The 230,686-nt window shown below is 42.2% G+C and carries 200 protein-coding genes, 2 tRNA genes, 4 pseudogenes and 1 riboswitch (1 of these 207 only partly in view); of the genes and pseudogenes, 96 read left to right on the top strand and 110 right to left on the bottom strand.

The window, feature by feature from the left end; translation table 11 throughout:
• Positions 1 to 342: 342 nt before the first annotated feature.
• Together CLV57_RS13155 and folB are read right to left on the bottom strand one after the other, a co-directional pair.
• The gene (locus tag CLV57_RS13155; RefSeq protein ID WP_100341854.1) at positions 343 to 1,740 is read right to left on the bottom strand and encodes an FAD-binding oxidoreductase; all 1,398 of its coding nucleotides are present in this window, start codon (positions 1,738 to 1,740) and stop codon (positions 343 to 345) included.
• Between the two features lie 5 nt (positions 1,741 to 1,745).
• The gene (folB, locus tag CLV57_RS13150; protein WP_100341853.1) at positions 1,746 to 2,105 is read right to left on the bottom strand and encodes a dihydroneopterin aldolase; all 360 of its coding nucleotides are present in this window, start codon (positions 2,103 to 2,105) and stop codon (positions 1,746 to 1,748) included.
• Between the two features lie 83 nt (positions 2,106 to 2,188).
• Between folB and CLV57_RS13145 the strand changes: the two genes are divergently transcribed.
• Positions 2,189 to 3,370 carry an acyl-CoA dehydrogenase family protein gene (locus CLV57_RS13145; RefSeq protein ID WP_100341852.1) on the top strand — a complete coding sequence of 394 codons (1,182 nt, stop codon included), beginning with the start codon at positions 2,189 to 2,191 and terminating at the stop codon, positions 3,368 to 3,370.
• A gap of 118 nt (positions 3,371 to 3,488) precedes the next feature.
• On the opposite strand, the gene CLV57_RS13140 is transcribed toward CLV57_RS13145, so the two are convergent.
• Positions 3,489 to 4,412, bottom strand: coding sequence for a hypothetical protein (locus CLV57_RS13140; protein WP_100341851.1), 924 nt, complete (start codon positions 4,410 to 4,412; stop codon positions 3,489 to 3,491).
• A 213-nt stretch (positions 4,413 to 4,625) separates the two neighbouring features.
• Complete coding sequence (locus CLV57_RS13135) at positions 4,626 to 5,063, bottom strand: Hsp20/alpha crystallin family protein (RefSeq protein ID WP_100341850.1); 438 nt, start codon at positions 5,061 to 5,063, stop codon at positions 4,626 to 4,628.
• A gap of 136 nt (positions 5,064 to 5,199) precedes the next feature.
• On the opposite strand from CLV57_RS13135, the gene CLV57_RS13130 reads away from it, so the two are divergent.
• The gene (locus CLV57_RS13130; RefSeq protein ID WP_100341849.1) at positions 5,200 to 5,646 is read left to right on the top strand and encodes an acyl-CoA thioesterase; all 447 of its coding nucleotides are present in this window, start codon (positions 5,200 to 5,202) and stop codon (positions 5,644 to 5,646) included.
• Positions 5,647 to 5,780: 134 nt separating this feature from the next.
• Here CLV57_RS13130 and CLV57_RS13125 read toward each other — a convergent pair whose 3' ends face one another.
• A complete protein-coding gene (locus CLV57_RS13125; protein ID WP_100341848.1) occupies positions 5,781 to 6,662 on the bottom strand; it encodes a bifunctional 5,10-methylenetetrahydrofolate dehydrogenase/5,10-methenyltetrahydrofolate cyclohydrolase in 882 nt (293 codons plus the stop codon).
• A gap of 88 nt (positions 6,663 to 6,750) precedes the next feature.
• The gene (gene lepA, locus CLV57_RS13120) at positions 6,751 to 8,538 is read right to left on the bottom strand and encodes a translation elongation factor 4 (protein WP_100341847.1); all 1,788 of its coding nucleotides are present in this window, start codon (positions 8,536 to 8,538) and stop codon (positions 6,751 to 6,753) included.
• Positions 8,539 to 8,605: 67 nt separating this feature from the next.
• On the opposite strand from lepA, the gene CLV57_RS13115 reads away from it, so the two are divergent.
• A complete protein-coding gene (locus CLV57_RS13115) occupies positions 8,606 to 9,472 on the top strand; it encodes a fructosamine kinase family protein (protein WP_100341846.1) in 867 nt (288 codons plus the stop codon).
• 150 nt (positions 9,473 to 9,622) lie between these two features.
• Here CLV57_RS13115 and CLV57_RS13110 read toward each other — a convergent pair whose 3' ends face one another.
• The 3 genes from CLV57_RS13110 to CLV57_RS13100 form a co-directional block, all read right to left on the bottom strand.
• Complete coding sequence (locus tag CLV57_RS13110) at positions 9,623 to 9,988, bottom strand: DUF1304 domain-containing protein (RefSeq protein WP_100341845.1); 366 nt, start codon at positions 9,986 to 9,988, stop codon at positions 9,623 to 9,625.
• 83 nt (positions 9,989 to 10,071) lie between these two features.
• Positions 10,072 to 10,257: a hypothetical protein gene (locus tag CLV57_RS13105; protein WP_100341844.1), complete on the bottom strand. Its 186-nt coding sequence runs from the start codon at positions 10,255 to 10,257 to the stop codon at positions 10,072 to 10,074.
• Positions 10,258 to 10,309: 52 nt separating this feature from the next.
• Positions 10,310 to 12,163, bottom strand: a complete 1,854-nt coding sequence (locus tag CLV57_RS13100; protein ID WP_100341843.1) for a fibronectin type III domain-containing protein — start codon at positions 12,161 to 12,163, stop codon at positions 10,310 to 10,312.
• Between the two features lie 175 nt (positions 12,164 to 12,338).
• Between CLV57_RS13100 and CLV57_RS13095 the strand changes: the two genes are divergently transcribed.
• Positions 12,339 to 12,893, top strand: a complete 555-nt coding sequence (locus CLV57_RS13095; protein ID WP_100341842.1) for a hypothetical protein — start codon at positions 12,339 to 12,341, stop codon at positions 12,891 to 12,893.
• A 51-nt stretch (positions 12,894 to 12,944) separates the two neighbouring features.
• On the opposite strand, the gene CLV57_RS13090 is transcribed toward CLV57_RS13095, so the two are convergent.
• Together CLV57_RS13090 and CLV57_RS13085 are read right to left on the bottom strand one after the other, a co-directional pair.
• Positions 12,945 to 13,466 (bottom strand): DinB family protein, encoded by a 522-nt coding sequence (locus tag CLV57_RS13090; protein WP_100341841.1) that lies wholly within the window; start codon positions 13,464 to 13,466, stop codon positions 12,945 to 12,947.
• Between the two features lie 57 nt (positions 13,467 to 13,523).
• Positions 13,524 to 14,084, bottom strand: a complete 561-nt coding sequence (locus tag CLV57_RS13085) for a 2'-5' RNA ligase family protein (protein ID WP_100341840.1) — start codon at positions 14,082 to 14,084, stop codon at positions 13,524 to 13,526.
• 74 nt (positions 14,085 to 14,158) lie between these two features.
• On the opposite strand from CLV57_RS13085, the gene dinB reads away from it, so the two are divergent.
• From dinB to eutC, 4 genes are all read left to right on the top strand, one after another.
• A complete protein-coding gene (gene dinB, locus CLV57_RS13080; RefSeq protein WP_100341839.1) occupies positions 14,159 to 15,343 on the top strand; it encodes a DNA polymerase IV in 1,185 nt (394 codons plus the stop codon).
• Between the two features lie 130 nt (positions 15,344 to 15,473).
• A complete protein-coding gene (eat, locus tag CLV57_RS13075; protein ID WP_100341838.1) occupies positions 15,474 to 16,790 on the top strand; it encodes an ethanolamine permease in 1,317 nt (438 codons plus the stop codon).
• A 46-nt stretch (positions 16,791 to 16,836) separates the two neighbouring features.
• The gene (locus tag CLV57_RS13070; RefSeq protein WP_100341837.1) at positions 16,837 to 18,213 is read left to right on the top strand and encodes an ethanolamine ammonia-lyase subunit EutB; all 1,377 of its coding nucleotides are present in this window, start codon (positions 16,837 to 16,839) and stop codon (positions 18,211 to 18,213) included.
• Positions 18,210 to 18,962 (top strand): ethanolamine ammonia-lyase subunit EutC, encoded by a 753-nt coding sequence (gene eutC, locus CLV57_RS13065; RefSeq protein WP_100341836.1) that lies wholly within the window; start codon positions 18,210 to 18,212, stop codon positions 18,960 to 18,962. The genes CLV57_RS13070 and eutC overlap by 4 nt, the downstream gene beginning before the upstream one ends.
• Here eutC and CLV57_RS13060 read toward each other — a convergent pair.
• Both CLV57_RS13060 and htpG read right to left on the bottom strand, forming a co-directional pair.
• Positions 18,959 to 19,555: a DUF4251 domain-containing protein gene (locus CLV57_RS13060; RefSeq protein WP_100341835.1), complete on the bottom strand. Its 597-nt coding sequence runs from the start codon at positions 19,553 to 19,555 to the stop codon at positions 18,959 to 18,961. The two genes, eutC and CLV57_RS13060, sit on opposite strands and share 4 nt — an antisense overlap.
• 122 nt (positions 19,556 to 19,677) lie before the next feature.
• Complete coding sequence (gene htpG, locus CLV57_RS13055) at positions 19,678 to 21,561, bottom strand: molecular chaperone HtpG (RefSeq protein ID WP_100341834.1); 1,884 nt, start codon at positions 21,559 to 21,561, stop codon at positions 19,678 to 19,680.
• Between the two features lie 367 nt (positions 21,562 to 21,928).
• On the opposite strand from htpG, the gene CLV57_RS13050 reads away from it, so the two are divergent.
• Positions 21,929 to 23,557 carry an ArnT family glycosyltransferase gene (locus CLV57_RS13050; RefSeq protein WP_157799155.1) on the top strand — a complete coding sequence of 543 codons (1,629 nt, stop codon included), beginning with the start codon at positions 21,929 to 21,931 and terminating at the stop codon, positions 23,555 to 23,557.
• 126 nt (positions 23,558 to 23,683) lie between these two features.
• On the opposite strand, the gene CLV57_RS13045 is transcribed toward CLV57_RS13050, so the two are convergent.
• From CLV57_RS13045 to CLV57_RS13030, 4 genes are all read right to left on the bottom strand, one after another.
• Entirely contained in the window at positions 23,684 to 24,211 is a 528-nt protein-coding gene (locus CLV57_RS13045; protein WP_100341832.1) for a hypothetical protein, read from the bottom strand.
• Positions 24,212 to 24,278: 67 nt separating this feature from the next.
• Positions 24,279 to 24,854, bottom strand: a complete 576-nt coding sequence (locus tag CLV57_RS13040; protein ID WP_100341831.1) for a DUF1543 domain-containing protein — start codon at positions 24,852 to 24,854, stop codon at positions 24,279 to 24,281.
• 9 nt (positions 24,855 to 24,863) lie between these two features.
• On the bottom strand, positions 24,864 to 26,597 hold the full coding sequence (locus CLV57_RS13035; RefSeq protein ID WP_245857055.1) for an FAD/NAD(P)-binding protein: 1,734 nt from the start codon (positions 26,595 to 26,597) through the stop codon (positions 24,864 to 24,866).
• An 84-nt stretch (positions 26,598 to 26,681) separates the two neighbouring features.
• Entirely contained in the window at positions 26,682 to 27,044 is a 363-nt protein-coding gene (locus CLV57_RS13030) for a hypothetical protein (RefSeq protein WP_100341830.1), read from the bottom strand.
• Positions 27,045 to 27,138: 94 nt separating this feature from the next.
• On the opposite strand from CLV57_RS13030, the gene CLV57_RS13025 reads away from it, so the two are divergent.
• The gene (locus CLV57_RS13025; RefSeq protein WP_100341829.1) at positions 27,139 to 27,630 is read left to right on the top strand and encodes a hypothetical protein; all 492 of its coding nucleotides are present in this window, start codon (positions 27,139 to 27,141) and stop codon (positions 27,628 to 27,630) included.
• Positions 27,631 to 27,669: 39 nt separating this feature from the next.
• Here CLV57_RS13025 and CLV57_RS13020 read toward each other — a convergent pair whose 3' ends face one another.
• The 5 genes from CLV57_RS13020 to CLV57_RS13000 all read right to left on the bottom strand — a co-directional run bounded on the left by CLV57_RS13020 (position 27,670) and on the right by CLV57_RS13000 (position 34,394).
• Positions 27,670 to 28,110 (bottom strand): SRPBCC family protein, encoded by a 441-nt coding sequence (locus CLV57_RS13020; RefSeq protein WP_100341828.1) that lies wholly within the window; start codon positions 28,108 to 28,110, stop codon positions 27,670 to 27,672.
• A 96-nt stretch (positions 28,111 to 28,206) separates the two neighbouring features.
• Positions 28,207 to 31,437 (bottom strand): error-prone DNA polymerase, encoded by a 3,231-nt coding sequence (locus tag CLV57_RS13015; RefSeq protein ID WP_100341827.1) that lies wholly within the window; start codon positions 31,435 to 31,437, stop codon positions 28,207 to 28,209.
• 6 nt (positions 31,438 to 31,443) lie between these two features.
• Positions 31,444 to 32,943, bottom strand: coding sequence for a Y-family DNA polymerase (locus tag CLV57_RS13010; RefSeq protein ID WP_100341826.1), 1,500 nt, complete (start codon positions 32,941 to 32,943; stop codon positions 31,444 to 31,446).
• A gap of 6 nt (positions 32,944 to 32,949) precedes the next feature.
• Positions 32,950 to 33,690, bottom strand: a complete 741-nt coding sequence (locus CLV57_RS13005) for an ImuA family protein (RefSeq protein ID WP_100341825.1) — start codon at positions 33,688 to 33,690, stop codon at positions 32,950 to 32,952.
• A gap of 95 nt (positions 33,691 to 33,785) precedes the next feature.
• Positions 33,786 to 34,394, bottom strand: a complete 609-nt coding sequence (locus CLV57_RS13000) for a hypothetical protein (RefSeq protein WP_100341824.1) — start codon at positions 34,392 to 34,394, stop codon at positions 33,786 to 33,788.
• 126 nt (positions 34,395 to 34,520) lie between these two features.
• Here CLV57_RS13000 and CLV57_RS12995 point away from each other — a divergent pair, with 126 nt between their 5' ends.
• The 6 genes from CLV57_RS12995 to CLV57_RS12970 all read left to right on the top strand — a co-directional run bounded on the left by CLV57_RS12995 (position 34,521) and on the right by CLV57_RS12970 (position 37,952).
• A complete protein-coding gene (locus CLV57_RS12995) occupies positions 34,521 to 35,279 on the top strand; it encodes an MBL fold metallo-hydrolase (protein WP_100341823.1) in 759 nt (252 codons plus the stop codon).
• Positions 35,279 to 36,061, top strand: coding sequence for a Rossmann-like and DUF2520 domain-containing protein (locus tag CLV57_RS12990; protein WP_100341822.1), 783 nt, complete (start codon positions 35,279 to 35,281; stop codon positions 36,059 to 36,061). The genes CLV57_RS12995 and CLV57_RS12990 overlap by 1 nt, the downstream gene beginning before the upstream one ends.
• A gap of 19 nt (positions 36,062 to 36,080) precedes the next feature.
• On the top strand, positions 36,081 to 36,413 hold the full coding sequence (locus CLV57_RS12985) for a 2Fe-2S iron-sulfur cluster-binding protein (RefSeq protein WP_100341821.1): 333 nt from the start codon (positions 36,081 to 36,083) through the stop codon (positions 36,411 to 36,413).
• 22 nt (positions 36,414 to 36,435) lie between these two features.
• Positions 36,436 to 36,678 (top strand): Fe-S cluster assembly protein IscX, encoded by a 243-nt coding sequence (gene iscX / locus CLV57_RS12980; protein ID WP_100341820.1) that lies wholly within the window; start codon positions 36,436 to 36,438, stop codon positions 36,676 to 36,678.
• Between the two features lie 95 nt (positions 36,679 to 36,773).
• Entirely contained in the window at positions 36,774 to 37,295 is a 522-nt protein-coding gene (locus tag CLV57_RS12975) for a KdsC family phosphatase (RefSeq protein ID WP_100341819.1), read from the top strand.
• 96 nt (positions 37,296 to 37,391) lie between these two features.
• Complete coding sequence (locus tag CLV57_RS12970) at positions 37,392 to 37,952, top strand: Maf family nucleotide pyrophosphatase (protein WP_100341818.1); 561 nt, start codon at positions 37,392 to 37,394, stop codon at positions 37,950 to 37,952.
• Between the two features lie 249 nt (positions 37,953 to 38,201).
• Here the strand turns inward: CLV57_RS12970 and CLV57_RS12965 are convergent, their stop codons facing one another.
• The 3 genes from CLV57_RS12965 to CLV57_RS12955 all read right to left on the bottom strand — a co-directional run bounded on the left by CLV57_RS12965 (position 38,202) and on the right by CLV57_RS12955 (position 42,501).
• The gene (locus CLV57_RS12965) at positions 38,202 to 39,338 is read right to left on the bottom strand and encodes an acyltransferase family protein (RefSeq protein WP_100341817.1); all 1,137 of its coding nucleotides are present in this window, start codon (positions 39,336 to 39,338) and stop codon (positions 38,202 to 38,204) included.
• A gap of 324 nt (positions 39,339 to 39,662) precedes the next feature.
• Positions 39,663 to 41,081 carry a D-alanyl-D-alanine carboxypeptidase/D-alanyl-D-alanine endopeptidase gene (gene dacB, locus CLV57_RS12960; protein ID WP_100341816.1) on the bottom strand — a complete coding sequence of 473 codons (1,419 nt, stop codon included), beginning with the start codon at positions 41,079 to 41,081 and terminating at the stop codon, positions 39,663 to 39,665.
• Positions 41,053 to 42,501 (bottom strand): APC family permease, encoded by a 1,449-nt coding sequence (locus CLV57_RS12955; protein WP_100342842.1) that lies wholly within the window; start codon positions 42,499 to 42,501, stop codon positions 41,053 to 41,055. The genes dacB and CLV57_RS12955 overlap by 29 nt, the downstream gene beginning before the upstream one ends.
• A 147-nt stretch (positions 42,502 to 42,648) precedes the next feature.
• Here CLV57_RS12955 and CLV57_RS12950 point away from each other — a divergent pair, with 147 nt between their 5' ends.
• The 3 genes from CLV57_RS12950 (at position 42,649) to CLV57_RS12940 (ending at position 47,173) form a co-directional block, all read left to right on the top strand.
• Complete coding sequence (locus CLV57_RS12950) at positions 42,649 to 44,868, top strand: sodium-translocating pyrophosphatase (RefSeq protein ID WP_100341815.1); 2,220 nt, start codon at positions 42,649 to 42,651, stop codon at positions 44,866 to 44,868.
• Between the two features lie 186 nt (positions 44,869 to 45,054).
• Entirely contained in the window at positions 45,055 to 46,533 is a 1,479-nt protein-coding gene (locus CLV57_RS12945) for an amino acid permease (protein WP_100341814.1), read from the top strand.
• Positions 46,534 to 46,594: 61 nt separating this feature from the next.
• Complete coding sequence (locus CLV57_RS12940; RefSeq protein ID WP_100341813.1) at positions 46,595 to 47,173, top strand: MarC family protein; 579 nt, start codon at positions 46,595 to 46,597, stop codon at positions 47,171 to 47,173.
• Between the two features lie 108 nt (positions 47,174 to 47,281).
• Here the strand turns inward: CLV57_RS12940 and CLV57_RS12935 are convergent, their stop codons facing one another.
• Positions 47,282 to 49,681: an ABC transporter permease gene (locus tag CLV57_RS12935; protein WP_100341812.1), complete on the bottom strand. Its 2,400-nt coding sequence runs from the start codon at positions 49,679 to 49,681 to the stop codon at positions 47,282 to 47,284.
• A gap of 46 nt (positions 49,682 to 49,727) precedes the next feature.
• On the opposite strand from CLV57_RS12935, the gene CLV57_RS12930 reads away from it, so the two are divergent.
• A complete protein-coding gene (locus tag CLV57_RS12930) occupies positions 49,728 to 50,108 on the top strand; it encodes a hypothetical protein (RefSeq protein ID WP_100341811.1) in 381 nt (126 codons plus the stop codon).
• A 12-nt stretch (positions 50,109 to 50,120) separates the two neighbouring features.
• Here the strand turns inward: CLV57_RS12930 and CLV57_RS12925 are convergent, their stop codons facing one another.
• Genes CLV57_RS12925 through guaA form a run of 3 tightly spaced genes read right to left on the bottom strand, consistent with a single transcriptional unit; the run spans position 50,121 to position 54,023 of the window.
• A complete protein-coding gene (locus CLV57_RS12925) occupies positions 50,121 to 51,290 on the bottom strand; it encodes an RsmB/NOP family class I SAM-dependent RNA methyltransferase (RefSeq protein WP_100341810.1) in 1,170 nt (389 codons plus the stop codon).
• Positions 51,287 to 52,507, bottom strand: a complete 1,221-nt coding sequence (locus CLV57_RS12920) for an ABC transporter substrate-binding protein (protein ID WP_169927084.1) — start codon at positions 52,505 to 52,507, stop codon at positions 51,287 to 51,289. Before CLV57_RS12920 ends, CLV57_RS12925 begins: the two co-directional genes overlap by 4 nt.
• Positions 52,494 to 54,023, bottom strand: coding sequence for a glutamine-hydrolyzing GMP synthase (guaA, locus tag CLV57_RS12915; protein ID WP_100341808.1), 1,530 nt, complete (start codon positions 54,021 to 54,023; stop codon positions 52,494 to 52,496). Before guaA ends, CLV57_RS12920 begins: the two co-directional genes overlap by 14 nt.
• Positions 54,024 to 54,267: 244 nt before the next feature.
• Here guaA and CLV57_RS12910 point away from each other — a divergent pair, with 244 nt between their 5' ends.
• Together CLV57_RS12910 and CLV57_RS12905 are read left to right on the top strand one after the other, a co-directional pair.
• Positions 54,268 to 54,729: a peptidylprolyl isomerase gene (locus tag CLV57_RS12910; RefSeq protein WP_100341807.1), complete on the top strand. Its 462-nt coding sequence runs from the start codon at positions 54,268 to 54,270 to the stop codon at positions 54,727 to 54,729.
• A 14-nt stretch (positions 54,730 to 54,743) separates the two neighbouring features.
• Positions 54,744 to 55,295 (top strand): DUF5606 family protein, encoded by a 552-nt coding sequence (locus CLV57_RS12905; RefSeq protein ID WP_100341806.1) that lies wholly within the window; start codon positions 54,744 to 54,746, stop codon positions 55,293 to 55,295.
• A 73-nt stretch (positions 55,296 to 55,368) separates the two neighbouring features.
• On the opposite strand, the gene CLV57_RS12900 is transcribed toward CLV57_RS12905, so the two are convergent.
• The 24 genes and pseudogenes from CLV57_RS12900 to CLV57_RS12780 all read right to left on the bottom strand — a co-directional run bounded on the left by CLV57_RS12900 (position 55,369) and on the right by CLV57_RS12780 (position 81,867).
• A complete protein-coding gene (locus CLV57_RS12900; protein WP_100341805.1) occupies positions 55,369 to 56,286 on the bottom strand; it encodes a cation diffusion facilitator family transporter in 918 nt (305 codons plus the stop codon).
• A 61-nt stretch (positions 56,287 to 56,347) separates the two neighbouring features.
• Positions 56,348 to 56,899 carry a WcaF family extracellular polysaccharide biosynthesis acetyltransferase gene (locus tag CLV57_RS12895; RefSeq protein ID WP_100341804.1) on the bottom strand — a complete coding sequence of 184 codons (552 nt, stop codon included), beginning with the start codon at positions 56,897 to 56,899 and terminating at the stop codon, positions 56,348 to 56,350.
• Positions 56,886 to 58,287: pseudogene (gene xrtY, locus CLV57_RS18790) on the bottom strand (exosortase Y). The gene CLV57_RS12895 and the pseudogene xrtY overlap by 14 nt, the downstream one beginning before the upstream one ends.
• Positions 58,284 to 58,904: a class I SAM-dependent methyltransferase gene (locus CLV57_RS12880; RefSeq protein ID WP_100341801.1), complete on the bottom strand. Its 621-nt coding sequence runs from the start codon at positions 58,902 to 58,904 to the stop codon at positions 58,284 to 58,286. The pseudogene xrtY and the gene CLV57_RS12880 overlap by 4 nt, the downstream one beginning before the upstream one ends.
• The gene (locus tag CLV57_RS12875) at positions 58,897 to 60,036 is read right to left on the bottom strand and encodes an XrtY-associated glycosyltransferase XYAG1 (RefSeq protein WP_100341800.1); all 1,140 of its coding nucleotides are present in this window, start codon (positions 60,034 to 60,036) and stop codon (positions 58,897 to 58,899) included. The genes CLV57_RS12880 and CLV57_RS12875 overlap by 8 nt, the downstream gene beginning before the upstream one ends.
• The gene (locus CLV57_RS12870; protein ID WP_100341799.1) at positions 60,033 to 61,439 is read right to left on the bottom strand and encodes an exosortase Y-associated Wzy-like protein; all 1,407 of its coding nucleotides are present in this window, start codon (positions 61,437 to 61,439) and stop codon (positions 60,033 to 60,035) included. Before CLV57_RS12870 ends, CLV57_RS12875 begins: the two co-directional genes overlap by 4 nt.
• A 30-nt stretch (positions 61,440 to 61,469) precedes the next feature.
• Positions 61,470 to 62,621: a glycosyltransferase family 4 protein gene (locus tag CLV57_RS12865; protein WP_100341798.1), complete on the bottom strand. Its 1,152-nt coding sequence runs from the start codon at positions 62,619 to 62,621 to the stop codon at positions 61,470 to 61,472.
• Positions 62,621 to 63,889, bottom strand: a complete 1,269-nt coding sequence (locus tag CLV57_RS12860; RefSeq protein WP_245857050.1) for a glycosyltransferase — start codon at positions 63,887 to 63,889, stop codon at positions 62,621 to 62,623. Before CLV57_RS12860 ends, CLV57_RS12865 begins: the two co-directional genes overlap by 1 nt.
• Positions 63,886 to 65,079: a glycosyltransferase family protein gene (locus CLV57_RS12855; protein ID WP_100341797.1), complete on the bottom strand. Its 1,194-nt coding sequence runs from the start codon at positions 65,077 to 65,079 to the stop codon at positions 63,886 to 63,888. Before CLV57_RS12855 ends, CLV57_RS12860 begins: the two co-directional genes overlap by 4 nt.
• Positions 65,079 to 66,041, bottom strand: a complete 963-nt coding sequence (locus tag CLV57_RS12850; protein ID WP_100341796.1) for a hypothetical protein — start codon at positions 66,039 to 66,041, stop codon at positions 65,079 to 65,081. The genes CLV57_RS12855 and CLV57_RS12850 overlap by 1 nt, the downstream gene beginning before the upstream one ends.
• A 1-nt stretch (position 66,042) precedes the next feature.
• Positions 66,043 to 67,056 carry a glycosyltransferase family 4 protein gene (locus tag CLV57_RS12845; RefSeq protein WP_100341795.1) on the bottom strand — a complete coding sequence of 338 codons (1,014 nt, stop codon included), beginning with the start codon at positions 67,054 to 67,056 and terminating at the stop codon, positions 66,043 to 66,045.
• Entirely contained in the window at positions 67,053 to 68,030 is a 978-nt protein-coding gene (locus CLV57_RS12840) for a glycosyltransferase (protein WP_100341794.1), read from the bottom strand. The genes CLV57_RS12845 and CLV57_RS12840 overlap by 4 nt, the downstream gene beginning before the upstream one ends.
• The gene (locus CLV57_RS12835) at positions 68,031 to 69,176 is read right to left on the bottom strand and encodes a glycosyltransferase family protein (RefSeq protein ID WP_100341793.1); all 1,146 of its coding nucleotides are present in this window, start codon (positions 69,174 to 69,176) and stop codon (positions 68,031 to 68,033) included. It abuts the gene before it with no gap.
• Between the two features lie 10 nt (positions 69,177 to 69,186).
• Positions 69,187 to 70,122, bottom strand: coding sequence for a glycosyltransferase family 2 protein (locus CLV57_RS12830; protein WP_100341792.1), 936 nt, complete (start codon positions 70,120 to 70,122; stop codon positions 69,187 to 69,189).
• Positions 70,123 to 70,124: 2 nt separating this feature from the next.
• Positions 70,125 to 71,093: a PIN domain-containing protein gene (locus tag CLV57_RS12825; protein ID WP_100341791.1), complete on the bottom strand. Its 969-nt coding sequence runs from the start codon at positions 71,091 to 71,093 to the stop codon at positions 70,125 to 70,127.
• Positions 71,086 to 71,934, bottom strand: a complete 849-nt coding sequence (locus tag CLV57_RS12820) for a hypothetical protein (protein ID WP_100341790.1) — start codon at positions 71,932 to 71,934, stop codon at positions 71,086 to 71,088. Before CLV57_RS12820 ends, CLV57_RS12825 begins: the two co-directional genes overlap by 8 nt.
• A 4-nt stretch (positions 71,935 to 71,938) precedes the next feature.
• A complete protein-coding gene (locus tag CLV57_RS12815; protein ID WP_100341789.1) occupies positions 71,939 to 72,931 on the bottom strand; it encodes a glycosyltransferase family A protein in 993 nt (330 codons plus the stop codon).
• 55 nt (positions 72,932 to 72,986) lie between these two features.
• The gene (locus tag CLV57_RS12810) at positions 72,987 to 74,234 is read right to left on the bottom strand and encodes an ABC transporter ATP-binding protein (protein ID WP_157799154.1); all 1,248 of its coding nucleotides are present in this window, start codon (positions 74,232 to 74,234) and stop codon (positions 72,987 to 72,989) included.
• On the bottom strand, positions 74,231 to 75,094 hold the full coding sequence (locus tag CLV57_RS12805; protein ID WP_100341788.1) for an ABC transporter permease: 864 nt from the start codon (positions 75,092 to 75,094) through the stop codon (positions 74,231 to 74,233). Before CLV57_RS12805 ends, CLV57_RS12810 begins: the two co-directional genes overlap by 4 nt.
• The gene (locus CLV57_RS12800) at positions 75,078 to 76,208 is read right to left on the bottom strand and encodes a glycosyltransferase family 4 protein (RefSeq protein WP_100341787.1); all 1,131 of its coding nucleotides are present in this window, start codon (positions 76,206 to 76,208) and stop codon (positions 75,078 to 75,080) included. Before CLV57_RS12800 ends, CLV57_RS12805 begins: the two co-directional genes overlap by 17 nt.
• On the bottom strand, positions 76,201 to 77,985 hold the full coding sequence (gene asnB / locus CLV57_RS12795; protein WP_100341786.1) for an asparagine synthase (glutamine-hydrolyzing): 1,785 nt from the start codon (positions 77,983 to 77,985) through the stop codon (positions 76,201 to 76,203). The genes CLV57_RS12800 and asnB overlap by 8 nt, the downstream gene beginning before the upstream one ends.
• Positions 77,986 to 78,099: 114 nt before the next feature.
• The gene (locus CLV57_RS12790) at positions 78,100 to 78,615 is read right to left on the bottom strand and encodes a UpxY family transcription antiterminator (protein WP_245857047.1); all 516 of its coding nucleotides are present in this window, start codon (positions 78,613 to 78,615) and stop codon (positions 78,100 to 78,102) included.
• Between the two features lie 18 nt (positions 78,616 to 78,633).
• On the bottom strand, positions 78,634 to 81,060 hold the full coding sequence (locus tag CLV57_RS12785) for a GumC family protein (protein ID WP_100341784.1): 2,427 nt from the start codon (positions 81,058 to 81,060) through the stop codon (positions 78,634 to 78,636).
• Positions 81,061 to 81,867, bottom strand: a complete 807-nt coding sequence (locus CLV57_RS12780; protein ID WP_100341783.1) for a polysaccharide biosynthesis/export family protein — start codon at positions 81,865 to 81,867, stop codon at positions 81,061 to 81,063.
• Positions 81,868 to 81,927: 60 nt separating this feature from the next.
• Here CLV57_RS12780 and CLV57_RS12775 point away from each other — a divergent pair, with 60 nt between their 5' ends.
• The 3 genes from CLV57_RS12775 (at position 81,928) to gap (ending at position 84,917) form a co-directional block, all read left to right on the top strand.
• Positions 81,928 to 82,674, top strand: a complete 747-nt coding sequence (locus CLV57_RS12775; RefSeq protein ID WP_100341782.1) for a glycosyltransferase family 2 protein — start codon at positions 81,928 to 81,930, stop codon at positions 82,672 to 82,674.
• 68 nt (positions 82,675 to 82,742) lie between these two features.
• Positions 82,743 to 83,846 carry an MraY family glycosyltransferase gene (locus CLV57_RS12770; RefSeq protein ID WP_100341781.1) on the top strand — a complete coding sequence of 368 codons (1,104 nt, stop codon included), beginning with the start codon at positions 82,743 to 82,745 and terminating at the stop codon, positions 83,844 to 83,846.
• Positions 83,847 to 83,924: 78 nt separating this feature from the next.
• Positions 83,925 to 84,917, top strand: coding sequence for a type I glyceraldehyde-3-phosphate dehydrogenase (gene gap, locus CLV57_RS12765; protein WP_100341780.1), 993 nt, complete (start codon positions 83,925 to 83,927; stop codon positions 84,915 to 84,917).
• A 9-nt stretch (positions 84,918 to 84,926) separates the two neighbouring features.
• Here the strand turns inward: gap and CLV57_RS12760 are convergent, their stop codons facing one another.
• Positions 84,927 to 85,586, bottom strand: coding sequence for a hypothetical protein (locus CLV57_RS12760; protein WP_100341779.1), 660 nt, complete (start codon positions 85,584 to 85,586; stop codon positions 84,927 to 84,929).
• A 261-nt stretch (positions 85,587 to 85,847) separates the two neighbouring features.
• On the opposite strand from CLV57_RS12760, the gene CLV57_RS12755 reads away from it, so the two are divergent.
• Together CLV57_RS12755 and CLV57_RS12750 are read left to right on the top strand one after the other, a co-directional pair.
• Positions 85,848 to 86,279 carry a GNAT family N-acetyltransferase gene (locus CLV57_RS12755; protein ID WP_100341778.1) on the top strand — a complete coding sequence of 144 codons (432 nt, stop codon included), beginning with the start codon at positions 85,848 to 85,850 and terminating at the stop codon, positions 86,277 to 86,279.
• Positions 86,280 to 86,369: 90 nt separating this feature from the next.
• Complete coding sequence (locus CLV57_RS12750; RefSeq protein ID WP_100341777.1) at positions 86,370 to 87,563, top strand: phosphoglycerate kinase; 1,194 nt, start codon at positions 86,370 to 86,372, stop codon at positions 87,561 to 87,563.
• Positions 87,564 to 87,873: 310 nt separating this feature from the next.
• Here CLV57_RS12750 and hscA read toward each other — a convergent pair whose 3' ends face one another.
• Positions 87,874 to 89,730 (bottom strand): Fe-S protein assembly chaperone HscA, encoded by a 1,857-nt coding sequence (gene hscA / locus CLV57_RS12745; RefSeq protein ID WP_100341776.1) that lies wholly within the window; start codon positions 89,728 to 89,730, stop codon positions 87,874 to 87,876.
• 103 nt (positions 89,731 to 89,833) lie between these two features.
• Here hscA and CLV57_RS12740 point away from each other — a divergent pair, with 103 nt between their 5' ends.
• From CLV57_RS12740 to CLV57_RS12720, 5 genes are all read left to right on the top strand, one after another.
• Entirely contained in the window at positions 89,834 to 92,641 is a 2,808-nt protein-coding gene (locus tag CLV57_RS12740; protein WP_157799153.1) for a hypothetical protein, read from the top strand.
• Between the two features lie 27 nt (positions 92,642 to 92,668).
• Complete coding sequence (locus CLV57_RS12735) at positions 92,669 to 93,631, top strand: helix-turn-helix transcriptional regulator (RefSeq protein WP_100341774.1); 963 nt, start codon at positions 92,669 to 92,671, stop codon at positions 93,629 to 93,631.
• Between the two features lie 58 nt (positions 93,632 to 93,689).
• Positions 93,690 to 94,046: a hypothetical protein gene (locus tag CLV57_RS12730; RefSeq protein ID WP_100341773.1), complete on the top strand. Its 357-nt coding sequence runs from the start codon at positions 93,690 to 93,692 to the stop codon at positions 94,044 to 94,046.
• A gap of 85 nt (positions 94,047 to 94,131) precedes the next feature.
• Complete coding sequence (locus CLV57_RS12725; RefSeq protein WP_100341772.1) at positions 94,132 to 96,354, top strand: cation:proton antiporter; 2,223 nt, start codon at positions 94,132 to 94,134, stop codon at positions 96,352 to 96,354.
• A 58-nt stretch (positions 96,355 to 96,412) separates the two neighbouring features.
• Positions 96,413 to 96,850 (top strand): SRPBCC family protein, encoded by a 438-nt coding sequence (locus tag CLV57_RS12720; RefSeq protein WP_100341771.1) that lies wholly within the window; start codon positions 96,413 to 96,415, stop codon positions 96,848 to 96,850.
• A 137-nt stretch (positions 96,851 to 96,987) separates the two neighbouring features.
• Here the strand turns inward: CLV57_RS12720 and CLV57_RS12715 are convergent, their stop codons facing one another.
• A complete protein-coding gene (locus CLV57_RS12715; RefSeq protein ID WP_100341770.1) occupies positions 96,988 to 98,322 on the bottom strand; it encodes a dihydroorotase in 1,335 nt (444 codons plus the stop codon).
• A 159-nt stretch (positions 98,323 to 98,481) separates the two neighbouring features.
• On the opposite strand from CLV57_RS12715, the gene CLV57_RS12710 reads away from it, so the two are divergent.
• The 8 genes from CLV57_RS12710 to CLV57_RS12675 all read left to right on the top strand — a co-directional run bounded on the left by CLV57_RS12710 (position 98,482) and on the right by CLV57_RS12675 (position 107,738).
• Positions 98,482 to 99,819, top strand: coding sequence for a DEAD/DEAH box helicase (locus tag CLV57_RS12710; protein ID WP_100341769.1), 1,338 nt, complete (start codon positions 98,482 to 98,484; stop codon positions 99,817 to 99,819).
• Positions 99,820 to 100,086, top strand: a complete 267-nt coding sequence (locus tag CLV57_RS12705; RefSeq protein ID WP_100341768.1) for a hypothetical protein — start codon at positions 99,820 to 99,822, stop codon at positions 100,084 to 100,086.
• A gap of 9 nt (positions 100,087 to 100,095) precedes the next feature.
• On the top strand, positions 100,096 to 100,425 hold the full coding sequence (gene gldC / locus CLV57_RS12700; protein WP_100341767.1) for a gliding motility protein GldC: 330 nt from the start codon (positions 100,096 to 100,098) through the stop codon (positions 100,423 to 100,425).
• Between the two features lie 15 nt (positions 100,426 to 100,440).
• The gene (locus CLV57_RS12695; RefSeq protein ID WP_100341766.1) at positions 100,441 to 100,851 is read left to right on the top strand and encodes a hypothetical protein; all 411 of its coding nucleotides are present in this window, start codon (positions 100,441 to 100,443) and stop codon (positions 100,849 to 100,851) included.
• A gap of 100 nt (positions 100,852 to 100,951) precedes the next feature.
• Positions 100,952 to 104,386 (top strand): response regulator, encoded by a 3,435-nt coding sequence (locus tag CLV57_RS12690; protein ID WP_100341765.1) that lies wholly within the window; start codon positions 100,952 to 100,954, stop codon positions 104,384 to 104,386.
• Position 104,387: 1 nt separating this feature from the next.
• Positions 104,388 to 105,215: a CheR family methyltransferase gene (locus tag CLV57_RS12685; protein ID WP_100341764.1), complete on the top strand. Its 828-nt coding sequence runs from the start codon at positions 104,388 to 104,390 to the stop codon at positions 105,213 to 105,215.
• Entirely contained in the window at positions 105,205 to 105,792 is a 588-nt protein-coding gene (locus tag CLV57_RS12680; RefSeq protein ID WP_157799152.1) for a chemotaxis protein CheB, read from the top strand. The genes CLV57_RS12685 and CLV57_RS12680 overlap by 11 nt, the downstream gene beginning before the upstream one ends.
• Before the next feature lie 23 nt (positions 105,793 to 105,815).
• Positions 105,816 to 107,738 (top strand): hybrid sensor histidine kinase/response regulator, encoded by a 1,923-nt coding sequence (locus tag CLV57_RS12675; protein ID WP_100341762.1) that lies wholly within the window; start codon positions 105,816 to 105,818, stop codon positions 107,736 to 107,738.
• A 1-nt stretch (position 107,739) separates the two neighbouring features.
• On the opposite strand, the gene CLV57_RS12670 is transcribed toward CLV57_RS12675, so the two are convergent.
• The gene (locus CLV57_RS12670; protein WP_100341761.1) at positions 107,740 to 108,225 is read right to left on the bottom strand and encodes a methylated-DNA--[protein]-cysteine S-methyltransferase; all 486 of its coding nucleotides are present in this window, start codon (positions 108,223 to 108,225) and stop codon (positions 107,740 to 107,742) included.
• 78 nt (positions 108,226 to 108,303) lie between these two features.
• On the opposite strand from CLV57_RS12670, the gene CLV57_RS12665 reads away from it, so the two are divergent.
• The 8 genes from CLV57_RS12665 to ccsA (CLV57_RS12630) all read left to right on the top strand — a co-directional run bounded on the left by CLV57_RS12665 (position 108,304) and on the right by ccsA (CLV57_RS12630) (position 117,713).
• Positions 108,304 to 108,987 (top strand): heme exporter protein CcmB, encoded by a 684-nt coding sequence (locus CLV57_RS12665; RefSeq protein WP_100341760.1) that lies wholly within the window; start codon positions 108,304 to 108,306, stop codon positions 108,985 to 108,987.
• A gap of 65 nt (positions 108,988 to 109,052) precedes the next feature.
• On the top strand, positions 109,053 to 110,267 hold the full coding sequence (locus CLV57_RS12660; protein ID WP_100341759.1) for a carboxypeptidase-like regulatory domain-containing protein: 1,215 nt from the start codon (positions 109,053 to 109,055) through the stop codon (positions 110,265 to 110,267).
• A 52-nt stretch (positions 110,268 to 110,319) separates the two neighbouring features.
• Positions 110,320 to 110,994 (top strand): cytochrome c biogenesis protein CcsA, encoded by a 675-nt coding sequence (gene ccsA, locus CLV57_RS12655; protein WP_394339445.1) that lies wholly within the window; start codon positions 110,320 to 110,322, stop codon positions 110,992 to 110,994.
• Entirely contained in the window at positions 110,994 to 111,203 is a 210-nt protein-coding gene (locus CLV57_RS12650) for a CcmD family protein (protein ID WP_100341758.1), read from the top strand. Before ccsA (CLV57_RS12655) ends, CLV57_RS12650 begins: the two co-directional genes overlap by 1 nt.
• 152 nt (positions 111,204 to 111,355) lie before the next feature.
• Positions 111,356 to 112,789: a Glu/Leu/Phe/Val family dehydrogenase gene (locus tag CLV57_RS12645; protein WP_100341757.1), complete on the top strand. Its 1,434-nt coding sequence runs from the start codon at positions 111,356 to 111,358 to the stop codon at positions 112,787 to 112,789.
• Between the two features lie 121 nt (positions 112,790 to 112,910).
• Entirely contained in the window at positions 112,911 to 114,629 is a 1,719-nt protein-coding gene (locus CLV57_RS12640; RefSeq protein ID WP_100341756.1) for a T9SS type B sorting domain-containing protein, read from the top strand.
• Between the two features lie 109 nt (positions 114,630 to 114,738).
• Positions 114,739 to 115,149 carry a cytochrome c maturation protein CcmE domain-containing protein gene (locus CLV57_RS12635; protein WP_100341755.1) on the top strand — a complete coding sequence of 137 codons (411 nt, stop codon included), beginning with the start codon at positions 114,739 to 114,741 and terminating at the stop codon, positions 115,147 to 115,149.
• Positions 115,150 to 115,235: 86 nt separating this feature from the next.
• Entirely contained in the window at positions 115,236 to 117,713 is a 2,478-nt protein-coding gene (gene ccsA, locus CLV57_RS12630; protein ID WP_100341754.1) for a cytochrome c biogenesis protein CcsA, read from the top strand.
• Between the two features lie 64 nt (positions 117,714 to 117,777).
• On the opposite strand, the gene CLV57_RS12625 is transcribed toward ccsA (CLV57_RS12630), so the two are convergent.
• The 3 genes from CLV57_RS12625 to mqnE all read right to left on the bottom strand — a co-directional run bounded on the left by CLV57_RS12625 (position 117,778) and on the right by mqnE (position 120,437).
• A complete protein-coding gene (locus CLV57_RS12625) occupies positions 117,778 to 118,521 on the bottom strand; it encodes a menaquinone biosynthetic enzyme MqnA/MqnD family protein (RefSeq protein ID WP_100341753.1) in 744 nt (247 codons plus the stop codon).
• 9 nt (positions 118,522 to 118,530) lie between these two features.
• Positions 118,531 to 119,151 carry a histidine phosphatase family protein gene (locus tag CLV57_RS12620; protein ID WP_100341752.1) on the bottom strand — a complete coding sequence of 207 codons (621 nt, stop codon included), beginning with the start codon at positions 119,149 to 119,151 and terminating at the stop codon, positions 118,531 to 118,533.
• 92 nt (positions 119,152 to 119,243) lie between these two features.
• Positions 119,244 to 120,437: an aminofutalosine synthase MqnE gene (gene mqnE / locus CLV57_RS12615; protein ID WP_100341751.1), complete on the bottom strand. Its 1,194-nt coding sequence runs from the start codon at positions 120,435 to 120,437 to the stop codon at positions 119,244 to 119,246.
• Positions 120,438 to 120,548: 111 nt separating this feature from the next.
• Here mqnE and CLV57_RS12610 point away from each other — a divergent pair, with 111 nt between their 5' ends.
• From CLV57_RS12610 to CLV57_RS12580, 7 genes are all read left to right on the top strand, one after another.
• Positions 120,549 to 121,664, top strand: a complete 1,116-nt coding sequence (locus tag CLV57_RS12610) for a trans-sulfuration enzyme family protein (protein ID WP_100341750.1) — start codon at positions 120,549 to 120,551, stop codon at positions 121,662 to 121,664.
• 162 nt (positions 121,665 to 121,826) lie between these two features.
• Positions 121,827 to 121,938: riboswitch (SAM riboswitch) on the top strand.
• Positions 121,939 to 122,142: 204 nt separating this feature from the next.
• Positions 122,143 to 123,447 (top strand): O-acetylhomoserine aminocarboxypropyltransferase/cysteine synthase family protein, encoded by a 1,305-nt coding sequence (locus CLV57_RS12605; RefSeq protein WP_211290072.1) that lies wholly within the window; start codon positions 122,143 to 122,145, stop codon positions 123,445 to 123,447.
• A gap of 63 nt (positions 123,448 to 123,510) precedes the next feature.
• Positions 123,511 to 124,566, top strand: a complete 1,056-nt coding sequence (locus tag CLV57_RS12600) for a homoserine O-acetyltransferase family protein (protein ID WP_100341749.1) — start codon at positions 123,511 to 123,513, stop codon at positions 124,564 to 124,566.
• Complete coding sequence (locus tag CLV57_RS12595; protein ID WP_100341748.1) at positions 124,566 to 125,780, top strand: homoserine dehydrogenase; 1,215 nt, start codon at positions 124,566 to 124,568, stop codon at positions 125,778 to 125,780. Before CLV57_RS12600 ends, CLV57_RS12595 begins: the two co-directional genes overlap by 1 nt.
• 106 nt (positions 125,781 to 125,886) lie before the next feature.
• Entirely contained in the window at positions 125,887 to 127,068 is a 1,182-nt protein-coding gene (locus CLV57_RS12590) for a glycosyltransferase family 87 protein (RefSeq protein ID WP_100341747.1), read from the top strand.
• Positions 127,065 to 128,000 carry a glycosyltransferase family 2 protein gene (locus CLV57_RS12585; protein ID WP_100341746.1) on the top strand — a complete coding sequence of 312 codons (936 nt, stop codon included), beginning with the start codon at positions 127,065 to 127,067 and terminating at the stop codon, positions 127,998 to 128,000. The genes CLV57_RS12590 and CLV57_RS12585 overlap by 4 nt, the downstream gene beginning before the upstream one ends.
• Before the next feature lie 2 nt (positions 128,001 to 128,002).
• On the top strand, positions 128,003 to 128,791 hold the full coding sequence (locus tag CLV57_RS12580; RefSeq protein ID WP_100341745.1) for a polysaccharide deacetylase family protein: 789 nt from the start codon (positions 128,003 to 128,005) through the stop codon (positions 128,789 to 128,791).
• A gap of 85 nt (positions 128,792 to 128,876) precedes the next feature.
• Here the strand turns inward: CLV57_RS12580 and fabF are convergent, their stop codons facing one another.
• Entirely contained in the window at positions 128,877 to 130,121 is a 1,245-nt protein-coding gene (fabF, locus tag CLV57_RS12575; RefSeq protein WP_100341744.1) for a beta-ketoacyl-ACP synthase II, read from the bottom strand.
• Positions 130,122 to 130,402: 281 nt separating this feature from the next.
• Between fabF and CLV57_RS12570 the strand changes: the two genes are divergently transcribed.
• From CLV57_RS12570 to CLV57_RS12560, 3 genes are read left to right on the top strand one after another with little or no spacing between them, the layout of a single operon-like run.
• A complete protein-coding gene (locus CLV57_RS12570) occupies positions 130,403 to 131,053 on the top strand; it encodes a YiiX family permuted papain-like enzyme (protein WP_100341743.1) in 651 nt (216 codons plus the stop codon).
• Between the two features lie 4 nt (positions 131,054 to 131,057).
• The gene (locus CLV57_RS12565; RefSeq protein ID WP_100341742.1) at positions 131,058 to 131,474 is read left to right on the top strand and encodes a DUF1801 domain-containing protein; all 417 of its coding nucleotides are present in this window, start codon (positions 131,058 to 131,060) and stop codon (positions 131,472 to 131,474) included.
• 50 nt (positions 131,475 to 131,524) lie between these two features.
• Complete coding sequence (locus tag CLV57_RS12560; protein WP_100341741.1) at positions 131,525 to 132,400, top strand: glycoside hydrolase family 25 protein; 876 nt, start codon at positions 131,525 to 131,527, stop codon at positions 132,398 to 132,400.
• Between the two features lie 50 nt (positions 132,401 to 132,450).
• On the opposite strand, the gene CLV57_RS12555 is transcribed toward CLV57_RS12560, so the two are convergent.
• Entirely contained in the window at positions 132,451 to 133,335 is an 885-nt protein-coding gene (locus CLV57_RS12555) for an NAD(P)H-binding protein (protein ID WP_100341740.1), read from the bottom strand.
• Here CLV57_RS12555 and CLV57_RS12550 point away from each other — a divergent pair.
• Positions 133,334 to 133,774 carry a winged helix-turn-helix transcriptional regulator gene (locus CLV57_RS12550; protein WP_245857042.1) on the top strand — a complete coding sequence of 147 codons (441 nt, stop codon included), beginning with the start codon at positions 133,334 to 133,336 and terminating at the stop codon, positions 133,772 to 133,774. The genes CLV57_RS12555 and CLV57_RS12550 overlap by 2 nt on opposite strands.
• A gap of 35 nt (positions 133,775 to 133,809) precedes the next feature.
• On the opposite strand, the gene CLV57_RS12545 is transcribed toward CLV57_RS12550, so the two are convergent.
• Entirely contained in the window at positions 133,810 to 137,067 is a 3,258-nt protein-coding gene (locus tag CLV57_RS12545) for an amidohydrolase family protein (RefSeq protein ID WP_317044590.1), read from the bottom strand.
• A 50-nt stretch (positions 137,068 to 137,117) separates the two neighbouring features.
• Between CLV57_RS12545 and CLV57_RS12540 the strand changes: the two genes are divergently transcribed.
• The 8 genes from CLV57_RS12540 to CLV57_RS12505 all read left to right on the top strand — a co-directional run bounded on the left by CLV57_RS12540 (position 137,118) and on the right by CLV57_RS12505 (position 146,496).
• Complete coding sequence (locus CLV57_RS12540) at positions 137,118 to 139,004, top strand: RecQ family ATP-dependent DNA helicase (protein ID WP_100341738.1); 1,887 nt, start codon at positions 137,118 to 137,120, stop codon at positions 139,002 to 139,004.
• 192 nt (positions 139,005 to 139,196) lie between these two features.
• The gene (locus CLV57_RS12535) at positions 139,197 to 139,817 is read left to right on the top strand and encodes a GIN domain-containing protein (RefSeq protein WP_100341737.1); all 621 of its coding nucleotides are present in this window, start codon (positions 139,197 to 139,199) and stop codon (positions 139,815 to 139,817) included.
• Positions 139,818 to 139,988: 171 nt separating this feature from the next.
• Positions 139,989 to 140,714, top strand: coding sequence for a head GIN domain-containing protein (locus CLV57_RS12530; protein WP_100341736.1), 726 nt, complete (start codon positions 139,989 to 139,991; stop codon positions 140,712 to 140,714).
• A gap of 43 nt (positions 140,715 to 140,757) precedes the next feature.
• A complete protein-coding gene (locus CLV57_RS12525) occupies positions 140,758 to 141,747 on the top strand; it encodes a c-type cytochrome (RefSeq protein ID WP_100341735.1) in 990 nt (329 codons plus the stop codon).
• 97 nt (positions 141,748 to 141,844) lie between these two features.
• Entirely contained in the window at positions 141,845 to 143,194 is a 1,350-nt protein-coding gene (gene tig / locus CLV57_RS12520; protein ID WP_100342836.1) for a trigger factor, read from the top strand.
• 272 nt (positions 143,195 to 143,466) lie between these two features.
• Entirely contained in the window at positions 143,467 to 144,177 is a 711-nt protein-coding gene (locus CLV57_RS12515) for an ATP-dependent Clp protease proteolytic subunit (protein WP_100341734.1), read from the top strand.
• Between the two features lie 138 nt (positions 144,178 to 144,315).
• A complete protein-coding gene (gene clpX, locus CLV57_RS12510; protein WP_100341733.1) occupies positions 144,316 to 145,554 on the top strand; it encodes an ATP-dependent Clp protease ATP-binding subunit ClpX in 1,239 nt (412 codons plus the stop codon).
• 90 nt (positions 145,555 to 145,644) lie between these two features.
• Positions 145,645 to 146,496, top strand: a complete 852-nt coding sequence (locus CLV57_RS12505; protein WP_100342835.1) for an AMP nucleosidase — start codon at positions 145,645 to 145,647, stop codon at positions 146,494 to 146,496.
• 5 nt (positions 146,497 to 146,501) lie between these two features.
• Here CLV57_RS12505 and CLV57_RS18770 read toward each other — a convergent pair whose 3' ends face one another.
• The 3 genes and pseudogenes from CLV57_RS18770 to CLV57_RS18760 form a co-directional block, all read right to left on the bottom strand.
• A complete protein-coding gene (locus CLV57_RS18770; RefSeq protein ID WP_394339447.1) occupies positions 146,502 to 148,220 on the bottom strand; it encodes an alpha-2-macroglobulin family protein in 1,719 nt (572 codons plus the stop codon).
• A pseudogene (locus CLV57_RS18765) lies at positions 148,197 to 148,331 on the bottom strand (alpha-2-macroglobulin family protein); the annotation flags it as partial. The pseudogene CLV57_RS18765 and the gene CLV57_RS18770, both read right to left, overlap by 24 nt.
• A 174-nt stretch (positions 148,332 to 148,505) precedes the next feature.
• Positions 148,506 to 148,982 (bottom strand): annotated as a pseudogene (locus CLV57_RS18760) (carboxypeptidase-like regulatory domain-containing protein); the annotation flags it as partial.
• A gap of 3,462 nt (positions 148,983 to 152,444) precedes the next feature.
• Here CLV57_RS18760 and CLV57_RS12495 point away from each other — a divergent pair.
• Positions 152,445 to 153,806: a pyridoxal-phosphate dependent enzyme gene (locus tag CLV57_RS12495; protein WP_100341731.1), complete on the top strand. Its 1,362-nt coding sequence runs from the start codon at positions 152,445 to 152,447 to the stop codon at positions 153,804 to 153,806.
• A gap of 7 nt (positions 153,807 to 153,813) precedes the next feature.
• Here the strand turns inward: CLV57_RS12495 and CLV57_RS12490 are convergent, their stop codons facing one another.
• The 3 genes from CLV57_RS12490 to CLV57_RS12480 are packed head-to-tail and all read right to left on the bottom strand — an operon-like array spanning position 153,814 to position 156,887.
• On the bottom strand, positions 153,814 to 154,905 hold the full coding sequence (locus CLV57_RS12490) for a DUF6438 domain-containing protein (protein WP_100341730.1): 1,092 nt from the start codon (positions 154,903 to 154,905) through the stop codon (positions 153,814 to 153,816).
• 29 nt (positions 154,906 to 154,934) lie between these two features.
• Positions 154,935 to 155,306 carry a DMT family protein gene (locus CLV57_RS12485; protein WP_100341729.1) on the bottom strand — a complete coding sequence of 124 codons (372 nt, stop codon included), beginning with the start codon at positions 155,304 to 155,306 and terminating at the stop codon, positions 154,935 to 154,937.
• Between the two features lie 45 nt (positions 155,307 to 155,351).
• The gene (locus tag CLV57_RS12480) at positions 155,352 to 156,887 is read right to left on the bottom strand and encodes a glycosyltransferase family 39 protein (RefSeq protein WP_100341728.1); all 1,536 of its coding nucleotides are present in this window, start codon (positions 156,885 to 156,887) and stop codon (positions 155,352 to 155,354) included.
• An 89-nt stretch (positions 156,888 to 156,976) separates the two neighbouring features.
• Here CLV57_RS12480 and CLV57_RS12475 point away from each other — a divergent pair, with 89 nt between their 5' ends.
• Both CLV57_RS12475 and CLV57_RS12470 read left to right on the top strand, forming a co-directional pair.
• Entirely contained in the window at positions 156,977 to 157,537 is a 561-nt protein-coding gene (locus tag CLV57_RS12475) for a helix-turn-helix domain-containing protein (RefSeq protein WP_100341727.1), read from the top strand.
• Positions 157,538 to 157,616: 79 nt separating this feature from the next.
• Positions 157,617 to 158,348: a heavy-metal-associated domain-containing protein gene (locus tag CLV57_RS12470; protein WP_100341726.1), complete on the top strand. Its 732-nt coding sequence runs from the start codon at positions 157,617 to 157,619 to the stop codon at positions 158,346 to 158,348.
• Positions 158,349 to 158,413: 65 nt separating this feature from the next.
• Here CLV57_RS12470 and murA read toward each other — a convergent pair whose 3' ends face one another.
• Together murA and CLV57_RS12460 are read right to left on the bottom strand one after the other, a co-directional pair.
• On the bottom strand, positions 158,414 to 159,721 hold the full coding sequence (murA, locus tag CLV57_RS12465; RefSeq protein WP_100341725.1) for a UDP-N-acetylglucosamine 1-carboxyvinyltransferase: 1,308 nt from the start codon (positions 159,719 to 159,721) through the stop codon (positions 158,414 to 158,416).
• Between the two features lie 96 nt (positions 159,722 to 159,817).
• Positions 159,818 to 160,549, bottom strand: a complete 732-nt coding sequence (locus CLV57_RS12460; protein ID WP_100341724.1) for a DUF4290 domain-containing protein — start codon at positions 160,547 to 160,549, stop codon at positions 159,818 to 159,820.
• Between the two features lie 233 nt (positions 160,550 to 160,782).
• Between CLV57_RS12460 and CLV57_RS12455 the strand changes: the two genes are divergently transcribed.
• The 3 genes from CLV57_RS12455 to CLV57_RS12445 are packed head-to-tail and all read left to right on the top strand — an operon-like array spanning position 160,783 to position 163,742.
• On the top strand, positions 160,783 to 161,880 hold the full coding sequence (locus CLV57_RS12455; RefSeq protein WP_100341723.1) for a mandelate racemase/muconate lactonizing enzyme family protein: 1,098 nt from the start codon (positions 160,783 to 160,785) through the stop codon (positions 161,878 to 161,880).
• A 59-nt stretch (positions 161,881 to 161,939) separates the two neighbouring features.
• Positions 161,940 to 162,800 carry a bestrophin family protein gene (locus CLV57_RS12450; protein WP_100341722.1) on the top strand — a complete coding sequence of 287 codons (861 nt, stop codon included), beginning with the start codon at positions 161,940 to 161,942 and terminating at the stop codon, positions 162,798 to 162,800.
• Positions 162,801 to 162,815: 15 nt separating this feature from the next.
• Positions 162,816 to 163,742, top strand: coding sequence for an NAD(P)-dependent oxidoreductase (locus CLV57_RS12445; RefSeq protein ID WP_100341721.1), 927 nt, complete (start codon positions 162,816 to 162,818; stop codon positions 163,740 to 163,742).
• 132 nt (positions 163,743 to 163,874) lie between these two features.
• Here the strand turns inward: CLV57_RS12445 and CLV57_RS12440 are convergent, their stop codons facing one another.
• Together CLV57_RS12440 and CLV57_RS12435 are read right to left on the bottom strand one after the other, a co-directional pair.
• Complete coding sequence (locus CLV57_RS12440) at positions 163,875 to 164,888, bottom strand: mechanosensitive ion channel family protein (protein WP_100341720.1); 1,014 nt, start codon at positions 164,886 to 164,888, stop codon at positions 163,875 to 163,877.
• Positions 164,889 to 165,005: 117 nt separating this feature from the next.
• Positions 165,006 to 165,776 (bottom strand): hypothetical protein, encoded by a 771-nt coding sequence (locus CLV57_RS12435; RefSeq protein ID WP_100341719.1) that lies wholly within the window; start codon positions 165,774 to 165,776, stop codon positions 165,006 to 165,008.
• 403 nt (positions 165,777 to 166,179) lie between these two features.
• On the opposite strand from CLV57_RS12435, the gene CLV57_RS12430 reads away from it, so the two are divergent.
• Complete coding sequence (locus tag CLV57_RS12430) at positions 166,180 to 167,505, top strand: Kelch repeat-containing protein (RefSeq protein ID WP_100341718.1); 1,326 nt, start codon at positions 166,180 to 166,182, stop codon at positions 167,503 to 167,505.
• 95 nt (positions 167,506 to 167,600) lie between these two features.
• On the opposite strand, the gene CLV57_RS12425 is transcribed toward CLV57_RS12430, so the two are convergent.
• A tRNA-Leu gene (locus CLV57_RS12425) sits at positions 167,601 to 167,680 on the bottom strand.
• Between the two features lie 29 nt (positions 167,681 to 167,709).
• A complete protein-coding gene (hscB, locus tag CLV57_RS12420) occupies positions 167,710 to 168,237 on the bottom strand; it encodes a Fe-S protein assembly co-chaperone HscB (RefSeq protein ID WP_169927083.1) in 528 nt (175 codons plus the stop codon).
• A gap of 59 nt (positions 168,238 to 168,296) precedes the next feature.
• On the opposite strand from hscB, the gene kdsA reads away from it, so the two are divergent.
• Together kdsA and CLV57_RS12410 are read left to right on the top strand one after the other, a co-directional pair.
• Positions 168,297 to 169,070: a 3-deoxy-8-phosphooctulonate synthase gene (kdsA, locus tag CLV57_RS12415; RefSeq protein ID WP_100341717.1), complete on the top strand. Its 774-nt coding sequence runs from the start codon at positions 168,297 to 168,299 to the stop codon at positions 169,068 to 169,070.
• A gap of 19 nt (positions 169,071 to 169,089) precedes the next feature.
• Positions 169,090 to 170,031 carry a KpsF/GutQ family sugar-phosphate isomerase gene (locus CLV57_RS12410; protein WP_100341716.1) on the top strand — a complete coding sequence of 314 codons (942 nt, stop codon included), beginning with the start codon at positions 169,090 to 169,092 and terminating at the stop codon, positions 170,029 to 170,031.
• 61 nt (positions 170,032 to 170,092) lie between these two features.
• On the opposite strand, the gene CLV57_RS12405 is transcribed toward CLV57_RS12410, so the two are convergent.
• Together CLV57_RS12405 and CLV57_RS12400 are read right to left on the bottom strand one after the other, a co-directional pair.
• Positions 170,093 to 171,115, bottom strand: coding sequence for an LLM class flavin-dependent oxidoreductase (locus CLV57_RS12405; RefSeq protein ID WP_100341715.1), 1,023 nt, complete (start codon positions 171,113 to 171,115; stop codon positions 170,093 to 170,095).
• Positions 171,116 to 171,193: 78 nt separating this feature from the next.
• The gene (locus tag CLV57_RS12400; RefSeq protein ID WP_100341714.1) at positions 171,194 to 171,517 is read right to left on the bottom strand and encodes a winged helix-turn-helix transcriptional regulator; all 324 of its coding nucleotides are present in this window, start codon (positions 171,515 to 171,517) and stop codon (positions 171,194 to 171,196) included.
• A gap of 114 nt (positions 171,518 to 171,631) precedes the next feature.
• Here CLV57_RS12400 and CLV57_RS12395 point away from each other — a divergent pair, with 114 nt between their 5' ends.
• From CLV57_RS12395 to CLV57_RS12385, 3 genes are all read left to right on the top strand, one after another.
• Positions 171,632 to 172,402 (top strand): SDR family oxidoreductase, encoded by a 771-nt coding sequence (locus CLV57_RS12395; RefSeq protein WP_100341713.1) that lies wholly within the window; start codon positions 171,632 to 171,634, stop codon positions 172,400 to 172,402.
• 152 nt (positions 172,403 to 172,554) lie between these two features.
• Positions 172,555 to 173,550 (top strand): SDR family NAD(P)-dependent oxidoreductase, encoded by a 996-nt coding sequence (locus CLV57_RS12390; RefSeq protein WP_100341712.1) that lies wholly within the window; start codon positions 172,555 to 172,557, stop codon positions 173,548 to 173,550.
• Positions 173,551 to 173,652: 102 nt separating this feature from the next.
• Entirely contained in the window at positions 173,653 to 174,468 is an 816-nt protein-coding gene (locus tag CLV57_RS12385; RefSeq protein WP_100341711.1) for an AraC family transcriptional regulator, read from the top strand.
• A 117-nt stretch (positions 174,469 to 174,585) separates the two neighbouring features.
• On the opposite strand, the gene CLV57_RS12380 is transcribed toward CLV57_RS12385, so the two are convergent.
• From CLV57_RS12380 to recQ, 3 genes are all read right to left on the bottom strand, one after another.
• Positions 174,586 to 174,667: transfer RNA gene (locus CLV57_RS12380), tRNA-Leu, on the bottom strand.
• 196 nt (positions 174,668 to 174,863) lie between these two features.
• Positions 174,864 to 175,613 carry a hypothetical protein gene (locus tag CLV57_RS12375; protein WP_100341710.1) on the bottom strand — a complete coding sequence of 250 codons (750 nt, stop codon included), beginning with the start codon at positions 175,611 to 175,613 and terminating at the stop codon, positions 174,864 to 174,866.
• Between the two features lie 93 nt (positions 175,614 to 175,706).
• Entirely contained in the window at positions 175,707 to 177,866 is a 2,160-nt protein-coding gene (recQ, locus tag CLV57_RS12370) for a DNA helicase RecQ (RefSeq protein ID WP_100341709.1), read from the bottom strand.
• A gap of 127 nt (positions 177,867 to 177,993) precedes the next feature.
• On the opposite strand from recQ, the gene CLV57_RS12365 reads away from it, so the two are divergent.
• The gene (locus tag CLV57_RS12365) at positions 177,994 to 179,244 is read left to right on the top strand and encodes an alpha/beta hydrolase (protein ID WP_100341708.1); all 1,251 of its coding nucleotides are present in this window, start codon (positions 177,994 to 177,996) and stop codon (positions 179,242 to 179,244) included.
• 6 nt (positions 179,245 to 179,250) lie between these two features.
• Here CLV57_RS12365 and CLV57_RS12360 read toward each other — a convergent pair whose 3' ends face one another.
• The 8 genes from CLV57_RS12360 to CLV57_RS12325 form a co-directional block, all read right to left on the bottom strand.
• The gene (locus CLV57_RS12360) at positions 179,251 to 181,377 is read right to left on the bottom strand and encodes a xanthine dehydrogenase family protein molybdopterin-binding subunit (protein WP_100341707.1); all 2,127 of its coding nucleotides are present in this window, start codon (positions 181,375 to 181,377) and stop codon (positions 179,251 to 179,253) included.
• 6 nt (positions 181,378 to 181,383) lie between these two features.
• Complete coding sequence (locus CLV57_RS12355) at positions 181,384 to 182,370, bottom strand: FAD binding domain-containing protein (protein ID WP_100341706.1); 987 nt, start codon at positions 182,368 to 182,370, stop codon at positions 181,384 to 181,386.
• Positions 182,371 to 182,382: 12 nt separating this feature from the next.
• Positions 182,383 to 183,162 (bottom strand): 2Fe-2S iron-sulfur cluster-binding protein, encoded by a 780-nt coding sequence (locus CLV57_RS12350; protein ID WP_100341705.1) that lies wholly within the window; start codon positions 183,160 to 183,162, stop codon positions 182,383 to 182,385.
• Between the two features lie 81 nt (positions 183,163 to 183,243).
• Positions 183,244 to 185,151, bottom strand: coding sequence for a DUF294 nucleotidyltransferase-like domain-containing protein (locus tag CLV57_RS12345; protein ID WP_100341704.1), 1,908 nt, complete (start codon positions 185,149 to 185,151; stop codon positions 183,244 to 183,246).
• Positions 185,148 to 185,849 carry a 3'-5' exonuclease gene (locus CLV57_RS12340; protein WP_100341703.1) on the bottom strand — a complete coding sequence of 234 codons (702 nt, stop codon included), beginning with the start codon at positions 185,847 to 185,849 and terminating at the stop codon, positions 185,148 to 185,150. Before CLV57_RS12340 ends, CLV57_RS12345 begins: the two co-directional genes overlap by 4 nt.
• Before the next feature lie 116 nt (positions 185,850 to 185,965).
• A complete protein-coding gene (locus CLV57_RS12335) occupies positions 185,966 to 187,507 on the bottom strand; it encodes an alkaline phosphatase family protein (RefSeq protein WP_100341702.1) in 1,542 nt (513 codons plus the stop codon).
• 28 nt (positions 187,508 to 187,535) lie between these two features.
• Entirely contained in the window at positions 187,536 to 188,996 is a 1,461-nt protein-coding gene (locus CLV57_RS12330; protein WP_100341701.1) for a SusD/RagB family nutrient-binding outer membrane lipoprotein, read from the bottom strand.
• Between the two features lie 12 nt (positions 188,997 to 189,008).
• Positions 189,009 to 192,176, bottom strand: coding sequence for a SusC/RagA family TonB-linked outer membrane protein (locus CLV57_RS12325; RefSeq protein WP_100341700.1), 3,168 nt, complete (start codon positions 192,174 to 192,176; stop codon positions 189,009 to 189,011).
• A gap of 515 nt (positions 192,177 to 192,691) precedes the next feature.
• Here CLV57_RS12325 and CLV57_RS12320 point away from each other — a divergent pair.
• From CLV57_RS12320 to CLV57_RS12290, 7 genes are all read left to right on the top strand, one after another.
• Positions 192,692 to 193,798 (top strand): AAA family ATPase, encoded by a 1,107-nt coding sequence (locus CLV57_RS12320; RefSeq protein ID WP_100341699.1) that lies wholly within the window; start codon positions 192,692 to 192,694, stop codon positions 193,796 to 193,798.
• A gap of 728 nt (positions 193,799 to 194,526) precedes the next feature.
• Positions 194,527 to 195,867 carry a dGTP triphosphohydrolase gene (gene dgt, locus CLV57_RS12315; RefSeq protein WP_245857040.1) on the top strand — a complete coding sequence of 447 codons (1,341 nt, stop codon included), beginning with the start codon at positions 194,527 to 194,529 and terminating at the stop codon, positions 195,865 to 195,867.
• A gap of 19 nt (positions 195,868 to 195,886) precedes the next feature.
• A complete protein-coding gene (locus tag CLV57_RS12310; RefSeq protein ID WP_157799151.1) occupies positions 195,887 to 196,591 on the top strand; it encodes a hypothetical protein in 705 nt (234 codons plus the stop codon).
• A 251-nt stretch (positions 196,592 to 196,842) separates the two neighbouring features.
• Positions 196,843 to 197,772, top strand: coding sequence for a TolB-like translocation protein (locus CLV57_RS12305; RefSeq protein WP_100341697.1), 930 nt, complete (start codon positions 196,843 to 196,845; stop codon positions 197,770 to 197,772).
• Positions 197,773 to 197,893: 121 nt separating this feature from the next.
• Entirely contained in the window at positions 197,894 to 198,343 is a 450-nt protein-coding gene (locus CLV57_RS12300; RefSeq protein WP_100341696.1) for a KTSC domain-containing protein, read from the top strand.
• Positions 198,344 to 198,757: 414 nt separating this feature from the next.
• A complete protein-coding gene (locus CLV57_RS12295) occupies positions 198,758 to 199,906 on the top strand; it encodes a glycerate kinase (RefSeq protein ID WP_100341695.1) in 1,149 nt (382 codons plus the stop codon).
• Positions 199,907 to 199,961: 55 nt separating this feature from the next.
• Positions 199,962 to 200,462, top strand: coding sequence for a DinB family protein (locus CLV57_RS12290; RefSeq protein ID WP_100341694.1), 501 nt, complete (start codon positions 199,962 to 199,964; stop codon positions 200,460 to 200,462).
• Here the strand turns inward: CLV57_RS12290 and CLV57_RS12285 are convergent.
• From CLV57_RS12285 to CLV57_RS12275, 3 genes are read right to left on the bottom strand one after another with little or no spacing between them, the layout of a single operon-like run.
• A complete protein-coding gene (locus tag CLV57_RS12285) occupies positions 200,459 to 201,154 on the bottom strand; it encodes a sulfite oxidase-like oxidoreductase (protein WP_100341693.1) in 696 nt (231 codons plus the stop codon). The two genes, CLV57_RS12290 and CLV57_RS12285, sit on opposite strands and share 4 nt — an antisense overlap.
• Before the next feature lie 46 nt (positions 201,155 to 201,200).
• Complete coding sequence (locus CLV57_RS12280; RefSeq protein WP_100341692.1) at positions 201,201 to 201,533, bottom strand: hypothetical protein; 333 nt, start codon at positions 201,531 to 201,533, stop codon at positions 201,201 to 201,203.
• A complete protein-coding gene (locus CLV57_RS12275; protein ID WP_100342832.1) occupies positions 201,520 to 202,098 on the bottom strand; it encodes an RNA polymerase sigma factor in 579 nt (192 codons plus the stop codon). Before CLV57_RS12275 ends, CLV57_RS12280 begins: the two co-directional genes overlap by 14 nt.
• A gap of 136 nt (positions 202,099 to 202,234) precedes the next feature.
• On the opposite strand from CLV57_RS12275, the gene CLV57_RS12270 reads away from it, so the two are divergent.
• Together CLV57_RS12270 and CLV57_RS12265 are read left to right on the top strand one after the other, a co-directional pair.
• Complete coding sequence (locus CLV57_RS12270) at positions 202,235 to 202,597, top strand: DUF6249 domain-containing protein (RefSeq protein ID WP_100341691.1); 363 nt, start codon at positions 202,235 to 202,237, stop codon at positions 202,595 to 202,597.
• Between the two features lie 103 nt (positions 202,598 to 202,700).
• Complete coding sequence (locus CLV57_RS12265; protein ID WP_100341690.1) at positions 202,701 to 205,070, top strand: outer membrane beta-barrel family protein; 2,370 nt, start codon at positions 202,701 to 202,703, stop codon at positions 205,068 to 205,070.
• 136 nt (positions 205,071 to 205,206) lie between these two features.
• Here the strand turns inward: CLV57_RS12265 and dnaJ are convergent, their stop codons facing one another.
• From dnaJ to CLV57_RS12240, 5 genes are all read right to left on the bottom strand, one after another.
• Positions 205,207 to 206,376 (bottom strand): molecular chaperone DnaJ, encoded by a 1,170-nt coding sequence (gene dnaJ / locus CLV57_RS12260; RefSeq protein WP_100341689.1) that lies wholly within the window; start codon positions 206,374 to 206,376, stop codon positions 205,207 to 205,209.
• Between the two features lie 130 nt (positions 206,377 to 206,506).
• Positions 206,507 to 207,079, bottom strand: coding sequence for a nucleotide exchange factor GrpE (locus CLV57_RS12255; RefSeq protein WP_245857037.1), 573 nt, complete (start codon positions 207,077 to 207,079; stop codon positions 206,507 to 206,509).
• A gap of 240 nt (positions 207,080 to 207,319) precedes the next feature.
• A complete protein-coding gene (locus CLV57_RS12250; protein WP_100341688.1) occupies positions 207,320 to 208,009 on the bottom strand; it encodes a cell division ATP-binding protein FtsE in 690 nt (229 codons plus the stop codon).
• 9 nt (positions 208,010 to 208,018) lie between these two features.
• The gene (locus CLV57_RS12245; protein WP_100341687.1) at positions 208,019 to 208,222 is read right to left on the bottom strand and encodes a fructose-6-phosphate aldolase; all 204 of its coding nucleotides are present in this window, start codon (positions 208,220 to 208,222) and stop codon (positions 208,019 to 208,021) included.
• Between the two features lie 103 nt (positions 208,223 to 208,325).
• Positions 208,326 to 209,351, bottom strand: a complete 1,026-nt coding sequence (locus tag CLV57_RS12240; RefSeq protein ID WP_211290071.1) for an acyl-CoA reductase — start codon at positions 209,349 to 209,351, stop codon at positions 208,326 to 208,328.
• A gap of 101 nt (positions 209,352 to 209,452) precedes the next feature.
• Here CLV57_RS12240 and CLV57_RS12235 point away from each other — a divergent pair, with 101 nt between their 5' ends.
• Together CLV57_RS12235 and CLV57_RS12230 are read left to right on the top strand one after the other, a co-directional pair.
• On the top strand, positions 209,453 to 209,806 hold the full coding sequence (locus CLV57_RS12235) for a 4Fe-4S dicluster domain-containing protein (protein WP_100341686.1): 354 nt from the start codon (positions 209,453 to 209,455) through the stop codon (positions 209,804 to 209,806).
• Positions 209,807 to 209,929: 123 nt separating this feature from the next.
• Complete coding sequence (locus tag CLV57_RS12230) at positions 209,930 to 210,691, top strand: C40 family peptidase (RefSeq protein ID WP_100341685.1); 762 nt, start codon at positions 209,930 to 209,932, stop codon at positions 210,689 to 210,691.
• Here CLV57_RS12230 and CLV57_RS12225 read toward each other — a convergent pair.
• The 13 genes and pseudogenes from CLV57_RS12225 to CLV57_RS12170 all read right to left on the bottom strand — a co-directional run bounded on the left by CLV57_RS12225 (position 210,688) and on the right by CLV57_RS12170 (position 222,302).
• Positions 210,688 to 211,668: a hypothetical protein gene (locus tag CLV57_RS12225; protein ID WP_100341684.1), complete on the bottom strand. Its 981-nt coding sequence runs from the start codon at positions 211,666 to 211,668 to the stop codon at positions 210,688 to 210,690. The genes CLV57_RS12230 and CLV57_RS12225 overlap by 4 nt on opposite strands.
• Before the next feature lie 62 nt (positions 211,669 to 211,730).
• Positions 211,731 to 212,648, bottom strand: coding sequence for a WD40 repeat domain-containing protein (locus tag CLV57_RS12220; protein ID WP_245857035.1), 918 nt, complete (start codon positions 212,646 to 212,648; stop codon positions 211,731 to 211,733).
• A gap of 71 nt (positions 212,649 to 212,719) precedes the next feature.
• A complete protein-coding gene (gene hisIE, locus CLV57_RS12215; RefSeq protein ID WP_100341683.1) occupies positions 212,720 to 213,307 on the bottom strand; it encodes a bifunctional phosphoribosyl-AMP cyclohydrolase/phosphoribosyl-ATP diphosphatase HisIE in 588 nt (195 codons plus the stop codon).
• 93 nt (positions 213,308 to 213,400) lie between these two features.
• The gene (hisF, locus tag CLV57_RS12210; RefSeq protein ID WP_245857108.1) at positions 213,401 to 214,210 is read right to left on the bottom strand and encodes an imidazole glycerol phosphate synthase subunit HisF; all 810 of its coding nucleotides are present in this window, start codon (positions 214,208 to 214,210) and stop codon (positions 213,401 to 213,403) included.
• A gap of 9 nt (positions 214,211 to 214,219) precedes the next feature.
• A pseudogene (locus CLV57_RS18635) lies at positions 214,220 to 214,552 on the bottom strand (endonuclease domain-containing protein); the annotation flags it as partial.
• Positions 214,553 to 214,603: 51 nt separating this feature from the next.
• A complete protein-coding gene (locus CLV57_RS12205; RefSeq protein WP_100341682.1) occupies positions 214,604 to 215,353 on the bottom strand; it encodes a 1-(5-phosphoribosyl)-5-[(5-phosphoribosylamino)methylideneamino]imidazole-4-carboxamide isomerase in 750 nt (249 codons plus the stop codon).
• 6 nt (positions 215,354 to 215,359) lie between these two features.
• Positions 215,360 to 215,950 (bottom strand): imidazole glycerol phosphate synthase subunit HisH, encoded by a 591-nt coding sequence (gene hisH, locus CLV57_RS12200; protein WP_100341681.1) that lies wholly within the window; start codon positions 215,948 to 215,950, stop codon positions 215,360 to 215,362.
• A gap of 73 nt (positions 215,951 to 216,023) precedes the next feature.
• Complete coding sequence (gene hisB, locus CLV57_RS12195; RefSeq protein WP_100341680.1) at positions 216,024 to 217,172, bottom strand: bifunctional histidinol-phosphatase/imidazoleglycerol-phosphate dehydratase HisB; 1,149 nt, start codon at positions 217,170 to 217,172, stop codon at positions 216,024 to 216,026.
• A complete protein-coding gene (gene hisC, locus CLV57_RS12190; RefSeq protein WP_100341679.1) occupies positions 217,169 to 218,215 on the bottom strand; it encodes a histidinol-phosphate transaminase in 1,047 nt (348 codons plus the stop codon). The genes hisB and hisC overlap by 4 nt, the downstream gene beginning before the upstream one ends.
• A gap of 2 nt (positions 218,216 to 218,217) precedes the next feature.
• A complete protein-coding gene (locus tag CLV57_RS12185) occupies positions 218,218 to 218,919 on the bottom strand; it encodes a hypothetical protein (protein ID WP_157799150.1) in 702 nt (233 codons plus the stop codon).
• Between the two features lies 1 nt (position 218,920).
• Positions 218,921 to 220,213 carry a histidinol dehydrogenase gene (gene hisD / locus CLV57_RS12180; protein WP_100341677.1) on the bottom strand — a complete coding sequence of 431 codons (1,293 nt, stop codon included), beginning with the start codon at positions 220,211 to 220,213 and terminating at the stop codon, positions 218,921 to 218,923.
• 86 nt (positions 220,214 to 220,299) lie between these two features.
• Positions 220,300 to 221,151, bottom strand: coding sequence for an ATP phosphoribosyltransferase (gene hisG / locus CLV57_RS12175; RefSeq protein ID WP_100341676.1), 852 nt, complete (start codon positions 221,149 to 221,151; stop codon positions 220,300 to 220,302).
• A 269-nt stretch (positions 221,152 to 221,420) separates the two neighbouring features.
• A complete protein-coding gene (locus CLV57_RS12170) occupies positions 221,421 to 222,302 on the bottom strand; it encodes a hydroxypyruvate isomerase family protein (protein WP_100341675.1) in 882 nt (293 codons plus the stop codon).
• Positions 222,303 to 222,530: 228 nt separating this feature from the next.
• Here CLV57_RS12170 and CLV57_RS12165 point away from each other — a divergent pair, with 228 nt between their 5' ends.
• The 5 genes from CLV57_RS12165 (at position 222,531) to CLV57_RS12145 (ending at position 228,223) form a co-directional block, all read left to right on the top strand.
• Positions 222,531 to 224,120 carry an aldehyde dehydrogenase (NADP(+)) gene (locus CLV57_RS12165; protein WP_100341674.1) on the top strand — a complete coding sequence of 530 codons (1,590 nt, stop codon included), beginning with the start codon at positions 222,531 to 222,533 and terminating at the stop codon, positions 224,118 to 224,120.
• Positions 224,121 to 224,242: 122 nt separating this feature from the next.
• Positions 224,243 to 225,934: a GH39 family glycosyl hydrolase gene (locus CLV57_RS12160; RefSeq protein ID WP_100342827.1), complete on the top strand. Its 1,692-nt coding sequence runs from the start codon at positions 224,243 to 224,245 to the stop codon at positions 225,932 to 225,934.
• A 269-nt stretch (positions 225,935 to 226,203) separates the two neighbouring features.
• A complete protein-coding gene (locus CLV57_RS12155; protein ID WP_100342826.1) occupies positions 226,204 to 226,770 on the top strand; it encodes a Crp/Fnr family transcriptional regulator in 567 nt (188 codons plus the stop codon).
• 75 nt (positions 226,771 to 226,845) lie between these two features.
• Positions 226,846 to 227,586 carry an SDR family oxidoreductase gene (locus CLV57_RS12150; protein ID WP_100342825.1) on the top strand — a complete coding sequence of 247 codons (741 nt, stop codon included), beginning with the start codon at positions 226,846 to 226,848 and terminating at the stop codon, positions 227,584 to 227,586.
• Between the two features lie 31 nt (positions 227,587 to 227,617).
• Positions 227,618 to 228,223 carry a class I SAM-dependent methyltransferase gene (locus tag CLV57_RS12145; RefSeq protein ID WP_100341673.1) on the top strand — a complete coding sequence of 202 codons (606 nt, stop codon included), beginning with the start codon at positions 227,618 to 227,620 and terminating at the stop codon, positions 228,221 to 228,223.
• A gap of 39 nt (positions 228,224 to 228,262) precedes the next feature.
• Here CLV57_RS12145 and CLV57_RS12140 read toward each other — a convergent pair whose 3' ends face one another.
• Positions 228,263 to 230,686: the 3' portion of a carboxypeptidase-like regulatory domain-containing protein gene (locus CLV57_RS12140; RefSeq protein WP_100341672.1), read on the bottom strand. It continues 1,188 nt past the right edge of the window; 2,424 of the gene's 3,612 nt are visible here — the last part of the coding sequence; the start codon falls outside the window, past its right edge; its stop codon occupies positions 228,263 to 228,265.

Raw genomic sequence — 230,686 nt, 5'->3', positions numbered from 1 at the left:
AATAAACATAAATTATACCATTACTGAAATAATATTTTGTGATAAATAAGACTTTTTTCTTACATGAAGAATCTTATAACTAATTACTTATTAGTAAAATTTTAATAGAAATTTAATATGTAAACGCCTTTATTTTTAGTACTTTTGGTTGTAATAAAAACCCCCCGATTTTATTATGACGACCCCCGCAAAAGAAAAGAAAAGGTACCCGGCATGCCCGAAGTGCAAGACAGAAATGGACACGCGTGTATCGCGTGGCTTTTTAGTAAAATCGTTGCTGTTTTTTTTACCTATAAAGCGCTACAAATGTTATGGCTGTGGTAGAAAAAGATATTCTTTAGCTTAAAATATTTTACCCGGATTTAAGATACCTTTAGGATCGAACACCTGTTTAATACCTTTCCATAATTGGAAATGTACCGCTGAATATTTTATAGGCATAAACTCTTTTTGAACAAGCCCGATCCCATGCTCTCCGGAGATGGTGCCTCCTAACTGAGTGGTTAGCTCAAATATGTCGCGTATACCGTCTTTGAGTTTATTGTTCCAGTCGTCATCGCTCATGCCGCCTTTTAGGATGTTTATGTGTACGTTCCCATCACCGGCATGTCCATAGCATACAGATTCAAAGCCGTATTTTGCACCGGCATCTTTAATGCCCTTTATTAATACCGGCAAAGCGGCTCTTGGTACAACACAATCTTCTTCTTTATAAATAGAGTTGGCTTTTACCGATACCGCCATTGTGCGGCGCATGTGCCATAGCTCGTCTTTTTGAGTAGTTGATTCGGCAAACAAAACGTCGTTGCATCCAAATTGCTCCAATACCACATTAACTTTTTCGGCTTCACCAAAAATAACATCGGTATCGGTGCCGTCTATCTCTATCATCAGGAAAGCAGCGGCATCATCTTTCAGGTCAAAATAAACACCATCTTTCTCTTTAACCCACTCAATCCCCTTGCGCTCCATAAACTCCAGTGCCGATGGTACAATACCTGCCCTGAAAATAGCAGAAACGGCCGATGCAGCGGTCTCCAGATCTGGGAAAGCAGCCAGCATCAATACATCACGTGTAGGGGCAGGTATCAGTTTCACAACAATTTTAGTAACAATGCCCAGCGTACCCTCCGAGCCAATAAACAATTGGGTAAGGTTATATCCCGAAGCGTATTTAAGGGTATTAGCTCCCGTCCAGATGATCTCTCCCGATGCTAAAACAACTTCAAGGTTAAGTATATACTCGCGTATGGTGCCATATTTCACTACCCTTGGCCCACCGGAGCCATGTGCAACATTTCCACCTAAAAAGCAGCTGCCCTTGCTTGATGGATCAATAGGGTAGAGCAATCCCATTTCAGCAACCTGATTCATGAATACTTCGGTTATCACACCAGGTTCAACAGTTGCCTGCAGGTTGCGCTCGTCAACCTCCAACACCTTATTAAAACGCTCCATGGCCAGCATTAAGCCTCCCATTATAGCCAGCGCGCCACCAGCCAGTCCTGTACCCGCACCACGTGGGGTAACGGGTATTTGGTGTTCATTACACAATACCAGTAATGCGGCAACCTCTTGCGGAGTGGCGGGTTTAGCGACTACTTCCGGGTAATATTCAAGGTCCTCAGTCTCATCATGGCTATATTTTTCCAGTTCTGTCTGGCCGGTTAATACGTTTTCTGTACCAACTATGTCAATTATCTGGTTGAGTATATCTTCGGTTATTTTATTGTACGTCATGGATGTTATTTGTTGTAGCCAACGATAATTTCTGTGTATTTAACTTTTGCTCCCGCCAGCGGGTTTTGTTTTTTTATGCTGATGTTAATTCTATCAAGAAAGCCATATCTCGCTTTAACATCTTCTAAAATTAGCGTAGCTAACGTTTCAATCAGCTTTTGCGGTTGTTGCATATGTTTGTTGGCTATGTCGTAAAGTTCTTCATAGTTTACGGTATCGTTAATGTCGTCGGTGTGTAAACCGCTGCTAGCAGTTGGCGTGAACTCCACTTCTATATCAACAATAAAACAATTGCCGGTATGTTGTTCTTCCGGATAAAAGCCATGGTAGGCAAAAAACTCGGCTGCGCGTAGTGCTACTATCATGCCTCAAATTTATAATTTTAGTAGCTGGCTAAATAAGGTTGGCAAACATTTAATAAAAGTTAGCAGTTGTTTATATTTGATTTATGGCTAAAACAGACCAATTTGAATCGCCCGATTATTATTTGCTGGATGAGTTATTAACCGATGAGCATAAGCTGATACGCAGCACCGTACGCGAATGGGTTAAAAAGGAAGTAAGTCCCATCATTGAGGATTATGCCCAGCGTGCCGAGTTTCCTAAACATCTGCTTAAAGGGCTTGCTGAAATAGGAGCCTTTGGGCCAACCATACCCGAACAGTATGGCGGTTTAGGATTAGATTACACGGCCTACGGAATTATTATGCAGGAGATAGAGCGGGGCGACTCAGGTATCAGGTCAACGGCATCTGTGCAGGGCTCATTGGTGATGTATCCTATATATACATATGGTTCGGAAGAGCAAAAGGTGAAGTATCTGCCTAAACTGGCTACGGGCGAACTGATGGGCTGTTTTGGTTTGACAGAACCCGATCATGGATCTGACCCGGGCGGCATGACCACTAATTTCAAAGAAGAGGGCGACCACTACCTACTTAATGGTGCAAAAATGTGGATATCAAATGCGCCATTTGCTGACATTGCTATTGTGTGGGCGAAAAATCCGGAAGGTAAAATACAAGGGTTAATTGTTGAAAGGGGTATGGAAGGTTTTTCAACACCGGAGACGCATAACAAATGGTCGCTTAGGGCTTCATCAACGGGCGAGTTGGTTTTTGATAATGTTAAAGTGCCTAAAGAAAATTTACTACCCAACGCTATAGGACTAAAAGGGCCGTTAGGATGTTTGAACCAGGCACGTTATGGTATAGCCTGGGGCGCTATAGGTGCGGCGATGGATTGCTATGATACCGCGTTGAATTACGCTAAAGAGCGTAAGCAATTTGGTAAACCCATAGCCGCGTTTCAGCTGCAACAAAAAAAACTGGCCGAAATGATAACCGAAATAACTAAAGCACAACTATTGGTTTGGCGTTTGGGGGTGTTGAAGAGCGATAATCGTGCAACACCGGCGCAGATATCAATGGCCAAACGTAACAGTGTGGCAATGGCGTTAAACGTTGCACGCGAGGCAAGGCAGATGCTCGGTGGCATGGGGATAACCGGCGAATACCCTATTATGCGTCACATGATGAACCTGGAATCTGTAGTAACCTACGAAGGCACCCACGATATACATCTGCTGATAACCGGTATGGATATAACCGGCGAGGAGGCGTTTAAGTAGTTGATTTGTTGACTGGTTGATCAGAGATTAGTTGATTAGCGCTTAGATAATATCAGTCCGATAATCTCTGCTCTCAGCTAAATATTACTAATTTACCGTTCAACTAATCTCTGTTCAACTAATCTCTATTCAACACTCCCCGTAAATTTATATAAGCATAACTATTATGCGGAAAGCCAAATGTGTTGCCTGGTGTTATGTTAAAATACGTTTTTACGTAATTGTCAAAAAGTACTTTTATGGTTTCGTTGCCTCCGGGCGGTAGTTCCCACATAGAATACATGTAATTGATCTTGCCTTTATGATCTATCACTACCACCAATTCAGGGTAGTTGAAGTTGTTGTACTTGTTTTTTATGGTGATATCGTATTTAGGCAGATCGTAATTGTCGTAGTTGTTCATTATGTCGGCTTTTACCTCAATTTTTTTTACCGTTGCCAACGGTGTTTTACTTTCAAATACCGGCGAATTTGTTGCAATAAAAGCGCTATCCGCATTTTTGTTAACCTCCGCGGCGCGACTTTTCATAAAGAGCGTGTCGGCCTTTGTTTTACCCATCAGCGCCTCGGGTACGGTGTGCAGTACATCGCGAATGTATTTATCTGAATAAAAAGTTAAGAATACCTGCGATTTATCGAGATAAATAACTTTTGATTCAACCTTCATTACCTGAACCACCAAGCTATCCTTTGTGATCTTTTTCGCTCTGAACCACGCGCGCGCCACATGAAAAAGCGAATCGTGGTCAAGCGTTACATGAAAGCCCAGCATAGCGTTTGAGTCCGGACTGAATACCTTAGCAGAATCGTCAGAGATGAATGACAGTTTCCATGATGGGCGAAGTCCGTACCCATATTTACTTACAGAAAGGCCATCGCCAAACCTGCGTTTTACTTCAATGTAGTTGATGCCGGTTACGTTTTTAAATGAAACGCGGTTGCGGTTGGTTGGTTTATCATACTTACATGATGATGTTACCGCGATTAAAAGCAGTAAGTAAAAACCCAAAAAACGAGGTGCTTTTGTAGCGTAAAAGTGCATGCAGCTAAAATACATATCCTAAGCCAAGTTGAATTGTTGTAACGTTATTTTTCAGGAAAACTGTATAAAAAGAAAAGCCCCGGAAAACCGGGGCTCTTCAAACTAAACCAACATTACTTATGAAAACTATTGTATTTTTTTTCGGTAACCCGGCCCGGCACTTGCCACACTAATCAATCAACACATTGCCGGTATAGGGGTTGGTCCGAAATATTATTTTAAAGTGATCTCTCTTGACTGAAACTTAGCTTCTTCTTTTTTAGCGATGCTAAGCGTTAATATACCATCAACATAAGCTGCTTCAATTTTGCTGCTGTCTGCACTTTGCGGTAAAGTGAACGATCTGCTGAAAGAGCTAAAGTTGTATTCGCGTTTGCTGTATTTCTTGTTTTCTTCTGTTGTTTCAGTTTTCTTTTCAGCAGAAACGCTTAATACGTTTTTATCAAGATTGATCTTGATATCTTCTTTTTTCAAGCCCGGAACGGCTAATGCTACTTCAAAGCTATTTTCGCTTTCAGAAATGTTAACCGCAGGTACGGTAGAAGCATGTCTTTCGTTCAGGAACGAGTCGTTCAATAACGAATATACGTCGTTAAAAAATGGGTTTACCAAACCGTTTTTTTGTTCTTTACCAAATTTTACTAAAGTCATTTTTATATCCTCCTAAATTTTTTCTTTTTATTATTTTCGTAAGCTATTGTTCAACTCCCGTACCAGAGCATGATTTTATAATTTTTACGACATTTTGTCGTTTTAAAACAAATACATGCCGACATATTGACATAAAATGCCTGAAAAACTATCAGAATATAAATTTCAGTTTCCTATAACCATCCGTTTCTCGGATATTGATGCCGTGGGTCACGTTAATAACGCCATGTATTTAACTTACTTTGAGGATACCCGTTTCCACTATTGGAAAGACGCAATAGGATGGGACTTTGATAAATGTGGTATTATTTTAGGTCGCTCAGAGATCAATTACCTAAAACAGGTTACCTTGTTTGATAAAATTACCTGCTATACCCGTGTAGTGCGCATAGGTAACAGTAGTTTTGATATGATGCACGTTTTGGTAAAAGAAACCGTGAACGGCCATGAGATATGCACAACCGGAAAAACTGTTTGCGTATGCTATGATTACAAAGCTAAAAAATCAATACCAATACCGGAAGATGAGCGTAACCGTATGATTGACTACGATGAGCCAAGGCTCATACTGAATACGAATTAAAGAATGACAAAGCATTTACTTTAAGAAGACTGTCATCCTGAGCGATAGCGAAGGATCTTATACGATTTGCTAGCTAAGCGACGGCTTTAGCAAGGTTTACAAGATCCTTCGCATCGCTCAGGATGACAAGGGTTTTATTGATACACTTCCTTCTTAGCAGAAGCCAAAGTGTTCTTTAACAGACCAATAATGGTCATTAATCCAACACCACCGGGTACCGGCGTGATCCATGATGCTTTAGGCGCTACGTTGTCAAAATCAACATCGCCATAAAGTTTAAAGCCTGATTTGGTTATGGTTGAAGTTTCGCGGTTCATGCCTACGTCGATTACCACGGCACCGTCTTTTACCATATCGGCGGTGACAAAGTTCTTTTTACCAATGGCTACAACCAATATATCGGCATCAAGCGTAAATTTCTTTATATCAGGTGTACGGCTATGGCAAATGGTTACGGTGCAATTGCCCGGTGTAGTATTACGAGCCATCAGTATGCTCATAGGCGAACCCACAATGTTGCTGCGACCCACTACCACGCAATGCTTACCTGCGGTTTCAATGCCATATTCTTTAAGCATTAAAGTAATGCCATAAGGTGTAGCTGGTATAAATGATGGTAAATTGCGCTGCATCCTACCCAGGTTGACAGGGTGGAAGCCGTCAACATCTTTCCGGTGATCTATGCGTTCAGTTACTTTTTCAGGGTCGATATGCTTGGGTAAAGGCAATTGAACAATAATGCCATCAATGTCCGCATCGGCATTTAGTTCTTCAACTTTTTTTAGCAGCTCCTCTTCGGTAACATCGCTTTCATAACGAACTAAGGATGATTTGAAGCCTACCTTCTCGCAGTTCTTCATTTTGCTGGCCACATAGGTTTCGCTGCCACCATCGTGCCCAACCAAAACAGCAACCAAATGTGGTTTTCTGCCTCTTTCTGCTAACAAGGCCGCTGCCTCATCGGCAATCTCACCTTTTAATTTTTCTGATACGTATTTGCCGTCTAATAACTGCATTTCTTATAGAGTTAAGAATTAAGAGGCAAGAATTAAGATGAACTTTTGTGTCTTACATCTTAATTCTTGCCTCTTGGTTCTATGTTTATCAATCCAATTTCAACACCGCCATAAACGCGCTTTGCGGTATCTCCACGTTACCTACCTGGCGCATTCGTTTTTTACCGGCCTTTTGTTTTTCTAAGAGTTTACGTTTACGCGATATATCACCACCATAACACTTTGCTGTAACGTCTTTACGCATGGCTTTTACGGTTTCGCGGGCTATAATTTTAGCGCCAATTGAGGCCTGTATAATAATTTCAAATTGCTGGCGTGGCAATAGCTCTTTCAGTTTCTCGCATATCTTCTTGCCAAAATCGTACGAGTTGCTGCGGTGTATCAATGATGATAGTGCATCCACAGGTTCACCGTTCAAACGGATATCTAAACGTACCAGGTCAGACGAGCGGTAACCTATCTGATGGTAGTCAAACGAAGCATAACCCTTTGAGATGGTTTTAAGCTTATCATAAAAATCGAATACAATTTCGCCCATTGGCATCTCAAACACCAGCTCCACGCGGTCAGAAGTTAAGTACGACTGGTTAACGATCATACCACGCTTTTGGATACAAAGCGACATTACCGGGCCAACAAAGTCAGCCTTGGTGATGATGGTAGCTTTAATGTAGGGTTCTTCTACGCGGTCAATCTTACTTGGGTCGGGCAGGTCTGATGGGTTGTTAACCACAATCTCATCCTGCTTGGTGCTGTAGGCCAGGTAGGATACGTTGGGAACAGTGGTGATCACCGTCATATTGAACTCGCGTTCCAAACGTTCCTGGATAATTTCCATATGAAGCATGCCCAGGAAACCGCAACGGAAACCAAAACCTAAAGCCGCTGACGATTCCGGTTCAAATACCAGCGATGCATCATTCAGTTGCAGTTTGGCCATGCTCTCGCGCAGCTCTTCGTAATCTTCTGTATCAACCGGATAAATACCGGCAAATACCATCGGTTTCACTTCTTCAAAACCCTGTATGCCTTCTTCGCAAGGGCGGTCAATAGTGGTGATGGTATCACCAACCTTTACCTCGCGCGCCTCTTTAATGCCGGAGATAATGTAGCCTACGTCACCTGTTTTTACAACATCCTTTGGCAGGGGTTTAAGCTTCAGTGTGCCAATTTCGTCAGCAATGTATTCCCGCTCGGTAGCCACAAATTTTACTTTGTCGCCCTTGCGTATCTCGCCGTTGGTAACTTTAAAGTAAGCTATAATGCCGCGGAAAGAGTTAAACACCGAGTCGAATATCAAGGCCTGCAGTGGTGCCTCTGGGTCGCCAACCGGTGCGGGTACACGTTCTACAATGGCACGCAGAATATCATGCACACCCAAGCCTGTTTTACCTGATGCTGCTAAAATATCTTCACGTTTGCAGCCTATCAGGTCAACAATCTGGTCTTTAACTTCCTCGGGCATAGCGCCGGGAAGGTCCATCTTATTCAATACCGGGATTATCTCCAGGTCGTTTTCTAAAGCCAGGTAAAGGTTGGATATGGTTTGCGCCTGTATACCCTGTGCGGCATCTACTATCAACAGTGCGCCCTCGCACGCAGCTATTGAGCGCGATACCTCGTAACTAAAGTCAACGTGGCCCGGCGTGTCAATCAGGTTCAACACGTATTGCTGACCATCCAGCACGTAGTCCATTTGTATGGCGTGGCTTTTAATGGTAATGCCCCGCTCACGCTCAAGGTCCATGTCGTCAAGCAGTTGGGCCTGACTCTCGCGCTGGGTAATGGTGTTAGTATATTCTAATAACCTATCAGCAAGGGTACTCTTGCCGTGGTCAATATGTGCTATAATACAAAAATTGCGTATGTGCTTCATTCAGCGGCAAAAATAGCTTTTTTACCTGAAATTTGTACGGTACTTTAGTTTTACCTAATTTGGACCGATGACACCATCCAAAGGGATATTAGCAATAGTAGAGGCACACCTGTCAACTGCCATTACCGGATCACGTTTTGTGAGCGGCGGCAGCATCAATATAGCTTACGAGTTGCAAACGGCAACGGGTAAATATTTTTTGAAGGTTAACCACAAAACCCTTTATCCCGGCATGTTTGAGGCCGAAGCACAAGGTCTTCAACTCATGACCCAAACCGGAACCGTGAGGGTGCCTTCCATTATTTTACAAGGCGACGCCGGCAATGAGAGCTTTTTATTGCTGGAGTGGATAGACAGTAAGCGAGGTTCAGTACAGGCGACTACGCTGTTAGGAACTCAGCTGGCAGACATGCACAGAAATACTGCAGAGCGTTTCGGGCTTGACCATGATAACTACATGGGGTCGTTACCGCAGTCAAACCGTAAGCATAACAAGTGGAGCGATTTTTTTGTGCAGGAACGCCTGCAGCCCATGGTGAGCATGGCGGTTGATAAACGACTTTTAGAGTATGCCGATGCCGGTAACTTTGAAAAACTATATGCCAAACTCCCCGAGCTGTTTGACGAAGAAGCGCCCGCATTACTGCACGGCGACCTTTGGAGCGGCAACTACCTCACCACACCGGCTGATGAGCCCTACCTGATAGACCCTGCTGTATATTACGGCAACAGGGAGGCTGATCTGGCTATGACCACCTTGTTTGGCGGATTCTCTAATGAGTTCTATCTCAGCTACCACGAAGCCTTTCCGTTGAGCAAAGGCTGGCAGCAACGCACCGATCTTTGGAACCTGTACCCGCTGCTGGTACATCTTAACTTGTTTGGTGCCGGTTATTTAGGCAGGGTGAGGGATGCTGTAAACAGCTACTTATAGCGTCTCATCGTCTCATTGTGTGGGTGAGACGATTTGAAACGATATTTTTCGTAACTACCAAATAATAAGATATTTGCTTATTTTTAGTGAAACGAAAATGAGACGGATGAAACGATTTTTTTCAACTATTTTATTATAAATCATATTAAACTACCGGCTCAAGTAAACCACCGCCAAAGCAATTATAGCCGGTAGTGCCTGCACAAAAAATATTTTGATGGATGAGGTTGCCGCACCGTAAATCCCCGCCACTATAACACATCCTAAAAAAAACAGCGCTACGTTGTTTTGCCAAATGGCATCGCCAATGATCAAACTCCAGATAAGGCCGGCCGAAAGAAAGCCATTGTACAGGCCCTGATTGGCAGCCAATGTTTTAGTAGATGAAAAAAGATTTTCGGGTAAGCTTTTAAATACTTTTTTGCCTGCGGTTTCCCAGGCAAACATCTCTATCCATAAAATTAAAAGGTGCTCAATAGCTACAAAAGCAACCAATACTTTAGCCGGTGTGTTCATAATTAAAGATATAAATTATCCGACTAACAATAGTTCACTTTGTGCAATGGGCACCTCGTATTTATTTCTTGCTATTTAGCGTGTTATTCAAACTGCAGTTCCCACTGGTCTTCGCCGCCGTCAACCACGCGGAAGATGGTTTTCTCAACCGTATGCAAGCCGTCTGATGATTGCAGCTGCACCACCTCATGGTCATGAAACTCTTCTGTTTGATTTACCATTACTGCAGTTAGGGTGTGTGGGTCGCCGGGAATTACTATCGTTTTCATAATTGTTTGAGTTTATAAAGGTTTAACAAGTTGAAATTGAAATGGTTTGTAATTACTGCACTGCCCCAATAGAAGGAGAAGCCGGATTAAACGGCAGTTTATGATAATCTAAAGGATCTATCAAATGCCCGCTTAGCCCTGCGTTTTTGGCGGGCGAGGCGTTACTTAACATAAGGGTTACTTCATCAAAGCCGGCGGCCACCTCATCGGCATAATAGATATTTTTATTTGCCACAGCCTGCGCTTCTAAAGCCGAATCAGAGAACTGGAATATGCGGTGGTTAATGCCCGTTGATGTAAAGGTGTTGTACAGCATATTATTATATACTTCCTGGGTTGAGCCTGCAGGCATGGCATAATTGTCAACTAGGCAGGCACCAAAGCTGGAATTATGCTCATAGTTGAGGTCGCCGGCAGTGTTGTTGCATATTTTAATGTTAACATAGGTGGTGTTGGGTGCTGCAGGAACGTTCAAGCCCTCGGTTGACTGCCATTCAAACGGACTATATTTGCGCGAGCCAATGTTGATGTTATCGTAAATTAAACACTCGGCAGGCGTACTGCCAAAACTAATTGACCACAACCTTATGGCATGCCCCTGGTAGCTGTTGGCGTAGTTGCGATAATAATTGGCATTACCTATCAGCAGGAAGAAGCCATTATCATTATTGTTGGTAGCATTAATATTGTTGAAGGTATTGTCGTGAATCTTCATGGCATCCGTGGCCCCTGCAAAAACCAGGTTGCCCGAGTCGCAGTTCATCCAGTTGTTAAAACCAAACTCAATGTTTTTAGTAAGGTCGGTTACCTGTGTAGTGGTTACTTGCCCACCTAATTGAATGGTGCCGTTGCAGTTGTCAAATTGATTATTCAAAAACTTCAGTCCCATGTTTTTTATAGAAGCATCGGTACCGTTCCAAACGGCGCTGCTGCCGTATATAATAATTGGGTAATCGCCAATATTTTTGTAGCTGAAACATTGCAGCGTTACATTTTTATTGGTGCCGGATATGGAAGTTGGCCGGTAGCTGTTATCATGAATATAAAACCCAAATGCATCTGCCGAGCCGCTGCCGCTGATGAGCAGGTTACTGCAATTGCTGTAATTTAAGCCCGCGTAAATATTGGTAGTTCCGCCCGGATAATTGCCACCGTCCATAGCCACAACGCCGTTGCCATTTCTAATAGTGATCCTGGTAGCCGGATTAAGGTTTTGAATATTGATGGTGCCATAAACGCCCGGGGCTATAACTATTAATGCGTTATCCATATAAGTTGCCGAATTGCCATCAATAGTGAGATTGCCGCTACCTGCCCCTACATTGTAAATATGACTATAACTTTCCTGTGTTGTAGCGGCAACTGCATTGCTCCATTCGCTGTTCAGATAGCCATCGCCTTGCGCAGATGCCTGGGTACGGTAGTAAAAAGTACTGTTAGCTGGCAACCCTGTATCATTGAATGTTGTTGCCGAACCTGCATACACTTGCGTTAAGCCGCTGGTAAAGTTGCTATCATTAGCACGTTGGATAATATATTGGGTAGCATGTGGCACAGCAGATAAAGTTAACGGAATATTGCTTGTGCCGGTTGTGCCTGCAGTTAAAATTGGAGCGCTAAGCGTTTTTTCGCAGCAAGGTGATGCGAACGCGGCTTGCTGCACATAGGATTTAAATGCAGCTGCATTAACAAAATTCTGGCCTGTACTTCCGTTAATATAAGCCGTGTAAGCCAGTTCCGGAACGATATCAGCATCGGTGTAGATGTTTTTAATTACAACTGTATTAGTGTAATAAATAAAGCGCGCGCAGTTCAATGGGTAGTCTCCGGTAGTGGTTTCCTGCCCTGTATAGGTATTGTAAATGTTAAAAAAGCCGGAGCCCTTTGTAATAGTAATATTAGCCATAAAAATAGGTTTATAATTGGTTTGGAAGAGTAAAGCTAATTTACAACTTAAAGGTGTATTGTTGTTAAAGAATAAATACGCAAATACTGACTTATAAGGTAGATTTTGCGCCAAGCAGAAGGTTAACTGAAATTATTATTCAATTTTGCCGTCAACAATAAACCATCAACACAATATGAAGATAACTTCAACAAAACTAATAGCTGCAACTGTATTAGCTATGTTTTTCGTGAATAATAGCGCCAAAGCACAATCTTTACCCGAAAGCAAACTAAAGTTTGGTATTGGGTTGGATGGAATTTTACCTGTGGGCAATTTAACCAATACGGCCAACTTTGGTTTAGGCCTAACGCCGAGACTACAATATGGAGTGTCAGAAAATGTAGCAGTTACCTTTACTACAGGTATATACCACTTTTTCACCAAGGAAATACGGATACCGTCTGGCTTACCCGGTCAGTATAATACTATGGAAAATAAGCTCGACCTTATCCCGGTAAAGGCAGGTGTTAAATCCTTTGTTTCTTCAAACGTATATTTTAGTGGAGAGATAGGGGTGGCATTGCAGGTTGATAACGGCGGCGGCGGCTCGCAATTTATAGCTTCGCCGGGCGTGGGTTATGCAGGTGACAAATGGGATTTGGGGGTACGATATGAAAACCTATCAAAAACCGGTAGTAATAGCGCAGGTTTTATTGGGCTGCGACTGGCGTACGGATTTGGCTTGTAAGGCATTGAACTAAAAAAATCTCCTTCCGGTTTCGGAAGGAGATTTTTTTTCTTAAAATAACATTTCCTGCGGTGGCGTAACACCTTTTAAACGCAGGTAAGGCGTTGTCTGACCGCGATGATGTGTTTGGTGCTCAAAAGCTTTTGCCAAAACCAGGCCTCTGGTGGCCTTCATGTTAAAGAAGGTGACCTCCTGGCTCATTTGCTCGGCAGGGATGCTTTTAATAATATCTATTACATAATCGTAGCTGGCCAAAACAGCTTTGGTTACCGCCTCTTTAGTTTGCGGAACTGTTTCATCTAATTTAGCAGTTTCTGCCGGAGGTGTTTTGCCTGCCGCACTCGCCGAAAACATATAGTTAGCGCCTGCCAAGTGCAACATTTGCTGCGCGAAAGAACGCACATCGGGTGTTGCTTTAAAAGCATAGCCATCGGCAGGCATGGCATCTAAATACGCTTTGGTGTAAGCTTTGGCGCGGGTCCACTCGGCAATATTTTGCTCTTTGGTAATTTGCGCGAAGGCTGTTGTACAGGCCATGGCCAGTACAAAAAATAAAAGGCTAAGTTTTTTCATATTGATATTGATTTTGTTGTGTTTTGGTAAAATTAAGTATTTGCATTTAAATCATAGTTAAAAAGGCATTAGCCTGTTGCCAAAGTAAAGCTCTTTAAAGGGCCGCCACTCAGCGCCTTCTACAAATGTTTCGCGGTGTAAAATAGTGAGTGTATTCGCTTTAAATACGGCATTGTACTTGTCGTTCTCAAAATAGGGCCATAACTTTTTGAACGCCGATGGCGGTATATTTTTAGCCACTGTAATATGTGGTACAAAATTAGGCAGCTTTATGCCCATTTGCTTCCGTAGTAATTTAAACCAGGCAGGGTTGGATGGCGAGGGGGTAACGGTGGCATAAATAGTAAAACCCACGTTGCCATGTTTAAAAAAATCAAAGCCATTAATATGCAGTTCAACAGGCTGCATGCTCATTAAGCGCTTCTCCATTTGTAACATAAAAGCTTCAGCCATGAATGGCTTGCAACGTTGCTGATGCGTAATGCTAATGTGCGCTGTTGAATGCATGCCTTTAAATTGGCCAATTTTATTGGCGCTTGCCCGCTTGTATTTACTTATCTGCTTGATCACCTCGGCGGGCGGCGAAATGATCATTAAATAGTCTTTATAGCTTTCCATTTAGTGCGCAAATAATGGTCGCAATTTTGCTAAAAATATTAGTATTATGAAATTTATTTTTCCATATTTGTGTTATGGAACACAAGCGGTGGATAGTACATATTGACCTTGATTCGTTCTTCGTTTCTGTTGAGCGCAAGTTCAATCCCGACCTGATAGGCAAACCGGTTTTAATAGGTGGATCGGCCGAGCGCGGGGTAGTGGCATCATGCAGTTATGAAGCGCGGAAGTTTGGCATCCATTCGGCTATGCCCATGAAACAGGCCATGCGCCTGTGCCCCCACGCTACTGTTATCCGCGGTTCGCATGGTCTGTATTCTGAAGCTTCGCGGGAGGTGACTGAGATCATTCATGACAGTGTGCCGCTATATCAAAAAACTTCGGTTGATGAGTTTTATATTGACCTAACCGGAATTGACCGCTACCACGATAGCTACCAACTGGCTACCGAATTGCGGCAGCGGGTGATACGAGAAACCGGGTTGCCCATTTCTTTCGGTATGGCATCTACTAAAACAGTGGCTAAAATGGCCACTAACGAAGCCAAGCCTAACGGACAATTATTAATACCACACGGCAGTGAGGCCGCTTTTATGGCGCCGTTGCCTATACGCAAAATACCTATGTTAGGTGAAAAGGCATGTCAGAAATTGTATCAGTATGGTATTGAAAAGATCAGCCATCTGCAAAAAACGGATGTGCGTTTTCTGGAAACCATATTCGGCAAGCACGGGCGGGATATATGGAACAAAGCGCACGGACTGGACGAAGGCGAGGTAGTGTCGGAGCATGAACGCAAATCCATGTCGACCGAAAATACTTTCCATACTAATGTAGCCGACCTGAAAACACTGGAAACCTCATTGGTATCTATGACGGAGGAACTGGCATCGAAGCTTCGTCGGGAAGGGTTGGTAACCTCTTGCCTGGCCATTAAGCTGCGTTACGCCAATTTTGAAACGCATACTGTTCAGGAAAAAATCCCGCTTACCGCAGCAGAACATATTTTAATACCGGGCGTAAAGAATCTCCTAAAAAAAGCATGGAACCAAAACAGACCCATCCGATTGATAGGTGTGCGAATGAGTAACCTTTGCCGCGGCAGCTATCAAATTAATCTGTTTGAAGATAATGAAGAGCAGATAAGATTGTACCAGGCTATGGATAACATTAACTTTAAATTCGGCGATAAAACCATTTGCCGTGCAGCAGGCATGAATATTGGCACAAGGAATTTTAATCCGTTTATGCGGGGGTAGAAGCCCCCTCTAAATCTCCCCCTGAAAGGGGAGACTTTTAAGTATTCATTTAGATATGTTTGAGTAACCATTTTGTTTTGCCGCTTGTTTTTCCTTATCTTAAAGCCGGTAATCACACATCTTCAAGCGCATGGCACAACCCGCTACCGAACAATTAAAACGCGTTTTAAAGCCGGTGCATTTGTGGGCCATAGGGGTAGGGTTAGTTATCTCGGGTGAGTATTTTGGCTGGAACTATGGTTGGGGTGTATCCGGCACCATTGGTATGCTCATTGCCACATTGGTCATTACGGTAATGTACATCACCTTTATCTTCAGCTATACCGAACTCACCTCGGCCATACCACATGCCGGCGGTGCGTTTGCTTATGCTTATCGGGCAATGGGGCCGTTTGGCGGTTTAATAGCAGGTTACGCCACACTTATTGATTTTTTGTTGGCTACTCCGGCAATAGCCGTTTCTTTAGGTAGTTATATTCATTTTTTATATCCGGGTATACCTATTGTTCAATCGGCTTTAGCTTTTAACTTGGTTTTTATTTTGCTGAATATATCTGGTGTTAAAGAGTCGGCAATGTTTTCATTGTTCATTACCATATTGGCAGTAGGCGAATTACTGCTGTATATAGGCGTAATAGCGCCGAATTTTAAGATGAGCAATTACCTTACTGACCCCATGCCCTTCGGTTGGGGCGGGGTATTTGCAGCTTTACCCTTCGCGGTTTGGTTTTACCTGGCCATAGAGGGCATGGCTCAGGTGGCCGAAGAAGTTAAAGAGCCTAAACGCAATATTCCTAAAGGCTACATATCTGCATTAGTTACTTTAGTTTTTCTGGCATTAGCGGTAATGATACTAACCGGCGGTGTATCCGACTGGCGCAAACTTACCAACCTGGATTACCCACTGCCAGAAGCCATTGGTTTGGTAATGGGTAAAACCAACGGACTAACCAAAATATTTGCCAGTATAGGCTTGTTTGGTCTGATAGCATCTTTACATGGTATTATCCTGGCATCATCGCGCCAAATATTTGCCATGGCGCGTAGCGGTTATCTGCCTGCGGAACTTGCCACTATCAATCATCGGTTTAAAACGCCGCACTGGGCCATTATAGCAACCGGGGGAGTTAGTTTTATAGCTATACTCACCGGTTCAACTGCGCAGATCATCGTATTATCGGTACTCGGCGCTGTGGTTATGTATATGATGAGCATGATCAGCCTGTTCATCCTCCGCAAAAAAGAACCCGATTTGGAGCGACCCTTCAGATCGCCTTTTTATCCGGTTTTTCCGGGGATAGCGTTGGCGCTATGTGCCGTTTGTCTTTTTTCAATCATCGTTTTCAATCCTAAAATAAGCCTTATGTTTTTTGTTTTGTTGGCAGTTATTCTGGCCATTTTTATGCTGATAGGAAAACATAAAATGAAATTAAAGGATGAGCTATAGGCGAAGATTGAGCAGGATGACCAATGACTAATGACAACTGACTAACGTGTACCGCCATACCATCAAAAATAAGGTATACCGCTTTGCCGACCTGAAAGCACTAATGGCAAAGGCATCACCCCACCGCTCGGGTGATGAGCTGGCGGGGGTATGCGCTACGTCATACGAAGAAAGGGTTGCAGCGCAGATAACTTTGGCCGATGTGCCATTAAAGAATTTCTTAAATGAGGCGCTAATACCTTATGAGGATGATGAAGTAACGCGGTTAATTATTGATAGTCACCTGCCTGAGGCTTTTTTGGCTATTAGCAGTTTAACTGTTGGTGAATTTTATGAGTGGCTAATGCATGATGAGACGGATGGTGAATTGATAGCCGCTGCATCGCCCGGTATAACGCCCGAAATGGCTGCGGCCGTTTGTAAGCTCATGCGCAATCAGGATCTGATTGCTGTTGCGAAGAAAATACAGGTAGTTACCAAGTTTAGAAATACCATTGGATTAAAAGGGCGCTTCTCCACCCGCCTGCAGCCCAACCATCCAACTGATGATTTAAAAGGCATTGCCGCCAGTATAATTGATGGTTTGCTTTTCGGTAGCGGCGACGCGGTGATAGGCATTAACCCGGCTACTGATAGCCCCGCAACGGCCTCTGCGCTACTCATTATGATGGATAATGTTAGGCAGCAGTTTGCCATTCCCACGCAAACCTGTGTATTGAGTCACATTACTACCACCATGCAATTGCTGGAGCAGGCGGCACCCGTTGACCTGTGTTTTCAATCTATAACAGGAACCCAGGCAGCAAACAACAGCTTTGGCATCAACCTTAACCTATTAAGCGAGGCATATGATGCTACACTTTCGCTTAAGCGGGGTACCATTGGCAATAATGTGATGTACTTTGAAACAGGACAGGGGAGCTGCCTTTCTGCCAACGCGCACCATGGCCTTGATCAGCAAACCTGCGAGGCAAGGGCGTATGCTGTGGCCCGCAAGTTTAACCCCTTGCTGGTTAATACTGTTGTAGGGTTTATCGGGCCTGAGTATTTATATGATGGTAAACAAATTATCCGTGCCGCGTTGGAAGATCATTTTTGCGGAAAACTTTTGGGTTTACCCATGGGTGTTGATGTATGCTATACCAACCATGCTGAAGCTGACCAGGACGATATGGATAACCTGCTTACGCTTTTAGGCGTAGCGGGTTGTAATTTTGTGATGGGCATACCGGGATCGGATGATGTGATGCTTAACTATCAATCCACCTCTTTTCATGATGCGGCTTACCTGCGCAAGGTTTTAGGTTTACGTCATGCGCCCGAATTTGAAACCTGGTTAACACAACAAGGTATTGTTGACAATAAAGGCGACCTGAAACAGATCAGCCAGACACACCAGCTGCTTAATGCGTTTCTAAAATGAAAAAAGAGGGCCTTGCAAAGCACAACATATTGGAGCCATTAAAGGCATTTACTCCTGCACGCATAGCCTTGGGACGGGCGGGGACGGGTATTCCACTAAAAGCTTTTCAGGCGTTTAAACTCGCGCATGCACACGCGCGCGACGCTGTGTACTCTGAACTGGATATTGACGGCCTCAATGAAAAACTCTCCGTTTTTGATTTGCCTGTTATACACCTCCATAGCGCTGCGGCATACCGTGAACAATATCTGCAACGCCCCGATCTGGGGCGGAAGCTAAATGAAGAATCGGCAGAAGAGATCAAAAAGTACTATTCCCCATGTGATGTTGCCATCGTTATAGCCGATGGCTTATCTGCTATGGCGGTTAATAATCAGGTGGTTAAATTGGTTAAATCGCTGCTTGCTTTGTTGCAGGACGCTAATTTTCAAACGGCCCCTTTAACTTTGGTAAAGCAAGGCCGCGTAGCCATTGCTGATGAAATAGGCCTTGCTTTAGGAGCCAGGCTATCATTAATCATTATAGGGGAACGGCCCGGATTAAGTTCAGGATATAGCGCGGGCGTTTACATTACTTATCAACCCAAGCCAGGCTTAACAGATGAGTGTCGCAATTGCGTATCTAATATCCATGCGCAAGGGTTAAGCGGCAAAATAGCGGCAGAAAAGATCTTCTATCTTATACAGGAGGCGTTTAAATATAAACAAACCGGTATCACATTAAAAGATAATCAGTTACTACTTCCTTAGCTCTTTTTGGCCTCTTGCGGTTTGATTTCTTCCACCATGCCGTTAAATGTTATCGGCATACGGTTGACTGAAATTACTTGTAGTGTAGCATATCCGCCGGGACTCACGCTAAGTATCATGCGGTAAACATCAGCAGGGCTGCGCGTTTCTAACTTTTGCGGTTTAAATGTTATTTGTAAACTGCCTTTCTTCTTTTGCGCTACATTATAATCAAACTTAGTAGTGTTAAGTTTAATGCCGCCTTCGGTAGGGTTGATGGGGGCGCTGAATGCTGTACCATAATAGGGAAGAAAAACCGATAGCGAATCATTTTTCAAACTAACATCGTATGAACCTGTAAGGTTGATCATACCGCTGTTAAGCTGATTTAAAACACTGTTTGGCCCACCAATATTCCCGCTTACCTGTACGCCGGCAGAAGTTGTAGGCATGGCTGTAGTAGCTTTAAAAATATAGTTTTTGCCATCAACTATGCGTTTCAGTTCGGCAATTTGCGTTGCTTTTTTGTCGGGCGCTGTAGTTTGCGAAATGGCCTTTTCACCAAATAATACGCAAACAGCAACAGCAAAAAATATTTTCAATGTGTTTTTCATGGGATGTTGATCTGATGTTTTAAATAAAATTCAGGTTATTAAAATTAAACAAAAACAACGCAAATAAAAAAAGCTGTCCTTGTTTTAATAGGACAGCTTTCGCTCTAAAAAGTTTAATAAAATTATATCAGGTTAACGCTGCGCTTCACAAATTCGGTCAGCTCGGCTCCGGTTAGTAGCCCTTGCGATAATAAAGCCAGGTCAAACGCCTGTTTAGCCAATTCAGCCTGTACTTCTTCGCTTTCTTCCTGGGCTATGCGGGTTATCAGTTTATGGTTACCGTTAACTACCACATTATAGTTGTCAGGCATGTTGCCATAAAAGCCCATGCCGCCGCCCATGGCTGCCATGTCTTTCATGCGGCGCATAAACTCGTTCATGGTAACAGTTACCGGCAATTCATCAGGGCTTAAGCTTTCCAGTTCAACTTTGTATGTTGGTTTGCCAATGGCTTTATCAAAAACAGTTTTCACTTTGGTTGACTGCTCTTCTGTCAACACATGGGCCGGTGCATCGTCTTTTTTGATCAGTTTATCAGCAACGTCAGAGTCAACGCGTTTTAATTGGGTTTTTTCCAGCTTTTGCTCTAAATGACTGATGAAGTGATTGTCAATAGGAGAGTTCATTAACAACACATCGTAACCTTTGTTATTGGCAGATTGGATAAATGAATCCTGTTTAGCGGCGTCATTAGTATATAAATACACCAGTTGCTCATCTTTATCAGTTTGTTCAGGCGCTACTTTTTCCTTGTATTCGTTAAGCGTAAAAGTTTCTTTTTTAGTGTTGCTTAGTAACACAAAATCTTTTGCCTTTTCGTAGAATTTGTCGTCGCTTATAAAGCCATATTTAACAAACAGGCCAATGTCGCTCCATTTTTCTTCGTAAGCTTTGCGGTCGTTTTTAAATAGTTCAGCTAATTTATCAGCTACCTTTTTTGTGATGTAACTGTTGATCTTTTTAACGTTGCTGTCGGCTTGCAGGAAACTGCGTGATACGTTCAGCGGAATATCCGGTGAATCGATAACACCGTGCAGCAACATTAAAAACTCAGGTACGATGTCTTTCACCTCATCGGTAATGAATACCTGACGAGAGAATAGCTTAATTTTGTTGCGCTGCATCTCAAAATCGTTCTTCAATTTCGGGAAGTACAGTACGCCTGTTAAATTGAAAGGATAATCAACATTCAGGTGAATCCAGAATAGTGGTTCTTCACTGAAAGGATATAACTGTTTGTAGAAATCAAGATAATCCTCGTCTTTCAGTTCAGATGGCGCTTTTGTCCAGATAGGGTTGGTGTCGTTAATAATGTTATCAACCTCTACCGAAGTATATTTTGGTTTGCCTTCTTCATCAACACCATCTTCAACGCTTTCGGTTTTAGTGCCAAATTTGATAGGCACCGGCAGGAAGCGGGCATATTTATCCAATATTTCCTGAAGGCGGTGCTTCTTTAAAAACTCTTCAGATTCAGCATTGATATGTAAGGTGATCTCTGTACCACGTTCCTCTAAAATACCTTTACCAATTTCAAACTCCGTGCTGCCATCGCAAACCCAATAAGCAGGCTCAGCGCCTTCCTGGTAAGAAAGGGTTTGGATCTCTACCTTGTCGGCCACCATAAAGGCAGAATAGAAACCTAAACCAAAACGACCAATGATCTCATTTGCATCTTTAGCCTCTTTAAATTTCTCCATAAACTCGGTAGCGCCCGAAAAAGCTATCTGGTTGATGTACTTTTTGATCTCCTCGGCGGTCATACCAATACCGCGATCGGATATGGTGATTGTTTTTGCGTCTTCATCAAAAGCCACCTCCACTTTAAGGTCACCCAGTTCACCGTTGTATTGGCCCAATGATGCCAGACGTTTTATTTTTTGTGTGGCATCAACAGCGTTTGACACCAGCTCGCGTAAAAATATCTCAGTATCTGAGTATAAAAATTTCTTAATGATCGGGAAAATGTTCTCGGTGTGTATCGAGATCGTTCCTTTTTCTTGCATAGTATTTTAAATTAATCTTTCGGTTAATGTTTAAGTTTCTGCAAGCTTCTTATCAATGGTCGTTCCAAACGGGTGTTTGTTGTCAAATTGTCAGATTGGTTGACGTTTGACCCAGCACCGCACGACTCACCCCGACTACGCTTCGCTGGTCGACCCTCTCTACGCCTTTGGCGTAAAGAGGGTGGAATATTTTTAATTTATTATTTATCACAAATCACAACAACCCTCTTTACCGCTTGCGGTAGAGAGGGTCGACCAGCGAAGCGTAGTCGGGGTGAGTAGTTGAAGCGATAAGCACAGCTAATTTGTATTAATGTTTTCTTAAAAAAAATTAAGACCTTGCACCGTCAAATATATTATGCTGTTGATGAAAAAATTAACGGAAGCTAATGCCCGCTCTTTTACCGTAGTCCTGATTATAGTTACCTTTTTTTTACGTCTGCTGATAGCTGCTTATACAGGTTTGGGTAATGGTGAATCGTATTATTTCAGAGGGGCATTACGCTTTGACTGGAGCTACTTTGACCAGCCGCCGCTGTTTTTCTGGCTGGGTGGCCTCAGTATAAAACTTTTTGGACTTAATAATTTCGGCATACGATTCCCAACTGTGTTATTGTTTGCAGGTACCAGCTGGCTGTTATACTTAATTGCTGCTAAGTTGTTTAACAATAAATCGGCTTTTTGGGCAGTGGTGATGTTAAATTTAAGTGCCGTTTTTACAGTTGCAACTGCCGTTTGGTACCAACCCGACGGTCCGCTGATGTTTTTTTGGCTGGCCGCAACCTGGTGCATCATCAAAATATTGGGTATAGGTTCGCCACAACTTGATCTGAAAAAAGATAAAGGCCAGATATACCGCTTGTGGATAATGACCGGTATTTGCCTTGGGTTGGCCACATTAAGCAAATACCATGTGTTATTTATGTTCGCCGGTGTGTTTTTATACGTCAGTACGCGTAAAGACCAACGCCATTGGCTAACACACCCCGGCCCATATCTGGCTGTTGTAATAACTATATTAATGGCTTCGCCCATAATATGGTGGAACTACAATAATAACTGGGTATCGTTTGTGTGGCAGGGCTCGCGCGCGGGCACACGAGACAAGGCCTTTGAGTGGCATATTGATTGGTTTTTACGGAGCATTTTAGGCCAGGCTGCCTGGTTGCTGCCATGGATATGGTTCCCAACGGTAAGGCAACTATTTGTAAGCTGGAGAGAGCGCCACAAGGCGGAATATGGATTCAATTTTTGGATGGCTGTGTTACCTATAGTGTTCTTTACCGTATTAACCCTTTGGGCCGATCTGCAGTATCACTTCCATTGGCAGGCCCCGGGTTACATGATGTTGTTTATGCCCCTCGGCTTCGCTGTTGATAAAGCATTAACAGGCGCGGATGAGTATAAAAGGCGACTAACACGCCGCTGGTTGAACTTCTCTATTTATTTTACGGTTGTTACCATAACTATTTTGGGCCTGCATTTGGTTACCGGTTTTTGGCAGAATTATGGTCCCAAATGGGTAGCGAGTTTAGGTGGAGGCAAAGTTGATCCTACCATACAGGGTGTTGACTTTGATGAGATAATGACCCGCTTTGAAAAAGAAGGTTGGCTGAATAACGATAAAATTTTTGCCGGAAGTACCCGCTGGTGGCTGGCCGGTAAGGTAGATTGGGCGCTGAGAGGTAAAAAGCCCATTGTATGCTTTAACCGCGATGCACGTAATCTGGCATTTTTAGTTGACCCCAATACCTTGTTAGGTAAAGACGTTATAATGATAGGGGAGGCCAACGCTTATGATGAAACCATTTACCAGGACGCCACCCCATTTTTTGATAGCATTGAACAATTGCCCGATATCCCTATCATTCGTGGGGGAGTAGTGGAAGAGCATTTGCAGGTTTTCTATTGCAAAAATTTCCACCAGTCAAAAACACCGTTGCCCGATTATCCGCTGTACAGGCAGTTGAATGGGTTGGTGCCGTTTGGGAAGTAGCACAGAAGGGTTTGTCATATTAAGCGACAGCGAAATATCTTATGCGCTTCCCAGACCTGTGGTAAATCCGCTTTGTAAGGTTGTGGGATAAGATATTTCGCTGTCGCTCAACATGACAGACGTTATTTATACAAGCGCTCTAACCCGCCTGAATGTACCTGCCTGTCCGCTGTTCCAAACGGGTACAAGTTTAACTTCTTTTTCTTCTTCGGTTTTTTTAAGCAAGCGGTAAGTTATGGTAGTTGCCACAGCAAATACCACATGTGCAGGTATACGTTGCAGGTAAAAAGTGGTATAATCTAACCACGGTGGTAGTGGGTGTACTTTAAAGGTTCCTTTCCATATTAATAAGCCTATCAAACCGCTTACTATGCCGAGTATGATGCCATTGGTTATGTTATGTTTGATCTCATGCTTTTCCCAAAGTTCAACATAAATAGCAGCGAATACGAAACCCATGGTGAAGTGCGCACCCCAACCGGCTATTACTTTAGCTTGTTTGGATAACATAGGCGCAAGGCGTTTGATCATGGTTTCCAGATGATTGGGCTCACTAAAGTTTTCGCCCCAGATCTTGCTCATTAATTCACTGCCGAGAGTCATTACCACGGTGCCCGCACCGCCTGATAAAACCGTTTTTGATAGTTGATCCATATTTCAGTAATCTTATATAATCAACGCCCCGGTAGCTTTTTTTGTTGTAAAGAATTTTAAAATTGGCTTACAGCTGCACTTTATCCAGCTTTAAATAACCCAGCTGTATGCTATCTGCCTGGCCTTCAATATCAGGTTTAAGATGTATATGCCAGTTGGTTTTATCGTCGTCACTCAGCAGGTCTTCAATGCGATAGATCTCATCTACATCGATACCGTACTTTTCGTCAATATGTGCGGCGGCACTTTTAACGGCTTTAATGGTGTTGGTTTTAAAAAACTCGGTATCTGTAGCTGCTTTAACGGCCCATTTGCGGTCGTCTTGCACGGTAAGTAGGGTGTAATGCTGTTCTTCTAAACGTCCGCTTATATAACCACCAAGGTTTACAAAAAACAGGCGTTTGTTATTGTCTGGTCGGTTTGCCGATGTAGGGATAATATTCACGCTGTAACCCTCAACATGCCTTACCTCGCGCCATCCGTCAATATGCAAGCTGCTGCCTGCTTCGGGCCAAAAATCGCGCATGCGGGGAATTAACTCTTGCAAATTATAAGCAATGCCAAAAAAGAAATCGTGCTGCTCAATATTGCGTTGCTTTGCTTTTGAGCCTAATAAAACCATAAAAAGTTTTGGTTCTGCCATAATCTTAAGTTAGGAAGCTTCGGCTAATTGTTTACCAGTCATGGCTTCAATAATAGCCGCTGATGCCGCTTCGCTAAAATCTAATCCGGAATAATCGGGGTTGTAGCCGCCTATTAGCGGTACAGCCATTACGTATATCCTGTTGTTCAAAGCGTTAAACTTATCCAATAGCTGAAAATGGTCGTTGATGGCCATGCCGGGCACTATCAAATAGTACTCACCATCAACACCTTTTACCACTGGTTTTTCGCCTTCATTCATTAGTTCGGCACCAACGTTAGCGTTGCGGAAACGCAAAGTAGCATGACTGGCAGTGTGATTATCAACCAAACTTCTGAATGGGATATCATTGAAAGCCAAATGTTGCTGACCAATACAATCCACAAAAAGCTGATAATGCGTTTGGTGTTTACGGCCCTGTTCATCTACATATTTATATATAGCGCCGCCATCTTCATGCGGAATAACCTCGCTGTCCTGGTCCACAGTTATCATACTTAGTCTGCCTGCATCATGCAGGGCCATTAAGGTTTCTGCCGAGCTCTGCGGTACAAATGCTATTACTACGGATATTAAAGGCATCAGTGTTTTTTGCAGACGGATCATATCTTCTGCCGAAAAATACTTAGCCGGGTAATTCATCGCGAAGCTCAACACGGCCAGCATCTCTTTCCAGTAAACAGACTCCTTGCGGATAATGGACTCGCGCGCCTCTACATATTCTTCTTTAAGCAGATCGAACGGGTCCTGGTTTTCGCGGTAGGTCATTACCAGATCCACAAAACCTTCCATGTTCAGGTTGGCTATCTTTTGGTAAAACTCAGGATCGTTTTTGCGGATGTAGGCTTTAAAGTTTTTTTCAAATACATAATCCAGCGATAAAAAGCCATCGTTCTGTTCGCGGTTAGCCAGAACTTCTTCATCGCTCAATACGGTGTCTTTACCCAAATGGCTGTCTTCCAGATGAAAGCGCACCGCAGGCAGCAAACCATTGCGCGTATGCATAGCTATGCGAAAGTCAGAACTATCCTCGTTAACGTAAAAGTGCAGAATACCTTTATCGTCTTTTTCAAAGCGGCCATTGTGCCTGGCCAAAGTTCGTATGGCATCAATTGCAGTTAAGGAAGCGCCCCTTACTGCAACCGGGTGGTTAGCATGCAATGCAATTTTTTGCGGCGGATACGGCGAATCAAACCACCCCTTAACTTTACCCTCGTGGGTTGTGGTCCAGATATGGCCGCTGCATACTACTACGCGATCATAACGTTCTTCGCCTTTATCCGTTACTACAACAACCTCATCTTGGTCAGGTTTGTCAACAACATCGCGTACAGTAGTGTTGTAATAAACTTTGGTGTTGATGCCATGTTCACGCGCCTGCTTGAGTAACAGTTTAAACTGCGCGTTTAAATATTGTCCAAACAGCAGCCGGGGTAGCACTTTGTACTCATTAAATTTTTCAGGATCAATGTTGTACTTGTCTAAAGTATCCTTAGGTACGGTTTTTATCCACTCCTGTATGGTGGTGACCAATTGAGGTATCTCATTGCCGGATACGTTGGTGATATGCTCGTCGGCAGCGCCATCTTGGCTGTAAGGCATGCCACAACCTAGGTTATTGTTCTTTTCGTAAATGTGAACTTCCAGGCCGGGAGCGCCGGTTTCTACCAGGCGTTTGTACATAAACAAACCGCCCGGACCTCCGCCAATAATGGCTATTAAATTGCTGCTTTGTGTTTTCAATTGATAAGTATTTGCAGCAATATAACCAAGCAACTTACGCTTTGTTTATTGCGGGAAATACCTGTTCATGCAAACAGACAGTTTTTATCCACGTAGCCTCAATTCCGGAACTACTATTTTTTCAATCAGCAGGCTGCGTGTATCATTAGCATCTACCGAAATAGCGCCATGGTTGTTGAAAGCATCAACGGCTTCCTGGGCTTCGCGGGTGGAGGCAGCATGTACGGTAACAATGGTGCCGTTTCTGCTGAGCGATGCATAGTGCGCGGCCTCATCGCCATTATCGTAAACATGGTTGAAGAAGTCAGCTATACGGTCGGTTGATGATGGTTGAGCTTCATCAGCGTGTATATCTACATTCTCGTTGTCAAACTCGTTGGCTATCAGGTATTCTGTTACCTGCTCGGCAAGGGCCTTATCGTCAAATATTCCAATTACTGTTATCATGCATAAGTAAATGAACAAATTAAGTATTTGTTTGCCCCGACAATGATTGGCAGCACATTTGCTATACATAGGCAACCTACAATTTGAAAAACATATGAATTATAACGACGAAGAGTCTCTGCAAAATTGGGATGATAATGCAGAAACAAATAAAACCCCTGTTCAGGATAACATCAATAATGCTACAGCCAACGCTTACAGAGTTGATAGCGATGATGAGGTTACAGAAAAGGATCTGACAAGAAGCTTCCTTGGTGATGCCGAAAGGAACGAGGTTAGGGAAGGGCAACCAATGGGTGGCCATAGTTTCGGTAAAAGTAATGTAACGCCATCGGGAGATGATAAAAACAATCCATCGCAAAACGCGGGTTATTCTAACGCTTATTTCGCACGTACTGAACCATCAGAAGAGCATCCGGAAAACAGCAACTTTACGCCCGACGGTAATAACATGCACCAGGAAGGTACGGCAGATAACGATGGCCAATATCAAAATGCCGAAGAAGGCCCTATTGATATAAGGGACAGGGAACGATTTGGCTTAGACAATGAGTTTGAGAACAGGCGGGATATTGAACCTAAGTAATTGAAGGAAGCCGGTTAGTTTTGCTAACCGGCTTTTTTATTACTCACGCTCTGCCACTTCTTTTAACTTAGCTAATGCTTTGGGCCATATATCTTTAAACATGTCTGCATAATCGTCGGCCATATCGCAGTCAACCGAGAATTCGGTTTGGCCGTCAACATCTTTAAGTGTGTAATTTTCAAAGGCGCCGCTCCATTGTTGTACCTTTTCGCTGGTTGTGTCTTCCACACCGTCTTTTATTTCGCCCAAGTGTTCTATTGATAAAAATTCATTAGGAATGTTCTCGGCAATGCGAGATACCATGCCCGAACCATCCGGACCCAGAAATAAGGTTTTGCTTCCTTTTTGCCAATCTGTTACAGCATATGAGCCCGGCATAAATGCCGAGGTCCACTCACGGTAGGTGGCATCATCAAGTGTTGTTTTCCAAACCTTTTCGCGTGTCGCGTTGATCAGAATTTTAAAGTGCAGTGTTTCCATAATTGTAGATTTTTGTTATCGCAAGTTACAATTGACTACAAAACAATATGTTGGGCAAAAAAGACAATTTGAGGGGTAGGATGGGACAGATTAACCTTAATGAAAATTCCGCCCCTTATGGAACACCTCCGTAGGTATCTTTTCTTTGGGTATTTGCCTTGCATCATAAGGAAAAGGTGAAGTAACTTCATCACCCCGCGATGGCAGGAAAGGAAAATCATCATCATTAACAGCGGTTAGGTTATGCAGCATTTTGTTGAGGTTGAAGCAGCGGGTGCTTACCACGTGTATCACATCGCCTTCAATTTGCAAATTACCTTCAACCATAAATAGCTTGGCCTGTAGTATTTCTTTGCGGTATTTTTCAAATATCTTTTCCCATATCACCAGGTTGGCAAAGCCGGTTTCGTCTTTAATAGTAACAAATAATACCCCTTTAGCGGTGCCGGGCCGCTGGCGTATGGTAATGAGACCAGCTACTTTCACCGGGTCGCCGTTTTTCATTTCTTTTAGTTTTCCTGTTGGGGTGATGTACAGTGCATCCAGTTCCCGCCTGATAAAACTAACAGGGTGAGCCTTTAGCGAAAGACCGGTAAACTCAAAATCATGCACCACATGTTCAGCGGGTTTCATGACGGGCAAGTCCATGCTTAACTGCGCGCTGTCGGTCTCTTTTTTACCTGCAAATAAGCCTACAGGCTTTGTATCAATAGCAGGCACTTCCCACAAAGCCTGCCTGCGATCAAGCCCGATGGAGCGGAATGCATCCGCATCAGTAAGCCGTTCAATAGCCGCTTTAGGTATGCCTGCATCGCTAAGGGCAATAATATCCGTATAGCCATTCCCGCGTTGCTTAACAAGCAAGTTCATGTCGGTTTCTTTTAATCCTTTTACCTGCCGGAATCCTAACCTCACGGCGCAATACTTACCGTCTTTTTCTTCCAGGATATTATCCCAGTAAGAATGATTGATATCAACCGGACGAACCGTAACACCGTGTGCCCTTGCATCATCAACAATTTCGGCAGGTTGATAAAAGCCCATTGGCTGACTGTTCAGCAAGGCCACACAAAAAACATCGGGGTAATGATACTTTAACCAGCAGGATATGTATACCAGATGCGCGAATGCTGCCGCATGGCTCTCAGGAAAACCATAGCTCCCAAAACCTTCCAGCTGTTTAAAAATACGTTCCGAAAATTCTTTTTCGTAACCTTTTTTGACCATGCCGGCCACCAATTTATCTCTGAATGCGCTTACCTGGCCCTTGGCTTTAAAAGTGGCCATACTCCGGCGTAACTGGTCGGCTTCGGCATGTGTAAAATCAGCTGCTACAATGGCAATTTCCATTGCTTGTTCCTGAAAAAGCGGTACACCTTTGGTACGCCCCAATACATCTTTTAACTCTTTTGATGGGAAAACAATGGGGTCTATACCATCTCTTCGCCGCAAATAGGGGTGAACCATGTCGCCCTGAATAGGTCCGGGACGAACAATGGCTACTTCAATTACCAGATCATAAAATTCCTTAGGCTTTAAACGCGGAAGCATAGACATTTGCGCCCGGCTTTCTATTTGAAAAACGCCTAATGTATCAGCCTTGCAGATCATATCATAAACTTTCGGATCATCCTGAGGTACGCTCTCTAAAGTTAGCGGCAGGTTATAGTGCAGTTGGGTTAAGTCAAATGCTTTGCGAATACAGGTAAGCATACCCAAAGCCAAAACATCAACCTTTAAAATGCCCAAATCTTCCAGATCATCTTTGTTCCATTCCAACTGGGTGCGGTTCTCCATACGGGCATTCAGTACAGGGCAAAGGTCAGACAGTTTGCATCGCATTATAACAAAACCACCCGTATGCTGCCCTAACTGTCGGGGAAAAAGGTACATCTGCATGGTAAGCTCTAAAGTTTTCATTAACAACGGGTCATCCGGATTCAAACCCTGACTAATAATCCTTTCTCTGTCAAATGCCTCGTCTGTAAAGCTCCATATTGCTCCTCCCAAACGCTTAATGGTATCTTCAGACAAGCCCATGGCTTTGCCCACATCCCGCAATGCGCCTTTGTGCCTTTGTTGTGTTACTGTGGCTACAATACCTGCATACTCGCGACCATAAGTTTCATATATCCATTGGATGATCTCCTCCCGGCGTTCATGCTCAAAATCGCAATCAACATCTGGCCATTCCTCGCGTGCTTCAGACATAAATCGGGAAAACAAAAGATTTTGTTTTTGTGGATTTACCGGTGTTATTCCTAAACAAAAGCAAACTGTACAATTAGCTGCCGAACCACGGCCCTGATGTAATATGCCTAACTCATCAGCTTTTTGGGTGTATTCAAAAACTCTTAAAAAATAAGGGGCGAGTTTTCGACCTGCAAAAAAAGCCAGTTCAAAATTGATCTGCTCAATTGTTTCGGGCTTTATATCATCCCCAAACATTTTTTTTGCGCCTTTCCAGGTATGCTCTGCCAAATGCTCATCGGCCGTACGCCCATCCGGACTAATCCATTCAGGTTCCAGGTATTTTAATTCTTCTAATGAGAACTTGCAGGCATTGGCAATTTCCTGAGTGCGTTCCAATGCATCCGGGTATTCCCTAAAAAGGCGTTCCAACTCGTTAATTGGTTTGAGGTAACGTTCTGCATTGGCATGCAGCTTATAACCTGCGTTATGTATGGTGCATTTCTCGCGCACGCAGGTTTCAATATCCTGCAGCTCGCGCCGTTCAAAAGTGTGATAATAGATGTTACCAGTAGTCACCATGGGTATGCCGGTTTGCTTTAAACGGTAAAATCGCTTGGCATCATCGCCATTATAAGTGCAATTGGCGGCTATATAAAGCTGATTGCCAAGATTTTTTTTGTATTCGGAGACACTAGCCTTAAAATCATCATCAAAATCAAAAAAACCATTAAGCTGCGCAGGTGGGATCAAGATAAACAGGATGCCTTCGGCGTTATCAAAAACATCTTGTTTATACAATTCGCATTTACCCTTTTCGGTACGCAGATTACCGCGCGATAGCACTCCGCATAAACCGCTCCAGGCTTTAATATTGGTAGGGTAGGCCAACAAGCTTGGGCCATCTATCAGGTCTAACCTGCAGGCCGGAATAAATTTTAGGTAGATAGTTTTATTCAATACTTTGGCTTTTTTTAGCGCCATGTGCGCACGCACCACACCAGCCATAGTATTTCTATCGGTTATAGCAATGTGGCTATAGCCTAACTCTATGGCCCGCTCAACTAATTCATCCGGATGCGAGCCGCCTCGTAGGAACGAAAAGTTGCTGGTTATTTGTAGTTCTGCGTATTGCATACATCATTAAGCAAAAAATCCATGAATAAACCACTTACCATCATCCCCATCATAGTGCCCTGACCGGAATACCCAATACCGCCTGCCTTCCACATCTTCTACCGCATAATAATCCCTATGCTCTCCTTGCTCCAGCCACCACTCGCGCTCAATACGTTCGGGGCCGTCTGCTTTAGCTATTACGTGTTTTTTTCCCTTGTAAATAAATTGTTTTGGCGGATAATCGGGTTCCTTAGACATTACTGCAATATCCTCCGGTTGTCGCAACATGCGCAGCGGGCGTGGTCTGTCGGCACGCCAGCACGTTGATGGCGCATCCTGCAAGGTCTGCGCTTCTTTAACTGATCGCTCGGGCCAGTAGTGCTCGGCAGGCAGGTAACGATGAATGCGATGCGCGCCCAGTTTGCCGCCAATTTTATCTAACAGTTCGGCAAGGGTGGTATCTTTCAGGTCGGGTTGGTTTATCCAGATGTTTTCCTGTTTTACATTCATTTCTTCCACTCGGGATACCTCCATCACAAACAGCTCAATGCCCAAATCCGGCTCAATTTTATCAATTTGTAACCCAAATAACTTTTGCAGATGCGATACACTGTGCGAGCCACGCGTTGTGCTGATGCTAACCTGGACCTGCTTGCCATCAATGCGGTAGCATTTCAGCATAGCTTTGCGTAGTCCTTTACCTTCAGATGCAAGTCGGGTACATAGTTGCTCCAACAACTGCTGTATAGCTATTTCAATACCTGTTGCTGTTTTTATAGGTTCAAGGCAGGGCAGGCGTTCCACATACGGTACAGGAGGAACAACAGGTGTAAAAAGCTCAGATTTAAGTCCTAATGCCTGTGTAAGCCGGGTTAAAAGATCATCGCCAAAACGCTTACGCAACTCCCTGCCAGGCAGGTTCATAAAACTACCAATGGTGCGGAAACCTAATTTTTGCAGTTGCTCTAAAACAGGTTGTTCCAAACGTAAGGCGGCAGGGGAGAGCTGTGCTATGGCTGCCGCCTGCGCCTGCGGCGTAATAATAGGCTTAACCCTGCCGAAGCGGGCAACTGCCCATGCAGCGCCCATGGAATCGGCTATGGCAGCGCGTGCATCATAGCCGTTGTTGCGCAGTTTTAAAACCAACTCTTTTAAATAGCCCCGCTCATCATCCCAAAGGTGAGTACAGCCTGTAATATCCAGTAACAATCCATCTGGCGGGTCAATGGCTACCAGTGGGGTATAGCGTATGCACCAAAGTGCCAGTTTACGCAATAACTTTTCCTGCCTGCCGGGCATATTGTCTAAAACCTGCAAACAGGGTGCAATGGCCTTGGCATCAGCAGCGGCCATGCCTGCGTAAACGCCTTCATCTTCGGCTGCTTTGTTGGCCGCGGTTACAATTATACGGTTACGTATAGGAGTGGCTACCACAAAGGCTACATCCTTCAATTCCGGTCGGCGTAGTGTTAGCCAGTCGGTCAATAAATGCCTGAACCATATAGACATATAACGTTTTTGCATAAGCCGTCACCCCGCCATTAACTGCCTGTATTCAGCAGGCTTTTGTTCAACTCTTGTTTGTTCAACCACATTAAATTTACCGTTGGCCCATTCCATTTCCCAACAACCAGGCTGCCCGTTACGCACTTTTAGTAATTCTACCCGCCAGCGCGGGAAGCCCAGTCCCGGAAGGCCATCTTCTGGCGTGCTTGGTAATGGTGATATTTGCCAGCGGGCAGCGCAGGCAGTAGGCGTTAATTTTTCTGCTTGATTCCGCAAAATAAAACCTGTAACCCGACTCTGTTCAACCGCCAGCTGCAAGCGACGCGACTGTTTAAAGTTAAGGTCACGCACCTCGGCAATGGTCATCACCAGTCCGGGGCATTTAAGGGCTTCTTCAGTTGCCCAAAGCACATCCTGATCATTAAGTACGTTGATGAAAATGATCCTGTCGGCATCCACCCCAAAAGCTTTCAGCGCCGATGGATTGATATTACCCGAAAGGCCTATCCACAAACAAACGCCGCCCTGCTGCATCAGCTTAGCCAGTAAGGCGCTTATAAAGGCGCTGCCTGCGGTGGCCTGCTCGGTATTGGCACAAAGCACCTCATGCACCGTACCGGTAGGGAAAATATTGTTGGGGAAAGATTGCTCAATTACGCCCAAACCCATAGGGGTATGCTTACCGGCCTCGGGTGGCCTGTAGCCTTCCCACTGCAAAATATCTTTTTGCAAGCGGCTGATGACGGCATTTTTAAGCAAAGGCATAAAAACTAAACTTTTAACGATGTAAAATTGCTAAAAATATTAGTATTTTAAGTTGCAATGTTGAAAAATAAATCGGAATTAGAATAGTTTAGCCATTACGCTATCTGCACTATTCGCGCATTTTCACATTCCGGATCGGTATCAACAAATTCAGCTATTGCTTCTTTCATCTGTGAAAAGGATGCATTGTAAAAATACAAAGCTGTTTCGGTATTACCCTGCCAATACCTTACAACTTCGCTTTTGTTGCTTGTTAACTCTTTGAGTTTTGTATCAATTGCTTCAAGGTCTAAATTAGCATAAACCTCGTCAGACAAATTTATACCGTCAAGATAAATAGCCAGTCCCTCTAACTTTCCAAAAGGAATGGTTTGACCTGTGCTTTCAATAATTAGTTTGGAGCCTTTAGGTGCACCTAATAATTCTAATTTTGTTACTATTTCATGAATGATTTCCGGAGAAGGCTCCACATTTAAATTGATTTCAACATCACAGTACGAAACCTCATTGTTCAACTCCAATAAAGTACCGCCACCACTAATCTCTCCATAACCTTTAAGTTTTAAAAGCTCGTCTAATGGGTCCTCATAAACTTCTCCACGATCAATCGGCATTATTTTGTCATTCAATTGAGCAATTATAAAAACGCCTTCGGAAGCTTTATCGGTTTTAGAGAACAGTCTGTTCCAAAGTTTATTTAGCATTATGATCTAAAATACCCATTGTTTTTTGCATGGTAAGCTAATATACAAACAAATTACATTAAAATTTGTCGGTGTTATAGCTTAATACCCGTAATTTTATCCTTGTAAAATTAAACGCACATCAGCATGAAACTAAAAATTGCATTTACCTTTTTATTAGCCGCAAGCCTGTTAACCGTAAAGGCACAAATGCCTGCTGCCGATCACGAGAAAGTTAAAGGCGGCGAGCTTACCATACAGCCCATTACCCATGCCACGCTGGTGCTAAGCTACCAGGGCAAAAATATTTATGTTGACCCAACCGGCGGTGCCGATGCCTTTAAAGGTTTGGCTGCGCCTGATATGATATTGATCACTGATATCCATGGCGACCACTTTGATACCAAAACTATTGAGGCTATCAACACGGCTAAAACTACTTTAATTGTTCCGCAGGCGGTGGCTGAGAAATTGCCGGCAACTATTGATAAATCAAAAATAATAGTGTTGAATAACGACCAAAAATCAACACAGGGCGATATTGTAATTACCGCGGTACCTATGTATAACCTGCCCGGCACAAGCAGTGCCAATATGCACACCAAGGGTAGGGGCAATGGCTATATTTTAACAATCGGAGGTAAAAACGTATACATATCAGGCGATACTGCCGATACCCCCGAAATGAAAGCGTTGAACAACATTGACATTGCTTTTATCTGCATGAACCTGCCTTATACCATGGATGTTAACGCGGCATCGCAGGCTGTACTGGCTTTTAAACCTAAAGTGGTTTATCCGTATCATTACCGTGGCCAGGATGTTAACGCTTTTAAAAGCATGGTTAACGCCGGCGACAAAAACATTGATGTAAGGTTGAAGGAGTGGTATCCGGCAGCTAAGTAATGCGTATAAGTATCATAGGTTCGGGTAACGTGGCAACCCACATGGCGGCGGCTTTAAAAAATGCCGGGCACAACATTGTGCAGGTATATAGCCGGGATATGCAAAACGCGGCTTTGCTGGCCTACCATGTAAAGGCCGATGCCATTAATGATCTGCAAAATATCAGCCCTGAAACCGACCTGTTTATTATTGCTGTTAAGGATGATGCCATTGGACGAGTAGCTGAGCAATTGGCTGTTTATGATAAGCTAATTGTGCATACATCCGGCGCTACAGATATGTACGCCTTGCTGGCTTTTACTGACAGGGCAGGAGTGCTGTATCCGTTGCAAACCTTTAGTAAGGTAAAAGAAGTCAACTTCAGGCAGGTGCCGCTTTGTATTGAGGGAGCTGATGAAGCCATCACCAAACAAATAGAAGAGCTGGCGCAAAGCATCAGTAATAATGTTTACAGGGTTGATAGCGCTCAGCGTAAAATATTGCATTTAGCAGCGGTGTTTGCCTGTAATTTTCCTAATTACCTGTATGAGGTGGCCCGGCAATTACTCAATAACAACCAGCTTGATTTTAACCTGTTACGTCCGCTCATTTTAGAAACCGCCGAAAAAGTGCAGGAACGTTTACCTGCGCAGGTACAAACCGGCCCGGCTGTGCGTAATGATGTTGGAACCATGAATAACCACTTACAGCTATTAACTGAACAGCCTCATTTGCAGGAGATTTACCGGTTGCTAAGTCAGGGTATTATCAAAATGGATTTTAGCCCGCCTGCCCATAAGTAATTTTGTTACTTTTGCCCAAATGAATATTTTTAAAATAAAGATAAACTTTGAGGAGGCCGACCATGAGTCGGTTGAGTTGCCCATAGCCGAAGGCGAGTCGGTGCTTGACGTTTGTATGGACAATGGCATTGAGCTACAGCACAATTGTGGTGGTGTATGCGGTTGCAGTACCTGCCACGTATACATCAACAAAGGCATGGATAACATCCAGGAAATATCTGATAAGGAAGAAGACTTTATTGACCGCGCTGTTAACCCGCGCATCAACTCACGCCTGGGCTGCCAAAGCGTTGTTATTGATGGCGATATAGAAGTTACACTGCCCGACCAGTCGCAGTTTTTAGGTCACTAATTAGTTTGTACAAGCATAAAAAATGAAAGACGATAAATTTGCATTACCTATTCATTGGAATGATTACGAAGATATTGCCATGGGACTTTACGAAAAGTTTGGCGATGACTTTACCGAATCAAAAATTTACCGCATACGCTTTACCGATCTGTTAGAGTGGGTATTGTCCATACCTAATTTTGCAGGTACCCGCGAAGAGAGCAGTGAGGGGCACCTGGAGCAGATCCAGTCTGCCTGGGTTTACGAGTGGCGCGATAACCAGTAATTTGGGTTGGCAGTGTGCAGTTGGCAGTTAGCACGCACCTTTCTTAACTATAATTTTTAACTGTCAACTAATAACTGCCTACTGCAAACTAAAAAATGGAATCATTTTTATCTAAACTTAAGGATATTACCACATTTGTTTTTGATGTGGACGGTGTACTGACTGATGGCTCTGTATTGCTTACAGATACCGGCGAACAGGCCCGTGCCTTTAATATTAAAGACGGATACGCTTTACAACTTGCTGTTAAGTGTGGATATAATGTTTGCGCCATATCCGGCAGCCGCTCAAAAATTGCCATTATGCGTTTAAATAGCCTGGGTATAACCGACGTTTACGTTGGCGCACAGGTTAAGGTTGACAAGTTGAAGCTGTACATGGAAGAAAAGCATGTAATTGGCTCAAAGGTGTTGTACATGGGCGATGATATTCCTGATCTTGATGTTATGAAACTGGTAGGTCTGCCTACCTGTCCGGCTGATGCTGCTGAAGAAATTAAAGAAGCCAGCTTATATGTATCTCCAATGGTTGGTGGCCGTGGCTGCGTGCGGGATGTGATAGAGAAAGTGCTGAAGGTACAAGGCAAGTGGATGAGCAAAGAATCATTTAGCTGGTGATTTTTGGTCCATGGACGATGGTCTATAGTCCATGGCTTTAATTTGAAATTTACTATCGACCATGGTCTATGGTCTATCGACTAAAACAATGCAACCATGAACAAGAAAATCATCCTCGCATCCAAATCTCCCCGCAGGCAGGAGTTATTAAAGCTCATGGACCTTGACTTTCGCATTGTGCTGAAAGATGTGGATGAGTCTTATCCGGAAGACCTTACCCCCGAGCAGATTGCTGTTTACATTGCCAAAAAGAAAGCTGAGGCTTTTGATGAGATGGTTACTGATGAGGTGGTGCTTACTGCTGATACCATTGTTAGCATAGGCGACAAGATTTTAGGCAAGCCCGAAAACGAAGAGCATGCCGTTGAAATGCTCAACCTGCTATCTGGCAATACGCATCAGGTTATAACCGGCGTCTGTTTGTTCTACAACCAGGAGTACCATACATTTTTTGATGTGTCTGATGTTACCTTCCGCCATATGAGTGACGAGGAAATACGCCACTATGTGAGCAAATACAAACCATTTGATAAAGCGGGCTCATATGGCATACAGGAGTGGGTAGGAGTAACCGGCATTATTAAAATTAACGGCTCTTACACCAATGTGGTAGGGTTGCCTACCGAGAAACTTTACCAGGCCCTGGTGAAGTTATAAGTCATCATTTTTTATTACACTAAGTTGTCCCGTGTTGATGTGTGAATTGGTGTTTTTTGAAGTGATTGGATCTGTTTAACTATCTTTTTGTTAATATTATTTCTCGTCTTATTAATCTGATGGGACACCTTTAAGTCGAAAAAATGAGTATTCAGCTCATTTTTGGTCCACCGGATGGGACAGGTTTGAGTACACTAAGTCAATTTTTAATGCCAGTCCAAAAACTATTTCAGGTGTCTTAGCACGGCATCAAACCACTTTATTAATACCCGGAATACGAACCAGCACTGCTCCTAAAGCGAAACTCATCATTACCGACAACGGCGCTACAATGGCCAGTTTGATCAAAGGCTCCACCGGCCAGCCGCTAACTGCCACAGATAAAGCGATGAGTACCAACGGATGAAAAATATATACGGCAAATGTGGTACGTGAGAGTTGGCTAACCCAGGAAGATGGATTGTTCCAACGCACCTTGCCTATACAGATCAGCGCGGCACAGATACTGAAACCCAATAATTGTTCCCACACTGCGTACCAAAGCGATGGCCAGTGCCCGCCCACATTATAATCTGATACAGGATAGCCCAGTATATTGCGCGCAATAACGAATGCAGGAAAACCTAAAACCACTAGACCAACCGCTACCCGGGCCATTACCTTACCGGTACGGTAAGCATCTGTTTCTAACCAGCGTTGCCGCGAAGCCACAAGCCCCAAAATGAACATGGCAATATATTGCGGAAAGTGACCAAGCTGAAACCCTAAAGGCTGCAATACCCAACCTACCGGAAAGTTGATCCGTACCAGGTAGCTGATGAAGCCCACCGCAGTTGCAGTACCTAAAATTAAACCCGCTGACGGCATGGAGCGGACTTTTGCAAGTGTACCCGGACTTATCCATTTACGAATAATTACATATACGGTTGTAAAAAGCAATAATGCCAATACAAACCACAATACGCCAAAATTGATCCATCCATCAAATCCCTTCAGGTAGTCTATGTAACTTACCTGATGGCCTTCCGCAAAACGGTATGGCATGTAACTGAGAAAAGGGGATAGGATAAAAGAGTAAAACAGCAAAGGTATACCCAACCGCACCAGCCGGTCTGCCATAAACTTGGCCGGTCCCTTTTTATCATATGATGAGGGTATGAAAAGCGCTGAGAGGAAAAAGAAGAATCCCATAAAAAAGGACTGGTTCACTGCTACAAATAAGGTTAACAGCATCTTTGCAGCTTCCATTTCAGTCTTTTGCGCAAAATACCAGCTACCTGGTGCGCCGTAGGTAATAAATGCATGGTGAAGGATAACCAACACCGTTAGCACTACCCGCAGGCGTTCAATATAGATCAATTTAAGGGTTTTAGCAGTTCCGGGCATAATAAAAAGTGTGCTTTGAAATTACGCTTTTGAAGAGTTAGTCACAAATTCAAAAATGCCAGCGCCTGTCTACCTCCCCCGTCTAAAATAATGTAAGCTTTCAGCTTACATGAAGATAAGCAGCTTTAGTGCAGCCAACGTAACAAGCGAATATATAAGCGGCATTACTCATCACTGAAACATAAAATCATGCAAGCGTTTCGCTTATATTGTTTAAGCGGGACGCTTAAACCTGTTTGCATTCAAGCAAGATGCCTGAATGGGCGGCATTATATTGGCCATGTTTGAGTAATCACCAGTCAACTAATCACCAATCAACTAACATCACTTCAACACATCCAGCACCCTAAACATCTTTGTTTTGATCCCGCTGGTACTGCCGTTATAATTATTAACCATAATAGAAAAACACAGTTCACGCCCATTATTGGTAACGAAACCGGTATAGGCCAGCACGTGGTAAATACTGCCGCTTTTCATGTGCATATCATTATAAATAGGCAGGCTCTCGTAAAACTCTTTGTACCAGGTTTCTTTACGGGTGCTTTGCATAATACCGGCTATGGTGGCAGAGGTAATGCGGTTGGCGGGCGAAAGACCGCTGCCGTCGGCAACGTCCATAGCGTTAGGGTCAAAGCCGCGGGTTTTCCAGTAGTTTTTTAGTACCTCTACGCCATTGTTGGTGGAGGCTGTTTTTCCGGCTTTAAAGGCAATCGCTTTTAATAACTCTTCAGCATACAGGTTAACGCTTTTGCGGTTGGTCCAGTAAACTATCTGCCCCAAAGTTGGAGAGGTGATATTGAGCAGTGTATTGCTAATGCGACGAACCGGCTGGTTTTTAGCCGTTAAGGTTAAGCTTGATTCGGGAGCGCCGTTAACTGTAATGCCTGCGCGTTTCAGTGTATCGGCTATTCGGTAAGCCAGATCAAAAGCCGGGTCGGGAATAGCTGTTGCTACAGATTTTTCTGCTTTATCAGTAGCGTAGGTGCCACGCAGGTACATCACGTTGCTAAGTCCCGCAGGTAAATAAGGATAGGCCTGGTCGCCAGTGCCTGCGGCGCCTGTAGTTAATTCGCTTTTAAAATTAAGATAAGGCATTGCAGGGGTGGAGCCTGTAATGCTTACCGGAGCACCTACAGCACCTGTGCGTAAATTTATATCAAACTGGTTTTCGTGCCAGCAAAGAGCGTTAACGCCTGCACCGTAATAGGTGCCCATGTCCTGCCAGATCCAACCATCCGGAATGGCCTGCGTATCATAAAGCGAGTCATCGCCAATAATTCTGCCGTTTATGCGGGTAATGCCAGCCTTTTTGATGGTGGCCACCAACTGATTTAATATGTTGGTGGTTTTAGTGTTATCGTAACGCCAGCTGCCAAGCGTAGGGTCGCCGCTGCCTTTTATGATGATGTCGCCATCCAAAGTGCCATTTGTAATAGTTCCGGCATAGCCAAAAGGCGTTTGATAGGTAAAGCTGCTGCCCAACAAGTTATAGGCGGTTATGGTGGTAACCGTTTTCATGGTTGAACCGGGTGCCATACCTGCATTAGCATTGCCGGCAAAGATCTGCTCGCCGGTTTGGGCATCCAGTACGGTTAATGATACCGTACCATATTTTACCTGCGCATCGGCCTGTAGCTTATTAAAAGCCGATGATATTTCCTGTTGCAGCGATGACTGACCCAATGCCGCGCATCCAAACAATAAAAATAAACTAAGTGCTGCTAACCTCTTCTTCTCCATGAGTAAAGTAACGGTTGGCCAAAAAGTATATTGGCACACCAATTAAAACTATTATTAATCCCCCTCTTGAATATTCCGGTTTGTACATTAGCAATAACACACAAAACGCCAGTCCCAATATAATATAAAGCGCCGGTAACACGGGATATCCAAATGCTTTATAAGGGCGCTCTGCATTGGGTTGCTTGGCGCGAAGTATAAATATGCCTATGATGGTAAGCATGTAGAAAATCACGGCTACCAATGATATCATATCTAACAGATCGCCATATTTACCGCTCAGGCATAATATACAGGCAATTAAACATTGTATCCACAGGCCGAAGCTGGGTACTGCAAACTCATTCAAAGTGCCGGTACGTTTAAAAAATAAACCATCCTTAGCCATGGTATAATACACCCGCGCACCCGACATGATCAAGCCGTTATTACAGCCAAAGGTGGATACCATGATCATCAGCGCGATAATAAGCGTACCCACGTTGCCAAATATTACTTTTGATGCCTCAACCGCAACACGGTCTTTCTCCGCATTGGCTATGTCTATTAAAGGTAGCACGCCGGTATACACCAGGTTTATGCTCACATAAATAACGGTAACTATCAGCGTGCCGAAAAACAAACTTAAGCCAACATTGCGTTGCGGGTTACGCATCTCGCCGGCAATGAAGGTTACGTTGTTCCAGGCGTCGCTGCTAAAAATAGAACCCACCATGGCTGCTGCAATAGCGCCTAAAGCGGCGGCAGTAGTATAGGGCAGGGTTGAGCCGTCTTTGTTTAACTGATGTATATCCCAGGCATTGGTCCAGTTAGCGGTCCATACATCGCCTTTCAACATTATAAAACCAAAAATTATCAAACCGAATAGGCTGGCCAGTTTAGTTACCGTAAACGTATTTTGAATGAGTTTGCCGCTTTTAACGCCGCGGGTGTTGATATACGTGAGGAAGATGATAAGTACAATAGATACACACTGCGCGGCATTGAGTTTAAACTGCCATGAGCCTATCATGGTGGTAAATAAAATATGGTCCTCGCTAACGGCAGGTATCAAATAAGCCGCAAATTTTGAAAAGGCTACACCAACCGCGGCAATTGTTCCGGTTTGTATAACCGAAAACAAACTCCATCCGTATAAAAAAGCAACAAACTTATTATAAGCCTCTTTAAGGTAAGTGTATTGTCCGCCGGCTTTGGGGTACATGGCGCTGAGTTCGCCATAACTAACGGCAGCGGTAAGGGTCATGAAACCGGTAATGAGCCAAACAGCTATGAGCCAACCAGCCGAACCAACATAGCGAATGATATCTGCAGCAACTATAAATATACCCGAGCCGATCATGGAGCCGGCTACCAGCATGGTGCCATCAAGCAGGCCAAGGGAGTGTTTTAGTTTAGGTTGATCAGTTGTTTTAGCCATTTAACAGGGTTGTTTAAGTTCCTAAGCTATCAAAAAACTTTAAATTGACATACTATTGTAAAGAAATTAATTTTCTCTATTTTGCAACACCAATTATAAACTTCAGCTCCTAATAAGCTGAGAACCAAACTAACTGATTTTTTATTTATGGAGTTTTTAAACACTTACTTAATTTACCTTATTCCCGTATTTGGTTTAGTGGGAATACTATTTATGGCCACCAAATCGGCCTGGGTTAGCAAGCAGGATGCAGGCAGTGGCGACATGGCCCAGCTTTCCGGTTACATTGCAGATGGGGCAATGGCTTTTTTGCGCGCCGAGTGGAAAATTTTAGGCTACTTTGTGGTAGTTGCAGGTATTTTACTGGCATGGAGCGGTACCACGGTAGAAAATTCAAGTCCGATCATTGCCGTATCGTTTTTGATAGGTGCCTTCCTTTCGGCTTTCGCCGGATACCTGGGTATGCGTATAGCCACCAAAGCAAACGTGCGCACCACACAGGCAGCTAAAACAAGTTTGGCACAAGCCTTAAAAGTATCATTTACAGGTGGCACCGTGATGGGTTTAGGTGTGGCCGGTTTAGCTATTATTGGCCTTGGCTCACTATTCATTGTATTTTACACCATGTACGTAAAAAGTGTTGGCGGCAACGTTAACGGTCACGAAATGGAAAAGGCCCTTGAGGTTTTGGCAGGTTTCTCTTTAGGCGCCGAATCAATCGCTTTGTTTGCCCGTGTGGGTGGCGGTATTTACACTAAGGCGGCCGACGTAGGCGCCGACCTGGTAGGTAAAGTTGAAGCGGGTATTCCTGAAGACGACGTGCGCAATCCGGCCACTATTGCTGATAACGTTGGCGACAACGTAGGCGACGTTGCCGGTATGGGCGCCGACCTGTTCGGTTCGTACGTGGCAACCATGCTGGCTACCATGGTATTGGGCAGAGAAATTGTATCAAATGATAATATGGGCGGTATTGCCCCTGTGCTTTTGCCAATGGTGATTGCAGGTTTGGGTTTGATATTCTCAATTGTAGGCGCTGCATTTGTTCGCATTAAAAGCGAAAATGATAGCGTTCAGAACGCTTTAAATATTGGCAACTGGGCATCCATCGTGTTAACAGCCATTGCAACCTACTTTGTTGTACAGTGGATGCTACCTGAAGAAGCCATGCACCTTAACCGCGAGAAAGAAGGCGCTTTAGTTGAATTTACCAAGAACGGGGTTTTCGGTGCTATTGTGGTAGGATTGGTTGTAGGTACGTTAATGTCTATCATCACCGAGTATTATACCGCAATGGGTAAACGCCCTGTGCTAAGCATTATTAAACAATCATCAACCGGCCACGCTACTAATATCATCGGTGGTTTAGCTATCGGTATGGAATCAACCGTATTGCCTATCATTGTATTGGCTGCGGGTATTTATGGTTCATATTACTTTGCCGGTTTATATGGCGTGGCCATCGCAGCAGCGGGGATGATGGCTACTACTGCTATGCAGTTGGCTATTGACGCTTTCGGTCCTATTGCCGATAACGCCGGTGGTATTGCCGAAATGAGCCAGTTACCGCCGGAGGTTCGTCACCGTACAGATAACCTCGATGCTGTGGGTAACACCACTGCTGCAACAGGTAAAGGTTTTGCTATCGCCTCTGCAGCATTAACTTCGCTGGCTTTGTTCGCAGCTTTTGTGGGTGTTGCAGGCATTAGCCACATTGATATTTATAAAGCCGATGTATTAGCGGGTTTATTTGTAGGGGGTATGATCCCGTTCATCTTCTCGGCGCTTTGTATCTCGGCAGTAGGTCGTGCGGCCATGGCCATGGTGGAAGAAGTTCGCCGCCAGTTTAGAGAGATACCGGGTATTATGGAATACAAAGCCAAGCCTGAGTATGAAAAATGCGTTGCCATATCAACACAGGCTTCCATTCGCGAGATGGTTGCTCCCGGCTTAATTGCTTTGATAACACCCATTATTATTGGCTTTGCTTTCGGCCCCGAAGTTTTGGGCGGTTTATTGGCTGGCGTTACCGTATCGGGCGTGTTAATGGGTATCTTCCAGAGCAACGCAGGCGGCGCATGGGATAACGCCAAAAAATCATTTGAAAAAGGCTGCGAAATAAACGGCGAGATCTACTACAAAAAATCTGAGCCGCACAAAGCATCTGTAACCGGTGATACCGTAGGGGATCCGTTTAAAGACACCTCAGGTCCGTCAATGAATATTTTGATCAAGCTGATGTCTATCGTTTCATTAGTTATAGCGCCGCATTTGAGTAGCCCGACAGGTGAAATTGCAGCGAAAAGTAAGCTTCACAACACCACAGTTCAAACCGAACATGTGATCAAGGTCGATAATAAGATATAAGACCTGAAAAAAAGAGGAATTCTGATAACGAATTCCTCTTTTTGGTTTTAAAGTTTAGGTGTTTTAAGTTTAAACATCGATCTTTTTCACCTTTAAACACTTCGTATGCGGGTTAGCTGATTATTTCACAAAAAATAGCTATGTTTGAACATTAACTGATCTAATAGAATACATTAATTTAAATTTATGCGATTTAAAAAGCCTCTAAACATTTTACTACAGGAAGCTTCCGAAACGGGCGAAGGCACATTGAAACGAACGCTAAGTAGTTTTAATTTGGTGACCATGGGGATCGGGGCTATAATTGGTGCCGGTTTATTCTCATTAACAGGCCTTGCGGCAGCTAACAATGCCGGTCCGGCTGTTACTATAGCATTTGTAATTGGTGCTATTGGCTGCGCATTTGCAGGTCTGTGCTATGCCGAATTTGCAAGTATGATCCCTATTGCCGGCTCTGCTTACACTTACTCTTACGCTACTATGGGTGAGTTTGTAGCCTGGATAATTGGTTGGGACCTTGTTTTGGAATATGCTTTGGGCGCGGCAACGGTTTCCATAAGCTGGTCGCAGTACCTGGTCAAGCTACTCCATTACTTTAATTTACATATCCCCCCACAGTTCACCATGTCGCCATGGGAGAGTGCTACATTGGCCGACGGTACCGTGGTAAGCGGCTACTGCAATTTGCCGGCTGTTTTTATCATCGTCTGTTTATCATTACTTTTAATAAGAGGCTCAAAAGAATCAGCTTTTGTTAACAACCTGTTGGTTGTATTGAAAGTAGCGGTGGTGCTAATATTTATCGCTGTAGGATGGCAATTCATTAAACCTGAAAATCATACGCCATATATTCCTGAAAATACCGGCGAATTCGGTCACTTTGGTATTTCAGGTATTTTCCGTGGTGCAGCGGTAGTATTCTTCGCTTTTATTGGTTTTGACGCTGTATCAACAGCAGCACAGGAAGCGAAAGATCCTAAGCGCGGTATGCCAATAGGTATCATCGGTTCCTTACTGGTTTGTACTGTTTTATATGTACTTTTCTCGCACGTTATGACCGGTTTAGCTAACTATACCGAGTTTAAAGACAGTGCAGCACCTGTAGCCATCGCTATTGCTAAAACACCTTACGCATGGTTGCAAGAGGGTATCATTGTAGCAATTTTAGCTGGTTATACCTCAGTAATTTTGGTGATGTTAATGGGCCAGTCGCGTATATTCTATACCATGTCAAAAGACGGGCTGTTACCTAAAGTATTTTCAGATGTACATAAAAAATTCAAAACGCCCTATAAAGCTAATCTGTTCTTTGCGGTGTTTGTGAGTTTATTTGCTGCGTTTGTACCGGTTTCTGTAGTAGGTGAAATGGTTTCTATAGGTACTTTGTTTGCGTTTGTGTTAGTATGTATAGGTGTTATGGTAATGCGTAAAAGTGATCCGAATACACCACGTCCGTTCAGGGCACCATGGGTGCCTTTTGTACCAATTGCTGGTATTATAATTTGTTTATCTATGATGGTTTCACTACCTGCTGATACCTGGATACGCTTAGCAGTTTGGATGGCTTTAGGATTCATCATCTACTTTGCGTACAGCAAACACCATTCGTTGATAAGAAACGGAAAGGTAGCAGTACCGAAAGATCCGGAGCCGCCAATGGCTTAATCATAAAGTATAAAGGCTCCTGCTAAACCGGGAGCCTTTCTTGTCTTAATAACGTTTTGCTATGCACTCATTCACTTTTAATTTCAGGGAGATAGTTTCTGTAACCATGATCCTGTTTGCCATTATTGATATTATTGGTTCGGTACCGGTAATTATTGAAATGCGCAGAAGGGCAGGGCATGTGGAGTCTGAAAAGGCAAGTATTGCCGTACTGGGGCTCATGATAGCTTTCTTACTGATAGGCGAAAATATCCTTTCCATCATTGGCTTAGATGTGGCATCGTTTGCTATTGCCGGCTCGTTGGTAATATTCATCATAGCTATGGAGATATTAGGCATACACCTTTTTAAAGCCGATGAAAGCCTGCCATCAACTGTATCTATTGTTCCGCTTGCTTTTCCGCTCATAGCCGGTGCCGGCACTATGACAACGCTGCTATCGCTTAAATCTCAATATGCAACGCAAAACATCATAGTCGCTATTGTTATCAATACCCTGTTTGTGTACATGGTGCTCAAAAACGTTAAGTGGATTGAAAAGCTATTGGGCAGGGGTGGTATTGAGATATTACGCAAAGCTTTTGGGGTTATTTTGCTGGCCATTGCTATAAAGTTGTTCAGGAATAATACAGGGCTGTAGGAGCGGTAAAAATAGATACAAGAATTAAGAGTCGAGAGCCAAGACAAACGCAATATAAGGTCTTAATTCTTATTTCTTGACTCTCGCCTCTTACCTCTAACATCTATCTTACTCCGTTCTCAGGCTCTGTACCGGATTAGCTAAGGCTGCCTTTATGGTCTGCGCCGTTATTAATACAGAGGCTACAACCAATAACGAAAATAACGATGCTCCGAACGGCATAACATTCAATGGTGTTTTATAAGCATAATCGTTCAACCAGCTATTCATCATCCAATATGCCAGCGGACAGGCAACTAACCCGGCAATAGCTATAACTACTACAAAATCTTTCAGGAAAAGCATTACTATACCGTTGATTGACGAACCGAGTACCTTCCGTATGCCTATCTCTCGCGTACGTTTTTGAATGCTTAATGATATCAGACCTAATAATCCCAACAACACAATTACTATTGCCAGACCGGTTGCCAGATACGATGCTTTTTTTAACTGTATTTCTGTTCTATAAATTTTAGCCAGCGCATCATCCATAAAATTATATTCAAACGGCGCGCCGGGCATTAGTTCGGTCCACTTTGCCTGTAGTGCCGCCAGATCGGCCTGGGTGTTACCGGGCCTCAGTTTGATGGAGAAGTACCGGTACAGGTTGTTTTGATTTACATTCATAAACATTAAAGGCGTTACAGGTCCTGTCATGGGGCCAAACTGGAAATTGGCTACTACACCGCATATGGTAAATGTAGGGTTGTATTGTGCATTGAACTGACGACCAATAGCTTCTTTGGGCGATTTAAAACCCAGCGCTTTTGATTGTGCCTCGTTGATCACAACCAAAGCCGAATCAGATTGTATGTAATCCTTTTTAAAAAACTCTCCCGCCTTTAATGGAATATTGTAAGTGTTGGCATACTGGTTATCAGCTATCATTAGTGTGGTAGCGAAAGACTGACGTTCGTCGGCCCCAAATTTGTAGGTTTGCAAGTAGCCCACAGCACCGCCATCCGGAATTTCCCACGATAAGGTTGCCGACTTAACCTGTGGCAACTGAGATAGCTCGGACCGAACACGTTCCATTTTCTGTACGCCGGTTTTTGACCAGTCCCTCGGCAAGGCAGCGTATATCAAATAGTCTTTATCAAAACCCAGATTTTTGCCAAAGAACAGGTCTATCTGCGCGGAAATAACTATGGCAGCAATTAAAGCCACCGCCGCTGTAGAGAATTGAAAGCCTATCAATACCTTTCTGAAGAGCACATTATCTTTTACACGGTCGCGCTTGCCTTTAAGGGAATCAACAGACTTTAGTGAGGATAGCATCAGTGCAGGATATAAGCCCGCCAAAATCCCTATAACCAGCGCGAAAGCGATCAACCCGAGGTAGAAATAGTAAGGAAGAGATAATATGCCGGTCATCTCTGTAGATAGCAGATCAGCAAAGAAAGGTTTGGACAGCGCATATATTCCGGGAGATAACAAGGTTGCTATAGCAACCATTAGTACAGATTCTGTTAAAAACTGAATAATGAGCTGCTGCCTTAAGCCACCTAAAACTTTGCGCACCCCCATTTCCTTCATGCGTTTAGATGAGCTGCTGATGCAGATATTCACAAAATTAACAACCGCCATCAGCAGTATAAATAAGGCTATGCAGCTTAGTGTGAATATTGTTTTTTTAACAACCGGATTGTCCTGGTAATAGGATTGAAGGTTAATCAGGTACGGGTCAAGGTTAGCCGCAATTTGAGGTGTGGCATTAACCTTTATCAGTGTTTTCATTGGCCCAACAAGGTCGGCAGGCTTAATGCCTTCTTTTAATTCCAGCAAGCCTACAACCACAACATTGCTCCAACTATCCAGATCACGCCCCAAGAACTTAACTGCCTCAGCCGGAAGAAAGAATGTGCTGTTGCTTCGCTCAATAAGATTGGTTACCGAGTTTTTACGGTATTTGGCTAAAACGCCAGTTACGGTAAAGTCGTGCTTTTCGCCTTTAAAGCTTTCTATGGTAAGGGTTTGCCCAACGCAATTGGTTTTGCCGAAGTATTTAATGGCTTTTTCTTCTGTTATCACTACCGAAAAAGGATCTTTCAGCGCGGTTGCACCGTCACCGTCTAACAGCTTAAAGCCGTACATATTGATAAAGGAGCTGTCGCCAACCTGTAAAATTTCCTGGAAGTGTTTGTCGCCCTTTGAAACAATGGAGTTGATACCATCCCAATGGTAAGCGTTGGCCACCAGGTTAGGGTAGTTTTGCTTTAAGGCCTGTGGCAAACCTGCCAATGTTGTCATTTCATATCCCAAGCCGGGTTTCTTCCACTTGCTTTGAATAATGTACTGGTTGTCGGCGTTTCTCAGCTGACTGTTAACGCTCGACTCCTGCCACACATACACAGCAATAACAAGCGTAAAACATATACCTATAGATAAGCCAAAAATATTAATGAGTGTGAAAAATTTATGTTTCCACATATTTCTCCAGGCAACAGTAATGTAATTTTGTAGCATAAGGCGTGTTGATTTATCAGCTAAAATAAACCCTTGAAATCAGCAGATGAAAACATTAACATTATTTAACCTTTGGGTATCTTGTGATCAGATTATGGACGAAGGATTAAAGAACAAAGCCTATTTAGAAGGGTCAAGGTTAAAAAATGCCGGATACGAGGATGAGGTAATTGCCGCCAGGTTAGAGAAGATGGGAATTCCGGAGGAGTTGATAAAACAAGTACTGTTAAATTTAGGTATACAACACGTAATAGATAAACATAATGCAGCAAAGCCTTTTTATATTTCTGCATGGATGAAGATTGGTTTGGGGGTACTGGCAGCGGTTATATCTTCATACCTAATTCCAGGTCAGGTTACACTGCCGATAGGTTTGATTGTCACCGGAATTATTGCAGCAGTTAGCACAAAGAAAGATATGCTTTGATAATACTTGCTTTTAGGAGGCCGGGATGTGTAACCTCGCCACAAACATGGTGTCCGCCTTGTGCTCATAACCCTTTAAAACCTGCATTTCTTCCAGTTCTAAGCCTTTTTCTTCAACAAGATATTTAACCACATCCTCATTCTCCGCTTTAAAAGCCGAGCAAGTAATGTAAATAAGCGGCTGACCAGGCTTCAGATATTTGATAACGTTAGCAGCTATGGTTTTTTGCAGCCGCTGAAAGAACTCAATTTTGTGGGTATCAAACTGCGCTATCATTTCGGGAGTTCGACCCCAGGTGCCCGAGCCACTGCATGGGGCGTCCAGTATTATGCCATCAAAGGCATAATTGTATAATTCCTGGTCAACGTTGCCGGTAAGGTCCAGTTGCTTCTTTTGGTATTTCAACAATCCGGCGGAGCGAAAACGTTCATCCAGATTGGCTAAAATAGATTCGCGGATATCTGATACAACCAGTTTTATCGTAGGCTCTAAACCGTGCAGCAGTAATGATTTCCCGCCAGATGCCGCGCAGGCATCCCACCAGGCTTCCCATTTTTGGGGCTTAAAATATTGGGCGGTTTGTTGCGAGGACCTGTCTTGTACTACATACCAGTTGGGGTTAGTAATTACCGTTTCCAGCTTAGTGCCGTTGGGTAAAGCCAGACAACCGTTTCCTTCGTCTTTAAAAACGATGGCTGCTTTGTTCAGATCAGCACGAACTAAATGATCGAAGTTGGGGTTGGTTCTGATAAACAGATCTGGCTGCACGAAAAAGGAGAGAAGCAAAGCTTCTTTATCAATTTCTTCCGAAACCTCATTTATCCAGGGAAATACATCGTTGATGTCAAAAGCAGGATAAGTCTTTTTAACAATGCTGATCTTCTCCTTAATTTCGAAACCCACGCAAGCTGCCCAATCTGGTTTGAAGTGTTGTAAAAAGGAGTTGACCTGTGTATTGCATAAAAACTCTGCAACTACCACGCGCTCATCTGCAGGTAAGGCACTTAATGCCCTGCCCAGGCGGAAATAATTATAAACCAGTCGGCCGGCAACCTTACGGTCGTTGGAGCCCATTTGTTTATTTTGGCGGTAAAAGCCAGGTAGAAACTTACCTAAAGGCGTTTCGGCCGGATACTCATCCAAAATTCGCTGAAATGTTTTGAGCTGGTTTATCGCTTTCATTCCACCCGTTTTAGTTCGTAATTAGCATAGGTAAGCACATCAACACTGGTATTTACCCAACCTAAGCCGGGCAGCCATTTAAACTTAAATTTATTGTGGATGCCGGTATAGCCCGTTTTTTCAATTTCCATGCGCACGGTAGTATTCCCGGCAAGCAGCTTACCAAAGTACATGGCCTGGTCAAAGCCTTTTATGGCATATTCTGACGGTTCTGCCTGATATTTTTTGCGGTAAGCTTTCATGAACGTAACAGTTGCCACAGCTTTGTAATTTATCCTGTCGGAATTTGTGATGTGCGTTTTTAAACGTTGCAACTGGTCTGCCTTTAAAAACGTGAACTTCTCCCAATTAGGGTGACCAAAAACTGTTACAGGGTATTTCAGGCTCAAATCATCCAAAGCTTTTAAAGTAACCAACAAAAACTGCTGATTAGTTGCCGGGATAAAAAATACGTTTTGCCCGGTTGCAGAAAGCTTTGGTAGTATTGCAGTCAAATTACCTTTTGATACCGTCAGCTCTGTAAACTGTACGCCTTTTCTGGTTAAACTATCTACAGCTCTTTTAAAGTAATTGGTATATTCTTTATCAGCGCTGTATCCCGAGTTAAGGATAAATATTCGTTTTGCGCCAATTTTACCCGTAGCATATTTGGCTGATGCAACTGCATGGTATTGCAGCGGAGGCGTAACGGTAATAAGGTTTTGATTTTTTATTGTTGATGGCTCTGCAGCAGACAGCGGCGACACAATAGGGTTACGCTGACTTGGCAAAACACTCGCAAAGGCTTTCATATCTTCAGGAAAGATAGGACCAACTATCAGATCGCTCACCCTGATCTGTGAGTTATAAGCCAAGGCATGCGATTGGCTGGTTTGTCCCTGCGAATCAAAAACATGCAGCTCATAATTATAGCCGTAAGAAGTAAGCGAATCAAGTCCCAGCTTAAAACCCTGATAAAAATCAATAGCGATATTAGCCTGCGCAAGGCCGGCGGAACTATAGCCCGTGTTTAAATTATTTAAAGCGAAGGGAAGTATTAGCGATACAACACTTGTTTTGGCCGGTGGCTGTGCCACCGGCTTAGTTGTGTCTTTTATAATCTCGGGTTTCTTTTCAGTTTCTGTTTTTACAACCGGCGCGGGTGGCTGTACCTTAGGCGAACAAGCACCCAGCCCCACTGTTAATAAAAACAACCATAACCATTTATTCCCACTCAATTGTAGCAGGTGGTTTTGAACTGATATCATATACAACCCGGTTAATTCCTTTTACGTTGTTAATGATCTCGTTTGAGATCTTGGCCAAAACATCATACGGCAAATGGCACCAGTCGGCGGTCATACCATCTAATGATTCAACAGCACGTAAGCACACTACATTTTCGTAAGTACGCTCATCACCCATTACACCAACAGACTGTACAGGCAAATAAATGGTACCCGCCTGCCATACCTTATCATAAAGGCCCGCAGCACGCAAATTGTTTATATAAATTGCATCTGCTTCCTGTAAAATGGCAACTTTCTCAGGCGTAACCTCGCCTAATATCCTGATAGCCAAACCCGGACCCGGGAAAGGGTGGCGCCCCAAAATATTATCATCAATATTTAATGCTTTACCTACGCGGCGTACTTCATCTTTAAATAATGTGTTAAGTGGTTCAACCACTTTAAGCTTCATAAAATCAGGTAAGCCACCTACGTTATGGTGCGATTTAATGGTAGCTGACGGACCTTTCACCGATAGCGATTCAATTACGTCAGGATAAATAGTGCCCTGGCCTAACCATTTAACATCCTGTACCTCATGTGCGGCATCATCAAATACCTCAATAAATACACGGCCAATGGCTTTGCGTTTCTTTTCAGGGTCGCTAATGCCGGCCAATGCATCATAAAAGCGTTGTTTGGCATCAATACCTTTTATGTTAAGGCCCATGTGCTGGTACGAATCCAATACAGATTGATACTCATCTTTACGCAACAAACCGTTATCAACAAAAATACAGTGGAGGTTTTTGCCAATAGCCTGGTGTAACAGAACAGCAGCTACAGATGAATCCACACCGCCTGAAAGACCTAATACTACTTTATCATTGCCCAGTTTCTCACGTAACTCGGCAATAGTAGTTTCAATGAACGAATCAGAAGTCCAATCCTGCGAACAGCCGCAAATGTCAACCAAAAAGTTTTCTAACAACTGGCGTCCGTCAATGCTGTGGGTAACTTCCGGGTGAAACTGTATACCATAAGTATGTGTTCCGCTGATCTGGTAAGCCGCCACGCGTACGCTATCGGTACTGGCAATCACCTCAAAATTATCAGCAATGCTGGCTATGGTATCGCCGTGCGACATCCATACCTGTGAACCCGGATAGATCTGTTTAAATAAAGGATTAGCTTTTTCTATATAATGCAAGTGTGCACGGCCATACTCGCGTGTGCTTGATGGCAATACCTCACCACCATTAAAGTGCGCAACATACTGTGCACCATAACATACCGCTAAAATTGGCAACTGGCCATGGTAACGGGCAAAGTCAAAGTGCAAAGCATCTTCCTGGCGCACCGAGTAGGGGCTGCCCGAAAGGATAATGCCTTTAAAGCTGTCGTCAATTTCGGGAATTTTGTTGAAAGGATGAATCTCGCAGTAAATATTGAGTTCTCTGACGCGGCGTGCTATAAGCTGTGTAAACTGAGAGCCGAAGTCAAGAATGAGGATTTTTTCTTGCATGGGCAAAGATAGGATTTTTTAGGGATATCGGATTTCCAATTTTTGATTTCAATTTAATTATTGCTACGTCATGCCGAATTTATTTCGGCACCTCATGGGATAGGTAGACGCTCGCAATTTGATGGGTGTTGAAAAAGTTCAGCATGACAATTATTATATAGTTGTTTTATGACAATGCCTCCCTTTTTACAAGTGCCGATTTTTGCTACCTTTGCTACCCATTAAAAAAGATAACGTTAAGACGATGAGCAAAGCGATTATAAAAACTGAAAAAGGCGACATGACGGTTGAGTTTTACGACACCGACGCTCCAAATACAGTGGCTAACTTTAAAAAACTGGCCAAAGAAGGATTTTACAACGGATTAACTTTCCACCGTGTTATCCCTAACTTTATGGTACAAGGTGGTTGCCCTTTCTCCAAAGATGCTGCGACTGCGTACAAAGCAGGTAGCGGCGGCCCGGGTTACCACATTGATTGTGAATTAACAGGCGAGTTGCAACACCACGACCGTGGTGTGCTTTCAATGGCACATGCGGGCCGTAATACTGGTGGTTCACAGTTCTTTATTTGCCACAGCCGCAACAACACAGCGCATTTAGACCGTAACCATACCTGCTTTGGTAAAGTGGTAGAGAATGTTGATGTGGTTGATGACATCAGACAAGGCGACAGAATAACAAGCATTGAAGTTATAGAAGATTAATTATTTCTGCGAATATGAATTTACAGGCAATAGTAGCGGTATCGGGCAAGCCGGGATTATGGAAAGCATTGGTTCAAAATAAAACCGGTTTTATTTTAGAAAGTCTTGATGCGCAAAAAACTAAAATGGTAGCAAATCTATCAACAGCTAAAATGGCTGCTTTAGATGAGATTACTGTTTTTGGCGAAGACGAAGACATTAAATTAACCGACATACTTGAGCGTATGAAAAGTGCTGCAAGCGTTCCGGATGCAAAAGCTGATGGTAAGGCGTTGAGAAATTTTTTCAGAGAAGTTGCTCCTGAGCATGATGAAGAGAAAGTGTATTCATCTGATATCAAAAAAATTATTACCTGGTTCAATATTTTAAAAGACCTGCCTTTATTTAACGAGGAAGTAAAAACTGCTGCCAAAGCGCCTGTTACTGAAGAAGCACCGGTTGCGCAAGAGATAGTTACTGAAACTCCTAAAAAAGCAAAAGCACCAAAAGCTGAAGAAGCCGAAACGCCTGCTGAAGAAGCTGAGAAAGCGCCTAAAGCTAAAAAGGCGGCTGTTAAAAAAGCCTAGTTAAGTTTGATTAACAAAAAAAGCCTCTCGATCATCGGGAGGCTTTCTTTGTTTTTGAGAATATTGTAAGCGTTTAACAGTCTTTTTCCAAACACTTGGTATCTGCAAATTCCGGCTCGAATGTGCAATGCGAAACGTTCATGTGCTGAAGACGGTGTTTAAGATCAGTCTTTATTTCATTGAAGACATTGAGGCTATCTGTAGATAGAACTATATGAGCGGTAAGCGCATTCTCGGTAGTGCTTATGGCCCAGATATGTACATGATGCACGCTTACTACCGATGGATTTTTTACCAGCTCTGCTTTAATTTTCTCCAACTCTATTTCCCGCGGTACGCCGTCCATTTCTAATCTCAGGCTATCTTTAAATAAGCTCCAGGTACTTTGTAAAATAACAATCCCTATAATTACGCTTACTAAACTATCTATCCACCATAATTTAGTGAATAGTATTACAAGGCCCGATACTACAACACCTAACGACACCAAAGCGTCAACCGCCATGTGCATGTAAGCGCCTTTAATGTTTAGATCCTTATCTTTGTCTTTTATAAATAGCCATGCGGTAAAGCCATTCACCAAAATACCTGCAAAGGCCACCCACGCCACAGTACTGCCAGATACCGGGTGGGGGTGAATAAAGCGAATAAAGGCCTCATAAAAAATAACCAGTACTGTACCCACCAATATCACCGCGTTAAAAAACGATACTACGATAGTTGCCCTTTTATACCCATAGGTATACAACTTGCTTGAACCAACTTTTGCCATTTTAAAAGCAAGCAGTGCTAACGCCAGGCTGGTAACGTCTGTTAAGTTATGGCCCGCATCTGTTAAAAGAGAGAGCGATCCGGTGACAAAACCCGCAACCGCTTCAATAATAACAAAGGTTATGTTGAGCACTATACCCCAAATGAATGCTTTGTTTACGTGGTCAAGCTTTGGGGCGTGATCGTGGTGGTGATGAGAATGGTCGTGGCCGGCTGACATAGGCAGATATTAGTATAATTTAGTTAAAGCTGTTTTGAATGAGTTTGTTTTAGCAGTCCCATTATTCAATTACTCTTTGCCTTACTTTTACAGCAGGGTTACCCTGATAAATACCATACGAAGCCAAATTTTTTGTTGCAACAGAGCCGCTGGTTAATACAGCGTGAGAGCCAACGTTAATGCCTTGGTTTACAATTGCCTGTGCGCCTATCCATGAGCCGTCTTCTAAGGTGATGGCACCTGTTATCAGGTTAAAGGTGGTTTTTTTGTAACTGTGACTGCCGGTTAGCAGCAGTGCCCCCTGAGAGATACATACGTTGTTGCCAATGGTGATCATTACCAGGTTATCTACCCAAACATTTTCGCCTATCCAAACATGGTTACCTATTGATAACAGCCAGGGATATTTAATATTCACACACGGTTTTATGGTTACGCCTGTCCCTACTTTGGAGCCAAATAAACGCAGAAGTGCATTTTTTAAACCGTAAAACGGGAACCAGCTACTTTTAAAGATCAGAACGTTCACGTAATACCAAAGCACCCGCTTTAAAGTTGAGCCACCGGGATGGTAGGGCGAATTATTGTAAGCAGAAAGATCAGTTTTTTGCATGTGGTTGTTTATCGCCGGCGGTAACCCAAAAATAAAGCGCTATCAAAATAGCGAGGTATATAATACTGTTAAATATTAAATGATGGTCAATAATGCGCTGCGCCTGTTTGCTCCAAAATAAAGCTACAACAGTTATCCGTATAACGTTGAGTAATTCAATTGCCAATAATCCTGAAAATAAGAAAGTTAGCTTTTCTTTCCATCTTTTGGGATACGCCACTACAAAAGCAGCAAAGAAGCTCATTACACCAAGGCCAAGACACGAGTAAACCAAACGGATGCTGCCGCGACCGGCTATCAACAATTCGTGTTCATTAGTTACTGTAGCAAACCCCATGCATTTTAACAAAAAAGAGGTACACGCCAATAATAAATGCCTTATTAAACTGATATAGTTTAAATTTTCTGCAAGGAAGCTGTTGTAGTTTTTTGATGCGGGACTGGTAAGGCTGAAGAAACCTATGTTGAAATAATAAAAGGCCAAAAACAACGTAACAAAGGTAATGGCAAACTGTACAGCTTTACTTTTTAACATTATCGCGCTGTTTAAGTAATTCGTCAATTTTTATATCAACCACCAACCTGAACCAAAAGCTATGCAAAAAATGGAAGATGATTCCTGTTCTGCCGTCCAACACACCTAACTGAAAAATCATTCTGTGTGTTAGATACAACAACGGACGCACATACCGCGGTGTTTTCCACCACAACTGTTTACGCCATGCTGTACGCTCATCAGGAGAGCCAAACAGGTTGGGTTTTATAGTTTGCTGGCGTATCAACTGCATACGTTCCACTTCTTCCTGCGCAACCAGGTCGCTGTAACGGTTGTGCTTGTTTAGCCAGAAGCTGATGTTATTCTCTTTAAAATTTTCCTCCACAATAACGCCGTCGTTCCAAACTACGGTATTACCCGGTACTATCATCCTGTGATCCATATTTTCGTTCAGATCTGAGTAACCAACATTATACCTGAACATTTTAAGGAGGTAGAAAGGATAATAGCCGCCATGCTTTATCCATTGCCCTTTAAATATATATTTACGGTTGAAGTAGATACCGTTAATGTTCTGGTAGTCAGCATCGCGGAACATAGCTAACTTTTGTTTTAACTCATCACTAACCACCTGATCTGCATCAAGGCAAATTACCCATGGTGTTTGAACAGGCAATGTAGTGAGCGCATGGTGCCATTGCTGCGGATGATTTACAAAAGTATTCTGTGCGGTTTGTGCACCATATTGTTGCGCTATATGGAGCGTTTGGTCTGTACTGCCGGAGTCCAATACAAACACAGCCGCGTTAAGGTCTGTTATTGATCCCAGCAGCCTGGGCAGGTGCATTTCTTCATTAAAAGTTAATATAATAAATGAGAAATGTGGACTCAATTTAAAACAGCTTTGATAACCATTGATTTCCAAAAATAAGGAAACCTTCCGCATCCTTTAAATGCAACTACGCTAAAACCAGCCTTTTTCAATACCTCCGATAATTTTTTCCGCGACCACATTTTAATGTGTCCGCCATGCCACAACGGGTCCATGTGGCTGTCCCATTTGTTGAAAATACTCAATACCAGGTTTTTCAAATAGCCATGGTAGGGAGTAGAGATAATGATCTGCCCGGATGGTTCAAGTATCTGTTTACAAAAATGAATAAACCCTTCCGGATCATACAAGTGCTCAATCACTTCGGTTGAAACAATGGTGTCGAACTTAATTGTGCTTAAATCCGGTGGCAATTTACCCGATGAAATATCCTGCAAGTAAAAACGTGTAGGGTGTGTTCGCTTAGCTATAGCAATTCCTTCTTCAGAAGCATCCGTTCCGTAGGCATTAAAACCCCGGCTAATAAGGTAGCCGGCCAGGTAGCCATTTCCGCAGCCAACATCTAAAATAGTTTGCTGCTTGTCATTACCCAACAGCGCCATTATGGGCGCTGTTAAATAATTAAATGTATGTGCCGGCGCATCGCTTGCAAATCCGTAATCTTTGTACTCAGTCATGCCCTGTAACTTGTTTATACATTTTGATGTAGCTATTTATCAAAACCTGCTTGCTAAAATGTTGGTCAATTAGTTTTCTGCCGTGTTTTCTGATGCGCTCCATTTTTTCTTTCTGATTTACAGCTGTTTCAATTGCATCTTTTAAAGCTAAATGGTCAAGATCAAATACCCATCCGGCATCTTGTTCTGCCACAAAAGCGGCTAAGCCAACATGTTTACTAATGATTACCGGCGTTCCCATGCTAAGGCTTTCAATAACAACATTGCCAAAGTTTTCATTGTGCGATGGCAGCACAAACAGATCATGTTCCTGATAAATATCAAACTTATCGTTTTGCCTGAAGCCAAGCCATGTAATATGCTGATGTATTTGCCTTGCCTGTGCGAGGCTTTGTAAGTGTTCGATATATTTGGGGTTGCCATCGCCGGCAATACTTAGGTTCCAGTCAATAGTTAACAAAGCAAGAGCGTCGAACAATAGATCAAGGCCTTTCTTTTCGTCAATACGGGAAAGGAAAAGCAATTTTACAGGGCTGTGTATTGAGGTATCGCTTGCATACTGTGCCTCAGGCAGGTCTATAAAGTTGGCTATGTTATAAAACTGTTTAGGATGAATGAGCCTGTAAAGCTCTTCCTGCTCGCTATTCGCTGTTAAGTGAACGGCGCATTTATTAAGCAGCTTTTTGCCTATAAGCGCATGAAAAGCTTTTTTTACAAAACTGCTTTTGTGTTGAAATGAATAGCTGCTTAAGGTTCCGCGAGGTGATACAACAACTTTTGCACCTTTTGACAGCGCAACAACACAAGACAGAACCGATACCAAATTCCACCATGCATGAATATGTACTACATCAAATGTATTTACACGTTTAGCAAGCGCTGATAAAAGCTTAGGCGAAAAATGGGAATGATCTTTAGTACGGCGTTCAAAATAGGTAACTTCAACGCCATTTACCAATACTGTAGCGTCAGGTTCTATATCAAGTTCATGTTTCCCATTTGCCGTAGTAGTGAAAACTGAAACAGTGTGCCCTGCTTTAACCAACTGTTCAGATAAGGCAGATACAGACATGGTTGGCCCGCCGTAAATGTAAGCTGGCTTATAAGATGCATTTATCTGTAGGATCTTCAAACTGGTTTTAAAATATTGAGTGCCCGGAATATCCTGAATAAAACAAGCATACTTACATACGACCAGAATACGGAATTGATCAAAAACTCAAAACTCAGGCCGCGCCACAAAATCTGGAACATTCCGGAAAATACCAGGGCGGTACCCAGCACATAGCCCCCAAACAGCTGCTCTGCCTGGTGCGATATAACCTGACAAACTACACCATACAAAAATAAAAAGAGAAAAACTCCCCAGCCACCGTAACACAGGTAGGCATCAACTATATAAGCAGGTTTGGCCGAAACGTTAGAACCCCGGTTAATTACATTGGCATCATAAACACGCTCCATTACCATTTGCTCTGTAACCGGCTTTGAAGGCCAAAACACGCGCGGAACTAATACTATTGCCGATTGTTCCAATAACTTTGTTCCGTAAAACGGTACTTTCTCGGGTGTTGACTGCACAAAGTTGGTGAACATGTCTATCTCGCTAAAGCGGTAGGCGTAAAACCCCCAGTTGCTGTCGCCTTCTTTATCGTCAGAATTTAATGCTGCCTGTAAAGCCAGTTGAGCTGCCTGATCATCAGTAGTTTCGCCGGCCCATGAGTTGGCCCTGAATACCCTGTTATAGGTAGGAAGCAATAAAAATAAAGCCAACAGCGTGGGAACTACAGTTATGACTACCACTCTTTTGTAATTAGGATATAGGAATATGCCTAAAACCAGTACGCTTATAATGATAGGTTCCTTAAAACCCGAGATAAGGGCCTGTGAAAAGTTGAATCCATACAGCAAAACGCATACAAAAGTGTTCATGGTTTTACGCATCGGAATAGCAAAGGCAAGCGCCAAAGTACCAGCTATAAAACTAAGTGAGCTAAACTGATAATAAAACTGGGCCAGACCTTTTATCATTAAAAACACGGTTGATAAAGGCAAGGTTACAATGGCAACAACAAAAAGCAGGTTGGCTATCTTTTCTTTTCCTACATAATACTTTTGCTTTATAGGATATTTCATAAATGCCAAAATGCCGGTTACGAAAGCGGCATGCCCTAAGCAGTAATAGCGCTGGCATTGTGCCGTTAATTGTAATTTTTGTTCGTCAACCAGATAGAATGCGCCGGGCGCATTAAAGTTAGTGTAGCCTAAAACTTCCATAAAATAAAATATGGATGTACTGCACATGTAGCCTGCAAATATGATGTGAACCAAAAATATGGGTCGCATTAACTGATCTGCAATTTCGCGGTCTTGCGGTAACTGCCTCAGGTTTCCGCTGAGTGTAACATAAAATATAAAAAAGGAACCCAACCACGCGGTTAAGTAGGAGAGAACAGGCGAAAAATCCAGTAATATGGAAAGCAGCCACGGAAGATACAGTATTGCATAAAGTTCAACCGGCCGGTTACCCCTCATTATTTAGTTGTTTTAAAGTTACCGTCCAACTTAAGTACCTGCATTTAATTTATTTTCTATAGCCAAAGCTATGCTGTCAAAATTATAGGTTTTTATAATTTGTTTAGATTGTTCGCCGTATTTGTCCAGTAGTTCTTTGCTACTCGTTAACTTTTTAAGCGCTACTTGCAGTTCTTCGCCATTTCCACTTGCGAAAATAGCGCCGTTTACGTTTTGATGTACCAGATCTACAGCGCATCCAACCTTATCAGATACCAGTACGGCCTTTCGGCAAGCCATGGCTTCATTTACCGCAAGCCCCCATGTTTCGCTTACTGAAGGCAAACAGAACAGATCACAAGCCTGGTAAATTACCGGCATAGCAGTTTGGTTTTGAAAGCCCAGAAAGTGAATGTTTTTGTTGTTGTTAGCTATTGCTTTAGCCTGTTGTTTAAGTGGTCCTTCACCGGCTATGAGGAGATGGGCACCCGGGTTTTTTAAGTTGACAAATGTTTGCACTAAAAGCAGCGGAGCTTTTACTTCTTCAAGTTTGCCTGCAAATAACAGAACGACGTCTGTTTCTGCAATACCCAGCTTGTTTTTAAGTGCTTGCACCTCATCGTATCGCGATGTTTCAAAACGGTTGTTATCAATGGCGTGCGGTGCAAAGCTGAGTTGGTTTTCTTTTAAACCGTAACGCAAAAAATAGTTTTTGTTATTGGTGCCAACGTAAAAAGCGTGGTCAACAAATTGGTAAACCCATTTAAGCAGTGTATACCGCATTATTCGTTTCACCGTGTTGTTGTTAGCGAGCAAAACAGAATCTCCCCTGAACCATACGGGAATCTTTCCTTTAAAGTAGCGCAATACCTTTAAGTGAGCTTTGTAAGCCCAGCCAAAAACCAAAATGGCATCCGGTTGGTATTGTTTAATACGGTCAATTATGCCTGGGTTTATTATACCGTTAAAATGATGGGAACCAGCGTTTTTAGCAGTGTTTTCCAGCCACTCATAATCATACCCATCAAGCAGCGGAACATCCCAACTAATTGTTTTGCCAAAACCCGGATCAAATTTTTGCTGTGCCTCAGTTCCCCAACTGTAAAACACCTTGATTTGAATACTCTTTCTTTCCGCTAACAGCTTAAAAACCGGCGCGTAGTACTGAATGGGATGGGTTGTTATAATGGCCAGTTTTTTCACTATATAACTTTATCAAATAGCTTGCACTGTTTCTCCGTCATCTGTAAGGCGGTGTACTGCTGCAAAGCGTTTTTATCATAATCGGGCCGCTCAAGGGCATTATTTACTAATAAGCCCACAAAGGCAAGTATTTTTTCTTCTAACAACGGGGTGTTATCATATGAATATGCGTATTCAGCTTTGCATAATTCAAACACCTTCATTGCCGGGCTTTGCGAATTGAATATTGTTAATAACGGTTTGCCTGTAAACAGGTAGGGATAAATTTTCGATGCCGTGTACTTTGGATCGTCTGATCCGGGCATGAACAATGCATCTGCCTGTTGCAAAGTGATGAGGGTGTGATAATAACTTATCCTGTCTGTTATCTCAACAACATAATTTTCTACACCATGCTCAACTGCCAGCGGCATTATGGTTGCTGTACCGCTGCCTGATGCCGCATAACAGGTACCAATAAAATATAGTTTTAACTTAACCTCAGGATTATTTTTAACAAACCAGGCTAAAGCCTTAAAAACCGGCTTGATCGCCTTGTGCATATCCGCCCCGCCACGACCGATATAAACCATGTTTTTGGTCTGTTTGTCCAATAAAGCAGGGAATCTGTGGGCATTATTTAACGCGATGTCATTATCAGGTTCAAAGGCGCCGAATGTAATAGTTGCCGCCAGGATATTTTTTAGATTTGGATACCTATTCTGCAGGTCGGTTATATATTGTTCAGAAACACTGATCAAGCCATCAACAGCTTTCATGGCTATAGGTTCCAGATATTTGTTGAGGCGATAAGAAAACCAATATTTTTTAGGTTGCTGACTTTTAGGCTTATCTTTATAGTAATCAGAATGCCATGGGTCCTGCATGTCTATCACATAAGGCACACCCAACTTTTTTTTCCAATACCTTCCTAAAATACTAACCGGGAATTGGGTGGTTGAAAAATATACCAGGTCAAATTTCCCTTGCTTTAAAAGTTGACTCACTTTCATTTTATAAAACCAAAGTGAGCGGAGCGCCAGGCTACCCAAGCCGAATTTTGAAGTTAGTTTTTGCGGAAAAGCTTTTACTGTATGTATTTTAATAGATGATGGTAAACTTTGCAGTAAAAGCTCATCTTTTACCATATCTGAATATTCAGGCGCAACGGTAACCACCTCGGCTTCCCATCCAAACTCTTTAAAATAGGGTAAACTCATTCTCACGCGTTGCATATCGGCAGCGTTGCTGGGAGGGAAGTACGGCGATATGATGAGCACTCTTTTCATATCGTTTCTTCAACTACTTTCAGAAATTTTTTGCTTTCAATTTTCCAGTTGTAAGTGGTATCGGCCAGTTTAAGCGAAGCCAGTTTACAGGTGTTAAGTTTGTCCCTGTTTTGCTGATAGTCTGATAGTAAGCCCGCTAACTCAGCGCTGTCATTATTTTTAAATGTGCTGCCTATTGCCTTATTCAAATTCATGAATGTTGCCTGAGCGGTGGTTTCTGTGGCTATAACTCCCAATCCGGCCTGCAAATAGGTGAATATTTTATTGGTTAAGCAGAGATCTCTGTTTAAAGGTTTTCTTTGTTCGAGTGCTAAACCCAGATCAAACTGTGCAGCAAAGGATATAACTTCATCGGGCGGGATGGGTGCATAAAATTTTACACTAATTCCTGTTGCAATGATCTCCTCCACAAACTGCTGACTGTAAACGGGTATATGGCCTAACAGATGCAACTCAAAATTTTTAGCATTCAAGGTGGATAAGGCACTAACAACATCCTCAATTCCTCGCCCGCGACCGATGGTTTGGGAAAACCAAAATAGTTTAAGCGGCTTTTGATGTTTAGCCGGTTCTATATCAACTTTATCAAAAACATTCAAAACCACAACGGGATTTAATAGTGGATATAAAGTTTTGTACTGCGCTGCTATTAGCGGACTACTTGCAGTCAAGTAGCTTAACCGCGGAATATATTTATCTTCAATAGCCGATTTTAATAGCACATCAGCATTGGCAGCATCGTCACTTGTTTCGTTTCTGTGAAAATCTTCTGCATCAAAACCACATGGTTTATTGTGCTTTGCTGCGGCTATACAGGCGGCAGGCAGCGCACCCAAGTTGTGAGCTATGTAAAGATCTGCCTTGTGTTTTTTTACCTCCTTCGCCAGATGGAAACTCGCCCTTGATAAACCCATAAAACCCCATGCACTACTTTTAAAGGTTCTGCCGAGCTTTTGAACTATTTTGCTGAGCATGAAAGTTATACGACCGTTTTCGGGAGATCCGCCAACTCTTACCGACTTCCATTTACGGCTTGGTGATAATTGCCTGTCATATTCGGTTCCCCACTCGTTCCAATAGGCATAAAATACGGTAACATTATAACCGGCCTGGGCTAACGCGTCGGCTTCTTTTACCAGGCGCGGGTTAAGTGATGGTTGGCCGGATGATATGAGTACTACCGAAGGCATTAATTTTTAATAAATGCAGTCCAGGCTTTTAAGTCCATATTTTCAACACCGCTTTGTTCTTTTGGATATTTGCCGGCGGCAATACAATTCAAAAAGGCAGGTAAGTTGTTAAGATAGTCGGCAGATTTATCTACCGGATGAACCATCCATGCATCTTCACTTTTTAAAACAAGTCGCCTTGCGCCTCTGGGCGCCATTGATTTGAACATTAAAATTTCCGGATCAATTGGAAATGCTCTGTTTCCATATTTACGTAACAAAAGCTCCATTTTAACCTTGCCCCGCACAAATGGCAGGTAAGTATTTATTTTCTCGTTATCCCAAAGGAAATGACGGGTAGAGAACCAATCGTTTATCCAATAATCCTGATGGCTTTCAGATGGGCGACCCTCATTCAATGAAGGCAGGTTGTAATTGTTTTTTACCGGAGGACACAGACGTGGAACAGCCATTACTGCTTCCTGCCGTTCATCCATCAATTTAACAGCATGTTCCGCCCAGTCAAAGCCTGGTTTTTGATAGAGCATCATGTCGCCATCATAATGCAATACATAGCGTGTTTTAGGCAAGCTAAAACCTATCCAATAGCTCATATTCACCATTCCGCCGGCACCGTGAGTGGTTTTATATAGCCCGGCTAAATACTTTTTGCTCATTTCGTCTATCATCGCATCATCCGGATAAACAAAATAAAGCTGATCAACAATGTTGTCTGACAACAGCTTTTGAGCTATAACTTTTATTTTTTCAACTCCTTGCTCAAACTGCTCTTTAGGAAACCTTACATCAGGGTCAAGTATTTTAGTTTTTTGCGGCCTACAGCAATCAATAATCAACAGCCTCTTTTTTATTTGAGGATGCTGGTTTACAATGGCAGGTACGGTAAGGTGGGCGTAGTTTACGTCGCCTGCTGATATGTTGATCTGGAGCGTGATATCATCCATGTTAAATGGTTTAGCCATGTTAAAGTTGAAGATAATTATCCGCTATAACGCTAACCGCAAACCTTTTTTCGGCGGATGCTCTAACCTGTTGTCTATCAATCTTATCAACGCGCTGTAATGCATCTATCATTTCGTCGGTAGTGTTGCAAATAAATCCATTAACGCCGTTTTGCACCACTTCTGGTACCGATCCTCTTTTGAAAGCAATAACCGGCGTGCCGCATGCCATTGCTTCTATCATTACAATACCGAATGGTTCATCCCACTCAATAGGGAACAAAAGCGCTTTCGCCTGTTTTAGCCAGTAATTTTTTTCTTCATCATTAAGGGCGCCTACATATTTTATTTGCTCGCCGTCAATTAGCGGTTCAACCTCGTTTTTAAAATACTCCAGGTTATCAGGAGTATGAGGTATATTACCGGCAAGTATAAGTTGGTGACCTGTTGCTTTGGCTACCGCAATAGCAGTATGGGCTCCTTTTATTTTATCCAGCCGGCCTAAAAACATTAAAGGTGCATCATCAGGAACTTGCTGTGCAGTATGATACCGGGAAAAATCTATAGCGTTATAAACAGTATGCCATTTACCGGCCACATTACCGGTTGATACGCAGTAATTGCTGCAGGCCGTAAATACCAGATTGCGGTTGGGTAATGTGGTTACTATTTTGATGCCCTTTTTGCTGACCGGCCTGCCGTAGGTCATGATTTTTTTTACCGGTTTGTTAAGTACAGGCAACAGGTACATCAGGCGGCCAAAATTATGTATAAGGTCAAATCTGCTGTGATTTTTACGCAGGTACTTCCATGCAAACAGCATTTCCATGTTCCGCTGTTTTTTTGAACGATCAAGATCATTCACGCCAAATTCAACCACTTCGCCGCTTATTTTTGAGCCCGGGCCCGCCAGCAGCGTAACGTGGTGGCCCAAGCGCGTATATTCTTCTGCAAACATGTAAACAAGTCGCTCATGCCCACCATATTGCAGCGGTGGTACAGGTATGCCGGGATCCATTATAAGCAGAATGTTCATACGTATATTGTATTGATGATCTCCAGCATTCGTTCCGCACTTTTTTGAAGTGACAGGTTCTGCTCAACAAAGGCGCGCGGTGCAAACGAGTTGTTTTTTACTTTTTCCCAAAACAGGGGCAGTTGTGTTTTAAAGGCATTGATATTATTAAACTTAAGCCCGCACTTCTCATCAAAGTAAGGAACTGACGACGCCTGCACTTCTGTTTCGCCCCAATCAAAACGTTTGGGGTCCAGCCAAAAGCCCTGATCCCAGGCCAGCACAGGTACGTTCATAGCCATGGCCTCACCGCATGCAAACCCCTGACTTTCATGCTCGCATAAAAATATCATGGCGCGGCAATCCTGCAACAACTGTTTATATTCGGTAGCATTATAATGGCCGTAAACCACTTCCCGGTAGCTAAAGCCTAAAGCGTTGAGTTGATCTACAATAGGTTGATAAAAAGCGTTTTCCGCTTCAGCGCGGTTCCACATTATCTTTTTGTATATCAAAACGTCAAACTGTTTAACGGTGGTGTTGGGTTGCCAAGCTTTGGTATCAATACCGGCGGGCCATATGGCGCAACGTTCCTGGCCAAAATGCTTTGCGTACAGGTTATTGGTCCAATCGGAATGTTGTAAGTATAGCGCTACCGGATATTCGGTAAATAGCGTTGGCCACTCGTTAGGATGCGTCATTAAGGCAATGCCGGCAATTATTTTATTGGGTTGCTGATACCCTTGCAAACTGTATTTCCCTGAACCCAGCACAACAACCGGCTCATCAGGTTGGAGTAATTTAAATGGTTTATTTACGGTGTATTTAACTTTTAACTCGTCTAAACTTTTACACAGATTAACAAAAACGCGCTCAACACCGCTAACTTTTTTTAGCCCGGCGAGTTTTCGCAATAAATTCAATAAATACCTGTCGCCGGGAATAAACTTATATCCCTGGGGCGGCACGCGGAAATACAAGTTAACAGGTTTCAATTATTTAAGTCGATCAATTATCTTTTCTAACGACCTGGGAATACTGTGATCATTCAATGCACGTTTCTGGCCATTCTCTCTAAGCGTTTTTCTCAGCTGTTTATCAGCACTTAATCGGGCAGCTAACTCAATAAACTCACTTACGTTGTGGTACGCGGCTATCTCATTACCAATGTTATACATTTGGTCTAACCCCGGTGTAAACTCCGTGAGGTAACAGGCACCAAGCATCGGCGCTTCAATGTCTCGTAACCTGGAGTAGGTATCTGGCTTTTGTAAAGGAAAACGAAATGACGGGTATCTGTTAACCCCTAAAGTTACCATACTTTCGGCAGTGAGATTGTTATAAGTATTGAAGTCAATACTGCCGCATATTTTTGATTGAAGGTCTTCAGTTATGTTAAGCCCCATATTTCGTTGGGCTAACTTACGGGCGTAGGCGCTTAAACCGTGTTTTTTTAAAAAGTTTATCTGGTTGGCTATTGTTTTGCCGGATGTTTGAGCGGCAGGTTGCAACTGTTGTGAACAATTGCCCTTCCAACCATTACCATATATATGCAGATCAATATCAGATTGACGCTTTACAATTTGTTCGAATAATAATACGCGTTGCACATCTTTTGATCCTATAAATACCAGCTTGTTGTTTTTTTCGGTTTTCCCTACGCGATATTGCGGCGTTATCCACATAGGCATAGGCAAATTTATAAATGAACATCCCGCTTTTTTATACATGGGCAGCGCTTTGTGTTCAGGCACCCAGTTCAGGTCAAATACCTTGAATTGTTTGGGAACGGTGGTAAACTGCCTTACGTTATCGCAATAAAAGTTAACGCAGGGTATGCCCATTTTTTTTATTTCGTTTATGGCGTTAACGTCAATCTGTTCGGGGTATAAATAACTCAGAAACAGATCTGCGGGCTGTGCTTTTAGATAGGTAAGTGTTTTATCCCATGCATCGCTACGCCATGCCGCTAATTCAGGTTTGCTTTGCGGAACCAAGCCACGCGCCCAATCAACATCAGGATGCTCTGTCCATTCATGCCCGGTTTCTTCAATACCATTTTTAAGGTAGTATTGCCAAAAATCATAAGCCGCTATGGTATGCTTTTTTGAGGATTGAAGGAAGGATAAAAAGATCTTCAAATTAGTATGATCAACGAAATATGTTTACTACTGAACGCCTCAACTTAAGTATTTTTTCCGCGTTTTTAAAGCCGAGCTTCTTATAAAGTTTTCCCAGCATTCCCTGTTCCGGCGGCTGAAAGTTGGGGTCTAACTGGTGTATCCATTTCACAACTTCAACCGCTTCAGTTAAATGGTGGATAGCTATCCAATGGGCAAGCGGCCATAAAACGGTGCATGCTGCTTTTTTTCGTGCATCAGTTAACTCTCCACTGCTTTCAAGCGCCGACAGGATCTTTTTAAAAAGAGTAAGCTGCTGCCAGTTGGCTACCTGGGCTTTTAAACCCGAATAATTGCCCTGCATTTGCGTGCTGTGTTTGGTCCAGTAACCGGCACATACATTTACAAACGCAATTTTGGGATTTAACAAACCATACTCCAATAAAAACGCACGATCTTCACGCAAGGCAAATTCCGGTCGCCTTGGTGCTTTGTGCACCATGTCGGTTTTAAATAGCATTCCTAAAAAATGACTACCGTATCTGTTGCTGAGCTGCACTTCTAAAAAATCACCCCAGGGTGCGATCTCAGGCGGTGGTATTTTAACTTTTGATTCTTCCAGATAACTTCCAACACCCGAGTATACAAGGTCGGCTGCTTCGTTTTCGGCCTTGTTGAATTGAAGGTCTATAACTTCCGGATTTAAAAAGTCGTCGCTATCCAGAAACCTCATGTATTTACCTTTGGCCAATTTAACACCGTTGTTAATAGCGTAAGTTTGACCCTGGTTATTTTGGCTCACCACTACAATATCCTGCTGTTGTTTAAGCCAATCGCTTGTACCATCGGTACTGCCATCATCTACTACAATTATTTCCGTTTTACAAATAGTGTTACGGCAGCTGTCTACAGCTCTGGGAAGCGACCATAACCTGTTATAAGTTGGTATAATAATACTTACATCCATGACTATACCCGCGGTGATGTTGTTGGTTTGCGCACGCCAAAAAGCAAACGGTACAAAGGCCTGAACAGGCCTTTAAATCTTGTTTTTATTATTTCGGGATAAGCAATAGTAAATTTGGCTGTTAACCGGTTTAATGCATTTAGTTTGCCCTCCGCATTTTTCCTTAGCTTAAACACTTCCAGTCGGTATGGGTAATGCTGCGTGTAATACCCAAGGAAATGGATCACCAAAGGCGATACCTTTTCAAACGGGTACCACGCCTGGTGGAGCGGGTGAGGAGCAGGTGGATTGATAAGTGTGCATTTGCCGTTTAATACGTCAATGGTATAGCCTCCCTGGCAAGCCTGAGGATCGCTCATAATGGTGCCATCGTCGGTCAGGGGTTTTTGTCCGTGTAGTTCCATGGCTAATGCCATTAATACTTCATCATTAGGGCTATTCCTTAACCTCACAAAACCTATCTCGTCATATTGCTTTTCTAATGAACGGGCGGTTTCATATACTTTTTTTGCGTCGTCGCCATTTTCTATGTAGTAGATGCCACCATTAAATTTGGGCATTTGCTTAAGATCATACTTTTTCAATATCGCGGTAATGTCTCCAAACCACTCGCCCGCGCTGATGTAACCGCCAACTACTGAAACGGCATTACCGCTAAATTTCTTGAACAGACCCTCAATACTTCCAAATATCAAACAATCACTATCTATAAAAAGCGTTTGCCCCGGCGGGGCAAATTTATCAAGCTGTAGTTTAGGCGAAAAGCCGGTGCCAAGCTCGCCTTTGTTGATCTTGATCACTGATATTTTTGAAGCCAAAGCTTGCGGAACCAATTCAGGTATGTCTGTAACCAGGTAAAATTTGATATCGCTTTGCGGATGCCAGTGTAAAAAAGAAAAAGCTAAATTAACTGCGTAATCTAAATATACCGGCTTCCCCGTAGCTAATGTAACTACGTTACGGTTATTCATTTTTGTTGATGCTTTTAGCCATGGCAATTATTCTGAAACAATATTCATAGGTTTTATTGCTGAACAGCTGATGGAAACCCAGTTTTACAGTGGCAGACAATAACTTAATGATCATAGCCAATTTGCGTGCTGTTGAAGGGGCGGGTATGGTCAACAAATGTTTGTCGCTTTTTTTCTCCAGAGAGCCTGTCATGTGCCAGCTGCGTGGGGTGCTCTCTAAATAACCTTCATGGCTGATTGGCGTATAATCTACCGGGTCTTCTATAACACATTTAAGCCCTTGGGCTTTGAACGTTTTGGTTAAGAAATTTTCAAACCCATCAGCACCTAACGTTTCGCCTTTTGGCGCATTAACCAGATCAGCAAACGCTTGTTTAACATATTGCGTGTTACAAATACATGGATTGGCAGAAAACTCCGGCGATTGATACAGATTTGCTGTTAAATTGACTGCCTTTTGCTCCGCATTCAGCGGCCCAAATTTACTTAGAAATATTTCCGCCCATTCCTTATTGGCATATAGTAATTCCAAATAGCGCTCCAGATCAACAGGTTTACTAAACGACCAGTCATCTTCCAGCCAAAAAAAGTAAGGGGTATCTACCAGTTTTAAAGCATTTATAATGTTGTTAACATAACCTTTCCTTACCGTACTCTGAACAACAATGTCGGGAGAAATAGCTGCTATTGCATGTGCAGAAAACGTCCCATCAACACCGATTATAGTTTTACTAAAAGTAAACGGGCAGTTTTCCCTGAATGATTTAACAGTTCTGTTCAGCAAAAACTCTCTGCCTTCGCATGTAAATATTACTAAGCTTACATCCGTTAAGTTTTTCATTTCATCAGATGGTTTTCTTGTTGCTGTGTATAAAGCCAGATACGCGTTTAACTAATTTCCAACCTACAATTTTACTAAGAGTAGTGGCCAGTTTGCCCGATTTGTATTTTGGCCCACTGTATTTAAGTTTTTTAGCCTTGTTTATAGCTTGTTTTGATAGCTTAATATGCTGAGGGTAAGCATTAATGCCTATGTCCCAGTACTGGCGCGCAAAAATATTATCCAACAGTTGATTAGGTACAAGGTCCTTTAAATGGCTGTATTTTAGGTCTGTTGAAAGCATCCTGCTTATAAAAGATCGTTCATTTTTATGTGATGAAAGCGATGTTTCGGTCTTGAACTTCCGGTAAAAATTTATACCGTTTGCTGCGTACTTAACACCCTTACTGTGGAGTAATATCCGGCAAAAAAACTCGCCATCGTCATCAACAGTTAAGTCCTCATTCCAAAAGCCGGCTTCGTCAATTACATTTCGGGGAGTTAGCCATGCGTTAGGCTGGATCATGCCACCATATCGCGGCCCCATCAAATCGCCGCCATATAATTTCAATAAAAAGTCAACCGATTCCATCACTTCAGCCTGATTGTACCATTCCTGCATTGGTTTTTTACCGTTTAGCTCTTCGCCGGTGAAAAAGTGAACGGTGTTGGATATGCCTACGCATCCCGGCAGGTTTAGCAGATCGTTCATCTGCATTTCAATTTTATCTGCACTTAAAATATCATCGGCATCCAAAAATTGAATGTATTCGCCTTTTGCCTCTTTTAAGCCCCGGTTGCGGGCTTTGCATGCGCCGCCATTTGGCTGTGTTATTACATTTATTTGTTTGTGCTGATATTGCTGAGCTACGCTTAACGATTCATCTGTTGAGCCATCGTCAATTATAATGATCTCCAAATTGGGCCAGGTTTGCGCAATAACTGATTCAATGCATTCCTGCAAATACAGGGCAGCATTGTAAACAGGTATTATAACCGAAATCAAAGGTTTAGCCATCTATTGAAGTAAAAGCTAAAATTCTCTGCCAATAAATCGCTATAAAAAGTGGCATTTATTCGAGTCTCAAAAATTCGCCATTAATAATTCCCTCGTCAGACTTTCTTATGCTTTCGGTCCATAGGCCGGTTACAGTAAACAAGGCAACATCTGTTCCCCAAACCCATTCATCTTCATTGTTCCCCCAGCAACCTACAGCAATGGTATATTCTCCCGGCCTTAAAACGCGGGGTTTAATTTTAAATTCTGCTGTAAAGTCACCCTTTTCTACCATTCTGCCATCCGGATATTCTCTAAGGGTAAATAAACGTGTTCCATCCTGGTAAACTGCCACCATAAATACCACCCGTTTGATCATTTCATTTGCTGTGCCATCAATTTCTATGCTTATCGGATCATTTATGTCAATTAAACAGTTTTCATCCAGGCCTTTGTTAATTTTAACTTTATGAAATTGAAATTTGTAGCTGATGTTACCTCTGAATAATGATTTGATATTTTCGGTCGCCTTAAGCTGATTATTGTAAGCCTGAATAGCTTTGTTAATAGGTTCAAAGCAATTGATCATTCCGTTATTTAAAACAATTCCGTGCGTGCAGAGTGATTTTACCGACCCGATGTTATGGCTGACAAATAGCACTGTGCGACCTTCGCCTTTGCTAACATCGCCCATTTTACCTAAGCACTTTTTCTGAAATTCAGCATCGCCCACTGCCAGTACCTCATCAACTATTAATATTTCCGATTCGAGGTGAGCCGCCACGGCAAATGCCAAACGTACATACATTCCTGATGAGTAACGTTTAACCGGCGTATCTATGTACCGCTCAACGCCCGAAAAATCAACTATCTCATCAAATTTTCTTTTGATCTCGGCTTTGCGCATACCCAATATAGCGCCGTTCAAATAAATATTCTCTCTTCCGGTAAGTTCGGGATGGAAACCGGTGCCAACTTCAAGTAAACTGGCAATACGCCCTTTTATTTTGATAGAACCTGTAGTAGGAGAGGTAACCCTGCTTAACAACTTGAGCAATGTGCTTTTCCCCGCACCATTCCTGCCAATTATGCCAACAGCGTCTCCTTGTTTTATGTCAAAATTTATATCCTTTAAACTCCAAACTATATCGCTGGTGCCTTTAACAGACCTGTCATTGGTTTCACCAATTCTGGTAAACGGGTCTTCCTTGCCTCTAAACCTTGCCCAGGCACGTTCCAAATCTCTTGATATGGTGCCGGTACCAAAATTGCCTAATTGATAGGCCTTTGATAAATTTTCAACTTTAATTACTGTAGGCATCATACCGTGTCAACAAATGATTTTCCAACTCTGTTAAATACTACTATTCCTAATAATAAAATGCAGGCAGTTACAATGCTGCTGTAAGTTAACAGCTCCCAGCTAAATGATCCTTTACTAAAAAAGCCATACCTCACTGTTTCTATAACTGCCGTAACCGGATTGAACTTTATTAACCAGCTGTAAGCGGGATATTTTTCCATTACTACCGAGAGGGGGTAAATAACCGTTGTGGTATACATTAACAAGGGAACACCAAAAGTTACAACAAATGCAAGGTCGCGGTATTTGGTAGTAACTGCCGAAATAAGCATGCCTAAACCCAATCCTAAGGCTGCCACCATCAGTATTAATAACGGAAATAATAACAGATAGAAGTTAGGTTGAAATACCGAACCCGACAAGGCGTAACACAGCATTACTAAAACAAACAGTAAAAGCTGAACCCCAAAACGTATAAGGTTAGAGAGCACAATACTTAGCGGCATTATTAAGCGGGGAAAATAAACCTTACCTAACATGGAAGCATTATCTTTAAAAACCGTGGAGGTTTTAAGTATGCATTCGGCAAAGTAGTTCCATATAACGGTTCCGGCCAGGTAAAACAGCGGTTTAGGAATGCCATCAACAGGTATGCCGGCCAGATTGCCAAAAACTATTGTATATATGATTATAGTGATAGCGGGCTGAACAAAAAACCAAATAGGACCCAAGATGGTTTGTTTATAAAATGATACGAAATCACGCCGTACAAGTAAAACCAAAAGGTCGCGGTAATGCCATACATCCTTTAACCCCAAATTTAAAACCGGGCTTTTGGCACTAATTTCAATATCCCATTCCTTTTCAGAAAGATCTGTCATTCAATAATAGGTTTTTAAGTTTTTCACTATAGGTGTCCGTGTTAAAGCAACCAAAGCACTCTTTCTGCAACTCCAGCCGCTGATTAACCGGGAAACTGTTTTGAAGGTATTTCGAAATTTGCTCGCGCAGTTCATCGGGATTGTCGGGGTTTATAGCGGTACCCAGTTTTCCTCCTTTGACAGCGTCAATACTTCCATCAGCATTGCCGCATATTACCGGTAAGCCGCAAGCCATTGCTTCAATGAACACAATGCCAAATCCTTCTTTTTTACTGGGTAAAACAAAAAGATCGGCCATTAGAAAATGGTTGGTTAACTCAGCTTCTTCTATAAATCCGGTTAAAATCACCACATCTTCTAAACTGTTCTGAGCAATTATTTGCTTTATACGTTGCTGCTCATCAATATCATACGGGCCTGCCAACACATATTTTAACTGTGGGAACTGCTGTTTCAAACGGCCCGCTACCTTTATTACCTGATCGTATCCCTTATATTGTTCGGTATTAGCAAGGCGGGCCAGGGTAAACAGGACGTTGTTTTGCGGAGTTAAACCATACCGATCCAAAAGTGCACCGGGTTTATTAAGCTGATGGGGGAGTGGCATAAAGGGGTCTAACGCGTTGTTAATAACCACGCATTTATTAAAAGGTATGCCATGCAGCCTTACAACCTCTTTTCGGGTGTACTCACTCACACACATCACCGTATCGCACTTTTTTAATAGCAGATTTTTTAATAGTGATAACGGGCGCCAAACCTCAATTCCGTGCGCAATTAACACCACCCTGCATTTGGGATTGATAAGTTTAATGGCAACTCCCACGCTTGCTAAATTGATGTGGCTCAAAATAACAGTGTGGCAATGCTTACCCAAGGCAATGGCTTCGCTTGTGAACTTTACTTTATCTGCTTTAAAGCCTTTAAATTTTGCGGCGGGTAAGTATTTATCCATCAGGTCCTGGTCGCGATCATAAACCGACCAGAATGCAAAGTCATATGAGGCACCTTCTGATATTCTGTTAAGGCAATAGCTTAGCGTACGGGTCATTTTTTGGATGCCGCCAGTGGTGCTAAACGTTTGTAAACTAAACAGCGCTATTTTATTACGCATGCAGCCGGGTTAAGTAAACAGTAAATGCTTTTGACCAGTGTACTTTATTGTTTCTGAAATTGCGGATCACGCTTTTAGCATATCCGTTGGTGTAAAATTCCTCATTTGATATTTGAGTATGGGCACTCATCCATTGTTGTAAAGGGAAAGAGAAGCCCATTTTTGGCCTGTTCCATATAGCTTCCGGCAATACATCCTTAAAACTGTCTATTAGCAGCTTTTTGGGCTGATGCTGATCAAACAGCAGATGCGGCGATATGCTGTGCACCACTTGCTGAAAATCTTCATCTAAAAATGGTACTCTCACTTCAAGTCCGTGACTCATGCTCATCACGTCCGTATCTTTCAGTAACTGATTTTGCATGTACAGGTTAGTTTCCAGCCACGATGCAAGTTGCTTATCTGAAAGCATTTTATCCGGCAGACTATCAGCGTTATAAAGCACTTGATTAACCTGTTTTTCATCAACATTCAAAAGTTTAGCCACTTCGGTTGATGTGAATATGGCTCTCATGGCCAGATACAACGCAAGCGGACCCGAATGTGCCAGGTAGGTTATCTTTTTATACCGGTCGCCAAGTAAATACCCGGCTGCATTTAACATAGCCGATGGTAGTTGTTGCAAGCTTTTTAAGAGCGATATGCGCTTGAAGGAGGGATAGCCTCCAAAAAGTTCATCAGCGCCTAAGCCGGATAATACCGCTTTTAAGCCGTCTTGTTGCGCGTATTTGCTAATAAACCATGAGTTGATGCCATCGGTAGTCGGCATATCCATACTTTCAATAATACCGGGTAGATGCTGGTTGAAATGGTGCTGCTCAATTAAATGCGCGTGTTTTTGGCCTACAATAAGGCTGTTAACCTTTTCCTGATAGGCAGCTTCATTATACGCCTTGTCATTAAAGAAGATTGATACGGTTTTAAGTTGCTCGTGTTTTTGCTCTGCGGCAAGTAAGGTCAGTAAACTTGAATCAATGCCTCCGCTCAGAAAAACGCCAATGGGCGCATCTGCTAACAGTTGTCGTTTCACCGCCGTGCGTAACGCAGCGCCTATCGCATCACGCGCGTCTGTGGCATTGTTTATGGTATCAGAAACTATGTTGTTGCTGTAGCTGCTAATGTTAAAAGTTTCTTTGTTATTATCCCAGCACAGTACAGTACCCTTCCGGAGACTTAAAACATTTTTAAGTGTTGTTTCAGGTTCGGGAACGTGACCAAACGCTAAAAAACGCATGCGCCATGCCGGGTTCTCTTCTGTTACTATCCCGGCAGCCTTAAATGCTTTTACCTCTGATGCGAAACTTAGCGTACCGTTAAGTATGTGATAATATAAGGGTTTAACGCCCATGCTATCGCGCACAAGGTAGGTGCGGGAGTTTTGAACATCATACAATCCGAAAGCGAAAATCCCCCTCAGTTTTGCAAAGCAACCCGTTCCCCAATAAATATAGCTTTGTATAATAACTTCGGTATCGGTATTTGAGTTGAACACAGCACCTAATGCCAATAGTTCAGCTTTCAATTCAAGATAGTTATAGATCTCGCCGTTAAATGTTATCCAAACCCTACGGCTAAAATCTGCCATAGGCTGATGCCCGTTTTGGCTAAGGTCAATTACTGCTAAGCGCCTGTGGCCAAATACCAATCCGTTTTCGTCAGCAAAAAAGCCTTCATCATCAGGCCCGCCATGCTGCAAAGCATGGCACATGGCTTTAACCCTTTGCATTGCCTGCGCTTTATCACCGCTTTTGCTAACTATTCCTGCTATTCTGCACATTGTTGGTTGCTGTACACAGCTTCGCCCCGTAAGTCACAGTATTAATTTGTAACTTATTATTTTTCAGATACTTATCTGATTTGTATAATCTGCTGTTTTTAAGGCAGCACTTGTTTAAATTCTGTCAATTAAAGCGGCTCCAACATTAACTATAATTGAGCAACCTAATTTTTCAAGCCTCAGAGCCAGTTGTTTTTGCGACCTGTATGAAATGATCTCGCCGGTTAAACCCTTTAGCGCTCCGGCTTTTATTACAATTTTTTCACCTGGTTGCAGATCTTCCTGTGTAACCTCTATATCGGCAGAACTGGTTAACATCAGTTTCAGATCTTCAATTTGCCGCTCGGGCATGGTGGCAATAGCGCCCGAAAAATAAATGAACCGCGAAATGCCTTTGGTCATCAACACCTCTGTTTTTTGCCGCTCGCTTACCCTTACAAACAGGTATGATTTAATTAGCGGTTCCTCTACCCATTTTTTTCTGTCACTCCACTGCTTTTGCTGCCTGTGCAGCGGGAGATAGGCCTGTAAACCTTTATTGATAAGTGCCTGGTATGCTTTTTTCTCTGCGCGAGGCAACGTACATACCGGGTACCATTCAAATACCTCTGTTTTTAATGATTGAGCCATTATTTAACAGTAGCAATTCTATTTAAACCACCTCTTTATATTCCACCACTTGTTTTTTTGTTCATCGTCGGTGTAATATCCCTCAGCATCATACCCTGAATAATCAGAGTAATAATAATAACGGGTATTATAGCTCTCGCCGGTGAATTTGGTGGTGTAGTATCTTGAATGTAGAATGTCTTCTTTAAAAGCATTCAGAATGATAACTGTATTATTTAAATGGTACTCGCTGGCTATTTTTTGAGGTATAGTAGCTGAGTAATATTTTGATTTGCCGGAACGGATAACAAATACATTAATATCGCTTAGCCTTATCAACGGTATAGCGTCTGACACCAGCCCTACAGGTGCCGTATCAACCATGATAATGTCATATCTTTCGCGTAACTTTTCAATCAGGTCTGTCATTTTCCGGGTATGCAATAACTCCGAAGGATTGGGGGGCACCGGGCCCGAAGAAATAAAATCGAGGTTTTCCTGCTCTGTAGGTTGTATTATTTCCTCTAACGAGTTTTGATTGATGAGGTAGTTGCTAAGGCCTATGTTGTTATTAATGCCCAATGTTTTGTGCAATTTGGAACGTCTGAGATCGGCTGCGATGATCACCACTTTTTTATCGATCAATGATAGCGTGCTTGATAAGTTAACCGCTACAAATGATTTTCCCTCGCCGGCAATTTCAGAAGTTATACAAATAACCTTGCTCTTCTTTTCGGCAGCCAAAAAGTTAAGGTTGGTACGCACAGATCTAACCGACTCGGCAAAAATTGATTTAGGCTTACTGAGCGCTAATATCTTTGATCCGCTCTCGTCAATGTCATGAGGAAATTTACGTATAACACCAATAATAGGTACGGTTGTAAGGCTCTCAATGGTCTCTTTATCGTATATATATGGGTTTAAAATCCTGATCAAAATAATTGCGCCAAGGCCAAGCACCAAGCCATAAATAATAGCCTGCCTTTTAACGCCGCCCACATTTGGCGATACCGGCGAATGATTAGGCTGAGCCGGTTCAATTATACTTGCACCCGGCAATATTGCCGACCGGCTTATCTGAGCCTCAAGCTTTTTCTCAGAAAGGAATGAATAAACCTTATCATTTACCTCAAAGTCGCGTTTTAAGCTTACCAGGTTTCTTTCCGCAATGGGCAGTTTTTCAATACGTTGGTTAACCCCGGAAAGCTGCGCATCCAAATATTCAATGTTTCTCCGCAGGCGGGCAATGGTAGTGTTGATGTTTTGATAAGCGCTGTTTTTAACCTCCAGTATCTGTTGGTTGATGCTTTGTATTTGCGGCGAGGCGGTGTTGTATATTTTTAAAAGGCTCTGCTTCTCCGTGATCAAATTATTTAAACTGCTTACCAATGCGGCCAGCATAGGGTCAATATTACCTTCAAAATTAAAGTTGATATTGGCGTTGTTCCGGTCCTGATCAACTTGTTGTTTGAGCTGATTAACCGCCAAAAGCTGAATTTTTAGTAATGATCGCTGCGCGTCAATATCTTTGGCTTTACCTAATTCCGAGTCGGACGCAGTGCTAACATCCAATATTTTTGATGATTGTTTAAAGTTTTGTATTGATCCTTCAGACCCTTTGACTCTGCTGCGCATGGTATCCAACTGATCATCAATGAACTGGATCATTTGCGTAGCCGACTCGGTTTTGTGCCCGCGGTCATACTTCAAATACTCGTTCATAATGGCATTGAGCACGTCGGCAGCAAATACCGGGTTGGAATCTGTTTCCCTTAAAGCAATTATATTGGAGTTTTTGGCCGTTTCGCCGGCGCTGAAACCGCCTTTAACACGACCTAAAAAACTTTCGGGGATGTTGAATTTAAACAGGAATACTGCATTTTCCCTGCTATCGCTGCCTGGGGAAGCTATGTTGAAAACAGTATTACCAATAGTGATAGGACTGAAATAGATGTACTTGTTGTTTTTTACAACGCCGCCTTCATTATAGGTTAAATTGAAGGATGTTTTGTTTATGGGTTTGAAAGTGATTACCCCGCTGTAAAAATTCAAACTGTCAAATTTCAGCAGGTTAACCTTTAAGGGCTTATGTGGGTATAATTCACTTGTGCGTACCCTGCCTTCAACAAAAAAGCTAACTTTATAGTCAAGGTCTTTAATAGCATTTAACAGCAGGTTACTGCTTTGCAGTACCGCCAGTTCGCTTTGAACTCGTGATGGGCCTTTGTCGCTGTTGTTTATAACGCTTACCAGATCTGATATTTCAGATCGTTTTTCGTCAAACTTCATGGTAGCTGTAGTAGCAAAGGTTTGCGGGGTATACCACAGGTAAACAAGTGCAGCAATGTAGAACACTACCACGCTTCCGGCAATCCAATACCAGCGACTGGTTAAAATTTTAATAATTTTAAAATAGTCAAGCTCCTGGTTAGGCAGTTTAGGCTGTATATACTCTTTCCCTTCCATCTATCTTCGGGCAAGGGTAAATACTATTAACGCAGTGTTAATGAGCAGTAAAACAGGTTGCGCTACAACCGAGAAGTTTTGAACCTTTTTATTGCGAATAGCGGTTTTGTTTTGCGCAACGTATATCACATCGTCGCTGTTTAAAATATTTTTACTGTCGTAAATAGCGGCTGCATTACTCAGGTCAACGGTAACATCAGCATTAGTTTTTTCGCTTCTTATTATTTTAATATTCTTCTCGTTTGCAGATTCTGTTAAACCACCTGCCTGGCCCAAAACATCAACAAGACTGGTGTTGTCTTTAGCAAGTAAATAATTACCCGGCGATTTAACCTCGCCTAAAACAGTTACTTTAAGGTTAATTATTTTCAGATCGAATAAGGCATCCTTTAAATATTTTTTATTGTAAAGTTCTTCGATCAGCTTTCTGGCTTGTATACGGGTTAGTCCGGCTACGTGCACTCTTCCAAGGCCGGTTAATGCAATGGTTCCGTCATCGTCCACGTCGTAAGTGTCAGCATCCGCAGCAATTGTTGTATTGGTACTGCCTGTTGTGCCGGCTGACAGGTCTATAAGAGATTTACTGCTTTGTATATTTTTTATCTGCAATACATCCTGTGGCTTAATGCGGTAGTTACTAACGTTGGCACGAATTTTTTGATAGACGCTATCAGGAACTATGGTGTTTTGTTCAAAAAGTACTTGATTTTGCTTGTATGAACATGCTGAAAAAAGCAACAGGGTTACTACAAAAATTATGACAGGCAGGCGATTGATCAACAAAACGTTTTGCTTAATACTTAACATGTTTAGCGGTTAATTCAAAACTACACAATTGCATTAACAAACAAGCGTATTTTTTAACAAGTGCAGGCTCTAAAAATCTCATTAATAACCGTTACCCGAAACGCTGAAAGTACAATACAACGCTGTATTGAATCCGTTTTATTCCAAGATTATGCCAATGTTGAATACATAATAATTGACGGTAACTCAACAGATGGCACCGCCCAAATAATACGCAAACATATAAATGACATAGCCCGCTTTGTATCTGAACCGGATAAAGGTATATATGACGCTATGAATAAGGGCATTAAAATTGCCACCGGTGATGTAGTTGGCATATTGAACGCTGATGATTTTTTTGCAAGCCCGCAGGTGTTAAGTAATGTAGCACAGGCTTTTGCCAAAAATGAAATTGATGCTTTATACGGTGATCTGAATTATTTAAAACCGGATGGTGGAGTAGTTCGCAGGTGGGTGTCGGGGGCTTATAAAGCGTGGCGGTTTAATTGGGGATGGATGCCACCGCATCCTACCTTTTACTGCAAACGATTGTTCTTTAATAAGTTGGGTCTTTACGATCTTGATTTTGGTACCGCTGCCGACTATGAGTTGATGTTGCGGTTCATGTTTAAGAATAAGTTACAAGTTCATTACTTGAATAGCTTAATGGTTAATATGCAAACAGGTGGGGCAAGTAATCAAACTTTACTAAATCGTATTAAGGCCTGGAAGTCTGATTTAAGTGCAATGGGGAAAAATGGGGTTTTAATTCCACAGGTATGTGTAATATTTAAACCACTGCGAAAATTGATTCAATATTTATAAATGCTAATAGTTAAATGTGTTGATATGTTGGTAAAAATAACCTCCATTCAACTCCAATAAAGTTTTTTATGCCTGAACTTCTACTGAACAATCATTTTTATTATTTTGTTTTCATTTTTTTATGTGCTTTCGCATGTTCGTGGGCGGTAATACCATCTATATTGCATGTTGCGCGAGCCCGTCATTTATATGATGATATAGGGCATTTCAGAAAACAGCATGACCATGGCATACCACGTCTTGGCGGAGTGGCTATTTTTATCAGCTTTGCACTGTCGGCATTATTTTGTTCCATCATTGATTATAAATTTCCGGTAGCTTATATCCTGGCAGCCGCCATTATCCTGTTTATAATGGGTCTTAAGGATGACCTTTCGGGTGTTAACCCAAGTACCAAACTTTTTATACAGGTAATTGCTGCACTAATTTTGGTTTTGTGGGGAAACATAAGGTTAACCAGCATGTATGGCGTTTTAGATGTTTATGAACTGCCTTATACCTTAAGCTGCATATTATCAGTATTGGTGATAATTTTAGTTATTAACGCCTTTAACCTGATTGATGGCATTGACGGCCTGGCCGGTGTTACAGGTATTATTACCCATGTATCCTTCGCTGCCTTGTTTAGTTACACGCATCATTATAACCTTGCCCTCATATCAATAATTATGGTAGGGGCCATTTTAGGTTTTTTACGTTTTAACCTAACACCAGCTAAAATATTTATGGGCGATACCGGCTCGCTCTTTATCGGGCTGATATCTGTTATTATGGCTATTGAATTTATTGAAAGCAACAAGGTTTCGGTAGTCAATACATACGAGATCTACTCTGCGCCTGCGTTAGCAATTGCCATTTTAATAGGCCCTATATTTGATACCCTGCGCATATTCTTCATCAGGATAGTAAAAGGGGTAGGGCCGTTCACGGCAGACCGTAACCACATCCATCACCGTATGCTAAGGTTAGGCTTTAACCATATGCAAACCACATTTATATTGGCAGCCATTAATGTGTTGTCTATTGCTGTTACGCTGCTGTTCTCCACCCTCGGCAACTACACACTCATCATCCTGATATTTTTAATATCAATGTTATTCAACTGGCTAATTACTTTTCTTATCCGTTCAAAAGAGCGCGAAAATCTGGCGCTGCGCAACTTGTTTGTTTAATAATCATAATGTCTGTTTTTATGCGTGCGGCTTAACGTCAAAAAGCTTTTGATAACTTTGTGCCTTTAAAAGGGTGAAATGAATATAGCTATAAACGGATTTGGCAGAATAGGCAGAATATTTCTACGCAGTATTCTAACAGATAATGATATTAAGGTTGTTGCTATTAATGACCTTGCAGACACTCAAACGCTTGCTCATCTGTTTAAATATGACTCTGTTCACCGGGGCTTCAAAGGCGAAGTTAGCTTTGATGATGATCACTTATATATCAATAACCAAAAAATAAAGGTATTTGCTCAAAAAGACCCTGATACTTTACCCTGGGGCGAACTGGGTATTGACCTGGTGATAGAAGCTACAGGTAAGTTTCTGTCAAAACAGGGAGCCGGTAAGCACCTCGCGGCAGGAGCCAGGCAAGTTATACTTTCGGCACCACCGGCTGATAAAGACATTCCTACCGTTGTGTTAGGTGTTAATGATGATGCTATCAACCTGTCATCGCCCATATTATCCAATGCGTCATGTACCACTAATAACGTAGCGGCAATGGTGAAGATACTGGATGAGAATTGGGGAATAGTTGATGGTTACATTACCACCGTCCACTCCATGACCGGCGACCAAAGCCTGCACGATGCCCCCCATAAAGACCTGCGCCGCGCGCGTGCAGCATCCGCCTCTATAATTCCAACAACCACCGGGGCCGCTAAAGCAATCACTTCTATATTTCCACATCTTGACGGTAAGTTAGGTGGGGCAGGTATAAGGGTGCCGGTATTGAATGGCTCACTTACAGATTTTACCTGTCTGCTTAAACGTAAGCCCAGTGTTGCAGAGATAAACGCGGCCTTTAAATTGGCAGCAGAAGGAGAGTTAAAAGGAATTTTAGAATACACCGAAGATCCGATAGTATCCGCAGATATTTTAGATAACCCGCACAGCTGCATTTTTGATGCGCAGCTTACCTCAATTGTTGGCGATCTGGTTAAAGTAGTAGGGTGGTATGACAACGAAAGCGGCTATAGTAGCCGCCTCGCTGATCTGGTTGGTAAAATAAATAAGCTTTAATAACAAACTTTATTTGGTATAAACTAACGCAGCTGTTGCAGTACTTGCCGGGTAATCTTTCCCGAAAACTACATAGCTGGTAAATTTAACAGCATCAGTTTTGGTATTCAACAAAGTGTTTTGCTGATTAACAGCTTCCTGAGCGCTTGCAAACTGTTTGGTGAAGGTAAATGTGCGTAGCAAATGTAACTTAACCATTGTTTTGCCATTAACTACCGCATCTGTTTTGGTAACCTCACTTAAAACTTTAAGGTCATTACCATGCCATCCGGTAGTGTAAGTTCCGTTTGGACCCGGTGTAGTATATTGCAATCCGTTTAAAGCCGAAGCAGAAAAGTCCTCATTCAGGCGGATGCTGTAAGAGAGATCATAGCCCTTGGGGTCAAGCAATGCGCTTAGATCTTCAGTGTAAACTAATTTAAGTGTGCTACCATCTACAGCTGTTTTTACAATTTGTGCAGGTATGCTAATGTTTATCTGGCGCAACTTTTCATCTTCGGTAAGGCCAACAGATGTACCATTGTTGTTGCTCACGCCGGTGTTGTTCCATTCAACGTCCCGGATATCTTTTTTACAGCTTGAAAAGCCTAAAAAAACAACCAAAACAGGTACTAATAATCTTTGAGTAATAGGGGTAACTTTCATTTTAATAGCTTTTATTGTTTTCATAGATGATAAGATAATTACCAAAGTCGGGCCATTAAATGCGCATAAAACTTAACCGATTACTTCAAAAGGGAATAATTGATAAAAAAAGCAGATTTTACAACTTTTACTATTAAATAGGTAAATAGTAATGCGCAAAGTGGTACAAAATATTACATAAAGCATAAAATTCTAAATGTTGAAGTAGAATTTAGGAAGAGGCTTGTTGGGAAATTAATACCACGCTTCCCCAAATTTTCTACAAATTTGCCATGTTAATAACGTATGATAAAGTTTATAAAAGTTGAAGAAGCACTTCCGTTGCGCAACGTTGTGTTGAGAGAAGGAAAGCTCACGCCTGATGAATGCCGTTTCCCGTCAGACAACCTGCCCGGCAATTTTCATTTAGGATATTTTGATAACGAGCAACTGATTTGTATTGCTTCATTTCATCCTCAAAGTTATGGCGAGTACACTGGTTTAGGCTACCAACTGCGAGGCATGGCCACAGCCGATGGTTACCGCGGCAAAGCAATAGGATACCAACTGGTTGATTTTGCTAAACTCCATTTGCAAAAAATAAATGCCAGCTATGTATGGTGCAATGCCCGGCAGGTGGCTGTTAGGTTTTATGAGCGCCTGGGTTTTGAAATTGTATCTGATCAGTTTGAAGTGCCGGGTATTGGTCCGCATTACGCTATGTATGCTAAACTATAATATATACTGCCTGCCTTTTTTAAAATACCATTGGGCTATTAAAATTAAAATGCTCAATTTGGCATCCGCTTAGCAAAAAACACAACTTGCATGAAAACAATTGACCAGATAAATTTTTCGGGAAAGAAAGCGCTAATACGCGTTGATTTTAACGTTCCTTTAGATGAGAACGGAAACATTACAGATGACAACCGCATAACCGCGGCCCTGCCTACCATCAAAAAAATTATTAAAGATGGTGGCGCCGTGATCTTAATGTCGCACATGGGCCGCCCTAAAAACGGACCCAACGAAAAAGACTCATTAAAACACGTTATAAAGCATTTATCTGATCTGTTAGGTGTGCAGGTTGAGTTTGCTGATGACTGTATTGGCGAACAAGCTACAGAAAAAGCGCAAGCGCTTAAAGACGGCCAGGTATTACTTTTAGAGAACCTGCGTTTTTACAAAGAAGAAGAAAAAGGCGATGCTGATTTTGCGAAGAAATTAGCTGCTTTAGGTGATGTTTATGTGAATGATGCATTTGGTACTGCGCATCGCGCACACGCCTCAACTGCCGTTATTGCACAGTTTTTTCCTGATGCAAAATACTTTGGTTACCTGATGGGCGCCGAGTTAAGTAATGCCGAAAAAGTATTGAACAATCCGGAGCGCCCGTTCACGGCCATTATGGGTGGTTCAAAGGTATCTGATAAGATATTATTGATTGAGCGTTTATTAGATAAAGTTGATAACCTGATTATTGGAGGTGGTATGGCTTACACTTTTGCAAAGGCAAATGGTGGAAACATTGGTACCTCACTGGTTGAATTGGAGAAACTGCAACTGGCGCTTGACCTGGTACAAAAAGCAAAAGATAAAGGCGTTAAATTGTTATTGCCTTTGGATAACGTTATAGCCGACGACTTCAACAACAATGCTAAAACAGATGTGGCTAAAACAGGAGAGATACCGGATAACTGGATGGGATTAGATATTGGTCCGGAAACTGTTAAACTATTTAGTGAAGTGATAGAGAATTCAAAGACCATTTTATGGAACGGCCCGATGGGTGTGTTTGAAATGGATACCTTTATGGTGGGCACCAAAGCGGTGGCTGATGCGGTTGTTAAGGCTACTTCAGCAGGCGCGTTCTCGCTGATAGGTGGTGGTGACTCGGCAGCAGCTGTATCTAAATTTGGATTAACTGCCGATGTTAGCTACGTATCAACCGGCGGTGGCGCTTTATTAGAATACATGGAAGGTAAAGAACTTCCCGGTGTTAAAGCTATCAACGAGGACTAACCTTGATCTTTAAGATTTAAGGATTACCCTGAATTTTCATAAACAACAATGCCACCCAAAAGGGTGGCATTGTTGTTTATGGTGTTTTTAATAACCTGTAATATGATGTAATGTTTTGTTTATAAGCAAGTTGAAAGAAATTTATACGTAAATAGCCTGACTTAAAAGTTAGCAAAAAATCGTTTCACCCGTTTCATTTTCGTCTCACTATAAAATAGTAAAATCATAATAATCAGAATTTTAAATAAAAAATCGTCTCACATCGTCTCATATATTCAGTGAAACGATATGATACGATTTCGTGTCTATCTTAATCTACCTTCTTGCCCTTCATTGCTGTAGCAATGGCAGTATCCATTAAACGCTCAGCAAAGGGGCGGGTATATTCATTCAAAGTATCAATGGCTTTGTGTATGCGGTCTTTGTCGCCACCGGTGAGTTCCTGTTTTAGCTCAGCTAATAGCTTATGAGTTTCAGTAGTTTCCTCTTCAGTAACGTGTTCCCCGTTCTTTTGCAGGAAGCGCTCAACGGTGTATATCATCTGCTCACCCTCTGTACGGGCTTCTATTACCATGCGTTGGGCTACATCATCTTTAGCGTGGGTAATGCTGTCCATTAGCATTTGCTCCACCTGGTCATCAGTAATACCGTAAGTAGGCTTAACCTCCACCTCCTGCTTCACACCCGAACGTAGTTCAATAGCCTGTATCTTTAAAATGCCATCGGCGTTCAGCAAAAAGTTAATGTCCACCTTAGGGAAGCCTGCCGGCATAGCAGGTATGCCTTTTAATTCAAATTCAGCCAGTTTACGGTTCTCGGCTATCAGGTCACGTTCACCCTGATAAACAGCTATCTTCATATTTACCTGCCCGTCTTTTGATGTGGTGTACTGTCGGCCTGCTTTAGTTGGCACCTTGCTGTTACGCGGGATGATCACATCCATCAGCCCACCCATGGTCTCAATACCTAAGGACAGAGGTGTAACATCCAGTAACAAAATATCCCTGCGGTTACCTGCCAAAACATCCGCCTGAATAGCAGCGCCAAGCGCCACAACCTCATCAGGGTTAACATCATCATGCACCGGGCGACCAAAAAAGTCGGATACCATTTTCTTAACAAGTGCTGTGCGGGTAGAGCCACCTACCATAACTACCTCGTCAATCTGCTTAACGTTCAATTTGGCATCTTTCAGGGCATTCTCGCAGGCTTTAATGGTTTGTTGAACCTTTGGCAGTATCAACTGCTCAAATGTAACGCGGTCTAAGGTGCACCATATATCGCCAATCTTTTCGTTGAACAGACTTTGGTGGGCAAATGCCTTTTTGGCTTCTTCCGCTTTTAAGCGTAAGGCCTGGGTTAGTTCGCGGTTATGGCTAACCTCATCAGCATTCAGCTGGTTTTGCGCAATCCAATGGTCAACAATGGCGCGGTCAAAATCATCGCCACCTAAAAAGGTATCGCCATTGGTAGATAATACCTCAAAAATGCCGTTCTGTATCTGTAGTATGGAAACGTCAAAAGTACCGCCGCCTAAGTCATAAACGGCTATGGTTTTGGTCTCTTCGGGGTTTAAGCCTATACCGTAAGCTAAACTCGCGGCAGTAGGTTCATTAACAATTCGTAGTACGTCTAACCCGGCCAGTTTGCCGGCATCGCGGGTAGCCTGCCGCTGCGAATCATTAAAATATGCCGGAACAGTGATTACAGCACGGTTAACCGGCGTTTTTAAAGCGTGTTCGGCACGTGCTTTTAGCTCTTTTAGTATTAGCGACGAAAGTTCAATAGGGGTGTAGAACTTGTCGCCCACGTTTATTTTAACCAGGCTTTCAGAATCATCATCAATTACCTTATAAGAGAAGAAGTTCTTGTAGTTAGCTATGTCTTTGTATGCACGGCCTAAAAGTCGCTTAACAGAAAATATAGTGTTTTGCGGGTCGGTTACCAGGTAGTTTTTAGCTTCATTACCAACGGTAATTTCGCCGGCTTCACCAAAATGAACCACTGAGGGTACCAATACACCTTTACCCATGTCGTTTATCACCTGTGGGTTTTTGTCGGGATTGATAAAGGCCACCAAAGAGTTGGTAGTACCCAGGTCAATACCTACAATAATTTCTTCTTTTTGTATAGAGCCTGTCGCCAGGTTGATAGAAACTTTAGCCATGGTGTAATTTTAACAATGGGCAAAGGTATACAGTTTTACCCTTTGCTGTGTCATGTTATTGTGAATTGCTTTAAAAGGCCTAACTTGCAATACTCAACTGACAATGATGGCTAAAACGCTATTAAAATTCGCGCTGCTTTTTTTGCTGATACTCCTTACAACATTTGCCGCTGTTGCTCAGCAGTTTGGTGGCAACCCACCATCGGTTAAATGGAAGCAGGTAAATACGCCGGCTGCTAAAGTTATTTTCTCGCAAGGGTTAGATTCTATTGCCATGCGGGTTGCTGCCACAATTGAGCATATTAACCAACCTATAAAACCTACCATCGGCCTAAAGCAAAAACAGATAAGTATTGTACTACAGGATAAAACCACCATTACTAATGCTTATGTAGGACTGGCACCATTCAGGAGCGAATTTTATTTAACACCCGATCAGAACAGTTTTGAGTTAGGAAGTTTACCCTGGGCAGAGCAGTTGGCAATTCACGAATACCGCCACGTGCAGCAGTACAATAATTTCAATGTTGGGTTATCAAAGGCAATGTCTATCATATTTGGACAGGGCGGACAGGCGGTGGCTAACAGCTTGTCAGTACCCGATTGGTTTTTTGAGGGGGATGCGGTATATAACGAGACTTTAGTGAGCAGGCAGGGCAGGGGGCGTTTGCCTTACTTCTACAATGGCTACCGTGCATTATGGGCCGCTGATAAAAACTATAGTTGGATGAAGCTGCGCAACGGCTCACTAAAAGATTACATACCCGATTGGTATCCTATGGGGTACATGCTGGTAGCCTACGGGCGTGAAAAATACGGTAGCGAGGTTTGGCGCAACATAACGCATGATGCTGCATCATTTAACGGATTATTTTACCCGATGCAGGGTGCTATAAAAAAATACACCGGTAAAAGCTTTAAAGATTTTAGAGCAGATGGCTTGAACTTCTTTAAACAGCAATATCAATACAAACCCGCCACCCGGCCATCCAGCCCCTCTGTAGTTAACCAGGAGTTTCCGGCTTATGTAAATGACAGTACGCTTGTTTACGTTACCACAACGTATAACAAGCTGCCTCAATTCACCCTGAGTAAAAATGGCATAGAAACCAAGATAAGTATACGGTCGCGGTCTTTAGACAACTATTTTAATTACCGCAATGGTAAGGTAGTTTATGCGGCTTACCGCCCCGATGCCCGTTGGACCTACCTTGACTACAGCGAACTGCGCGTACTGGATATTAACACCGGCAAAGAAAAGCAGATCACTCACGCCACCAAATACTTTGGGCCTGCTTTTAATGCTGATGCAACACAGATAGTGGCTGTAAAAACAGTTGCCGGCCAAAGCTGGCTGCATATTTTAGATGCAGCTACAGGTAACTTATTGAATGAAATACCTAATCCCAGCAAGTTGCTTTACACATACCCCAAGTTTTATGATGACGATCATCTCATTTCGGCAATAAGGACGCCAAAAGGGGAGATGACAATAGGGTTGGTACAAATAAAAACAGGTAGCGTAAAGTACTTGCTGCCGTTATCTTACAACCCCATCGCGTTTCTTACTTTAAATAATGACGAGGTCTACTTTTCGGCCACCTCCGGCAAAAACGACAGGCTATATAAGTTGAATCCCTCAAGCGGAAAGTTATCAGAATTGAAGGCTGATGTTTCTGATCTCAACCAATATCAGCCTGCAATTGCCGGCAATAAAATAAGCTGGGTTGAATTCACCGGTTACGGTTTCAAAGTGCGCAGTGATGTTACCGATGTTTCCAAATGGAGGGAGGTTGCTCATCAAGCAAAATCGCTATCTGATTTTGAAGTAACATCGCTCGAAAACAATTCTGCAACAGACGCAACAGCGGGAACATCAGTGCAAACGCTGCCCATAACCAAATATAGCAAAGCACATGGCCTGTTTAACTTTCATAGCCTGATACCAGATTTTAGCGACCCTAATTACCAGCTGGCTTTAGTTAGCGAGAACGTGCTGAACACTTTCCAGTCGCAGCTATCATTCAATTATAACAGGGATGAAGGCTACAAGCAATTTGGTTTTGATGCCACGTATGGGGCTTTGTTCCCGTTTGTGCGTGGCGGTGTTAACTTCACATTAGACAGGCGCAGCCTGTTTAACGGAGAGCGCATTTACTTCAATGAAAAAGACATTTACTTGGGTCTGCACGTGCCGCTTAATTTAAGTAACGGCAGGCATCTTACTTCGCTCAACTTTGGCAGTGATGTGTATTACACAAGTAACACTATTCAGGATCCATTCCGCTCCCGGTTCCGCGATCGTAATTATACCTACCTTAGCCATTCAGTAACGTTTAGCAACCGCATACAACAGGCAAGGCAGCATATTTATCCTCGCTTTGGTCAAAGTATTACGTTAAGTTACAGGCACGCCATTGATGGGCTGCAGGCTACGCAATTTTTAGCAAATGGTACTTTATACCTGCCCGGCATTTTACGTAACCACAATTTGGTTATTAACGCGGCTCATCAGGAAAAAGGCAAACAAAGCCAGGTTGATTTCTCTAACAATTTTCCGTTTTCACGTGGTTATGACGCGGAGAATTTACAGCAATTAAACAAGATCGGTGTGAACTATCATTTTCCGCTTTTTTATCCAGATGCAGGGGTTGCGCAAACCGTATATTTTTTACGTGTTAGGGCCAACTTGTTTTTTGATTATACGCACGCTAATGATACCTTCAGTAATGGTTCATTGTTCCGGGCCGATTTCCGCACAGCGGGTGCCGAGTTGTATTTTGATACTAAATGGTTCAATCAGCATCCGTTAACTTTTGGTGTTCGTTATAGTTATTTGATGGACAGGGATTATTTTGGCGGGTTGGGTAAAAACAGGATAGAGTTAATTCTGCCCGTTGCTTTCTTTTAACGATACATTTTGTTAATTTGGTGTGCCATGAATCGCATCGACCGCATATCTGCCATCCTGATACAACTGCAATCGCGCAGGGTAGTAAAAGCTGCTGACATTGCCGAACGTTTTAACATCAGCTTACGCACAGTTTATCGCGACGTGAAAACTTTGGAAGAAGCAGGTATCCCTTTGATAGGTGAGGCCGGCGTAGGTTACTCCATTATGGATGGTTACCGGCTACCGCCTGTAATGTTTACCCGGGAGGAAGCCACCGCCTTTTTAACAGCCGAAAAGTTTGTGGAGACCTTAACAGATGCCTCTACCAGCAGTAACTACCGCTCGGCTATGTACAAGGTAAGGGCTGTGTTAAAAAATAATGAAAAGGAACTGCTGGAAGGGATGGATGACAGGATAGAAGTACTGCAAGGAATGGCGCGCGCCAACGTTAACCCAACAGACCATATCCAAACCATATTGCAAAGCATAGGGCAGAAAAAGGTTTTGTCTTTAAATTATTTTGCGCAGCATAGTCAGGAGTTAACTAAGCGCTTTGTTGAGCCGGTGGGCATATTTTATTCAGCTAATTACTGGCACCTCATTGCATGGTGCAGGCTGCGAAACTCATACCGCGACTTCAGGGTTGACCGCATCAAAAACCTTTCAATAACAGATGAACAATTTGAAAGTGAGCATCCAACGCTTAAGGAATATATAGCTAAAACCGCCTGCGAGCAAAACTTGGAGCGTGTGGTGATCAGCGTTGACAGAAAAATACACTCGCATTTGGAGCATCAAAAGTATTATAGTGGCTTTGTATCTGAAAGAACGGTGGGAGATAGCATTGAAATGACCTTTTTAACTACCTCTGTTGAAGGTTTTGCACGTTGGTATATGATGTTTGGCGAGTACGCCGATATTTTAGAGTCGGAAAACTTAAAAGAGTATGTTAAAGCTAAACTGGAGGCTATTTATATACGCATCAATCAGGATGTTCAGGTAGTTTGACGAAAGCTATCCGGCCTTTAATAAAACATGTTTAGGGCTTTTTTGTATATTTGGTTGAATGCATAGCAAAGCAAACCATAAATATCTTCTCTCCGCTTTGCTGCCGTTATTGATCATTGCGGCTGTGTTTTTTGGCGGAGCTCCAAAAAAAGTTAGCGCTGTTTCTGATAAAGCTCCCTTGAGTCTTTCAAAAGCTATTACATCAGCTCAGCATGAAGTTCCGTTTGTAAGTAACGATGTTCCGCAGCTTTCAAGGGCTGACTACCGTTCGCCGTTGAAAAACCTGGCTGTGATATTTTTACTTTCATTGGTACCATTCGCTTTTAAAACCAATAGCCGGCACACAGTATTTTTTTCACCGGGTAGTTATTCTTATCTATTTAAAAACCTTTTCCCCGAACTCGAATTTAGTTAAAACCTAAGATCTGTTACTCCTGTATATTGTTTCGCTACGGCAATTTTCAGTTTATACTATTGTGTTTTAATTTATTCTGTTCCTGATGATCCATTTACCTCATTTAATAACCGACCTTGGGCTTATTTTGGCCGCAGCCGGTTTTACTACTTTAATCTTTAAAAAAATAAAACAACCCATTGTATTGGGTTACATATTGGCGGGCTTATTGGTTGGTCCGCATTTTACATTGTTACCCACCGTTGCCGATGATGAAAGCATAAAAATATGGGCCGAAATAGGTGTTATATTCCTGCTGTTTAACCTGGGTTTGGAGTTTAGCTTTAAGAAGCTGGCCAACGTGGGTGGAACCGCATCAGTAACTGCTGTGGTAGAGGTGGTATTTATGTTGTTCATTGGCTATTTGGCTGGTGTAGCCATGGGCTGGAAAACAATGGACGCCATATTTTTAGGCGGCATACTATCCATCTCATCAACCACCATTATTATCAGGGCATTTGAAGAACTCAACGTAAAGCATAAAAAGTTTGCGGGATTGGTTTTTGGCGTACTGATCGTTGAAGATCTGGTAGCCATATTGCTTTTGGTATTACTGTCTACTTTGGCTGTTAGTCAGCAATTCTCAGGCACCGAAATGTTGGTGTCTGTGCTGAAACTGGTGTTCTTCCTTACGCTTTGGTTCTTAGGCGGGATCTTCCTCATTCCAACCTTTCTGAAAAGAACCCGCAGTTTAATGACCGATGAGACCATGCTCATCGTATCAATTGCATTATGTATAGCCATGGTTATACTGGCCGTTCAGGTAGGCTTTTCGCCCGCGTTAGGAGCCTTCATTATGGGTTCCATATTGGCAGAGACCACGCAGGCTGAGCGTATTGAACATTTAACCAAATCTGTTAAGGACCTGTTTGCGGCTGTGTTTTTCGTGTCGGTTGGTATGCTGATAGATCCAGGTGTACTGGTTGATTATGCTTTGCCTATTGTTGTCATTACCGTAGCAACGGTATTTGGCAAATTTATAAGCAGCGCGTCGGGTATGTTGCTTTCAGGGCAATCATTAAAAAATTCCGTTCAATCAGGGATGAGTTTGGCGCAAATAGGAGAATTTTCTTTCATCATCGCAACACTGGGGCTTTCACTCAAGGTTACCAGCGATTTCCTTTATCCAATAGCTGTTGCAGTGTCTGCCGTAACAACTTTCACTACGCCCTATCTCATTAAATTATCAGAGCCTTTTTATAAGTTTTTAGAGCAAAAACTCCCGCAAAGGTGGGTGAAGGGTTTAAGCCGTTACAGTTCGGATACGCAGAATATTACTACAATGAGCGACTGGAAGAAGCTGTTGAAGGCTTACGCCTATAACTCCTTTATTCACGGTGTTATAATGGTGGGTATTATTGTGGCATCTATGAAATACCTACATCCTTTTATCACCGAAAATATTACTAACGGATTAAAAGGCACACTGATAACCATAGGTATATCGTTTGTGGTTATGGCTCCGTTTTTATGGGCGTTCACCCTCCGGAGAATTGAAAAGAAAGCCTACTCGCATTTATGGTTAAACAAAAAAGATAGCAGGGGGCCGCTTGTTGTACTTGAATTACTGCGTATACTCTTCGGCTTGTTATTTGTTGGCTTTCTGCTGATCCAGTATTTTGATAAATGGTTAGGTATAACTTTAATATTGCTGACGATAGGCGGCGCCGTGCTGCTATTTTCAAGACGATTACAATCTTTTTACGATCGTTTGGAAACCCGCTTTTTACGGAACCTGAACGAGCGGGAAGAGCAACAAAATGCGAAAAATAAAATAGCGCCATGGGACACGCACCTGGCCCAATTTGAGATATCGCCTCAATCAAGTTTTATAGGTAAAACACTGATGGAGTTAGGCATACGCGAGCAATACGGCGTAAACATAGCGTTGATAGAACGAGGAAAGCTGGTGATACCAACCCCCGGACCCAATGAACGATTATACCCGATGGATAAACTCACCGTAATTGGTACTGACGAAGAAATTGCAGCAGTAAAAGCACTTGCTGAAGAGTTTACGCCTGATGACGACAATCAAAACGTAAAGAAGAGTATGGAATTACAACAAGTGGTAATATCATCCAACTCTCCGGTTTGTGGTATCTCTATAAGGCAGTCGGGTATACGGGAAAATGCTCAGGGCCTTATTGCCGGTATTGAACGTGATGGTAACCGTGTGCTCAATCCCGAATCAACCTGGGTATTTAAGCCCGGAGATATTGTTTGGATAGTTGGCAACAAGCGGAAAATTGTAGAGTTGCTGCGTTAAAATAAATTTCCATCAACAATACTTATTGATGGGTTGTTAAGCTGATAAAGAGATAATTATGTCAAACATCAGCTTAATAACCAAAATTGATATTCATAGGCCTGCCGCCGAGGTGTGGGAGGCTTTGACAGATCCGGAGATTATTAAACAGTACTTTTTTGGCACCGATGTTAAAACAGATTGGAAGCAAGGTAGCGCGATAGTATGGACAGGCGAATGGCAAGGTAAAACCTATCAGGATAAGGGCAAAGTGTTGGAGATCGATCCTGGGCGCTATGTGAAATATAGCTATTGGAGCAGTATGAGCGGTACAGAGGATAAGCCCGAAAACTACCAGAACGTTAGCTACAGGCTAAATGAAGTAAATGGTATAACTACTTTAGAACTAACGCAAGACAATATTAAAGACGAAGCCGCCAAACAGCACTCAGAGCAAAACTGGCAAATGGTTTTTGGCAAAATGAAAGAGCTGTTGGAAAGGCCGAAAGTAAAATAAATAAAAACCGTTATTGCGAAGCACGAAGCAATCCCAAAAAGATAAGTAGCCCGCTGATAGTTTAGCGGATTACATGTCGCTTTGCTTGTCGCTTCAGAGATTGCTTCGTACTTCGCAATGACGTTGGGTTATGGTTTCTATCTTTCAAAAGCCATCCTCATTCCCACTTCATTACTCACAAAAGCTCCTTTGTTCCAGGCCAGTTTGCCCGATACGATTGTATGCTCAATAGTTGAACGGAATGTAGCGCCTTCAAACGGGCTCCAACCGCATTTATACAGGATGTTGCTTTTGTTTACCTGCCATGGTTTGTTAAGATCAACCAACGCCAGATCGGCATAGTAGCCCTCCCGTATAAATCCACGTTTAGCTATCTGGAAAAGGATAGCCACGTTATGCGCCATTTTCTCGGCTATCTGTTCCAAAGTAATTTTACCATGGTGGTAAAGCTCTAACATGGCAGGCAGGGCATGCTGCACCAATGGTCCGCCTGAAGGGGCTTGTAAATAGCTTTGCGCTTTCTCTTCAATGGTATGCGGGGCGTGGTCGGTTGCAATTACGTCAATGCGGCCATCAAGCACCGCTTTTAAAATACCTTCCCGGTCTTGCGCAGTTTTAACAGCAGGGTTCCATTTTATTAAGTTGCCTTTGGTGTGGTAATCCTCATCGCTAAACCATAGGTGGTGTACACAAGCTTCGGCAGTTATGCGTTTTTCTTTAAGGGGAATGGTATTGTCAAAAAGATGCGTTTCTTTCTCTGTAGAGATATGCAGAATGTGTAAACGGGCACCATGTTTCTTAGCCAGTTCAACCGCCATAGAAGATGATAAATAACAAGCCTCTTCGCTGCGTATTTTAGGGTGCAAGGTTACGGGGATATCTTCACCATAGAGCTGCTTGTAATGCGCCAGGTTAGCTTTGATGGTAGCCTCATCCTCACAATGCGTAGCGATCAGCATTGGCGATCTGGAGAATAGATTCTCTAACGTAGTGGGATTATCCACCAGCATATTGCCGGTTGATGAGCCCATAAATACCTTAATTCCGCAAACCCGCGTAGCATCGGTACGTAACACCTCGTCAATATTGTCATTAGATGCCCCCATAAAAAAGGAGTAGTTAGCCAATGAGCGTCGCGAGGCTATATCGTATTTATCCTGTAATAATTGTTGCGTTAGTGTGTTGGGCACGGTGTTAGGCATTTCCATAAAAGAGGTGATACCACCCGCTACGGCCGCGCGAGATTCTGTGTAGATATCGGCTTTATGCGTTAATCCCGGCTCCCGGAAATGCACCTGGTCATCAATGGCTCCGGGGAAAAGGTGCAGGCCTTCAGCATTAATAACTTCATCAGCGTTTACGTCAACATGGGAATCAATACGTTCAATAAAACCGTCTTTAATAAATACATCTGCATTAACTTGTTTGCCTTCGTTAACTATAGTTGCTGATTTGATGAGGATAGTAGCCATGCAACAAAGGTAAAACTTGAAAGGCAAATGTTGGTGACAAAATTGTGCGGGTGGTTCAGGTGGCTCAGGTGTGGCTCACGGTGGCTCGGAGCCACCCATGGAAACCTTTCACCTTTTGCCTTTTACCTCAAAGCCTCCGAAAAAAACTATCTTTGCTGCATGTCAGCTACTTTTGAAGACTTTGATTTTAACAGGCAAACCTTAAATGCCATTGCCGATGCAGGTTACACCGAGCCGACTCCCATACAGCAAAAAGCTATTCCGCCTATACTGAATGGGCAGGACGTTATGGGTATTGCGCAAACCGGCACAGGCAAAACCGCAGCTTACGTGTTGCCCTTAATAATGCGGTTAAAATATGCGCAGGGCGAACATGCCCGCGCACTGATCCTTGCACCAACACGCGAGTTGGCTATGCAGATTGAAGAAAATATAAAAACCTACGCTAAGTATACAGATCTGCGTGTCGTTACCGTTTACGGCGGCCTTGGCCCTAAAACGCAGATAGAAACCATCAACAAAGGCGTTGATATAATTGTAGCAACTCCGGGCAGGTTTATGGACATTTACCTGGCTGGTCACATCATGACCAAACCTTTGCAGGTACTGGTTTTAGACGAAGCCGACAAAATGATGGATATGGGTTTTATGCCACAGATCAATCGCATTTTAGAGGTGGTGCCACGCAAGCGCCAAAACCTGCTGTTCTCAGCAACCATGTCTGATAAAGTGCACCAGCTATCGGCCAATTTTTTAGAATTTCCAACCGTTATAGAGGTTACGCCACAAGCTACACCGGCACAAACCGTTGAGCAAAAGTTATTTCACGTGCCTAATGTGCGTACAAAAATAAATCTGCTTAAAAAGCTTTTGGATGAAGAAGGGGATATAACAAAGCTGATGGTTTTTTGTAAAACCCGCACCGCAGCCGAAGATGTTTATAAATTTCTGTTGCGCAAGTTTGGCGATGATCAGGTAAAGGTACTGCACGCTAACAAAGGGCAAAACACGCGTATCAATTCCATGAATGCCTTTAAAAATGATGAGGTAAAAATACTGGTAGCAACGGATGTGGCCTCCCGCGGAATTGATGTAAGCGATGTAAGCCATGTTATCAACTTTGATGTGCCGGTAGTAATTGAAGATTACGTGCACCGCATAGGGCGTACGGGTCGCGCGTTACAAAGCGGCGTAGCCATTACCTTTTGTAATCCGGCAGAAGAATATTATATCCGTAAGATACAAAAGCTGATACGGCAAACCATTCCCGTTGCCTCAATTCCGGCTGATGTATTTGTTGAGGAAACTCCTTACGAGGAGAGACAAGATCAGGCGAAGGAGATAGATTTACAAAAACGCAAAGAAGATCCGGATTTCAAAGGCGCTTTCCACGAGAAAAAGACGGCAACCCAACGCAAAAAGTTTGATGCCGAAAAAGCCAAACGCACAGGTTGGGTAGGTCAGCCAAAAAGATCAAAGCCAAAGAAAAGACACTAAATGAAATTAAAAATTACCCCGCTTAATTTTGCAACTGCCTTCCTGTTAATACTGGCGGTTTATGTTTTTATAAATGGTGCAAGTATAACCGGTGTTGAGTTCGCGCACATGTCGGGCACTATTGGTGCTATATTTCTGCTGTTTGCTTTCGTTGTGTCATTTCTGGATATAATATTCCGTAATTTCTTTACCGACACCAAAAAGTTGTGGGTAATAGAGCTAAGCTTTATAACTTTGGCGGTAGTTATTTTTTTACTTGTTAAATAGAAATTATTAATGAAAAAAGCCGAAATAAAGCTGATAGTTGAGTTAGATGACAATAATGTACCCGAACGTATAACCTGGGAATCAACCGATGCCGCCAACAAAGAAGCGTTACCGGTAAACGCGTTTATGCTGTCGTTATGGGATCAGCATTATAAAAACACGCTAAAGATTGACCTGTGGACTAAAGACATGCCGGTTGATGAAATGAAACGCTTTTTTTATGAAACCCTGCAAACCATGGGCGATACCTTTTTACGTGCAACCGGCGAAAAGAACATTGTAGAAGACCTGCGCGATTACTGTGCCCATTTTGCTGATAAAATGGATATCAAACAATAAAATTACAACCTAAACATGCGTACAAGTTCATTCTTCTCATTTGCCGGCTTCGTGCTGTTAATTGCCGGTACCTATTGCCCATTGTTGCGTCCGTTCGGGCTGGTAAGCTGGAACGTTTATGACCTAAACAAACCATATGGAATGGTAATATTACTGGTTGCTGTTGTGGGCATATTAGGCACTGTATTAAACCGTAATGGTTTAGTGAAACTCACTGCCTGGTTATCATTAGCGCTTGTAGCTTTGCTTTTACTTGCCGCTATTATGAAAGTAAATACAAGCTTCAGCTTTTTGCCGTTTAAATCAGTTGCAGGGTTTTTAACCAAACAAATTAAGTTTAAATGGGGTTGGTATTTGTTGTTTGCCGGCGCGGTGGTTGCTTTGGGCGGAAGTTTCGCAAATAAACAAATTGGGAATACAAAGTAGCATAGTTTTATAAAAGTTATAACTTTATAAAACAAGTGTTAGCCTTGTGCGTATGTACGCATGAGCATTAATCTATCTAAAATATATAACCTATTCTGTAATGTTTAAATTGTCTTTTCGTAGTCAGGTACTTGTAGGTTTTGCTGTATCCATTTTATTAGTTTTTTTAGTAGGCATATTGTCTTACAATAGCATTAACCAGCTCGAAGATGATACCGTAATGGTTGATCATACCCAGCAGGTAATAAAAAGCTCAAACAGCCTGCTTCAAGGACTTATAGATGCTGAAACCGGAATGCGTGGTTACGGTGCTACACAAAAAAAGGCATTGTTACAGCCTTACCGTCAGGCTTTACCAGGCATCAATCAGGATCTGCGCGATCTTAGAGGGTTAGTTGACGATAACCAGGAACAAGTTGACAGGGTAGATTCTCTGAATGTTCTGGTAAGCAACCAGTTGGAGCTTTTGAAAACCAATATCGAGACCCGCGACACCAAAGGGCTGGAGTTTATGGTTCAGAACAACATGTTTTTGAACGGTAAACAGAGTATGGATCAGATCCGTAAGGTTATCACCAAGATCATAGACACTGAAAACCGCTTGCTGGCTGCACGCAAAGCAAGTTCTCAGGCTGCTTCAAACCGCGCAATTATATTTATTGTAACAGGCTCGGCGGTGTTCCTCGCCATTATTCTTTGGTTGTTCTACTATATCCAGGAAACCTTCGCGAAGCAAAAGAAAATTGAAGACGAAATAACAATTACCAACCGCGAGTTAGGAAAAGTTCTTGGTGAGAACGAAGAGAAAAATTGGTTACTAACGGGCACTGCTAAACTCAACGAGCGTATACAGGGCCAGCAATCTGAGCATGAACTGGCTAATAATATCATATTCAAGGTTTGCAAGTATACCGAGGCTGTTGCCGGTACATTTTATCTTTATGATGACAAGGATAAAGAACTTAACCTTTACGCCACTTATGCTTTTCCGGACCTATCAACAGTAAAAAAGAAAATTGTACCGGGAGAGGGCTGGTTAGGCTTGGTATTGGATAGTAAAGAGACCTTTATAAAAGAAGGCAAGTTTAATGATGGCTTGCACTTGGAATCGTCTTTACTGAAAGAAACCAAAGTATCAACCTTTATCGTGCCTTTTTATTTTGATAAGCAGTTAAAAGGTATAATGGAGATTGCTTACACCGGCGAAATTACCGGCAGGATAAAAAGCTACATTGATACTGTTACCAAAGATATAGGCGTTGCGGTCAACACTGCTCAGGCACGCACCATCATGCATGATCTGTATGAGGAAACTCAGCAACAGGCAGAAGAGCTTTCAGCTCAGCAGGAGGAAATGCGTGTTACCAACGAGGAGTTGCTAAATAAAACCGAAATGCTGGAAGCTTCAGAAGAAGAATTGCGCGTACAGCAGGAGGAATTACGCACCACTAATGCCGAGTTGGAAGAGAAAGCCAGTTTACTGGAAGAAAAAAACCAAGCCATAGAGGAAGCGCGCCAAGCTATAAATGCCAAGGTTAAGGAATTAGAAACCACCGGTAAATACAAATCGGAGTTTTTGGCTAACATGAGCCATGAGTTGCGCACACCACTTAACAGTATACTGGTGTTGGCGCGTATATTGAAAGATAATAAACCTAATAACCTGTCAGAAGACCAGCTAAAATACGCCAGTGTTATTTTCAATGCGGGTAACGATCTGTTAACGCTGATCAACGACATACTTGATCTTTCTAAGATAGAATCGGGCAAGCTGGATATGCAGAATGAAACCATTAAGGTGGGAGATATTCTGAGTGATATGGAAATGTTATTCGCCGAAGTAGCACGCAATAAAAGCATCACATTCACTACTTCTGCAGCAAATGTTCCGGCAACTATATATACGGATAAGGTGCGCGTTGAACAGATCATTAAAAACCTGTTATCTAATGCATTCAAGTTCACACCGGAAAACGGAAATATAAGTGTTGATGTTATTCCGGGCAAAACGCCAGATGCTATTAGTTTTTGCATTAAAGATTCCGGAATTGGCATTGCAGAGGAAAAACAGAAAATAATATTTGAAGCGTTTCAACAAGCAGATGGCTCTACCAGTCGTAAATATGGAGGTACCGGCCTGGGTTTATCAATCAGTAGGGAACTGGCCGTGCTATTGGGTGGTTATATTTCGCTTAAAAGTAAACAAGGCGAGGGTAGTGAATTTATACTTACCATACCGTTGGAGGCCAAGAACGCTAAACCCGAAGAAGAACTGTTCCCAACCGCCCAAACATTTGTTGCGTCTGCACCATTGCAGCCCGCTCCGCAACGCCCGGCTGGTTTGGAAAACCGGGAACCATTGGTTGTTATTGTTGAAGACGATAAAAATTTTGCTGGCATACTGCAAACCTATGCTGCCGACCATGGCTATAAATCTGTAATGGTTAACGAAGGCACCAATGCAGTAAATGTGGTGCGCGAGCATTTACCTGATGCCGTAATTCTGGATATTATGCTGCCCGGGAAAGACGGCTGGCAGATATTGAAAGAAATTAAAGCTGATGAGAAAATCGCGCACATTCCGGTGCATTTAATGTCGGCAGGCGATGCTGCTGCTAATCGCGTTCGCAGAGAAGGGGCCATCAGCTTCCTTAAAAAACCTATAGACACCACAGCGTTGGATAAGCTGTTTGGAGATATGATGGTGAGCACCGGTACTAAATTCAAGCAAATACTTTTGGTTGAAGATCATCGTGCGCAAAGCCAGGCTTTGAAAGAGATGATGCAGAATAACGGTATCTCGGTAGATCAGGCTTTCGATGGCGATTCGGCTTTCCGTATGCTCCATGAAAATGATTACCAGTGCGTAATTCTCGATCTCAATCTTCCTGATATTTCCGGGCTTGACCTGTTGGATAAGATCAAAGAAGAGGAGAAGTTTGCAGCACTGCCGGTAATAGTCAATACAGCAATGGAATTGGATAAAACCTCTGTTAGCAGGCTAATGAAGTATGCTAACGCGATGGTGGTAAAAACCAATAAATCGTCAGACAGATTGATTGATGAGGTGAATCTCTTCCTCAATAAAATTAGCAGTACTTTGCCGCAACCGGCGTCGCAGCCGGCTAAACCTGCTATTGCCGTTCAGGGCAAAACAGGCGTTAAAGGTAAAAAAGTGCTTATAGTTGACGATGATATGCGCAATATATTTGCCTTGAGCAGCGCTTTACAGAGTTACGAGATGAACGTTGAAATAGCCGGAGACGGGGAAGAAGCGATAGCTAAGTTGGAAGACGTGGCCGATATTGACATCGTTTTGATGGACATAATGATGCCTAAGATGGATGGTTACGAGGCTACAAGGCACATTCGTAAACAAAACAAGTGGGCAAGGTTGCCGGTTATTGCGCTAACCGCAAAGGCAATGAAAGATGACCGGGAAAAATGTATTGAGGCCGGTGCTAATGATTATATTACTAAACCGGTTGATATTGACAGGCTGATATCATTAATGCAGTTGTGGCTCGAAAAATAATATGCACGCGCCAACAGAGATAAACATTCATCAAATAACAGAACTCATTGCTTTAGTTAAAAAGCTGTATGGGTTTGATTTTAATAATTACTCTAAAGCTTCATTACGCAGGCGTATTATGCGTGTAATGCAGCTTAAAAAGCTGAGTGTTTATGATCTGAAGCATCAACTGGTTAATTATCCGGAGTTTTTTCAAACCTTTTTAGAGGAAATTACGGTTAACGTTACCGAGATGTTTCGCGACCCGAGCTTTTACCAGGCGCTCAACAACCAGGTAATACCCTATTTGTCATCGTATCAGCATTCAAAAATTTGGTGCGCGGGATGTTCTTCAGGTGAAGAAGCCTATTCGTTGGCGATATTGTTGAATGAGGCAGGATTACGTAAAAAGTCCTTTATATACGGCACCGACATTAACACTATAGTATTGAACGAGGCCCGCAAGGGAATTTATAGTTTACGCAAAATTAAGAGCTATGCCGAAAACTATCAGATGGCGGGCTTAAATGGATCTATTATAGATCATTTCACAGTTTTGTATGATGCGGCAACAATTCATAATGAATTGAAACAAAATACTTTATTTTCCGTACACAACCTTGTTTCCGACAGCGTTTTTAACGAATTTCAGTTGATTTGCTGCCGGAACGTATTCATCTACTTTGAAAATGCATTACAGGAGCGCGTACTTGAATTGTTTTACAACAGTTTGGCGCCACTGGGCTTTTTGTGTTTAGGCACAAAAGAAACCATACGCTCGGAAGCGTTTAGAAAAAGGTTTAAGGTGATCAATCAAAAAGAAAACATCTACCAGAAAATTGGCTCTTGATCCACATATCATTGCCAGGTGGCAAGCATCTGAACTGCTTTTATTGGGCGGATCAGCAGGGTCGTTTAAACACATTTATAACGCTGTACGCACTTTTCCGGCTAATCTTAATAAAACAGTATTAATAGTTATCCACCGGAAAAAGAACTTTTTCAGCGAAATTGAAAAACTGTTTGCTGCTAATAGTCGTATGTTGCTGCGTGAAGTGAGTGATAAGGATGCAATAAACAGAAATACCATCTACATAGCGCCCCCTAATTATCATACACTTATTGAGAGCAAAAGTAGTTTTGGCTTGGATGTATCAGAAGCTGTATGGTACTCAAAGCCCTCAATTGATGTAAGTTTTGAATGTGCTGCCGAGGTGTTTAAAAGCAAATGTACGGCTGTGCTTTTTTCGGGTGCTAATCAGGATGGTGCAAGGGGCTTGTTATCGTTAAAAGATAGCGGATCATTAACAATTGCTCAAGACCCAACAGAGGCAGAGATGCCTGAAATGCCGCAATCAGCTATTGATCTGAACGCTGCTGAATATATTTTAACAACTAACGATATACTTGAACTTTTCAAGACTTAATTTAACTACCTCTGACCCTTACAATGCCTGCACCTATAAATATTCTTATTGTTGACGACAGGGAAGAAAACATTATTGCCCTTGAGGCCCTGTTGGCACGCGATGATATTAAGATATTCTCAACAACATCACCCAACGAAGGTCTCAGAATTGCCTGGGAAAATCATATAGCAATAGGGCTTATTGACGTGCAGATGCCCGAAATGGATGGCTTTGAGTTTGCAGAAATGTTAAAGTCAAATCCGCGTACTAAAGATATTCTTATACTTTTTGTTACAGCTATTTCAAAAGAAACCAAGTATGCTGTTAAAGGTTTAGGTGCAGGCGCGGTTGATTATCTTTACAAACCGCTTGATCCTTATATTACTTCAGCAAAAGTTGATTCGTTTATTCAGTTGGCACGCTACCAGGCTGATATCATTCAGAAGAACGAGGAATTATATAATTTCTCGCTTATTGTTAAAAATTCGGCAGATATAATTAGCGTAGTTAATGCAGAGAGTTTTGGTATAATATCAATAAATCCTGCTGTTGAGCGCATTTTAGGTTTTACGCCGGAAAAACTGACAGGTACCAGCATAATTGATCTGACCATTGAATCGGAAAGGGCTCCTTTTAGAACAGCTTTAGGGAGGATCATAAAAGATAATATCGCATCATCTGTTTTTGAATATCAATTCAACACGTTTAGCAAAGCAGTAATTTGGGTGGAGTGCCGCATAGCGTATCGCAACCGCACGTTGTTTTTAAACATAAGCGATATTTCAGCGCAAAAGAGCTATCAGGAACAATTGGTAAAATCAAAGGAACTGGCTGAGTACGGTAAAAAAGCAAAAGAAACATTTCTGGCCAACATGAGTCATGAATTGCGTACACCTGTTAACGGCATAATAGGAATAAGTAATCTGCTACGTAAAACCGACCTTACCGAGCAGCAAAGAAGCATGATTGAGTTGCTTGAAGTTTCATCTCAGTCGCTGTTGGGGGTAATAAACGATGTGTTAGATATCTCTAAGATTGATGCCGGTAAATTCAGCATTGTACGCACTCCGGGCAACCTTCACGAGTTGATACGCTCCGTTTATCGGCTACTTAAATTTAAGGCAGATGAAGAGTTTATAGAGTTTTTTTTAGAGATAGACCCTCAGGTTCCCGAGTATATTATTTTTGATTCATTACGTCTGAATCAAATATTGATGAATTTATTGAGCAACGCTTTAAAGTTTACCAAACGCGGTTACGTTAAGTTAAATGTCTCGGTTATTGAAAAACAGGATAATAAAGTAAGGCTTAAATTTAATGTTGAAGATACCGGTATAGGTATTCCGCAGCACCGGTTAGGAGCTATATTCAATTCATTTGAACAAGCTGAAGATGACACTGCCACTAAATATGGCGGTACAGGGTTAGGCTTAGCCATAGTTAAAAAACTGGCGGAGCTGAAAGGGGGCGATTTGATAGTTAACAGCCAGGTTAATAAAGGCAGTGTTTTTACTTTCACCAACTGGTATACACTTGCGCCAAAGCCCAAGGATGAAGTTGAAATTACAGCAAACCTGACAGGCTTTAGCAATTTAAATATCCTGGTTGCAGAGGATAATCTTATCAATCAGTTTATGTTGTCAAAGATATTAAAGGATTGGCAGGTAAATGTTGATATTGTTAGTAACGGTTTGAGGGCTTTGGAGAAACTCTCAGAAAAAAATTACGATATTATTCTGATGGATACGCATATGCCGGAGATGAACGGCTATCAAACCGCTAAGAAAATAAGGCTTGATTTTGACGAACCCAAACGCAGCATTCCCATAATTTCACTGTCTGCAGCGTCATTTGATCATGAACAGCAGGAGGCAATAGCTTCGGGTATGAATGATGTTTTGGGCAAACCTTTTCAACCTGATCAGCTTCACCGCATGATAGAGAAGTTGGTGAATGAGCGCTAAACTATAAATTAAGCATGGTTTGGCCTATACCAATGGTACGGGCTTCGTGCTGTAACAACCATTGTTTGCGCCACAAGCCGCCTGCATAACCGGTTAAGCTGCCATCGCTCCCAATAACGCGGTGGCAGGGAACAGCTATCCATAAATTATTTTTGCCATTTGCAGATGCTATGGCACGTATAGCTAATGGCTGCTCCATTTGGTCAGCCAGTTTTGCGTAGCTGGTAGTGGTGCCATACGGAATACGCTCAAGATATTGCCAAACCCTTTGCTGAAAATCTGTGCCTTTTTGTTTAAATGGCAGGTCAAATTGTAAACGCTTTCCTGCAAAATATTCGTCAAGCTGGGTAATTGCGTTTAATAGCAGCTCATTATCTGTAGCATTAATTTCATGCTCTTCATCCGAAATATGAATGGAAGTAATAAAGCCATCCTCTTCGGTAACTTCGGCCACTCCAACAGGAGTTTGGTAATAAACGCTATGCATATTAAGGCTGATAATTGAGAGGCACAATTTAGAAAAACAAGGCGGAAAATCAAATCAACTAATCGCTACATTTGCGCCATGAAACTACTTGACCAAACCTGGTACCTTCTAAAAAAAGAAATATTACTGGAGTGGCGCTCAAAATATGCCTTTAACGGCGTGCTTTTGTACGTGGTTTCAACGGTGTTTATTTGTTATATTTCGTTTAATCTTAATGCCGGTTTTTCAGGCAGCTCCGGCTACAAAATAGTCTGGAACGTACTTTTTTGGATCATCATTCTGTTTGCCTCAGTTAATGCAATAGCGAAAAGCTTTATGCAGGAGAGTAAGGGTCGGTTGCTTTATTATTATTCAATTGCCAGCCCGCAGGCTATTATTCTTTCCAAAACTGTTTATAATATGGCGCTGATGTTGCTGCTGAGCACGCTGGCGTTAATAGTTTACTCTGTTTTTTTTGAAAACACCATAGGCGATGTTTTATTTTATTATTTGGCCGTAGTGTTAGGTGCATTTAGCTTTTCAACGGTTTTTACTATGATATCGGCCATAGCATCAAAAGCAGGTAATAATGGAACATTGATGGCAATTTTAAGTTTCCCGGTAATTATACCGGTAATTTTGGTGCTGATCAGGTTAAGCAAGCGCGCTATGGACGGCCTCGACCGTAGCCTTAGTTATGGTGATATTGGGGTATTGGCTGCCATTAACGCTATTGTGATCACAACTGCATTGTTACTGTTTCCATACCTCTGGCGAGATTAAACTATTTCACAGCTTTAGTTAAAATATTTACCTTAGGCTTGATTTATAAAGATCAAAAGAGTTCAATGCTTCTCAGAAAGTTTTTACTTTTCCTTTTCCTGTGGCCGTCAATGCTTTTTGCCCAAAGCTTTACTATCAGCGGCAAAATAGTTAACAAAGGCAGTGGCTCATTGATTGCCGGTGCGAGTGTGTTTTTAAGTAATTCATCATTTGGTACCACATCCACTTCAGAGGGTACGTTTACTTTAAATCGCCTGCGCCCTGGTCAATATACACTGGTTGTTACAGCGGTTGGCTATGCCGAATACAACACAACGGTAATGGTCAATACTGATATTAACGACCTTAGAATTGAACTGGAGCAGCAGCCCATTATTTTGCGGGAGGTAACCATATCGGGCAGCAGCCGTGCCGATTGGAACCGGAACTATGAGATGTTTAAAAAAGATTTTATAGGCACAGATGCCAACGCTAAACAATGTGTTGTGATAAATCCAAAAGTGCTTGACTTTACCTACCGTAAATCAAAACAAACCTTAGTGGCCAGCAGCGATGAGTTTTTAGTTGTTGAAAACAAGGCGTTAGGATATCGCGTAAAATTCTTGCTCAATGCTTTTAGTTCAGATAAAATTGAGGGTACTATATCTTACCAAGGTAAACGCTTGTTTGAAGAATTACCCGGTAATGCTTCACAGAAAAAGAAATGGCAAGCTAAACGCGATGAAGCCTACTACGGTTCTGCAATGCATTTTTTTCGCTCGCTTTATCAGAATAAATTACAGCAGGAGGGTTTTGAAATGCGCCGGCTGGTACGCATGACGGATCCTGCGCGTCCGTCGGCAGGCTACATACTTAAAAAACTTGATCAATTTAACGGTACTATCAGAAGAGATTCATTTCAGTATTGGTATAATATTTATCAAAGCCCTAAATATGTCAACCAAAAAATATCCAGTATGCCGTGGTTTAGCAATGAAGTGTTGCGGGAAGGCCCTGAACCGGGTTTATATGTTTTAACTTTTCCTGACTATTTGTATGTGATCTACAAAAATCGCGAAGAAACAGAAGCATTCAAGGATATTTACCGCCCGCTTGATATGCCTAATTATGAGGTAAGTGTGCTAACTTTATTTAATAACCCGCCATACACTATATTTGACAGTAACGGCATAGTAGTGGGTGAAAGCCCCTTGATGGAAGGGGCATGGTCAAAACAGCGTCTATCTGAACTTTTACCCGTTGACTACGTTCCGGCACAACCCTTTAAAAGCGCTAAATAAATTACAAATGTGCAATTCAAATAATTGCTACATTTGTTCCGTTTAATCAATTATGAAGTTTATTTATCAAACCTGGTGGAAGGTGCTTGCGGTGGTAATTATATTTTACACCCTTATTGCAGGCTTTTTGTTAGGCGTTCCTGCTTTACCAATTTTACACGAGACAATTAGAAATACCTATTTCCATGTACCTATGTGGATAGCCATGTTCACGGTATTTACTGTTTCGGTTGTATACAGTGTTAAATATCTGGCTACCGGAAAAGAAGAGTTTGACCTCATAGCTGTTGAAAGTGCTAATACCGGCATATTCTTTTTTGTGTTGGGCTTAATAACGGGTATGATGTGGGCCAAATATACCTGGGGGGAGTATTGGAGCAATGACCCCAAACAGAACAGCGCGGCCATAGCTTTCTTACTGTATTGCGCTTATTCTGTTTTGCGTAACTCAATTGACGAAGAACAGAAACGCGCCAAAATATCTGCCATATATAACATATTTGCCTTTCCTATAATGATCGTGCTGATAATGGTATTACCTCGCCTTACAGATTCACTGCATCCGGGCAATGGCGGTAACCCCGCATTTGGTAAACTGGATATGGATAACAGGATGCGCATGGTATTGTATCCGGCATTTATAGCATGGAGTTTGTTTGCAGTTTGGATAGCTACGCTACGCTATCGTATCCGTTTAATTGAATATAAAAAGAATCAAATAAATTAATGAAAAAGCTATCTGCATTGCTTTTGTTTCTGTTAAGTTACGTTGCCTGTTTTGCGCAGGAAAACGCCGCTGTTGATATGGCGTTTGATATGCGTAAAGAAGGAAAAATTTACGTTGTTATTGTAACCATTGTTATCATTTTTGCCGGTTTATCGGTATATCTTTTCAGTATTGACAGGCGTTTAAAAAAAATCGAAAAAGAAAAATAATCGCCTAAAATAAGCCGTATTTGTTTAAACATAGTTTTTATACCATTGTTAATAATAGTATAAAAATAGTTGTGCTTAAGTGCTTGCAATTTTGATAAAAATTGTACCACATTTGCATTCTATTTTAAGAAAAATATAATTATTAGCACGTTATGAGCACTATAATTTCTGCCGAAAACAATACACATTTTTTTGATGATGTAAGTAAAAATTTTGACTACGCCGCACAGTTTACACAACATCATCCCGGCCTGTTAAATCAAATAAAGGCCTGCAACAGCGTTTATCATTTTAAGTTCCCCATACGTAAGGGCAATGATTTTGAGGTAATAGATGCATGGCGGGTTGAACACTCTCATCACCAGTCACCAACTAAAGGTGGCATCCGTTACAGCGAGATGGTTAACGAGGATGAGGTAATGGCGCTTGCCGCCCTAATGACTTACAAATGCGCCATTGTAAACGTGCCCTTCGGCGGCGCTAAAGGTGGTATAAAAATCAATCCAAAAAATTATACTACGCAAGAGCTGGAAAACATCACCCGTCGTTACACGGTTGAGTTGATCAAGAAAAATTTTATTGGCCCAAGCATTGACGTACCGGCACCTGATTATGGCTCAGGCGAACGTGAAATGGGTTGGATAGCCGATACGTATGCTACCATGAACCCAGGGCAGTTAGATGCAATGGGCTGTGTTACCGGTAAACCAATTGCCTTACATGGCATACAGGGCAGGCGCGAGGCTACGGGCAGAGGGGTAGCAATAGCCACACGAGAGTGTGTTAGTGTACCCGAAGATATGGCAGCGCTTGGTCTTACACCCGGTATAGAAGGTAAAAGAGTAATAGTGCAGGGTTTAGGTAATGTGGGCTATTACTCGGCCAAGTTTTTAGCAGATTTTGGTGGACTGATTGTTGGAATATGCGAGTTTGAAGGTGCTATTTACAATGAGGATGGTCTTGATGTTGAAGCGGTGTTCCAGCATCGTAAATCAACAGGATCTATATTAGGCTTTAGTGGCGCTAAAAAAGAGTTTAAAAACTCGGCTGAAGGATTAGAGCAGGATTGCGATATTTTAGTACCTGCGGCTTTAGAGAATCAAATAACAGCTGCTAACGCGGCTAACATTAAAGCTAAAATTATAGTAGAAGGAGCTAACGGCCCAACTACACCTGAAGCGGAGAAGATATTTTACAGCAAAGGCGGCATCATAATACCCGACCTGTTTGCCAACGCCGGTGGTGTTACCGTTTCTTACTTTGAATGGTTAAAAAATCTATCGCACGTAGCGTTTGGCCGCATTAATCGCCGGTTTGAAGAAAACTCAAATCTCAATCTGGTGAATATGGTTGAAGGTTTAACTGGCATTGCGTTAACACCGTTGCAACGGGCAACCATTGTTAAAGGCGCATCTGAGTTGGAATTGGTTAACTCGGGTCTTGAAGATACTATGATCCGTTCATATCACGAATTTAGACAGGTTTATAAAAACAACCCTAAGATAGACACATTGCGTACTGCAGCACTTGTTGTGGTGATCAATAAAATAGCAGTATCCTACCAAAACCTGGGCGTGTGGCCGTAAATAATATTTAACCTTTATTATGTGAGACGAGGCCGGCAATTTGCCGGCCTTTTTAATTGTAAAGTATTGGTAGCCTGTTGCAAATGTCATTTTTAAAAGGTTAAATTTACTTTAACCAAAAATGAACCGTTTTGCCCATGTCTTATTCTGGATGTTGATATCCACATGCCCAGCTGTTTTTTCACAGTGCCCGGACAATATTGGTTTTGAGCGCGGAGACTTTAGCGGCTGGCAAATGTTTACAGGAGAAATAGCGCGAAACGGCGCGCTAAGTTTGAGCGAAACGTCACAACCTGTTGAGCCCAGGCTAACTTTAATGAAAGCCAGCGACGAGAAATTCGATCGTTACGGAAACTTTCCTACAGTGAGTCCTAATGGTAGCGGATTTGCAGTACGTTTAGGTGACGATAATACAGGCAGGGGAGTTGACAGATTAATTTATGCGCTAAGTGTTCCTAATACACCTCAATACGCTTTGATATTGAATTACGCTGTGGTGTTGCAAAATCCTGAGGGCCACAGCGATGTTGAGCAACCGAGGTTTGCCGTAAGAGTTTTTAATGAAACTGATAATAAGGAGGTTGAATGTCCTGCTTTTGATTTTATAGCAAATCAGAATTTGCCCGGCTTTAAAATATCAGATATTGTAACCAATAATCCTTTACCAAACGGCGGAGTTGATCTTTCGTCTATTTATTATAAAGATTGGACGTCAACAACCATAAACCTCCAAGGTTATGCAGGGAAAAAAATCCAATTGATTTTTACTGCTAATGATTGTACACGAGGTGGTCATTTTGGTTATGCGTATTTTGATATAAATGAGCAGTGCAATAATCCTATAACGGGCAACGCTTACTGTTCTAATCAAAATTTTGTTTCTTTAAAAGGTCCGCGCGGATTTAATAGTTACAAATGGTATAAAAGTGATGACATGACCAAAGTGTTAGACACCACCCAAACATTGAATATTAGTCCAGCACCGCCCAATGGTACTCGTTACAGCCTCGTTGTAGACGCGTTGCCCGGGCTGGGATGCAGAGATACACTCAATGTAGCCATCATAAAGTCAGACGAATCATTTGTTTTTAAGGTAGAGCCGGTTTTATATTTCTGCAAAGGCTCAAAATTTAATTTAAGATCGCCGTTAGTAACAAGCGGCAGCGTTGGTAAATTTAGCCTGGAATACTATATAAATCCTATAACTGAAGAATATTTGCGCGATCCTGACAAGATTTCTCAATCCGGCACTTACTACATAAAAGCTACTAATTCAGCAGGATGTACTAACACTTTAAAGGTTGAATTAAGATATTATGATGAAGTGGATCTTACCACATCTGATCTGAAGGTTGTTTACCCGGCAACTGCCGATTTAAGCAAAGCTTACACCCATCACTCCGGCTATAAGTACTATTATTATTCCAACAATAAATTGACGGTGCCTCTTGCTGACTTTCAAAATATTAATGCAAGCGGCAAATACTACATCAAAGCAATAAGTGAATCGGGTTGTGAGAAAATAGCGTCTGTGAATGTTACAATAGATCCACCTGCTCCGTTTGTGATTTCAGCCCCCAAAGCAATCACACCAAATGGTGATGGTATTAATGATGCTTTTGGTTTGACCTTAGAGGGTTTTATTGAGTTTGGAACGATAAGTATTTATAGCCGCAGCGGGCAATTTTTATACAAAACTAATAAGCAAAGTAACCTATGGGATGGTAACTGGAACGGTAAACCATTACCTGTTGGAACGTATTACTGGTTATTTGAAGGCACTGATCAGTACTATCATACTAAAGTTACCAAAGGTGGCTATGTTAGTATCATTAAATAACGGCGCTTATCTGTAACAATTCTAAATAAAACATATCCCATGTAATAAAAATTATTCCCTCAACGTTTTGTATTTTTGCAAACGCGATTTAAACGGAGATAAACCTATAATGAAAAAAAGTTCAATTTTTGGTTTGGTTATTATTGCAATAGCTATTGCTGTTATTATAAGTGTGTACAGTAATTCAAGTACTTACGGCTCTTTTAAAGATGCTGAAAATACGGAGAGCGAGTTGCAGGTAAAAGGACAACTAAACAAAACAAAAGATTTGTATTACGATGCAACCAAAGATGCCAATTACTTTGCTTTTTATATGAAAGATGATAACGGGCAGGAACGTAAGGTAGTTTTCACAGGTAGCAAGCCTCAAGATTTTGAACGTTCAGAGCAAATTGTGTTGACCGGAAAAATGCAGGGCAATGAATTTCATGCATCAAAGATATTAATGAAGTGTCCGTCTAAATATAAGGACGATAAGGTCGAGATGACAGAATTTAAAGCTAAACAGGCAGCTTTATAATATATCCATCACCTGATTTAACTTCAACGCGTTAAACAGAATTTACAGAATTCAAGCCTTCGCGGGCCAATACATAAACAATTTTAATGGATACAGCTTTCGTTGGCGAGCACCTTATACCGGGTAGCTTAGGCCAGTTTTTTATAGTATTATCATTTGGTTCGGCGTTATTTGCGGCAATTGCCTATTATTTTGCCACCAACAATAAAACTGATAACTCATGGCAAACTTTGGCACGGGCTGGTTTCATCATAAACACTGTTTCTGTAATTGGTATTGGTGTTTGCCTGTTTTACATCATTGTAAATCACCTGTTTGAGTACCAATACGCACATGAACACTCTTCACGCGCGCTTCCGGTTTATTACATAATTTCCAGCTTTTGGGATGGACAGGAGGGTAGCTTTTGGCTGTGGACTTTCTGGCAATCTGTTTTAGGTAGTTTCATGATATGGAAAGCAAAAACGTGGGAAAGACCAGTAATGACGGTTATCGCTTTTTCTCAGGCTATGTTAGCTACATTTTTGCTGGGAGTTGAAATATTTGGCATCCGTATAGGGTCGTCTCCATTTATTTTGCTGCGCGAAGCGGTTAATCTAAAAGACTCCGCGCCTATATTCGCTACTAATCCGGAGCTTTATAAAAATTACCTGAGCTACATTAAAGACGGTAACGGTATGAACCCATTACTGCAAAACTACTGGATGGTTATTCACCCACCCACTTTGTTTTTAGGCTTTGGTTCAATGATCATTCCGTTTGCTTATGCTATTGCAGGATTATGGCAAAAACGCTATACAGAATGGATAAAACCTGCCATACCATACGGTTTATTTGCCATGATGGTATTAGGCACAGGTATTATAATGGGAGCCTTCTGGGCTTATGAGTCACTTACGTTTGGCGGTTTTTGGGCCTGGGACCCGGTTGAAAATGCTTCTATCATACCTTGGCTGATATTGGTTGGTGCCGTTCACGTACTTATTGTTTATAAAAACTCCGGACACTCCTACGCAACCGCCACTATCATGACGATGATGAGCTTTGTGCTGGTGTTATATGCATCATTCCTAACCCGCAGTGGTGTTTTAGGCGAAACTTCTGTGCATTCTTTTACTGATGCTGGGATGTTCTGGCATCTCGCTATTGATGTGATTATCTTCCTGGTAGTGTCAATAATTCTATTGGTGCTGCGCTGGAAAGATCTGCCTATCACCCAAAAAGATGAAGAAACTTATTCACGCGAGTTTTGGATGTTTGTAGGTTCTGTGTTTATGTGTCTTTCTTGCTTCCACCTGGTTGTGGTATCGTCTATTCCTGTTTGGAATGCCATGTTCGGTACAAAGCTGGCGCCACCTACAGATCCGGTAAAGCATTATAACATTATTCAGGCTTCATTTGCCATTGTAGTGACCCTGCTTACCGGTGTATCGCAATTTCTAAAATACAAAAAGACAGATGTTACCCGCTTTTTTATAACAACAGGTGTTTACATAGGTGTTGCTGCCTTAATAACAGGAGCGGTTATTTTTCTAACGGGCGTTTATAAACTCAACTTTGTATTTTCATTGGTAATGCTTTGCAGCATTTACTCTATACTGGCCAATGGTAAAATATTAGGCGATGCTGTTAAGGGCAAATTTAAACTGGCAGGATCAGCAGTGGCGCACATTGGCTTTGGCTTGATGTTGGTAGGAGCCTTAATTGCTGCAGGTACAAGTAAAGTGATATCTGAAAATACGGCAGGTACGCAATATTCTGAAGACTTCATTAAGGGAAAGAACAATCCGATGGAGAATGTTACCATGTACAAAAATATGCCTGTAACCATGGGCAAGTACCAGGTAACCTATGTGGGTGATTCTATAGCTCCTCCTAACCATTATTTCAAAGTTCAATACAAACGCTTTGATGATAATGGAAAAGTGGTTGAAGATTTTATGCTGAAACCTAACGCGCAGGCTAATCGCAAAATGGGATTGATCTCATCTCCCGATACGCGCCACTATTTGTTTAGTGATATTTACACACACGTAAACATGGCCAACTCTATTACCTATGATGAAACTGCTGAAGCAGAGGGACACGAGGGAGAGGACGACGACAGCAAATACGAGGCTCCTTTGGTTTATGAGGTTGCAGTTGGCGATACCCTTCCGTTTAGAGAAGGTTATGCTCTACTTAAAAGTGTTACACGCATTAACAAAGTAAAAAGTATTGAACTGAATGATAAAGATGTAGCCGTTGAGTTGGCTATAGATGTAGTATCTAACGGTAAAACTTACCAGGCTAAGCCTATCTATCTGATCAAAAACAATAATGCTTTTGATTTTGCTGCTAAAGTGGAAGATCTGGGTATAAAGTTCCGCTTCAGCAAGATCATTCCTGAACAAAACAAGGTGGAGGTAACTATGTATCAATTGCCACCGGGCGAACGCAAATACATAGTAATGCGTGCTATTAATTTTCCATTCATTAACCTGTTATGGGCTGGAACCATCATCATGGTAATTGGTACCTTAATGGCCATACTGAGAAGGAATAAAGAGATAAAAGTGGTTTAAGTGTATATCTGATTCCAAACAAGAAGAGCCTGAAATAAGCAAAGGCTCTTCTTGTTTATACATACTACAATGCCTTCAAATAATCTAAAAATAAATGAAGCGCTTTTCGTTTATCTTCCGTCAGATCAAAATCTATTTTATTCATCAGGTAATCATGAATATCAAAGTCGGCGCGCGCGGGTATTTCAGCAAATAACTCGTCACGGTGTTGCAAGCCATACTTTAAAGCTTCATTAAACTCCGCTACAAATTCAAGTGGAATTGGTTTGTTGGCTATCCATGCAGCAAATACAAAAGGCAGTCCGGTAAATTTTTGCCATTCACCTGCAAGGTCATAAGCAAATTTGTATTTATCCTTTTTGCCAAAAGTACGGTCGCCAATTTGAACATAGGCGGTTTCTTCATCCGTTGAATTGCCATAATCAGAAGCGTTGGTAATCAACTCAGGAGCCAACTTCCAATAATGTTTAAGCAGTACCCTTGCCAAATTGTTGGATGAACGCGATTCAGGATCGAGCTGTAAGTGTTTTACCTTACTGATCTCGCAATTGCTGAATATAAAAACAGAGTTTACCTCGCCAACGGCACCAATGCAATAGTCGGCAACAATTTCCCAATAGGAGAGGTTAAGGGTAGCAGCCACGGGTATTAGGCCGATATCTACTTTGTTATCTATCAGTTTCTGTGCGCACTCAGCCGGAATATCCAGACTCAGATCTATCTTATCTAACACATCTGAATGTTGCAGCCCGTAAATAAAGGGCTTGGTATTGGTATAGCTAACCGCTGATATTTTAATGTTACTCACGTATCGTTCTCAATCTTTCTTTAAATGGTCGGCATTATTAAAATCAGCTATGCTGAATTTTTCGCCGTCAAAAGTTACTTTATAAAGCACCAGATTTTGATGCGGAAAATCCTCAGCCTCAACTGCCGATTTACCGGTTAGCAGGCACAAAAACAAACGCATGGCACGGCCGTGCATGCATATCAAAACTGTTTCTTCTTCCGGATGGGACATGATCACATCCAATGCCTCGCGTTGGCGTGCCTGTACCTCATTAGGGCTTTCACCGCCTTCAAACTTGCTGTCTAAGTTTCCGGCAACCCAATCGCGCACAATTTGTAAAAAAGCAGATTTAGTTTCAGGTGTGGCAGGCTGGCCTTCTAAAATACCCCAGGCTAATTCATCCAATCCGGCCAGTTTTTCATATGGAATGCCCAGATCAATAAACTGTTGGATACTTTGCTGGGTGCGCTTCAACTCAGAGATGTAAATTTTATCAAAAGCTACATGTTTGTAAGCCTGGTAAAACCTGTCGGCTTGCCATCTGCCTTCATCATTCAAATCAGTATTCTTACCGCGACCTTGAACAATGCCTAATCTGTTCAACTCAGTTTGGCCGTGGCGTACTATGTAAAGTGTTTTTTTAGTCATTAGTCATTAAGTCACTGGTCATTGGTCATTGGTCACTTGTCATTTATGAGGTTAAAAGATGCAACCAATGACTAATGACCAATGCCCAATGACTAATTAATTACAGGCAGTTTATAAAACTGTGGTTTGGCTTCTTCGGCAAACTGATGGTTTTGGTAATCTGTTACTACGTTATACAGGGTGTCACGCTCAATTGGGTGGCGGCCAACCTGTTTTATCAGCTCAACCAGTTCTTTGGTACTCATAGCTGGCGTTTGCTCTTCCGCGCCGGCCATGGAATATATTTTGGTGGTATCGTCCAACGTGCCATCAATATCATCTACCCCAAAGTTGAGCGATAATTGCGCGGTGTTTCTGCTGATCATAGCCCAGTAGGCTTTAATATGATCAAAGTTATCCAGATAAATACGCGCTATGGCATAGTTACGTAGGTCCTCAATCACGCTAACCTCGGGCACATGCGACATCTGGTTATCCTTATTGCGGAATTTCAATGGAATAAAGGTTTGAAAACCGCCGGTTCTGTCCTGCAGTTGGCGCAAGCGCTCCATGTGGTCAACCCGATGTTTGAATTCCTCAATATGCCCATATAGCATAGTGGCATTAGAGCGGCCACCCAATTTATGCCATTCCTCGTGTATATCCAGCCACTGCTGCGATGTACATTTATCTTTGGCTATCTGTTCGCGTATGCCTTCGTCAAATATTTCCGCGCCACCACCGGGGATAGAGCCTAAACCGGCATCCATCATCATTTTCATGCCGGTAGCATAATCTATTTTGGCTTTTTTGAAGATGTAATGATACTCAACCGGAGTAAGGGCTTTAACATGCAATTCAGGGCGATGCGCTCTTATCTTGCTGAAGAGTTCTGCATAAAAAGGTACATCATATTGCGGTAATACACCACCAACTATGTGCACTTCCGTAACAGGTTCGCCGTCATACTTCTTTACGATGTCAAACATCTCTTCCATAGTGTATTCCCAACCTTCCGAACGCTGTTTTATCAATCTTGAATACGAACAAAACTTGCAATCATACACGCATAAGTTAGTAGGTTCAATATGAAAGTTGCGGTTAAAATAGGTTACATCGCCGTGACGCTTTTCGCGTACGTAATTAGCCAAAACGCCTACATAAGCCAGTTCGCCTTTTTCGTAGAGCGTAACGCCCTCATCAAATGTTATGCGTTGGTTATTCAGTACCTTTTCTGCAATGTGTTTTAGCTCAGCAGAAAGGCCGGCATCTTGTAGTAGTAGTTGTAATTTGCCTTCAGCCCCCATTAAAAAGTGTTTTTGCAAAAATAGCAAATGTTAATGTAATGGTAGTGCAACATCTGTCGGGCAGGCGCAATTTTTGTGCTATGAACCCTATAATTTTCTAAGTTTGTTTTTATGAGACAGGAAACCATAGCCATACACGCAGGGAATAAAACAGATGAGTTTACGGGTGCAGTTGTGCAACCCATTACGCTATCAACTACCTTTGAGCGTATGCCAGACGGCAGTTTTAGAGAGGGCCACATCTACAGTCGTGCAACTAACCCCAACCGGGCATCGTTAGAAAACGTATTGGCAAAGCTGGAGAATGGTGTTGATGCAGCTGCTTTTTCATCGGGAAATGCTGCTGGAATGGCGGTTTTTCAATCATTAACACCCGGCACACACATCATTGCGCCCGATGATATGTATCATGGTCTGCGCAATCAGTTAAAGCAATTGTTTGAAGGTATATTAGAGTTTGATTTTACTAATATAGACGATACAGAAGTTTTAAATGCTCACATAAAACCCAACACCGGGTTAATATGGATTGAGACACCATCCAACCCTTTATTAAAAATTACAGATATACGTAAAGTTGTAGCCATAGCTAAAAAGCATAATATCAAAGTAGCTTGCGACAATACATTCGCTTCACCCATATGTCAGCAGCCTTTAAACCTTGGAGTTGATATTGTTATGCACTCGTCAACTAAGTATTTTGGTGGGCACAGTGATGTAATGGGTGGGGCCTTAATAACTGCAAAGGATGATGAGTGGTGGCAAAAAATACGTAATGTGCAGGTAATGGGTGGCGCTGTTCCATCTCCTCAGGATTGCTACATGCTTACGCGAAGCATAAAAACACTGCCTTATCGTATTCGTGGGCATGTAAGTAATGCGCAGGCTTTGGCGGAGTTTTTACAGCAGCAGCCGGCAGTTGAACAGGTTTTATATCCGGGCTTGCCATCGCATCCCGGACATGAGGTAGCCAAAGGACAAATGAATTATTTTGGCGGTATGCTGTCATTTACATTAAAAGATGGACCTGAAGCTGCCAACCGGGTAATTAATAAATTGCAGTTATTTACCCGCGCCACCAGTTTAGGCGGTGTTGAAAGCTTGATAGAGCATAGAGCCACTATGGAAGGGCCCGATACAAGAACACCATTTAATTTATTACGGATATCAGTAGGGTTGGAACATATTGATGATTTAATAGCCGATATGGATCAGGCTCTTTCTTAAGGCGAAAGGTAAAAGGATTGATATTGAATATGAAAAGACGCCTTTCACCTTTTAGCTTTCACCTTTTGCCTTCCAAAAATTTGCATTTAAGCAATCAAAACCTATATTTGCAGCACATTGCGATAGCAATGTAATTGATCAATATACCTTTCAGGCATATTTGGTTTATAAAGAAGCGGCGAGAGATCAGGCTCCGCGACCCGCTGGCAACCCTCCGCAGATGCGAAGAAGGTGCCAATTCCTGCCCCGGTAAATATCCCGGGAAATATAAATTAACAATATGGAAAATTTAACAAACAACCTTCCCGTAGTTAGTATATCAGTTTTTAAACGCGTTAGCAATTTCTGTTGTTGCATGCGTTGCTGTTGCTGCTAATGCGCACCCCTCCATTTAATGTGTATGCCGAAGGCTTGTTTAAGCCCAAAGCCTACTGCAAGAAACCATGTTAATTTTTCAACCAATTCTAAAAATAATATTATGTCTACTACCAATTTAAAATTCGAAACCTTACAACTACACGCCGGTCAGGAAGTTGATAGCGCCACAGGCTCTCGTGCTGTACCACTTTATCAAACAACCTCATATGCATTTAAAAACGCCGAGCATGGCGCTAATCTTTTTGCCTTAAAAGAGTTTGGCAACATCTACACGCGTATAATGAACCCAACTACCGATGTTTTTGAAAAGCGTATTGCTGCTCTTGAAGGCGGTGTAGCCGCTTTGGCAACAGCATCGGGCCAGGCAGCACAGTTTATCGCGTTAAACAATATTTTACAGGCGGGCGATAACTTTGTAACCTCGCCATTTTTATACGGTGGTACCTATAATCAATTTAAAGTTGCTTTTAAACGTTTAGGTATTGAAGCACGTTTTGCTAAAGATGATACTGCCGAAAGCATCGACGCTTTAATTGACGGTAATACCAAAGCCATTTACCTTGAAACCATAGGTAACCCGGGCTTTAACGTGCCTGATTTTGAAAAGGTAAGCGCTGTAGCTAAAAAGCATGACCTTCCTTTAATAGTTGATAACACCTTTGGCGCTGGTGGTTACTTGTTTCGTCCGTTAGAGCATGGTGCAAATGTTGTAGTTGAATCGGCAACAAAATGGATAGGCGGACACGGTACAAGCATCGGCGGTGTTATTGTTGATGGCGGCAATTACAACTGGGGTAACGGCAAGTTCCCTGCTTTTAGCGAGCCGTCAGAAGGATATCACGGATTGGTGTTTTCAGACGTTTTTGGCGTTAACGGTCCGTTTGGTAATATTCAATTTATTATCCGTGCACGTGTTGAGGGGCTGAGAGATTTCGGCCCTGCTCAATCACCGTTTAACGCCTGGTTATTATTGCAAGGACTGGAGACTTTATCATTACGCGTTCAGCGCCATGTTGATAATACTTTGGCATTAGCTAAGTGGCTGGAGCAACACCCGGCTATTGAAAAAGTAAACTATCCTGGACTGGAATCTTCACCAACGCATGAACTGGCTAAAAAATATCTAAAAAATGGCTTTGGTGCGGTACTGTCGTTTGAAGTTAAAGGCGGTAAAGAAAAAGCAGGTAGCGTTATTGATAGCCTGCAACTGGTTAGTCACTTAGCTAACGTTGGCGATGCTAAAACATTAATTATACAACCATCTGCTACAACGCATCAACAGTTATCAGACGCAGAGCAGTTATCTGCAGGCGTTACGCCCGGATTATTGCGTGTAGCAGTTGGTATTGAACATATTGATGACATTATAGCTGATTTTGAACAGGCTTTGGCTAAAATAGCATAAAGCGAATAAGCCGCAACAAATTGTGTAAAAGTGCTTAAGCACTTTTACACTTTACTTTTAATAATGAGTATACATTTATACAAACATTCTCAACCTTTTACACTTGAATCGGGCGAAATACTGCACGAATTAGAGATAGGTTATCACACTTACGGAACGCTGAACGAAAAAGGCGATAATGTAATTTGGGTTTGCCACGCGCTTACCGCTAACTCTGATGTATTGGATTGGTGGAAGGGTTTGTTTGGCGAGAATGATTATTTCAATCCTGCCGATCATTTTATAGTTTGTGCCAATGTATTGAGCTCGCCTTACGGTACAAGTAGTCCGCTTAGTATCAACCCGCAAACCGGCCAACCGTATTATTTAAGTTTCCCGAAGGTAAACATACGCGACATGGCCAATGCGCACTGTTTACTGGCAGCACATTTGGGCGTTACGCAAATTGAAATATGCATAGGCGGTTCTTTAGGTGGCCAACAGGCTTTGGAGTGGGCTATTATACAACCTTATCTTATTAAAAACCTAATCGCTATTGCTACCAACGCGCGCCATTCACCATGGGGAATTGCTTTTAATGAGTCGCAGCGCTTGGCTTTACTGGCAGATGATACCTTTTTGCCGGGTAGCCCGGATGGTGGCAGAAAGGGTTTAAAGGCAGCGCGCAGTATGGCGCTATTATCTTACCGTACTTATAAAACTTACGATATCAGTCAGCAGGAAGAAAGCGATGCCGTATGCGACGACTTTCGCGCTTCAAGCTATCAATGTTACCAGGGCGATAAGCTGGTTAACCGTTTTAATGCGTACAGTTATTGGTATTTATCTAAAGCGATGGATTCGCACAACGTGGGTCGTGGTCGCGGTGGGGTTGAGAATGCCTTAAAAGTTATCAAATCTCGTACGCTGGTTATCGGCATCCGGTCAGACGTTCTGTTTCCCATCAACGAGCAGGAGTATCTGGCAAAACACATACCCGGAGCTTCTTTTGTTGAACTCGATTCTTTTTACGGGCATGATGGTTTCCTGATCGAGACAGATGCGCTGACCAAAATTATTACTTCGTTTTATCAAAAAGATGTAAAAGGAAATAACATCCAATTACAGCAAACACTATAATGAGCAAAAAACTAACTATCGGGCTTTTTGGCTTTGGTGTAGTAGGGCAAGGCCTTTACGACATCATCAAGACCAAAAACCTCAACATCGAAATTAAAAAAATAGCTATTAAGGATGCCGGCAAAGAGAGATCGTTGCCCGCATCATATTTTACTACAGATAAAGATGAGTTGCTGAACGACCCGGAGATCAACACTATAATTGAGCTGATCAATGATACTGAAGCTGCATTTGAAATAGCATCGCGCGCCCTTAGCTCAGGTAAGAGTGTGGTATCTGCCAGTAAAAAAATGATTGCGCTTCATTTAGAGGAACTATTAAAACTGCAGGATCAGTATGATACTTCATTGCTTTATGAAGGTGCCGTTTGCGGTAGTATTCCAATCATCCGCAACCTGGAAGAATATTATGATAACGAACTGCTGCACTCTATTTGTGGTATTTTTAACGGTTCATCTAACTACATTCTTTCCAAAGGTTTTTTAGAGGGAATGGACTATGCTACTGCCTTGAAGCAGGCGCAGGATCTGGGCTTTGCCGAAACAGATCCGACTATGGATGTGGGCGGTTATGACGCTAAATTTAAGCTGATAATAGCTGCTGCCCACGCATATGGTGTGGTAGTAGAACCAGAAGCCGTACTAAATTTAGGTATTGAGAATTTGGCTGCCGATGATATACAATATGCGCGTGAAAAAGGACTCAAAATAAAACTGGTGCCTGTTGCAAAGGAGTTGGATGATGAGCACGTGGCCTTGTTTGTTATGCCAAAATTGGTTACCCCTGACGAGTTTTTGTATAATGTAGAATACGAATACAATGGCGTTATTGTGCAGGCGGCTTTTGCAGATCAGCAGTTCTTTTTTGGAAAGGGGGCGGGCGGGCATCCCACAGGTTCGGCAGTATTGTCAGACGTGGCGGCTTTGCGTTATGATTACCAGTATGAATACAAAAAACTACGCACTAACAAAGGGCTTAAATTTACCAATGACATAGAACTGTGTGTATATCTGCGTTATGAGGATGACGAATTAGTAGAAGCGCTTGAATTTGTTGAAATAAAAGAGCGCTATTACTCAGGTAGTTATAAATATATTATCGGAAAATTAAAACTGAGCAAACTGATTGACAATAAGCAACGTATATCTGATCAGAAGGCATTCCTTGCCTTTGCCGATCAGCTAACGGGGGTCAGCTTAGTTTCGGCAAAATAACGGCACTCTCAATTTGCTGTTAATGAAAGGCTCTTTTAAGAAGGAGCCTTTCTTATTTGTATCTGTTTTTTTCTATTTTCGCTCTTCCAAAAATAATCCCCTTTAAATGGATAAAGTTACCCGGGTATTAACCAGCAAACCATTTGTACTTACATTATGGTTCGGGCTTTGTTTGTTTCCGGTAATCAAAAGCGTAATTGAGGGACATGATCATATTCACAACAATTACTTTGTTTACAAGGGCAATTTCCTGCATGTAATTAGTCAGCAAAACCTCTACGCTTCGTATCCTAAAGAGTATTTTGACTATAATCATTACGGGCCGATATTTTCCTTTATTATAGCGCCATTCGCTATGTTGCCAGATTGGTTGGGCGTTTTGCTTTGGGTGGTTTTTACAGCATTGCTATTGCTTAAATCTATTCAGCAACTGCCTATATCTGAGAAGCATTACCTGTTAGTGATATTGCTATGCGCTCACGAGTTAATGACATCTACAGCCAATGTACAGATCAATCCATTAGTAGCCGCACTCATCATCTTCACTTTTGTTTTTATTAGAAACGGAAAAGATTTTTGGGCGGGATTAACCATAGCTTTGGGGATATTCATTAAGTTGTACGGAGTAGTGGGATTGGCATTTTTCTTCTTTTCAAAAGATAAAATTAAATTGATAGGTAGTTTGCTGTTTTGGAGCGTGGTGTTGTTTGTGTTGCCAATGCTTATATCGTCGCCATCATTTATTGTGAAAACCTATCATGACTGGTATATTGACCTGGTGGCCAAAAATGCCGAGAATGAAACTTCAACGCGTGTAGATGTTTCGGTGATGGGTATGATCAGGAAAATTGCAGTTCCACATTTATCAAACATAGTGGTGCTGATACCGGGAGTGATTTTGTTTGGGTTATCCTATCTGCGAATAAAAGCGTTCAAAAATTTAAATTATCAATTACTTATACTAGCATCAACGCTCATATTTCCGGTGATATTTAGTACGGGCTCCGAGTCGCCAACCTATATTATAGCATTTGTAGGCGTGGCTATATGGTTTATTAATGCCGAGCGGCCGCTTACGTGGTTGGATATATCACTACTTGTTTTTGCGTTGATCTTAACCAGCTTATCACCGTCAGATCTTTTTCCACGCTTCATCAAAAAAAATTACGTTGAGCCGTACGCATTGAAAGCGCTCCCTTGTTTCCTGATCTGGTTAAAGATCATTTATGAAACATTATTCCGTAAATTCACTCAAAAGGATTTAAACTTGCCAACTGCAACGGTATGAAAAAGAAATTGTCCATAGTGGTTCCGGCTTATAATGAGGAAAAAAATATTGCTCATCTCATTGCTGAGTTAAGTAAATCCATCAGCAGCACAGGATATGATTATGAGCTGGTTTTCATTAATGATGGCAGCAGAGATAACACCTTACAGGCCTTGGAAGAACAGGCCGCGATTTACCCACATGTGTTTTACATCGACCTCTCACGTAACTTCGGAAAAGATTATGCGCTAAAAGCTGGAATAGATGCCGCCAATGGCGATGCTATTATTACAATGGATGCCGACCTGCAACATCCACCGCATTTGTTACCCGAATTATTAAAACAGTGGGTTGAGGGCTATGATATCGTTTACACCTATCGGGCAGAATCAAATAAACACGCCAGCGCTTATCAGCGCTTTGCTTCCAAAATGTTTTATAAGGTTGTTAATGCATTGTCAGACATTAAGTTGGAGAATGGTATATCTGATTTTCGTTTGTTGGATAAACGAGTTGTAGATGAGCTAAAACAAATAAACGAGTACGAAATATTTTTCCGTGGGATGGTTAAATGGGTTGGCTTTAAACAAAAAGGCATCCCGTATACCCCTGCCGAACGACACACAGGGGAGGCCAGCTATTCGTTCTTCAGGTTGTTTAAATTAGCTGTAGGTGGCATTATGGCTTTCAGCGTAAGGCCCTTGTATATTGCCACTGGCTTAGGTTTATTTTTTTCGATGTCGGCATTGCTTTACATACCATACGTGTTGGTAAGCTATTTTTCCGGTTTTGATGTAGTGTCAGGCTGGGCATCGCTTATTGCTACTGTGGCATTTTTTGGCGGCTTGCAGTTGTTAGTTTTGGGTATAATCGGCTCATATCTGGGCAAGATATTTATGCAGACCAAGCAACGCCCTACGTATATTATCCGTTCATCAAATCTGCCAAAGTAATAATGATACTATTAGGATTTGATGTAGAAGAGTTTGATATGCCGTTAGAATACGGCAAAACACTTGCTTTTGACGAGCAGTTGGCCGTATCAACCAAAGGCACGAATACAATTTTAAAAATGCTGGCTAATGCGGGCATCAAAGCAACCTTTTTTTGTACCGCCAACTATGCTATACATAAACCCGAAGTAATAAAGCAGATTGTTGAGGCCGGACATGAACTCGCTTCGCATGGTTATTATCATTCTGATTTTAAAGTTGAGCACCTGCGCCAATCAAAGCTGAAACTGGAAGAAATATCCGGTGCGGATATCACAGGCTTTCGCATGGCCCGTATGATGCCTGTGGATGAAGAGGAGATACAAAAGGCAGGGTACACTTATAATTCATCCATCAATCCAACATTTATCCCCGGCCGGTATAACAACTTTAATAAACCACGCACCTGGTTTTTTTATAAGGGAGTTTTACAAATACCTGCTTCCGTATCGCCATTAGTGCGTTGGCCGCTGTTTTGGTTGAGCTTTCACAATCTGCCTATGTCGGTCATCCGTTTTATGGCAGGAGCTGCTTACCGTAAAGACGGATATTTAAATTTATATTTCCATCCCTGGGAATTTACAGACCTGAAACAACCCGAAAAATATGGTTTCCCAGCCTACGTGTCTAAAAATTCAGGCGATGCTTTTACCAAACGTATAAAGGACTTCATTGTCTGGGCACAAAGCAAAGGATATACGTTCGGCAGAACGGATGAGTTTGCAAAGGCTGTGATAGCAAAGAATCGCTAAGTAGTAAGGCTGTTTGCTGCTGCTATACAGCCATTCCCTGCCACGTATCCTGACAAGATTTGCGCTTATAAATAGGAAATTTTATTTACACCTCCCCAAACACCACAGTACCATTATGGCCGCCAAAACCAAAGGTATTGCTCATGGCATAGCTCACTTTGTGTTCAATAGCTTCACCTAAAACAATGTTCATGGTTTCAGGAATGGCCGGGTCAAGTTCTTGCGTGTTGATAGTTGGCGGGATGATGCCGTTTTTAATCGCCAGTATACTGATTATGCCTTCAATTGCACCCGCAGCACCTAATAGGTGACCGGTCATTGATTTAGTTGCGTTTATTTGAATATTATTTTTTTTGCCGCCGGTTAGTCCCTCTACCGCATGCGTTTCTGAAAGATCGCCAACCGGGGTTGACGTGGCGTGCATGTTAAGGTAATCTAATTGACCAATGGTTATGCCGGCCTCTTCTAACGCCAGCTGCATTGCTTTAGTAGCACCTTTTCCCTCAGGATGGGTGCTGGTCATATGGTAAGCATCGGCAGTCATGGCAGCACCGCAAACTTCTGCATAAATATTAGCGCCGCGTTTAACGGCATGCTCGTATTCTTCTAAAACTAAAGCTCCTGCACCTTCGCCCATTACGAAACCATCGCGGTTAACATCAAACGGACGAGATGCTGTTTTTGGGTCGTCGTTACGGTGAGACATCGCCTTCATCGAACTAAATCCACCAAATGACGCAGGCGAAATTGGCGCTTCGGAACCACCTGTTACAATAATTTTGGCTTTACCTAATCGGATATAGTTAAAGGCATCCATGATGGCCGTATTTGACGTAGCACAGGCTGAAACAGGCGCGTAATTAATGCCCATATAACCATGGCGAAGAGATATTAAGCCGGATGCCATATTGATCAAAAACTTAGGAATAAGGTAAGGGTTAAAACGCGGATTCCCGTCGCCCAGCGCGTATTCACGCACCTGGCCCTCGTATGTTTCCATACCGCCCTGGGCCGAACCCCAAATTACGCCTACATCAAATGGATTCATGGCATTAAAATCAAATCCGGAATCTTTGATGGCTTCGTCTGACGCTATGAAAGCGTATTGCGTGTAAGGGTCTGTTTTTTTGATATCGGCTCTGTCCAGAAAATCAGTAACGTTATAGCCTTTCAACTCGCAGGCAACCTGAGAGCGAAACAGTGATGCATCGAAACGGGTTACAATACCTGCACCGCTGGTGCCGGCTACAGCATTATCCCAAAAAGTTTTAACATCATTTCCAAGCGGAGTAAGTGCGCCAATACCGGTTACAACAACCCTTTTTAACATAGTCTTAAAAAAAATTTCACAAAGGTATAATTATAATGCATAACCAGAAGCGTATAGCGCATGTTTAACCTCACCCTGTATACTTCGCTCGACATCCCTTTTACGCAAGTTTAAAAAAGGGCTTTTTCTTATTCTCTTTGCGAAGCAGAGAGGGTGGACCAGCGAAGCGTAGTCGGGGTGAGTACTCAAGAGGAATGCTATGGAACTGCCGATGCGGCTTTAATCAGAAACATAAAATTCTCTGGTTTACGTTATTACTTCAACAATTATTACCTTTAATTATGAAGCGATTATTAACCTTAGCCCTCATTGCACTTACAATTGGCTTAAGTTCCTATAATGTCGGGAATCCGGCTAAAAGTATCTTTCTATCAAACAATCAAAATGCCGACCTGCAAAGCGGTGATATTATTTTTCAAACCAACAGTACAGGGTTGAGTGCTGCTATACAGCTGGCTACCCGTTCCAAGTATTCGCATTGCGGGATAATATTTAAGCAGAATAACGGTTTTTACGTGTTGGAGGCCGTTGGCCCGGTAAAAGCCACGCCTTTAACCGAATGGATAGCTCATGGTGATGGAGGTAAATATGTAGTGAAGCGGTTAAAGAATGCTGCTTCCGTTTTAACACCCGATAATCTGGTAAAAATAAAACTTGCAGAAGAGCAATTAAAAGGCAAGGACTACGATCTTACGTTTGAATGGAACGATGAACGGATTTACTGTTCAGAATTGGTTTGGAAAATGTATAAACGCGGCGCAGGAATCGAAATAGGAAAGTTGGAAAAACTGAAAGATTTTGACCTGACAAGTCCCGTAGTTAAAGCAAAACTGAAAGAACATTACGGCGATAAAGTGCCACTGAATGAAACTATTATTTCTCCGGTAGCTATTTTTAATAGTCCGTTATTGGTTACAGTCAAGAGTAATTAGTTATATGGCAAAAAATAAAACTACAGAGAACGCGACAAGCGTTGCTGATTTTATTAACAGCGTGGCGGATGAAAATAAACGCAACGACAGTTTTAAAATTGTGGAATTGATAGAACACGAAACTGGCCTGCCTGCAAAAATGTGGGGACCTGCCATTGTTGGTTTTGGTAGTTATCATTACAAATACGAGAGCGGCCGAGAAGGCGATGCACCACTTGTTGGTTTTTCACCCCGTGCCAATGCTATTACTTTTTATATTGCTACAGGTTTTGCTGAACGAGATGACTTGCTGAACCAATTAGGTAAACATACCACGGGAAAAGGTTGTGTTTACGTTAAAAAGTTGAATGATATTGATACTGATGTGCTTAAAAAGTTGATAAGGCGTTCGATAGAGTATATGCAAGAGAAGTATAAGTAACATGCTGGCCCAAGTAGCTTGTTTTTTCTGATATCTCTTACCTTTGCGCCGTGCCAGTAAAATCGTCAAAACCAAAACCAATACCCAAAGCCAAACCAGTCAGAAAATCCCCGGTACGAAAAAAGAAAACCAGTAAGAAAAGTACATGGTGGCGATGGCCGCTCGCAGGCCTAATACTCATTATACTGTCGCCGCTTTATTACGGCTATGTATTAAAGTTTTTCAGTGCCACCTGGCGCTGGGTTGCCGACATTGGCGAACCAGCCAACTACCGAACTTATCAAAGTTTTGGTATCCGCATTCCGGTTAAATATAAAATCCATGGTATAGACGTGTCGTATGCGCAGGGAAAAATCAACTGGCAGCAGGTTGCAGCCATGGAAGAGGATAGTGTGCGCATAAAATTTGCATTTATTAAGGCGACAGAAGGCCTGTTAACGGTTGACCCTTACTTTAAACGTAATTGGCGTGAAGCTGCCAAGGTTGGTATTGTTTGCGGGGCTTATCACTTTTTCCGGCCGGCAAAGGATGGTGCCTGGCAGGCCCGCTTCTTTCTGCAAAACGTAAAACCTGAGTCGGGCGATCTACCTACTGTGGTAGATATAGAAGTGCTGGATGGCGTATCGCCACAAAAAATGCGTAAAGAGCTACAGGCTTACGTAAAAAAAATGGAGGCCGTAACTGGCGTAAAGCCTATTATTTACACCAGCATCAGTTTTTATAAAGATTATCTTGATGGACATTTTGATGGATACCCGCTATGGATAGCCCATTATTACCAAAGCGAATTAAAGCTGACTGAAGATACTAATTGGTGGTTCTGGCAACATTCGGATAAAGCTACCATTAACGGTATAGGGCATGTGGTTGATTTCAATGCTTTTAAGGGAGATAGTTTGCAACTGCAAAAAATGCTTGTACGGTAATACAACAATAGGCACTGCAAAAAGCAGCGCCTATTGTTGTATACAAAAAATTAAGCGTTGTACGCGGGTGCAAATTTCTTGGCAAAATCTTCCAATTTGGTTTTTCCAATAATTGGTGATCCGTTGGCTTCGTAATCATCCCAAATTATGCCGGTGCGCAAGGCGGCACCCATCTCAACATAATTGCGAGAGATATCTTCGGGCAAACCTGCACCACGCATTCCGTCATAAGCTTGCTCGTCTGTAAATTCAACCCAAGGCAGCTCCGGTTTACCAATAGCTTTCCCAATTTCGGCGGCAACCTCACTTAATTTGCGTTTGTCGCTGGCTATGTAAACAACCTGGGTACCGGTGAATCCTTTTTCAATGTTTTCGGCAGCAACAGCGGCTATATCTTCCGGGTCAACAATAACCAGGTCCTGGTTGGCACCAATATTTGATCCTATTATGCCCGCGTTTTTTATCATAGCGATATCCGCGTAAAAATTATTGTAAAAGTAAGACGGGCGAAGAATCAATAAATCAACTCCTTCTAATTTCTTTAGCGTTTCTTCAACACGGTGTATACCTGCAATAGGGCCGGTACCTTCAGGCAAATGCGCGCCTAAACTGCTAAGCATTACAACCTTTTTAACACCTGCTGCTTTAACTGCATTAGCATAATGTTCGCCAACAGAAGCGATGTTAGCTTTAATGTCGGGGGCAGAAAAATCTGTTGGAACCATCAGGTAAACCACATCAGCTCCTGTAAAAGTTGTGGTCAGAAATGTTTCATCCGAAACTGATCCTATAGCCGGCGTAGCGCCAATGCTTTTAATTTGTTCTACTTTTTTATTGTCGCTGCTAATAACGGTTACGTTATGTCCTTTAGCTGCAAGTGTGGTTGATAATGGACGGCTGATGTTGCCTAATGACCCTGTTATAATTATTTTCATGATTGTGTATGTTTTTGTTGAAAGCAAAGGTATATTTGTACTTACTTTTTTACAAGTACTTACCCTAAAGTATGTACCCATGACAGCAATAAAAGAATCTTCAACAATTAACATTAATAAACGGGCTAACAGGGCTAATTGTCCGGTAAGCTTTGTTATCAGCAAATTAGGGGGTAACTGGAAACCGCTGATTCTGTTTCAATTGATGACCGGCCCCAAAAGGTACAGCGAGCTAAAACGTGCTATACCTACAGTAACAGAGAAAATGCTTATACAGCACCTTAAAGAATTGCATGAGGATGGCCTTATCAACCGCCATTCAGAGAACGTGGTGCCTCCGGTAGTAACCTATAGCTTAAGCGCTGATGGGGAGGAGTTAGGCCCCATTATGGATGAGATGGTAAAATGGGCAACGCCAAGGTTTAATAACCCGGCTTAACGGGTTTATTAAACACTTTGTTTAGTGCCGATAACTTAGTCGCTGTTATCGCTTGTGAATTGATAAGTTTCTGTGTTGTTGACGGGTAATACAACGCCACCGCCGCGGCTTTGCTGCCACCAAAAATTCAGGCGTATTTTATTACCGCTGCCTACCTCATTCATGGTGTCGGTATCATACATGCGGCCATTCACCATTACATATTTAATATTATCGCTATGGCGGATATCTTCCAGCGGGTTCTGATTTAAAATAACCATATCAGCTAATTTTCCTCTTTCAATTGAGCCGATCTCTTTATCCATTCCCAAATAAGCCGCGCCATTTATAGTTGCGCTGCGCAGTATTTGCATTGCAGACATACCACCCTGACCCAGCATCCACATTTCCCAATGTGCCCCCAAACCCTGTAATTGTCCATGCGAGCCGAGGTTTATCTTCGTGCCGCCATCACTTATTTGCTTAACATATTTTGATATTTCTATATGCCCATAATCGCCATATTCGGATGTTGTTCTTCGGCGGGAGCGCGCGTCAACCGACGTTGGGGGCACATAGCTCAGCAGGTTATCGTTCTTCCAAACCTCGCTTCTGTCAAACCAGTAATTCTCGCCAAATTGGGTTCCGTAAGCAACGATCAAGGTAGGAGTATAACCGGTTTTGCTATTGTTCCATAATTGCTTAACATCTTTATAAACGGGCCAAACAGGTATGTTGTGTTCAATGCCGGTGTGCCCATCCAATATCATATTCATGTTAGTAAAAAACGTTGAGCCGCCTTCAGGCACCACTTCTAACTGTAACAAGCGCGCGGCTTCAATGATTTGCTGTCTTTGCTCACGACGGGGCTGATTATAGCTTTTTACCGAAAACGCGCCAACAGCTTTCAGCCTGCGCAGGTGTGATAAGGCATCGTCCAGGTTATTGATCACCGCTTTAAAATCGCCATCAGCTCCATACAAAATGGTGCCTGTTGAGTAAACCCGGGGGCCAACCATGTTGCCTGCTTTCAGCATATCATTCTGACTGAAAACCATCTCGGTATTGCTTGATGGATCATGCGCTGTGGTTACACCATAAGCAAGATTGGCATAATAGTTCCAATCCTGCTGCGGACTAACACCATCCGGACTTGGATTTAAATGCGCGTGTACGTCAACTAAACCCGGTATAATGGTTTTCCCTGCCAGATCAAATACTTTTGCATCGGCAGGTGGCTGTATTTCCGCCGTTTTACCTACCGCCACTATTCTGTTTTGTTCAATAATAATAGTCCCGTTTTCTATTACCTCATCACTTCTCATAGTAATGATGCGCGCGTTAATAAGAGCGATCTTGCCAGCTGGCACATCAGTTTTTAACTTTAAGCCTATATCCACGCCAACAGTATCCAAGGCAGGGGTTTTGTCTGTACCGCCTTCAACAAACGGAAATGCATTTCTAATATCCCGGGTGAAATATTTAGGACCCAACGTCCACATCAACTTTTGGCTGTCTTTACTCCAATGAATGTAAGTTCCAGCATCTCGTGTAAGCTTATTCAATGGCAGCGCTTTGTTTGTAGCAGATAGCTCCTGCGGGCTGCCACTGCTTACCATTGGTGTTACATAGCAATTAAAAAGTTCAGTAAATGCCATCCATTTACCATCAGGACTCGGAGCAAATTGTGTGGCATATTTTGAAGTATAAAGAGTTCGTTGGTTGGCGCCGCTAACATCCATTACCTTAAAAACCTTACTGCCGTTCTCGTTAGTTTGAAAATAGATCTTACTGTCGTCGGCAGAAAATTGAGCGTTGATGCCCGTTTTACTCAGCAATTGGGGCTTGCCACCCGTAACAGGTATAGTGTAAATGCCAGGGTTAAGGCCAAAAGCATAGCCTAATACATTGTTGCCTTCGCCTTTTCTGTAAATGAGTTTATCGCCTTTGTTAGAAAAGCGCGGAGTATAGTAAAAACCTTTATCAACAGTAACGCGTGTAACCTGTTTAGTTGTAAGATCAATAGTATTAATGGCGCCTTTCAACTCGTCGCTCCATGAAACGTAAGCTAATTTTTTACCATCCGGACTAAAAGATGGTTCATATTGAAAATACCGCATGGTATCAACTCTTACAAGTTCTCCTTTTGGTAGCTCTTTCAAATAAATATATCCGGCAGCATTAAAGGCAACAAACTTGCCATCAGGAGAGGTGGTTAGCTGTCTTATCATTTTAGGTGTGAACTCATCCTGGAAAACCTTTTGCTGAAAGTGAAGCGCGTCAGTAATGGTTTGTTGAGATGTAACTTCAAACGGTATGTTAGCGGCGGTCAACGCATCAGTATCCAGGTTCCATATTTTTCCTTTAGCATAAAATATAATGTGGTGGCCATCCGGCATCCAGTTAAAGTTAGGGTAGGTGCCAAAAATGGCCCAGGTTTCCTGTTGATCATGTGACAAGTCATCGTAAACAGACCATTCTTCCGCAGTCTCTAAATTGCGTATAAACAAAGCTGACTTTAGCCTTGAACGTTTTACAAATGCCATCAACTTTCCATCTGGCGACAGCTGAGGACGACAAGCGCCGCCTGAACCACCGGTTACAGTTTCAATATCGCCTGTTTTACGGTCGAGTCTTTTAATAGAATAAATACCCGCGTAAGGGTCTTTGTTGTATTGAAATGTGGGGCCGGGCGTAACGTCTTCGCTCCAGTATATGTAATTACCGTCAGGAGACACTACAGGTTCTCCGGCATCTTGCTGATCATTTTTGCGCTTTGTTAATTGAATGCCCTCGCCGCCGGTTTTGTGGTATAACCACATTTCGCCGGCTCCTAATGAACGTGTGCCTGTAAAGTGCTTACGCGCCACCAGATATTGCCCGTCAGGTGTCCAGGATGCATTATTTAATAGCCTGAAAGTTTCTTTGGTAACAGCGCGCCTGTTGCTGCCATCTGCGTTCATTGTCCAGATGTTATCTGCACCATCGCGATCACTGGTAAAAGAGATCTGTTTACCATCCGGACTAAATCTTGGTTGTACTTCCCAACTTTTTCCGCCAGATAATAAAGTAGCTTTCCCGCCTGTAACAGGCACGCTGTATATGTCGCCCAAAAGGTCAAATACAATGGTCTTACCATCAGGACTTACATCCAGATTCATCCACGTTCCTTCATCAGTTGTGATGGTAACTTTTTTGGAGATGCCGGGCGGAGTTTCAACGTTCCATTTGGTTTGAGCGGTTGCTGATAGCGATACAGCAATTATTAGGGAAAATATAGACAGTACCTTCATCATTTCATCTTTACAGGTCAAAGTTAAAACTATTGATACATTTTAATAGTTTTGGAACTATCATAAAAAGCATGACTATTCAGCAAATCCTAAAAACTTATTGGAACCACGACGCCTTCCGGCCCATGCAGGAAGACATTATTCAATCGGTTTTGTTAGGATTTGATACCTTGGCGCTTTTGCCAACAGGTGGTGGAAAATCAGTTTGCTTTCAGGTGCCTGCTTTAGCTAAACCGGGTATCTGCATAGTAGTATCTCCGCTTATCGCCTTGATGAAAGATCAGGTGGAAAACCTAAAATCAAAAGGCATTGAAGCTGTAGCCATTGTATCGGGCATGGGCAACCGAGAAGTGGATATTGCTTTGGATAACTGCGTTTATGGTGGTGTTAAGTTTCTGTATTTATCTCCAGAACGATTATTGTCAGAACTGGTGCAGGAGCGCATCAGGTATATGAATGTCAATCTGTTGGCGGTTGATGAGGCGCATTGCATATCGCAATGGGGTTATGATTTCCGGCCACCTTATCTTCATATTGCCTATCTTCGCAAGCTTCATCCCAATGTGCCCGTTTTGGCTTTAACGGCCACTGCAACAGCTGACGTAAGAAGTGATATTCAGGATAAGCTGCTTTTTAAAAAGCCAAATGTTTTCAGTAAAAGCTTTGAACGGAGGAATATTGCCTATGTAGTAAGGCATGAAGAAGATAAGTTGCGCAAACTGCTTGAGGTGGTGAACGGTGTAAAAGGCAGCGGTATAGTTTACGTTCAAACCCGCCGGGAGTGTGCAGAACTGGCCAAGTTTCTTGTAAATAACCGCATTAAGGCCGATATGTACCACGCCGGCCTGACCTCTGATGAACGCGCTAAAAAACAGGAAAGTTGGAAAAGCAACCATACACAAGTTATGGTAGCAACCAACGCCTTTGGTATGGGCATAGACAAACCAGACGTAAGATTTGTTATTCACAAAGACGCGCCTAACAGTTTGGAAGCTTATTACCAGGAGGCCGGCAGGGCGGGGCGTGACGAAGCGAAAGCCTATGCGGTGCTGTTGTACAATCAAAGTGATCGCTACAAAATGCTAAAAAAGTATGAGCTCAGTTTTCCTTCCGTTGATGAGATAAAACGGATTTATAGCCATATAGGCAGTTATTATCATATTGCTTATGGGGCAGGAGCAGGGGTAAGTTTTGATCTTGATCTGGGCGATTTTTGTTCTAAGTTTAAGTTAGATGTAACCAAAACCATTAACGCTTTTAAGTTTTTGGAGCGCGATGAATATATTAGTTTTAATGAGAGCGTATTTTTACCATCTCGTTTCAGGTTTGAGGTAGAGCACGAAACGTTGTACAACTTTCAGATACAAAACCAGGGTTGGGACGCTTTTGTTAAATCCATCCTTCGATCATATGGCGGTGCGTTCGAGAGTTACGTACGATTAAAGGAATTTGATGTCGCCCGCAGAAGCGGCTTAAGCGTGCAACAGGTTATTGAGGGATTAAAGCAATTGCAGGAGTACGGGCTGTTAAGTTACTTCCCACAAAACGATCAGCCGCAACTTACTTTTATTAAGCCACGCCAACAACAGGTGTATATTAATACGGCTTATATAGAAGAGCGCAAAGCAATGTATAAACGCAAAATGGAAGCGGTGTTTGCTTACGCCTCACATAAACAGTGCCGCAGTCAGTTATTACTGGCATACTTTGATGAGCCCGGCGCGGATAAATGCGAGGTATGCGATGTTTGTCTGGAAGAAAAAAGGCAACATAGCGCAGCCGATACCCGCGATGAAATTACCAATGATATTGTTCAGCTATTAGGCAGTTCCCCGGCCGATCTGGATAATTTAGTAAGCGCTATAAAAAGCGGTACCGAAAAAGAAGCGCTTGATACTATTCGGCAATTATTAGATGCCGGCAAGATCCGTTTCAACGGCGAAAAATACTATCTATAGCCTATTCTTGAGTTCAAAATTCACCCTTCTCTTAATTTTTATCGGAGTTTTCGCCGATGCAAATAAGTCGTTCACCGACAAAAACCCGCACGTTGTCTAATACACACTAACTGGCTGTAACGTTTTCCGGCTGAGGTCGTCATAATGGTGTATTTAAAAACAATAAGATATTAAAAACTAAAATATAAAGTCATGAAAACTAATATAATAACTCTGATCGCTGTAGCAACTTTAGGTTTAACCACTACAAGCAAAACTTTTGCAAAAACTGCAGACAGTAACTATGTAACCGTTTTAAATAACGCTACTAAAATTAACAGCATTGAAGCTAATGGCAACGTTGAAGTATACATTGTTAGCGGCGCTAAAGATGGTGTTAAGGTTTTTGACAGCTACTATAACCAAAATGCTTTGGTACAAAACGAAAACGGTGTTTTACGTGTAACATCATACAAAAAAGAAAAATTGGTAATTGAAGTTACCGTTACTGATCTCCGCTCTATCACCGCTACCGGCAACGCGGTTGTAAAAGCCGACGGAAGACTTTCAACCATAGAATTAAACGTTGATTTGAGCGATAATGCCCTTGCTCAGCTAAAGGTGGATGCGCTATCAGCAAAATTCAACGTCAATGATCGTGCAAAAGCGGACATCAGCGGAACAATTGAAGATTATGAGTTGAACTACAGCCGTTCATCATCAGTAAACAGAACTGATTTGGCTGCCACCAACCGTGCTGAGAAAATAACAACCCCGCTTTCTCAACCTGCTAAACCGGCAATTGCAGACGTAACAAACATTGCCAGTCTTTAATTTAACTTTTGCAAAAGTTCATCATATATTCTAAAAAAGCTACCCTGATGAGGGGTAGCTTTTTTAACTCAAAGTATTGCCGGCCTGCTTATTAAAGGTATCTTTACGTAACAGTTAAAGATTAAAACATAAGGCAAAAACAAGTGTTGCCATAATTCAAAATCTACATTTATGAAAGTTCCTTACAAATTTATTGGCGCGGCATTTTTAGCAACTATTTTATTTACCAGTCAGGCATGTAAAGAAAATTGCCTGCAAGGATCGGGCAATGAGAAAACAGACAAGCGGCAGTTAACCGCTTTTAGTCAACTGGAAATAACTGGCAGCTTTAATGTTACATTGGTTCAGGACAGCTCAAATGCTGTAACAATTACAGCAGACGATAATATTGTAAGTGTAATAAAAACTGACGTTAGCGGCGATAAACTTAAAATATCATCAGACAAGAAAAACCTATGCAGCACTAAAGAGATAGCGATAACTATTGGCGTGCGGAATCTGAAAGCAATTTCCGCTTCCGGCGCAATTGACATGGCTTCAAGGGGGCATCTTAATTTAGGCGATTTAGATATTGATCTGGCCGGCGCTACTAAGTTGAATTTGGATGTTACTGCGGCAAATATTGAAACAGAAGCAAGCGGTGTAAACGAAATTACATTGAAGGGGCAGGCTCGTTCGCACAAAATTGAGTTTAGCGGCAGCGGAAATTTAAAAGCTTTTGATTTGGTTACAGGCAATTATAATATAGAAAGCTCTGGCCAGAGCGACTGCGAGATCAACGTTTTAAACGAATTAAACATACACACCACCGGTGCCAGTGAAATAAAATACAAGGGAACGCCGACAAAAATTAACAAAAGCAAAACAGGTGCCTTAACACTTACTAAAACAGATTAACAAATTCAATACATCAATTATCACAATTTACTCAACCTAATTCATGAAAAAAGTAGTCAAAATTATTGTCTATTCGGCAATAGTATTGGTGGTTTTGGTTATAACCGCCGTGGTTTACATTACAACTGCGCTTCCCAATGTTGGAGAACCTGAAAATATAAAAGTAGAACTCACCCCGTCTCGTATTGCCCGGGGTAAGTATCTGGCAACCAACGTTGTCGTATGTGTGGATTGCCATTCTCCGCACGATTGGAACAGACTTGGTGGTCCTATGGACACTACCCGCTTAGGTGCCGGCGGCGAAAAATTTGATGCCGGTGTTGGCTTCCCGGGCAGTGTTGTTGTACCAAACATCACCCCATATAATTTAAAAAGCTGGACAGATGGTGAGCTTTTCAGAGCAATCACCACAGGGGTTAGAAAAGACGGGTCTGCTATATTCCCATTAATGCCATGGAAGTTTTATTCAAAAATGGATAGGGAAGATGTTTATGCAATTATTGCCTATGTGCGCACACTGAAACCTATTGAGGCTACCCACCCAAAAGCAAGTCTTGATTTTCCCTTAAATATTTTGGTGCACACTATGCCGCAAAAAGCGGAGTTGGGAAAGATCCCAAATCCTGCAGATTCTGTCGCCTATGGCAAATATCTTGTAACATCTGCCGGATGCATGGATTGCCACTCGCAGGATAATAACGGCGAATATTTGCCAGGTTTAGAATATGCCGGCGGCAAAGCCTTTAAAGTGGGCGGAGTAACTGTTCATTCAGCAAACATTACACCCGATGCCAAAACGGGTTTAGGTAATTGGACCTCTGAGCAATTCGTTGCAAGATTTAAGTCGTATGCTGATGCTTCGAAAGCACCGCTTGTTAAACCTGGTGAATTCCAAACCATTATGCCGTGGTGGAATTATGCTAACATGACTGAAACTGATTTGAAAGCAGTTTATACCTATCTGCGTACGCTTAAACCGGTTAAAAACGAGGTGACAAAAATTACCGTCAATTCCGCTCAGAATAGCATGTAAAATCTTAAAAATAAATTCTTATTTTTGCGCCTCGAATTTTATGACCGGCATTGCTATAGGTCATGATTTCGAGGCTTTTAATTTAAAAATATCAAACATGAATATTCAACAGGAAAAGATCGATAACCTGAATGCAGTTTTAACAATCAATATTGACCCTGCCGATTATCAGCAGCGTGTTGACAAATCAATAAAAGACCAGGCTAAAAAAGCAAAATTGCCTGGTTTCCGTCCGGGTATGGTTCCAGCAGGCCATATCAAAAAAATGTACGGTAAAAGCATTTTGGTTGACGAGATCAATAACCTGTTATCCGATACATTAAATAACTACATCACAGAGCAAAACTTAGAGGTATTAGGTCAGCCGCTTCCAAAAGTTGATGACAGCAAACAATACAACTGGGATTTTAACGATCAGTTTGAGTTTAACTATGAAATTGGCTTAGCGCCGGAGTTTGCAATTGACTTTTCATCAGCCGATAAATTAACTCAATACGAAATTAAAGTTGATGACGAAACTTTAGCTTCACGTATCAAAAACATCCGCAGAAGCTATGGCAAAATGACAAACCCTGACGTATCGGCAGATGATGACGTGCTTTACGCGCAATTAACCCAGCTTTCTCCGGATGGTTCTGTTTTTGAGGATGGCATTATCAACACAACATCTATACGTTTAGACCAAATAAAAGATGACGCTATCAAAGCTTCATTAATTGGTTTGAAAAAAGATGATGAGTTAGTTTTTGATATTCAGAAAGCTTACAATAACGACGCTCCAAAAATTGCCGCTATTTTAGGTATCGACGAAGCAGAAGCTGAGCAGGTTAAATCAAATTTCAATTTAACGGTTAAGAATGTTAACCGTTTAGAGGAAAGCGATCTTGACCAGGTGTTCTTTGACAAATTATTTGGTGCAGATGCGGTAACTGACGAAGCCGGTTTCAGAGCTAAAATAACTGAAGAATTGGAAAGCATGATGCAGCAGGATGCTGAGCGCAAACTGCAAAACGACATCTACAACTATAGCTTGGAAAAAATTCAGTTTGAATTGCCTGATGAGTTTTTAAAACGTTGGTTAAAAGCTACCAACGAAAAACTAACCGATGAAGAGTTGGAAGGCGGTTACGCTGATTTTGCTAAAAACCTTAAATGGACTTTGATCGAAAACAAAATCATCAAAGCGAACCAGATCGAAATTAAATACGATGAGGTTTTTGCTTCAGCTAAAGCAAGCTTAGATGCTCAATTCAGAATGTACAGCCCTCAGGCGCTTTCAGAAGAGCAATTAGGCCAATACACCGTTCAATACCTGCAAAACAAAGAGAATGCAAACAAAGCTTTTGAAGAAGTAAAAGCCCTTAAAACAATTGATTACATTAAGAGCGTTATTACTTTGGATAAAAAAGAAATAGCTTATAACGAGTTTCAGAAATTAGCTCAGTAAGTTTATCTTAACATATTAAAGAAAAGCATCTCAAAAGGATGCTTTTTTTTGTTTTGGGGTATTTTGTCTGAACCAGGAACTGTAGGATTAAAGGATTGCAATGATGGAATATAAAACATAGTAAATCCTAAAATAGTTCAAATCATAAAAATCATAGTTCAGACATCAGAGTCTAATTTTACTTTTTGCAAACTTTATCATTAAAATATTATTCAAACAAAAACTATATTTATCGCGACATAACTCGCAATTAACTTCTAAAAATACATAATATGACAAGCATACCTAATAGAAACGAATTCAGAAAATACGCTGTTAAACATCATAGAATAGGCGGCCACCATGTAGACAAATTTATGGCCGGAGTGGATAGGGTGAACTTACCAACCAGCTTTACACCTTATATTTTAGAGGAGCGTCAGCTTAATGTACAGGCTATGGACGTGTTCTCGCGTTTGATGATGGACCGCATTATTTTCCTTGGCGATGCCATTTATGATCAAAACGCTAACGTAATTCAGGCACAGCTGCTATTCTTACAATCAGCTGATGCTAAACGCGATATCCAGATCTACATTAACTCTCCGGGTGGTTCGGTTTATGCAGGTTTAGGTATTTATGATACCATGCAATTGATATCAAATGACGTTGCAACCATTTGTACCGGTATGGCCGCATCAATGGGAGCGGTATTGTTATGTGCTGGTGCGGAAGGCAAACGTGCTGCTTTGCCACATTCAAGGGTAATGATCCACCAGCCATCAGGCGGTGCTCAGGGTCAGCAATCAGACATTGAGATCACTTACCATGAGATCACCAAATTAAAGAAAGAATTGTATCAGATCATAGCTGATCACAGCGGAGCACCTTACCAAAAAGTTTGGGATGCATCTGACCGTGACCACTGGATGACTTCAGAAGAAGCCAAAGAATTTGGTATGATTGATGAGATTTTAAAAGGTGCAAAAACAAAATCAAAGTAATTTGATTATAAATGAGTAGTTTAAAAAGTTGACTGAGCGGGTAATTGCATTTGTGCTCACCCGCTTAGTCACCTCAACCACTCATTAACATTGCTTTATAAAAAGCAATTAATTAACTTTGTTTACATTACAAATCAAATGAATAAAAACAGCAAAGAAATAAGGTGTTCGTTTTGCGGGGCTGGCAAGCAGGATTCTCTTATGCTGATAGCAGGACTTGACGCGCACATCTGTGATAAGTGTGTAAATCAGGCCAATGAAATACTCGCCGAAGAGTTGAAGGTACGTAAGGTGAAAACCTCAACTACTGCTCCGGCTGTTTTAAAACCTGCTGAGATCAAAACTCACCTTGATCAGTACGTGATAGGGCAGGATGATGCCAAGAAAATTTTGGCAGTAGCTACCTACAATCACTATAAAAGGCTTAATCAGCGTGTTGATAAAGATGAGGTGGAGATTGAAAAATCAAACATCATTATGGTGGGCGAAACCGGTACTGGTAAAACGCTTTTAGCTAAAACTTTAGCCAAAGTTTTGAATGTTCCTTTTTGTATCTGCGATGCCACCGTATTAACCGAAGCCGGTTATGTAGGTGAGGATGTGGAAAGCATTTTAACCCGTTTGTTGCAAGCTGCAGATTATGATGTAGCCATGGCGGAACGCGGCATAGTATACATTGATGAGGTTGATAAAATAGCACGTAAAAGCGATAACGCTTCCATTACCCGAGACGTATCTGGCGAAGGTGTACAGCAGGCTTTATTAAAAATACTGGAAGGTACTATGGTAAACGTACCACCGCAAGGTGGCCGTAAGCATCCCGACCAAAAGATGATCACTGTTAACACCAGCAACATATTATTTATTTGTGGTGGTGCTTTTGATGGCATTGAACGTAAAATAGCAAACCGTTTGCGTACGCAGACAGTGGGTTACAAAATCAACGGCAACGATGCGGAGATCGACTTAAAAAATCTGTACAAATATATTACTCCTCAGGATCTGAAATCATTTGGATTGATACCAGAGTTGATCGGTCGTTTGCCGGTGTTGACTTATTTAAATCCGCTTGACAGAGAGGCTCTATACAATATACTAACTGAGCCTAAAAACTCGTTATTGAAGCAATATAAAAAGCTGTTTGATTACGAAGGTGTTAAACTGGAGTTTGAAGATGAGGTGCTTGATTTTATAGTGGATAAAGCAATGGAGTTCAAGCTTGGCGCGCGTGGTTTACGCTCAATTTGCGAGGCTATAATGATAGACGCCATGTTTGAGTTCCCTTCAAAAAAGGATGCTAAAAAACTAAATATAACCCTTGATTATGCTTTAGAAAAATTTGAAAAAAGCGATCTTAAAAAATTAAAGGTGGCTTAACAAAGTGTGCAAAGCCAAAGGCTATATTTAACGTAATAAACATTGAACCCCGGCACATTGCCGGGGTTTGTTGTATTAAAAAGAGTTGTTATGAACGAAGAATTAGATGTAAAAAAAGACGGAGCACACCCCAAAGTTAGAGAAGTACAGAGCCCCATCCGTCCGGGACTTAAAACAAAAGATGCAATTGTTACCAACTGGCTGCCGCGTTATACAGGTAGGCCGCTTGATCAGTTTGGTGACTACATCATCTTGACCAACTTTTCAAAATACATTCAGCTGTTTTCTGAGTGGAACGATAACGCGCCCATAATGGGGTTGGATAAGCCGATGCAAAGTGTTACTGCTAATGGCATCACCATTATTAACTTCGGCATGGGAAGTTCTGTAGCTGCAACTGTAATGGACTTGCTAACGGCTATACACCCCAAAGCTGTTATATTTTTGGGCAAATGCGGAGGGCTAAAACGTAAAAACAATGTAGGCGACCTGATATTGCCTATAGCAGCAATACGTGGAGAAGGTACATCAAATGATTATATGCCACCGGAAGTGCCGGCTCTGCCTTCGTTTGCTTTGCAGAAAGCTATTTCTACCACCGTGCGTGATCTGTCTTTGGATTATTGGACAGGTACTTGCTATACAACCAACCGCCGCGTTTGGGAGCACGACAAAGACTTTAAAAAGTATCTGAAACGCTTACGTGCCATGGCGGTTGACATGGAAACCGCCACTATATTTACCACGGGTTTTGCTAATGGCATACCAACCGGAGCACTATTATTAGTATCAGACCAACCAATGATACCTGAAGGCGTTAAAACCACAGAAAGCGACTCGAGTGTTACCGCGCAATATGTGGAAACACATCTGAAAGTAGGAATTGAATCGTTAAAGCAATTGATCAATAACGGATTAACTGTTAAACATCTTCGGTTCTAACGTAATTAGTTGCCTATTGTAACTTGTTTTATTGCCTCCCTGCCGTAAAATATCGGAAAGTACATCATTTCGGCTTTTGCCGGATTAAGATTGTATTTTCCGCTGTAACGCGGCATTAAATCAATAGAAAATTCATATTTACCCTGTTTTAATTTGCGGCAAAATATACTTACGCGCTCTTTAAAGTATTCTCTGTGTACTTCGTTGTTCAGCCACGATTGACTCTTGTTGTCATATGAACATCCCGCAGGTATTGGAATGTTGATCATAATATATTCAGCATCTCCTTTTACGTCAACTTCGGCCTTAAGTATTGCCGATTGCCCGCCTTTCAGGGTAGTTAACTTATTTCCGTTCTTTTCAAACCAGGTTGAAACGGCAAAGTCTTTATTTACTTTTTGGGGATCATTATTAAAGTATTGCTGATAACCGGTAATGTATACGGGCAAGCTACCGTTTTTCTTTACAATGAGTCTTTCTCCGTCAAATGTTTCGCTATGAGGAAAATTAGTAATGGTTGTATTTTTTGCACCGGAAAGAATCAATGACGGCGCGGCAGACTGCTGGCCAGGTAGTAAAACGTCAGGCAAAATGGTTTCTAATATTAAAGCGGTTTCGTAAGTATTGCGCCACTCACCATCATGGTGTTGCTCAAGGAAATAGCCGCGAATTTTGGCAAGCAGATTAGCGCGCTTTCCCTCAGCCTTCAAAATTTTATATCCCAGTATACTTAATTGTATTGAGTTGTCAAAAAACTGAGTATTATTTTCGCCCCAATAGATATTACCGAATAAGGTACGCTTTACAGTATTCTGCAGATTGCTTGTATTTACAGTCAGACCTACCTGTTGCTTTAAAAGCATTAGCCGGTATTGATCATATAGCGAGGGCTTCTTTTGATCTGTTAATTCTTTATCAATAGCGGTAATATATTGCTCATAATTTACCTTGGCATTTAATGTATTGAGCAACTGCAGGGAAAGAATTTTGTCAACACCCTTATAGGTGTTCATTTGGTAAACCAAATAATCTGTCAATTTATTTTGGTCTATCCGAACGCTGTAGCCTGCTTTTTTGGCCTCGGTTAAAGCCTCTATGGCGTGTAGGCTTATCCAAACTTCCTCATCTGCATCTTTCCACCATCCCCATAAACCCTGGCCGCGTTTGTTACTTTCCAGTGTTTTGATCACTTCATTTATATTCCTGTCCCACTTAAACGGCGTGCCTAAATATGTAGCAATACGTTTCTCAGCAAGCAAGCCTTTTAGCTTAGATGCCAGTTGTTCATTACATTGATAAACGTAATCGCGCAAGCGCCTGGTTTCCTCGGCCAGTGTCGGCAAAACAGATGCTTCTGCCCGGAAAGTTACCGGTCCCATTTTTGGATCAAAGTTCATGGTGATAGTAGTGTCTTTGTCTAAAGCTTCAAAAAAGCCTTTAGTTTCTGTAACGCCACGTTTTATAACAGGTATTTTTCGTTGTTCGCCATCAAAATAGCCGCTTTCGCGTTGAATGTTATACTCAAATACAAGGCTGTCTCCCGGTGTTATATTCACTTTAAAAGTATCAATAACCGAGTTGGTTACTTCCAGTTTGCTTTGCTTAAGTACAGCTCCATTTAATTTAAATGTGCGGTTCAGTTTAGCAGTGTCGGTGCCATAATTAAGTACTTTGCCTATTACGTTAAGTTCATCTCCTTCAATAACAAATTGTGGTGTTGCCAAATTTGCGCTTAGTGGTTTAAATGATTTTATCTGGGCCTCTGCCGAACCCGTTTGACGGTTCGGTCCAATGGCCGCTACAAATGTGCGCCAGTTGGTGATATCATCCGGAAAAGTGCTTGTGAAACTTGCCTTACCATGGGCGTTGGTGGTTAGTTTGGGTTGCCAGTACGCATAATCAGAAAAATTCTTTCTAAGGGTTCCTGTAGGCATTTCTTGTCCAGATGTTTTTTCTGCTGCAGTCGCTGCCGCTTTCTTTTTAGTGGTTATAACAATAACACCATTGGCGGCTCGTGCGCCGTAAATAGCCATTGCAGCTTCAGGTTTCAAAATGGTGGTCTCTGCAATGCTATCGGCCGCTATGTTGTCCATGCTTTCAACTGGAACCCCGTCAACGATGATCAATGGCTTGTCGCCTCCGATTGATGAATTACCACGAATTGAAATGCCTGCAACTTTTCCTTGGAGTGTAGATATTGACGCTGTTAAGTTTGACCTTTTTTGTATCCCATATCCTACAACGACAACCTCGTCCAAATGTCTGGATAGTTCTTTAAACACAACATTTACCATGGTGCCTGGTCGGATAGGTACTTCTTGTTCTTCATAACCGATAGAAGTGATCACTAAAACTCCAGACTTTGGTACCGGAATATTGAACTCACCCGAAATATCTGTGACAGCATATGCTTTATTCGTCCCTTTTATGCGTACCGAAGCACCTATGATTGATTCGCCATTACTGTCGGTAACTCTGCCCGCCATTCTATCGGTAAATGTTGAAAGGTCTAAATATTTATCGTTAAATAATTCCTTTAGTTTTTCAGCATCGCTTGCCGACCTGCGGTTAGCGTCATCATCTGCTATTCTGTTTATTATAATATCATTTATTCCCTTGCTAACTTCATCAGGAGCGTGAGCAATTAACTTAATATTATAATAATTCAAGCCATTGGGTTTTACCGTTATGTTATCGGCCAGGTGGTACGCATTATTTCTTAAAAGGAATAAAACGCGATAGTCATTGCCTGCACCTAAGCTACCAAGATGCGTGTTGTTACCCGGATATATGCGCATGTAGTCCGGATCGCTTTTTTTATAAATAATGATATTTTTTATAAACAGGGCCGGGTCGTTCTTTCCGTCAGGCATAATGATCAGATCGCCTCTTAGCTTATCTGATATAACAGGATTGTTAAAAAGTGTTATTGTTTGGCTGCGGATATCCAGAAAACGTTGCCACAGGGAATCTACTTCTTTGTTTGTTAATGTGTATTCCCAAAATCGTTTACTTTTATCTAACGGTGAATGAAAGGTTGAGAAAGGGTAACGCGTTGGAATACTCTTTTGCTTTAGTAACCCAGGTTCAAACAAATAGGAGTAACGTGGCTCTACTAAAAAGGACCGCCATGGCTGCGTTTTAACATTCAAAAATGCCGTGTTAGGCAACAAAGGTCCAACCAATAATTGCCCGTTGTAGGTGTTGTTAACCGGGCTTTGGTTTAATAAAAGGAGTGTATTATCCTGTTCAATGGTTGTTAGTTTAGCACCGAAGTTGTTCACAACTTTGATCAGATATTTATCAATATTATCTGCTTCATATTTAGTCAATTCAAATGGCGCTTTGGCAACGATGATGCGTTGATTGTTTATGGTATCGTTCACGCTAAAGATCAGTTTTTTGCCCTCTTTTACAAATACAGTGTCAACTATTATGTTTTCATCAATAGTTCTGAATTTAAAGCTATGCCTTCCCGGTGTTACCCTGAAACTATACCTCGAGAGTTGCTGGGCTTGATCAAAATAAACAGGTACAGCATCAATATATAATATATGAATTGGGCGGATCTCGCCGTTTTTTACTACAAATGGCGATACCTGAGTTAAATTGTCGGGAGCGGGTTCTTCAATTTTGTAAATGCTGGAGGGATGCACAAATCGATAATACTCAATAGCATCAAGTTTCAGTTCATTACGCCATCGTTGCCAGTTTAATGGTAGGGTTAATAAGCCTGTTTTGTTACTTAACTCGCTGTATGGTTTTACTTTAACAGCATTTGGTATGTTACCCAAATACGGTATAAATGGTATATTGTAGTTTGGAAATTTGCGCGTTAATGACCATGCAGTTATATCCGTATTGGCAACTGGGTTTCCGTTGGCATCCGTTACTGTTATATCTGTGTTGATTTGTTGGGTGGGATATACAGCGAGTGGTTGTTTGATATCAATATTCAACATTTTATCAGCATAGCCAATATCTGCATAATTGTACTGCGTAACTCCTCCCCAAATGTAACTTGCAGAAAACCTTACAGCACCGGAGCGTCGATACCTTATTTTGTAAAAAGGCGCGCTATCGTTTCCCGAATCATAAATTTTTTGGTTGTCACTTATCCAATACCAAAAGGGTAATTTATGCGGATTGCTGATCTTTACAAACAATGAATCGGCCGTTCTGTACCCCGAAATGCTTAATTCCGGTTGAATAGCGCTCATTTGCAGCGTATATTTTAAACTGTCTGTTTCCACCAGATAATTGGCAACATTTGAATTGACAACAAATGTCGCAGGTAGCTTTAGCGTAGTTTTGCTAATGGTATCAGAATTGGCTCCAACAGCATAGATATTGGCTGGTACTTGCGCAAGCTTGCCTTTTACATAGCTTTTTATGCTGATAGTGTCTGCAACCAATTCATGGTTAATAGTGTAATTTTCATACTTGAAGTTTATATATGCAGATTCGTTCCGGCTCTCGTTGTTTGAGTTTAGGAAGTTTGCTTCTATACGATAGTTGATGTTGGCTTTAGGGAAAATGGAATCAGGAATAATCACCTTTGTTTCACCAATGGTTTCTAACTGAACATTTTTTGTCCAAAGTGTATCCGGAACAAAAACGTTGGGTGCTTTATAAATTGCTACGTTGCTGCGCGTTAACGTTAATTCAACTCTTCCATCCTGTACAGGTAGATCGTTCTCGTCAACAGCCTTCAAATAAACAGCAAGCGGTATGCCAGTGCTATGTTCTTTTTTATCGGTTCGTATGGAGAAGTTGGTTGATTTAAGCTCATATTCTTCGTAAGTAAATTTCGCCGCGGCAAATACCTTTCTATTTTTGGCCAGGTATTCATCATCTTCCATGTCGCCATCATAGTTTTCGGTGTTAAACTTAGCGCTTGACGGATCTTCTAACGAAATAAAGTAGTCATCATCAAGATCAAGATCCAAACTATCCGTCAATACAAAACTGTGCTCAAATCCACCATCACGATAACTGTTAACGTAGCCCAATATTTTGCCATCATCGCTTTCATCATCCTGTATCCGCACCAATAATCTCTTTTCACTTATGGGTTTTCCATTTTTGCCAAGGATGAACGCTTTGAATTTTACAGTATCACGAGGTTTGTATAAAGGTTTATTAAATGCCATGAATGATTTGTAATCATTGATAACCTGCAAGCGTTGCCTGTATCGCCAGCTATTGTTTTTGCGAGTGAACAGGCGTTTTATTCGATACCACTTGTTTCTAAACCAATTCATGGTAAAAGGAGCGACGCGATAGTTGTGGGCGACATCACTCTGATCAATATTAAAATAATTGATCACACCTTCGTAGTCCGCACGTAATAAAGCCGATTTCCTGACTGACGTACGATAAGTGCCGGTTTTTTTATCAAACTTAGGGGCTCTGTTATTTATAGTTACGGATATATTGAGTTGCTTGCCTGCGGCATCAGTCATTATAAAACGTGTGTCAATATTATTGCGCAGAATTTTAGGCCATGCTGTGTGGTTTTCAACTAACCTGTATTGTAGTTTATTTTCATTGGCCCAAACTAAAAGGTAGTTGCCCGGCGGTAGCGTGTTGTTCCAATGAAGGTCGGTTTTAAATGAGTCAACAGGGTTTTTTAGCCACTTATCATCAAACGGCTTTTTACCGGATTTAAACTTTAGTAAAACTTCAGCATTGGTGCATTTGTAGATGTAAGTATATAAGCTGCTTCTCCTACTATTAGTTAATGGCTTTTGGGCCATTGTTATTGAACAGCAGAACAACAGTAGGATTGAAAATATAATATAAGTTTTTCTCATCGGTTTAGGTATGCCGGTAATTATTTATATAATAAATATAGAAAAATCATCCGAGAAGCTATGTGCTATTTCCCTAAATTAACTTTAGGTTTGCAAGTAACAGTTTGTCTGCCTACTTAATAAATAAAGCCCATGTGGTACAATAATATACTCGAAACGATAGGCAACACGCCTTTAGTCAAATTGAATAAAATAGCTAAGGATATACCTGCAACGGTTTTGGCTAAGATTGAGACCACTAATCCGGGTAACTCTATCAAAGATAGAATGGCGCTTAAAATGATAGAAGACGCCGAAAAAAGCGGCAAGCTTAAACCAGGCGGAACCATTATTGAAGGCACATCGGGCAACACGGGTATGGGTTTGGCCATTGCGGCCGTTATAAAAGGTTATAAATGTATTTTCACCAGTACAGATAAGCAATCAAAAGAGAAGTTTGATGCCCTGCGCGCCTTTGGTGCAGAAGTAATTGTTTGCCCAACCAATGTTGACCCCGAAGATCCGCGGTCTTATTATTCTGTTTCTTCGAGGTTAGAGAGGGAAGTGCCCAATTCATGGAAGCCGAATCAGTATGATAATTTGTCTAACTCTCAGGCGCACTATGAAACAACCGGTCCCGAAATTTGGGAACAGACCGAGGGCAAGATCACGCATTTGATTGCAGGAGTGGGTACAGGCGGCACAATTTCGGGTATTGCTAAATATTTAAAGGAGAAAAATCCGGCTTTACAAATATTGGGTATTGACACTTACGGTTCTGTATTTAAAAAATATAAGGAGACCGGAGAGTTTGATAAGAACGAGATCTACCCATACATTACCGAAGGGATCGGCGAAGATTTTCTGCCGGCCAACGTTAATTTTGATCTGATAGATCACTTTGAAAAGGTAACCGACAAAGACGCCGCGTTAATGACGCGTGAGATAGCGCGGAAGGAGGGTATATTCGCAGGAAACTCAACAGGCTCGGCAATTGCGGGTTTGTTGCAGATGAAAGACCGGTTTAAGGAGGGTGATGTTGTGGTGATCATTTTCCCTGATCATGGTACGCGTTACCTTGGCAAAATGTATAACGACGACTGGCTACGCGACCGTGGGTTCCTGAAAGATGAAAAACTGACCGCGCGCGATATTATCCGCAAAAAGGAAAGTCCGGAGATCATTACAATTGATGTAGACAAAACAGTTTTAGAGGCAATTAACACTATAAAATCTTTGAATATTTCACAGATACCGGTTACACAGCAGGGAATGGTGATAGGTAAAATAACGGAGAGCGATATTTTGGATGCTTTGCTTGAAAATCCCTCACTGAAATCTCAACCGGTAAAAAATATAACCACAGCGCCGTTCCCGTTTGTTGATTTGAATGCCTCTATTGATAAAATTTCAGGTATGATCAATAAAGAAAATATTGCTGTTTTGGTGGAAGATGAACAAGGCAAGATTGAGATCATTACGCAGTATGATATTATTAATGCTATATCTGGGTAGGAATAAGTTAAAAGTATCGGTCACTAATCCATTTTAATCCAGTGCAGTTTACATCATAAAAATTAAAGCCTATGTCCAGGATTAAAGGTTTATTATTAACCATAAATTTATAATATCTGCCATCTGTGTATAGTACTTCCTCCTTTTTTGAATATTCATTCTCTGACCTAAAGCTAAATTTGGTTTTGAAGCGATGATTTACAGGCTTGCCCTTTAACAGATAAGTGAACAAAAGAAATTCGTCTGAAGGTTTCATATCAATAACTTTATCGCCGGCGTGAAATCTCAGATCAAGGTTTTTTAGATGGTTTGGCACTTTTTCTTCTTTTAGTTTTATCTGTTGATATAAATTCTCTAAAGGAATATATGCCCACCTTAGCTCCCGTGATTGATCGTGATCGCTGTTATATATAGTTTTGAATACTTTTCCATCCTTTATAAAAGTAGTAGACATTGCCATCGCATCTATGTGGTGCGGTAGCTTTCCCATAGTATCAATTCTTAATTTGCTGAAGTTGAGCTCAAGTTCTTTATAAACTTTTCTGGAAATAGTGCCCGTATACAAGCCTATCTTTGAAGTGTTGTACACACCCCGGAAAATTACTCGTCCACTTATGTCGATACTAATAGAAAATGCCGGGCATTCACCAAAACAGCCACTTGAAGTAAGGACTATTGTTTCAAAAAGAGGTTGTTGTCTATAAGGCTCTATCCGTCGGTACGTAAATTTGATACCATTATAAACCAATTGCATTGAGCTACCTTCTAAGTTTATTACTTGGAAATTATACCACTTCTTATCGCTCAAATTAAATAGGGATAGATTTTGACCTGTTAGTTTGAATTGGCTTGAACTGCCCAGGTAAATTTTTAAATTACCTGATCTTTTAAAGAATCCATCTTTGATGCGGTAGGTATGATTTTCGAAAAAGCTCAAGCCTTCAATTCTTGGTGGATATCTGACAGTTTTGCCGGACTTTTCAGTAGTGTAACTTCGAATTACCCAATCTCCCAAAATATGGTTCTTATTAAATATTTGAGCTTTTACAGCATAGCCCGATGTTAACAGTAACATTAATAAGAATAGGAAGCGTTTCATGACAAGGTTAAATGGTGGTAAATATTACGCTACCACTTCTTAAATATAACAAACACCGCTAAAACTATCAACCCGAAGCCTGCCAGATGGTTCCAGGCAAATTTTTCGGTTTTGAAAAATACAATGGAAAATATCATGAAAATGGTTAGAGTAATGGCTTCCTGAATGGTTTTTAATTGTACCAGACTATAGGGGCCGCCATCGCCCTTAAAGCCTAAGCGGTTGGCCGGTACCTGAAAAACGTATTCAAAAAATGCCAGTCCCCAACTTATGAGAATTATGGAGATCAGTCCCAGATTTTTGCCCCAATCGTAATCTTTAAATTTTAAATGACCGTACCAGGCAAAGGTCATAAAGGTGTTGGATATGATCAGAAAGATAATGGTTTTAAGTCCGCGCATATAATAAATTAAAAGCGTAAATGTAAAACCAATAAGCAAATAAAACTATTTCTTGTTTGCTAATTGTTGCCGATAAAATTCATAAAACTCCGGCTTAGGTTCCAGTAGAAAAATGCCGGTTCCTTTTTCGCGCGCGTAGGTGTGTGTTATACTATCTAACTTCCTATAGTTATGCAGCATCGGTTTGTAAAACTGCATATCTTCATCGCCGGTATCGCCCACATAAATAACATATTTGGCGTTAATTCTGGCAGGTGCCCACAATGAAAAACTGCTGCTCAAGCTAATGGGTTGAGGCAATTGATGCTGCTTACCTAAATGTCGCAGCGCGCCGGCTTCACCATAATTAGTGGCATAAATAATGGTTTGTTTTTGTTGCTCGGGATTAAAGCTGTTGTATGCGTGAGCAACCTTTTGTGCCAGCTCGTCCCAGCCCAGCATATCGGCGTAGTCCTGCGTGGTAGCATGTTGTTTTTGATCTTCCCATATAGTTATATCTTTTAAATTCAGATACTTAAAATAAGCCAGTGTGCTGTTAAATGTTAATAGCGGCAACACTACCGGAATAAGTATAAGATTAGGAATAACAAATACCGCCAAAATGGCAAAACGCACGCTGCGTGATGACTTTATCCATCTGTCAAAGCCAAATCCGCCTGCAGCAAATAACATGGGGTAGGCGCCAAACATATAGTAGTTTTTACCATTCATCTCCATCAAAAACAAAAAAATAATGATGTAAGCAAATGCCAGGAATTGAAACTTACGTAACTTGAATGATAGCAGTAAAAAGAAAAATCCGGTTAGCCAGATAACTACTGCGATGCCGTGAGACATTAGCTGTTGTTTGGTGAAATCAAGCGGTTTGATAAAGTCAAGCTGCGTTTTTTTAAGCTCATTCATATGGCTCAAAACCGGCCAGTTGTGATGATATTGCCAAAGTAAATTGGGCAGGAAAATAACAAACGCTAAAAGGGCTGCTCCGGCAACGTGTCGGTTGTAGAGCAGGCGGCGTTGTTTAGTAAACAATAGGGAAACAATAAGTGCGCCAGCAAAAAAGCCTGTAGTATATTTGGTTAGCATACCTACGCCCACAACCAATCCAATAAAATACAGGTATTTAGGTGATGAATCATTGTTTACATACTTAACAAGCAACCAAACCATAAGTACCCACCAAAGCTGGTCAAACACTACCGGTTGGAACAGATAACCGGTTGCCGTCATACCAGGCGAAAATATAACCGCTGAGCACGCTAATGCAATAGCGAACTTTTTACCGCCCATTTCTACGGTTAATTTGCCGGTTAACCATACAATTAGAGCTGCGCAGATGGTGGTAATGATCCTGGCGCCGAAAACAGAATCGCCGAAGAGCATGAGGTTGATCCTGGCCACTAAAGCAATAAATGGAGGCACTTCTTTATAACCCCAATCCATATGGTCAGCCAAAGCAAGGTGGAGTAATTCATCGCGGTGAAAGCCAAAACGTGATATAGCCAGCAGATTAAGAGCCACTTTTACACATACAAAAACCATTATAAAGTTGTTGTAGCTTGATCTTCTGTTTAGATATGGCATTTAGAAAATAATGGGTTTTGATAAAGATATGTAATTGAGGTAAAAGGTGAAAGCTAAAAGGTAAAAGGTTTTGCCTAACTTTAATTTAAATGAAACTCTACATTAAGAATATGGTGTGCCGCCGTTGTGTGATAGCAGTTGAAAAGCTAGTTGCCAATGCTGGTTTCCAAGTACAAAATATAAGCTTAGGCGAGGTAATTATTAGTGAGGATCCGGATTATGTAGCACTCGAGCATTTGAATCAAACGTTACATCACCTCGGTTTTGAGTTGATAGATGATCGCCGAAGTCGTTTAATTGAGAAGGTAAAGAGCCTTATAATACATGTAGTTCATCATAGCGATAGTCCACTTGAGTTAAATGTATCCGAATACCTTGCACAGGAGATGAACTATGACTATAAGTACCTCAGCAACTTGTTTTCTGAAGTAGAAGGTAACACCATTGAGAATTTTTTTATCAGCCAAAAAATAGAAAAGATAAAGGAATTGCTTACCTATGATGAATTGAGTCTTAAAGAGATAGCTTTTAAATTAAGCTACAGCAGCCCTGCCTATCTTTCCAGTCAGTTTAAAAAACATACCGGCTTTACGCCCGGACATTTCAAAGCTGTAAAAGCGAACAAGCGTATTTTTGTTGACAACCTGTAAATGTTATAATATTAGCTGAAAATGTTGTAAGAGGTGGGGCTACAGTTAAGGGTAGTTTTGTAGTAAATAATCAAAAGCTATGAAACATACCTATCAAATCACCGGGATGACCTGTTCGGGTTGTCAAAATAAAGTACAGCAATTATTGGGTGCTGTGCCAAACGTAACCGGGGTTAGCATTAACCTGCCAACTGGCGAGACTGTAATTACAATGAGCAGCCATGTTAGTACAGCTACCTTAAAAGATGCTTTAAAAAATTATCCTAAATATCAACTGGAAGAAATGCAGGAAGAAATGCCTGTTTATATAGCGGAAGTGGAGCTACCCAAAACATGGCTGCAAACCTATAAACCCATCCTGCTGATATTTGCTTACATAAGCGCTGTCGCAATTATTGTAGGGGCTCACGGTAGCGGTTTTCACTGGCATTTAGCCATGCGCGTTTTTATGGCAGGCTTCTTTTTAGTATTCTCTTTTTTTAAGATGCTTAACCTGGATGGCTTTGCCGATACCTATGTAATGTATGATGTTATTGCCAGGAAATTCAAACCATGGGCATATTTGTATGCGTTTATTGAATTGGGCTTGGGATTGGCATTTGCCCTTAACACTTATCCCGTAATTACCAATGTGGTAACGTTGGTTGTAATGAGTGTAAGCATAATAGGCGTATTGCAAACAGTACTTAACAAACGCAGCATTCAATGTGCTTGTTTGGGGGCTGTGTTCAACTTGCCCATGAGTACGGTAACCATTATTGAGGATGGTTTGATGATTGCAATGAGTGCTGTTGCTTTAATTTACTTGTAAAGAACAAAAGATAAAAAGGCAAAAGTACCTTCTACCTTTCGCCTTTATCTTTGTACGAGAACTGCTTATATCCTCTTAATATCCGCTCCTAAAGCTTTCAAACGTTTATCAATGTGCTGATAACCGCGTTCTATTTGCTCAATGTTGTAAATAGTTGATTTACCTTGCGCAGAAAGTGCGGCTATCAACAAGGATACACCGGCACGAATATCAGGAGAGGTCATGGAAATACCTCTTAATTGTACCTGCTTATCCAAGCCAATAACAGTGGCGCGGTGCGGATCGCAAAGAATGATTTGGGCACCCATATCCAGCAACTTGTCAACGAAGAACAAGCGGCTCTCAAACATTTTCTGGTGGATCAATACGGACCCTTTGGCTTGTATTGCAACAACAAGAACGATGCTCAAAAGGTCGGGGGTGAAGCCCGGCCATGGCGCATCGGCAATGGTCATGATAGAACCATCAATAAACGTTTCTATCTCATAGTGTTCTTGTGCAGGAATAAAGATATCATCACCACGCAGTTCTAATTTAATACCTAAGCGTTTAAATATATCAGGTATTATACCCAGTTCTTTATACTGAACATCTTTAATGGTAATTTCAGAGCCTGTCATAGCTGCCAAACCGATGAATGATCCTATCTCGATCATATCCGGCAACATGCGGTGCTCGGTTCCGTGTAGTTCTGTAACGCCTTCGATGGTTAACAGGTTGGAACCTATACCGCTAATTTTTGCGCCCATGCGGTTAAGCATTTTGCAAAGCTGTTGCAGATAAGGTTCGCAGGCCGCGTTGTAAATAGTAGTAGTGCCTTTAGCTAAAACAGCCGCCATAACTATATTAGCAGTGCCTGTTACCGAAGCTTCATCCAACAAAATATAGGTGCCCTGCAGGTTAGAAGCATCCACATTGAAAAAGCCGTCCTCCGGATTGTAATTAAATTTAGCCCCCAGTTTTTCAAAACCTAAAAAGTGGGTATCTAACCTTCTTCTTCCAATTTTGTCGCCGCCGGGTTTAGGTATTGCAGCCTTGCCAAAACGAGCCAGTAACGGGCCAACTATCATAATGGATCCGCGTAAGCTGCCACCTTTCGCCTTAAAGGCGGGCGACTGGAAAAAGTCAAGATCAATGTTTTTAGCCTCAAACGTGTAGGTGTCGGGTTTCAGGCGTTCAACACGCACACCCATATCACCTAAAAGTTCAATCAGCTTATTTACGTCCTTAATGTCAGGTATATTGCTTATGGTTATTTTCTCGCTGGTAAGCAGCACGGCAGACAATATTTGCAATGCCTCATTTTTTGCACCTTGCGGAGTTATTTCTCCCTTTAAAGGCTTACCGCCAATTATTTCGAAAGCGTTAGTCATGTTTTTAATTTATTTAAGTCCATAGACCATGGTCGATAGTCCATGGTGGTTATTGATGAAATTAACCATGGACTATGATCTATCGACCATCAACTATTAGTGTTTTTTCTGTCCGCTGTTGTTACGGTTACGGTTTTGGTTGTTGTTATTATTGTTGTTGCGGTTGCGGTTTTGGTTATTATTGTTACTACCGCCACCACCACCGCGGTTTTGCGTATTATTGTTTCTGCCACGGTTATTTTGCTCTTTAACAGGAGCACGGTACTCCACCTTACTTAGGCTAATGTTTTCATCAACCTGTAATTCGCCTTTTGATAAAGCAACTAGGTCTGAAAGGATAATTTCATCAGAAACAGAATCTTTATTCCACTGCACATAGGCCATCTTCATAAAGTTAGCTATAGCCTGCACCATATGGCGTTTACGCTCCGGCTCTTCTATTGCTTTAGCTTTTTCAATCATCATCTCAATGGTTTTGCCGTAATGACGATACCTGATGCGTTGATTAGGATAACGCAATGGTTCTGGTTTAAACCGGATGGCATCCATAGCGGGTTTTGGGTAGGGCGAGTCTACATCTATCTTAAAATCAGATATGATGTGCAAGTGATCCCACAGTTTATGTTTAAAGTCGGCCACGTCGCGCAGGTGAGGATTTAAAAAACCCATCAGATCTATCACTACCTGCGCGTAGCGGTTGCGTTCTTCTTTAGTGGGTAACGCAACAATATACTTAACCATATTTTGTACGTTACGGCCATATTCAGACAGGATTAGCTTGTTCCTGGTTGAATTATAATCAAATTCAGGCGTGCTGTTTTGAGCCATGTTAATTTTGTTTTTAAGAAAGTTTTAAGTTAGCCAGATAGGTTTCCTGTATAAAGGCAACGTAGACTAAAATTGAATTGTATTACTGAAATGTAGTACAGCAAATATAAGTTATTTGTTTTTGAATTTGCAAGAGGCTTGAGTTCGGATTTAGGACGTTTGATTTTGGATTTTTTTGTTTGAATTACCTCTATTCAAATTTCATTATTCGATATTTATAAAAATTTACTGCCATGGAGATTACCCATACCGATATATACCGCTTTAGCATAAAAATGGAACCGTTTACCATTGCTACAGGCACCATGGATTATGCGCAGAATGTTTTTATACGCGTACATACTGATAGCGGCATTTATGGAGTAGGAGAGTGTTCGGCTTTCCCAATGATTGTTGGCGAAACGCAGGAAACCTGTCTGGCCATGGCACGTGAGTTTGCCCGGTTGTGGAAAAGAGAGGATGCTTTGGATATACCGGCGCGCCTGCAACAACTGCATAATTTTACAGCTGGTAATACCACTATAAAAAGCGCGTTTGATATGGCTTTGTACGATATTGCGGCAAAGAATGCTGGTTTACCCTTATATAAATATTTAGGAGGGGAAAGACGTAAAGTGGAAACTGATATTACCATCGGTATTGGCACCCCTCAGGATATGGCTAATAAAGCGCTTGAGTTTAAACAAAACGGAGCTTCTGTTTTAAAGGTAAAACTGGGTAAAAAAGCAACGGATGACGTTGAGCGCATCCGCGTGATACGGCAAGCCGTTGGTAAGGATATGAAGATAAGGGTGGATGCTAACCAAGGCTGGACTTTTGATGCAGCAGTTTACGCATTACAGGCGATTGGAAGATATAATATTGAGTTTTGCGAACAACCAATGCGCACATGGTATAACGACCGTCTGACTGAATTAATGAGTCTTTCGCCGGTTAAAATAATGGCAGATGAAAGCGTGTACAATCACCACGACGCACGTGTGCAGATCAATAGCGGATCTTGTCATTACATTAACATCAAGTTCTCTAAATCAGGAGGAATATGCGAAGCCATTAAAATACATGATACCGCTGCCGAAAAGAACATCCCTTGCATGATGGGTGGAATGCTGGAAAGCCGAATAGCTTTGAGTGCTAAGTTGCACTTTGTTTACAGCAGCCCCAACATAAAATTCTTTGATATGGATACTTGTATGATAGGTCATTTGGAGGACCCATGCGTTGGCGGTGTTCGGTACAAGGGATACTTTTTAGACATTAATGATGCTCCCGGAATTGGCGCTGATGGTGATGATGCATTTTTAGCCGAATGTGAGCGGTTTACGGTTTAAGATGGTTATAATTAAATATCCCTTGTGCGCCGCTGGGGTTTTTCCGACATTTACCTCATATGATTGAATACAATCCGAAAAGCTGGTTTACCTTCATTTTTAGAATACACAAAGCCGATACCTTCCGCAAGCTGCTCCCGCTAATGATCGGGATTGCTGTTTATTCGTGGATAATTGTTTACCTTGAAACTACGGTTTTTAAGCTTGGTGAAAGCAGCCATATTAAAAACATTGGCTTGGTGCATACCATACTGAGCTTTGTTATCTCTATGCTTTTGGTTTTCCGCACCAATACTGCTTACGATAGGTGGTGGGAGGCGCGCAGGGTGTTGGGCAGTTTGACCAATACCTGCCGCAATCTGGCTATAAAGCTGAAAGCCATCAACATTGGTGCAGCCGACAAGCAGTTCTTTGCTGCGGGTATACCAATGTATGCAGATGCTTTACGTATGCACTTGCGCAACGAGCGTTGGACTAACCTCAATTCAATAGTTGCAAATATTGACGCTGATAAGCACGTGCCTAATCAAATAGCTGTAGCCTTAACCGGAAAGATTTACCACCTGCATCGCGAAGGCGTTATAGACCGTGAGGAACTGCTGTTGATCGGCCCTGACCTGGCTGCCCTTACCGATATTATAGGTGCCGGCGAACGTATCAAAACAACACCCATACCGTTCTCTTACAGTGTATTTATTAAGAAGTTTATCTTCTTTTTTGTGATGACGCTGCCTTATGGCTGGTCGTTTAGTTTGGGGTATCTGGTAGTGCCTTTGGTGGCTTTTGTGCTGTTTGTGCTGGCCAGCCTGGAACTGATTGCCGAAGAAATAGAAGACCCCTTTGGCTATGATGCCAACGACCTGCCGGTTGACCGAATTTGCAGCAACATACACAAACATGTGGGGGAGTTGTTGAATTAATAGAACTAATAGCTTATGAGTAATACCTTCAAAATATTCTGTGCTGACAACCTGCCTTTTTTAGATGAGGTAAAGCACCTTTTTACCAACGTAGAGATAGATTGCTGGACCGAACCTACAACTATTACCGCTGATGCCTACCGCAACGCGTTTAAAACTTATGATGGCGTTATTACCATCCACTCGGTTAGGATAGATGATAAGTTGTTTGATGATGAGTTCAGGGTGAAGGTTATATCAACCTATGGAACCGGTCAGGATTATTTAGATAAGCCGTTTTTGGCTTCCAAAGGAATAAAGGTAATTGGTATATATGATGAGCACGTTTATTCAACTGCCGAGTTAACGCTTGCCCTGGCCCTCAATTGTATCCGCAATATCAGCACCTCTAACAACTATGTTAAGAGCGGGGAATGGAACAGCACCGGGCTCACCCTGTTTATGGGCGATAACCTGTACAACAAAACCTGGGGTATTATGGGCATGGGCAAAATAGGCCTAAAACTGGCCGAAATGCTGAAAGTGTTTAACTGCAACGTTATCTATACCGCTAACAGCGACCATAACAATGGCTATGAATATTGCACTAAGGAGGACCTGCTAAAACGCAGCGACATTGTGTCCCTGCATATCCCGTTAAAGGAAGATACCGTTAACTACATTAATGAGGGAGAGCTGAACCTGATGAAGAAGAACGCTATACTTGTTAACGTAGCACGCGGCAAAGTTATCAACAACGCCAAGCTTTATCAGTTCCTTAAAGATGGGAGAATAGCCTCAGCTGCCCTGGATGTGACCGACCCCGAGCCGATCAGTGATCCGGATGTGGTGAATATACCCAACCTGTTAATAACGCCACATATTGGCACAGCCGCAGCCTATGCGCGTAAGGAAATGACACGGGCCGCTATAAGCAATTTGATAAGTTTATTGGAAGAGTAGGCCTTGTAATATCGTCTCATCGTCTCACTGTGTATGTGAGACGATGTGAGACGATATTTTTTATAAAATTTTAACTGTCAGTAACTTGTATGTTTTTAGTGAAACGAAAATGAAACGAGTGAAACGATTTTTCTAACTCCCTTCCGCAACAAACGATACTTTTTCGGGCTCCCTCAAAAGTTCTGTAATGGCTGCTTTAACTATCTTGCTGCGCATGTGCGACGAGTGCTTGGGGTTAACAATGTAAATAAGCACCACCTCCACCCAGTTGTTCTCATGTATCCTGAAATTAACAAAGGGGAACTCCTTAATGTCAATATCATCCACCGGCGTCTCTGATATATGGTCGCGCATGTCTTGTACATGCTCTTTGGTTTCGGCATCTAATTGTTGAAGGGTGATGATGCGGAGCTTTTTCTCCACCCAATCCAGATCGCTGTTAAAGGTGATGTAAAACGAGATCTCGTTCCAAACCAGCGGGTACTTTTGCCACGAATAGTTATAAACCTGACTTTGAAAGATCAAACTGTTCGGAAATCGTATAAGCCGACCACTGGGCAGATCGCTTGTCATTAAATTACCTGCAAATTCCCATAGCGTAGTGTCTAAAAAGTTGATCTCTACCACATCGCCGTTAAAACTGCCCACCTGTATGCGGTCGCCTACTTTAAACGGTCCTCTTAAAACAATGTAGAACCAACCAATGAGCGAAGAAATTGGCGTTTGCAGAGCAAAACCCAGTAGTAATGATATTAACCCTAATGATACGGCTGCAGTGTACCAGTTAGCATTCAGAAATGATATGAAGATAAAGACGATGATAATGAAGGTGACCAGCCTGGTAAACTGAATGAGGTTGTATAAAAGTCCTTTTTCTAATGAGCCTTTAGCAATTTGCCCCTGCACAAACCTCGAAACGATCAATATCCCGAAGCTAAAGGCCCCGGCGTACAAAATGTTATTTAATAACTGATGGTAACTGCCAATAAAGTTGAAGGGCTTTAAACGGATAACAAAAGTTGCCCCAATACAAACTACGGCCGCAATAAGATAAGCACTTATTTTAACCCGTTTACTTTCCTCGTTGTGTAATTTACGTATGGTCTCCTTTTGTTCGGCTGTGGCCGTTTGTTCTTTGATTTCCATTTACTTATCGGCAGTTTATCATTAAACAGAAATGATAAAAGCAGTATTTAAGTTTTGAAAAGAATAGTACAAAAAGGAGTAACAGGCACGGGTTTCGCCGCAATGTCAAATACACAATTAGCTTTTAGTTAACCCACTCTTTAAAACACTGGCTATGATAAAAATCAATAACACGGCTGATACACCGTAACAAGCATAAACAACATTGTTAGCGGCCACGCCGGTTTTGTTAGATGCTGCAATAGCAACCAGTGCCCAAATACCAACCAAAGCAAAAGGATGCAGTTTTTTGGTAAGCAGGACAGCAACGTTAACAATACCTGCTACAATGATCATGATGATGGTCCAGGTGATGCCCGGTATTCCCCAGCCATCCCAGCTAAGTTTAGTAAGCAGGGCAGCCACATTTGCAATGAGCGCTACCGATACCCATCCGAAATAAATATTAAAGGGCCATTTCACCATTAAAAGCGTTTTGTTGTCAAAACGTTCGCGCCTGCCCTTGGTAATGCTCATATTGATCACCAGTAGCGATACCAACAAGGTTATCATCAAAAAAACAGACACCACCAGTTCATCATTTAGCCACGCAAAAACCCATGCCGAATTAGCCACACATGATATAACAAACCACCATCCTATTTTGGTAACTACCTCGTTGCTGCGCTCTTTAATTGTACTCCAGTTAAAAAAAATAAAACCGGCCAAACCCAAATAGATCACGCCCCATATAGAAAAGGCGTAACCGGCAGGAGTGAAGTAATTCTGGTAACGGTCTGATATGGTTTTCATGGTATTACCATTGATCAAACCGGTATTGGACAAGTAATTTATAACAATGGTTATAGCAAGGGCGATGGTATTGATTATGGCGAATGTTCTTTTCATGACTTTGGTAATAATGAATTTGTTATTAACACCTACACAGGCCGTTTGTTGATATTGACTGACAATATACCTGTGGTGGTTTTGTCAAGCAAGAATGGCTTTTTGGTAATATAAGTTATTTTTAAGGATAAAATACAAATCCCACAAAAACTATCCGTTTGTTCACACATGTTTCTTATATTGTGACACTGTTAGTGAAACATGGCCTCAATAAAAGTCCTTTTGAGAGAAAAATCAGATTGCACGCCTGATAAAAAGGCTGAGGGTGCAATCAAATTGCGAAATACGCATCACTCTCATGTTGGACCAATCCCCAAGGCAGAGCACCAGCTTACAACCCTTAAACCTCTTTCGCTCATTGTAAAGCCGGCATAAAATCCTAAACCATTCTAATAAAATAAATATGAAACACCTTTATTACATTTTTGCTTTAGCGCTGTTAACAACGCTAAATGCCTGTTCAAACAAAGACACCGGGCCAACACCTGAACCGCCAAATTCAACTCCGATCCTCGCGGGCTTTACGCCCGCAAGTGGAAAAGCCGGAACAACTGTCACGATCACGGGCGCTAACTTTGGTACAGATGCCAACGCCGTAACGGTCAAATTTGGAAATGCCGGCACAGTTAAGCCTAAAACAATTACCGCAAGCCAGCTCACGGTTGAAGTACCAAACGATGCCACTACCGGTATGATAGCAGTTGTTGTTAACGGCACAACTTTAACAACCACTAGTTCTTTTACAGTAGAACAATCTACACAAACATTGGTATATTCAAGGACCATTAACCTGCCGTCTGCGAAATCATATCTTGCGAGTGCGGGGCTTGACACCAAACTCTTTTTTGTAGGGACCAATGCTGACGGTATGGGCAGTACCATTGATATGTACGATACTGTAGCAAAAGCTTGGACTACAGAGCCAATGCCTATACCTCGCGTTAAACTGGCTGCAGCCGCTGCGGGTAATAAAGTAATTTTTGGAGGCGGTGATGCTGCCAATGGTAGCAGTGATGCTTTAGATATTTACGACACAAATGCTAAAACATGGAACCATACAGGTAAACTATCGCAGGGGCGTTACCATTTGGCTGCAGCCGCTGCTGGAAATAAAATTATTTTTGCAGGCGGTGATAATGACAATGCCGGATACGTTGCGACCGTTGATATCTATAACACCACTAACAATACCTGGGAAACACCAACAACGCTTAAAGGCGGCGTCCGCCGTAAGTTTAACGGCGCATCTACAGGAAATTTCATCATGTTTGCCGGCGGCGAGGACGGTACAGCTAATATAGCTTCCAAAAATGTTGATATTTATGATGTGAGCACAGGTGCCTGGACCTTATCAACTATGCCAAAAGCGACCTATGGTTTTACAGGTATTGGTGCAGCCGATAAAATAGTTTTTGCAAAAGGCGGTGGAATAAACGGTGAATCACCAATCATCGGCAATGCTTCCACAACACCAGTATGGTCAAATTTTACACCACCACATTCATATTATGTTACGGCCTCTGCGGGTAATTTTATGATTTTTGCCGGAACGAAAACTGTTGATATTTATAATGCAGTAACAGGAACATGGCAGTCGTTAACCCCAACTTCTAATCTTGAATATATGTATGCTGCATCAACAGGAAAAACCATTATGCTGATTGGCAGGCCATTCGGTACAACCGGTTCAGCCGTAACTGCTGATATATTCACGCTGGTTACAAAATAAGATTAAGCGCTAATTCGTATTGATCGCGCTTGCAGGATAAAAAAAAGGTTGCTCCGAAAGAGCAACCTTTTCAAATATCGGACTTTATTCCGACGTACCCAGAGCCGGAGTCGAACCGGCACGGTTTCCCACAGGTGTTTGAGACCAGCGCGTCTACCAATTCCGCCATCTGGGCATTACTTCACTGAGAGTGGATTTAAGTTCTCAGAAGCGGGATGCAAATGTATCTAAACTCTCTTTAATTCGCAATAAATATTTTTGTCTGTAGTAAATATTTGCAATTTCATTCAGCCTGCTCTCTTTCGCAGTATCGTTCAACTGCTCGTAATATGTAGTAAATGTTGCCAGCTCATCATTCAGATCTCCCTCAATAGCAAGTACTTCGTTATTAATAGCCGCCCAATCTTCTTTACTTTCAATTTCCATCAGCCGCTCATTAATTTCCATCATTTCCATTAAAAAATCTCCGGGTAATTGTGGTTTTGCGCCCTCGCTAACCAAATTATGCTCGCGCAAAATGTATTCAAGGCGCTTATTTGGGTCGGCTAAAGTGTGGTAAGCTTTGTTATTAATGGTACTTAGTTCCAGTATATCCTGTTGCTTTTCGTCGCTTTCATTAGCGTAAAAATCGGGGTGGTATTCTTTGCTTAACTCGTAAAATCTTTTTTTCAGGAACGCAGTATCCGGATTAAATGATTCGGGTATGGCGTAAAAGTCAAAATAGTTGATCATGAGGTAAAGTTATCACATCCAAACATAAAAAATCTATCTTTGCTCAAAATAAGCCTGATATGTTATTTGAACAAATACGGCAAAAGCCGTTTTTTATACTGGGCCCATGTGTAATGGAAAACCAGGACTTGTTACTTACCGTTGCCGAAAAAGTGGCCGAAATTGGACAAAAATATAACGTGCCGGTGGTTTTCAAATCATCGTTTGATAAAGCTAACCGTACTTCCATCAGCTCTTACCGTGGACCAGGTATTCAGCGCGGTATGGAAATGCTGCAAAAGGTGAAGGAACAGTTTGGCTTGCCTGTTACTACTGATATTCACGAACCTTTTCAAGCGGCCATAGCTGCCGAAGTGGTTGATATATTACAGATCCCTGCCTTTTTATGCCGCCAGACAGATCTTCTGGTTGCTGCTGCAAAAACAGGTAAAATTGTGAATGTGAAAAAGGCGCAGTTCCTATCTGGTCAGGATATGTTTTATCCTGCTCAAAAGGTATTGGAAGCCGGCAACGAACAGGTTATTTTAACTGAACGCGGCAATAGCTTTGGCTATAATAACCTTGCGGTCGATTTCAGGAATATATATGATATGAAGAAATTTGGTCACCCTGTTTGTATGGATGCCACCCACTCGGTACAACGTCCTGGCGGTGCAGGCGGCAAAACAGGTGGCGACCGTACTTTTGTACCTATGATGGCGCTTGCTGCCAAAGCCTTTGGCGCCGACGGTTACTTTATGGAGACACACCCTGATCCGGACAATGCGCTGAGCGACGGCCCTAACATGGTTAAGCTGCATGAGCTGGAAGAAGTGATCAAACCGTTATTATAACTGTTCATCGCTCACTAAAATGAAGGCCATAGCCAAACGTGTTTTTGATATTGAGATTGAGGGACTACAAAAGGTAGCATCGTCTTTAGATGATGTTTTTACCGCAGTGGTGAATGCTTTATTGGCGTGCAGCGGGAAGGTGATTGTGGCAGGCGTGGGCAAGTCGGGTATAATTGGTAAAAAGATATCGGCAACGCTTTCCAGCACTGGCACTCCCAGTTTTTTTCTGCATCCCGGCGATGCCTTTCATGGCGATCTGGGTATAGTAGGTTCAAATGATGCTGTTATACTTATTTCTTACTCGGGAGAAACAGATGAGTTGCTGCGTATCATTCCTTTTTTAAAATGGAATAATAACTTAATTATCAGCATAACAGGCAACACTGCTTCAACTATTGCTAAAAACAGCAATTACCATTTAAATGCCGCTATTACCCGCGAGGCCTGCCCGCTGGCTCTGGCGCCAACAGCATCAACCACAGCTGCCTTGGTTATGGGCGATGCTTTAGCCGTTGCACTGATGGAGCAACGCGGATTCAAAGAAGAAGATTTTGCCCGCTTTCATCCGGGTGGTAGTTTGGGGCGCAAGTTGCTTACTAAGGTAAAAGACCTTATGCGCACAGAGGATCTCCCTTTAATTGATATTGAGGCGAGTTTTACTGATGTATTGATGCGCATGTCAACCGGTAGGCTGGGCCTGGTGATAGTAGGAAGTGCCGATGCCGTTAAAGGTATTATAACCGATGGCGACCTGCGCCGCGCACTCTTAAAAAATCCCGATACTTCAATGCTTACCGTTATCGGTATGATGACATCTGATCCGGTAATTGTTGATGAGGAGACCTTCATCAGCAACGCAGAACAGATAATGATGGAGAGAAAGATAACTACCTTATTGATAGGTTTAGCTGAGAAACGTGCCGTAACAGGCGTTTACCAAATTTATAATACTGCCCAATAGTAATAAAACAAAAAGGCGATGTATGGAAACATCGCCTTTTTAGTTTATGGTTGCCTAAATGTTATCGCCAACCTAAGGCTGGTGCTACGTGCTCTAATATGGCAGATAGGACGTGCACGTTGTAATCTACGCCCAAAGTATTCGGGATGGTCAATAACAGTGTATCCGCTTCTTGTATGGCTTCGTCTTTTGCCAATTCTTCAATCAGCTTATCAGGTTCGGCAGCATAACTTTTGCCAAATACCGCACGCCTGTCTTTTTCAATATATCCAAAGCTGTCCGCAGCTTTACCTTGCTGACCAAAATAATACCTGTCCTGGTCATTCACCAAAGCAAATATCGACCGGCTGACTGATACCCTTGCTTCACGCTCGTGACCTGCTTTTTTCCAGGCCTCTTTGTATAGCCTTATCTGCTCTGCTTGTTGAATATGGAACGGTTTGCCGCTCTCGTCAAATTTCAAGGTTGAACTTTGCAGGTGCATGCCTTGCTCCGCCGCCCAAACAGCGGTTGCATTTGATGCCGCTCCCCACCATATGCGTTCGCGCAGGCCTTCAGAGTACGGTTCGAGTCGCAATAGGCCCGGTGGATTAGGGAACATTGGGTAGGGGTTAGGCTGCGCAAAGCCAACGCCATTCAGTTTATCTAAAAATTCGAGCGCTTTCTTTCTGCCCATGTCAGCATCTGTTTCACCTTCGTCCGGTTGATAGCCAAAATATCGCCAGCCCTCAATCACTTGCTCAGGCGAACCTCTGCTTATACCTAACTGCAATCGTCCCCCCGAGATAAGATCAGCCGCGCCGGCATCTTCTATCATGTACAGCGGATTTTCATAGCGCATATCAATTACGCCGGTGCCTATTTCAATTGTATTGGTTTTAGCGCCAACAGCTGATAACAGCGGGAATGGCGAAGCTAACTGCGCCGCAAAATGGTGCACACGAAAGTAAGCGCCGTCTACACCAATTTCTTCAGCGGCAACCGCTAAGTCTATTGATTGCAGCAAAGTATCGCTGGCTGTACGGGCATTATAAGCGGGATGGTTAGACCAGTGCCCGAAAGATAAAAAACCTATTTTTTTCATTACAGGTAAAGTTAATGAGGTTAAATCAGATGCGTATCAGAGAAACGTCAACTTGCTTTGACAAAGCTTTTCTAAAAGCTAACCAACAAACTCAAGTCCCCATTTATGCAATTCATTTATGCTGGGTTGGAGTTTTTCACCCTTTGTAGTTAACGTATATTCAACTGTTGGGGGTACCGTAGCAAATACCTGTCGGGTAACAATTCCATTAGCCTCCATGTTTTTCAGTTCTTTCACCAGCATGCGTGTGTTGATGTTGGGTATAAGTCGTTCTAACTCACTGAAACGCTTTTTGCCGGTGAATAAAGCATAAATGATTGACATTGACCATTTGCCTCCTATTACATCCAAAATTTCCTGAAGCGCACACCTTGATTCATTTTTATTATTTTTTTTATCCATTGTAAGTAGCTGATTATGTTCAAAGCTTTACTGTGTGTTATTACTATACAAAAGTGTAACTACTTTCAAAAGTAAAGTAATGTATTTTACTTTGCAACTTATTTAGATAAGAACATGGACAATAACAAACAAATGGTTGCATTGGTAACCGGCGGAACAAAAGGCATAGGCAAAGCCATTGCCGATAAATTAAGTAGCAAAGGCGTGCAGGTAGTGATAACTGCCAGGACAGCCCCGCAGAATGATAGCCCAGCGCATCATTTCATTGCGTCAGATCTTTCTGTAGCGGGTAGCGCTGAAACTGTTGCGAAAGAGATTTTGGAGAAATACGGTAGGATAGACGTTATCATAAATAACGCGGGTGCTAATCTAAGTCCGGGTGGTGGTTTCAATATGCTTGAGGATGAACATTGGTTTAACGACTGGCAGTTGAACTTTATGTCGGCTGTGCGTATCAATAAAGCTTTGGTCCCTGTGATGCTTGAACAACAAAGCGGAGTTATCATTAATATTTCTACCGTTGCAGCAACATTGCCGCTTTGGGAGATGACCATGTCTTACTCCTCAGCAAAGGCTGCTTTGAATGCCTATAGTAAAGCATTGGCGAATGAATTAGGCAGTAAGGGCATACGTGTAAACGTGGTGTCGCCCGGTGTGGTTAAAACCCCGTTGATGATGGAGTTTATAGATAACCTGGCAAAAACGTCTCAAATAACCTTTGACGAAGCTTTTAAAAGCGTAATGGATAAAGTTGGCGTGCCCTTGGGCAGAATGGCCGAGCCAGATGAAATAGCCAACATTGTAGCATTTTTAGCTTCTGGAGAAGGCAAATACATTACAGGAGTCAACTATTTTGTTGACGGTGGTATTGTGCCAACGGTGTAAGTGATTATGTACAGGGTGTCGCTATTGATAGGGACACCCTGTACATAACCAATATGGTCGTTTAAACAAACCAAAATCGGACGTTTAAGCAAAGTCGGACTTTAAAATGGTATTTACCTTTGTTTCATCAACAACAAATAAAAATTATAAAGATGGAACAGAATAATTATCAGGGAGTACTGCAACAGCTAATTGGTTCGGGTTTTGACGCAAGATCAACAGCAAAGGACGTGATCAACGGCATTGACCTTACCGGAAAAATTGCTATTGTAACAGGCGGCAACACAGGCATAGGCCTGGAAACCACCAAAACATTGGCATTGGCCGGAGCAACAGTTATTGTTCCTGCAAGAGACATAGAAAAGGCAAAGCACAACCTTAGCAGAATAGCAAATGTAGAAATTGAAGCAATGGATTTAATGAATTCTGCCTCAATTGACGCATTTGCTGAAAAATTTTTAGCTTCGGGAAGACCGCTTCACCTGCTGGTCAATAATGCGGGCATTATGTGGGTGCCCCTTCGCTATGACAGCCGCGGTATCGAATCGCAACTCGCCACTAATTACCTGGCTCAATTTCAGTTAACAGCAAGGTTATGGACTGCGCTCAAAAAAGCTAATGGGGCCAGGGTCGTTAATGTGTCTTCACAAGGCCACCAGTTCGGTACATTTTATTTTGATGATCCCAATTTTCAGAATCGCGCTTATGAAACGTTACAGGCTTACGGGCAATCCAAAACAGCCACTAATTTATTTTCGGTAGAGTTAGATAATCGTGGCAAAGCTTTCAATGTACGGGCATATAGTCTGCATCCAGGCTCTATTGCGGGAACAGAGTTGGGAAGAGACGCTTCTTTGGAACTTTTCCAAAAGATGGGCTTTGTGGATGAAGCAGGGAATATGCTTCCCGAGGTATTGGCTTCACTCAAAACCATACCACAAGGTGCAGCCACAACAGTATGGTGCGCCACTACGCCGTTGCTTGATGGTATAGGTGGAGTATATTGTGAAGACTCAGATGTTGCCCCACTGGCAGCTGATAGTGAGATTTCTACCGGTGTTAGACGATACTCACTGGACAAGGACGATGCCGAACGCCTGTGGAAATGGAGCGAAGAAATCAGTGGCTTATCTTTTTCAATTAACTAACCCCATTGGCAGAAGTTGTGAAAACGCTTGAACGTGGCCAGATTAAAATATATTTATCTTTACATAGTGTCTTCTCAAACCGATAGATATACGAACTACACAATGCAATACGAAGCAAAATATATAACAGATGATATTAAGCTTTCCTGCTACGAGGACAGTTTCTTTAAATCGGATATAGTTTTTGAACATCACATGCTGATCTGGTTCATTTCGGGTGAAACTAAGATTGTACAGGCAGATGCTACTTATACTTTTAAGGAAGGGGATATTTTCCTGATCCCAAGAAATCAGCTGTCTACTATCATTAACTATCCCAAAGATGGGAAACCGCATAAGACGGTTGTAATGCACCTTACCACAGCAAGGTTGAGAGATTTTTATACTGATCTGGATGTAAAGGATACAACTGCCGAATTGCAGAAAATCTTCCATTTCAGCAATCATCCTTTATTGGCAAGTTGTCTATCATCCCTGATACCCTATTTTGAAATGAAAAATATACCTGGGGATATCGCATCATTGAAAATTACAGAGGCAATCAGCATACTAAGGGTGATAGACAAGCGTATAGATAATTTATTGGCGAACTTTGAGGAGCCGGGTAAGATAGATCTGGCGGGCTATATGGAAAAGAACTTCATGTTCAATCTTCCTTTGGAAAAATTCAGCTACCTAACAGGGCGGAGCCTTACAACGTTTAAAAGGGATTTCGGCAAAATATTTAATACAACTCCTCAACGCTGGCTTACCCAAAAGCGATTGGAACTGGCACATTATCAGTTTACGGAAAAACAGAAACGCCCCATTGATGTGTGTTATGAAACGGGATTTGAAAATCTGTCCCACTTTTCATATGCATTTAAGAAACACTATGGTTATTCACCTACAGAGCTGCTCACCCAGATCCGCTGCTGATCATTAAAAATGGTTCGGCTCAGAAAGCTCTTTGTATCTTAAAATCCACAAGGCAATGGTTTAATCTAAAAGTAAAAGCCTCCAAAATGATTTATTTTGAAGGCTTTTACTTTTAAGTGCGGAAGAAGGGACTCGAACCCCCACGCCGTGAAGCGCCAGATCCTAAGTCTGGTGCGGCTACCAATTACGCCACTTCCGCATTAGGATTTTTAATGAGTCGCAAAGATAGCTTTATTTAACGTATTTGGAAAAGTAATTTCACTTTTTTTGTTTTTCTAACTTGATTTAAGCATGCTTAGGTTTCACAATGCTGTTTATCAAATACTTAAAGTTTAAAATAAAAACGGGGGTAAAAATATTTGTACCCCGTTTTATCAATGCTGTTGCAACTAAGCTTATGGCTTTTTTACTTTATAACCTAAACCAATATTAACGTTCACAAATACATTGCTTTGTTTGTTGTTAGGCCTATTGTTAAGGTTGTGATTGCCTTCAACTTTCCAGTTACTGTCAGACGTTTGAAGGTAATAACCAATCCTCACACCTATAGGGATGTAACGTTTAATGGTATAATTATCCATCTGTTTGTCTTTAGCGCGGATCAGGTAATCAAAGCCACCGCCAAACTCCAAACCAAAGCGTGGGTTCCACAGTGTTTTGCTTGATGTTGAATTAAGTATTTCAGATGAAAAATCTGATGTGCTTTGCATTCTGCGGTCGTCGCGTATGCGTAACATGGCCTGAGATAAGTTTAAGCCCACGAACGGGAATACGCGCATATTTTCGCGTGTTGAAACGTTATAACCTGCACGACCATAAATTTGAAACTGGTTGTATTTAGCATGAACGCCGTTCACAGGGTTGTTGCCCGATGTAGAGGTGAAGCTCGCTCCTATACCATCTTCAATGATCAACTTTTTGTATTCGTGATTCATTGACAGGTTTAACCAGTAATTGTTATCCGGTAATGAGGGGATGCCGTTGGCGTTTAATATCCCGTTAAGCTGCCCTAATTTGGCTTCGCGATACATGCCCTGTATCTGCATGGTACCGGCAAATTCTTTTTTTGTATCCTGCGCGCTGGCCGACATTGTTACGGCGCCTAATGCTGTGGCAAGTGCAATTGTGCTTGTTAGTTTGTACATATAGGTTTTATATTGTTTACACTAACAAGCCAGAAGTAAGCAGATTGTTTTATTTCACACTTTGTAGCTATAGCCGGGCATCAAATCTTGCAATTAGCTGACAAAATCCGGCTTTCCGCTTTTTATCCAACTAATAACACATTTTATTTCGCCATAGCTGTAATTATCTCCCAAAATCTCTTTTAATGGCGCGAGGCGGTCATCGCCATATTTTTCAACGGCATCCTGAATAAATGGTATTTTTTGTGGCGATACCAACGCGGTAATTTCCATTTCGCCTTGCTCAATAAAGTAAGCTAAATGCCCTTCAATAGTTGTAGTTGACAAACCTCGCTCAGCGGCAATTTCGGCAATCGTTTTGCCCGCTTTATATAGCTCAAAGCTCTCATTTTGGGTGCCGTTCTTTTTTGTGGCAACACTTCCGGCCTTACGCTCGCGTTTGGGTTTACGAAGTGCCATTTTTGTGGATAAGCCTTTTGCAGCGCAATGACTTTTTACCGGTGCTAAAAATTCCCTGCCATAACGCGCCAGTTTAATATCGCCAAAGCCGGAGATAAGACGCAACTCATCCAGACTTTGCGGTAAATAAGTTGCTATTTCAACCAATGTGTTATCACCTAAAATAACGTAAGGCGGCACATTTTGACTTAAAGCAATATCACGTCTCACCTCTTTTAACAGGTCAAATACTTCGGGTTCTATTGGCAGCGCAACCTCTTCTTCGCGCTCATCCATAAACTGCGATGCTATCAATTGAACTTTTTCCAGCCCTTTTAAAACGGCATCGCTTTTCTCTGTCAGCTTTAAAACAGGATATTCGCCACCGGAGGTTTGCAGGTAACCCTGAATAACCAGATCGCGCAGGTAACGCTGCCAATCGGCCATGGCAATGTCTGCGCCAATGCCATAGGTTTTTAGTTGCTTATGTTCTTCTCTGATCTTTTCGCTTTTTGAGCCTCGTAAAAACTGCAACACGTAACCAGCACCAAAACTTTCCTTCAATCTTGCAACTGCCGACAGTGCCTTTTGTGCTATGAGTGTGCCGTCAAAACGTTCAACCTCGGTTAAACAAACATCGCATGAACCGCAATTGGCTGGAGCGTTCTCGTCAAAGTATTTGAGCAAGTATTGTCTGCGGCAGGTTTGCAGTTCGCAAAAATGCACCATATCGTCCAGCTTCTTCAGCAAAATTTTGGTTTGCTCCGGGTTGTCTTCAATTCGGGCAAAGTCTTTTAGTTTCTTGGCATCGCCGGGCGAGTAGTACAATACAGCATCAGAGGGCAGGCCATCACGTCCGGCTCGACCGGTTTCCTGATAATATCCTTCTATGTTTTTAGGCAGATCCATGTGCACCACATACCGCACGTTTGATTTATTGATACCCATACCGAAGGCAATGGTGGCTACAATGATCTTCACATCATCTCGCAAAAAAGCTTCCTGATTGCGGGCCTTTGTGGCATGGTCTAAACCAGCGTGATAAGCCTCTGCCAAAAAGCCTTCAGCTTTAAGGTCCTCGGCCAATCGCTCTGTTGATTTTCGCGAGAGGCAGTAGATAATACCCGAATCGTTTTTGTGCTTATCTAAAAATGCCAGGAGCTGATCAAAGCTATTTCGCTTAGGCTTTACAGTATAGGTAATATTCTCGCGGTTGAAGGACGACACAAAAACGTGCGGCTCTTTTAGCGCCAGCTTTTCAAGAATATCTTTTTGCGTAAGTTTATCTGCGGTGGCTGTAAGGGCAATTACAGGTACGGCGGGAAAGTGTTGCTTTAACCCGGCCAGCATTAAATATTCCGGCCTGAAATCATGGCCCCATTGCGATATGCAATGCGCCTCATCAATAGCTATTTGAACCACCTTTAAGGTTTTCAAAAAGTCTAACAGCCTGCTTTCAGCACTAAACAATCTTTCTGGTGCGAGGTAAAGTAACCTGATCTCGTTATTACGCAATCTCTGTATCAGCTGTTGCTGCTCATCATTGCTTTGTGATGAATTTAAAAAAGCGGCGGGTATGCCGTTTACGTTCAGGCTGTCCACCTGGTCTTTCATCAAAGCTATCAAAGGCGATATTACAATGGTCAAACCATTCAATAATATAGCAGGCAGTTGATAGCAGAGCGATTTACCTCCGCCTGTAGGCATCAGCGCCAGCACATCTTCGCAGTTTAAAACATGCTTGATGATCTGTTCCTGGTTGTGCCTGAAATTGCTATAACCAAAATATTGCTGTAAGGCCTGGTTGGGTGTCATATTGCAAAGCTAATTATTTTAGCATTAAGGTGTTGCGTTTTTTTCTTTTTTCCTATATGCGCTTCCTAAAAGATGAGTATCTAAAATTAAAAGCTTTATGTAACTTTAAATTATAAACCAATTGTTAATGAGATCGCTTCCTGTGTTAATAGCTGTTATGCTAACGGCTTTATATTTCAATACGTCGGCTCAAAAGTTAGCTGATCCTATTTTGCTATGGCCGCAAGGGGCACCGGGCGCTACCGGAACGAGCGACGAAGATAAACCTGCCGTTATCCCGTTTATACCTGATGCTGCCAAACGTAATGGTGCCGCGGTATTGGTAGTGCCCGGTGGTGGCTTTACCATAAGGGCGGTTGACCATGAAGGGGTTTTGGTTGCGCAATGGTTAAAGGAGCATGGCATAACCGCATTTTTGCTACGTTACAGGTTAAGGCCATTATATAACCGCCCCGAATGGCTGGCAGATGGGCAACGCGGTATGCAGTTCATCCGAGCGCATGCAGCAGAATACAGTATCTCTCCCAACAGGGTAGGCGCAGTTGGCTTTTCGGCAGGGGCAACTTTGATCGCAGATTTAACTTTAAATGCAAAGCCGGCTCAAGCTAATGCTACAGATCCGCTTGAGCGACTGTCAGGCAAACCCGATTTTTTAATCTTAGCCTACGGTTCAACCCGAGTTGCTGATGGCGCTGATTTGACTACCATGCCGCCAACTTTTATGTATGGAACTGTGGAAGACAAAGGCAGCCAAACCGGCATGTTGGATATGTATACTCGTTTATATAAGGGTGGCGCTCCGGTTGAGGCTCATTTTTTCAGGAATGGTATTCACGGGACAGGCTTTGCCCTTGGCGACCCGGTTTTGGGCGAATGGACAACTTTGTTATATAACTGGCTGTTGGAAGGAGGCTACTTAACTGCTAAACCCCAGGTGGAGCTAGCAGGTGTTGTAAAGCTGGATGGTTCGCCGTTATTAAAAGGTATGGTGATACTTACGCCGGTACATGATAAAAATGCTCCGCCCGTAATTATTTATATGAACAACACAGGTACAGGTGAACTGGGCAGATTTTTAGTAGCAAAAAATCAGGGACCTGTAGAAGGCCGTTATAAAGTTGAAGTAAGGCAAGATGCTACACGCTGGACAAGCAACTCCCGCGAACCTTTTATGATTGCCATGATGGATAAACAAAGCAAAGGTACATTGACCGATGCCGATAGAAAGGAGTGGGGCGAATACATCCGCAAGCGCAACCTGTCGCCAAGCATTTACAAGCAGCGTGTTTTTGCGCGCAAACATCCCCGTGATAGGTCTAATTACATCATCGACATTAAAAGCGGTAAGGATGTGTTGATAGAGGTGTTTAGTAAATAAGCTCATTTATAGAACCTTGTCGGGCGTTATAGGCAAATCTCGTACACGCTTTCCGGTCGCATTGAACACCGCATTAGCTATAGCCGCTGCAACGCCCACTATTCCTAATTCGCCCACACCCTTGATTCCCATCTTGTTGGGTTTGGTGTCGGTTTCATTCAGGAAGATAACGTCCATTTTGCCTGCATCCATATTAACGGGTACGTGGTAGTCAGCAAAAGAGCGGGTGGCAAAGTTACCCCAACGTGGATCTACTATTGATTCTTCGGTGAGCGCCATACCAATACCCCAGATGTTACCGCCAATAATTTGAGAACGGGCAGTTTTAGGGTTAAGGATTTTACCCGCACCAACAACAGCTAAAAAACGACTAACCTTGATCATACCTGTATGGGCATTGACTCTTACCTCGGCAAAGTTGGCATTAAAACTATGACTTGAATATTGAGCGGCTTCTGCGGGCGGTTGCGCGTCTGCTTTGGTCTCAAATTCAGTTATGTTTTCTGATTGCATTAACTGGTTGGCGGTAGGTCGCACAAAGAACTGCTTACCCGATTTGGCTAACAACTCGTTTGTGATTTTTTCACAGGCTTCATTTACCGCATTGGCAAAGCTTGAAGCGCCCACCGAGCCAACTGAACCTGCAGCAGCAGGCAGGTCAGAATCGCCAAGTTTAACGGTGATATAGTTAATAGGTATCCCTAATCCATCAGCAGCGGTTTGCGCCAGTATGGTAAAAGTGCCGGTACCTAAATCGGAAGCGGCAATTTCAATAAGTGCTGTTACCTTACCGCCTGAGCGGGAGAGTTTGATTTTAGCCGAACTGGGCCTTTGTCTGGCCGGATAAGTTCCGCAGGCCACGCCATAGCCAATGTATTCATCGCCGACTTTGTTCATCATGGGCTGTGCTTTACGCTTGTTCCAGCCAAATGCTTTTGCGCCTTCCTGCAAACACTTAATGGTGGTGCGCGACGACCACGGTTTGCCGTTGGACGGATCTTTCTCCGGATAGTTTTTTATCCTGAGTTCAATTGGGTCCATCTTCAAAGCATAAGCCAACTCATCCATAGCTGATTCTAAAGCGAAACTACCTGTTGAATGCCCGGGGCCGCGGGTATAGGTAGGCAGGATCAAATTCATCGGCGCTACCTTATAACTTATGAGCGAGTTAGGCACCTCATACATCATTTTTGAACCCTCGCCACAACCTTCTATATATTCCTCGGCAATGGCAGTATGCGTAGTTGTCTGGTGGGCAAGACTAACCAGTTTGCCATCAGCCGTGGCACCTAAATTTAATTTCTGAATATTTTGCTGACGAAACCCCACCGAATTAAACATTTGCTGCCTGGTGAGCGCCAGCTTTACCGGGCGGTTAACCATTTTGGCCGCTACAGCCGCTAATGCCATGTTGGCCCACTGCCCGCCTTTTGAACCAAAGCCGCCACCAATGTATGGCGATACTATGCGTACGTTTTCGGGCTTGATATTCAATGTATTTGCTGCTGCAGATTGTGCCCCGTTGATGATCTGTGAGCCATTATACAAAGTCAATTTTTCTCCCTCCCACACGGCAATGGATGAATGCGGCTCCATGGGATGGTGATGCTCAATAGGGGTATGATAAGTTACTTCTAACTTAACAGCCGCATTTTGAAAAGCGCTTGCAGCATCGCCTTTAACAACATCAGCCATTTCACGGCCCTTGGGTGTTGTAGCTTCGGTAGCCAGTTTATCAAAGTCGGTTTTTCCCGGTGCCTGCTCATAATCTACTTTAACCAGCTTAGCGGCAGCGGTTGCCTGCTCAAAACTCTCAGCCACTACCATGCCAATATGCTGACCGTGAAATAATATCTCCGGCCCCTGCAGTAATGCACCACCACGCAGGCCGCCTTTAACATTTAGTTTTGGTGCATTCTCGTGTGTTATTACTGCTAATACCCCCATTTGTCTACGGGCCTCGGTACTGTCAATGCGCTTTATAGTTCCGGCAGCTATGGTGCTTTTAAAGATAACGGCATAAGCCATGTCCTTAACAGGGTAGTCGGTTGCGTAGTTAGCTTTTCCTGTCACTTTCAAAAGGCCGTCAATACGGTCAATGCCTTTGCCAATGCTGGTGTTTTTGTCTTCCATAACCAATTAACCTTTAAGGGCTTGTTTGAGGGCTAATACAATAGTGCGTTTGCCCATTTCTACTTTAAATTTATTATGTTCTAACGGTTTAGCATCCCGCATGGCTATCTCCGCCGCTTCGCGGAAATTAGCTTCGGTTGCGGATTTGCCTTTTAAGAACGCTTCGGCTTCAGTGGCAGCCCACGGCTTATGAGCCACACCGCCCATAGTTATGCGGGCAGACGATATGGTATTGCCACTAAGGTTTAACGCTGCGGCTACTGATACCAATGCAAAAGCGTAAGAGTTTCTGTCGCGAACCTTTACATAAGCAGAATGCGCAGCGAAATTGTTAGGCGGTATTTCAATTGCTGTTATCAAATCGCCACGCTGCAGATTATTATCTTTTTCAGGTTGATTGCCAGCTAATCGATGAAAATCTGCCATTGCGATGGTTCTTTCTTTTCCATCAATACTCAAAACTTTAACACGGGCGTTAAGCGCCAATAAAGCAACAGCCATGTCAGATGGATAAACCGCGATACAACTTTCCGACCAGCCAAATATGGCGTGCATCCTGTTAATGCCTTCCATGGCACCACAACCGGTGCCGGGTTCGCGTTTGTTGCAGGGCATGCTCACATCGTAAAAATAGCTGCAACGGGTTCGCTGTAATAAATTGCCGCCATTGGTAGCCATGTTCCTGATCTGTGCCGACGCACCGGCCAATATGGCTTTACTCAGCAACGGATAATTTTTACGAACAACAGGATGATTAGCCGCTTCGGTATTTTTACCTAACGCGCCTAATGTAAGGCCGCCATCTGCCAGTTGCTTAATTCCGGTAAGCGTCAAACCGCCAAGATTTATCAATTCGTCCGGATGCGCCACATCCTCTTTCATCAGGTCGATAATGTTAGTACCGCCTGCTAAAAAACTGGCATTTATATTTTTGCTGAGCAGGTTAACCGCTGAAGTTGCGCTGTCGGCTTTGGTAAATTTAAATGGTCTCATTGCCTCAATATTTTATCCTACAAATTGCCAGGTTTGTTCAACTGCTTTTCCTGTTTGCGCTTCTTTAATTGCTGCCACAATGTTGGGGTAGGCTCCACAACGGCAAATGTTGCCCGACATGCGTTCGGCAATTTCATCATCTGATAATGTGATAGATGATTGAGGTTGCCTGATATTGGATGTAATATAACTGGCCTGTCCTTCTTTAGCTTCCTTCATCAACGCCACCGCTGAGCATATCTGCCCCGAAGTACAAAATCCGCATTGAAAGCCATCATGTTTCAGAAAGGCAGCCTGCATAGGGTTGAGGGTGTTATTTTTAGCCAGCCCTTCTACAGATATCACTGATCTACCCTCGCAGGTAGCTGCCAGGGTAAGGCACGAGAGCACGCGGTTGCCGTCGACAATAACCGTGCATGCACCACATTGGCCGTGATCGCAGCCTTTTTTTGAACCTGTAAGGCCAAGGCGTTCCCGCAAGGTATCCAACAAAGTCATTCTTGAATCAACCACTACGTTAACAGATTGGGTATTGATCTTGAAATTGACTGTAACTGCATTTTCAACCGCGGCAGGAGGGAATTCCTGCACATCCAAAGCAACACCACGGGCCAGCGCCTGTTCGGCACCTACTACGTAGGCAGCCAATAAACCGGCCGAAGCCAGACCTATGAGTTTCATGAAATGCCGGCGGTTAAGGCCGCTATCAATTATCTCTTCTAACTCTTCGGGCATAAGGTCGCCAAAGAGTTTTTTTTCTTCCTCTGTTAACGGGGTTTGGTTGTTTGCCATACGTGGTGATGAATGGTTAATGCACTAATCATCAACATTAAAACCCGCTAATGGTTTTATTAAAGCATGGTGATATTCAAACTAACTCATCAAACTTCCCTGAAAAGAAACCTTGATCTTCGACTGGAAGTTAGAGATGATCTTAAAGATCTCTTTCAGCGTAACCTGTTCCAATTTTGAAAGCTTGGCAATGTCAATGTAATTATCCGGCGAGGTATGGTCCTGCATAATTTGCTCTGTTTGCTTCTTTAAACGCAGGTTCATCAGGAAATAATAAGATTGGCTGAGCTCATGATACTCGCTCTCCGAAAATATGCCTTTAGCTTTTAAAGCTTTCATACGCTCGCCGGTGTTCACTTCAAAAATGCGGTTTTTAAGGGCGTAAACACGTACCAGGTCAACAATCGGACTCATGGCCCGCTTAATATCAAACACCTCGCGGCTATCTTTTTTGAACGTGCGGATGTTGTTGAAGAAGGTCAGGGGCGGCTCATACTGGAGTGCATTTTGTGCCATGTAGAAAAAGAGCTTATTTAATGGCTGCTGCAATTTTTCGTCTAAAAAAGCATGCAGTTCATCCATTATGGTATTGTCGCCATAAATAGTGCGGCAATCAAAAAAGGTAGAGAAGTTAATTACCGTTTCGGGAATAGACTCATCCATCCAGTAGGTGTAATTGCGTTTCCAGTGGGAGAGGGAGTGCGTCCATTTAGGGTTTTGCGCCATAAAGTCGCCGGTACAGTATACAAAACCTATATTGTTCAGATCAGCCGAAACGCGTGTTGCCATATCCAGGAAATAAGCACGCACTTCTTCGCGGTGCTCGTTAGCTTTATCCTCGTAAATAATAGCGTTATCCTGGTCGGTTTTAAAGGTTTGCTCTTTACGGCCCTCGCTGCCCAACACCATGTAAACAAACTTAGCAGGCGGCTCGCCAACCTGGGCTATCACATTTTCAATCACCTTTTGAGCGATAGTGTCGGCAACGGTAGTAATGATCTGGTTCACTATCTCTGCATTAACGCCTCTGCCCAACAACTGTGTAACAAACTGAGGAACATCCTGCCATTTACGCTTCAACTCATCCGTTGAGTTAGCCAGCTTTACCGATTGTATAAATACCAGCGGCGATTGCGATTGCTCGCTCAGCAGTTTATTACGGCTGATGAAACCTGCATATGTGCCGTCTTTCTCAATGAGTATATAGCGCGTTTTGGTTTGAAACATCATCAGCAAGGCCTCATACACAAAAGCATCGGCATTGATGCTGACGATAGGAGTGGCCATCACCGTTTCCACAGTATCAGCAGCGTTATGCTGTTGGGCTATCACCTTATCGCGTAAAGTAATATCGGTTACGTAACCAATTATTTTTTCCGCATTGTTGGTGATGAACAAGCAACTGGTTTTATTAGCAGCCATTGATTGAGCCACTTTAAAAATGGGCGTATCCTGAGGACAAGATACTACGGCCCTGAACTCCACACTATCAATGCGGCGCGAGTACAATTGCTCAGACGCGATATAGCTTTCAGTGAAAGATACAGGCTGCTTAAAGAAATGAACAAACTCCTCGTTCTGCATGCGTTTGCCAAACTCGTTGGTAAAGTGCATAAAAAACTCCTCGTAAGCCTTGCATAGCACCCTGAAATCTTTACGATGCAGGAAATACACCAATGTGCCTTTTTTGGCAACAACGGTACGTAATGACCTGCGCCTGTTCAACAACACTGATACGCCGCCGTAGCAAAAGCCAACAGGATGCCTTTCTATCACGCGCTTGTTGCCTGTGCTATCATAAAAGAAAGATTCATATTCGCCGTCAACAATAATGTCAACGCCTTTCATCATCGTTACATCCTGCTGATAGATGGTGGTGTCTTTTTTATAATAGACCTCTTTTAATTGTTCAGCAACGCCCTCGAGCACATCATGCGGAAGGGTATTAAAAGGAACAACTGTTTTCAAAAATTCAAGCCGTTTATTCATAAGTTACAGATGGCTATTATTAATAACAACATTATAACAAGGGCGGGCACCACACAACCTTTTGGTTTTTTGGATGGCTCGCGCTGTGAATCAAAATCTTTATTTTGTTGAAGCAGTTCTGCTTCTGATATTTCTCCTCTGTCGCGTAGCTCGAAAAAACTTTCGGCTGTCGCTTTCGCGTCGTTAAAAGCATCGTGCTGATGTTCCAGATCAGCATTAAAGAGCATGTAATACAGGTCGCCTAAACGTAGCTGCCGGGTTGCCGGGCTGCGCAATAATTGCGTAGTAGCAACCATGGTGCAAAAAACAGGTAGCTTACGTAATGGATTGTATACGTTTGTGCGATAAAATGCTGCACTTAAAAGGTAATAATCCAACTGCAAAAAATGGCCAATTATGGTTGGCTCAAACTCTACCAGGTCATTAGCCAATAGTTCCATTACCTTAGCCGGTTCTTCACCGTTTTTAGCAAGGAAATCAAGCGTCAGCCCGTGTGTTTCAATGGCTGATGGTGTAATGGTAATGCCATCGGTATAAAGATAATGGTTGTGTTCCTTTACCAAATTGCGTGCATCATCATAGATCAGCCAAGCTATTTGCACAATATGCGGCCAGTTATTATCAGCACTAAACGGCAGGCCCCAATCATTTGGTAGCCCCGATGCTTCGGTATCAATAAATAGGGTGTATTTGCTCAAGTGTTATTAAATTGGTTATTGTGCAACGGCTATAAATATAAACAGAAATTGATGGATTGAAACACAAAACCCGGCGCAGGTGTAATGCGCCGGGTTTAAAAAATATACAGTATCGGCTATTTTGACGGGGTATTGATCACGCGCTCTGTTTTGGTAAAGTCTGTATAAGCGTATTTACCCAATATGGTGCGTTGCAGGGTTAACTTGTAGCTACCCCATGGTGTTTTAACACTACTTTGAATATTCTCAACTTTAGCTTTCTGCGGAGTAGAAGCAGGAGCTTTTTCGTTCAATAATTCATAAATAACCCGGCCATCCATTACTTCCGGTGCCTGTAAACCAGCCAAGTGTAAAACGGTAGGAGTGATATCAACGTTAGCAGTTGGAAGGTCGCCTTCAAAAGATTTTTTGAAACTCGGACCTGATGCTATTAAAGCGATATGTACTTCATACGGACTAAAACCGCCGTGACCCGCAACGCCGCCCGAAAAGCCTGTGCCTTCGTAACCAAACTGGTTTTTGCGGTTATCCCAGTTTTCATCTACCAATATATCGGCAGCCCTGGTAGGATGGTTCCAGTGGATGGCTTCAAACGAAATTGTGCCATCAACCCAACCTTTCATATCACCCGGTTTTGCCCCTTTGGTAAATATGGCGCCAATAAATTCCGGCTGCTGTAAAGTTGCAACAATTTTTTTGATCACATCAGGGTTGTGGTCTTTTACATAGATAGCACCTTCGGCAACCACCACATCCTGAGATGTTTTATCTTTTTTTAAGCCTTTCTCAATAAGGTAATTGGCTATACTCGTTTTACCAACATGGGTAACAAAGCCGTGGTCGGTTGATATAATTACGTTATAAACCTCATCCAGCTTTTGGCTTTTCAAATAATTGATAATTCTCCCGAATTGCTCATCAACTGTTTTTATTGATGCCATGGCAGTAACAGTGCCAATACCATCAGAGTGAGCGGTGCCATCCGGGTCTGAGAACCAGATGGCGCTTACAGCCGGACCGTCAGGTGATAGTCCTAATTTTATCAGGGCATCGGTAACCCAAACATGTTTAGCAGGCGATTTATCGTTTTTAGGGAAAGGGCCTACGGCACTAAATACTGTTTCTTTGTACGACTCAGGCAATATCATACTTGAATTAACAATGGCGCCACCACTAACTGTATGGTTTTGAAGAAGTGCCTGTCCGGTTGATCCGGAGCTGAATACCATCATTTTTTTACCGGCATTTTGTAATACCTCGCCCAAAGAAATGGTAGTTAGTAAATGTCCGTTAGTTGCGCTGTCGATGCGTTTCAAGTCATATGCTTCGCCTGTGTTCAAACCTTTTGTTTTATCAACTTCAGGGAAGTAAACAGTGTTACCTAATATGCCTGTTTTAGCAGGGTAAGAGCCAGTTGAGTAGGCTGATGAGTTAACGCGGGTCACCGTTGGGAAAACACTGTGATGCTGCTTGCCAAACGCGCCTGCCTTTTTAAATGCGTACAAGTTAGGCATAGCCTCGGGCGTTATGTAATCCGGACGAAGGCCGTCAAAAAAAACTATTAAAGTTTTGAGTTCTTTTTTTTGCTGCTGAGCCTGAGCAGATGCGCCGGTTGCAAGTATTACAAGCGCCAATGCTATATTTTTAACGTTTTTCATATATTATTTATCTATCGGTTTTTAAAATTTACTTATCCCACCAAACTTTCACATTGCTGTTATCGCCACCCATAGCAGTAACTGCCGCCTTCAGGTTAACCGGATTTAACGATTGCAGGTAAGTTGGGTAAGGTATACGGTTGGGGAACTGGTTTTCAGTAGGAATGCCAGTGCCGCGGGGGAGAACAGGGTAGCCAGTGCGTCTTTTTTCTAACCAGGCCTGGTAGTCAACAAAAAAGTAAGCGTAGTATTTTTGTGTGATGATCTTTTCTAATTGTGCAGCCATGCTTGGGTCTTCATCAAAGTTTACGCCCGCCTGTTGTAAATATCCCGTAGGGACAGTAACGCCCCACTGTGCCATAGCTGCGGTAATACCTGCCTCATAGTGCGCTTTGGCGGTTTTGCCTGTATTAAATCCTTTAAGTGCAAGCTCGGCTTTAATAAATTCCTCTTCAGCATAGGTTAGCATAACACCTGTAATTGAAGAGGTTTTAAGAGCGTCAACATAGCTGGAATTTTTACCTACTACATACTCAACCGTAGTAGGGTAGCCACTGTCAATACCCTGATAAACGCCCGAGACCGGAATGGCCCAAACAGCACGACGAGGATCGTTCCAGTTGTTGAGGTTGCCCAAAAAGAATTTAGTAAAGTAAGTACCGTCGCGCCAATCTAACTGACGTGCGGTGTAGTAAGGATTAAAGTAGGGGTAAACATTGGGAAACTTATAAATGCCTTCTTCTGCATTTGATGAGAACACAGGATACTTAGCCGGGTCGGCCAGTATGGCGCTGATCTGCGCAGCAGTATTCATCTCGGCAGCTCGCTTTTCTAAACGAAGCAAAAGGCGTAGCTTTAAAGTGTTGCCGAATTTTTTCCAACGCTGTATACCTACATTTTTACCGCTGGTAAGGGCGTTTGACGGATAAACGTTGTCGCCACCATATGTGAGCACTTTGTTGTCATCAAACAGGTTATTAGCCTCATCCAGGTCTTTCAGTATCTGGGTGTAAATGTCTTTTTGCGAATCGAATTTGGGCTGCACATTTCCACCAGCCGCATTCATAGCTTCGCTGTAAGGTACGTCGCCATATACGTCGGTTAGGATAGAATAAGCCCAGCATTTGTAGATCAAGCCAATAGCTTTGTAGTTGTTTTCTTTTAACCTTTCAGCGCTGCTAATTACTACGTTAACGTCGGCCAGTAAAGTATAAAAGCTGTTCCATACACCGGTGCCTGGGTTAATAACATACCTGTGCACGCCGTTGCTTGTGCTGCTGCGTGGCGCGTCAACCTGCATCAGTTCGTGGGTAAAGCCACGTGCCGCGCTTATGCTGCTGCTTACCATTCGGTACTGCATCTGCCCTAATACAACTCCAGGATTTACCGATGTTGGCCGGTTAGGGTCAGTGTTTATTTTTTCGAAATCTTTCGTACACGATGATGTTATAGCTATTAACATCACCAGTAATATATATGCCTTTTTCATGAATCGTTTCTGTTATAATTTTAAAGTGAGGTTAAGGCCCATGGTACGCGCCGATGGGAACTGCATCAGCTCAACACCCGGCGTAAGGGTACCGCTGTTAAGGTTACCACCTTCAGGGTCAAAGCCCGGGAACTTGGTGATATTGAACAGGTCGCGACCATATACAGCCATGGAGATGGATTTGAAACCTGATTTACCTAACCAACGTGCAGGCAGGTTAAACTCTACACGTGCCTCGCGCAGCTTAAGGTATGTGGCATCAAAAATATTGGTTTCGGCGTTGCTGATCTGGTAGTAGTTATCATAGTAAGATGCAGCGCTTACGTTAACAGTATTAGGGCGGTACACGCCATCAGAACCCAATACAACACCATCGCCAACTATGCCGCCGTCACGACCAGGCAAGGTAACTTTGGTTTTACCCAATGTATTATACTTGTGGTTGCTTTGCGAAAACATACTGCCACCGCGCTGATAATCTAAAAGGAAGCTGATCCTAACTTTACGTATAGTGAACTCGTTCAGTAATCCGGCTTTCCAGTCTGGGAACGCATTACCCCACACTTTGGCAACCGGGTCAAGTTGAGCAGGTAAGCCTGTTGAACCGTATACTATTTTGCCATCAGGAGAACGTTGGAAACCGCGGCCATACATATCGCCCATACGACCGCCAACACGGGCCTCAATGGTTACGTTGCCGTCATGGCTGTAAATTACCTGACTGGTTAATCCATCAGCCAATTCGCGCACATAGCTGCGATTACGGCTAAAGTTCAGGGTGGTGTTCCAGCTGAAGTTTGGTGTGCTAACCGGAGTGCCGCGTAACACTACCTCAACACCATTGCTCTCTATTAAACCTGCGTTAACCAATGCGCTGGCATAACCTGACGTAGGGTCAAGCGGGATGGCCAAGATCTGGTTGCGGCTGTTGTTGCGGTAAACGGCAATATCCGTTGATAACCTGTTGCCGAAGAAGCGCATATCTAAACCAGCTTCATAGCTCGAGGTGATCTCGGGTTTCAGGTTAGGATTAAATAAGGTGGGTGAGTTGGTAAATGTATTACTGTATATCTTGTCATAATACTTAGTAGTTTGATAGGGGCGGGTGTCATTACCAACCTGCGCGTATGACAACCTCAACTTAGCAAAAGATATCTGCTTAGGCAGCGTGAACATATCGCCTAAAGAAAAGCTGGTACTTACAGATGGGTAAAAGAAGGAGTTGCGCCCATAAGGTAAGGTGCTGCTCCAGTCGTTACGGCCGGTAATGTCAAGGAAGATGGCGTTGTTGTATGACCACTGGGTAGCGGCGTAAATGCTGTTAATTGCCTTTTCAGAACGCTGCGGATCGGCTACCGCCGGATCCAGACTGTTTGACAACTGGTAAACACCAGGCTGAGCCAGTTGGTCGGCGTAGATACCGGCAAAGTTATAGGTCTGCTTCATGGCATTGGCACCTGCGTTGAATGAGAAATCTATCTTCTCAGTTACTTTATCCTTGTAGGTTAAAAGCACATCGGTATTTGATTCAAAGTTGAATACGTTTTGCTCGCGGTACATGCCCTTAGGGTACTTTGTAATGCTGTAAGGGCGCTGCTGAGAGCGGAACTCATTTGACATATCCAAACTGGTGCGGAACATTACGTTCAGCTTATCATTGAACTCGTAGGTTGCTGAAGCAGTACCGATGAAGCCATTTTTATTCATCTTGTTCAAATCTTCGTACAAGTCTATGTATGGGTTATCCGGACCAGGGTTGAACGGATTTTTCTGCTGAACGCCTTCCAGTCCGGGTTGCCAGTACGGTTTGAACCAGTTGTGGTCAATGTTAGGCGCGGTACCAATAGCCAGAAAGTACATCAGCGTTTGGTTGTTGTAACCGGCTGCGGGCAGGTTATCGCTTTGTTTGTTGGTATAGGTAGCCTTTCCGTTAACTTTTAATTTAGTACTAACCCGCTGGTTAACCGACAACGCCACCGAGCTACGCTGGTAACCGGTATTTGGCACAATCCATTTATTGTCAAGGTGTGACACCGATAGTCTGGCAGAACTCTTGTCATCACCACCCTCAATAGACAGGTTGTTGGTGATGGTAGAGCCGGTTTGGAAAAAGCCCTTTATATAATCGGGGTAAGCTTTCCATGGGGTGCGGGTAGCGGCAATGTTATTGGGCGTGTTCGGATCGTACTGAAAATACTGCTGACCGTTGAACTTTGGTCCCCATGCACGGCCTGCGGCCGCGCCTGTACTGGTGTTAATACCATCTGCGCTATCGCCGTAGGAATAGTAGGCCTGGGTGCGGCCCTCGCCATACTCATATTGATAGTCGGGCCAGCGGTTTACCTGGTCAATGCTCATGTTGAGGTTATAGGTGATACCTATACCTCCGTCTTTACGTGCACCGCTTTTTGTAGTGATGATCAACGCGCCACCAGCGGCACGGCTACCGTAAAGGGCCGTTGCGCCCGGACCTTTCAATACGGTAATGCTGGCAATGTCATCGGGGTTAATGTCTGATACGTCAGAACCAAAGTCAACCGGACTATCAGTTGCCAAATGCGCTTTGTAGCCGGTACCGGTAATTTTACTGCTAACGGGCACACCGTCAATCACTATCAGTGCCTGGTTGTTATCCAGGTTGAGCGAGTTTTCGCCACGAAGGGTGATGCGTGATGAACCCATCGGACCCGAGCCCGTTCCCTGGATGTTTAAACCTGCTACCTTGCCGGATAGCGAGTTTACCCAGTTGTTGGTTTTGGCATCCTCAACAGCGTTTGATTTGATGGTTTGTGCCGCGTAGCCCAGTGATTTTTCCTCGCGTTTGATACCGAGCGCAGTAACTACCACTTCGCTAAGCGATTGGTTGTCTTCGGTAAGCTGCAAGTCAATCTCTTTTTGGCCGTTAAAGGCGATCTCGCGGGTTTGGAAACCGATAGAGTTGAACAATAACACATCGTTTTTTGTAAGCTGGCGTGGGGCGTTAAATGTGTAATTGCCGCTTACGTTGGTAGATGTAGCCGCAGTTGTACCCTTCAGGGTAACGGTAACACCCGGGAGCGCTTGTCCCTTGGTGTCGGTAACCCGCCCGGTAATGCGGGTTGCCTGTGAAAAGGCGCTCAGGCAACAAAGCAGGAGCACCGGGAGCAGCATGAACTGCCTCAGAAAAGTAAAGTTGGTCATAGGGGATAGCCTTTTAATAATTTTAATGGCGCAAAATTATCGGGCGGGTGTAAAGGCTATTTTATGGCTGTTTTTGCAAATAATTAACTTAAGCTACACTTTATTGCAGATTGATAATATGCTGATTAAAATTTAATAACCGCAATTTTCAGGTGCGGTTATTATTAATTAATAGGAAAATTTAAGCGATTGCTGTTACACGAAAATAGATGTAATGGCTGTAACGCATGTAACAGGTTTAGGTGTTAATGTGTTGGTTTTAAGTAGATTAAAAATCAATTGTAACGGCATGTAACAACTTTCACGTCAGGAAGCTTATGTTAGATATATTGTTAATATGCTGTATATCAATGTGTTTAGAAATGTTAAATTTCTGTTAGTGTGATGTAACAAATAATAGTGAAAGCTTCTACGCCCACTATCCACCATTCACTACTGCCTATTCACTACTGACACACTTGTGTCACCACTTTGCTTGAAACTTATCCCGAACTTTGTAATAAACCTTAAACGTCATGAACCACACCAACACTGCGCTCTACTCATCGCGCCCGGCCGAAATTGAACTGATCCGCGACATGGCCCGCAGAGCCTTAACACCTAAACAAAAAAAACAATTGCAAAAACAAATTACAGAACCCGCGCCCGAAAGCAGGGATGCCTTTATTTTGAAACGGGCTGCCGACTGGCTTCAAAATAACACTGACGACGCGCAGCCCGACAAGCTTTTTGGCGACTTTTGGTATCGCGGCGAACTCTGCATTTTATTTGCCGATACCAACGTGGGCAAATCCATCCTGGCGGTGCAAATTGGCAATGCCCTCAGCAGTGGTGAGCCCATCCCCGTATTAGGCAGCCCGCTACCTGCCGAACCGGTGCTATATTTTGATTTTGAACTGAGCGCGGCACAGTTTGAGAGCCGGTACAGCAGCTACAAAAGCCGCTATACCTTTAATCCTAACTTTTACCGCGTGGTGCTTAACCCCAACGCGCAGGGCCAGCACCGCTTTAAAAACTATGCCGACTACATGAATAACGCGCTCGAGAACATCATTATTACCAGCGGGGCCCGCACCGTTATACTGGATAACATAACCTGCCTGCGCACCGGTATGCACGCCGCCGAGAGCGCCATCAGTTTAATGCGTAACCTGCAGGCCATTAAAAACAAATACAACCTGTCTGTACTGGTGCTGGCACATACGCCTAAGCGCAACCCGGCCAAACCCATTACGCGTAACGATCTGCAAGGCAGTAAAATGCTCATCAACTTTGCCGACAGCGCATTTGCCATTGGCGAAAGCAAAACCAACACCGGCCTGCGCTACCTTAAACAGGTAAAGCAACGCAGCGGCAAAGAGTATTACGGCGCGGCCAATGTATGCCTGTGCCGCATTGATAAAAACGGTAATTTTTTGCAGTTTGAAGTAGAAGGCTTTGACCACGAAACCGCCCACCTGCAACATTATACCGAAGACCAGCGCCTGTTTACCGAACGCCGCATAATGCAGCTGCATAATCAAGGTATAAGCATGCGGGCTATTGGCGAGCAGATTGGCGTATCGGTAGCAACGGTGTGCAGGTTGGTGAAGCGATTGGAAAGGGAGGCGAAAGCGCGGTAATGGCATAAGCATCCACAATGTCATGGTGAGCTTGTCGAACCATGATAATGACCGCGATGCAGGTATTTAGCATAAACCCCTTGATAGGCGTTCCGTACTGTTGTCTGCTTCGACAGGCTCAGCATGACAACGACAAACTCAGCATCCCCGCTGTCCAAACGTCTCTGACTTCGGACGGTTATGTTGTTTCTGCGACTAAATTAGTACAGGTTACGGTAGTCAGAGACTACGGGCATAGTGGCACTTCGATAAGTTAAGTGTGACAATAAAAACACGATGTCATGGTGAGCCCTGATATCCCGCTGTCCGAATGTCTCCGACTTCGGATGAATATGTTTGTAGTCTGCGACTACATGAGTACAGGTTACGGTAGTCAGAGACTATTGGCATAGTGGTCCGTAGTTTGGGCACCACTGACAGCTGAAGAATATCGAAGTTTTATGTTGATAACTAAGGTTGTTGTTAAAAACTTCGAAACGCAATTTATTGATAACCAAAGTACATTTGTTCAGTAAAGGGAGGTTAACAAAACGGTAAACTAAAGATTTGCCCGTCTGAAGATAAGTTGATCTAAAGTTTATTTGTACTACAAAGCAAATATAAACTGTAACAATCGTAACCTAGCTTTCGATCAAATATATGACATTTATAAAAATAACCTTATCAACTAAATTATGGAGAAACAAAAAATGACATGGAGCAATTGCTTTTCAGCGAGGCGATATGGCATGGATGATAACGAAAAAGGAACGAGAACTGAATATGAAAGGGATTGGGATAGAATAATCTTTTCGAGCCCATTTAGACGGTTACAAAATAAAACGCAAGTGTTTCCTTTGCCGGAAGAAGTATTTGTTCATAATAGGCTAACACATTCTTTAGAAGTTGCTAGTGTAGGTCGATCTTTAGGGAAAATTGTCGGTAAACACCTTTCCGAGCTTCCTGACATCGAAGCTTTAACGGAACCTCGAAATTTTTACAGAAACCACCTAAAAAATGTTATTGCAGCGGCATGCTTAGCTCATGATCTTGGCAACCCTGCTTTTGGCCATTCTGGTGAAGAGGCGATCTCAAAATACTTTAGAAAAAGAGATACTGAGCGTGTTGAGGACAAAGAGTTCAAAGATAAATTTGACCCTTGTGAATGGAATGATCTAGTAAATTTTGAGGGAAACGCTAATGCAATTAGAATACTCACGCAACAGCAAAATGGAAGAGTTAAGGGCGGTTTTAGATTAACATATAGTACTTTGGGAGCCATAATCAAGTACCCATGTGAATCATTAGCATCAGAAGGCAGCAAGGGGGCGAAACATCGGAAAAAATACGGTTACTTTAAATGCGATGAAAGTGTATTTATGGATATCGCCAATGAATTGAATATGCACCCCGACGATTTCACAGATCAGGTGGTTTTTAAACGACATCCTTTTGTGTATTTAGTTGAAGCCGCAGATGATATATGCTATAATATAATAGATTTAGAAGACTCCCATAGATTAGGGATACTGAACTATGATGACGTTAAATCTCATCTATTAGCTATTGTAGCAAAAAGTCCCAATGACGAGATTGAATTTGTTGTTAAACAGGTAGACGAATTGGAATCAGATAAAAATGAAGCCATAGCATACTTGCGAGCAAAGTCAATTAATACTTTGACTTTGAAATGTGCAGATGTTTTTATCAAAAATGAAGAACAAATTTTAGCTGGACAATATCACAATACACTTATAGAGGATATTCCAGAGCTTGCGTCTGAGTTAAAAGCCATAGTCAGTCTTTCATATAAAAAAATATACAATTACAAGGAGGTTGTCAAACTCGAGTTAGCAGGTTTTAGAATAATGTCGGGTCTAGTTGAAGATTTTGTAACCGCTGCTTTAATACCGAAAGAACAAAGGCAAAAGGAACACAACAAGGTGTTGGAGTTACTTCCGAGCCAATTTAAGTTTGACGAGAGCGATAGCGACTACCTTAAAGTCATAAAAATGATAGATTTTATCTCGGGTATGACTGACTTATTTGCTCTAAAATTATACAGGACTTTAAGAGGTATTGAAATTTAAGGGAAATGCTTTAAATCTGATGGAACAAGGAGATTACTGGTTTTTACACATCGCTGTGTTATGCTTGCAATTATTGATTGGTTTAGGTCAAGCTTATTTGATAAGATATTGGCATAAAGAAGATATTTCTAGTGTGACAAAACTTGTAGAATCTGTAAAACTCGAATTTAGTAAAGAACTGGCTCAAGCTAATTCAGACCTAGACATATTAAAAGACAGAAAAGGTAAATCTTACAGTCAAGCGCAGCAGGCTCTTATCGATTTTTACTACAACTACAACACATGGTTACAGCACCTTCTAGGCACAATTCCAGAATACTTTACGATAAAAAATTATACTGAAATTGAAAAATACATAGTCGAAAACGGTGCTAAATTTAAAGAAGCACATGTTAGTTTTTCAACGGTCTCGTTACTGGTTACTGACGACGAAACTGTGAAATCAGCCAACGAATGCCTGCTTAAGGCAATGGAGTTTGACGGCATGGTGATTAACACCCTTGGTCCGCTCGAAATGAACTTGCAAGAAAGAGATAAACTGAATAAACAAATTCCGAATACAAAGGAAGATTTAAATAATATTGATTCATATCTCAAGGAAGGAGATAATGAAAGACGGATTTTGATGAACGATTTTCATAGGAAAAAAAGAGCTTGTTATCTGGAAGCACACAACGCTGCACAAATATTTGAAAATCGCGCAAGGTTTTTTTTGAATAAATAAATCTGTTCAAGCTGCGCGAGAATACAGCGTTGGCAAGCGGGCTGAGTTCTTGGGCCAATTCTTATATTAAGTAAACCTACCAATAGCAAAGGTAAGCTGTTCAATATGTCACAAGAACTCAGCGCTCCGGCCTACGCAACATTATTGCGACAGCATTTGCAAGCCACCAGATTTTATTATTAAATCTCAACATTAAAATTAAATTTGCCAGCTATAAGCCATCCGGCCTTTAATTTAAACCTTACACAACAATGAGAAGAATTTTAGCATTGGCATTTATTGCAACAAGCCTTTTATCATGCAAAAAGGGCGACAATACCCAACCATCATCAAAAGCGCTGAATGTATATACCGTTGATAACGAAAATGATAAGGTAAGCATAATTCGTCAAAATTTAGATGGAACGGCTCCAAAAACCTTGGTTACCCACCAGCAGGATGAGGGCAAAAACGTTTTTATTGCTGATGTGTCGGCCAATACGCCCGTTACCAAAATAGCTTACTTTATGCGTAAAGGCGAACCTGGTGTTTATTCAACAGAGTTACACCTTATGGCAGCCGATGGAAGTAATCACCGTGTTATAAAAAGCTATAAAGACAACGACATCTATCCGCTTATGGTGAAAATAGGTAACAATGGCATTATTTACTATGCTTATAGGAACTTTGGTGATGGTAGTTACCAACTTTACTCCATTAATGAAAACGGAACGGGAGAAACTAAAATTAGCGGTTTGTTTAGGGCAATAACTGATATTACCGCCGATGGGAAGTATGTTGTTGCGCTTTCTGATTTCACAGGTTATACACGCCTTAATTATTTTGACGCAACAAGCAATGGTGACTTTAGAAACGCAATATATCACAACCAGGATATACCGTACCTGGAACAGGCACGCATATCTCCCGATGGAAAGAAATTGATAGTGCTTAGTCTTAATTACGGAATAAAGTGCCGCATTATTGATCTGGCTACAAAGAGATATACAGATGTGGCAATTACCACCGGGTGGGCGGAAATTTATAATTATAAAATGGCATTAGCTCCTGATAATGATAAGATAATTTTTGTAGCTACAGGGAAGTCTTCTTCAACAAGTTATATTTACAGCCAAAGCTCCGGGAAAGTAACGCAATTTAATTACGTTACAAGTAGAATATATCAGGGTTATATTTTTTAAGTAGTGTGAGGCCTGCTAAACCGCACATAATATACTTTAATAAGCTCACCGCTTTAACAAAAACATACCGTACCTTTGCAAAATTATTGAGCCGAGGCGCAATAATGCATTAATAAAAAGTATGAAAAAAATTATTGAGCACCGTAAGTTATTGGGTGTAACCGTTGCAGCCGACCTGCAGGAACTAAAAACATCTTACCGGTCGTTGATGAAAACGTGGCATCCGGATAAATTTCAGGAAAGTGCAGATGCCAAACTGGAGGCTGAAGAAAAAAGCAAACAGATTATTGAAGCCTACCACTTTTTGGTAAGCATTGCGCCCGAAACACGCGCCCAAACGCTTACCGAATATAATTTGACTACCACAACCTCTGCCATGGTTGATTTTTCGTACCGTTCGCAGGTGCTAAACGTATCGTTTTTTGATGGCAACGAGTACGAGTATTTTGATGTGCCTAAAGAAATTTATGTAAAGCTGATCAATTCTGATTCGCCGGGCAGGTTTGCGCGCAGGCACATTTTTAGCAACTACGTTTATCGCAGCGTTAGTAAAATAGTGGCATCTGCTTAAGCTATACCTTAGCGTAAATTTAAAATTGAACCCTCCGCTGTCCGAAGTCTCTGACTTCGGACTATAATGCTTGTAGTCTCCGACTACAGCATTATATCACCCTAACCGGAAACGTTCTGAAAAACACCAGGTAAACAGCTAATAGTATCATTATAACAATGAATACTGCTTCCCATAACCGGTATTGTTGCTTGGCGTTTTTCATAGTAGTATGCAGCTAAGATAGGGCTAACAAAAGGCATGGCTACATACGTATAAGGCATATTTTTAAGCCTTTTATTCAATTTTTAATATTTTAAGTTGCGTTTTATAGTAAAACCCGCAAATTGGTGAAGTTGAATAGAGGTGGTAGACGATAGCAAGGTTCTAATAAACATCTAATAAACTCACAAGGCATTTTAGAGTTGTATCGTTATGGCAATACATGTATTGATAGCGCCCAACGCATTCAAAAACAGCGTAACCGCGACTGAGGTAGCCGAAGCATTGCAAAAAGGATTGCATCAAAGCGGTTTACACTGTAACATAGAATGTTTCCCTATTGCCGATGGCGGCGACGGTACCGGCAGCCTAATTATGAAAAAATGCCACGGAGAATTGGTCAACTGCGTGGTGAATGACCCATTAGGCAGGCCCATTGAAGCTACTATTGGTTTGATAGACCGGGGGAAAACCGCCGTTATTGAAATGGCTGATGCTTCGGGTTTACGTTTGCTGGCACCGGACGAACTTAATCCTATGCAAACTTCGTCATTAGGTACCGGGCAAATGATGAAACTGGCTTTAGACCGCGGCGTTAACAAAATTATCCTGGCTATGGGTGGCTCGGCAAGTGTTGATGGAGGATGTGGTATTTTAAATGCTTTAGGTGTGACCTTTTTAGACGAAGAAGGCAACATTTTGCTAAAGCCCACCCCTGAAAATTTAAAACGACTGGCGAATATAGACCTGCGAGGCTTAGATCCGCGCATAGCAGTTTGTGAAATAGTTGTGCTTTGTGATGTGGATAGCCAGCTTTTGGGAAAAGATGGAGCAGCGGCTATATATGGTCCGCAAAAGGGAGCAACGGAGGAGATGGTACAACAACTGGATAGCTTTCTTACCAACTTCGCCGCTATCACCCTAAAAACTTGTAACATCAATATTAATACGCTTAATTACGGTGGTGCGGCAGGCGGCGCAACATCCGGCGTACATGCTTATTTGAATGCTCGGTTGGTGAACGGAATATCGTACTTTTTACAACTGACGGAGTTTGATAAATCGCTACAAAATGCAAGTGTTGTGATAACAGGAGAGGGGAGCATTGATAGTCAGACCCTGCAAGGTAAAGGGCCATTTGGCGTAGCCGCTTTAGCAAAGCAACGAGGCTTGCCTGTAATTGCTGTAGCGGGCAAAGTTCCATTAGAAGATGACGAGGAACTGCGGAAATATTTTGATATTTTATTAGCTATTGGTAACGAGCCTGCCGATATGGAAACAGCTATCAGTAACACGTACTTTAACCTCGTTCGCATAGGAACTGACATAGGGCACATGCTGAAATTGAATAGTCATGTTTAGATCAAAAATGTATCGATACTTTTCGAATTAATTTTAAGTTGCCTATTATTGCACCATGGAAACTCAAGCAATATCATTACCTATACAACAAATCATTCAGTTTTGGGAAAGCAATAACCAGCAGCTAACCCAACTTTTCAATAAATTTCCAGACCATGTGTATGCCGGCAAAGTTGCGCCAAAGCGCAGCAGCGGGTTGTACCTGTTCGCGCATCTGGTAGCGGTGTCTGATGCTCTGTTACCGATATTGGGTTTAGGTGAAATAAAGTTCCCTGAACTGGCCCGTTTCATACGCGAAAGCGAAACTGATATCAATTACCAGGTAGATATCAACGAGTTAAAAGCTAAGTGGGAGGCCATCAATAGCAAACTAACAGCCGAGTTTGCTACAAAAGACAGTGCTTGGTGGTTAGGCCGCCACATGAATGTAACAGAAGCCGACTTTGCTAACGAACCACACCGCAACAAACTGAACGTGTTATTGAGCAGGGCGAGCCATGTTAACTATCACCGCGGTCAGCTGATATTCTTAACAGAAAAGGTGTTGGCTGACTAATCGCTATAGCGATCATTACGCCATGGGTAGGCAGTGTTAGAGTATCCGCGCTCTTCCCAAAAGCCTAACTTGTTTTGCGTAATAAACTCTATACGTTTAATCCATTTAGCACCCTTCCAGGCGTAAAGCTGCGGGGTGATCATACGGCAGGGGCCGCCATGTTCTTTGGGCAATGGCTGCCCCTCAAATGTATGTACCAATAGTACATCCGGCTTTAAAGCTTCCTCTAAAGAAAGATTAGTAGTATAGGTATCATAACCATAGCACATCATATGCGTCGCTTCCTCTTTAGGATGCACCAAAGCGGCCAGATCAAGCAAACTAACACCTTTCCATGGCATGTTGAGTTTTGACCAGGTGGTAACACAATGGAAATCTGAAGTATCCTTAGTTTGCGGCAGCGCCATAAACTCTTTCCATGTTAAACGTACAGGGTTTTCTACAGCGCCATCAATAACTAAGCGCCAGCGGTCTTGCGAAATATCGGGATGATAACCCAGATCAAGCACCGGCCATTTATAGGTAACCGTCTGACCAATAGGCAAAGTAGGCATACTATGGCGATTAGGCTCGCCGCTTCCCTGCGGCGCATCGTCAGCCATGGATGGGGTGCCGGCCATTTGCTGCTCAAAGCGAGCTTTCAGCTTCATGCGGGCTTCAATAATGCGGTCGAGTTTTTCCTTGTCTCCCATAGATACAAGTTACAAATAATCGGAACTATTTGTGGTACTATAAAAGCTATAAATATGATCTAGTAACTTTTTGATCGAGAAACTCAATGCCAAGTACTACAAATATCACAGAACCAATTATATACTTAAAACGTGACAAAAAAGCCAGTAGTTGAACGGCTGCTTCGCTTTTTGATAATGTGAGCATGCATACTGCAATAGATGCAATAACAATAACACTCAACCAGGCCAGCAAATAAGTTTTAAACTCTGATTTGCCGCGTCTATTCACTTTTCTGGCGGTTATTACCGCAAATCCGTGCGGCAGATCCAGATCCGGCTCTTTCTTTAATGCGCCTGTTAGTAGTGCGTCAATATCTTCTTCCTCAAAGTTTTTCATTTCCTTCTTCGTTTTGCAAATAGGCGGTTAATTTTTCTTTCAACAGTTTTCGGGCCCTGAATAAGTAGTTTTTCACTGTGCCTTCGCGCATACCGGTAATTTCTTCTATTTCGCTGTAACTAAATTCCTCTAAATGATAAAGCGTTAACACCGTCCGGTATGCCACCGGTAGTTGGGTTATCAGATGCTGAACATAAGCATTAGCATCTTTTTTGATCAATAACGTTTCGGGTGTGTCCAAACTAAAATGGTAATTACCTAAGTCATCGTTGTTGTTCCATATCCTGTTTTCATGCTCATATTTATATTTTCGTAAATGATTGATTGAAGTAAGGTAAGCAATTCTCGCTATCCAGGTGCTTAGCTTTGACCGGTTATTGAACTTAGCTAACCCGTAATAGACCTTTATAAAAACCTCCTGGCAAACGTCCGTTACCTCGTCTTCCTGTTTAATTAGTCGCCCGGTTACATGCAGCACAAGCCTTTCATACTGTTTTATCAGTTGCTCAAAGGCTTTGTTATCACCTTGCAATATTTTAGCAATAAGCGACTGTTGGTTTAGCATGGCCATTAGACACGGCAAACTTCCGTATTGTTGCACAAGTGCCTAATTAAATGGAAAACTAAAATAATAAACGCTTATGCAACCTTTTAGATGGCTGGCGTGTCTACTGGGCAATAATCATTTAAACCAAACCAACATGGAACACTCAGAAATAATTTGGCAGCATTTGGAAGGCATATCAGTCTCTATAACCTTATTTGCGGCTACCGCCATTATATTAATAGCTATATTAAATTTTATTTTAAAAATGCGACTGATCAATTCCGGGCAAACAGATCCTGAAGTACTTAAAGTACTTAGTAACTCTTATAGCCAAAAAGTGGCATCGCTTAGATGGGGGATTATTTTATTGTCGGGCGGAATTGGGCTGGTGCTCATTTACTTTATTCCTTCAGCCAATCAATATGAATCTCCTTTGCCTTACGGCATAGAACTGATCTTCATCGCTATAGGTTTTCTTGCCTATTATTTCGTGGCCCGTAATAAGAGGGACGAATAACTTTTAACCATACAACCATTTCGATCAGCAAAAATTTTAATGGCTCAACAGGCTACAGGGAGGGGTATGCCCTGTTTTTCCGGCCCAACTAAACCAAAACAATATGAAGATGTTTAAAATACTAACCATGTGCGCAATCATCTTGCTCGCACATAACAAGTCAAAAGCGCAGACCACTTTTACAATCAGCGGTATAGTTACAGACTCTATTAGTAGACAGCCCATAAAAGCCGCTACGGTGGCCGTTAAGTCGTTAACAGATAAGTCGGTCAAAATAGTCTTAAGCGACGAAAATGGCAGGTTTAGTATCAACGATTTGCAAGGCGATTATCGCTTAGGCTCTCAAATGCAGGGCTATCAAAGCAAAACCATTGTTATTGAAACAATAGATGCTAAATCGGGCCGTATAGAAGTAGGTTTGCAATTGGCACCCGAAGGGAAAACGCTTAATACAGTTGAGATTTCTGCAGCTAAGCACCTGGTGCGACAGGAAGCTGATAGGCTGGTATATGATGTTAAAGCCGATCCGGATAGCAAAGGCAGCAGTGTTTTGGACATGATGCGTAAAGTGCCGTTCGTATCGTTGGATGCCGACCAAAATATTCTGTTAAAGAATAATACCGGGTTTAAGATTTTTTTAAACGGCAAGCCATCTGGAATGATAGAGCAAAACCCCAAAGATGTGCTGCGCAGTATGCCTGCAGCTACCATCGAGAAAATTGAAGTTATTACAAATCCTCCGGCTAAATATGATGCAGAAGGTTTTGCAGGAATAATTAATATAGTTACCAGTAAAAAAACAGCTGATGGCTACAACGGTACTGTGAATTTGAATGGCAGTACGCCAACAGGCGGACCTGGTGTTGGTAGCTCATTCAATTTTAAAGCAGGAAAATTGTTGGTTGCTGCTACCGCGGGCGGCTCCATTAACAAAACGCCCGAAACGGAAAGTTCTTTAATACGGACCTCTTTCGGAAGCGATGCTACTGATTTGACGCAAACAAGCCAACGCAAATTTGACGGGAGAAGCGGATACTTTGGGACAGAGTTGAGTTACGAGATCAATAAGTTTCAGCTTTTGTCGGCTCAATTCAATATCAGCGGAACAGGTAATAACAATGCAACAATACAGCAATCATTGTTAAATGGTAGCGGTGGCGTATTGCAGGGTTACCATCTCCAAAATAATTATAAAGGAGATGGTCACGGTTTGGATGCATCATTGAATTATCAGGTGGCATTTCAATCGAAGAAAATAAAATTGCTTACTTTTTCTTACAGGTATACAGATTATGTTAACGTAAATGATAATGTGGTGACCTTAACCAACAGGACAAATTATACGCTGCCTGATTTTTATCAGTACAATAAAGCCGGCACCAATGAGCATACTTTGCAATTAGATTATGCCTCGGGCACCAAAGCCTTAGGTTTTGAACACGGTGTAAAGGCAATTTTGCGAGGTAACTCCAGCAATTTTAGTTATACAGGCGCAAACGCCTTGAGTAATAGTTTTAATATGTCGCAGGATGTTTTTTCTGCATTTAGCTCTTTAACCTACGCGGGAAAGAAGTGGGGCGTTAAGGCGGGCTTGCGCGCGGAGAAAACCGTTGTAGGCGGCGACGTTGCTCAAAATTATTTAAATGTTGTTCCCTCTGTTTCGGCAAGTTATCAGGTAAATGATGCAAACAGCTTAAATTTTGGCTTTTCGCAAAGGCTAAGGCGCCCGGGCGTTAACCGCATTAACCCTTATGTAGACCGCAGTAACCCAAATTATGAGATGCAGGGAAATGCTGATCTGCGCCCGGCAATCATTAACAACATAATGGCAGGCTACAATTTAAGCGGTAGAATACTTTCAGTAACGCTCGGTACAACCTATTCCTATTTCAATGATTTAGATTTCAGACTGATAACTTATAACGCTGCAACCGGCGTAACCAGTAGTACTTATGAAAACATAGGCAGGGGAGATGCATTGAGTATAGACCTTAGCGCTAACCTGGCTGCAACCAAAAAGTTAAGCCTGAGCTTTAACGGCAATTTAACGTATGTAAATATTCAGGCTGCGGCTGCGCAGATTGAAACTAAAGGGTGGTACCATAACTTTACAGTAAGCGGTAGTTATCACCCAACAGCCTCGTGGCGGATAGGGGCCTATATGAACGTTATTGGCAAAAATTTCGCGCCGCAGTCATTTCAATCGCTCATTGCTCCTCAGATCAATACGTCCTTTAGCAGTACGCATGAATTAATAAAAGGAAAATGGAGTATAACAGCCACAGTTAATAATCCATTTAAAAAATTCAGAAATGTTGAGACAAGGGTAACCGGAATGGACTTTTATGAGGTGGCTAATAATCAAACTTTTCTGCGTGTTTACAAGCTAAGTTTAAATTACAATTTCGGCGAATTAAAAGATGCAGTTAAGCGCACTAAAGTGGGAATACGAAATGATGATGTAGTTAATTGAGCTGTTTATAGTTAAATACTTCCTGAATGAATGTTTTAGCTCATGCTGTAAGCAAATAGCCCAAAATCAAACTGATTCTGGGCTCTTTTAATATATTTTCCGGACTTCCCGTCTTTTCCGTCTTCCGGACTAATACCTACTCAAAATACTCTTTCATCCGTTCAAAGAAGCTTTTCTCGTTTTTGCCCGGATTGGGTTTAAAGTTAGGTGAGTTTTGTAATTTTTCTAATAGGGCACGTTCCTCGTTACTCAACGCTTTAGGCGTCCATATGTTGATGTGTATCAACTGATCGCCGCGGTGGTAAGAGTTAACTTCCGGTACACCTTTACCTTTCAGGCGCAATATTCTGCCTCCTTGCGTTCCCGGCTCTATTTTGATCTTAGCTTTACCATCTATAGTTGGTACCTCAATGCTGGTGCCTAAAGCAGCGTCGATGAAAGTGATATGCAGATCGTAAATAACATTGCTGCCATCGCGCTTTAAGGTTTCGTGCGGTACTTCTTCTATCAGGATGATCAGATCTCCCGGTACACCTCCACGTGGAGCTGCGTTACCTTTGCCACTCATGCTTAATTGCATGCCTTCGCTTACACCTGCAGGCACATTTAAAGTAATGGTCTCTTCACCGCGTACAACGCCGTCGCCATGGCAAACATTACATTTTGAAGTGATTACGCTGCCTTCACCGTTACAGGTAGGGCAGGTGCTAGTGGTTTGCATCTGGCCCAATATGGTATTGGTTACCCTACGTACCGCACCCTGGCCACCGCAGGTTTTACAGGTTTGGAAAGATGATTTATCTTTAGCGCCGGTACCATCGCAGGTTTTGCAATGCACCTGTTTGTTAACTTTAATTTTCTTTTCGGTACCATTGGCAATTTCTTCAAGGGTTAAACGCACTTTAATGCGCAGGTTGCTGCCACGTGCCACACGGCGACCGCCACGTTGCTGACCGCCACCTCCACCGCCAAAAAATTCGCCAAACGGACTGCCGCCGCCAAAAATATCGCCAAACTGGCTGAATATGTCTTCCATATTCATGCCGCCGGCACCACCATAGCCGCCACCACTGGCCGACTGTGCGTTGGCCGCGTGACCAAACTGGTTATAGCGCTGACGCTTTTCGGGGTTGCTTAAAACCTCATAAGCTTCGGCAGCCTCCTTAAATTTTTCTTCGGCATCTTTATCGCCCTCGTTTTTATCCGGGTGATATTTAATAGCCATTTTACGATAGGCTTTCTTTATCTCATCCGCGTCGGCACCCCTCGAAACGCCAAGTATATCGTAATAATCTCGTTTAGACATCTTTTATTTATTTCGGAATTCGAATTTTAGATTTCGGATTCAATCTTTATCGAATATTGATTTTTTAATTTCTTTTACCCGTCAGATATTCAAAAATTCGAAATCGAAAATCCGAAATCCGACATCAAGCTTACGCTCCTACAATTACCTTGGCAAAGCGTATTACTTTGTCATTAAGATAATAGCCTTTTTCCATTTCATCAATTACCTTGCCCTTCATATCTTCAGTAGGGGCAGGAATATTGGTAATGGCTTCGTGAATATCGGCATCAAATTCGCTGCCGATAGATTCCATAGGCACAAGGCCTTTTTGAGTAAGCGTGTTCTTGAGTTTGTTTTGGATCAGCATAACGCCTTCTCTAACCGATGTTACATCGGTAGCATTTTCGGTAGCTTTAAGGGCACGTTCAAAATCATCAAGTACAGGCAGCAGGGCGGTAATTACGTCTTTACCTTCCATTTTACGGGCCTCTTCGCGTTCTGTACGTGTGCGGCGTCTAAAATTATCAAACTCGGCAAATAAACGCAGATATTTATCATTGGCCAGTGCCAGTTCTTCTTTCAAAACATCTTCGGCTGATGGTGTATTTACTTCTGCCTGTTCTTCAGGCTGAACTGCATTATTGTCAATATTTTCCTGGTCAACTTCAGGAGTTTCCGGGTTATCTGTCTTCTTTTTCTTCAACATATCGTTAAATATCATAGCTGATAGTGCTAATCAAGTACCTTGCCATTAGTTAAAACCCGACAAGGTGACAGAGCTTTCTGAATGTCAGTAGAAAGTGACAGTAGCAGTTGGCATCATTGTCATTAGTCACCGGTCATTTGTCGTTAGGCACAGGCGATGGTCATTAATAAAAAAAGCGATGTATTAAAACACATCGCTAATAACAATTTTGTCACTTATTAATCAACTAATCACCAGTCTCTAATCACTAATCTTCTAAACCTGCGCCAACTGCACATCTTCCAGTACCTTACCAGCTTCGCATTTTATGATACGTGAAGGGAACGCGCGGATAATATGATAATCGTGCGTGGCTACAACAACAGCAGTACCTGCCTGGCTGATCTGTTTTAGCAGTAGTACAATTTCTTCAGAAGTTTCCGGGTCAAGGTTACCTGTAGGCTCATCGGCTAGTATAATTTCAGGGTCGTTCAATAACGCACGGGCTATAACTACACGCTGCTGTTCTCCGCCCGAAAGCTCGTGCGGCATTTTTTTTAATTTGGAACGCAGGCCAACTTTTTCTAAAACATCAAGGGTGCGGTCGGCAATAAGTTTAGGGTCTGTCCAGCCGGTTGCGCGCATCACAAATTGCAGGTTGTGTTCAACAGATCGGTCGGTCAATAACTGGAAATCCTGAAACACAATGCCCAGTTTGCGGCGCAAAAAAGGAATATCTTTTTCAGGTAGTTTAAACAAACTGTAACCACAGGCATGTCCATCTCCAATGGTAAGCGGTAAATCGCCGTAAATTACCTTGAGCAAGCTGCTTTTTCCTGATCCCGTCTGGCCTATCAGCCACACAAAATCGCCTTTATCAATGTGCAGGTTTACCTTGGAGAGAACTTTGTTTTTCTGCTGAAAAATATCAACGTTATTCAGTTTTATAATTGATTTTCCTATCATGATGTCTTATTAAAGATCCAGTTTCAAGATCTGCCCAAAAGGCAATTCTCTTACTAAATTCATTATATAATCGGCTTTTTCGCCCAATCCAACTTTATCCAGTGATTTCTCCGGACGGTCAACCCTGAAGTAAGCCAGCAGTGTAAACTTATCATCTCGCAGCTGAACATAGTCGGGTATTTTGGCAACGCCTTTTACTTTAATTATATACATTTCAAAAGGTCATTAATCATCAGCTTTCGCGTCATTGGTCATTGGAATCCTCCAAATGACTAATGACAAATGCCCAATGACTGAACTCAAAGGTATTGTTATTTTACAGTTTTATCAAAAAATCCAAAGTATCTACACCATCGGCATAATCCCACAATTGTGGTGTTTGCGATTGGCCGGGTGCAACTACCTGGCTGTTCACCTTAAGCGGCGATATGCACACCACACATTGTATTTTTTCGCTGCCGGCATTGATGGTTGCTTCCGCCTCTGCTAAATCACTATAATATTCATAGTGCACAACGGCTAATGGCGATGCCAATGCTTCGTGCTCCCTCAATAACACAAAGCCATTGTCAAAATGTTTTTCATTATTAACCAGGTAAATTGATTTATTATAATCGTAGTTGTTGTTGTATTTATGATGGTTAATGATTGGCTGATAGGTTTCAATGGGTCTGAAAAATGTGCCTATATCATAGCCGGCAGGCAACGATAGCTTAGAAACATTACGGCATCCAAGGCCAAAATAACTAAAAATATCCTCCCCCAATAAGTTCAGTTCTTCGGTAGTTTCGTCGCCGGTTATTACGGCTATACTGTTCCTGTTTTTGCGGATGATGTGCGGGACCTTGCCAAAATAATATTCAAAATAGCGCGATGAGTTGTCGCTGCCGGTGGCAATAACCGCGTCAAAATCTTTCAATTGTTCAACAAAAGTGTATTTATCTGCGAACGATGGTTCAATGGTAGCCAGTATATTTAACACCTGCCTTATCAACCGCGCATCTTGCGTTGATGCTTTGATCAGGGCATGATGCCCGCTAATCAGTACGCAAAGCACATCATGAAAACCTACTAACGGAATGTTACCCGCTAATATCAGTCCAACCTTTTTTTCTTCAACTTCCTTATCGAGGTTGTAGGCGCTTAGCCATTTTTGTAATGCTTGCTGATTAAGCGTTTCGCCAATAGCTACAATAGCGCGTTCCACATTTGCAGGGGTAAACCACGCGTTGTGATATTGCTCTTGCTGAATAAGCACCTGCAACTGTTCATCAGGCTGTTGCAGGCTTGCGCCCAGTTCAGAAAGGATATGTATAAGCTGTTCGCTGCTGATTTTTGACATATATATGTTTAGTGATGAAACTGTATAGTTTCTTTTTTGTTATATTTGCGCTTATTAGCGACAGACAAAGGTAATTGAGAATATAAGATTTTTTAAATAATATGGCGATTATAATCACCGACGAATGTATAAACTGCGGAGCCTGCGAGCCGGAATGCCCCAATAATGCTATTTATGATGCAGGTGCAGCATGGCGTTTCTCTGACGGTACGGGTTTAAGGGGAGTTATTGATTTTGGCGATGGTGTTACTTTAAATGCTGAAGAAACACAGGCCGCTTTATCTGATGATATTTATTATATAGTACCTGATAAGTGTACCGAATGTGTAGGCTTTCATGATGAGCCACAGTGCGCGGCAGTTTGCCCGGTTGATTGCTGTGTAGATGACGAGAATGTACGCGAAACACGCGAAGAACTGTTAGCCAAAAAAGATTGGCTGCACATGAACGAATAATATTAACTGCTTTAAACAGTTTTAAAGGGGATGCATTTTTGTGTCCCCTTTTTTATGTTTGAAACTTTTGCAAATGTTTAACGTAAACATAAATAATAACAAAAACTACCTGATATTTAACCTATGGAATACGGAATTTGCAATTTAGCGGTAATACCTATGCGGGCCGCTGCGGACGAACGCAGCGAACAAGTATCGCAATTGCTGTTCGGTGAGGCGTTTGAAATATTGGAGTGGCAGGAGAACTGGGTACGCATCACTTCAGCGCATGATGGTTACGAGGGATGGATAGCCCGCCTGCAGTTTTGTATGTTAGGGCACATGGCCTATCAGCAACTACTGAGCAATCCACCACGTTTAACCTACCGCCCTATAACACAGGCCTGGAAAATTAAAGATAACAGCGTAATTTATTTACCTGCAGGGAGTTCGCTTTCGTTCTTAAACGGAACTACCTGTTATATGGACAGAGACAAATTTGAGATAATAGGCCAAATAGGAGATAATGATAATATTGATGCATTGGCCAAAACCTATATCAATACGCCATACCTTTGGGGCGGACGTACACATTTCGGCATTGACTGCTCAGGCTTTACACAAATAGTTTTCAGGATGAAAGGCATATCCTTAAAACGCGATGCCAGTTTGCAGGCAGGGCAGGGGCAGGCTGTAGCTTCGTTAAGTGACGCACGTTTGGGTGACCTTGCTTTCTTTCATAATAAAGACGGCAAGATAACGCACGTAGGTATGTTATTAAATCAACACTCCATTATTCACGCATCAGGTAAGGTGAAAATTGAAAGTATTGATGATAAGGGTATCTATTCAGACGAACAAAAACGTTATACTCATCAACTCACCTCAATCAGGCGTTATTTTTAATGGCTTATTTTTTCTGTAACGTCAAAATGCGGTATAGCCTCTCCAACTACAGGCTTTTGACTCATAGCAGAGTACAGTATGGTTTTTTCACCCTTATCTATTCCGGGGAAAATTTTCGGAAGCGCTTTTTTGATCTCATTGTTTTCTCGCTTTAACCCTCCGGTATCAGCTATTTTTAAGTTGGTAATGTAGTAGATGTATTGCAAAAACTCATCCTCTTTAGCATTGCTCGATATAGAGATAATCTTGGGCTTTGTGCTCACTTCACTAAGCGTTAGCGGGTAGCTGATCTTAGCATTGGCTTCATCAATTACTTTTTGGGAGAATGTGCTGATCTCCTCAGCATGAGGATTTTTTAAATATTTGCTTGATGTGGCGTTTGCAGCCATCATAATATTGTTGATGGCATTTACCAGGTAACCTTTTGAATATTCTTCTTTTGCCAAATCAAGTAACTCAGTCGAGGTTTTGCCCCTTTGGGTATAATAGGCTAAGGAGATTTCGTTGGCTTTCCATCCTATCTCAAATTTCCCATATACAACGGTTAGCATCAGCTTGTTCTGTTTATGCTTAGGTACAAAAAAGGCCATGTACATCTCCTTTGCCAGTGGTACATATTTAACTTCAGGATGATCTATTGCTATCAAACCACTTCTTTCATCACCACCATTTACAATGTAATAGTCTTTGAGTAAAACATATTCATCTTCGTTCCGCAGCTTATTAATGTAATCAAATTGAACCTTTATGTTTTTTTGCTTCAAAAAATCAGTAGAGCAAAGTAGTTCTGCATCATCACGATCAGTTTTAATGGCCTTGAACAGATTATTGTTCAAGTTATGAAGCATTGAAGCTTTTTCGGTTGGAATTGCTTTGTCTTTATAGATGCCTTCCTCGGCAGGCTTTTCGCATCCGTTGATGGTAAATAGTAAAAACGAGATTAGTATAAAAGAGGTTATTTTAATTGTTGATAGCATATTGCTTAGGTTAATGCACCTAAGTTAAATAAACTGAAATTAATCCCAAATTTTGGTAGATGCTATTGGAAATCTATACGCCAAATGATTATACGCTTATCATCACTTAACGAAATAAGATTATCACCATCCCATGCTATTTTATTAATGGATAGCAAATGCGATTGGTAGCCCTTTTCTCTGCTGATAACTTTATAGAGCTTAAAGTCGTCTGAACCCCATATTTTGATAGATTTATCCATACTTGCAGTAGCAAAGTAAGGTTGAGTAGGGTGGAAAGCAATATGGTTAACCGCAAATAGGTGAGCTGCAATATTTTGTTTCAGTTCAAAAGTGGAGCTATCCCAAATTTTAACCTGCGCATCACGAGTGCCAGATACAAGGTAGTCGCCCTCCGGTGAATATTGTAACGAAAACACTGCCATGGTATGGCCGGTAAGAGATTTTATTTGGGTATAATCTTCCAGATCATACACCTTCACACTGTTATCGCGGCAGCCAAACGCTAACTGATTTTTTTCCGGCGAGATGCTGATACAACGAACGGTATCATGAGATACGTTGATGCTATGAACCATCTCAAGCGTCTCTAAGTTCCATATAGAGACGGTACCGTCTTCTGACGCGATGAGCAGCTCTTTCTTACTGTTAACCGACTTGATATCAAAAACAGGTTTGCGGTGATGGTTGAGCGATTTGATTACTTTTTGCTGAATGAAATCAAACACCAATACCTGTCCGCTGCGAAGGCCTGCTATTAAGTAGGGAAAATTCTCAGGACAATGGATGGAATATACCGACGAAGCAACAGGAAACATCACCTTAATAAACGAGTTGTTTTTTAAACTCCATTCAACAACGCCCTTATCATTACCACCCGAAAATAATATCCCCGGCTTTTGCGATAACGCCAAAGCAAAGAGCGGATTACTGTGCCCGGTAAGTTCTGCTATTTTTTCTATGGTAATCATTTGGTTCATGGTCCATAGACCATAGCCCATAGATAGCGATGTTGAGTTCAGCTATTGACTATGGACTATCGACTATGGACTTACTTATGTCTTCCTTCTAAATTTTTTGCGATAGTTTCTAACGACAAACCTTTTTCGCGAAGCAGTACCAGTAAATGGAAAACCAGATCAGATGCTTCATTGATCAGATCTGTCTCTGTTTCTGCTAATGCGGCAATAACGGTTTCAACTCCTTCTTCGCCAACCTTTTGCGCGATTTTATTGAGGCCTTTGCCACGCAGCTTGTTTATGTATGAGCCTTCCTGTGGATTTTCATACCTGTCGGCAATGACCCGCTCCAACTGCATAATAAAGTTTTGATTGTACTCAGTTTGGAAGCAACTACGGCTACCTGTGTGGCAGGTAGGTCCGTCAGCTGATGCTTTGATCAGGATAGTATCGTTATCACAATCAATATGGACGCTCTTAACATGCAGAAAATTATTGCTTGTTTCGCCTTTTGTCCAAAGACGATTTTTTGAACGCGAATAGAAAGTTACAATATTCTCCTGAACGGTTTTATCGTAAGCCTCCTGATTCATATAACCCAGCATCAGCACTTCAAGCGTTTTATCGTCCTGAATAATTACCGGCACCAGGCCATCAGTTTTATTGAAATCTATTGTCATTTTATATTTATTCTCCCGTCATTGCGAGGTACGAAGCAATCCCTAACTATGCTAAGCACACCGGTTTGTAATGACGTTTAGGTTTTAATATTTTTACCTCACTTCAATACCCTTACCTCTCAAAACACCCTTCAAATCAGGTATTAATATCTCACCATAATGAAATACAGATGCAGCCAAAGCAGCATCTACATTACTTTTTTCAAAAACATCCACAAAATGCTGCACCGAACCTGCGCCACCTGATGCGATCACCGGGATATTTACAGCACTGTTCACCTCGCTTAAAAGCTCGTTGTCAAAGCCCGCTTTTGTACCATCATGATCCATTGAGGTTAACAATATCTCTCCGGCACCACGGCCTTCAGCTTCCAATATCCAATGCAAAGTTTCCTTTTCAGTTGGGATGCGTCCGCCGTTCAAATGTACAATATGTTTTCCGTCTATGCGGCGTGTATCCACTGCTATAACCACGAACTGAACACCGAAGGCTTTTGCCAATTCATCAATCAAACCCGGATTACGCACTGCTGCAGAGTTGATAGATATTTTATCTGCACCTGCGTTTAAAAGCGCGTCTGCATCGGCAATTTCATTAATGCCGCCGCCTATAGTAAACGGGATATTTATTTGTCGCGCTACTGATTTAACGAGGTCAACCATGGTTTTACGGCGCTCATGCGTAGCGGTTATATCCAGAAATACCAGTTCGTCTGCCCCCTGATTAGAATAATTCCAGGCCAGTTCAACCGGATCGCCGGCATCACGCAGGTCAACAAAGTTCACACCTTTTACAGTACGACCGTCTTTAACATCTAAGCAGGGGATAATGCGTTTAGCGAGCCCCCCCCGCCCCCTAAAGGGGGAGCTACTGTTCTCCGGCTTAGCAGCTGAGAAACTTATTTCTTCTCTTATAGTGCTCAATACTGATTCGAGTTGATTGAAAATTTGTGAGTTAGTAAATCTTAACACTTTGATTCCGTCAGATTCCAAATGTTTTTGTCGTATTATATCATTAGCTGCTATATCGGGTACATTATGGATGCTGCCATCAAGTTCAATTATCAACTTGTGCGAATGGCAGTAAAAGTCAGCAATGTAAATTCCTAACGGATGTTGTCGCCTGAACTTTGCGCCTAATTGTTTTCCTTTTAAATAATTCCATAACAGAGCTTCAGCACCAGTTTGGGTATTACGCAGCGATTGAGCATTTTGAAACACAAACCTGTCGGCACCCAAAAACATTCGTTTTTTCATGAACCGTTGTTCCCCCTTTAGGGGGTTAGGGGGCTTGAACTATATCGAAATTAATGATTCCAAATTCCAGTTTTTAACGTCTTCAACAGTGATATGGCCTTCATAAATAGCTTTACCTACTACACAGGCTTCAACTTTTAAGCGACTTAACTGCTCAATATCTTTCATTGAACTAATACCTCCCGAAGCAATTAACTTAATGAATGGAGAATGGTCAAGCAATTTAGCATAAAGGTCAACACCTGCGCCACCCAGTTTGCCATCTTTATTAATATCCGTGCAAAGGAAGCGGAAGAAACCTAATGCAAGGCATTTATCTACGTAATCCATTAGCTTGATCGGGGAGCTTTCCATCCAACCAGAATATTTAATTACCTCGTCTAAAACGTCAATGGCAATAACTACCTGGTCTGAGCATTTATCTCTGCCACAAATGGCTTTGCTCAACTCATCCAAAAACATTGGATTGGTAATGGCTTGGGTACCAACAATTACACGGTGAACACCGGCGTCTATAAGTTCTTTAACCTTGTCAATACTGCGTATGCCACCGCCGTATTGAACCCGCATTTCTGTCTTTTTAATAACATCAAAAAGATATTGTTGGTTAGAGAAATCATTCTTAGCGCCATTTAAATCAACCACGTGGATGAAGTTGGTGCCGTTAGACTGATATTTTTCTATCATCTCTTCCAGGGTTACGTCATACTCAGTAACCTGGCTATAGTCGCCTTCGCGCAGGCGGACAACCTTTTTATTTAAAATATCGATTGCGGGGATGATATACATGTGTCTTTATATTTTTGAAAAATTTGCTAATAGTTTCTCGCCATATTCGCCCGATTTTTCCGGGTGGAACTGAACGCCGTAAAAATTATCCCGCCAAATTGATGCCGAAAATTTCGTGCAGTAATCTGTTGCGGCTAATGTAAAATCATTATCATACTCAATAAAGTATGAATGTACAAAGTAAAAGTGTGAACCATGAGGGATATTTTCAAAAAGCGGATTTTCTTTTTCAGAAAAAACTCTGTTCCAACCCGTATGCGGCACTTTATGCTCTGTATCGCCCGCAAATTTAACAGTTTTCATCGGAAAAAGGTTTAACATATCTGCATCACCTTCCTCAGAATGGGCAGTTAACAACTGCATTCCCACACAAATACCTAACGTTGGCTTGTTTAAAGCCTTTATTTTAGGCACAAGCCCGGTATCCTGTAACTTTTTCATTGCAGCACCGGCATGACCTACTCCCGGAATGATATAGCGGTCGTATTTGTCAAGGTCGGCTTCTGTGTATACCATACCATATTCAACGCCCAGCCTGTCTAAAGCTGCTGTAAGCGAGAATATATTACCGGCGCCATATCTTATTATTCCTATCATCAGTTTGCAGTTGGTGGTTTGCAGTTTGCAGTGGATAGTTTACAATTGCAAACTGCCCACTAATAGTTGCAAACTATAATAAACCTTTTGTAGAAGGTAAAACCATCTTATCTATATCTCTTTTAACAGCCATTTTAATGGCTTTGGCAAAGGCTTTAAATATAGCTTCTATTTTATGATGTTCATTCTGTCCTTCGGCTTTAATGTTCAGGTTGCATTTTGCGGCATCGCTGAATGATTTGAAGAAGTGGTAGAACATCTCGGTAGGCATATCGCCTACCTTTTCGCGTTTAAAATCAGCCTCCCACATTAACCAGGCACGTCCGCCAAAATCAATAGCTGCTTGTGCAAGGCAATCATCCATCGGCAAACAAAAGCCATACCGCTCAATCCCTTTTTTATCGCCCAAGGCAGCTGCAAAAACCTCGCCTAAAGCAATGCCGGTATCTTCAATGGTATGGTGCTCGTCAATATGCAAGTCGCCTTTGGCAATTACTTCAAGGTCCATGCTACCGTGGCGGGCAATCTGGTCAAGCATATGGTCGAAAAAATGTAAGCCGGTTGATACTTTGGCTTCGCCGGTACCATCCAGATTAATTTTAACGTATATGTCTGTCTCCTTAGTGGTACGTTTATTTTCAAAAACGCGTTCGCCTAACTTTAAATATTCGTATATGGCTTTCCAGTCGGTAGTTTCAAGTGCAACTACATCTTTCAGGTCAGTTTCTTCAATCGCTTTAAACTCAGCCGCGCCTAAATTGGTGTTATTGTTTAACCAGATGGCCTTTGCACCGAGGTTTTTAGCCAACAACACGTCATTGCGACGGTCGCCAATGGTGTAGGAGTTTTTTAGATCGTACTTGTCAGCATTGAAATACTCGCTCAGCAACGCTGTACCGGGTTTGCGGGTAGGAGCGTTGTCTTTTGCAAAAGTGCGGTCAATGATCTGGTCGGAAAAAGTAACACCCTCATTCTCAAAGGTTTTAAGTATAAAATTGTGCACCGGCCAAAAAGTATCTTCAGGATAAACTTCCGTACCTAACCCGTCCTGATTGGTAACCATTACCAACTGGTAGTCTAACTCCTTTGCTATTTTAGGCAAATATTGTAAGGCGCCAGGATAAAACTCCAGTTTACCAAACGAGTCGATCTGCTCATCTGCGGGTTCAATTATCAACGTACCGTCGCGGTCTATAAAAAGTATTTTTTGGAGATTGCTCATTTATAGTCCTGTAAGCTTTTAATCAATATGTTGTTTTCTTCGGGAGTACCAATTGTTATGCGTAACGAACCTTCACAGAGCTCAACTTTTGAGCGGTCGCGCACAATGATGCCGCGCTCAACCAAAAAGTTGTAAATAGCTTTAGGGTCGGTTGTTTTAACAAGGATAAAGTTAGCGTCTGAAGGGTAAATATCCAGCACAAAATCAAAGTTTTTAAGCGCTAACACCAGCTTATCGCGCTGTGCCAAAGTTTCTTTTATCCATTCGTTCACCTGGTCAACATTTTGCAAGGCTTTAAGCGCCAGTTGCTGCGATGCCTCATTAATGTTATAAGGTGGTTTAACCTTGTTCATTACCTCAATTATCTCCTCGCTGGCAAAAGCCATGCCTACGCGTAAACCGGCCAATCCCCAAGCCTTTGACAGGGTTTGCAGTACAACCAAATTAGCATACTCAGTTAACTCCTGTATAAAGCTTTTTTGCCTGCTGAAATTAATATAAGCTTCGTCAACCACTACCAAACCGTTAAAATTGGCTAATAGCGTTTCTACATCTTCTCGATTAATAGAGTTACCTGTTGGGTTGTTAGGCGAGCAGATAAAGATAATTTTGGTGTTTTTATCTATCGCCTCGGCAATGCCTTCTAAATTTAACTGATATTCGGCTGTTAGGTTAACGCGTTTTAATGCGATATCGTTGATATTGGCCGATACCTGGTACATGCCATAAGTAGGGGGTACAATGATGACATTATCAACGCCAGGGTTGCAAAAGCTACGGAAAAGGATATCAATTGCTTCATCGCTACCATTGCCCAAAAATATATTGCGGATGGGTAAGCCTTTAATTTCGCTTAAACGTTTTTTAACATTGTACTGTAGCGGATCAGGGTATCGGTTGTAAGCCTCATCCAATGGCGACCCGAATGCGTTCTCGTTAGCATCCAGGTACACACTGGCCTCTCCCTGAAACTCATCGCGTGCTGATGAATAGGGGGTGAGGTTTTTTATGTTTTCTCTTAAAATGTTATTTATATCGAACATGTTTAATTATAAGATTTAAAATCAGGTGAAAATTTGGTGATTTTACCATCGTTATGTTCAAAGCAAATTGTATCGCCTCTCAAATAAGGCATGGCAAAATAACCACCGTCATCTGAGTCAATAAAAGAGTTAAATAAATAAAAACTATTAGTTAACCGGGTTTTTGGATCAAATTTCGCTGCGAATATTTTATAACTGTCTTTCTGCTCTTTAACTTCCCAATAGTACACGCTATTTTTTAATATGGATGGATTGGCAAACCAGCCAAAATACGGTGCGTTACGCGTGACATCAATCTTTTTATTGCCAGTTATAATCATGAAATGACTTATATCGGCAAGAATTGATTTTGAGTTTTTAGCTTCGGTTTTTGATTGGCCTGATCCTTCAATAGCGTAATATGCATATGCTCCTTTGCTAAGGGGTTGAAAACCATAGTATTTATCAATAGTGTCAATTAAACGTCCTTGTTGCTTGACTACCGCATAAGTTCCGTCTCCAATATCAAAGTCAAAAAAACCTGTATCTGTAACTATGTAATTTTCTGCTAAAGTATATGGTTTGAACCCAGTTGTTACATTTTCGCCTACGGTGTCTAAAGCACTAACAACTTTTGTTGAATCACTAACCATTGCAGGACTTTTACCTCGACAGCCAAAAGCGACTAAAATTGAACAATAAAACAGGTAACAAACTGTTTTCATTTTAATTACCGGTTTTCATTCTCACACTCACTGCATTTTTATGCGCGTGCAAACCCTCCAACTCAGCCAATACTTCCACCGTCGGGCCTATGTTATTGATACCCTCAGGTGTGATATATTGAAACGTTATTTTTTTAACGAAAGAATCAACCGACACGCCCGAGTAAGCCCTTGCATAACTGCTGGTTGGCAAGGTATGGTTGGTGCCAGAGGCATAGTCGCCTGCACTTTCAGGAGTTAAATTGCCTAAAAACACTGAGCCTGCATTGATTATTTTAGGAGTTAGCTGCTGCCAATTGTCGGTAGCCAAAATCAAATGCTCAGGAGCGTATTGATTGCTGAAATCCATGGCCTGCTCCAGCGTATCCGCTACAACAATGTAAGAGTTAGCAAGCGCCTGCCTTACAATTTCAGCACGCGGTAAAACTGCGGTTTGTTTTTCCACTTCTGCTAAAGCTGCTTCTGCAATTTCGGCCGACGTGGCAACTAAAACAGCCTGACTGTCAATTCCATGCTCTGCCTGTGCTAACAGGTCAGCGGCAATAAACTCAGGTTTGGCAGTTTCATCAGCAATTACCAATACTTCCGAAGGGCCCGCAGGCATATCAATAGCGGTAGTGGTGGTTGACTGGATAATGGTTTTAGCCTTGGTTACAAACTGGTTACCGGGACCGAAGATCTTATCCACTTTAGTAATGGTTTCGGTTCCGTAAGCCATGGCGCCAATTGCTTGTGCGCCGCCTGCCAGATATATTTTATCTATATCCAACAAGTACGCTACATAAGCTATAAATGCATTTACCTTGCCATTTTTCTGCGGAGGCGAACAAACAACAATCTCTTTACAACCCGCAATACGCGCCGGAATGCCCAGCATTAAAAAAGTGCTTGGCAACACAGCAGAGCCACCGGGGATGTAAAGACCAACCTTTTCAATGGCCCTTAATTCGCGCCAGCAGGTAACACCGGGCATGGTTTCAACCTTGTCCTCGGTTTTTAGCTGCGTTTGGTGGAATTTATAAATATTGTTGTAAGCTGTTTGCAAAGCGGCCTTTTGCTCGTCGGTTATGGCAGAAGCAATCTCGGCTAATTCAGCTTTATCCAGATAAAGCTTCTCAAGTTCAACTTTATCAAAGCGATTGGCATAATCAAACAAAGCCCTGTCGCCGTGTTGGTTAACATTACTTAAAACTTCTTCAACAATGCCTCGAATCTCGTTAGCAGGGTCAACATTGCGTTGCACCAGTTGAGCAATTTCGGTTGTATTTAAGTCGGAATAATTATAAGTCTTCATACCCCCAAACCCCTAAAGGGGAGTTACGTCCTAAAGTAAACTGTTATTTTATACCCGCTCTAATTCCCCTTTAGGGGGTTAGGGGGCTAAAGTATTATCTTCTCTATTGGCATTACCACAATGCCCTGCGCGCCGGCCTGTTTAAGCTGACTTATACGGCTCCAGAAATCGCGCTCTGGTATAACGGTGTGTACCGCTACCCAACCTTCTTCGGCCAAAGGTAAAACCGACGGACTTTTAACGCCCGGAAGCAGATCAAGCACACCTTGGAGATTAGCCTTTTCAACATTCAATACCACGTATTTAGTTTCCTTGGCACGTAGCACTGATTGTATTCGTTGGATCAGTTCCTGTATCAGTTCATCGTTCTCGCTGCCTTTTGAGCCGATCAATACCGCTTCTGACGACATCACATCAGCAAATGGTTTTAAGCCATTGCTTTTTAAAGTACCTCCGGTTGATACCAAATCACAAATGGCATCGCTCAAACCTAAGCCCGGCGAAATTTCAACCGAACCTGAAATGGTACGGATCTCTGCCTGAATGTTTTCTTTTTTCAGGAATTTGCTTAGTATAGCAGGGTAGGTGGTGGCTATTGATTTGCCGTTTAATCCGGAAAGATCGGTTATATCACTGTTGTTGGTAACGGCTATTTTAAGCGAGCATTTACCAAAGCCTAAGCGTTGAAGGTAGGCTACAGAAACTTCAGTTTCTTCAATTACATTCTCGCCAACAATACCTAAGTCGGCAATGCCATCCTGCACGTATTCTGGAATATCATCATCGCGAAGGAAAAGAATTTCGAGCGGGAAATTAGAAACTGGAGAGATAAGCGAACTTTTATAGTTTTCGAAGCTGAGTCCGCAATTTTTTAATAATTCAACAGATTTTTCGTTGAGCCGACCCGATTTTTGGATCGCTATTTTAAGTGTTTTCACAAAATTTGGTATTAATTATTATAATAAAAATATAAGCCGGGGTTGTTATTTCACGTAGAAACATACATTATCTATTCATCACCAGGCGGTGATGATGCAATTGCAGATGATGTAAGTTGAACAATCCCATTTTTATTATTACGAGTAGTAAACTATAACCGCATCAGTTAACGGACAAGTGCTGCAAATATAGGCAGTTATTTAAAAAATCAAAACGCGACGTTGATTTTTAAGATTTTGGGGATTTATGGGTGAGCAGTGTGTTGTCATCATACGTCGCACAACTCTACACATTTTTTCAATGTAGCTAATTGTCCTTTTTCCTTTGGAATGAATTCCTGAGCTACATAGCCTTTATAGCCGGTATCTAAAATAGCTTTCATAATGGCAGGGTAGTAGAGTTCCTGTGTTTCGTCAATTTCATGTCGGCCGGGCACGCCGCCGGTGTGGTAGTGGGCAAAGTATTTGTTATGTTTTTTTATGGTGGCTATCACGTCGCCCTCATCAATCTGCATGTGGTAAATGTCATATAACAGTTTAAAGTTTTCAGAACCTAAACGATTACATAATTCAATACCCCATTTAGTATTATCACACTGGTAATCTTTATGGTCAACCTTGCTGTTTAGTAGTTCCATCACTAAGATAACTTTGTGCTGTTCGGCAAGCGACAGCAGCTGTTTTAACCCGTCCACACAGTTTTGCCGACCTTCTTCATCTGTTTTACCACGCCTGTTTCCGCTAAAGCAAATCAAGTTAGTATAGCCCGCTTTAGCTACGCGGGGTATCATTTCGCTGTAACGTTTTATTAACTCGGTATGGAATTTTTTATCGTTAAAGCCGTCAACCAGATTGATCTCGGCCCCATTACACATGGAAGAGTGTAAGCCATAATTTTTAAGCGTATCCCATTCATCCGGCCCTACAAGGTCTATGGCTTTTAAGCCTATCTTCTTTCCTTCGGCACAAAGCGTTTCTAACGGTATTTCGTTGTAGCACCACCTGCATACAGCGTGGTTAATATTACCTTTTAGTTGCATGGTTGATGTTTTGTTTTCTGACGACAGCGGAGCGCCCAATAAGTTATTTACAGACAGTGCCGCGGCTCCGGTAAGCATGCTTTTTATGGTTGCCCTGCGATTGAGTTTCATGTAAGTTAATTTAAGTTTACGCAGATATCTGCCCTAATTGGTTACACTAAAGTAGTAAATGTTTTGTTGTAACAGACAGCGGTCCTTTAAAAGTGTACAATCGCAATCGATTGCTTTTCTATCAGTACTTTTACAAAAAATGACGATTTAGAGGCACTATTTGCCATGGAAAAGCCCATATTTGCGTAACTAAATATAAAGCTTAAAACATATACCCAAAAACAATTTATGACACTGATAGCTGACAATTTTATAGGATTTAAAAACAGCGCCAAGGGCGAAAAGTCTTTCCAGGCTTTTGTACCGGCAAAAAACGAATACCTGCCTGAAAAATTTACCCAGGCTACAGAGGAAGAATTTGAAGAGGCAATAAGCCTGGCAAGAAAAGCATTCCCAATTTACCGCGAAACTTCATACGAGCAACGTGCCAAATTTTTAGATGCTATTGCCGACGAAATAATGGCCCTTGGCGACGAACTTTTAGAGAGATGCAGTGCTGAGTCTGGTTTGCCAATTGCACGTATCACTGGTGAGCGTGGCAGAACCTGTGGTCAGTTAAAATTATTTGCACAATTATTGCGCGATGGATGGTGGGTAGATGCACGTATTGATACTGCACAGCCTGACCGTCAACCACTTCCAAAATCAGACATTCGCAGAATATTAATTCCACTTGGTGTTGTAGCTGTTTACGGTGCAAGTAACTTCCCGTTAGCATTCTCAACTGCAGGTGGCGATACCGCTTCTGCATTAGCCGCAGGTTGCCCTGTTGTTTGTAAATCACACTCATCACACCCTGGTACCAATGCGTTGATCAGCTCGGCAATTATTAAAGCTGCGCAAGCTACCGGCATGCCAGAAGGTGTGTTCTCGTCGTTATATTTAAACCACGAGCATTCTGTTAAATTAGTTCAGCATCCTGTTATCAAAGCTGTTGGCTTTACAGGCTCACGCCATGTAGGTATGACCTTGTTTAACGCTGCAGTTAACCGTCCGGAGCCTATCCCGGTTTATGCGGAAATGAGCGCTATCAACCCTGTTGTTTTATTTGAGAATGCTTTACAAACTCAAAAAGAAAAAATTGCTAAGGCACTTTCAGGTTCGGTTACTTTAGGCGTTGGTCAGTTTTGCACTAACCCGGGTTTAGTATTATTGGTAGAGAGTGAAGCCAGCAAAGCATTCATTGAATCTTTCGCAAGCGAGTTTGTTAACACTGTACCCGGTACCATGTTGAACAAAAACATCTGCAAAGCATACGCAGGTGGTATTGAGCAATTAAAGGGCGCTAAAAATACTACATTGGTTGCTGAGGCCACTACTGATGCCAACGCTGATAAGGCAGAGGCTCGTCCGTCAGCATTCCAGACTACTGCTGCCGAATTCATCACTAACCCGGCATTATCTGAAGAGGTTTTTGGCCCGGCTACCTTATTTGTAGTTTGTAAAGACGACGCTGAATTAGCTACTGTATTAGAATCATTAGAAGGACAGTTAACTGCTACCGTTCACGCTGCTGAAGGCGATAAAGAGGCTTTACTACCTGTAGTGAGCATCATTACGCAAAAAGCGGGTCGTGTTATATATGGTGGCTACCCGACAGGTGTTGAGGTTTGCCACTCAATGGTTCACGGCGGTCCGTTCCCATCAACCAGCAACGCTGCATCTACTTCGGTAGGTACAGGCGCTATCCTTCGCTTTGTTCGTCCGGTAGCATTCCAGGACTTCCCTGATGATCTGCTTCCTGATGCCTTGAAAAAGGACAACCCATTGAATATTTTGCGTTTAGTTGACGGAAAATGGACTACAGATAAAGCATAATCTGTTAATACATGTTACGAAAGCGGCACACCAAAATGTGCCGCTTTTTTGTTGGTTTATTGTTATGTGTTTACTTTAATTTAACTCTGTTTATTATATTTGGACTTAACCAATTAGTGCCTATGTCTATCCTTCCTAAAGTGTACAGCGCGCTGTTTTTGTTTTGCTGCTTGTTTGCAAAAGTGGCTTTCACTCAAGCCCAACCGGCCACGCTTCAAGTAAATTTAAATAAAGAGGTTGGCGATATGTATCCCATGTGGGCCTGGTTTGGCTATGATGAGCCTAATTATACTTACATGAAGGATGGCAAGAAATTGCTGAGCGAACTGGCAGCTTTAAGCCCGGTGCCGGTGTATGTGCGGGTACATAGCATGCTGGTTACGGGTGATGGTGTGGCCAAATTAAAATGGGGCTCAACTAATGCCTATACTGAAGATGCCAATGGCAACCCAATTTACAACTGGCGGCTGGTAGATAGTATCTACGATACCTATATCAAGCGCGGTATAAAACCCTTCGCGCAAATTGGATTTATGCCTGAGGCTTTGTCAACCCATCCACAACCTTATAAACATAATTGGACGCCCGGTGGCAAGGAATCTATCTACACGGGTTGGGCCTATCCGCCTAAAGACTATAACAAATGGGCCGAACTGGTTTACCAATGGGTAAAGCACTCGGTAGATAGATACGGTAAAAAGGAAGTGGAAAGTTGGTATTGGGAGCTTTGGAACGAACCGAACATTGAATACTGGAAAGGCACACCCGAAGAGTTTTTTAAGCTTTATGATTATACCGTTGATGCCGTTAAGCGCGCGCTGCCAACTGCTAAAATAGGCGGGGCGGATGTGGCAGGTACAGGCGGGAAGGGCGGTACCAAATTTTTGACTGATTTTTTAACGCATTGTGTATCGGGTACCAATTATGTAACGGGCAAAGTAGGTACGCCTATTGATCTGGTATCATTCCATGCCAAAGGAGCCCCAACACTGGTTAACGGCGTGGTGCGCATGAATGTGGGTACACAAATGCGCGATATTCAGAAAGGCTTCAGTATAGTTAAATCTTTCCCTACGTTGAAGGATCTGCCTATCATGATAGGTGAGTCTGATCCTGAAGGATGCGCAGCCTGTGGTATGGTTACCAGTCCGCAAAACGCTTATCGTAATGGTACCATGTACCCCAGTTATACGGCAGCCTCTTTTGCGCGCAAGTATGCGTTGGCTGACCAGATAGGCATTAACTTTAAGGGTGCGGTTACCTGGGCATTCGAGTTTGAAGACCAGCCCTGGTTTTACGGTTTCCGGGATCTGGCTACTAATGGGGTAGATAAACCGGTGCTGAACGTTTTCAGGATGTTTGGCAAAATGAGTGGTAAAAGGGTAGAGGTACAGGGCAACCGCATGTATCCGCTTAAAACTTTTGTTGATTCAAGCGCGCGTGGCCCCCAAACAGATATTGGTGGTTTGGCGGCTAAATCGGCCAAGGGCGCTACGCTGATGGTGTGGAACTATCACGATATGGATTTACAAGCGGCTGCTGAGCCTGTTGAAGTGACTTTTAACGGACTCAAAACCGGTACAGTTACTCTGACTCAATATTTAGTTGATGCAACACACAGTAACTCTTACGAAGTTTGGAAAAAAATGGGCTCGCCTCAAAATCCAACAAAAGAGCAGATAGCCGCTTTAGAAAAAGCCGGTATGCTTGAAACGGTTGGCAAACCTCAAAAGCTCAATGTAAAAAAGGGCAAGCTGTTTGTTAATGCCGCTTTGGCAAGGCAGGGAGTAATGTTGTTAAAGTTGGATTGGTAATACACTAAGCTGTACCACATGAATATGTGACGTGGTAAATATTTAGCTCAACTTTAATATTTTAAGTTGTTGATAATCATTTCTAAATATAAATATATCGTCCCATGGGAAGAAATATGATTAGAAAATTTGTCCATCGCTTTTTTTTGGTCCACCAAATTGGACAGGTTTCAATACACTAAGCGTGTGTCGACTATCCAATCACAATTTATTACATCATTTTTACCAAATGGTAAATGCAGTAAACCGCTTTGTATTTAAATTCGGTTGTGGAAAAACTGATAGAATACATACTTCAATTTGGAAGCCTGAACAAACAACAACTTGAACTTATAAAGCAAAAGGGCAGATTACTTCACCTCAAAAAGGATGAGTATTTCTCTGAAGCCGGTAAGATACCTAAGCAGGTTGGTTTTGTTATAGAAGGCGTGATCAGGGGCTGCTACTACAATAACAAAGGCGAAGAGATTACCCGCTGTTTTATAACTGAAAACAGTATGGTTTGTGATTATCTGAACTTCGAAGCTAACACATCATCCTCTGATTATCTTCAAGCTACTACAGACTGTACGCTTGTTATATTTTCCAAAACCGACTGGGAAGAACTATCGCACATTATTATCGGGTGGGATGCTATCAAAAACAAAATAGTGCAGTTGTGTATGTATCAAAAGTCGCGCAAAGGGCCGGTCATCTCTCAGGATGCCACCACCCGGTATCTGGCTTTTATGGACAATTATCCTGCGCTTATCAATCGTGTACCGTTAGCTTATGTTGCTTCATATCTGGGGGTAACGCAACAATCGCTTAGCCGCATCCGCAAAAATATAAGGTAGTTATTTTTACCATTTGGTAAATGGTTCCACCGGTGAATCACTCAATTTTGTTCCGTAAATAAAAAATAAATGATCATGAAAACTGCATTAATTACAGGAGCTAATAAGGGTATAGGATTTGAAACTGCCAGACAGCTTTTACAACAAGGATTTTTTGTGTTTGTTGGAAGTCGTGTTTTAGAAAATGGCCTGCAGGCGGTTGAACAATTAAATAGCGAGGGCCTGACCAACGTTGAGGCTATTCAATTGGATGTTACCGATCTTCAGTCTGTTAGCGCTGCTAAAGATGAGGTCATGAGAAAAACCAATGTGTTAGATGTTTTGATCAATAATGCAGGCATTAACGGAGGTAGGGCACCTTACACCGTTTTGGAAGCTCAAACAAATGAGTACCTCAATGCGCTTCAAACCAATGTTATTGGCGTAGCCAACGTAACGCAAGCTTTTATTCATCTATTAAAAACCGCATCCGAACCAAGGATTGTTAATGTTAGTACCAGCGTGGGTTCGCTTACGCTGCAAAGCGACCCTGCATGGCCGGCTTATAATTACGCTAAATATGGAGTTTACGCCATATCAAAAGCCGCTTTGAACATGTATACAGTACAGTTAGCCTATGAGCTGCGCGATACCAATATCAAAGTGAACGCAGTTTGTCCCGGACTAACAAAAACCGATTTTACCTTTTTTAATGGCGGGGAAGTTAGCGTGGCGGCCAATAGAATTATAAAGTACGCGTTAATTGATAACGACGGACCTACAGGTAAGTTTTTTAGTGAAGAAACCAATCCTGATACAGGTTTAATTCCGTGGTAGCCTTTTTTGTTATATATTATAAACTAAGAGAATGACCGAATTTTGGGAGCAGGCGTTTAGAAACAAACAGGAGATATGGGGCGAAGGCCCCACCAACTCCGCGGTTGCCGCCGCTAAAATATTTAATGATAATGGGTTTAACAACGTACTCATTCCCGGCATAGGGTATGGTAGAAATGCGCAGCCGTTCCTCAATTTCAACATGGATGTAACCGGTGTTGAAATATCAGAAACTGCTATACATTTGGCAGAAAAACATTTTGGAAATGTTGTAAAAATCTATCATGGGTCGGTTACCGATATGCCGTTTGATAATGTAAGCTATGATGGTATATTTTGCCATGCGCTTATCCATTTATTGAACAAAGCGGATAGAAAAAAGCTCATTGCTGATTGTTACAGGCAACTGGCCGAAAACGGATTAATGTTTTTTACTGCTATCACAAAAAAATCGCCTACATACGGACAGGGCATTTTAATTGCCAAGGACACATTTGAGCAGTTTGGCGGCTTAAATATGTTTTTTTATGATGAAGACACGATAGCGGAAGAGTTCTCCGCTTATGGTTTGTATCAGGTTGATGAGATAACAGATAATTATCCGTTCCACTTCATTCAATGCGGAAAGAGCTCATAAAGTACCTGTATAATTCCTATAAGCCTAATCAAAGGTTAACTACTTGGTAACCGTATATTTAAACACCTCTCTGGCTATCCGTCCGTTATTGTCTATGCCTTCAATGGTTATGATATACTTGCCCGGTGTTGCGGAGGTTAAATAATCGACGTTTGCTGTACCGTTGATATCTGTAGTAACATTTGGATTCCAGTAAACGGTTGGACGCCATTTTTCTCCTTCTGTAGATTTTAGAGCATGGTATTCATCCGGGTAATCAATCCCGTTTTCAAACCTGTAGCGTCGCAGGCCCGGCATTTTGGTTGATCCCGGTTTGTAATGCTCCTGCTCATAAGCCCAGTAATCTATATCGCCACTTTTCGTGGTGATGACAATAACCCCGTTGCCGCTGTTCAAGCCATATGCTACCGCGTTGGCGCCTTTAAGTATTTCAACACTGGCAACCGACTGGCTTGAAAGCGAGGTAATGCCATCTTGCCTTTGTACCCCGTCTACATATACCGCCATTTCCCCATTTCCCCGGCCTATAGCATACAGGTAAGCTTTGTGTGTGGTATCGTTAAATCTAACCTGTACATTTCTAAGTTTGATAGCCAGGCACTCGGCTAATGTGGGGGATGTACAATCCAGCAGATCAATAAAGGAGAGAGTTTGGTCTGGTCGGCCGCCTATGTTTGATGATTGCCGGCTCAATTTTTCCTTAAGCGTAGGTTCGGCCTTCTTTTCTTTAATCGTTACTTCTTTAAGCGCTGTACCAATAAAGTTTTTGGTTTTAAGTTCTGTTATCCTGTTGTACATATAATCAATACTTTCAGTCGCGTTGTACAATGTGTCTGCAAATGCTTCGTCTGAAACGGGGAATGACTGACTCTGTTCAACTTCTACAACAAGGTCGTTATTGTTTTTGTCTTTAGATACAATATAATACGGCGTGCCGTTTTTAACAGTTACATTATTGACAGAGAATTTTCCGTTTATATCTGCAATTGTTGTTAAAGCAGGCCCACCGGTAGTAAAAAACACACCTACCATGCTCAGTGAAGCGGGCTTTCCCTTTATGGTAGTCACTTGTCCTTTAATGGTAGATAGGGCGGAGTCGGGCAAGAAAGAACTTTCGCTCTTTTCTGACATATTCGTTGGTTTGTAAGTAAGTAATATGTCATTCAACGTGGCAGCTGTTTGAGTGTTTATATCATTCGTCGTGTTTAATTTAAATGCTCCATTAACTGCATTTGCTGTTAACAGATCTGTTATAATATTATTGTTTTGCGGACCTGCAACATCCGCTTCATTATTAACCGTTACCGTAAAATTGCCTTGAACCGGGTTGTTGTTCTTATCGGTGATCAACAATTTAGCATCAACTTTATCGTAAGGTTTATAGGATGGCTTATTTAATATCAGCCCTATATCCAACTGCTGTTTTTTGCTTTGATTGAATACATATCTGCTGTTAACAACGGTATTGCCAAAGCCGGTTAAACTGAAAAGCAATATCCCTTCGGGCAGATCGTCTTTAGCAACAACAATACTGTCGCTATCGTGTGTTAGTAGTTTCTCAGTTTGATAAACTACGTTTCCCTGTGCCTTTACCAATAATTTAAACTTATCGGCTCCGGTTATATTAGCCGTGTTCAGGTATACAGCAAACTTATCACCAACAGGTTTAACAGCCATAGCAATACCGCTCTGGAGTTGTTCTGGTAAAGCAAAGCGCTTTTCATCTCCGTTAGCCAAAGTTGCTATTGCCCAATATTTACTCTCTTTTTGCGGTATGAAAGAGAAAGTGGCTATTCCTAAATCATTTGTTTCAAATTTAGCCACCCTGCTTCCCTCATCGTTCGCAACGTAACCCGATAGTTTATTTACCGCAGTGCCAAACGCCTGAGCTTTTATGCCGATTTTTGAAGTCACTCCATTTATAATATTTCCACCTTCGGGAAAGAAATCAATCCTCAAACTTTCAGCAATTGATTTAGGCGATCTGTTCACTTTAATAGAAGCGGTAATGGCCGCGTCGGTTCCCAACACACGCAACGCGCGGTAAAATGTTGGCCCGCTGCTTTTGTAGCTGTTGTTGGTATAAATCCTTACCAGGTAGTTGCCTTTTTTTACAAGGCTGTCACGCAACGCAATTGCACCCCAGGCAGATCCGTTATTTAATTGAAAACGCCGACTTTCAACAACGCGTTTCTTGCCATCTATAAGCTCAATTGTACAAAGTTTACTGTCTGCTAATGGTTTGTTATATGCGTCTGTAATGTTTATCTTGAACCATGCTGTGTCACCAACCAAATACCAGGGCCTGTCGGTTTGCAGGTGAATTTTTTCAGTCAGTGTTGCAATATTTACTTTAGTGCTCTTCGTGCTGTTGCTGTTATCAATCTCATAATCATCCGGCATCATATCGCCAACGCGTTTCCAGCCCCAGTAGCCTTGTAGCAGTAAGCTTTGTTCGGGTGA

The organism is Mucilaginibacter auburnensis (assembly GCF_002797815.1).
GTDB lineage: Bacteria > Bacteroidota > Bacteroidia > Sphingobacteriales > Sphingobacteriaceae > Mucilaginibacter > Mucilaginibacter auburnensis.
The sequence above is the reverse complement of the archived record's forward strand: the minus strand, read 5'-3'. Positions and strand labels throughout refer to the sequence as shown.

Bases quoted from the DNA above. Each gene is read 5' to 3' on its own strand.
- CLV57_RS12320 (WP_100341699.1), top strand. From the start codon at position 192,692: ATGAACCACACCAACACTGCGCTCTACTCATCGCGCCCGGCCGAAATT.
- CLV57_RS12280 (WP_100341692.1), bottom strand. From the start codon at position 201,533: ATGAAAAACTTTGAGGAAGAAGATATTGACGCACTACTAACAGGCGCA.
- tig (WP_100342836.1), top strand. From the start codon at position 141,845: ATGAATATTCAACAGGAAAAGATCGATAACCTGAATGCAGTTTTAACA.
- CLV57_RS13100 (WP_100341843.1), bottom strand. From the start codon at position 12,163: ATGGCTAATATTACTATTACAAAGGGCTCCGGCTTTTTTAACATTTAC.
- CLV57_RS12590 (WP_100341747.1), top strand. From the start codon at position 125,887: ATGGATAAAGTTACCCGGGTATTAACCAGCAAACCATTTGTACTTACA.
- CLV57_RS12535 (WP_100341737.1), top strand. From the start codon at position 139,197: ATGAAAACTAATATAATAACTCTGATCGCTGTAGCAACTTTAGGTTTA.
- CLV57_RS13050 (WP_157799155.1), top strand. From the start codon at position 21,929: ATGAAAAAATTAACGGAAGCTAATGCCCGCTCTTTTACCGTAGTCCTG.
- CLV57_RS12285 (WP_100341693.1), bottom strand. From the start codon at position 201,154: ATGGGAGACAAGGAAAAACTCGACCGCATTATTGAAGCCCGCATGAAG.
- CLV57_RS12355 (WP_100341706.1), bottom strand. From the start codon at position 182,370: ATGAGACCATTTAAATTTACCAAAGCCGACAGCGCAACTTCAGCGGTT.
- CLV57_RS13010 (WP_100341826.1), bottom strand. From the start codon at position 32,943: ATGCAAAAACGTTATATGTCTATATGGTTCAGGCATTTATTGACCGAC.
- CLV57_RS13030 (WP_100341830.1), bottom strand. From the start codon at position 27,044: ATGATAACAGTAATTGGAATATTTGACGATAAGGCCCTTGCCGAGCAG.
- CLV57_RS12640 (WP_100341756.1), top strand. From the start codon at position 112,911: ATGAACCGTTTTGCCCATGTCTTATTCTGGATGTTGATATCCACATGC.
- hscA (WP_100341776.1), bottom strand. From the start codon at position 89,730: ATGGCTAAAGTTTCTATCAACCTGGCGACAGGCTCTATACAAAAAGAA.
- CLV57_RS12955 (WP_100342842.1), bottom strand. From the start codon at position 42,501: ATGGCTAAAACAACTGATCAACCTAAACTAAAACACTCCCTTGGCCTG.
- gap (WP_100341780.1), top strand. From the start codon at position 83,925: ATGAATATAGCTATAAACGGATTTGGCAGAATAGGCAGAATATTTCTA.
- CLV57_RS12645 (WP_100341757.1), top strand. From the start codon at position 111,356: ATGAGCACTATAATTTCTGCCGAAAACAATACACATTTTTTTGATGAT.
- CLV57_RS12910 (WP_100341807.1), top strand. From the start codon at position 54,268: ATGAGCAAAGCGATTATAAAAACTGAAAAAGGCGACATGACGGTTGAG.
- CLV57_RS12205 (WP_100341682.1), bottom strand. From the start codon at position 215,353: ATGTATATCATCCCCGCAATCGATATTTTAAATAAAAAGGTTGTCCGC.
- CLV57_RS12690 (WP_100341765.1), top strand. From the start codon at position 100,952: ATGTTTAAATTGTCTTTTCGTAGTCAGGTACTTGTAGGTTTTGCTGTA.
- CLV57_RS12245 (WP_100341687.1), bottom strand. From the start codon at position 208,222: ATGTATATAATTAAAGTAAAAGGCGTTGCCAAAATACCCGACTATGTT.
- hisD (WP_100341677.1), bottom strand. From the start codon at position 220,213: ATGAAGACTTATAATTATTCCGACTTAAATACAACCGAAATTGCTCAA.
- CLV57_RS12595 (WP_100341748.1), top strand. From the start codon at position 124,566: ATGAGCAAAAAACTAACTATCGGGCTTTTTGGCTTTGGTGTAGTAGGG.
- ccsA (WP_394339445.1), top strand. From the start codon at position 110,320: ATGAAGTTTATTTATCAAACCTGGTGGAAGGTGCTTGCGGTGGTAATT.
- CLV57_RS12550 (WP_245857042.1), top strand. From the start codon at position 133,334: ATGATTGTGTATGTTTTTGTTGAAAGCAAAGGTATATTTGTACTTACT.
- CLV57_RS12230 (WP_100341685.1), top strand. From the start codon at position 209,930: ATGGAATACGGAATTTGCAATTTAGCGGTAATACCTATGCGGGCCGCT.
- dinB (WP_100341839.1), top strand. From the start codon at position 14,159: ATGGAACACAAGCGGTGGATAGTACATATTGACCTTGATTCGTTCTTC.
- CLV57_RS13105 (WP_100341844.1), bottom strand. From the start codon at position 10,257: ATGAAAACGATAGTAATTCCCGGCGACCCACACACCCTAACTGCAGTA.
- CLV57_RS12485 (WP_100341729.1), bottom strand. From the start codon at position 155,306: ATGCGCGGACTTAAAACCATTATCTTTCTGATCATATCCAACACCTTT.
- CLV57_RS12830 (WP_100341792.1), bottom strand. From the start codon at position 70,122: ATGGATGTAAGTATTATTATACCAACTTATAACAGGTTATGGTCGCTT.
- CLV57_RS12825 (WP_100341791.1), bottom strand. From the start codon at position 71,093: ATGAATAACCGTAACGTAGTTACATTAGCTACGGGGAAGCCGGTATAT.
- CLV57_RS12755 (WP_100341778.1), top strand. From the start codon at position 85,848: ATGATAAAGTTTATAAAAGTTGAAGAAGCACTTCCGTTGCGCAACGTT.
- CLV57_RS12505 (WP_100342835.1), top strand. From the start codon at position 145,645: ATGAACGAAGAATTAGATGTAAAAAAAGACGGAGCACACCCCAAAGTT.
- CLV57_RS12620 (WP_100341752.1), bottom strand. From the start codon at position 119,151: ATGACTAAAAAAACACTTTACATAGTACGCCACGGCCAAACTGAGTTG.
- CLV57_RS12975 (WP_100341819.1), top strand. From the start codon at position 36,774: ATGGAATCATTTTTATCTAAACTTAAGGATATTACCACATTTGTTTTT.
- CLV57_RS12530 (WP_100341736.1), top strand. From the start codon at position 139,989: ATGAAAGTTCCTTACAAATTTATTGGCGCGGCATTTTTAGCAACTATT.
- CLV57_RS13110 (WP_100341845.1), bottom strand. From the start codon at position 9,988: ATGAACACACCGGCTAAAGTATTGGTTGCTTTTGTAGCTATTGAGCAC.
- recQ (WP_100341709.1), bottom strand. From the start codon at position 177,866: ATGACACCCAACCAGGCCTTACAGCAATATTTTGGTTATAGCAATTTC.
- CLV57_RS12965 (WP_100341817.1), bottom strand. From the start codon at position 39,338: ATGCCCGGAACTGCTAAAACCCTTAAATTGATCTATATTGAACGCCTG.
- CLV57_RS12930 (WP_100341811.1), top strand. From the start codon at position 49,728: ATGAAAACATTAACATTATTTAACCTTTGGGTATCTTGTGATCAGATT.
- iscX (WP_100341820.1), top strand. From the start codon at position 36,436: ATGAAAGACGATAAATTTGCATTACCTATTCATTGGAATGATTACGAA.
- CLV57_RS12265 (WP_100341690.1), top strand. From the start codon at position 202,701: ATGAAGATGTTTAAAATACTAACCATGTGCGCAATCATCTTGCTCGCA.
- lepA (WP_100341847.1), bottom strand. From the start codon at position 8,538: ATGAAGCACATACGCAATTTTTGTATTATAGCACATATTGACCACGGC.
- CLV57_RS12600 (WP_100341749.1), top strand. From the start codon at position 123,511: ATGAGTATACATTTATACAAACATTCTCAACCTTTTACACTTGAATCG.
- CLV57_RS13135 (WP_100341850.1), bottom strand. From the start codon at position 5,063: ATGACTTTAGTAAAATTTGGTAAAGAACAAAAAAACGGTTTGGTAAAC.
- CLV57_RS12150 (WP_100342825.1), top strand. From the start codon at position 226,846: ATGAAAACTGCATTAATTACAGGAGCTAATAAGGGTATAGGATTTGAA.
- CLV57_RS12770 (WP_100341781.1), top strand. From the start codon at position 82,743: ATGCCTGAACTTCTACTGAACAATCATTTTTATTATTTTGTTTTCATT.
- CLV57_RS12145 (WP_100341673.1), top strand. From the start codon at position 227,618: ATGACCGAATTTTGGGAGCAGGCGTTTAGAAACAAACAGGAGATATGG.
- CLV57_RS12440 (WP_100341720.1), bottom strand. From the start codon at position 164,888: ATGGAAATCAAAGAACAAACGGCCACAGCCGAACAAAAGGAGACCATA.
- CLV57_RS12565 (WP_100341742.1), top strand. From the start codon at position 131,058: ATGGCAAAAAATAAAACTACAGAGAACGCGACAAGCGTTGCTGATTTT.
- CLV57_RS12335 (WP_100341702.1), bottom strand. From the start codon at position 187,507: ATGAAAAACGTTAAAAATATAGCATTGGCGCTTGTAATACTTGCAACC.
- folB (WP_100341853.1), bottom strand. From the start codon at position 2,105: ATGATAGTAGCACTACGCGCAGCCGAGTTTTTTGCCTACCATGGCTTT.
- CLV57_RS12935 (WP_100341812.1), bottom strand. From the start codon at position 49,681: ATGCTACAAAATTACATTACTGTTGCCTGGAGAAATATGTGGAAACAT.
- CLV57_RS12740 (WP_157799153.1), top strand. From the start codon at position 89,834: ATGATGGCTAAAACGCTATTAAAATTCGCGCTGCTTTTTTTGCTGATA.
- CLV57_RS12160 (WP_100342827.1), top strand. From the start codon at position 224,243: ATGTCTATCCTTCCTAAAGTGTACAGCGCGCTGTTTTTGTTTTGCTGC.
- gldC (WP_100341767.1), top strand. From the start codon at position 100,096: ATGAAAAAAGCCGAAATAAAGCTGATAGTTGAGTTAGATGACAATAAT.
- CLV57_RS12450 (WP_100341722.1), top strand. From the start codon at position 161,940: ATGATTGAATACAATCCGAAAAGCTGGTTTACCTTCATTTTTAGAATA.
- CLV57_RS12165 (WP_100341674.1), top strand. From the start codon at position 222,531: ATGACACTGATAGCTGACAATTTTATAGGATTTAAAAACAGCGCCAAG.
- CLV57_RS12435 (WP_100341719.1), bottom strand. From the start codon at position 165,776: ATGAAAAGAACATTCGCCATAATCAATACCATCGCCCTTGCTATAACC.
- CLV57_RS12945 (WP_100341814.1), top strand. From the start codon at position 45,055: ATGCGATTTAAAAAGCCTCTAAACATTTTACTACAGGAAGCTTCCGAA.
- CLV57_RS13025 (WP_100341829.1), top strand. From the start codon at position 27,139: ATGAATTATAACGACGAAGAGTCTCTGCAAAATTGGGATGATAATGCA.
- CLV57_RS12995 (WP_100341823.1), top strand. From the start codon at position 34,521: ATGAAACTAAAAATTGCATTTACCTTTTTATTAGCCGCAAGCCTGTTA.
- CLV57_RS12650 (WP_100341758.1), top strand. From the start codon at position 110,994: ATGAAAAAGCTATCTGCATTGCTTTTGTTTCTGTTAAGTTACGTTGCC.
- CLV57_RS12455 (WP_100341723.1), top strand. From the start codon at position 160,783: ATGGAGATTACCCATACCGATATATACCGCTTTAGCATAAAAATGGAA.
- hisH (WP_100341681.1), bottom strand. From the start codon at position 215,950: ATGATAGGAATAATAAGATATGGCGCCGGTAATATATTCTCGCTTACA.
- CLV57_RS12555 (WP_100341740.1), bottom strand. From the start codon at position 133,335: ATGAAAATAATTATAACAGGGTCATTAGGCAACATCAGCCGTCCATTA.
- CLV57_RS13040 (WP_100341831.1), bottom strand. From the start codon at position 24,854: ATGGCAGAACCAAAACTTTTTATGGTTTTATTAGGCTCAAAAGCAAAG.
- CLV57_RS12635 (WP_100341755.1), top strand. From the start codon at position 114,739: ATGAAAAAAAGTTCAATTTTTGGTTTGGTTATTATTGCAATAGCTATT.
- CLV57_RS13115 (WP_100341846.1), top strand. From the start codon at position 8,606: ATGACACCATCCAAAGGGATATTAGCAATAGTAGAGGCACACCTGTCA.
- CLV57_RS13060 (WP_100341835.1), bottom strand. From the start codon at position 19,555: ATGAAAAACACATTGAAAATATTTTTTGCTGTTGCTGTTTGCGTATTA.
- kdsA (WP_100341717.1), top strand. From the start codon at position 168,297: ATGTTATTTGAACAAATACGGCAAAAGCCGTTTTTTATACTGGGCCCA.
- CLV57_RS12895 (WP_100341804.1), bottom strand. From the start codon at position 56,899: ATGCAAAAAACTGATCTTTCTGCTTACAATAATTCGCCCTACCATCCC.
- CLV57_RS12730 (WP_100341773.1), top strand. From the start codon at position 93,690: ATGCATAGCAAAGCAAACCATAAATATCTTCTCTCCGCTTTGCTGCCG.
- CLV57_RS12805 (WP_100341788.1), bottom strand. From the start codon at position 75,094: ATGACAGATCTTTCTGAAAAGGAATGGGATATTGAAATTAGTGCCAAA.
- CLV57_RS12515 (WP_100341734.1), top strand. From the start codon at position 143,467: ATGACAAGCATACCTAATAGAAACGAATTCAGAAAATACGCTGTTAAA.
- CLV57_RS13045 (WP_100341832.1), bottom strand. From the start codon at position 24,211: ATGGATCAACTATCAAAAACGGTTTTATCAGGCGGTGCGGGCACCGTG.
- CLV57_RS13000 (WP_100341824.1), bottom strand. From the start codon at position 34,394: ATGCTAAATAAACTTTGGAACAGACTGTTCTCTAAAACCGATAAAGCT.
- CLV57_RS12410 (WP_100341716.1), top strand. From the start codon at position 169,090: ATGAAGGCCATAGCCAAACGTGTTTTTGATATTGAGATTGAGGGACTA.
- CLV57_RS12365 (WP_100341708.1), top strand. From the start codon at position 177,994: ATGAGATCGCTTCCTGTGTTAATAGCTGTTATGCTAACGGCTTTATAT.
- CLV57_RS12310 (WP_157799151.1), top strand. From the start codon at position 195,887: ATGGAACAAGGAGATTACTGGTTTTTACACATCGCTGTGTTATGCTTG.
- CLV57_RS13125 (WP_100341848.1), bottom strand. From the start codon at position 6,662: ATGCAGTTATTAGACGGCAAATACGTATCAGAAAAATTAAAAGGTGAG.
- mqnE (WP_100341751.1), bottom strand. From the start codon at position 120,437: ATGGGGGCTGAAGGCAAATTACAACTACTACTACAAGATGCCGGCCTT.
- CLV57_RS12295 (WP_100341695.1), top strand. From the start codon at position 198,758: ATGGCAATACATGTATTGATAGCGCCCAACGCATTCAAAAACAGCGTA.
- CLV57_RS12350 (WP_100341705.1), bottom strand. From the start codon at position 183,162: ATGGCAAACAACCAAACCCCGTTAACAGAGGAAGAAAAAAAACTCTTT.
- CLV57_RS12675 (WP_100341762.1), top strand. From the start codon at position 105,816: ATGCCTGCACCTATAAATATTCTTATTGTTGACGACAGGGAAGAAAAC.
- CLV57_RS12475 (WP_100341727.1), top strand. From the start codon at position 156,977: ATGAAACTCTACATTAAGAATATGGTGTGCCGCCGTTGTGTGATAGCA.
- ccsA (WP_100341754.1), top strand. From the start codon at position 115,236: ATGGATACAGCTTTCGTTGGCGAGCACCTTATACCGGGTAGCTTAGGC.
- CLV57_RS12395 (WP_100341713.1), top strand. From the start codon at position 171,632: ATGGACAATAACAAACAAATGGTTGCATTGGTAACCGGCGGAACAAAA.
- CLV57_RS12470 (WP_100341726.1), top strand. From the start codon at position 157,617: ATGAAACATACCTATCAAATCACCGGGATGACCTGTTCGGGTTGTCAA.
- CLV57_RS12735 (WP_100341774.1), top strand. From the start codon at position 92,669: ATGAATCGCATCGACCGCATATCTGCCATCCTGATACAACTGCAATCG.
- CLV57_RS12800 (WP_100341787.1), bottom strand. From the start codon at position 76,208: ATGCGTAATAAAATAGCGCTGTTTAGTTTACAAACGTTTAGCACCACT.
- CLV57_RS13005 (WP_100341825.1), bottom strand. From the start codon at position 33,690: ATGCCTTTGCTTAAAAATGCCGTCATCAGCCGCTTGCAAAAAGATATT.
- clpX (WP_100341733.1), top strand. From the start codon at position 144,316: ATGAATAAAAACAGCAAAGAAATAAGGTGTTCGTTTTGCGGGGCTGGC.
- CLV57_RS12780 (WP_100341783.1), bottom strand. From the start codon at position 81,867: ATGTTAAGTATTAAGCAAAACGTTTTGTTGATCAATCGCCTGCCTGTC.
- CLV57_RS12695 (WP_100341766.1), top strand. From the start codon at position 100,441: ATGCGTACAAGTTCATTCTTCTCATTTGCCGGCTTCGTGCTGTTAATT.
- CLV57_RS12720 (WP_100341771.1), top strand. From the start codon at position 96,413: ATGTCAAACATCAGCTTAATAACCAAAATTGATATTCATAGGCCTGCC.
- dacB (WP_100341816.1), bottom strand. From the start codon at position 41,081: ATGGAGAAGAAGAGGTTAGCAGCACTTAGTTTATTTTTATTGTTTGGA.
- dnaJ (WP_100341689.1), bottom strand. From the start codon at position 206,376: ATGTCTAAACGAGATTATTACGATATACTTGGCGTTTCGAGGGGTGCC.
- CLV57_RS12790 (WP_245857047.1), bottom strand. From the start codon at position 78,615: ATGGCTCAATCATTAAAAACAGAGGTATTTGAATGGTACCCGGTATGT.
- CLV57_RS12990 (WP_100341822.1), top strand. From the start codon at position 35,279: ATGCGTATAAGTATCATAGGTTCGGGTAACGTGGCAACCCACATGGCG.
- CLV57_RS13155 (WP_100341854.1), bottom strand. From the start codon at position 1,740: ATGACGTACAATAAAATAACCGAAGATATACTCAACCAGATAATTGAC.
- CLV57_RS12870 (WP_100341799.1), bottom strand. From the start codon at position 61,439: ATGAGGGGTAACCGGCCGGTTGAACTTTATGCAATACTGTATCTTCCG.
- CLV57_RS12225 (WP_100341684.1), bottom strand. From the start codon at position 211,668: ATGCTATCAACAATTAAAATAACCTCTTTTATACTAATCTCGTTTTTA.
- CLV57_RS13095 (WP_100341842.1), top strand. From the start codon at position 12,339: ATGAAGATAACTTCAACAAAACTAATAGCTGCAACTGTATTAGCTATG.
- CLV57_RS12345 (WP_100341704.1), bottom strand. From the start codon at position 185,151: ATGAATAAACGGCTTGAATTTTTGAAAACAGTTGTTCCTTTTAATACC.
- CLV57_RS12985 (WP_100341821.1), top strand. From the start codon at position 36,081: ATGAATATTTTTAAAATAAAGATAAACTTTGAGGAGGCCGACCATGAG.
- CLV57_RS12250 (WP_100341688.1), bottom strand. From the start codon at position 208,009: ATGATAGGAAAATCAATTATAAAACTGAATAACGTTGATATTTTTCAG.
- CLV57_RS13130 (WP_100341849.1), top strand. From the start codon at position 5,200: ATGCCTGAAAAACTATCAGAATATAAATTTCAGTTTCCTATAACCATC.
- CLV57_RS12360 (WP_100341707.1), bottom strand. From the start codon at position 181,377: ATGGAAGACAAAAACACCAGCATTGGCAAAGGCATTGACCGTATTGAC.
- CLV57_RS12665 (WP_100341760.1), top strand. From the start codon at position 108,304: ATGAAACTACTTGACCAAACCTGGTACCTTCTAAAAAAAGAAATATTA.
- CLV57_RS12970 (WP_100341818.1), top strand. From the start codon at position 37,392: ATGAACAAGAAAATCATCCTCGCATCCAAATCTCCCCGCAGGCAGGAG.
- CLV57_RS13140 (WP_100341851.1), bottom strand. From the start codon at position 4,412: ATGCACTTTTACGCTACAAAAGCACCTCGTTTTTTGGGTTTTTACTTA.
- CLV57_RS12845 (WP_100341795.1), bottom strand. From the start codon at position 67,056: ATGAACATTCTGCTTATAATGGATCCCGGCATACCTGTACCACCGCTG.
- eutC (WP_100341836.1), top strand. From the start codon at position 18,210: ATGAAAAAAGAGGGCCTTGCAAAGCACAACATATTGGAGCCATTAAAG.
- hisC (WP_100341679.1), bottom strand. From the start codon at position 218,215: ATGTTCGATATAAATAACATTTTAAGAGAAAACATAAAAAACCTCACC.
- CLV57_RS12570 (WP_100341743.1), top strand. From the start codon at position 130,403: ATGAAGCGATTATTAACCTTAGCCCTCATTGCACTTACAATTGGCTTA.
- CLV57_RS12880 (WP_100341801.1), bottom strand. From the start codon at position 58,904: ATGACTGAGTACAAAGATTACGGATTTGCAAGCGATGCGCCGGCACAT.
- CLV57_RS13020 (WP_100341828.1), bottom strand. From the start codon at position 28,110: ATGGAAACACTGCACTTTAAAATTCTGATCAACGCGACACGCGAAAAG.
- CLV57_RS12385 (WP_100341711.1), top strand. From the start codon at position 173,653: ATGCAATACGAAGCAAAATATATAACAGATGATATTAAGCTTTCCTGC.
- CLV57_RS12860 (WP_245857050.1), bottom strand. From the start codon at position 63,889: ATGAAAAGAGTGCTCATCATATCGCCGTACTTCCCTCCCAGCAACGCT.
- CLV57_RS12540 (WP_100341738.1), top strand. From the start codon at position 137,118: ATGACTATTCAGCAAATCCTAAAAACTTATTGGAACCACGACGCCTTC.
- CLV57_RS12405 (WP_100341715.1), bottom strand. From the start codon at position 171,115: ATGAAAAAAATAGGTTTTTTATCTTTCGGGCACTGGTCTAACCATCCC.
- CLV57_RS12815 (WP_100341789.1), bottom strand. From the start codon at position 72,931: ATGGCTAAACCTTTGATTTCGGTTATAATACCTGTTTACAATGCTGCC.
- CLV57_RS13090 (WP_100341841.1), bottom strand. From the start codon at position 13,466: ATGAAAAAACTTAGCCTTTTATTTTTTGTACTGGCCATGGCCTGTACA.
- CLV57_RS12375 (WP_100341710.1), bottom strand. From the start codon at position 175,613: ATGTACAAACTAACAAGCACAATTGCACTTGCCACAGCATTAGGCGCC.
- CLV57_RS12185 (WP_157799150.1), bottom strand. From the start codon at position 218,919: ATGAAAACAGTTTGTTACCTGTTTTATTGTTCAATTTTAGTCGCTTTT.
- hscB (WP_169927083.1), bottom strand. From the start codon at position 168,237: ATGATCAACTATTTTGACTTTTACGCCATACCCGAATCATTTAATCCG.
- CLV57_RS12390 (WP_100341712.1), top strand. From the start codon at position 172,555: ATGGAACAGAATAATTATCAGGGAGTACTGCAACAGCTAATTGGTTCG.
- CLV57_RS12480 (WP_100341728.1), bottom strand. From the start codon at position 156,887: ATGCCATATCTAAACAGAAGATCAAGCTACAACAACTTTATAATGGTT.
- fabF (WP_100341744.1), bottom strand. From the start codon at position 130,121: ATGTTAAAAAGGGTTGTTGTAACCGGTATTGGCGCACTTACTCCGCTT.
- CLV57_RS12255 (WP_245857037.1), bottom strand. From the start codon at position 207,079: ATGATATTTAACGATATGTTGAAGAAAAAGAAGACAGATAACCCGGAA.
- asnB (WP_100341786.1), bottom strand. From the start codon at position 77,985: ATGTGCAGAATAGCAGGAATAGTTAGCAAAAGCGGTGATAAAGCGCAG.
- CLV57_RS12275 (WP_100342832.1), bottom strand. From the start codon at position 202,098: ATGCTAAACCAACAGTCGCTTATTGCTAAAATATTGCAAGGTGATAAC.
- CLV57_RS12580 (WP_100341745.1), top strand. From the start codon at position 128,003: ATGATACTATTAGGATTTGATGTAGAAGAGTTTGATATGCCGTTAGAA.
- dgt (WP_245857040.1), top strand. From the start codon at position 194,527: ATGGATGATAACGAAAAAGGAACGAGAACTGAATATGAAAGGGATTGG.
- CLV57_RS12760 (WP_100341779.1), bottom strand. From the start codon at position 85,586: ATGAAAACAATAAAAGCTATTAAAATGAAAGTTACCCCTATTACTCAA.
- CLV57_RS12290 (WP_100341694.1), top strand. From the start codon at position 199,962: ATGGAAACTCAAGCAATATCATTACCTATACAACAAATCATTCAGTTT.
- CLV57_RS12235 (WP_100341686.1), top strand. From the start codon at position 209,453: ATGGCGATTATAATCACCGACGAATGTATAAACTGCGGAGCCTGCGAG.
- CLV57_RS12525 (WP_100341735.1), top strand. From the start codon at position 140,758: ATGAAAAAAGTAGTCAAAATTATTGTCTATTCGGCAATAGTATTGGTG.
- CLV57_RS12725 (WP_100341772.1), top strand. From the start codon at position 94,132: ATGATCCATTTACCTCATTTAATAACCGACCTTGGGCTTATTTTGGCC.
- CLV57_RS12685 (WP_100341764.1), top strand. From the start codon at position 104,388: ATGCACGCGCCAACAGAGATAAACATTCATCAAATAACAGAACTCATT.
- CLV57_RS12445 (WP_100341721.1), top strand. From the start codon at position 162,816: ATGAGTAATACCTTCAAAATATTCTGTGCTGACAACCTGCCTTTTTTA.
- hisB (WP_100341680.1), bottom strand. From the start codon at position 217,172: ATGAGCAATCTCCAAAAAATACTTTTTATAGACCGCGACGGTACGTTG.
- CLV57_RS13145 (WP_100341852.1), top strand. From the start codon at position 2,189: ATGGCTAAAACAGACCAATTTGAATCGCCCGATTATTATTTGCTGGAT.
- CLV57_RS12490 (WP_100341730.1), bottom strand. From the start codon at position 154,905: ATGAAACGCTTCCTATTCTTATTAATGTTACTGTTAACATCGGGCTAT.
- hisIE (WP_100341683.1), bottom strand. From the start codon at position 213,307: ATGACAATAGATTTCAATAAAACTGATGGCCTGGTGCCGGTAATTATT.
- CLV57_RS12170 (WP_100341675.1), bottom strand. From the start codon at position 222,302: ATGAAACTCAATCGCAGGGCAACCATAAAAAGCATGCTTACCGGAGCC.
- CLV57_RS12240 (WP_211290071.1), bottom strand. From the start codon at position 209,351: ATGTCAAAAATCAGCAGCGAACAGCTTATACATATCCTTTCTGAACTG.
- CLV57_RS12495 (WP_100341731.1), top strand. From the start codon at position 152,445: ATGTGGTACAATAATATACTCGAAACGATAGGCAACACGCCTTTAGTC.
- CLV57_RS12270 (WP_100341691.1), top strand. From the start codon at position 202,235: ATGGAACACTCAGAAATAATTTGGCAGCATTTGGAAGGCATATCAGTC.
- guaA (WP_100341808.1), bottom strand. From the start codon at position 54,023: ATGCAAGAAAAAATCCTCATTCTTGACTTCGGCTCTCAGTTTACACAG.
- CLV57_RS13085 (WP_100341840.1), bottom strand. From the start codon at position 14,084: ATGGAAAGCTATAAAGACTATTTAATGATCATTTCGCCGCCCGCCGAG.
- CLV57_RS12660 (WP_100341759.1), top strand. From the start codon at position 109,053: ATGCTTCTCAGAAAGTTTTTACTTTTCCTTTTCCTGTGGCCGTCAATG.
- CLV57_RS13015 (WP_100341827.1), bottom strand. From the start codon at position 31,437: ATGCAATACGCAGAACTACAAATAACCAGCAACTTTTCGTTCCTACGA.
- CLV57_RS12925 (WP_100341810.1), bottom strand. From the start codon at position 51,290: ATGAAAGCGATAAACCAGCTCAAAACATTTCAGCGAATTTTGGATGAG.
- CLV57_RS12855 (WP_100341797.1), bottom strand. From the start codon at position 65,079: ATGCCTTCGGTAGTACTCATATCATCCGGCCAACCATCACTTAACCCG.
- CLV57_RS12905 (WP_100341806.1), top strand. From the start codon at position 54,744: ATGAATTTACAGGCAATAGTAGCGGTATCGGGCAAGCCGGGATTATGG.
- CLV57_RS12705 (WP_100341768.1), top strand. From the start codon at position 99,820: ATGAAATTAAAAATTACCCCGCTTAATTTTGCAACTGCCTTCCTGTTA.
- CLV57_RS12605 (WP_211290072.1), top strand. From the start codon at position 122,143: ATGTCTACTACCAATTTAAAATTCGAAACCTTACAACTACACGCCGGT.
- CLV57_RS12950 (WP_100341815.1), top strand. From the start codon at position 42,649: ATGGAGTTTTTAAACACTTACTTAATTTACCTTATTCCCGTATTTGGT.
- CLV57_RS12810 (WP_157799154.1), bottom strand. From the start codon at position 74,234: ATGATGCCTACAGTAATTAAAGTTGAAAATTTATCAAAGGCCTATCAA.
- CLV57_RS12585 (WP_100341746.1), top strand. From the start codon at position 127,065: ATGAAAAAGAAATTGTCCATAGTGGTTCCGGCTTATAATGAGGAAAAA.
- CLV57_RS12715 (WP_100341770.1), bottom strand. From the start codon at position 98,322: ATGGCTACTATCCTCATCAAATCAGCAACTATAGTTAACGAAGGCAAA.
- CLV57_RS12305 (WP_100341697.1), top strand. From the start codon at position 196,843: ATGAGAAGAATTTTAGCATTGGCATTTATTGCAACAAGCCTTTTATCA.
- CLV57_RS12400 (WP_100341714.1), bottom strand. From the start codon at position 171,517: ATGGATAAAAAAAATAATAAAAATGAATCAAGGTGTGCGCTTCAGGAA.
- CLV57_RS12325 (WP_100341700.1), bottom strand. From the start codon at position 192,176: ATGACCAACTTTACTTTTCTGAGGCAGTTCATGCTGCTCCCGGTGCTC.
- CLV57_RS12220 (WP_245857035.1), bottom strand. From the start codon at position 212,648: ATGAACCAAATGATTACCATAGAAAAAATAGCAGAACTTACCGGGCAC.
- CLV57_RS12330 (WP_100341701.1), bottom strand. From the start codon at position 188,996: ATGAAAAAGGCATATATATTACTGGTGATGTTAATAGCTATAACATCA.
- CLV57_RS12850 (WP_100341796.1), bottom strand. From the start codon at position 66,041: ATGGCTAAACCATTTAACATGGATGATATCACGCTCCAGATCAACATA.
- CLV57_RS12820 (WP_100341790.1), bottom strand. From the start codon at position 71,934: ATGAAAAACTTAACGGATGTAAGCTTAGTAATATTTACATGCGAAGGC.
- CLV57_RS12785 (WP_100341784.1), bottom strand. From the start codon at position 81,060: ATGGAAGGGAAAGAGTATATACAGCCTAAACTGCCTAACCAGGAGCTT.
- eat (WP_100341838.1), top strand. From the start codon at position 15,474: ATGGCACAACCCGCTACCGAACAATTAAAACGCGTTTTAAAGCCGGTG.
- murA (WP_100341725.1), bottom strand. From the start codon at position 159,721: ATGACTAACGCTTTCGAAATAATTGGCGGTAAGCCTTTAAAGGGAGAA.
- htpG (WP_100341834.1), bottom strand. From the start codon at position 21,561: ATGCAAGAAAAAGGAACGATCTCGATACACACCGAGAACATTTTCCCG.
- CLV57_RS12710 (WP_100341769.1), top strand. From the start codon at position 98,482: ATGTCAGCTACTTTTGAAGACTTTGATTTTAACAGGCAAACCTTAAAT.
- CLV57_RS12900 (WP_100341805.1), bottom strand. From the start codon at position 56,286: ATGTCAGCCGGCCACGACCATTCTCATCACCACCACGATCACGCCCCA.
- CLV57_RS12940 (WP_100341813.1), top strand. From the start codon at position 46,595: ATGCACTCATTCACTTTTAATTTCAGGGAGATAGTTTCTGTAACCATG.
- CLV57_RS12610 (WP_100341750.1), top strand. From the start codon at position 120,549: ATGAGACAGGAAACCATAGCCATACACGCAGGGAATAAAACAGATGAG.
- CLV57_RS12670 (WP_100341761.1), bottom strand. From the start codon at position 108,225: ATGCATAGCGTTTATTACCAAACTCCTGTTGGAGTGGCCGAAGTTACC.
- CLV57_RS12300 (WP_100341696.1), top strand. From the start codon at position 197,894: ATGAAAAAAATTATTGAGCACCGTAAGTTATTGGGTGTAACCGTTGCA.
- CLV57_RS12460 (WP_100341724.1), bottom strand. From the start codon at position 160,549: ATGGCTCAAAACAGCACGCCTGAATTTGATTATAATTCAACCAGGAAC.
- CLV57_RS12430 (WP_100341718.1), top strand. From the start codon at position 166,180: ATGAAACACCTTTATTACATTTTTGCTTTAGCGCTGTTAACAACGCTA.
- CLV57_RS12750 (WP_100341777.1), top strand. From the start codon at position 86,370: ATGAAAACAATTGACCAGATAAATTTTTCGGGAAAGAAAGCGCTAATA.